Genomic DNA, 194,533 nt, shown 5'->3' with positions numbered 1-194,533 from the left:
TCCACCGGACCCGATGCCGGATACAGCCCTCACGCTCGTATCCAAGACCACCCAGAAAAGCCAAGCCTCACTTCCATCTTACGTACAAACTTGCTTGAGGGAGTGGGGCTTAAGTTGAGAGCATTGCCCCGCACAGGGGCAACGCTAATAGACCACACACAATTCAAGGAAAGGCCAACACCGCAAAAAACACCCCCCAAAACCCGCCACGGAGACAAAACAAAACCCTTCATTTCACTCTCCGACGAGAAAAACCCGAGTAACTGGCCGAGCCAAAGAAGTCGCCCCAACACTCACCTGCAACCCCGTCACCGACCGCGGCAGCGGCGCACTCCCCAACTGGGGCACTTTCAGATTATTGTCCGCCTCCGTAATCGCACTCTGCACATCGCTCATCTGCGTAGTCCAACCCACCTTCGGCACATACACCTGCGCCGAAATCGCCCCGACCCCGCCCATCAGGGGCACGCTACTCCATCCTTCACCCTCACCACCGCGCAGCGCCCGCCGCAACTCGCCCATATTCCCCAACGGCGGCGAAGCATACCGAACCACTCGTCCGCTGGACACCCGATACCGCACCACCTGCAAGCGCGGCGCCGCGCCCGGCAAGTTGATCTGCCGCACGATCTGCAACACGCTGGCGGATACCGACACGGCCGCCTGCCCGGACTCGTCGTCCGATGCGGCCTGGCGCGCGTCGATCCGCATCTGGTCGAATAGCTGCGCGAACACGCGCTCGTCTTCCATGGCGTTCGTGATGGTCTGCCGGCCGCGAATGATCTGGTCGAGCCCACGCCACGACAGCACGGCAATCACCGCCAGAATCGCAATCGCCACCAGCAATTCGATCAGCGTGAAACCGCGCGCGCCCCTTGCGCCGAACGGGCGGCGGCGCTCAGAGCGAACGGTTGTTTTCATTCGCGACCACCGTCACCATCTGAGCCAGATTGCCGGACCCGCCCGGCATCGTCACCATCACTTCCACACGACGAAACACCGGATTCGGCGTTGCCGTCACATGCTCCGTACAGATCAACTGCAAGTTGCCCTGCGAACAATCGAAGCTCGTCGAACCCACGTTCGGCCACGCATGCGCGAGATGCAATTGCGCCAGCGTGTTGTCCGCGCTCCAGCCTGCCAGCAACCGGCGATGCAGATCGGCCTCGCCACTCGCGAGACTGCCCACGGCGCGCAACGACGCCGCCAGCGCCACCGCGATGATCGCCAGGGCGACCAGCACTTCGATCATCGTAAAACCGCGCTGCGCGCCGTGAACCGTTTCGCGAGCCGTCATGCTCCTGCAACGACGCATCTCAATGCACCTCGTAGCGGCCATTGCCGGTGCCGACAATCGTCGCGCTCCCGACTGCCGAAAACAGCGTGATCTGCACCGGCACGTCGATCGCCTCGGTACCGAATACGAGCCGGCTGGGTTGCGTATCCGAGCCGGGATAATTGATGCTCACGCCTGTCACGCCGCCTTCCCAGTGACGCGGCCCAAGCAGATCGTCACGCAGCGGACGCCAGCCGTCTTCGGTACGCAGGTCGAAACGGAAGCCGCCTTCGACCGGTTGCCAGGCGATCGGCCGCGCGCGCACCTGCGCTTCGTCGCCGGCCGATTCGAAGAGCAACGCGAGACGCTGTGCTTCTTCGTTGAGGTCGGTGCGCGGATTGCGCGTGATCGTCAGCGCGGTCAAGGACACCAGCAGGCCCGCAATCACCAGCACCACCAGCATTTCCAGCAGCGTGAAACCCGCCGCGCGTTTGCGGCCGCCGTGCGCGCTCGCGCCACGTGAGCGGCGCACGCCATGAAAACGCGCGCCGGCACACGCCGCGCGCGGCAACGAAGCCATACACGGCGAGCCCACACGGGACTTGCAAGCGGACAATCGCATAGTGCCGGCCACGAACAATCAACTCAAAATCGAACCACGCTGCATTGAGGAACGCGCGGGGTTCAGGCCGCCGCGCGCCGGAGAATCATCGACTTCCTACTGCCACGAGCCCACGTCGGCATCGTTGCCTTCGCCACCCGCCTTGCCGTCCGCGCCATAACTGAACACGTCGATCTCGCCGTGCACACCCGGATTCAGATACTGATACGCGTTACCCCACGGATCGTTCGGCAGACGTTCGAGATAACCGCCGTCCTTCCAGTTGTTCGGCACGGGGTCCGTGCTCGGCTTTTCGATCAGCGCGCGCAGGCCTTGCTCCTGGGTCGGATAACGGCCGTTGTCGAGACGGTAGAGTTTCAGCGCCTGCATGACCGTGCCGATGTCCTGCTTGGCGGCCACACGCCGCGCCTCGTCGGGACGGCTCATGATCTTCGGCACGATCAACGCGGCCAGAATGCCCAGAATCGCGATCACGACCATGATTTCGATCAGCGTGAAACCGCGCTGACGACGGCTACGCGGACCCGCGATTTCATGACGGCGAGTGCTCGACAGTTGCATAGCTTGCTACCTCTTTTCAGATGAAATTTTCGACTGGGCGGGATTCGTATTTCAGCAATCAGGTGCCATTGAACACGCCCGGCCGGTCATTTTAATGTCATGGAGTTGAAGGGTCGTCAGAAAACGCCGGGCTACTCCAGGTTTGCTCACCCTCTCTGGGATCGAGCTCGAAGCGCGAGGCTAAGGAAGCCCTTTCAATCCAACGCAATTTTCACAATAGTCCGTACAATGATGCGCATGAACGCCATCCAAATCCGCCTTCTGTCGCTCGCGCTGTTCGCCGTGTTCTGCGCGACGCTGACCTATTGGGTCATCACGCTCAGCACGATGTCCGGTGCGCCCTTGCCCGCCGCCGCCGCGCATGCGCAGGTCTCGACCGACCAGGCCGCCACGCTGTTCGGCGGCCAGCTCACGCGCAGCGCCAACCAGGACGTGCGGCTGTTCGGCATCCTCGCGTTGCGGGAAGGCGCCGCGGCTATCGTCAGCGTCGGCGGCGAACCACCGCATGCGGTGTCGCTCGGCAGCGCGCTGATGCAAGGCGCCAAACTCTCCGAGGTCCGCGCCCGCTCGATCATCATCGACCGCAATGGCGCGCACTCCGAAGTGTTCCTGCCGGCCAACCCCGCCGGTCCCACGATCTACGTGCGCTGAAACAAGGCGCCGAACAGCAGCTTCGTTCCGACCGATTGCGCGTTCGCCGCGCCGATACCCGGCGCCGCCCCTCGCGCAATCCAGTTTCTTTCCCGGCCTTACTGCACCAGGTTGTTCAATTCGATGATCGGCAGCATCACCGCCAGCACGATCACCAGCACCACGCCACCCATCGCCAGAATCAGCAACGGCTCCAGCAGACTCGTCAGGAACATCGTGCGGCGTTCCAGCTCGCGCGCTTCGCCGTCGGCCGCGCGGTCGAGCATCGTGGTCACGTCGCCGGTCGCTTCGCCCGAACGGATCAGGTGAACCAGCACCGGCGGAAACGTCTTCGTATTGCCGAGCGCGCGCGACAACGACGTGCCCTCGCGAACGCGCACGATTGCGTCGTCGATGTTCTCGCGCATGGCGTTGTTGCTGAGCGTTTCGGCGGCGGCTTGCAGCGCGCGCAGAATCGGCACGCCAGCCGCGGTCAGAATGCCGAGCGTGCTCGCAAAGCGCACGGTGTTGTAGCCGCGCACGAGTTTGCCGAGCAGCGGGGCAGTGAGCAGCCAGCGGTCGAAAGCGAGGCGCGCGCCGGGCTGCTTCAGAATCGAGCGCACCAGATACATCAGCACGACCACGCCGATCAACATCGCCCACCACCAGTTCCGCACGAACCCGGACAGCGCCATCATCGTGATGGTGAGGAAGGGCAGTTGCTGCTTGGTGCTGGCGAACACGTTCACCACCTGCGGCACCACGTAGCTCAACAGAAACGTGACGATGCCGAAGGCGATGAGCGTGACGATCGCCGGATACGTGAACGCGAGCACGATCTTCTGCTTCAGCGCATTGCGTTGCTCGATATAGTCGGCGAGCCGCGACAGCACCAGACCGAGCTTGCCGGTATGTTCACCGGCCGCGACCAGCGCGCGGTAGATCTCGGGGAAGTCTTTCGGATGCTGCGTCAGCGCATTGGCGAGCGAATGGCCGCCGAGCACTTCCGCGCGGATCGACGCCATCAGTTCGCGAATGTAGTCGCGCTCCGATTGCTCGGTCAGCACCGAGAGCGCTTCGTCGAGCGGCAGGCCCGCGATCAGCAGGCTGGCGAGCTGGCGCGTCAGGATCGCCTGCTCGCGTTGCGACAAACGCCGCCCCAGCGACAGCCGTTGATTGCGCTCGCCGCGCGTACGCGTAGCCGCCGGTTCGACAACGAGCGGCGTCAGTCCCTGCGAACGCAGATTGGTCCGCGCGCCGCGCGCGCTGTCTGCGTCGAGCACGCCTTTTTGTGCCTTGCCCGCCGCGTCGATCGCTTCGAAACGAAATGCCGGCATGCGCTTATGCTCCGCCCGTCACGCGGATCACTTCTTCGAGCGATGTCAGCCCGGAAGCGAGCCAGCGGTCCGCATCCTCGCGCAGCGTGCGCATGCCTTGCGCGCGGCCGGCGGTGAGGATTTCCGCATCGGCCGCGTTGCGGTGAACCAGCGTGCGGATGTGGTCGTCGATCAGCAGCAGTTCGTAGACGCCGCGACGTCCCGCATAACCGGAGTGGCCGCACCGCTCGCAACCGACCGGATGCCAGCGTACGCTGCCGTCTTCCTCCACACGCTCTTCGCGACACACCGGGCACAGACGCCGCACGAGCCGCTGCGCCAGCACGCCGAGCAGCGACGACGCCAGCAGATACGGCTCCACGCCCATGTCGGTCAGACGCGTCACGGCGGAGGCCGCGTCGTTGGTGTGCAGCGTGGCGAGCACGAGGTGGCCCGTCAACGAGGCCTGCACCGCGATCTGCGCGGTCTCCAGGTCGCGGATTTCACCGATCATGATGACGTCCGGATCCTGCCGCAGAATCGAGCGCAGCGCCCGCGCGAAAGTCATGCCGATCCGCTCGTTGACCTGCGTCTGGCCGATGCCGGACAGGTCGTATTCGATCGGGTCTTCGACCGTCATGATGTTCGTGGTCGCCGTTTCGAGCCGCGACATCGCCGCATACAGCGTGGTCGTTTTACCGGAGCCGGTCGGCCCGGTCACCAGCACGATGCCGTGCGGCCTGCCGATCAGCTTGTCGAACTTGACGAGCGTGTCTGGCGCCATGCCGAGCGCTTCGAGATTCAGGCGCGATGCGTCTTTCTCCAACAAACGCAGCACCGCGCGTTCGCCGTGGCCGGTCGGCAGCGTCGAGACGCGCACGTCGACCGGGCGGCCACCCACTCGCAGCGTGATGCGGCCGTCCTGCGGCAAGCGCTTTTCGGCAATGTCGAGCTGCGCCATGATCTTGATCCGCGAAATCAGCGCGCCGTGCAGCGCTTTCTTCGGGCGCACCACATCGCGCAGCGTGCCGTCCACGCGAAAGCGCACCACAGAAGAAGTCTCGAACGGCTCGATATGAATATCCGACGCCTGTTCGCGCGCCGCTTGCGTGAGCAGCGCGTTGATCATGCGGATGATTGGCGCGTCGTCTTCCGACTCCAGCAGATCTTCCACCTCGGGAATGTCCTGCATGAGCCGCGAAAGATCGACTTCGCCTTCCACTTCGCCCACCACTTGCGCAGCGCTGCCGTCCTGGCGCGCGTACGCCTGGTTGATCGCCTGCGCGAGTTCGTCGGCGGGCAGACGTACGATCGACACGGCGCCGAAGTTGCGCGCCACTTCGGAAAGCGCGGCGTCGCTCGTGCGTTCGCTGATCCAGACTTCGAGGCTGTCCGCATGCTGATGCGCGACCAGAATCTGGCCGGCACGCGCAAAACCGTACGGCACGAGCCGCGCGGCGATCGCCGACGGCGCCTCGCGTCCGGCATGCTCCGTCGCGCCCGCGGACGGAATTACCGTGGCTTGTGCCGCAGCACCGGTTCGCGTTGCTGCCGGCGACGCGGACGCTGACGGCGGCATGGACGGCGTACTCACGGCCGCACTCCGGGCGAAGCAGTGGAAGGCGACACGGTGATCGGGCTGCTCTGCACGGCAGGCCCAACGGTAGCAGGACTGCTCTGTAGGGGAGTACCGGTAGTGGCCGCCGCGCCGTTCGTGGCAGCACCGCCGTTAGCCGGCGCAGGCGCCATCTTCTGCCGGCGCATCTTGTCGAGATCGAACAGATTCATCTCGGGCGAACCACCCTGGCTCGGACCGATCGGCATGGGCGGCACCACCGGGTCGTCATTGTCCTTCATCAGGTTATTGTCCTGCCTGTACGCGCCCTGCACGCCCTGAATGTAGTCGTAGCGATTCGACGTCACGGCCTGGGCCGTACCACGATCGCTGATGATCACCGGGCGCAAAAACACCATCAGGTTGGTCTTGTTGCGGGTCTTCTGTTCCGAGCGGAACAGTTGGCCGATCCACGGAATATCGCCGAGCAGCGGCACCTTGCTGTTGCTGACCTGATAGTTGTCCTGCATCAGGCCGCCCAGCACGATGATCTCGCCGTTATCGGCCAGCACCGTCGACTGGATCGAACGCTTGGTGAATTCCGGGCCCGCCGGATTGGTCGTGGCGTTGGTGGTGCCGGTCACGATCGCCGAGTCTTCCGTATAGAGCTGCAGCTTGAGAATGCCGCCGTCGGTGATTTGCGGCTTGACGTGCAGCGTCAGGCCCACGTCCACGCGATCGTAAGTGTTGAACGCCGAGGTAGCGGTCGAGCTCGTGAGATTCGAATACGAACCCGTCTGGATCGGCACATTGGTGCCGACGACGATCTTGGCTTCTTCGTTGTCGAGCGTTATGAGGTTAGGCGTGGACAGCACGTTCGCGTCGGCGGTCTGCGACAGCGCCTGCAGCAGCGCTCCGAGTCCCTGCACACCGAAAATGTTGTGGATCCAGCCGATATTGAGGCCCTGCTGGAGACCCTGGGTGCCGATCGCGCTAGCGAGACCACCGGTGGCCGCACCGGCTGCCCCGGCCGCGACGGCGCCCGCCGTCAGATTGACGATGCTGTTGCTGCTGCCGGTCTGCAGATTGGTGCCGGCGAAGATCGAATTGTTCGCGACCTGCCACTGAATGCCGAGGTTGCCGCTCGTGTTCGAGTTCAACTCGACGATCAACGCCTCGAGATAAACCTGCGCGCGACGTGCGTCGAGCTGGTCGATCACCGCCCGCAGGTTGCGGTACACCGGCTCGGCCGCCGTGACGATCAGCGAGTTGGTTGCGGCATCCGCCTGGATCATGCCGCCCGCCTGATTGTCGTCGCTCTTGTCCTTGTCGTTACCTAGCAGGCCGCCGGAATTGGAACCCCCGCCCGCGCCGTAGCCGCCCCCGCCGCCCATCGGCGACGCCATCGAGCCACTGCCCAGACCACCCGACGGCAACGGCGGCGTACCCGACGTGCCGGTCGAATTGTTGCCGCCCAACCCGCCACCGCCGTTCTGGTTGAACGAATTCGCGTCGTTCGAGTTCGCCGACGAGCCCGTATCGCCGCCTTTGCCGAACATGCCGCGCAAGGTCTTGGCGAGTCTCGTCGCGTCCGCGTTGCGCAGCGGCACGACGTGGATGTTGCCGGGCATCGTGGTCGGCGTGTCGAGTTCCTTCGCCAGCTGCTTGGCCGCCGCGAGACGCGCGCCGTTCGACGCGCGGATCAGCAGCGAGTTGGTGCGCGGATCGGCCGTGATCGAAACCTTCAACGTCGCATCGGTGCTGCCGATCGAACCCGGATCGAGCATCTTGGAGAGTTGCGTGGCGATGTCGATCGCATTCGCGTTCTTCAGTTGCACCACTGATACCGACTGGCCCGCCGCCGTGTCCACACCCGCGATGATCTGCGCAATACGCCGCACGTTGTCGGCGTAGTCGGTGACTACGATCGTGTTGTTGGCGGGGTAGGCCGCCACGGTGTTGTTCGGCGAGATCAGCGGGCGCAGCACCGGCAGCAGATTGTTGGCCGATTCGTTCTTCAGCACGAACACCTGCGTGACCACCTGGTCGCCGCGCGCGGTAGGCGCGTTGCCGACGTAGGTCGGCACGCCTTGCAGCTTGGCATCGGCCTCGGGCACGACTTTCAGCACGCCGTGGTCCTGCACCAGCGCGAAGCCCTGCATGCGCAGCGCGGACTGCAAGGTCTTCAGCGCCTGATCTTCAGGCACCGCATTTTCCGACACGAGATTCAACTGACCTTTCACACGCGGGTCGACGATGATCGTTTTACCGGTTGCCGCGCCGATCGCCTTGGCCACCTGGTCGATGTCGGCGTTGACGAAGTTGAGTGTCACCTGTGCCTGTGCCGTCTGCGCGGTGATCAAGCCAGCCACCAGCAGCGCCGTTGCGACGCGACGCAAAACCATACGATTTCTTCTCATGGAATAGGGTATTGATGCCGACAGCCGTAGCCGCCGACGGTCATGCAGTGCGGACATGGGAGCAGGCCGCCGCCCTGTCGATCTGCAGGCCGGCCTCGCGGACGATCATCGCCCTCGCTGCCCGCCGCCCGATGTCCGAAAAAAATGAACAGTACCAGTTTTTCATGTCGGATTTGTCACAAAACAAACTGTGCGTGCGATTCCTCTAAAGATCGCCCCTCATTGTCAAGTAACTGAAAGCTAATGAGATGTTCCGTGACGCGCAAGAGATGCGCCGTTTTCTGCGTGCTTATGTCGGTTAGCCAACTTGACGGAGGTCTGCCTGCCGGTATGATACGAGCCGATCGAGTCCCTGGTTGCGGGTTACCGGCGCGGGTTTTCCCCGATGTCCGACAAATGCCCGGCCAGCGTGGCCCGACGGCTGTCGGCGGCTGAAGTATGGCCGACGCGATCCCTTACCGAACCTTACTCTTGCGCATTACTTAGTGGTCTTGACCGATGAAACGCTCCTTCGTCACTGTCACTGCGGGACTTGCCGTGCTGATCGCAGCAGGGTCGGCGCACGCCGATTGCTTTGACGAAGCCGCCAGGTATCAGAAGGTCAACCCCCTGATTCTGCGCGCAATCGCGTGGCAGGAGTCGCATAATCGGCCCGACGCGCAACATAAGAACGCCAACGGCTCGATCGACTACGGCGTCATGCAGATCAATTCCGTCCATCTGCCCACGCTCGCTCAGTACGGCATCTCGCAAGGCACACTCATGGAGCCGTGCAAGAACGTCTATATCGCGGCATGGCATCTGCGCCGCCAGATGAACAAGTACGGCAACACCTGGCAGGCCATCGGCGCATATCATTCAGAAACCCCGGCACTGCGGGACAAGTACGCGCAGCAGATCGTCGCGATCCTGCGCAAGTGGAATCTGATGCCGGCTGCGCGCTGATCCGGCCCGCTGATCTGACCCATTCCGCGGCCGCTGGCCGTTTTGATGCACAATGCGGCTTCGTGCCGCCGCCGGGCTTCGAGCGTCATTCGGGTTACGCAGTCATGCGACCCCAAGCCCGGCACGCCTTCCAATCCTCCAGCTTTTCCGTACTGCGATGAACCAGCCGCTACTGCCCGTCACCGTGCTCTCCGGTTTTCTGGGCGCCGGCAAGACCACGCTCCTGAATCACATTCTCGCGAATCGCGCCGGTTTGCGCGTGGCCGTGATCGTCAACGATCTGGCCGCCGTTAATATCGATGCGACACTCGTGCGCGACGCCGCCGCGCTTTCTCACGTCGAGGAGCAACTCGTCGAGTTGTCGAACGGCTGCATCTGCTGCACGCTGCGCGACGATTTGAGGGTCGAGATCAAGCGTCTCGCGGCCGAGCAACGCTTCGACGCGATCCTGATCGAGTCGACCGGCGTGGCCGAACCCATGCCGATCGCCGAAACCTTCACCTTCGTCGACGACGAAGGTGCGTCGCTGTCCGACGTCGCGCGACTCGACACGATGGTGACCGTGGTCGATGCATTCAACTTCCTGCGCGACTACGGTTCGGCCGACGCGCTCGCCGAGCGCGGCATCGCGGCGAGCGAAGAAGACGACCGCACGCTTGTGGAGTTGCTGATCGAGCAGATCGAATTCTGCGACGTGCTGGTGGTGAACAAGGCGGACCTGGTCAGCGCGGACGAACTCACGCGCCTGCAGCGCATTCTCGGCCGGATCAACCCGCGCGCGGTGCAGGTGGTCGCCCGCTTCGGCGAGGTGCCGCTCGCGCAGGTGCTGAACACCGGCCGCTTCGATTTCGACGAGGCATCGAGCGCGCCGGGCTGGCTGGCGTCGCTCAATCATGAGCATGACCACGAGCACGGTCACGCCCATCACGGTGAAGCGGACGAATTCGGCATCGGCAATTTCATTTACCGCGCGCGCCGGCCGTTTCACCCAGAACGCCTGTGGGCACTGCTGCATCAGGAGTGGAAGGGCGTTCTGCGCAGCAAGGGCTTCTTCTGGCTGGCCACGCGTAACGATATCGCCGGTTCGCTCTCGCAGGCGGGCGGTGCTTGCCGGCACGGCCCGGCGGGCATGTGGTGGGCCGCTCAGGATCGCAGCGAATGGCCCGACGGCGACGACGAACTGGCCGCCGAAATCGCCGCGGACTGGTATGGCGACCCGGACGATCTGAGTATTGGCGACCGTCGCCAGGAACTGGTCATGATCGGTGTCGGCATCGATCCGGCTGTCTGGACCGCTAAGTTCGACGCTTGCCTGTTGACCGATGAGGAATACGCGCAGGGACCGCAAGCCTGGGCGAAGCTCGCCGATCCGTTCCCGGCCTGGGACTTCGACGAAGATGATCACGACCACGATCACGATCACGATGGTCACGGTGATATAGTGCATCGCCACGACTAAGCGGCCTCTTGCTGCCGGCGGGATAGTCGCGACGCTCGCCGCTATCCCGTGCCCCCTGCCCAGCGCGAAACGCGCAGGCGAAAAAAAACCCGCCGTTGGCGGGTGTCAACTGCCTGGCAGTAGTCTGCTTAGCGCTTGTTGACTGCGTCTTTGAACGCCTTACCAGCCGTGAACTTGACGGTCTTGGCGGCCGGGATCTTGATAGTTTCGCCGGTCTTGGGGTTACGACCCGTACGTGCTGCCCGCTTGCCCGAACCGAAGCTGCCGAAGCCGATCAACTGGACCGCATCACCCTTCGACACAGACTTCTTGATCACTTCAAGCAACGTGTCCAGCGTTTCACCGGTTTGAGCCTTGCTGGCGCCCGTCTGTCCAGCGACGGCGTCGATCAGTTCCTGTTTGTTCATTAAGGTTCCTTTCTGAGTTTAGGTTGACACGAACAGCGCGAACGCGCCGATTATACGTGCGCGGGCCGCGCCGTCGAGCAGCTCCGGCTCCGGATCCCCTCCGGACCAATAGCGCCGGACAGATAACCGCCCGTCGGCCGTGCTGCCGCTCCCTTCGCGGCGCTTGCTATGATAGCGCAGCGCAAACCCAATCAGGATAAGGGTTTCGAAGAATTACGCGGTTGCGCAGCGGATATTGCAACGAAACCGCCGTTTTTGCTCCCGGCGACCTCTAACCGAGGGCTCAAACCCAGTACGGACGGGGCTTGGCGTTGGTTTTTGCCAACGTTCGGCGGGTCATTTTCCGCCGTCCGGCGAGCCAGGCGTGGGCGGCAACGTTCACGCGCGTATGAGAAAACGCCGGGCCGCCCCAAGTTTTCTCACGCCCTTGTGGGGGTCTGGCGCGCAGCGACAGGTTCCGGAGGGCATTTTTCCGAGCGTCATTTTCCCTCGCGCATGACTGATCCGCTGATCCCCGCCGTCCTCGCTTTTCGCGACAACGGCACGCCTTTTTCGCCGCTCTACGACGACATCTATCACAGCGCCGTGGGTGGTCTCGAACAGGCTCACTACGTTTTCCTGCGAGGCAATGCACTACCCGAGCGGTGGCAAGGCCGTCGCATTTTCACCGTGCTCGAAACCGGCTTCGGCATGGGCATCAACTTTCTGGTGACCTGGGCCGCGTGGCGCGCAGATTCCTCACGCTGCGAGCGACTCCATTTCGTCTCGACTGAGAAACATCCGTTTACCGTCGACGATTTACGCAAAGTGTATGCGGCGACGATTTCCGATCCGGAGATCGCGGACCTGGCGCAAGCGCTCGCGGATGTCTGGCCGATGCTCGTCCCCGGCACGCATCGGCTTGAATTCGAGGAGGGGCGCGTCGTACTCACGCTCGTTTTTGCCGACGCACAGGACAGCGTGCCGGCCTTGAGGCTGCGCGCCGATGCGTTCTACCTCGACGGTTTCGCGCCGGCCAGGAATCCCGAACTCTGGACTCCTGCGATCTTCAAGGCGCTCGCGCGGCTGGCCGGCGAGGGTGCCACATTCGCCACCTACAGCAGCGCCGGCGACATCAAACGCGCGTTGACCCAGTGCGGTTTTGAATACCGCAAGGTGGACGGTTTCGGCTGGAAACGCGCGATGCTGGTCGGCCACTTCGCGCCGCGCTGGCGCGTGCGGCGTCATGAGCCGCCCGCGGCGCTCGTGGTCGACGAACGGCATGCCGTGGTGATCGGCACGGGCCTCGCCGGCTGCGCGGTGATCGAGCGGCTGGCCGCGCGCGGCTGGCGCGTCACGTCGCTCGAACGGCATGCAGCCGTTGCTCAGGAAGCGTCCGGCAATCCGGCAGGCGTGTTCCACCCCATGATTTCCCGTGACGACAGCGTCGCCTCACGCGTCACGCGGGCCGGCTTCCTCTATTCGCTCAGGCATTGGGCTGCGCTCGAACGGCTCGGCCACGGACCATCTCGCGGCAGCAAGGGTCTGTTGCAGATCGCCGCGGATGACGAGGAAGCCTTGTCGATCAGCGAAGCGATCGCCGCGGCAGGCTATCCATCGGAGTACGTGACGTCCGTCCCGGCAGACGAAGCTCAACGGCTGGCCGGCATGCCGCTCGCGCACGGCGGCTGGTTCTTTCCGTACGGCGGCTGGATCGATCCTGCATCGCTCTGCGCCGCGCAGTGCGCCGCGGCGGGTTCGTTGCTCGAACGCCGCTTCGGAGTGGACGTCGCGCGGGTCGAGCGGGCGGGCGGTCAGTGGATCATCGTCGACACGGCGGGTCAGGTTGTCGCGCGTGCGCCGGTGGTGATCGTAGCGAGTGCTCACGATGCCGCGCGCATCGCCGGTTTGCAGCACGCGCCGACTCGCAGCATTCGCGGCCAGCTCACGTTACTGCCGGCCGGCATGGTGCGTCCGCCGCTCGAGTTGCCGGTGATTGGCGAAGGCTACGCCGTACCGCTTGCCAACGGCGTCACGCTGACCGGCGCCACCTATGAACTCGACGACTCCGACACGTCGCTTCGCGCGGATGGCCATCTGGAAAACCTGGCGCGCGTCGCGCAGATGTTGCCGGCGTTTGCAGGCATCGTCGATCGCTCCGAGTCGGCGGCGTTGGCTGGGCGCGTCGCGTTCCGTTGCGTCACCAGCGACCGCATGCCGATGATCGGCCAGCTCGCCGACGAAACCCTAGCAGCACGCGACACCCAGCGTCTGCGGGGCGCATGGCCGCTCGATCTGCCGCGCACAGACGGCCTGTACGGCGCGTTTGCCTACGGTTCGCGTGGGCTGGTGTGGGCAGCGCTCGGCGCGGAACTGATCGCCTCGCAACTGGAAGGCGAACCGTGGCCGCTCGAACGGGATCTGGCTGAAGACATCGATCCCGCGCGCTTCCTGTTGCGCGCACTGCGTCAGGGGACGGTGAGTTAACTGCGTTAACGGCGGCCCGCCGGGCACCTTTGCCCGACCCGGTTATCCACCGACACTTGTGGATAACCGCGCCGTTTACCCGCGCAACTCATGTGGAACCGTTGTGGACGTAAACGGGGTAACTCCGCTGCGGCCGGAAATCACAAAAAGTTGCTCTTGTATACCCGCCGCTCCCGCACATGCTGTGCATCCGGTTATGCGGCCGGCAAACCAATGATTCGTTTCGGTAAACAGGAGTTATCCACAGAAACCGAGGCGCTTTGTTAACTGTTACTACGTATACATACGGTAAACCTGTAAACAGAAAGGCCGTGGCTGAAACGGCGCTCATCGGCATAGCTCGCACCCCGCTATCTGGGCAGACGCTTCCCCCGCTATGTCCCGAAAAACACATCTGCCATCTTCAAACTAGCCGCGCACGCGGTCGATTTCAGGCCTAAAACGGTCGCTTTTTCCTCATGTCGCCGAGATAACGTACGTTTTTACCGTTTTGTCAGCACGTTCGTGTCTTTTCGGTCGAGGCTGAAAAAGCTATGGCACAATCGCCGTTCTTTTCCGCGTCGTGCCTTGCCTCTACAGCGGCACACGCAGCAAACGGAACGGTGCGGCTCAATCAGAATCTGATTCAAAGTCGACGGCGTTCTTTTTCACCGTGCCGGTTGCTACGGCCACACCCGAATGCGTCAGGCTCCCTGCGGCTGCGGCGCATTCAGATCATCCGATCGTTGAAAACTCGCAACGCTGGCCATGCGAAGCGATCGCGACAGTGAGCGCTTCATGCGTCCACCCGCTCGCCGGTGTTTGCGCCGGTTCGTGTCGTCCGCCGTTGCTGCAAAGGAGAACCCATTACGATGAATTCGGCGTTTTCATTTTTTCCAGCCTGGCCGCTTTCACCCGACGCCATTTTTTGGGCTGGTCTCGCATTGCTCGCGGCAGGTCTATGCGGTGAGCTTTGCTATCGCGCGTGGCGTTTGCCGCGCATTTCCGGGTATGCGGTCATTGGCCTCGTCGCCGGCGCGGCCGGCTCGGGCGTAATCGATGCGGATTCCGCGAGCGCCGCGCGTCCGTTGCTCGACGTCGCGCTCGGTTTGCTGCTGTTCGAACTCGGCAGCCGGCTCGATTTGCGCTGGATCCGTCGCAATCCCTGGCTGATTCTGTCGAGCGTGGCCGAAGCCACGCTGACATTCGCGCTGGTTTTGCCGGTTTTGCTGTTCCTGAACGTGCCGCTGATGGTGGCTACCGTGCTCGCCGCGATCGCGATGGCGACTTCGCCGGCCATGGTGATTCAGCTCAAAACCGAATTGCGCGCGGAAGGCCAGGTCACGCAGCGTCTGCTGACCTTGACGGCACTGAACAGCATGTATGCGGTGGTGATTGAAAAGCTCGTGTCGAGCTGGCTGCATCAGGAGGTCTATGGCAACGTATTCGCGACCATTTTGCAGCCGCTTTATCTGCTGGTCGGCTCGCTCGTGCTTGCATACCTGCTCGCGCGCACCTGCACGTTCTTTTATCGACGTCTGAACATGCAGGACGAGCATTCGTTTGTCGCGCTGTTCGGGCTGGTGCTGCTGGCTATCGCTGTCGCGCATCTGTTCAAGCTGTCGACGATTCTCGCGCTGCTCGCTGCCGGCATCATCGTGAAGAATCATGAAGCGCGTCCGCAATTGTGGCCCCAGCATTTCGGCACGGCCGGCTGGTTGTTGACGGTGATTCTGTTCGTGCTGACGTTGACTTCGTTCGAATGGAAAGACATCGCGCTAGGCGGTGTCGCGGCGCTGGGTCTGATTGTTGCGCGCCTCATTGCGAAACTGGTCGGCGTGCTGGCGTTTGCCAAGCCAAGCGGTTTGAACTGGAAGCAGGGCATGGCGCTCGGTTTGTCGCTGTCGCCCATGTCGGCGCTCGCGTATCTGCTGGTCGACGATACCTACAACCTGTATCCGAACTTCGATCCGCAACTGCGGGCTATCGTGATGTGCTCGATTTTCGTGCTGCAGATTCTCGGGCCGTGGCTCGTCTATCGCAGTCTCGCGATGGTGGCCGAACGGCGCGAAGAGTAAGCGCGAGCCGGTCAGCGCAGTGCGCTGACTGAAACGCGGAGCCCGAGACCCGAGGCTCGATACTTGAGACGCTTTATCCAACCTATATTCGATTCAAAAACGGCCGGGCATGTGACCTGCACACGGACCCACGCCCGGCCGAACTGACCCAGGGGACGCCATGTCACTCGAACCCTTCATCGATTCGAAACCGTTCACATTCGGTGTCGAACTCGAGATGCAGATCGTCAACACGCACGACTATGATCTGACCAAAGCCGGCTCGGATCTGCTGCGCCTCATCAAGGACGAAAAGATCCCCGGCAACATCACGCCGGAAATCACCGAAAGCATGATCGAGCTGTCGACCGGCATCTGCACGACGCATGAGCAGGCCGTTGCCGATTTGCGCAAGATTCGCGATACGCTGGTTTCAGCGGCGGATCACCTGAACGTCGGACTGTGCGGCGGCGGCACGCATGCGTTCCAGCAATGGAGCGAGCGGCAGATCGTCGATACGCCGCGCTTTCAGTATCTCTCCGAGTTGTACGGCTATCTCGCCAAGCAATTTACGGTGTTCGGCCAGCACGTGCATATCGGCTGCCCGGATCCGAACAGCGCGCTCTATCTGCTGCATTCCATGTCGCGCTTCATTCCGCACTTCATCGCGTTGTCGGCATCGTCGCCGTTCGTGCAGGGTGTCGATACCGGTTTTCATTCGGCACGACTGAATTCCGTGTTCGCGTTTCCGCTGTCGGGCCGCGCGCCGTTCGTGTTGACGTGGGACAGTTTCGAGGAATATTTCTCGAAGATGGTCCACACCGGCGTGGTCAACAGCATGAAGGATTTTTACTGGGACATCCGGCCGAAGCCCGGTTTCGGCACGATCGAAGTGCGCGTCATGGACACGCCGTTGTCGGTGGATCGTGCGGCGGCGATTGCCTGCTACATCCAGACGCTTGCCCGGCATCTGCTGCTCGACAAACCGATCACGCCGAAGGAAGACGACTACCTCGTCTACACCTTCAATCGTTTTGAAGCATGCCGGTTTGGTCTTGCCGGCACCTGCATCAATCCGCAGACGGGCGAACGCAAGACGATTTCCGAAGACATTCTCGAAACGCTGGACCGGATCGCTCCGCACGCCGAAGCGTTGGGTTCGGGCAATGCGCTGGCCGAAATCGGCGCGATTGCGCGCAGTCAGGTCAATGACGCGACGTGGCTGCGCGGCGTCGTCGAACGGGAAAAGTCCTTGCATGAAGCCGTCAGGCAACAATGTCTGGAGTGGCGCGCCTAGCCGGAAACAGGGTTGCTCACGGCAAATCGTAAGAAAGCCCGCCTCGAGCGGGTTTTTTTCAATAAATTAATTTCCAGCTCGGCATGTCCAAGGTTTTTATAAAGTTGACGTATACAGACGTAGTAGTAGTTAACAAGCATTGCCCCGGCCTGTGGACAACTGAATAATTCCCTGCAAAGTCAATGCGCTGCGTAAACCATAACCAGGCTGATCGAGGGTGCGTCGAGGCCGGTATACGAGGACAACTTCGGGCCGGCCAAGCCGGCTTCGCCGCTTATCAAGAATCGGCACACAGGCTGTCCCTGCGTTTTCCCCGGGTTATCCACAGCTTGCTTTGGATAAGTTAGCTGTACGATTCGCCGCTCTCGCATAGAATGTCGTTTTCGCTGCTTTGCCTTGCAAGGCGGTAAATTTTTGAGATAGTTGAAAACCGTCTTGTCCGCGGTTGGGCGAGGCTACCCCACACAGGCTACGGGCGCGGTCGGCGAACGGTTCGCCGGCATCGTACGAAAGCTGTAAATAAACCAATCGAAGATTATGAGCGAAGGCGTATACGGAGAACAGGCGACCGGGCGGGTGACCCACAGCCTATTGCGATTGAGCACGGCAATGCGAAGCCAGGCTTGGGAATGGGCGGAAGGCGCTGGCCTGACACCGACTCAAGGCGAAATTCTGGTTTTGTTGATGCAGCGCAAAGGCCCGATGCGTCTCGGCGAAATTGCCCGTGAAACGGCCCTTACCGCCGCGACGACCAGTGACGCAGTCAGCACGCTCGAGACCAAAGGTCTGGTCGAAAAGCGCCGTGCCCTCGATGACGGCCGCGCCCTCGCGGTCCGCCTGACGGCACGCGGCCGCACGGCTGCAAAGCGCGCTGCGCAGTGGCCGGACTTTCTGGCCAAAGCGGTCGGCACGTTGCGTGACGAGGAACAGTCCGTGTTCTATCGCACGCTGCTCAAGACCGTTCATCAGCTGGAAGCGCAAGGCACGATTCCGCCGCACCGCATGTGTCTGAGCTGCACGCACTTCGAGCCGAGCAAGAACCCGAAGAAGACCCCGCATCATTGCGCGTTGCTCGATCTGAAGATGTCGGATACGGACCTGCGCCTGGATTGCTCGGTGTATGAGACTGCCGACGTTGCCACCCAGAAGAAGACCTGGAAGATCTTCGCCCAATAAGGCGGTTTCTTCCGGGACAATCCGCTACACTGCCAGGCCGGCTCCGGCGGGCGGCACATGCCGCCAGTGAGCCGGTCGGCGCCGCATGGCGGCAAGTCTTTAGTCAACGTGAAGGTGGGACAGGCCGATGAATCACGAAGTTCTGGCCATTCGCCACGTGCACTTCGAGGATCTGGGCAGTCTTGAGCTGGTGCTCGGCGAGCGCGGGCGCCCGGTCCGTTATCTCGATGTCGGCTTTGCCCGCATCGAGGCGCCGAACCCCGTCGCCGCATCGTTGATGGTGGTATTGGGCGGCCCGATCAACGCAACCGACGACGCGCTTTACCCGACGCTCGTGCCGTTGCTCTCCATGATCGAGAAGCGCATCGCGGCCGGTTTGCCGACACTCGGCATCTGTCTTGGCGCCCAGTTGATTGCGCGCGCGCTCGGTGCCCGCGTCTATCCCGCTGGTCGCACTGAACTCGGTTGGACACCCCTCACGCTGACCGACGCCGGCCGCGCTTCGCCGGTGCGCCATCTGGACGGCTCGCAGACCTCCATGCTGCACTGGCACGGCGATACCTTCGATCTGCCTGACAACGCCACGCGTCTTGCGTCGACGCCGGCATGCGAAAACCAGGCGTTCGCCTGGGGCGGCCATGTGCTGGGGCTGCAGTGTCATCCGGAGATCCGCACCGACCGCTTCGAACCCTGGCTGATCGGCAACGCCGGTGAGCTTGCGGGCCACGGTATCGACGCGCGCCAATTGCGGTCCGAGACCGCGCAATTCGGTCCCGCGCTCGAAGCCGCCGCGCGCCGGATGTTCGGCGAATGGCTCGATCAGGTCGAGGCGAAAGCCTGAAGGCGCGTGCCAGCAGTAAATTATTTGCGGTGCTATGCTCGATCGCTCTTGGGTTTTTACTGGGCCTGATCCATGAGCGCGCTTTTTTCTCCGCTCACGCTGCGTAGCGTGACACTTCCCAATCGTATCGTCGTGTCGCCCATGTGCCAGTATTCCGCGGATCGCGGTGAGGCAACGGCGTGGCACATGATCCATCTCGGTAGCATGGCGTTATCCGGTGCCGGTATGCTGTGCATCGAGGCAACCGCAGTCGAGCCGGACGGACGTATCACCCCCGGCGATCTCGGCCTGTGGGACGACGTCACCGAAGCCGCGCTCAAGCCTGTGCTCGCCGCTATCCGCAAGCATTCGCACATCAAGGTCACGATGCAGTTGTCGCACGCCGGGCGCAAGGCGTCGAGCCACGTGCCTTGGGAAGGCGGCCAACTGATTCCGGTATCGCAAGGCGGGTGGCTGCCGCACGCACCGTCCGCGTTGCCGCATAAAGCGGGCGAAGAGCCGCCCTTGGCGCTGGACCTACCTGCGTTGAACCGGATCCGCGAAGCATTCGCGGCGTCGGCGCGGCGTGCCGCACGGCTCGGCATCGACGGACTGGAAGTGCACGCGGCACACGGCTATCTGCTGCATCAGTTCCTCTCGCCGATCGCCAATCAACGCGACGACGAATACGGCGGCTCGCTCGAAAACCGCATGCGCTTTCCGCTTGAAATCTTCGATATCGTGCGTGCCGCATTTCCCGCCGACAAACCCGTCGGCGTACGTGTGTCGGCAACCGACTGGGTCGAAGGCGGCTGGACGCTCGCAGATACGATCGCGTTCGCGCAGGAGTTGAAAAAGCGCGGCTGCGACTGGATCGACGTGTCGTCGGGCGGCGTCTCGCCATTGCAGAAGATTCCGCTTGAACCGGGTTATCAGATCCCGTTCGCGAAGGCGGTCAAACAGGCCACAGGCCTCACTACCATCGGCGTGGGCCTGATCACGGACCCGTTGCACGCCGAGCAACTGATCGAAGCCGGCGACGCCGATCTGATCGCGTTGGCCCGCGCGTTGCTATACAACCCGCGTTGGCCGTGGCATGCCGCGGCGCAACTTGGCGCGACGGTCGAAGCACCGCCGCAGTACTGGCGCTCGCAGCCGCGCGAGCAAAAGGCACTGTTCGGCGACATTTCGTTCGGACAACGGTGAAATTGGCAGCCCATGCTGGGTGCGCGTCTTTTTGACGGTTGAACGAAGCCGTCTTGAGCGTGTACGATGCCGGTTGTGGCGCATGAGCGTCGCAGGTCGACGCGGCGCTCGCAAGGCGCCGCGTTTGCTATGCGCGTCAGAAAAAGCGGCGCGTCAGACGCGGGCATTTCTGGCGGCTGCCGATCTTCACCCCAAAGTTCTTCACAAGGATTCATTCAATGAGTTCACGCAGGATCGCCGTGCGCCGTTCGGGTGTGCACGGCAAAGGCGTGTTTGCCCTCGAACCGATTGCGGCCGGCGAGCGGCTGATCGAATACAAGGGCGAGCGGATCTCTTGGAAAGAAGCGTTGCGCCGTCATCCGCACAATCCGGCGGAACCGAATCACACGTTCTATTTCGCGCTCGACAGCGGCAAGGTGATCGACGGCAAAGTGAACGGCAATAGCGCGCGCTGGATCAACCATTCCTGCGCGCCGAACTGTGAAGCCGAAGAGATCGACGGTCACGTGTACGTGCACGCGTTGCGCGATATCGCCGAGGGTGAGGAAGTCTTTTACGACTACGGCCTCGTGATCGACGCGCGTCAGACCAAGAAGCTCAAGAAGGAATATGAATGCCGTTGCGGCGCGCGCAAGTGCCGCGGCACGATGCTGGCGCCGCCGGAGAAAGAGAAGAGCGCGGGCAAGTCCGGGAAGTCGGCGAAAAAGGCCGGGACGACGGTGAAGAAAGCGAAGAAGAAATGAGATGCGGGCTGCCTGCGTCGATCGCGTTGGTGAACGCGCGAGGCAGCCCGTCGATTATCTGCACCGTCAGATATCCATCGGCGCCGAGTGCGCCGATTTTTTTACCGGCCGCCGTGGTTCGGGTTCTACCGCGGTCAGCACACTGATCGGCACGAGCGGAATCCGCACGATGAAACGTGCGCCGCCTTCCGGTGCGTCTTCGTAGTGCACGCTGCCGTGATGCAGCACCATGATGTCGTGAACGATCGCGAGGCCGAGACCGGCGCCGCTATCCACGCCCGCATCGCTCTGGCCGTCGCCGCGGAAAAACCGTTTGAAGAGATCGGCCTGCTGATTGTGCGGTACGCCCGGCCCGTTATCTTCAACGACGATCTCCGCCATGCGGATTTCGTCGATCACCGTTTGCGACACCGTCACCGTAATGCGGCCGCCATCGAAGCGCGACGGCGGCACATACTTCAGCGCGTTATCCAGCAGATTGGCGATCACTTCGTGCAGCAGCACGGGATTGCCGCGCGCCATCAAAGGATGGCCGTTGCTCGGATCATCCAGACGCTGGAAACCGAGGTCGACGTGGAACGTCAATGCACGCGGCACCCATTCCGCACCGGTATCGAACGCAAGCGCGGCCATGTCGACGTTGACGAAGCGAGCCGCCTGTTCTCCCGGCTCGGCGCGCGCGAGCGAAAGCAGTTGATTCGACAGCCGCACGGCTCGGTCGGCTGCGGCGCGTAGCTCACGCACCGCGGCCAGCGTTTGCTGCGGGTCGCGTGCAACGGCCGCCTGTTCCGCATGCAGCTTGACAGCGGTGAGCGGCGTGCGCAGCTGGTGCGCGGCGTCGGCGATAAATTTGCGCTGGCCGTCGAGCGCCGTTTTCAGACGGCCGAGCAATGCGTTCAGCGCGCCGGTCAGCGGCCGGATTTCGACCGGTACGTAGGTTTCATCGACCGGTTCGAGCGACGTGTGGGTTTGCCGGTTCAGCGAGTCCGCGAGATCGGTCAGCGGATTGAGCTGCTGATTGACCACGCGCCACACGATCACCCAGCCCGCCAGCAGCAGCAACAGCAGCGGCATCATGATCGCGACCAGAAACTCGGCGGCGATACGAAACCGGTGGTGTACCGGCTGGCCCACCTCGACGACGATCGGATTTCCGGTCGGCTGATCGACCCGCACCTGCGCCACGCGCACCGTCACGCCTTGATGCTGCGTTTCGAATACGTACGCGTAATGCATGCGCCGCACGCTCGTGCCTTGCAGCGGAAGATTGTGGTCGCCGGCAATTTCGGTTTCGCCGTTGCTGATCCGGTAGACGAGGTGCTCCACAGGATCCGAGAACATGGCTTGCGCGAGCGGCGGCACGGTGACTTTGGCGTTCGGACCGGCAATCTGGATCTGTTTGGAGATCGCGGTGGCGAGATCGGCGAGCGAACGGTCGACCACGTGCTGCGTGTACTGCCACGCTAGCCAGTAAGCGATCAGGCCGCTCATCAGCGCGAGCAGCGAAAGGGGAGCGGCGAGGCGCCGCAGCAGCGTGCGGCGCAGACTATTGGCGGCCGGCTGGGGCATGATCGAACGCGCGGGAAAAGGGCCACGGCGCAAGCACCGAAGGGCAACGGCGCAAGCACCGCAAAGTTTCGCCGGATGCCGGCGACTTGCGCAACGAGTGCGCGGCGCCGGCCCGGCGCCGTCAAGCCGCGATGGGACTCGCAGCCTTCATGACGATTATGCGGCCTGGCGGATTTCCTGCAACAGGTAACCGAAGCCACGCACCGTGACGATCTCGACACGGCAGCTTTCCAGCTTTTTACGGACCCGGTGCACGTAGACTTCGATCGCGGTGTCGCCGAGATCGCCGCCGAAATGCGTCAGATGGTCTTGCAGTTGCGCCTTGCTGACCACGCGGCCATGACGCAGCAGCAGCATTTCGAGCACCGCGAATTCACGCGGCGAGAGCTCGAGCGGCTTGTCGTCGTTGAAAATGCGGCGATCGACGCCCGACAGGCGCACACCGCCCAGCGACACTTCCGGACGCGGCATGTCGCCGTGCGGACCGCTGCGGCGCATCACCGCGCGAATGCGCGCTTCGAGTTCGGTGGGTTCGAACGGCTTCAGCATGTAGTCGTCGGCGCCGGAATTCAGACCTTGCACGCGGTCGTTCAGCTCGTCGCGCGCGGTGAGGATGATCACCGGCGTGTGACGATTGCTCTGACGAAAGCGCGAGAGCAGCGTCATGCCGTCGATGCCGGGCAGGCCCAGATCGAGGATCACCAGTTCGTGGCGATTTTGCGTCAGGGCCTGTTCGGCGAAAATGCCGTCATGGACCATGTCGACGGTGAAGCCGGCTTGTTCGAGACTGCTTTGGATGCCGCGTGCGATGGGGCGGTCATCTTCGATCAGAAGGAGTCGCATGGATTTCGCTCAAGTACAATGGGTTAGGCGTTTGGGCAAGCGGTTCGCCGGGGCGCCTGCTGCACAGGCAGCGTGCGGCGCGGCCGTACCGAACTGACACGAAGCGGCCACGAAGCAGGCATCGAGCGGCCTCGAAGCGCCTACTCAGCGCCCCCAGACCTGTCGCATCGCGCCAATCCCCCGAAAGGGCAAGAAAACTTTGAGAAGGCCCGGCGTTTTCTTGAGAGCGATCACGAAGTCATGTCCGAGATAAGCATTCACGAACTGGAAGCCGCAATCAACTTCTGGCGCGCCCGCTCACCTTCGAGCGGCGACGAACTCGTTCTGTGCAAGGAGGCAAGCGCGCTCTCCAAGCCGTATGCGCTGATGATTGTACAGCGTCAGCACACGCTATCACCGGATCGTTTGGATGCGGTTGCGAAGCTCGCGTGGGATTCTTACGTGCACCTTAAGAATAGCCTGTAGAACTGAAGGTTTGCACAGGGGATTACCTGCAATGCCCTTTCACGGCAGCCCGATTATTCGATGTTCGGCCATAAACACGCCTGAAATGCATCTGGCCGTCTGTATTACGCCGTAATACTGTCAATAAACGCGGCCAGTCTGATGTCCCGCTCGGTCACGCCGTTGGCCTCATGCGTGGAAAGCGTGATTTCCACCTTGTCGTACACGTTGAACCATTCCGGATGGTGATCCATTTCCTGCGCCTTGATTGCGACGCGCGTCATGAAGCCGAAGGCCTCGTTGAAGTCGGCGAATTTGAACTGGCGCTGGATTGCGTCGCGGCCCGTCGCGGCTTGCCAGCCGTGCAGCGCGGCGATCTGGGTGGCGCGTTCTTCTGAAGTCAGTTTATGAATCATGGTGCTACCTCGTTGGATCTGGACGGGCACGCCAGTGGGCGTGCGCATCCGCTATTTTTTCACGGATGCAGCCCGCCCGCTGCCGACCTGCCCGGCGTCGCCTGTCAGATATCGCCGTTTGCCAGCCAGCCTTCGCGCGACCCGCGTGTCATGACGCGATCGTGTTCGAGGACGTCGCCGGCCGCGAACGCCGGTTCGGCTGCCAGCCTTGCCAGCAGCGGCGCGAAATCGGTTTGCGCCACGTTGAACAGTTGCGCGAAGTCGTCGATCACGAAGTAGGTCTTCTGGAACGTGTCGATGCGGTAGCGGGTGCGCATCACGCGTTCGAGGTCGAAGCCAAGGCGGTTCGGCGCGGCGCTTTGCTGGCTGTAGAGCGTTTCCCCCTTGCTCGACACGATTCCCGCGCCATAGATCCTCACGCCGTTCGGACTTGCCGTGTCGCGGATCAGGCCGAACTCCACCGTGTACCAGTAGAGCCGCGCGAGCAGCGGCAGCGCGCCGGCGTCGTTGGCGGCGAGCGCGGCGCGGCCATACGCGTGCATGTAGTCGGCGAAAACCGGGTTGATCAGCAGCGGCACGTGGCCGAACAGATCGTGAAAACAATCCGGCTCCTGCAAATAATCGAGTTGATCCGGCCGGCGCATCCACCAGGTCACGGGAAAACGGCGATTCGCCAGATGCTCGAAGAACACCTGGTCCGGCACGAGGCCGGGCACGGCGACTATCTGCCAGCCGGTGGCGGGCGTGAGCTTCGCATTGATTTCGTCGAAAGTGGGTACGCGGTCGGCCGGCATGCCGATGCATTCGACACCCGCGAGAAACTCGTCACAGACGCGCCCTTTGAGCAGCGCCGTCTGGCGCGCGTAAAGCTGTTGCCATACCGCGTGGTCGACCGCGCCGTAGCGTTCGGTCGGTTGGTCGATGGTGAAATCGGCGCGGGTTTCGAGTCCGGCGTCGAATTGCTCTTTCAGTTTGGCGGTATTGGCGATGGACATGATGCAGCGCTCGACGGCGACGGCAGGTGAATCGGTGATGCAAGTGTAGAGCGGTGCGTATGCGGAAAGGGCGCAAAGACAGCGTTCCGTCGCTCAGTTATGCAATAATCGTGCATCAAATGGCTATTCAATGCGGATATTCGACATGTTAGAACTGGATCACTTCGATCTTGCGCTACTGGAGGTGCTTCAGCGCTTCGGCCGGGCAACCCATCAGCAACTGGCCGAGCAGGTGCCGCTGTCACCGTCGCAGATTGGACGGCGCTTGCAGCGTCTGGAACAGATGGGCGTGGTGGACGGCTATCGCGTCGTGTTGCGGCCGGAAAAGCTCGGGCTCGGCGTGACCGCGTTCACCAGTCTGAAATTGAAGCACCACGGCGACTCGATCATCGAGCAATTCCAGCAACAGATCGACGTGCTGCCTGAAGTGCTCGAATGTCATGCCGTGGTGGGCGACGCCGACTATCTGTTGCGCATCGTCGCGCCCGATCTGAATTATCTGTCGACGTTCGTGATGAAGAAGCTGATGCGTGTGCCGGGCGTCGATAGCGTGCGCTCGAATATCGTGCTCACTACCTTCAAGCGCAACGGACCATTGCCGCTCGGTCATCTGTCGCCGGGTACAGCCGCCGCTTGATGTGGCGGCATGAGGGCGGCGCCGCTCGCGCGGAGTCCGCCCCGCGGCGCATCGCGCCCTGGTTCTACGCCGCTTGCTTCGGCTCGCTGTCCGGGCTCAGCAGATCGACGTAGGCCACCGCCACCAGATCCGATTCCGGTACGCCGAGCGTGGCGAACATGGCATGTGCTTCGGCGTGGCCGCCTTCTTCGTCGTCGTCCTGGGCAAGCACGACTTCGAGTTCGACGAAGTCGCCCAAACCGTCCACCCGGTCCAGATGGATTCGCGTGCGCCCGGTCAGATACACATGCCGTTCCTTGGTGACGATGCCGCGCGTGGTCAGCGCGGTGGCAAGCAGCGCGTGCATGGCTTCCGGGTTGGTCACCGGGCTGCGCGTGTAATAGGAGGCCTTCGGGCCGTCGCGGTCGTCGCGCTGGTAGAAGATCAGTTCAGCCGGCGTGCCGTCGTCGAACTGGCGCAGCTTCAGGCGGCCACGCGGCACGTCGTAGAAAAAGTCCTGTTGGCGGAAGATCAGCGGAGCGTCCGGCGCGAGCTGCGCCGCGCGTTCGCGGAGTTGCTCGAAATGCTGGGCGCGGGCTTTGATTTCAATGTTGCGTGCCATGTCAGGCTCCTGTCGAAGGATGGAGTGGTCGGCGACTTCCGGTGTTGCCGGGGCGAAGCTGCCGGGAAGGACAAAGTCAAGCGGAATGGAAAACGATGCGGGGCCGGCGCATGAGCGCGAACCCTCAATCTAACAAAAACTGCGTGACGGTGTGGTTTCAGATGCGGGGTAGATGGACGCGGTGGGCGATCGTGCTCATAGACGGGAGCCAGCGAAGGCGCTGCGCAAGGAGACAGCGAGGAGGACCGCAGCGGTTTGCGGCCATCATGAGAACGGCTCATATCGCTCGCCTGGCGGTCTTTAGCGCCCAGACGGCATGTCGCGCTTCACCCGGCAGCCGTTCGCGTACCGTTCAAGTCGCCCATTGCTGCTCGATCAGCTTCAGCGCCGCCGCAATCGCCGGTTCCTCCTTGCGCTGCGCGAGCGTGACGAAGCTGAGCTGGGTCGGCACCGTCACGCCTTCCACGATGGTCAGCGCGTGCGCATGCGCTTCGGCGATCGCAGTGGCGTCGCGTGCGAGCGTGAGACCCACGCCGGACTTCACCAGGTCGAGCATCGACGGCTCCTGATCCACTTCCGCCACCTTGATGGGCTTGACCCCGGCCTCGTCGAAGCAGCGCGACAACAAGCGGTTATGCGCCGACGCGGGCGGTGTCCAGATCCACGGCAGGGCGGCGAGCGAACGCCAGTCGCGCGCGCCTTTGACGCGGTCTTTCCAGCCGGCCGGCGCCAGCACGCGATACTGGAACTGAGTGAGCGTGACGGCATGAAACGCGGGGCCCTCGCGCGGTTCGTCTTCGGACGGCAGGCCGATGTAGTAGCCGACATCCAGTTCACCCGCGCGAACCTGATCCAGCACCCAGCCCGACATGCCATGACGCAAGGCCGTTTCGATGCGCGGCCAGGTTTCCACCAGTTGCTTCAGAAAACCGCCGAGGCGCAGAAACGCCGGGTCGAGGATCGTGCCGATCCGCAATCGTCCGCGCACTTCGTGGCGCAGCGATTGCGCGGCCCGCTGCACGTCGCTCGCCGCGCCGAGCGCGCGCTCGGCGTGCGGCAGCAGCGCCTGGCCGTCGCGCGTGAGCGAGAGCCCGTGCGAAGTCCGCGTGAACAGCGTCACGCCGAGCGTCTCCTGCAAATGCTTGATTTGCAGGCTGACGGCGGGTTGGGTCAGGTGAAGCTGCACTGCGGCACGCGTGAGGTTGCCCTCGCGTGCCACGGTGACGAACGCCCGGAGCAGAGTCAGATCCATGCCCTGATATTAGCGCGCCTTATGATGCAGTTGAGCATTACTCATTGGATTTGTCGACCGGAAGCGCCGTACGCTTCACCTTCAGCACGCCTTGATCGAGCCGTGGGCGCAGGGGCGGAAGACTTCTCAGGAAAGAGGACAACATGAGCGAGACATATCAGGACGAAGCCGTGCGCAGCACGAAGAGCGCAAGTGCGCTGACACATTTCATCAACGGCAAGACCGTCGAAGGCACGAGCGGGCGCTTCGGCGACGTCTTCAATCCTGCGCAAGGCAGCGTGAGCGCACGCGTGCCGCTCGCGAGCGTCGCGGAAGTGGATGCAGCCGTCGCCGCGGCCAAAGACGCGTTTGCCGCATGGAGCGAAACCGCGCCGATCAAGCGGGCGCGTGTCCTGTTCAGGTTCAAGGAACTGCTCGACCGTCACCACGACGAACTCGCGGAACTGATCACGCGTGAGCACGGCAAGGTGTTTTCGGACGCGAAGGGCGAAGTGATGCGCGGCATCGAAATCGTCGAATTCGCATGCGGCATTCCGAATCTGTTGAAGACCGACTTCACCGATCAGATCGGCGGCGGCATCGACAACTGGAATCTGCGTCAGCCGCTCGGTGTGGTGGCCGGCATTACGCCCTTCAATTTTCCGATGATGGTGCCGTGCTGGATGTTCCCCGTCGCGATTGCGTGCGGCAACACATTCGTGCTGAAACCGTCGGAGCGTGATCCGTCCTGTTCGAGCCGGCTTGCCGAATTGTTGAAGGAGGCCGGTTTACCGGATGGCGTCTTCAACGTCGTGCACGGCGACAAGGTCGCGGTCGATGCGCTGCTCGTGCATCCGGACGTCAGCGCATTGTCGTTTGTCGGTTCGACGCCCATCGCCGAATACATCTACACGGAAGGCACGAAGCACGGCAAGCGTGTGCAGGCTTTGGGCGGAGCGAAGAATCATCTGGTGGTGATGCCCGACGCGGATCTCGATCAGGCGGTCGACGCGTTGATCGGCGCGGCCTACGGCTCGGCGGGCGAGCGCTGCATGGCGATTTCGGTGGCCGTCGCCGTCGGACATATCGCCGATGACCTGGTCGAGCGGCTCACACCGCGCGTGAAGAGCCTGAAGATTCTCAACGGCATGGAGTCGGATGCCGAGATGGGACCGTTGGTCACGGCGGTGCATCGCGAGAAAGTGGTGGGCTATATCGATTCCGGCGTTGCGGCGGGCGCGAAGCTGGTTGTCGATGGACGAGGCCATCAGGTCAGCGGCCACGAGAAGGGTTTCTTTCTCGGCGGCACGTTGTTCGACAATGTCTCGACCGACATGAAGATTTATCGCGAGGAGATTTTCGGACCTGTGCTCTGTGTGGTGCGTGTGCCGGATTTTGCTTCGGCGGTGGAACTCATCAACGCGAATGAGTTTGCCAACGGCGTGTCGCTGTTCACGTCCGATGGCGGCATCGCTCGCGCATTCTCGCGACAGATCCAGATCGGCATGGTAGGCATTAACGTACCGATTCCCGTGCCGATGGCGTGGCATTCGTTTGGCGGCTGGAAAAAGTCCCTCTTCGGCGACCATCATGCGTATGGTGAAGAGGGCGTGCGGTTCTACACCCGCTACAAGAGCATCATGCAGCGCTGGCCGGACAGCATCGCCAAGGGTGCCGAGTTCACCATGCCGGTGGCCAAGTAGCGTGACGTAGTAGCGGAACAGACGACGAACCCGCGGAAAGAAGGCAAAAAACAATCAGAGCCTAACGGCGCGGTTGCATGGCGACCATGCAACCGATCGCCAAAAAAAGCTTAGGAGACTGAACAATGAGCTATACCGACACGACGCCCGAGACTGCCCGGCGGCTCGAAGGCGAGTTCGACTACATCATCGTGGGCGCGGGGACGGCGGGCTGTGTGCTGGCCAATCGCCTGACCGAAGATCCGGACGTGCAGGTGTTGCTGCTCGAGGCAGGCGGCAAGGACGATTACCACTGGATTCACGTGCCGGTCGGCTACCTCTATTGCATCGGCAATCCGCGTACGGACTGGCTTTACAAAACACAGTCCGAACCCGGGCTCAATGGCCGCGCGCTTTCGTATCCACGCGGACGCGTATTAGGCGGTAGTTCGTCCATCAACGGCATGATCTACATGCGTGGTCAGCGCGAAGACTACGATGAATGGGCGCGCGTCACCAACGACTCATCCTGGTCCTGGAACTCGGTGCTGCCGGTCTTCAGGCGTAGCGAAGATCATTACGCCGGCGCGAGCGAATCGCATGGCGCGGGCGGGCCGTGGCGCGTCGAGAAACAGCGGTTGAAATGGAAAATTCTCGAAGAGTTTTCGCGCGCCGCGCAAGAGGCCGGTATTCCCGCCACCGACGACTTCAACCGCGGCGACAATACCGGCGTCGGCTACTTCGACGTCAATCAGAAACGCGGCATTCGCTGGAATGCATCGAAGGCATTTTTGCGTCCCGCACTCAAGCGGCCGAATCTCACGGTCATCACCGGCGCGCACACGCAGCGCGTGGTATTCGAAGGACGCCGTTGCACGGGCGTCGAATATCGCGGCGACAATACGGACTATCTGGCCAAAGCTCGCTGTGAAGTGATCCTGAGCTCAGGAGCTGTCAACTCGCCGCAATTGCTCGAACTGTCCGGCATCGGCAATGGCGCGCGTCTGCAGAACCTGGGCATCGAGGTCGTCAACGATCTGCGTGGCGTCGGAGAAAACCTGCAGGACCATTTGCAATTGCGCATGGCCTACAAAGTCGACGGCGTACGCACGCTCAACACCGCGTCCGCGCATTGGTGGGGCAAGCTGATGATCGGCCTGCAGTACGCGCTGTTCCGAAGCGGCCCCATGTCGATGTCGCCGTCGCAACTCGGCGCGTTTGCCAGGTCCGATCCGAATGATCGCTCGCTCACGCGGCCCGACCTCGAATATCACGTCCAGCCGCTTTCGCTCGATCGTTTCGGCGAACCACTGCATCGGTTCAATGCGTTCACCGCGTCGGTGTGCCAGTTGCGGCCCACTTCGCGCGGCAGCATTCACATCGAATCGGCCGATGCTTCAGCGCCGCCGTTGATCGCACCGAACTATCTCTCCACCGATTACGATCGGCACGTTGCCGCCAACGCACTGCGTCTCACGCGTCGCATTGCCGCGGCGCCGGCGCTTGCACGCTATCGTCCGCAAGAGATCTTGCCGGGCATCCAGTACCAGACCGAAGAAGAGTTGCAGCAGGCTGCCGGCGCGGTCGGCACGACCATCTTCCATCCGGTCGGCACCTGCCGCATGGGTACGACCGACGATCCAGGCGCGGTGGTCGACAACCGGCTACGGGTTATCGGTGTTGACGGACTGCGCGTGGTCGATGCATCTGTCATGCCGACCATCACCTCGGGCAACACCAATTCGCCCACGCTGATGATCGCGGAGCGCGCCAGCGACATGATCCGCGAGGATCGCCGTGCGCGCGTGGCCGGCGGTTCCGTGGCGCAAACCAACCCAGCGCCTTCCGTATTCGCAGTGTGACAATTGACATGCGACGCGCATGAGATAGACGCCCGCCCTGCACGGCGGGCATCTCGTGCGCACGGCCATGTTCGGGACGGGCATCATCCACTAAGTGCAAATCCCAATGAATGCGCTGCATCATTGGCGCGACAATGGCAGCCATGCTGCGTGCCGCCCCAAGGATTACCGTCCGCATTGGTGCAGCACGCCAACGAGCGTGCACGGGGTGCCGCCGTCAAAAAAAGTCGCGCGGCGGTTCGCGCGGAAGATCGTAATGCTTCGCCTTACTCCGTATGGAAGGGAACATGATTCTCGGCGATACGATTCTCGAAACGCGCGGCCTCACCCGTGAGTTCAAAGGCTTTATCGCCGTGAACGGTGTGAACCTGCGCGTGCGCCGTGGCTCGATCCATGCGCTGATCGGCCCTAATGGGGCAGGCAAGACCACCTGCTTCAATCTGCTCACCAAATTTCTCGAACCCACTGCGGGTCAGATCGTTTTCAACGGTATCGACATCACGGGCGAGCGGCCCGCGCAGATCGCACGGCGCGGCATCATCCGCTCGTTCCAGATTTCCGCTGTCTTTCCGCATCTGACGGCATTGCAAAATGTGCGCATCGGCCTGCAGCGGCAACTGGGCACGGCATTCCATTTCTGGAAGAGCGAGCGCACGCTGCGCCAACTCGATGATCGTGCAATGGATCTGCTCACGCAGGTCGGTTTGACCGATTTCGCCGATGTATTGACGGTCGAGCTTTCCTACGGCCGCAAGCGCGCGCTGGAAATCGCCACTACGCTCGCGATGGAGCCGGAACTCATGCTGCTCGACGAGCCGACGCAAGGCATGGGCCATGAAGACGTCGATCGCGTGACGGCGCTGATCAAAAAAGTATCGAGCGGCCGCACGATCCTGATGGTCGAGCACAACATGAATGTGATCGCCGGCATCTCCGACACGATTACCGTGCTGCAACGGGGCGAAGTGCTCGCCGAAGGCAGTTACGCCGAGGTGTCGAAGAATCCGCTCGTGATGCAAGCCTATATGGGCAGCGCGGACGCGGCGCTCGCCGGAGCCCACGCATGAATACGATTGCCGAGCGTGAAAGCCTCGAAGTGAGCGGCACGGACGGCGCCGCTCCCGCGCTGGACATCAAGGGATTGCAGGCGTGGTACGGAGAGTCCCACATTCTGCATGGCGTCGATCTGACGGTGAACCGCGGCGAAGTCGTCACGCTGCTGGGCCGCAACGGCGCGGGGCGGACCACTACGCTGCGCGCCATCATGGGCCTGACCGGACGGCGCACCGGCTCGATCCGCATTGGCGGACGTGAAACCATCGATCTGCCCACGCATCGCATCGCGCATTGCGGCATTGGTTACTGTCCGGAAGAGCGCGGCATTTTTTCGAGTCTCTCATGCGAGGAAAACCTGCTGTTGCCGCCGCCCGTCGGGGACAAGGCGCACATGATGTCGCTCGAAGAGATTTATTCGATGTTTCCGAATCTGCATGAACGCCGCATGAGCCAGGGTACGCGGCTCTCGGGCGGCGAACAGCAGATGCTCGCGGTGGCGCGCATTCTGCGCACCGGTGCGAGCCTGCTGCTGCTCGACGAAATCTCGGAAGGGCTCGCGCCTGTCATCGTTCAGGCACTGGCACGCATGATCATGACGCTCAAGGCGCGCGGCTATACCGTGGTGATGGTCGAGCAGAATTTTCGCTTTGCCGCGCCGCTTGCCGATCGCTTCTACGTGATGGAGCACGGCGCGATTGTCGAGCACTTCGGGGCGAGCGAGCTCGAAACCAAGATGCCGATCCTGCACGATCTTTTGGGCGTATAAAAAAACGCCTGAATGCCTCTGATAACCACAAGCGAAGAAACCAGGAGACAGGAATGAAAAAGAACCCACTCGCGCGGCTTGCCACACTTTGTTTCGCGGTCGCCGCCGGCGCCGCCTTGACGATGGGCAGCGCGCAAGCGGCTGACGACTCGGTGAAGATCGGCTTCATCACCGACATGTCGGGTCTGTATGCGGATATCGACGGCCAGGGCGGCCTCGAAGCGATCCGCATGGCAGTGGCGGACTTCGGCGGCAAGGTGAACGGCAAGCCGATCACCGTGGTCTACGCCGATCACCAGAACAAGGCAGACATCGCGGCCTCGCGCGCACGCGAGTGGTTCGATCGCGACGGGGTGGATATGCTGATCGGCGGCACGAACTCGGCAACGGGTTTGTCGATGAACACCGTGGCCGGCGAAAAGAAGAAGGTGTATATCAGCATCGGCGCGGGCGCCGACACGCTCACCAACGAGCAATGCACGCCGTACACGATCCACTACGCGTATGACACCACGGCGCTGGCCAAGGGCACGGGTTCGGCGGTGACGAAGCAGGGCGGCAAGACCTGGTACTTCCTCACGGCCGACTATGCGTTCGGCAAGGCGCTCGAGAAGAACACGTCGGACGTGGTGAAGGCGAACGGCGGCCAGGTACTCGGCGCGGTGCGCCATCCGCTGTCGGCGTCCGACTTCTCGTCGTTCCTGCTGCAGGCGCAGGCGTCGAAGGCGCAGATTCTCGGCCTCGCGAATGCGGGCGGCGACACGATCAACTCGATCAAGGCGGCCAAGGAATTCGGCATCACCAAGACGATGAAGCTCGCCGCGCTGCTGGTGTTTATCGACGATATCCATAGCCTGGGCCTCGAAACCACCCAGGGTCTCGTGCTGACGGACAGCTGGTACTGGAACAAGGACGCCACGACTCGCAAGTGGGCGGAGCGCTACTTCGACAAGACAAAGAAGATGCCGTCGAGCCTGCAGGCGGCCGACTACTCGGCGACCATCACTTATCTGAATGCGGTGAAGGCGGTGGGTTCGACCGACTCCGACAAGGTGATGGCGCAACTGAAGAAGACGAAGATCGACGACTTCTACGCGAAGGGCTACATCCGTCAGGACGGCAGCATGATCCACGACATGTATCTGATGCAGGTGAAGACGCCGGCCGAATCCAAGGAGCCGTGGGACTACTACAAGATCACCGCGACGATCCCTGGCGAGCAGGCGTTCACGACCAAGGCTGAAACCCGCTGCGCCTTGTGGAAATAAGCGCCGGTTGGTAACCAGACAGCCGGCTGTCCTGCTACTGGCGGGCGATACATAGTGCCGCGTTGGTACACAGACCGCTGGCAAACCGTTTCACATGCCGCGCGCGATTGGCGTCGCTGCCGCTGATCGCGCGCCGGCCGGATCGTGCGTGACCGATCTCACCTTGGTGATGGGTTAGGGCTTCAATGGAAATCTTTGGCGTTCCGCTACCGGCGATGCTGAGCCAGCTGTTGCTGGGGCTCGTGAACGGCTCGTTCTACGCAATTCTGAGTCTCGGGTTGGCGGTGATCTTCGGCTTGCTCAACGTGATCAATTTCGCGCATGGCGCGTTGTTCATGCTGGGCGCCATGCTCGCGTGGATGGGCTTTTCGTATTTCGGCCTGCCGTACTGGGTGATGCTCGTGCTGGCGCCGCTGATCGTCGGGCTGTTCGGCATGGCGATCGAACGCTCGATGCTGCGCTGGCTCTACAAGCTCGACCATCTATATGGGCTTTTGCTGACCTTCGGGCTCACGCTGGTGGTGGAGGGCGTGTTCCGTTCCATCTACGGTTCCTCCGGCCAGCCGTACGACGTGCCGTCGGCGCTTTCCGGCGCCACCAATCTCGGCTTCATGTTCCTGCCGAACTATCGCGCGTGGGTCGTGGTGGCTTCGCTGGCGGTGTGCTTCGCGACGTGGTTCGTGATCGAGAAGACGCGTCTCGGCGCGTATCTGCGCGCCGGCACCGAAAACCCGAAGCTCGTCGAAGCGTTCGGCATCAACGTGCCGCTGATGATCACGCTCACCTACGGCTTCGGCGTCGCGCTGGCGGCATTTGCGGGCGTGCTCGCCGCGCCGGTGATCCAGGTCTCGCCGCTGATGGGGCAGCCGATGATCATCACGGTGTTTGCGGTGGTCGTGATCGGCGGCATGGGGTCGATCATGGGCTCGATTCTTACCGGCTTGATGCTCGGCGTGATCGAGGGACTGACGCGCGTGTTTTACCCGGAAGCGTCGGCGACCGTCGTCTTCGTGATCATGGCGCTCGTGTTGCTGGTGCGCCCGGCGGGTCTCTTCGGCAAGGAAAAATGATGCAGAGAAAAGTGCTCTACGGTCTGCTGCTGATCGTGCTTCTCGCGGTGCCCGTGCTCGGCATCTATCCGCTCTTCGTGATGAAGGTGATGTGTTTTGCGCTGTTCGCGGCGGCGTTCAATCTGCTGATCGGCTATACCGGATTGCTGTCGTTCGGCCACGCCATGTTTCTCGCCTCGGCCGGCTATGTCACGGGCTACGCGATGCAGACGCTCGGCTTCTCGCCGGAGCTCGGCGTGCTGGCCGGCACGGCGGCGGCCACCTTGCTCGGGCTGATTGTGGGCATCTTCGCGATTCGCCGCCAGGGCATCTACTTCGCGATGGTCACGCTGGCGCTCGCGCAGATGGTCTACTTCGTGTTCCTGCAGGCGCCGTTCACGCATGGTGAGGACGGTCTGCAAGGCGTGCCCCGCGGCAAACTGTTTGGCGTGCTGGATCTCTCGTCCGATACGGCGCTGTACTTCGTCGTGCTAGCCGTGATGGTGCTGGCGTTCCTGCTGATCGTGCGGATCGTGCATTCGCCGTTCGGACAGGTGCTGGTGGCAATCAAGGAGAACGAACCGCGCGCGGTGTCGCTCGGCTACGATACGGATCGCTTCAAGCTGCTTGCCTTTATCCTGTCGGCGGGGATCGCCGGTCTCGCGGGTTCGCTCAAGGTGCTGGTGCAAGGGTTCGAAACGTTGAGCGACGCGTACTGGACCATGTCGGGTCTGGTGATCCTGATGACGCTCGTCGGTGGCATGGGCACGCTGTTCGGACCGTTGCTCGGCGCGGCGTTGATCGTCGCACTGGAGGACCGGCTCGGCGATTTCGGCGCGGCGCTCGCGTCGTCGACGGGCGTGGAGTGGTTCCGCTCGCTGGGGGAATCGGTGACCATCGTGACCGGCGTCATTTTCATTGCGTGCGTGCTGGCGTTCAGGCGCGGCATTGTCGGCGAAATCATCGCGCGAGTGCGGCCGCTGCGGGCCTGACGCACGGTGAAATGCGCAATTGCTTCGGTATCCGATATAGCGTGGCGTCCTTGATACGGTGAAGCCGGGGCGTGTCTTTGTCGAGGCGTCCGGTGGGGCGGGCCAGGATGCGCAAACGTGCCCCAATTCAGTGCCGCAGTGCACCACTAGGGTAATTGCTAGTTGTAGTAGAGCGGGTGCTCATTTAATCTTCATGCAGTTCTGATGCACCACGAATTTTGCAGGTGGAGAACGAGGAGACAATGAGGCACTCAGTGCCCAGACGAAAGCGCTGTTGGATTGATATCCAACAGCGCTTTTTATTTGTGCTTCCGGTTATTGGCGACTCGAATTCCGCGCTAATTCGGTGCGCCTTTTTTATTCGTCGAACGTGTCTCTATTTCGCACGGCACAACCCTGCAAAACGCTTGCAGCGCGGGGCTTTCGTCCGCTAAACTCGCTATTCACCGACCGCTTGGTCGGGATTTAAATCCAAAGATTTGGATTCGAATGAATAACGGGGTAGACAGAGGAGCGGAATGAAGTCGGCATTGCGTTGGATCAGCGCGGCATTGGTCGCCACCGGAATGACTGCGGCATGGAGCGGCCATGCATTCGCGGACGTGAAAATCGGCGTGACCGTCTCGGCAACGGGGCCTGCCGCGTCGCTCGGTATTCCGGAAAAGAACACGATTGCGCTGCTGCCTAAAGAAGTAGCGGGCCAGAAAATCGAGTACATCGTGCTCGACGACGCCACCGATTCGACTCAGGCCGTCAAGAACACGCGCAAGCTCACCAGCGAAGATCACGTGGATGCGTTGATCGGCTCGACCGTGGTGCCGAACTCGCTGGCCATGATCGACGTCGCCGCCGAAACTACCACGCCCATGATTTCGATGGCCGCTGCGGCGAGCATCGTCGAGCCGATGGATGCGAAGCGCGCGTGGGTCTTCAAGACGCCGCAGAACGACATTCTCATGGCCACCGCGATCGCGCAGCATATGTCGAATCACGGCGTGAAGACGGTCGCGTTCATCGGTTTCTCGGACGCTTACGGCGAGAGCTGGTTCAAGGAATTCGGCAAGGCTGCGGATCTCGCGAAGATCAGGATCGTCGCGAACGAACGTTTCGCGCGTAATGACGCGTCGGTGACCGGCCAGGTGCTGAAAGTCATGTCGCAGAACCCGGATGCGGTGCTGATCGCGGGCGCGGGCACGCCGGCCGCGCTGCCGCAGAAAACGCTCAAGGAGCGCGGCTACAAGGGCAAGTACTATCAGACGCACGGCGTCGCCAATAACGACTTTCTGCGCGTGTGCGGCAAGGATTGCGAAGGTACATATTTGCCGGCCGGCCCGTTGCTCGTTGCCGATCAACTGCCCGATTCGAATCCGGTGAAAAAGAGCGCGCTCGCCTATAAGCATGCGTATGAAACCGCTTACGGCGCCGGCTCGGTGTCCACCTTCGGCGGCCACGCATGGGACGCGGGCCTGCTGCTGCGACGCGCGATTCCGCTGGCGCTGAAGAAGGGCCAGCCGGGCACGCCTGCGTTCCGCGAGGCGCTGCGTGCAGCGCTGGAAAACACCAGAGACATGCCCGCGTCGCACGGCATCTTCAACATGAGCGCGAACGACCACTCCGGTCTCGACCAGCGGGCGCGCGTCATGGTGGAGATTGTCGGCGGCAAGTGGAAGTTGTCCGGCGACTGAGCGAAGGCGAAGCGATACGGATCCCCATTAAAAAAGACGCGTGCGGTTGACGCGTCTTTTTTATTGTCCGCATCGCGTGAAAAAGTGTGGTTCCGCGGCTTCAGGACAAACCCGCATTTGGGTGACGGTCTATTGACCGTCGATCGCGCAGAACGCAATACTACTAACATGTTAGTGTTTTGTTTCGCAGGATATCGCAGCAGTTTGCAGTCGTAGTACGCAGCAGGAAGGTGACCCCCAGGCGGTAAAAGCATTCGCGCCGAGCAGGGAAAACCATGCTTGGCACGCCGGAACCCTATAACTAGATTCAGACACCCGGCCCTGAGCCGATTACAGATACGCGCTTCAAAGCGTTCGGAGACTTGCAATGAAAAAGACAAAGCAATGGGTACGCACCGGCATTGCCGTGGCGTTGATGTGCGGCGCGGGCGCGGCATTCGCCCAGGTGAAAATCGGCGTCACGCTTTCCACGACGGGGCCGGCTGCTTCGCTCGGGATTCCTGAAAAGAACACGATTGCGCTGCTGCCGAAAGAGATCGGCGGCAAGACCGTGCAGTACATCATTCTCGACGACGCATCGGACACCGGCAAAGCCGTGCAGAACACGCGCAAGCTGATCGACGAAGATCACGTCGACGCGATCATCGGTTCGACCGTTACGCCGAATTCGCTCGCCATGCTCGACGCGGCTGCCGAAGGCAAGACGCCGGTGATCTCGCTGGCGGCATCGGCGGCGATCATTTCGCCGATGGACGCAAAGCGCGCATGGGCCTTCAAACCGCCGCAAAACGACAGCCTGATGGCTGACGCTATCGCCGACTATATGGAGCATCACGGCGTGAAAACGGTGGGCTTCATCGGCTTCGCGGATGCGTACGGCGACGGCTGGAACAACGTCTTCACCGCCGCTGCCGCCGCGCACAACCTGAAGATCGTCTCCAACGAGCGCTTTAATCGCACCGACGCATCGGTGACGGGCCAGGTGTTGAAGACGATGGGCGCCAACCCCGACGCGGTGCTGATCGCGGGCGCGGGCACGCCGTCGGCGTTGCCGGCCAAGACGCTCAAGGAGCGCGGCTACAAGGGCAAGGTCTACCAGACGCACGGCGTCGCGAATAACGACTTCCTGCGTGTGTGCGGCAAGGATTGCGAAGGCGAATTCCTGCCGGCCGGTCCGATCCTCGTGGCCGATCAGTTGCCGGCATCGAACCCGGTGAAGAAGTCGTCGGAAGCCTACAAGGCGGCGTACGAGAAAGCCTATGGCGCAGGCTCGGTGGCGACGTTCGGCGGCCACGCATGGGACGCCGGCCAGATGCTGCAGGCGGCGATCCCTGTCGCGCTGAAGACTGCGCAGCCGGGCACCGAAGCGTTCCGCGTGGCGCTGCGCGGCGCACTTGAGAACATCAAGGAGCTGCCGGTCTCGCACGGCATCATGAACACCACGACGACCGACCACAACGGCCTCGACAAGCGTGCACGCGTGATCGTGCAGATCGTCGATGGCAAGTGGAAGCTGCAGAACGACTAAAAACAAAAACGGTACGCGCCTCTCGCGCAACGTGCGGCATGTGACGCCGCATTGCCATTCTGTTCGATGACAATGGCACCGACCGCCGCGCCGTGTTCCGGCGCGGCGGTTGCCTTTTCTGACATTGCGGGTCGATGGACGGCCGCTGGTTTTGCCGCCCCGACTGTTTCCCGGTTTCGATTTCGACGCTTCAGGACGAGGAAGTATGGATCTATCAATTGCGGCGATCCTCGCGCAGGACGGCATCACTACCGGCGCGATCTACGCGCTGCTCGCGCTTGCGCTGGTGCTGGTGTTTTCCGTGACGCGGGTGATCTTCATCCCGCAGGGGGAGTTTGTTTCGTACGGCGCGTTGACGCTCGCCGCACTGCAGACACAGAAATTTCCGGCTACCTGCTGGCTGCTGATGGCGATGGGCGCGGCCTGCTTCGTCGTCGAAATAGCGGGGCTGGTGCGGCATGCCGAACGGCGCCGGCATGCAGCTCGCACGCTGGTCATGCTGGTCGGCAAATACCTGCTGTTTCCGATCGCGGTCTATGCGCTGACGCAGGGCGTTTTCATGCAGCCGCTGCCGATGGTCGCGCAGATCGCGTTGACGCTGCTGATCGTGATTCCGATGGGGCCGTATGTCTACCGGCTTGCGTATGAGCCGATCGCGGAGGCGTCCACGCTGCTGCTGCTGATTGTGGCGGTGGCGGTCCATTTCGCGATGGTCGGCCTCGGTCTCGTGATGTTCGGAGCCGAGGGTTCGCGCACCACCGCGTTTTCCGACGCGACCTTCAACCTCGGCAGCCTGTCGATCTCCGGGCAGAGCTTGTGGGTCGTCGGCACAGCGGTCGTGTTGATCGGCGCGCTTTATCTGTACTTCGACCGCTCGATCTCCGGCAAGGCGTTGCGCGCGACATCGGTGAACCGGCTCGGCGCGCGGCTCGTCGGCATCGGCACGACGCAGGCGGGGCGCCTCGCGTTCACGCTGGCGGCGGGCCTCGGTGCGCTGTGTGGCATCCTCGTCGCACCCTTGACCACCATCTACTACGACTCGGGCTTCCTGATCGGTTTGAAGGGCTTCGTGGGGGCCATTATCGGCGGCCTTGTCAGCTATCCGCTGGCGGCCGCGGGCTCGATCCTGGTCGGTCTGCTGGAGTCGTATTCGTCGTTCTGGGCGAGCGCTTACAAGGAAGTGATCGTGTTCACGCTGATCATCCCGGTGCTGCTCTGGCGCAGTCTTGCCAGCCCGCACACCGAAGAGGACGAGGAGTGATGCGATGAAAAGGATCATGCAAAACAAATTCTTCTGGTTGTTCCTCGTGGTGCTGTTCGCGCTGCCGGTGCTGCCGCAACCGATTCACGTGCCTGAGTACTGGGTGACGCTGCTCAACTACATCGGCCTGTATTCGATCGTGGCGATCGGCCTGGTGCTCCTGACCGGCATCGGTGGGATGACGAGTTTCGGCCAGGCCGCGTTTGTCGGCATCGGCGCTTATGCAACCGCGTATCTGACGACGCAATACGGCATCTCGCCGTGGTTCGCGCTGATCGTGGGCGTGGTGGTGACTGCGTTGATCGCGTTGATGCTCGGGCTGGTGACGATGCGTCTGTCCGGGCACTTTCTGCCGCTCGGTACGATTGCCTGGGGGCTCGCGCTGTTCTACCTGTTCGGCAATCTGGAAATGCTCGGCAAGTACGACGGCATCAATGGAATTCCGGTGCTGAATGTTTTTGGTATTAACCTGGAGTCCGGCCGCCATATCTATTACCTGATCTGGGTGGTGGTGCTCGGCGCGGTGATTTCTGTTCAGAATCTGCTTAATAGCCGGCCGGGGCGGGCGATCCGCGCGCTGCGCGGCGGCGGCATGATGGCCGAAGCGATGGGCGTGAATACCGCGTGGATGCGGGTGGTTATTTTTGTCTACGCGGCCGTGCTGGCTTCGATCTCGGGCTTTCTATACGCCCACCTGCAACGCGCGGTGAACCCGACGCCGTTTGGGCTGAACCACGGCATTGAGTTTCTGTTCATGGCCGTGGTGGGTGGCGTGTCGCACGTCTGGGGCGCTGTGCTTGGCGCGGCGATTCTGACGGTTCTGCAGGACTATCTGCAAACGTTGCTGCCCAAGCTGCTCGGTGAGAACGGCAATTTCGAAGTGATCGTGTTCGGCATTTTGATGGTGCTGTTGCTGCAGTACGCTCGACAGGGCGTATGGCCGTTCGTGGCGCGGTTTTTCCCGAAGGGTCCGCGCGCTCATCTGGCCGATCATGCCGAACCGTTGCCGCAGCGCAGCAAGCCGACGGCCGGTGAAAACCTGCTGACCGTGAACAAGGCGCGCAAGCAATTCGGCGGTCTGGTTGCGGTGAACGACGTCAGCTTCGAGGTAAAAGCCGGGCAGATCATCGGTCTGATCGGGCCGAACGGCGCGGGTAAGTCGACGACCTTCAATCTGGTCACCGGCGTGTTGCAAGCGACTAGCGGCGAGATCACGTTCCGTGGCGAGCGCATCGATTCGCTGACTTCACGTGAAATCGTCAAGCGCGGAATCGGCCGTACTTTCCAGCACGTCAAGTTGCTGCCGGGCATGACGGTGCTTGAGAACGTCGCGATCGGCGCGCATCTGCGAGGGCAGGCTGGCGTTTGGCGCAGCGTGGTCCGCCTGAACAGCGCGGAAGAAGCGCGCTTGATGGCCGAAGCGGCTCGTCAGATTCGCCGCGTCGGCCTGGAGCAGCATATGTACGACGAAGCCGGCAGTCTCGCCTTGGGGCAGCAGCGGATTCTGGAAATTGCTCGCGCGCTGTGCTGCGATCCAACGCTTTTGTTGCTGGATGAGCCGGCCGCCGGTCTGCGCTACCAGGAAAAGCTTCAATTGGCCGATCTGCTGCGGCGCCTGAAGGCGGAAGGCATGAGCGTGCTGCTTGTGGAGCACGATATGGATTTCGTGATGAATCTGACCGATCGGCTAGTAGTCATGGAGTTCGGGACCAGGATTGCGGAAGGCCTGCCGCAAGACGTACAGCAGGATCCGGCTGTGCTGGAAGCCTATCTTGGCGGGGTGGAGTGATGGAGAACACGATGAATGCTGCTGGTCCGATTCTCGACGTGGGCGGGTTGTCGGTCCGTTATGGCAAGGTAGAGGCGCTGCACGGCGCGGCGATCAAGGTACGGGCAGGGCAGATCGTCTCGGTGATCGGCCCAAACGGCGCAGGCAAGTCCACGCTGTTGAACGCGATCATGGGCGCGTTGCCGACCACGGGCCATGCGAAGGGCACCGTTCTGTATCAGGGCGAAGATGTCAGCGCTGTGCCGGTCGAAAAGCGTGTCGCGCGCGGCATGTGTCTCGTGCCGGAGAAGCGGGAGCTGTTTGCGTCGATGACGGTCGAGGACAACCTCGTCCTCGGCGCGTATCGGCGCAAGCGGGCAGGGGAGCGGAACTTTCTCGACCAGCTCGAGCCGGTCTTTACGCTGTTTCCGCGACTCAAGGAGCGTCGCAAGCAGGCTGCCGGAACGTTATCCGGTGGTGAGCGCCAGATGCTCGCGGTGGGCCGGGCATTGATGGGCAAGCCGGATTTGCTGATGCTGGATGAGCCGAGTCTCGGTCTTGCGCCGTTGATCGTGAAAGAGATCTTCCACATCATTAGCGCGCTGCGGCAGACCGGCGTGGCCACGTTGCTGATCGAGCAGAACGCGCGGGCCGCGCTCCAGATTTCGGATTACGGCTATGTGTTGGAAACCGGCGAACTAGCGCTGGAAGGGCCGGCGGCAGATTTGGCGCAGAATCCACGCGTGATCGAGACGTATCTCGGGCTGGCCAAAAAAGTGGCATAACGTTCGCGCGTGTCCCTAACTTCCGTTGTTCAAGGCGGTGTGTTTCACGTGAAACACACCGTTTTTTATGGATGGCCATTCGGACGAAATTCGGGCCTAAACCGAACCCGTTATAATTCGCCCATCCATTTCCTTTGAAAGGCTCACGCGATGATCTGGCGTGAGATCCGCGATGCTCTTTCCCACAGAATTTGACGTAATCGTCGTCGGCGGCGGTCATGCCGGCACGGAAGCCGCATTGGCTTCAGCTCGCATGGGCAATACGACGCTCCTGCTGACCCATAACATCGAAACCCTCGGCCAGATGAGCTGCAATCCGTCCATTGGCGGCATTGGCAAGGGCCATCTGGTCAAGGAAGTCGACGCGCTCGGCGGCGCAATGGCGGCCGCGACGGACGAGGGCGGTATCCAGTTCCGCATCCTGAATTCGTCGAAGGGCCCGGCTGTACGTGCGACGCGCGCTCAGGCTGACCGTCTGCTGTACAAACAGGCTATCCGGCACCGGCTGGAAAATCAGCCGAACCTGTGGCTGTTCCAGCAGGCGGTTGACGATCTGATGGTGGAATGCGACCGCGTCGTCGGCGCTGTGACGCAGGTGGGGATTCGTTTCCGCGGGCGGGCGGTAGTTTTGACGGCGGGGACGTTCCTCGACGGCAAGATTCACGTGGGGTTGAACAACTACACCGGCGGCCGCGCCGGCGATCCGGCGGCGGTGTCGTTGTCGGCGCGCCTGAAGGAATTGAAGTTGCCGCAAGGTCGTCTCAAGACGGGGACGCCGCCGCGTATTGACGGCCGCACGATCGATTTTTCGCAACTCGAAGAGCAGCCGGGTGATCTGGATCCAGTGCCGGTGTTCTCGTTTCTCGGGCGCGTCGAGCAGCATCCGCGGCAGGTGCCGTGTTGGGTCACACACACGAACGAGCGGACGCACGACATCATCCGCGGCGGACTCGACCGCTCGCCCATGTACACGGGGGTGATCGAAGGGGTGGGGCCGCGCTATTGCCCATCGATCGAGGACAAGATTCACCGGTTCGCTTCAAAGGAGTCGCATCAGATCTTCCTCGAGCCGGAAGGGCTGACCACGAACGAGTTCTATCCCAACGGAATCTCCACGAGCTTACCGTTCGACGTTCAACTGGAACTGGTGCGCTCGATGCGCGGTTTGGAGCACGCGCACATCCTGCGACCGGGCTACGCGATCGAATACGACTACTTCGATCCGCGTGGATTAAAGGCTTCGCTCGAAACCAAGGTTATCAACGGGCTGTTCTTTGCCGGCCAGATCAACGGCACGACCGGCTACGAAGAAGCGGCCGCGCAGGGTTTGTTGGCCGGGATCAATGCGGGTCTGTACGTGCAGGGCAAGGAAGCATGGTGCCCTCGCCGCGATCAGGCCTACCTTGGCGTGTTGGTCGATGATCTGGTGACGCGCGGCGTGTCCGAGCCTTATCGGATGTTCACGAGCCGTGCCGAATATCGTCTGAGTCTGCGCGAAGACAATGCGGATATGCGTCTCACCGAGATCGGCCGCGAGTTGGGCGTGGTCGACGACGTTCGCTGGGATGCTTTCAGCCGCAAGCGCGACGCTGTTTCACGTGAAACAGAGCGTCTTCGCACGACATGGGTCAATCCTAAGACGTTATCCACCGACGAGGCTACAGCGCTGCTCGGCAAGCCAATCGATCACGAGTACAGTCTCGCGGATCTGCTGCGCCGCCCCGGTGTGTCGTACGACGGCGTTTGCGCATTGCGGGCCGGCGCGTGCGCCGCGCCTGAAACCTTGGCGGAAGACGACGTGCTGCTCGGGCAGATCAAGGAACAGATCGAGATCGGCATCAAATATCAGGGCTACATCGACCGCCAGGCGGGTGAAATCGAGCGAAATGAGGCGCACGAAAGTACGCGTCTGCCCGAAGGGCTGGACTACGCGGAAGTCAGAGGGCTCTCGTTCGAAGCGCGGCAGAAGCTGACGCAGTTCCGTCCCGAAACTATCGGCCAGGCGTCGCGTATTTCGGGCATCACGCCAGCGGCCATTTCTTTGCTGATGGTCCATCTGAAGCGCGGCTTGGGTCGTCGCTCGACGAAGCCCGCCGAGCCGGGCACCGACAGCGCGCCGGTGACGCAATGACGGGAAGCCAGAAGGGAAGCGGTAGGGAGGCGTTGGGGCCACTGCTGGCGGACGGTGTCCGCGAACTCGGCCTCGACCTGAGCGACGCGCAACTCGGCAAGCTGCTCGACTACGTTGCGTTGCTGTCGAAGTGGAATGCCGTCTACAACCTGACGGCGATTCGCGATCCACGGCAGATGCTGATCCAACACATTCTGGATTCGCTTGCGATCGTGCCGCACCTTGCGCCGCTTGGGCCGTCCTCGGTGCTCGACGTCGGTTCCGGCGGTGGTCTGCCGGGCATCGTGCTGGCTATAGTTTTGCCCGACTGGACCGTTACCGTGAACGACATCGTTCATAAAAAGACGGCCTTCCAGGCTCAGGCAAAGGCCGAGCTAGGACTTGCAAATCTCTCGGTGGTGACCGGCCGGGTCGAGAGCTTGCAGCCGGGCGCCGAAGTACCGGCAAAGTTCGACGTAATTGTCTCGCGCGCATTCGCAGAACTCGCGGATTTCGTTACACTGGCCCGTCATCTGGTTGCGGAGCAGGGTGCGATCTGGGCCATGAAAGGCGTACGGCCGGACGGCGAGATCGAACGTTTGCCGGCCGGCGCCCACGTGGAACAGGTCATCCGACTGAACGTGCCGTCGCTCGACGCCGAGCGGCACCTGATCAAGGTTGTGGTGGACGCCGGCAGCTAGCGCCTGGCTCAGATTGCTCACCCAGCCACACCCGGCATCACACACGATTTTTATTTCATCCAGGCAGCAAAAGGGACACACCAACGATGGCAAAAATCTTCTGCGTTGCGAACCAGAAGGGCGGCGTCGGCAAGACGACGACCGCAGTCAATCTGGCCGCGAGCCTGGCAGCGCAGGGACAGCGAGTCCTTCTCATTGATCTGGACCCGCAGGGCAACGCCACGATGGGCAGTGGCATCGATAAGGCCGCGTGCGCCAATACCGTCTACGAAGTGCTGGTGGACGGCGTCGCGGTGGCCGATGCACGAGTGCGTCCAGAAGCCGTCGGTTATGACGTGCTGCCGGCGAACCGCGAACTCGCGGGTGCCGAGGTCGAACTGGTGAGCGTGCAGAATCGCGAGCGTCAATTGAAGGTCGCGCTCGCGGCAGTCGAAAACGAATACGATTTTGTGCTGATCGACTGTCCGCCGGCTTTGTCGCTGCTGACGCTCAATGGCCTGTGCGCTGCACACGGTGTCGTGATTCCGATGCAATGCGAGTACTTTGCGCTCGAAGGCTTGTCGGACCTGGTCAATACGATCAAACAGGTGCATGCCAACCTGAACCGGGATCTGAAAGTGATCGGCCTGCTGCGTGTGATGTTCGATCCGCGCATCACGTTGCAACAGCAAGTGTCGGATCAGCTGAAAGAGCATTTTGGCGACAAGGTGTTCGACGTTGTGATCCCGCGCAACGTGCGTCTTGCCGAGGCGCCCAGCTATGGTTTGCCGGGCGTGGTATTCGACAGGGCATCGCGCGGCGCGCAGGCATACGTGCAGTTCGGCGCGGAAATGATTGAGCGGGTGCGCGCATTGAATGATGCGCCCCAGGCATCCTAAGCGGATCGAGGAAGCACGATGAACGCAGTAGCGAGAAAGAAGGGGTTGGGGCGCGGCCTGGAAGCATTGCTGGGCGGCAGTGCCGACATCACCGAGGCGGTGGCGATCGAGGGTGCGCCGAATGTGCTGCCGCTCAGCAAGTTGCAGGCGGGCAAATACCAGCCGCGTACGCGTATGGACGAGGGCGCGTTGCAGGAACTGGCGGCAAGCATTCGTGCGCAGGGATTGATGCAGCCGATTCTCGTGCGTCCCGTGTCCGCGGACAGGTACGAGATCATTGCCGGCGAGCGGCGTTTTCGCGCGGCACGTCTTGCCGGCCTCGACGAAGTACCGGTGCTGGTGAAGAACGTGCCGGACCAGGCCGCCGCCGCGATGGCGCTGATCGAGAACATTCAGCGCGAAGATCTGAATCCGCTGGAAGAAGCGCAAGGCATCCAGCGCTTGCTCGACGAGTTCAATTTCACGCACGAGCAGGCGGCGGAATCGGTCGGCCGTTCGCGCAGCGCGGTATCGAATCTGTTGCGCCTGCTCAATCTGGCGTCGCCCGTACAGACCATGCTGCTGGCCGGCGATCTCGACATGGGGCATGCGCGCGCGCTGCTGGCAGTCGACGCCGCGACGCAGATCACGCTGGCCAACCAGGTCGTCAACAAACGCATGTCGGTACGCGAAACCGAAAAACTGGTGACGACGACAACCAGGACCGTGCCAGCGGTGAAGGCGCGTGCGAATCCGGACGGTGGCCGCGATACGCGACGGCTCGAAGAAGAGTTGTCGGATTTGTTGGCGGCAACCGTCAAGATCAAACTCGGCCGACGCGGGCGCGGGCAGGTGCTGGTCGACTTCGGCGATCTGGACGCACTGGAAGGCATTTTGGTGCGGTTGCGCGGCAACGCCACTGCCTGACTGGCGCGTTGAATGCGAGCGGCGTGCAAGGCTTGCGATGAGGCTTTATGCGGATCGCAAGTTGTCTGGCGCGCTGTGGGTCTATTGGGCGGTAGGTGTTGTGGCGTTGCTTTCGTAGTAGGAGCCTGCAAACGCACGTAGCGCAGGCGTTAGAGAATCCAGAAATTGACCAGTTATCGGCATTTGATGGATTCCTAAATAAATTTCGCCGCACATAGTCAGGATCGCTGATATATCCATTTTCCGACACCGAAGTCGCGATACGGATGCGTTTCCGTCTGAATCGCGTCAAGCTTGCGAGGCAGTCAGATCGCAGCGTCTGAGCGATAAGTTCACAAAGCAGGACGCGGCTTGACGCGCAATGTGAAGGCGAAGGTCGTCCCCCGCAAGCAAACTCGTTCGGCGCGACCGATGTCCTTTGCGGCTATCTCCCCTTGTCGACGTCATGCGCGAGATTGCCGGTCAGACTGTACCGATCGCCGCTTACCCGGCACCGGCGGTTATGTCCACTCGCGCAGGCAAAAATAGACGTTTGTTGCATTTTCGAGACGTCTGCTGCGGCGTTCAAACAGCCTGTCGACGAAACGCGAACTCACGCGATTCAAATCGCATGTTTTGGCTTACCCCGACAGCCTTACATTTGACGTGTTTCGCCTCGCCAGACAGTTGCTCCCGCATCGTGAAGAGGCTTTTCACGCTGGTTATTGAACGGCCTAAAGTCTTGAATTGCCTGCAACTATCGCTTACAATCGCCCGGATTTAATTGCACGGGAACCCCGTAAGCGCAGCGTAAGCTCGCGGGCTGGAACAAGACTTTCGGAACACTGCGATGGCGGTCAAAACGTCGAATCAAGCGCCGAAGAATGGGCACGACGAACACCGCGCTGAACGCAAAGCTTCCGTTGCGTCCACCGGTCAGCAAGCGGCACCTGACGAAGCGTGGGGTGTCGAGCAGCAAGATAACAATATCGTTCCGCTCACGCGGGCTGAAGCTGAAAAGCTGTTTGGTCCTGAAGTGAGTCGTCCATCGCGCGTTACGCCTTTCAAGGTCGTGGCGGCGCAAATGGCCTTGTCCCTGGGTGCTACGCTGGTGTGGTGGCTGTTTTACAAGCCGCCGGGCGCTGCTGCGCTGTCCGCGTTCCTGGGGGGAGCGATCTGCTGGGTGCCGGGCGCGTTGTTCGCGGCACGACTTAGAACGCTGAGCGGCGCTGAAACAGTCATGAGCTGGATGATCGGCGAAGCGCTCAAAATGGGGACAACGATCGCGATGTTTGTGGCCATCGCCTTCTGGTATCACGACGTACGCTGGGTTCCGCTACTCGTGACTTACCTCATCGCGCTCAAGACGTACTGGATTGCCTTGGCATGGCGCTAAGGTAGCAGCAACAAAAGTGGCAGCAAAAAAGTAGCAGCAAAGAATTCAGGCTGGCGCACAGCGCCGGCACAGGGTGTGCGGATATGACACAGTCCGCACCCGGCGTGTTCCCGTAATACAGAATTGCAGCGGGAACGGCCTAAAGACGATTTTCGACAATTTGGGTGGCTTTAACGATATGGCAGCTAGCGAAGGCACGCGCGCAATGGATCCGTCCGAGTACATCGCGCACCACTTGCAGAACTTTTCCACCGCGCACCAGACGTCGATTTTCGACATTCACGTGTGGAATCTGGACACCCTTTTCTGGTCGATCGTTTGCGGTCTGGCCACGATCTTCATCCTGCATCTTGCTGCTCGCAAGGCAACGTCCGGTGTGCCGGGTCGTTTCCAATGCGCGATCGAAATGCTGGTCGAAATGGTCGAGGATCAATCGAAGTCGATGATTCACGGCTCGCGTACCTTTATCGCACCGCTGGCGCTGACCGTGTTCGTCTGGGTCGCGCTGATGAACTCGCTCGACTTTATCCCTGTCGACCTGCCGGGCCACGTGATTGGCTGGCTGGGTTTGTCCGAAGTCATCCCGCACCACCGCATCGTGCCGACCGCCGACCTGAACGGCACGCTCGGCATCGCCCTCGGTGTGTTCGCGCTGATGATTTACTACAACTTCAAGATCAAGGGCGCCGGCGGCTTCGTGCATGAACTGCTGTCTGCTCCGTTCGGCGCGCATCCGCTCCTGTGGATCCCGAACCTTGCACTGAACATCATCGAGTTCGTTGCGAAGACGGTCTCGCTCGGCATGCGGCTGTTCGGCAACATGTACGCGGGCGAACTGTTGTTCCTGCTGATTGCCCTGCTCGGCAGCATCTGGAGCTTCGGCGCGGACACGACGGTGCTTGGCTTCATCGGCCACGTGATCGCCGGCAGCGTGTGGGCAATCTTCCACATCCTGATCGTTCTGCTGCAGGCGTTCATTTTCATGATGCTGACGCTGGTGTACATCGGCCAGGCACACGACACGCACTAAACTGCGCCGTCGGCAAAAAGAATAGTAGTTTTTTAAATCCCAGTTCCAACCAGTTCTAAAAGACTTTTCACAAAGGAGTGATCATGCAAGCTTTCATCGCCAACATCCAGGGTCTGACCGCCATCGGTATCGGCATCATCATCGGCCTGGGTGCAATCGGCGCCTGTATCGGTATCGGCCTGATGGGCGGCAAGTACATCGAAGCATGTGCACGTCAGCCTGAACTGATGAACCCGCTGCAAACCAAGATGTTCCTGCTGGCTGGTCTGATCGATGCGGCGTTCCTGATTGGCGTTGGTGTGGCAATGCTGTTTGCGTTCGCGAACCCGCTGCTGTCGAAGCTGGCAGGCTGAGGTTCCTCGGAAGTTTGCGCCTGAGCTATAACTAGTGAGGGCGCAGGGCGGAACGGGCACTCGGGCGCTGATCGAATACAGAATCGATGAGCGCCTTGCCGTTTCACTTTCCGAACTAGCAACGTTTAAGGAAACACCGTGAATCTCAACGCAACCCTGTTTGCGCAAATGGTCGTGTTCCTGATCCTCGCGTGGTTCACGATGAAGTTCGTGTGGCCGCCGCTGATCAACGCCCTCGACGAGCGCTCGAAGAAGATTGCTGACGGTTTGTCGGCTGCTGAAAAGGGCAAGGCAGAACTCGAAGCCGCTCACAAGCGCGTCGACCAGGAACTCGCTCAGGCACGCAACGACGGTCAGCAACGTGTTGCTGACGCAGAAAAGCGCGCTGTGGCAGTCGCTGACGAAATCAAGGCTCAAGCACAGGCTGAAGCCGCTCGCATCATCGCGCAAGCGAAGGCAGACGCGGAACAGCAAGTCGTGAAAGCGCGCGAAACGCTGCGCGGCGAAGTCGCCGCACTCGCTGTGAAGGGCGCTGAACAGATCCTGAAGCGCGAAGTCGACCAGGCAGCTCACGCTGACCTGCTGAATCAACTGAAAGCCGAGCTCTGATCATGGCCGAACTTGCAACCATCGCCCGTCCGTACGCAGAAGCGCTGTTTGGCGTGGCCGAAGCTGGTGACATCGCCGCCTGGTCCACGCTCGTGCAGGAGCTGGCACAGGTTGCGCGTCTGCCCGAAGTGCTGTCGATCGCCTCGAGCCCGAAAGTAAGCCGCGCCCAGGTCAGCGAACTGCTGCTCACCGCGGTCAAGTCGCCGCTCAAGGACAACGCGCAAGCGAAGAATTTGGTGCAAATGCTGGTGGACAACCATCGCCTGCCCTTGCTGCCGGAAATCGCTGTGCAGTTCGAAGAGTTGAAGAACGCCCGCGAAGGGGCGGCCGATGTGCTGATCGTCAGCGCATTCCCGCTCGAAGGCGCGCAGTTGAACGACCTCGTCGCAAGTCTCGAACGCAAGTTCAAACGCAAGCTGAAGCCGACGGTCGAAGTCGACTCGTCGTTGATCGGCGGCGTGCGCGTGACGGTTGGCGACGAAGTGCTCGATACCTCGGTCCGCGCGCGGCTTGCCAGCATGCAGACGGCTCTGACGGCCTGAAGCGCCTAACGCGCTGAAGCGGCTGGCACGCAACAGAATTGACTATCAGGAGCGAATAATGCAACTCAATCCCTCTGAGATCAGCGAGCTGATCAAGAGCCGGATCCAGGGCCTTGAAGCGAGCGCAGACGTTCGCAACCAGGGCACCGTGATCTCCGTGACCGACGGTATCGTGCGTATTCACGGCCTGTCGGAAGTGATGCAGGGCGAAATGCTCGAATTCCCGGGCAACACCTTCGGTCTCGCACTGAACCTCGAGCGCGACTCGGTCGGCGCCGTGATTCTGGGTGAGTACGAACACATTTCGGAAGGCGACATCGTCAAGACGACGGGCCGCATTCTTGAAGTGCCGGTGGGTCCGGAATTGCTCGGCCGCGTGGTCGACGCACTCGGCAACCCGATCGACGGCAAGGGCCCGATCAACGCGAAGAAGACCGACGCAATCGAAAAGATTGCTCCGGGCGTGATCTGGCGTAAGTCGGTTTCGGAACCGGTCCAAACCGGTCTGAAGTCGATCGACGCGATGGTGCCGGTTGGCCGTGGCCAGCGTGAGCTGATCATTGGCGACCGCCAGTGCGGCAAGACCGCAGTCGCAGTCGACGCGATCATCAACCAGAAGGGCAAGAACCTCTTCTGTATCTACGTCGCGATCGGCCAGAAGGCTTCGTCGATCATGAACGTGGTGCGCAAGCTGGAAGAAACCGGCGCGTTGGAATACACGATCGTCGTGGCCGCGTCGGCTTCGGAATCGGCTGCCATGCAATACCTGGCCCCGTATGCTGGTTGCACGATGGGCGAGTACTTCCGCGACCGCGGTCAAGACGCGCTGATCGTTTATGACGACTTGACCAAGCAAGCTTGGGCATACCGTCAGATCTCGTTGCTGCTGCGCCGTCCGCCGGGCCGCGAAGCTTACCCGGGCGACGTGTTCTATCTGCACTCGCGTCTCCTGGAACGTGCTGCTCGCGTCTCGGAAGAGTACGTCGAGAAGTTCACGAACGGTGAAGTGAAGGGCAAGAGCGGTTCGCTGACGGCTCTGCCGGTCATTGAAACGCAAGCAGGCGACGTGACCGCATTCGTTCCGACGAACGTGATCTCGATTACCGACGGCCAGATCTTCCTGGAAACCGACCTCTTCAACGCAGGTATCCGGCCGGCAATTAACGCCGGCGTGTCGGTGTCGCGCGTCGGTGGTGCCGCTCAGACGAAGGTTGTGAAGAAGCTGTCAGGCGGTATCCGTACCGACCTCGCGCAATACCGTGAGCTGGCTGCGTTCGCGCAGTTCGCCTCGGACCTCGACGAAGCAACCCGCAAACAGCTGGAACGCGGCCGCCGCGTGACGGAACTGCTGAAGCAGCCGCAATATCAGCCGTTGCAAGTGTGGGAACTGGCTGTCGCGCTGTTCGCAGCGAACAACGGTTACCTCGATGATCTGGAAGTTGCGCAAGTGCTGCCGTTCGAAAAGGGCCTGCGCGATTACCTGAAGTCGAAGCACGCTGACCTGATCAAGCGCGTCGAAGACACCAAGGAACTCTCGAAGGACGACGAAGCCTTGCTGCATACGGCTCTCAAAGACTTCAAGAAGTCCGGCGCTTATTGATCCGCGAGTGACCCGCAAGGCATAAACGGACCTTGAAGCGGCGCGGGCCGCAGGCAACTGAACCCGCGCTGCTTCGATCGCTTTGCATGGGACCCGAGTCAGGGTGGAAGCGCTAACTCGGGCCGAAGCTTTGCATGGGGCCCGAGTAATCGCTAAAGCGCTAACTCGGGCCGACAAAGGAGCAAGCAATGGCTGGAATGAAGGAAATTCGCGGCAAGATCAAGAGCGTGCAAAACACGCGCAAGATCACGAAAGCGATGGAGATGGTGGCCGCATCGAAGATGCGCCGCGCTCAGGAGCGCATGCGCGCTGCTCGCCCGTATGCTGACAAGGTCCGCGATATCGCTGCACACATGAGCCGCGCGAACCCGGAGTATCGTCACCCGTTCATGGTGGCGAACGAAGGTGCGAAGACGGCCGGCATCATCCTCGTCACGACTGATAAAGGTCTGTGCGGCGGCATGAACACCAATGTGTTGCGTGCGTCGCTGCAGAAATTCAAGGAACTGGAAGGCCAGGGCAAGACGATCGAAGCAACCGCGATCGGCACCAAGGGCCTGGGTTTCCTGAGCCGTCTGCGCGCAAAGGTGGTGTCGAATGTCGTGCATCTGGGCGATACGCCGCATCTGGAAAAGCTGATCGGCGCGGTGAAGGTGCAGCTCGACCTGTACTCGGAAGGCAAGGTTTCGGCGGTGTACCTGGCGTACACGCGCTTCGTCAATACGATGAAGCAGGAGCCGGTGATCGAGCAACTGCTGCCGCTGTCGGCAGACCAGTTCGAGCGCAAGGAAGAAGACGGCGCGACGCCGAGCACGCAGTGGGACTATATCTACGAGCCGGATGCGCAGGCAGTGGTGGACGAACTGCTGGTGCGTTATGTCGAAGCGCTGGTCTATCAGGCCGTCGCGGAAAACATGGCGTCGGAGCAGTCGGCACGGATGGTCGCAATGAAGGCCGCTTCGGACAACGCGAAGACGGTCATCAACGAACTGCAGCTCGTGTACAACAAGAGCCGTCAGGCCGCGATCACGAAAGAACTGTCGGAAATCGTCGGTGGCGCGGCGGCAGTCTGACCTTAACGGTCAGCACGCCGCTTCGTGTGCGCCTTCGCGGCGCACCCATCGAAACTGCGCCTTTGCGCGAGTGAAGAATTGAGTATCTAAAGGAAAAGCGATGAGTACTACTGCTTTGGTAGAAGGCAAGATCGTACAGTGCATCGGCGCGGTGATCGACGTGGAATTCCCGCGTGACCACATGCCGAAGATTTACGACGCGCTCATTCTCGAAGGTTCGGAATTGACGCTCGAAGTCCAGCAGCAGCTGGGCGACGGCGTTGTCCGCACCATCTGTCTGGGTGCATCCGACGGTCTGCGCCGCGGTACGACGGTGAAGAACACCGGCAAGCCGATCAGCGTGCCGGTCGGCAAGCCGACCCTCGGCCGGATCATGGACGTGCTAGGTCGCCCGATCGACGAAGCCGGCCCGATCAACTCGGACGTGGTTCGCGGTATTCACCAGAAGGCTCCGGCGTTCGACGAACTGTCGCCATCGACGGAACTGCTCGAAACCGGCATCAAGGTTATCGACCTGATCTGCCCGTTCGCGAAGGGCGGTAAGGTTGGCCTGTTCGGTGGCGCCGGCGTGGGCAAGACCGTGAACATGATGGAACTGATCAACAACATCGCGAAGGAACACGGTGGTTACTCCGTGTTCGCCGGTGTTGGCGAGCGTACCCGTGAAGGGAACGACTTCTATCACGAAATGAAGGACTCGAACGTTCTCGACAAGGTCGCGCTGGTATACGGCCAGATGAACGAGCCGCCGGGCAACCGTCTGCGCGTCGCGCTGACCGGTCTGACGATGGCTGAGCACTTCCGTGACGAAGGTCTCGACGTGTTGTTCTTCGTGGACAACATCTACCGTTTCACGCTGGCAGGCACGGAAGTGTCGGCACTGCTCGGCCGTATGCCGTCGGCAGTGGGCTATCAGCCGACGCTGGCTGAAGAAATGGGTAAGCTGCAAGAGCGTATTACGTCGACCAAGACCGGTTCGATCACGTCGGTTCAGGCCGTGTACGTCCCTGCGGATGACTTGACCGACCCGTCGCCGGCTACGACTTTCGGCCACCTGGACGCGACCGTCGTGTTGTCGCGTGACATCGCTTCGCTGGGTATCTACCCGGCAGTCGACCCGCTCGATTCGACCTCGCGTCAGATCGATCCGAACGTGATCGGTGAAGAGCACTACGCGATCACGCGCGGCGTGCAGCAAACGCTGCAGCGCTACAAGGAACTGCGCGACATTATCGCGATTCTGGGCATGGACGAACTGGCGCCGGAAGACAAGCTCGCCGTGGCGCGCGCTCGTAAGATCCAGCGTTTCCTGTCGCAGCCGTTCCACGTCGCTGAAGTGTTCACGGGCTCGCCGGGCAAGTACGTGCCGCTGAAGGAAACGATTCGTGGCTTCAAGATGATTGTTGAAGGCGAGTGCGACCATCTGCCGGAACAGGCGTTCTACATGGTCGGCACAATCGACGAAGCCTTCGAAAAGGCCAAGAAGATCCAGTAAAGGTCGAGTGTAACGAGGCGGGCGCCGCTCGCGCCGAAATACTACCCAGGAAGGGGTGGTATTGGGTAAAACCGGCGCCTCTTACTACGCTCAATCCAGCCTTGCATGGGACAAGAGTCAGCGTCACAGCGCTAACTCTGCTCGCCACAGGAGTCGATATGGCAACCATTAAAGTAGACGTCGTCAGCGCGGAAGAGCAGATCTTCTCGGGTCAGGCGAAGTTCGTCGCGCTGCCGGGCGAAGCAGGTGAACTCGGCATTCTGCCGGGCCACACGCCGCTCATCACGCGGATTCGTCCGGGTGCGGTGCGCATCGAAGCTGAAAACGGTGAAGAAGAGTTTGTCTTCGTCGCCGGCGGCATCCTCGAAATCCAGCCGGGCGCCGTGACGGTACTCGCCGACACCGCGATCCGCGGTAAGGATCTCGACGAAGCCAAGGCTGAGGATGCACGCAAGCGTGCGGAAGAAGCGCTGCAGAACACGGGTTCGAACCTCGAATACGCAACCGCGCAAGCGGAACTGGCGTACGCGACGGCTCAGCTCGCTGCGATCCAGCGTCTGCGTAAGCTGCGCGGCCAGCACTAAGCAATACGTATCAGAGAGAAAGCAGCCTTTCCGGCTGCTTTTTTTTGACCTTTACTTGACGTTTACGGAAAGGTGAGCAGAATCGTGTTCTCAAGCCGATCGGCGCCACACCTCGACGTCTGGAAATGCGCTGCGGGTAAGACTTGATGCCTGGCCGACACATGCCGGTGGCACAATCGGTTTCAAATTCATTTCAATAAGAGCTTCCGCTCAGTTCACGGAGACAACACCATGGCAACGCACGTGTCAGGCGAAGGTGCACTCATCGAACCCAAAGACGGGCTGTCGTACGTCCGTGGGCCGACCGACATCCCGTTGAGCGAAGCGACGGTCGGTCAGTTTCTGCGCGATACGGCCGAGCGTTTTCCGGATCGTCCAGCGGTGGTGTTTCGCGAGCAACGCATTCGCTGGACATGGCAGGAGTTTGCGGAAGAAGTCGACGTGTTGGCGGCCGGCCTGCTCGCGCTCGGCATCGTGAAGGGTGACCGGGTCGGCATCTGGTCGCCGAATCGCGTGGAATGGTTGCTCACCCAGTTTGCGACCGCGCGCATCGGCGCTGTGCTGGTCAATATCAACCCGGCATATCGGCTTGCGGAACTCGAATACGCGCTGAACAAGGTCGGTTGCAAGGCAATCATCGCCGCCGAGCGTTTCAAGACGTCCATGTACCTTGAGATGTTGCAGGAACTTGCACCTGAACTGGCCGCGCAAGCGCCGGGTGAACTGCATGCGTCGAGGCTGCCCGAATTGCGCTATGTGATTCGCATGTGCGATACGGAAACGCCAGGCATGTTGAGCTTTTCCGACGTGATCGAGCAAGGTCGCGCGTCGCTGGACGTGCCGAAACTCGACGCCATCGGCGCCACGCTCTCGTGCCGCGATCCGATCAACATCCAGTTCACAAGCGGCACGACAGGCAACCCGAAGGGCGCGACGCTGACCCATCGCAACGTGGTCAACAACGCGCGCTACATCGCGATGGCGATGCGCCTAACCGAGCAGGACGGCTTGTGCATTCCCGTGCCGTTGTATCACTGCTTTGGAATGGTGTTATCGGTGCTAGCGTGCGTATCTGTCGGCGCCAATATGGTGTTTCCAGGTGAGGGATTCGACCCGGCCGCAACCTTGGCCGCAGTCGCGGAAGAGCAGTGCACCGCGCTGCACGGCGTGCCGACCATGTTCATTGCCGAACTCGATCACCCGGACTTCGCCACCTACGACTTATCGCGCTTGCGCACCGGCATCATGGCGGGCTCGCCATGTCCGATCGAGACCATGAAGAAGGTCGTCTCCAGGATGCATCTGGGCGAGATCACCATCGCCTACGGCATGACGGAAACCAGCCCGGTCTCGTTCCAGAGCTCGACTACCGATCCGCTCGACAAGCGCACAACCACGGTCGGGCGCATCCAGCCGCATCTGGAGGTGAAAATCGTCGATCCCCTTGGCAACATTGTGCCAGTGGGCGAAACCGGTGAACTGTGTACACGCGGCTATTCGGTGATGCAGGGCTATTGGGACGATGAGGCGAAGACACGCGAAAGCATTGTCGACGGTTGGATGCACACCGGCGATCTGGCGACGTTCGATGCCGAAGGCTATTGCAATATCGTCGGACGTCTGAAAGACATGCTGATTCGCGGCGGCGAGAACATCTATCCGCGCGAAATCGAGGAGTTTCTATTCCGTCACCCGAAAATCCAGAGCGTGCAGGTATTCGGCGTGCCCGACTCGAAATACGGTGAAGAGGTTTGCGCGTGGGTCGTATTGCGCTCGGGCGAGCAGGCGAGCGCTGAAGAGATCCAGCAGTTCTGCCAAGGCCAGATTGCGCACTACAAGGTGCCGAAGTACATCCGTTTTGTCGACGAACTGCCCATGACGGTGACGGGCAAGGTGCAGAAGTTCATTATGCGCGAGCGGATGATCAGCGAATTGAAGCTGCGGGAAGATAAGACGGCGTGATGATGTTCGATAGCAGGTCCACACGCGGGTTTATTGCGCGGCGGACCTGCCATTGAAGAACAGGAACCAAGCCGTTTGCTGCGCGTAAGTTGTGAAAAGCGGCTAACTTACTACAAAAGGCGCGTTACCGCATCGCGCAAACGTTTGGCTGGACGAAAAAAAAGCGGGCCTGGAGCCCGCTAAAAACCACACGCTACGGGGTTAGCGCGAGGAGACCAAAGAAGGAACCGACTGAGACGGCGACCCTGCGCCGACTACGGCCCCAGCAGGGATGCCCCTTCACAGGGCTTCGGCATACGCCGACCGGCAAGTGCATCGTATCCGCTCACACCACGCACCCAGCCACATCCGTGTTGAAACCGTTGAGGGCATTGTGGGCGAATTAACCCATGAGCGCGGTAACAAAGTGTTTCAGGTTGTAACGCCCGCCAGATAAGGCGCTGCAGGATATATTGCCAAAAAGGATCGTTTGAAACGTAATATTTACCGATGACTGCCCCGCAATTTCATACGCATGATTGATGCTATTCGCGACGCATATTGCGACGTCATCCATTAAGTCGATTCCGCATGAAATGGTTGCATGGTCATCGTTTGGGTGACGAATCGCCCGCGTTACACGTATTCGGCCGCGCTCAATAAATTTCAACGGTTCAAACGTGGCCGCCGGGTTGCGCAGCAATATTCGCCGTATGGGCAACGGCCAAGAAAAAGGGCGCGTTCCCCGACGCTCAGCGCGGCATCATTGATCTGTTCTTACCTGGACGCACCTCGTGCCGTTACATGATTCGGCGCGTGAGCGAAATTTCTTGGCGTTTTGCCGACCGCCCCGTCTGCCAGAGAGAACGGAAACTGGGGCGTCCAAAAAAAAACCACCATGCTATTTCAGCCATTTGTCCGAAATGGCTTGATACTCGCCGGTCGCACGCGCGAGGTGCAGCCATTGGTCGACGTACTCCTGGAGCGCCACGTCGCCACGCGGCAGCAGCCAGGCCTTTTCTCCGTACTGGAAAGGCTTGTCCGGATGCACCGAGCAAAGACCCGGATTCAGCTTTTGTTGTAGCAACGTTTCCGACGCGTCCGTCACCATGACGTCGGCCTTGCCGGCAAGAATCTGCTTGAAAACGGTCACGTTGTCGGGATACACGGTCAGGTTGGCGTGCGGAAAGTATTGCTTCGCGAACCGCTCGTTGGTGCCGCCCGGATTGACGATTACCCGTGTTGCGGGCTGGTCGATCTGCGCCACCGTCTGGTATTTGCTGACGTCGTCGCATCGAACGATCGGCGTTTTGCCGTCGACCATATACGCCTGCGTGAAAAACGCGCGTTTCTGCCGTTCGAGGGTCGGCGATACGCCGCCTACGCCGACGTCGCATCTGGCGACGAAGTCATTCATCAGGTTCGACCACGTCGTCTTGACGTACTCTGTCTTGACGCCGAGCGACTTGGCGAGCGACTCCGTCATGTCGATATCAATGCCTTCGAACTGGCCGTCCGCCTTGTAGAACGAGTACGGTTTGTAGTCGCCGGTCGTGCAGGCGCGCAACGTGCCGCGCGCGATGATTTCATCGAGCCGCGAGGGCGCCGCCGCAGCGGTGCTCTGGGCCCAAGCCGCGCCTATATGCATCAAAACACCGGTCAGCGCGCCGAGCAGCGCGAGTGTCGCCTTGTTCATCGAGTCTCCTTGGTTGTATGTAATTGTGTGGGAAGTCTGCTGGATGATAGCTCGGCAATCCGGGCTTGAACATTGGCCGTTCAGCCAGGTGGGAGACGGCTGCCAATCCACGAAAAAGCCGCCTTGAGCGAGGCGCGCAGCAGTTATTGGTCGCATCTGGCACGATGCAGCGAGTCCGGTCCGGTAAAATGCCCCTTTGCCCTCAGTCGTACGCAACGTGGCCCATAAACTCCTGAACGATACTTTCCTGCGCGCGCTGCTGCGCCAGCCGACCGACTACACGCCGATCTGGCTGATGCGGCAAGCTGGCCGCTACCTGCCGGAATACAACGCCACGCGCGGTCGCGCGGGCAGTTTCCTGGGTCTGGCAAAAAGCCCGGCGTTCGCAACGGAGGTCACGCTGCAACCGCTAGAGCGCTATCCGCTCGACGCCGCGATCCTGTTCTCCGACATCCTGACCGTGCCCGACGCAATGGGTCTGGGCCTGGAGTTCGTGACCGGGGAGGGCCCAAAATTCGCGCGGCCGGTGCGTACGGAAGACGACGTCGCGCGCCTCGCGGTGCCGGACATCGACGCCACGCTGCGCTACGTGACTGACGCCGTGCGCGAAATTCGCACCGCGCTCACCGATGCGCAGGGCCGCCAGCGCGTGCCGCTGATCGGTTTTTCGGGCAGTCCGTGGACGCTCGCGTGCTACATGGTTGAAGGCGGCGGTTCGGCGGACTTCCGCACGGTCAAGTCAATGTTGTATGCGCGTCCGGACCTCATGCATCGCATTCTCGACGTCAACGCGCGCGCGGTTGCCGCTTACCTGAACGCGCAGATCGAAGCCGGCGCGCAAGCCGTGATGATTTTCGACACGTGGGGCGGGGCGCTGGCGGACGGCGTCTATCAACGCTTTTCGTTGCACTACATCCAGCAGGTGGTGAGTCAGCTGAAGCGCGATCATGACGGCGAAAAAGTGCCGGTGGTCACCTTCACCAAGGGCGGCGGCCTGTGGCTCGACGAGATCGCCGAAACCGGCGTGGATGCGGTCGGTCTCGACTGGACCGTGAACCTGAGCAAGGCTCGGGAACGCGTGGGCGGCAAGGTGGCGCTGCAAGGCAATATCGATCCATCGGTCCTGTTTGCCCCGCCGGCTGCGATCCGGATGGAAGCGCGCGCCGTACTGGACAGTTTCGGCAACCATCCCGGCCATGTGTTCAACCTCGGCCACGGCATTTCGCAGTTCACGCCGCCGGAACACGTCGCCGAACTCGTGGACGAAGTGCATCGTCATAGCCGGGCAATTCGCAGCGGCGCACATGCACCGGCATGAGGCCGTAATCGTTACCATTTTTGTTGCGACGCAGCGAACTGGGCTCTCGGTCTAAGGGAAAATATGCAGTCAACGGGCCGTCAGATGGCGGTCCTGAGAAAGTCAAGACTTGACTTATGCACATTCATCACGCTGCGGCGCGGTAGAAGCTTTAGTCGCATCCCGGCCCTTGCACATTGCAGGCGCATTTGATCTAAGCCTTGTCTGGCAAGGGTTTGAGGGAGGCGGTGCAGAATGTGCGGAATCCCACAGAAGGCCGCTGCGACGCGGTTCCCCGGCCTTCCGGGCAAAGTTCTCAACAAAGTTATCCACAGGCACGCGGGCCGATTGCAATTGTTCAGCGGAATCCAAAACTTAGCGCCGAAATTGAAGTTTTACTTTAACTTCGAGTGGCCTGCCGTCTGCTCGGCGGACACCATGAAGCGGCGTCGCGTCGCGCGCGTCGTTCTGATTTCCGCTGACGCGTGAGTGACGTCTTCGTCCGCGTCGCGCTGGATCATCCGCTTCCGACCTTGTTCGACTATCGGTGCGACACACCTGAGCGGGTGGTGCCGGGCATGCTGGTCAGCGTGCCGTTTGGTAAGCGCCATGTGGTTGGACTTATCTGCGAAGTGACCGCTCACAGCGACGTGCCGCCTGACCGCCTTCGCGCTATTGATAGCGTGTGCACTGCGTCTCCGCCGCTATCGTCGGAATGGTTGAGGTTGGCCGCTTTCGCAGCGGATTATTATCAACGCGGCCTCGGCGAAGTGGCGTTGCCGGCTTTGCCGCAAGCGCTGCGCGACGCCTCGCGCTGGTCACGGCTGTTTGCGCCGCAAGAGCGCTACAGTCTGACGCCTACAGGCAAAACGGCCCTCCCCGACGCACTGCCGGCTCGGGCGAGCGCGTTGCGCAAGCTGGCGCAGGCATTGGCCGAGACCGAGTTTCTGCTGGCCGCCGAGGTTCGCGCGCTGCACCCCAAAGCGATCACGACGCTCGATGCATGGCTGGCGGAAGGCTGGGTAGCGCTGGACCTCATCGAAGCTGCCGCCGAGCTTACCGCTCCGGTGCCACCCAGCGCGCCCTCGCCCACGCTGCCCATGCTCACCGACGAGCAGGCGACGGCTGTCGAAGCCATTCGCAACGCCGACGGTTTTGCGCCATTTCTGCTGCACGGCGTGACGGGCAGCGGCAAGACAGAGGTCTATCTGCGGGCACTCGCGGAGATCCTGGCCGCCAGGCCCGACGCTCAGGCGCTTGTCCTCGTGCCTGAAATCAATCTGACGCCGCAGTTCGAAGCGGCTTTTCGCGCGCGCTTCGCCGCGCTCGAAGGCACGTCGATCGTCACGCTGCACAGCGGTCTCGCGGAAGGCGAGCGCGCCCGCAGCTGGTTCGCCGCTCACACAGGGCAGGCTCGCATCGTACTCGGCACCCGGTTGGCGGTGCTCGCCTCGCTGCCCAAGCTCGCGATCATCGTCGTCGACGAGGAGCACGATCCCGCCTACAAGCAGCAGGAAGGCTTGCGCTATTCGGCGCGCGATCTGGCGATCTACCGCGCCAAGCAGCTCGGATTGCCGGTTGTGCTCGGCTCGGCCACGCCGTCGCTGGAAAGCTGGTGGCAAGCCGATCAGGGGCGCTACAAGCGGCTCACCCTGTCGCGCCGGGCGGTCGCCGACGCCGTATTGCCCACCGTCAGACTGATCGATCTGGAAGAAGAGCGGCGCCGCGGCCGGGCGTCGGTGGAGGGGTTGTCGGGGCCGTTGATCGCCGCGCTGAAGGCGCGGCTCGACCGCGGCGAGCAAAGCCTCGTGTTCCTGAACCGCCGCGGTTACGCGCCGCAGCTTGCCTGCGACGCCTGCGGCTGGGTCGCCGGTTGTCCGCGTTGCAGCGCCTACGTGGTGCTGCATAAGCCCGAGCGCGCGCTCCGCTGCCACCACTGCGGGTGGGAAGCACGCATTCCGCGCTCGTGCCCGGAGTGCGGCAACGTCGACATCGCGCCGATGGGGCGCGGCACGCAACGCGTCGAAGAAACGCTGGCGAGCGCGGTGCCCGGCGCGCGGGTATTGCGTATCGACGCCGACAGCACGCGCCGCAAGGGCAGCGCACAGGCGCTGTTTTCCGACGTCCACGCGGGCGAGGTCGACATCCTCGTCGGCACGCAGATGATCGCCAAGGGCCACGACTTCCAGCGCGTGTCGCTGGTCGGCGTGCTGAACGCCGACACCGCGCTCTTTTCCCACGACTTCCGCGCCAGCGAACGGCTTTTCGCCCAGTTGATGCAAGTAAGCGGCCGGGCAGGCCGCGCGGGCTTGCCCGGCGAAGTGCTGGTGCAAACGCGCTATCCGCGCCACGCGCTCTACCACGCGCTGGCACGCCACGACTATGTCGGCTTCGCCAACTCCACGCTGGCCGAGCGGCGCGATGCGCACTTGCCGCCGTTCGTCTATCAGGCCTTGTTGCGGGCCGAAGGCCGCACGCTCGAGGCCGCGCTCGCGTTTCTGCAGCAGGCGGCGGCCAGCCTGACCGGCATTCCCGCCGCCGAACGCGTGACCGTCTACGACGCAGTGCCGCTCACCATCGTCAAGGTGATGCACGTGCACCGCGCCCAGTTGCTGATCGAGAGCGCATCGCGCGGCGCGTTGCACGCAACTTTGCGTGCCTGGCAGCCGCTGCTGCGCGGCATGAAGGGCGTGCTGCGCTGGAATCTGGAAGTCGATCCGCTCGACATCTGAGGCACGTCGCCAGAGCGGCGAAGCCGTTACTTCTTTGAGTCATATTCATAGAGCGAATGGTCGTTTCGTTTTGCGACGCCGCTCGCCTATATTTCGCCGAACCGGCGCACATTCGGGCAAAACTCCAACATTCCGACGCCGATGTACCTCAACTCTTTCGGGGCATGGCGATGAGCGATACCAATCAAACGCTGCCGACGGGCGCCGCACCGGCCAAACGGCAAAGCACGCACGGCGGCGGACTTTTTTCGACTGAAGACTGGTGGGCGGTGTGGGTCGGCCTGCTGGTGATCGTGATAGCGTGGGCGCTGTTCGCGTCGGGCAGCAGCATCAAGTGGCTGGCGGTGGCGCCGGCCAGATGGTCGGGTGTAGGGCAGGCTGCGCAGGACGCCGGCAAGCATCTGCCGAACTATGCCGCGCTGTTCATCGTGTTCGCGTTGCTGTTCGGCGTGAGCCTCGCTGCGCTCAAGCAACGGGTCGGTGCTTTCCTCGGGTCGTTCCTGATCCTGTTCATCGCTTCGGCGCTGATTTTCACGCTGGGCGCGTGGGTCAATGCGTCGAAGTACAACCTCGAACCGCCGCTCGTCGCGCTGGCGCTCGGTCTGCTGATCTCGAACGTGTTCACGTTGCCCGAATGGTTTTCGGCGGGCTTGCGCGTCGAGTTCTACATCAAGGTCGGTATCGTGCTGCTCGGCGCGACGTTACCGTTCACGCTGCTGGTGTGGGCTGGCCCCGTAGCGGTCGGGCAGGCGACCATCGTTTCGCTTGTCACATTCTTCGTGATCTTTTTTGCCGCCAAGGCGTTCGGCCTCGACCGGCGCTTTGCCGCTGTGCTCGGTGTCGGCGGCGCGGTGTGCGGCGTCTCGGCGGCGATCGCGATTGCCGGCGCGGTACGGGCGAGGCGCGAACAGGCTTCGGTGGCGATTACGCTGGTCGTGCTGTGGGCGATCGTGATGATCTTCGTGCTGCCGTTCGCGTCCCGCTCGCTCGGACTGTCGACCGCAGTCGCCGGCGCATGGATCGGCACCTCGGAATTCGCCGACGCCGCCGGGATCGCGGCCGCGCAAGCTTATGGCGACTTCGCGAAACACGCCGGCAGCGCGATTGCGGGGGCGCCGGAGGCGTCGCTGCAGGCGTTCACGCTGATGAAAGTGGTCGGCCGCGATATCTGGATCGGCATCTGGGCGTTCGTGCTGGCGATCGTCGCGACGACCCGCTGGGAATCGCAAGACAGCGGCGTCACGGCAAAGCCCAACGCCGGCGAGATCTGGGCGCGCTTTCCGAAGTTCGTGATCGGCTTCGTGATCGCGTCGGCGCTGGTGACGTGGATCGCCAGCCACTATTCGCTGGCCGATTACCGCAAGGTCGTGACGCCCGAATTCGTCGCCCCGATCACCGCGTTGCGCACGTGGGCGTTCACGTTCTGTTTCCTCAGCATTGGGCTGACCACGCGCCTGCGCTCGCTGACCGCCACCGGCCTGAAGCCGTTCCTTGCATTTACGGTGGGCGTGGTGGTCAATATCGCCATCGGCTACGCGCTGTCCGCGCACGTGTTCGCACCGTACTGGAATAGCTTGGGGCAGGGTTCGTGACGAGCGGCGCATTCCGCATCGCCAACACGGCGGACGCACGCGACGCAGCGTGCGCGCCGTGCTGCGCAGGCTGCCGGTATCGCGCTGAGAGTCGGGATTCGTTGGAGCAGAGCATTCCTGGCCTCGCGGTATTCGGTTCGGCATTTGGCGCGAGCGTGGCGGACAGCCGGCTTTGCCGGGTGCACGACCAGCTCGTTTCGCCGGGCGACGCCTGCCCGCAGTTCGAGCCGATCCTTCGGCACTGACGTCTACCCGTGCGTCGCCGCGGCTTCGGGCCGGGCGTCGCGCGTGTCTTCCCGCTGCTGGGTCAACCGGAGCGTGTCAGCCAGAGACTGGCCTCGCTAACTCCGGCACGACACGCCGGACACCATTATTCAATCGTTCAAAGCAGTCCGCGCGTCGCCCGCCGATGCGCGCGACGCTGCAGGTGTGCGTTCCTTGACGGGCTCGCGCCGGCCGGGGCCGCTCGTCGCGCCGCGGATGAACAGCACCGCGCAAGTCGCGCACATTGCCCAGATGCCCAATACCACCAGCCATTTTTCCATTTCGCCTGTCCTCAAAACCCCGTACCGTTCTTTTTGTGCGTGCCAGGGAGGCCGCGCGCGCTATGTTCCGTATAACGGCGCGCCAACCCGTTCTGATAAGGGTAAAAGCAAAAAGAATCACGCCAGGGAAAGTACTAATCGTAACCGCCGTCCCAACGCGCACCGCGACAGCGCGCAAACCCCCGTCGCACAGGGCTCCAGGTAGGGTGCAACCATGCATCTGACGTGGTTGCACCTTTTTATTGGGAAGCGTACGATTCGCCCAACTTTTAGTCTTTTGCCAGCGCATTCGTCTGGTATCCGAAGAAGGAAACATGGCTAGCACCACCCTTGGCGTCAAGGTCGACGACCTCCTGCGTACCCGGCTGAAAGATGCCGCCACTCGTCTCGAACGCACTCCGCACTGGCTCATCAAGCAGGCCATCTTCGCGTACCTCGAAAAGATCGAGCACGGCCAATTGCCGCCCGAGCTGTCGGGTGTGGCGGGCTCGGCCGATCTGACCGAGGGCGCCGCGGTCGAACACGAGGAAGACGGTGCGTCGCACCCATTCCTCGATTTCGCACAAAACGTGCAACCGCAATCGGTGCTGCGTGCCGCGATCACGGCCGCTTACCGTCGTCCGGAGCCGGAATGTTTGCCGTTCCTGCTCGGTCAGGCGCGTTTGCCGGCCAACCTCGCGGGCGACGTGCAGACGATGGCCGGCAAGCTGGTCGAAACGCTGCGCACCAAGAGCAAGGGCGGTGGCGTCGAAGGGCTGATCCACGAATTCTCGCTGTCGAGCCAGGAAGGCGTGGCGCTGATGTGTCTCGCCGAAGCGCTGCTGCGCATTCCCGACCGCGCCACGCGCGACGCGCTGATCCGCGACAAGATCAGCAAGGGCGACTGGAAATCGCACGTCGGTCAGGCGCCGTCGATGTTTGTCAACGCCGCGACCTGGGGATTGATGATCACCGGCAAGCTGGTGACGACCAATAGTGAAACGAGCCTCTCGTCGGCGCTCACACGTTTGATCGGCAAAGGCGGCGAGCCGCTGATCCGCAAGGGCGTGGACATGGCGATGCGCCTGATGGGCGAGCAGTTCGTCACGGGTGAGAACATCTCCGAGGCGCTCGCCAACAGCCGCAAATACGAAGCACGTGGCTTCCGCTACTCGTACGACATGCTCGGCGAAGCAGCCACAACCGAAGCCGACGCACAGCGCTACTACGCGTCGTACGAACAGGCGATTCATGCGATCGGCAAGGCCGCCGGCGGCCGTGGCATCTACGAAGGCCCGGGCATCTCGATCAAGCTCTCCGCGCTGCACGCACGCTACTCGCGTTCGCAGCAGGAACGCACGATGAGCGAACTGCTGCCGCGCGTGCGCTCGCTCGCGATCCTGGCGCGCCGCTACGATATCGGCCTGAACATCGACGCCGAAGAAGCCGATCGCCTCGAAATCTCGCTCGATCTGCTCGAAGCGCTGTGCTTCGATCCGGAGCTGGCCGGCTGGAACGGTATCGGCTTCGTGGTGCAGGCGTATCAGAAGCGCTGCCCGTTCGTGATTGAATACCTGATCGATCTGGCGCGCCGCAGCCGTCACCGCATCATGGTGCGCCTCGTGAAGGGCGCGTACTGGGACACGGAAATCAAGCGCGCGCAAGTGGACGGACTGGAAGGCTATCCGGTCTACACGCGCAAGATCTATACGGACGTGTCGTACCTCGCCTGCGCGAAGAAGCTGCTCAGCGCGCCCGACGCGGTCTATCCGCAATTCGCCACGCACAACGCGCACACGCTGTCGGCGATCTATCACCTCGCGGGCAACAACTACTATCCCGGCCAGTACGAGTTCCAGTGCCTGCACGGCATGGGCGAACCGCTGTACGAAGAAGTCACCGGCCGCGACAAGCTGAACCGTCCGTGCCGCGTGTACGCGCCGGTCGGCACGCACGAAACGCTGCTCGCGTACCTCGTGCGTCGTCTGCTGGAAAACGGCGCGAACACGTCATTCGTGAATCGTATTGCCGATGAAACCGTCGCGATCAAGGATCTGATAGCCGACCCGGTCGACGAAGCCTCGAAGATCGTCCCGCTCGGCGCGCCGCACGCGAAGATTCCGCTGCCGCGCCATCTGTACGGTTCGGAGCGCCTCAATTCGATGGGTCTCGACCTGTCGAACGAGCACCGTCTGGCGTCGCTGTCGTCGGCGCTGCTGGCGAGCGCGCACCATCCGTGGCGCGCCGCGCCGATGCTCGAAGACAACGAAATCGCCGTAGGCCTCGCGCGCGACGTGCGCAATCCGGCCGACCATCGCGACCTCGTCGGCACGGTCGTCGAAGCGACGCCGGAGCACGTGGGCGCCGCTTTGGCACACGCGGTGGCCGCCGCGCCGATCTGGCAAGCCACGCCGGTCGATGCGCGCGCCGATTGCCTCGCGCGTGCCGCCGATCTGCTCGAAGCGCAGATGCATACGCTGATGGGCCTCGTGGTGCGCGAAGCCGGCAAGTCGCTGGCCAACGCCGTCGCGGAAATCCGCGAAGCGATCGACTTCCTGCGTTACTACTCCACGCAGATTCGCGAGGAGTTCTCCAACGACACGCATCGTCCGCTTGGCCCGGTGGTGTGTATCAGCCCGTGGAATTTCCCGCTGGCGATTTTCATGGGCCAGGTGGCCGCGGCGCTTGCAGCCGGCAACACGGTGCTCGCGAAGCCGGCTGAACAGACGCCGCTGATCGCCGCGCAAGCCGTGCGTATTCTGCGCGAAGCCGGCGTGCCGGCGGGCGCGGTGCAACTGCTGCCCGGCAACGGTGAAACGGTCGGCGCCGCATTGGTGGCCGATCCGCGCACCCGCGCGGTGATGTTCACCGGTTCGACCGAAGTCGCGCGCCTGATCAACAAGACGCTATCGAGCCGCCTCGATCCGGACGGCAAGCCGATTCCGCTGATCGCCGAAACGGGCGGCCAGAACGCGATGATCGTCGATTCGTCGGCACTTGCCGAACAGGTGGTGGCGGACGTGTTGCAATCGTCGTTCGATTCCGCCGGTCAACGGTGTTCCGCGCTGCGCGTTCTTTGTCTGCAGGACGATGTCGCGGACCGCACGCTGGAGATGCTGACGGGCGCGATGCGCGAACTGGCCGTGGGCAATCCGGACCGCCTGTCGATCGACGTCGGTCCGGTGATCGACCTCGACGCGAAGCGCGGTATCGACGCGCACGTCGCGGCGATGCGCGAGAAGGGCCGCAAGGTCGAGCAACTGCCGATGCCGGACGGTTGCGCGCAAGGCACCTTCGTTGCGCCGACGCTGATCGAACTCGACAGCATCGACGAACTGAAGCGTGAAGTGTTCGGCCCGGTGCTCCACGTGGTGCGTTATCGCCGCAGCCAGTTGGACAAATTGCTCGAGCAGATCCGCGCGACCGGTTACGGTCTGACGCTCGGCATCCATACGCGTATCGACGAAACGATCGCGCATGTGATCAGCCGCGCACACGTGGGCAACATCTACGTGAACCGTAACGTGATCGGCGCTGTGGTCGGCGTGCAGCCGTTCGGTGGCGAAGGTTTGTCGGGCACAGGTCCGAAAGCGGGCGGCGCGCTGTATCTCCAGCGGCTCCTCGCCACGCGTCCGGCCGGTTTGCCGAAGTCGCTCGCGCAGGCATTGGTCGTGGATGTTCCGCGCGCGGCCGAAAACGGCGACAATCCGTCCGCTGCATTGACGGCTTACCGCGACTGGCTGATTACCGAACGCGAGCCGCAACTGGCCGCGCGCTGCGACGGCTATCTGTCGCATGTGCCGGCAGGCGCCACGGCGGTATTGTCGGGACCGACCGGCGAGCGCAACACGTACACGCTGGGCGCGCGCGGCACGGTGCTGTGTATCGCGTCGACGGCAAGCGGTGCGCGCGTGCAGTTTGCCGCGGCGCTGGCTACGGGCAATCGCGCGTTGTTCGAAGGCGCGGCGGGTGAACAATTGGTGTCGCAGTTGCCCGCCTCGCTGAAGTCGCACGCAAGCGTGAAGAAGAGCGCCGATACACCGTTCGACGCCGTGCTGTTCGAAGGCGATAGCGACGAACTGCTGGCGCTGGTGAAGGAAGTCGCGAAGCGTCCGGGCCCGATCGTGTCGGTGCAGGGCGTCGCGGCACGCGCGCTGGAAAGCGGCGACGAGGACTACGCGCTCGAGCGTCTGTTGACGGAACGCTCGGTCAGTGTGAATACGGCAGCTGCAGGCGGTAATGCGAATTTGATGACGATCGGTTGAGCGAACCTCTCTGATCACTCAAAAAAACGGAAGCGGTACGGCGACCCCGAAACCGCTCCATCCACACCTGGTACCAAGGAGAAGCTATGCAACACAAGATGAAACAGCTGGCAGGCGCTGCACTGGTTGCGGCGATGTCGCTGGCGGGGACGGCCAACGCTCAATCGACGGAAGATGTGAAGGTCGGCTTTGCCGGCCCGATGACAGGCGCGCAGGCGCACTACGGCAAGGACTTCCAGAACGGTATTACGCTGGCAGTGGAAGACATGAACGCGACCAAGCCGGTGATCGGCGGCAAGCAGGTTCGCTTCGTGCTGGACTCGGCCGACGACCAGGCCGACCCGCGCACCGGTACGACCGTTGCGCAAAAGCTGGTGGATGACGGCATCAAGGGCATGCTCGGCCACTTCAACTCGGGCACCACGATTCCGGCTTCGCGCATTTACGCGAACGCGGGCATCCCCGAAATCGCAATGGCGACGGCGCCGGAATACACGCAACAAGGCTTCAAGACGACGTTCCGCATGATGACGTCCGACACGCAGCAAGGTTCGGTTGCCGGCACGTTTGCGGTGAAGACCCTGGGCATGAAGAAGATCGTGATCGTCGACGACCGCACGGCCTACGGCCAGGGTCTGGCCGATCAGTTCGAAAAGGCAGCGAAGGCAGCGGGCGGCCAGATCGTCGATCGTGAATATACGAACGACAAGGCTGTCGACTTCAAGTCGATCCTGACCAAGCTGAAGGCTGTTCAACCGGACCTGATCTATTACGGCGGCGCGGATTCGCAAGCGGCACCGATGGTCAAGCAGATGAAGGCACTGGGCATCAAGGCGCCGCTGATGGGCGGCGAAATGGTCCACACGCCGACGTTCATCCAGATCGCGGGTGATGCTGCGAACGGCACGGTGGCGTCGCTCGCCGGCCTGCCGCTGGAAGAAATGCCGGGCGGCAAGGACTATGTCGCGAAGTACAAGAAGCGTTTCAACGAAGACGTGCAAACATACTCGCCGTACGCTTACGACGGCGCAATGGCCATGTTCGACGCAATGAAGAAGGCGAACTCGACCGATCCGGCCAAGTACCTGCCGATGCTCGCGAAGACCTCGATGCCGGCAGTGACGTCGGCGAATCTCGCGTACGACAGCAAGGGCGACCTGAAGAACGGCGGTATTACGCTGTACAAGGTTGTCGACGGCAAGTGGACGACGCTGCAAAGCGTGGGTGGGAAGTAAGGCGCTTTCCTGCTCGAGTATCCGGCTGCCGCGTGATGATATGACGCGGCAGCCGGTGCAAAAAAGCCCTGTGGTTATCTAACCGCAGGGCTTTTTATTTGCCGCTTCGATACACGCGGCAATCACGCGAAGACTCGTTTACTCTCCGCGCATCTTTCTCCCCTGCTCGCGAATCTGTTCCAACGTCGCGCCCGGCGTGCTTGCTTCCTGCGGCATGCGAATCTCGATCACCGCCGCGCGCTTCGCCTCCATCGAACGCTTCAGCGCAGGCAGAAAATCTTCGGTCCGCTCCACCGTCTCGCCATGCGCGCCGAACGAACGCGCGAACGCCGCGAAATCCGGATTCGTGAGTCCGGTGCCGTGCACGCGACCCGGATAATGCCGCTCCTGATGCATACGGATCGTGCCGAACTGGCTGTTATTTACCACGATGAAAAGCACGTGCAGGTCGTACTGCATCGCGGTTGCGAGTTCTTGCGCGGACATCATGAAGCAGCCGTCGCCGGCCAGCGCGACGACCGCGCGTTGCGGATACATCGACTTCGCCGCGATCGCCGCCGGCACGCCATAACCCATCGCGCCGCTCGTCGGCGCGAGCTGCGAACGGTAATGGCGATACGAGAAGTGCCGATGCAGCCACGTCGCGTAATTGCCCGCGCCGTTGGTGAGAATCGCGTCGTCCGGTAGATGCGCGCGCAACTGCTGGATCACTTCGCCCATCTGCACGTCGCCCGGAATCTGGCGCGGTTTGCGCCAGTCGAGATACGCGCGATGCGCCTCGTCTGCCGCGCCCGACCAGGCGAGTTTGCCGGACGAAGGCTTCAACGCCGCAAGCAGCACTGCGAGCTCCGGCATGCCGGAGACGATCGGCAGATCCGCCGCATACACCCGACCCAATTCCTCCGCGCCTTGATGCACATGCACTAGTGTTTGCCTGGTCTTCGGAATGTCGAGCAGCGTGTAGCCGTTGGTCGTCGCTTCGCCCAGGCGCGGCCCGATTGCGAGCAACAGGTCGGCTTCGCGGATACGTTGCGCCAGCGCCGGATTGATACCAAGGCCGACGTCGCCGGCATAGTTCGGATGCTCGTTATCGAGCGTGTCCTGAAAGCGGAACGCGAGGCCGACCGGCAGTTGCCAGTTCTCGACGAAGCGTTGAAAGTCCGCGCACGCAGCAGGCGTCCAGCCGCTGCCGCCCGCGATCACCATCGGCCGTTGCGCGCCTTCGAGCAAGCCACGCAACTTCTCGATCTGTGCCGCAGAAGGTGACGCCGCAATGCGCTGATACGCCGGCGCGCCGGCCACGGCGTCGCATACGTCGCTCAACACGTCTTCCGGCAACGACAACACGACGGGTCCAGGCCGTCCGGATGTCGCCGTGTGAAATGCGTGGCTCAGATATTCGGGAATGCGTTTGGGATCGTCGATTTGCGCGACCCATTTCGCAATCTGACCGAACATGCGCCGGTAGTCGATTTCCTGGAAGGCCTCGCGATCGAGATGCTCGCGTGCGCATTGGCCGATCAGCAAAATCATCGGCGTGGAATCCTGAAACGCGGTGTGTACGCCGATCGACGCATGCGTGGCGCCGGGGCCGCGCGTGACGATCGCGACACCGGCCGTCCGGTCAATTTGCCGACGGCCTCCGCCATATTCGCCGCGGCCGCTTCATGACGACAAACAATGGTCTGGATGTGTTCGGTTTCATCGTGCAGCGAATCGAGCACGGCGAGAAAACTCTCGCCGGGCACGCAGAAAACACGTTCGACACCGTGCGTCAGCAAAGCATCGACGACGAGACGCGCGCCGGTGGTTTGAGCGGCGGTGGAACCGGAAACAGAAACGGGAGCATTCGGCTGCGACATTGCGATGAAGCCTCCAGGCAGTGCATGAGTGCGATGTGAGAATGCAAGCATCGACCGGACGCCGGCCGATGGGGCGCTTCGACAGCTTACGCCGGCAGCGCCTGCGCTGTCACGGCGCAGCGCAACCGCGGCGCTCGCGCACAGTGTGGCGCGCAAATAAAAACGCGGGCCCGAGAGCCCGCGTGATTGTCGTCATACGCAATGAAGTGCAGAACTCAACACTCGACGATATTCACCGCCAACCCGCCGCGCGACGTTTCCTTGTACTTGGTCTTCATATCCGCGCCGGTTTCGCGCATGGTTTTGATCACCGAGTCGAGCGACACATAATGACTGCCATCGCCTCGCAATGCCATGCGTGCCGCATTGACCGCCTTCACCGACGCCATCGCATTGCGCTCGATACACGGAATCTGCACCATGCCGCCGACCGGATCGCACGTGAGACCGAGGTTGTGTTCCATGCCGATTTCCGCGGCGTTCTCGACCTGCCGCGGCGTGCCGCCCATGACTGCGGCGAGCGCGCCCGCCGCCATCGAACAGGCGACGCCCACTTCGCCCTGGCAGCCCACTTCGGCGCCGGAAATCGACGCGTTCAACTTGTACAGAATGCCGATCGCCGCAGCGGTCATCAGGAAGTCGATCACGCCTTGCTGATTCGAGCCCGGCATGAAGCGCGTGTAGTAATGCAGCACTGCCGGGATGATGCCGGCCGCGCCGTTGGTCGGCGCCGTGACCACGCGGCCGCCGGCGGCGTTTTCTTCGTTGACGGCGATCGCATAGAGATTGATCCAGTCGACCATCGAAAGCGGATCGCGCAGCGCCAGTTCAGGATTGCCCGACAGCGCACGATATAGCTGCGGCGCACGGCGCTTCACCTGGAAAGGGCCGGGTAGGTTGCCGTCGGCGTCCGGATTGTTGATGCCGCAACCGCGTGCGACACACGATTGCATCACGTCCCAGATTTTCAGCAGGCCGGAGCGCGTTTCTTCTTCCGTATGCCAGACGCGCTCGTTTTCCCACATCAACTGGGCGATGCTCTTGCCGGTCGATTCGCACAGCGCGAGCAACTCGTTGCCGCTGCGAAACGAGTGCGGCAATTGATCGACGGCGCTCAGCACCTTCGTGTTCGGCGCGCCCGCCGTCACCACGAAACCGCCGCCCACCGACAGATAGGTCGACTCGCGCAACGTCTCACCCTGCGCGTCGTAAGCGCGCAGCTTGAGACCGTTCGGATGCTCGGGCAGCGCCTGACGATAGAACGCAATCTGATCTTTCTGCACGAATGGCACCTCGTGCGTGCCAAGCAGTGCCAGCTTGCGGGACACACGCACGCCTTCCAGCCGCTCAGCGATCGTGTCCGGGTTCACTGTGTCGGGCGCGTCGCCCATCAGGCCCAGCATCACACCGCGATCGGTACCGTGCCCCTTGCCCGTCGCGCCGAGCGAGCCATACAGCTCCACCTTCACCGATGCGGTCGCAGCGAGCAGCCCATCGCGTTCGAGCCCTTGAGCGAACATCAGCGCCGCGCGCATCGGCCCGACCGTATGCGAGCTGGACGGACCAATGCCGATTTTGAAGAGGTCGAACACGCTGACTGCCATTTACTGCTCCCTGCTGATAGATAGTTGGTTCATCGCGCCGGCAGAGGCAGACACACGGCGAGCCAGGCAGGCGGCGTGGGTGCGAGCTGTAGCGCGATCGGCGTATAGCGCCCGTCGAGGCGCGCCGCCAGGTGAAACAGTTCCGTCGCGTTCTTCGGATCCCACTGACCCGAATAGCCGGGCAAGCCGGCCTCGCGACGTTTTGCGTCGAACGGAACGCTCGAATGCACGAACTCTTCGTGGGTCTTGTTGCCGGCCGCGTACGGCGCCAGCCAGTTGAGCGCGGCTTCCAGCGAGGCGCCATCTGCGCCTTTCTCCGGCAGCCAGTTGCGGTTATGGCGGCGCGCGGCCAGCGCAGCTGTCACGAGCGGCTGCAGATCGTAGGTGACGTAATGCAGCGCGTCGCGTTCGCTGAAATCGATAGTCGAACCATCCGGCTCGATGTTGTCGCCGATATGCTCGACGAACAAACGCTGCGCCGCGTTGATCATTTTGCGGTTATCGAGCGTGAACGCGGCCATCGCGATCAGTTTGACCCGATGGCTCTGCCAGTTGTTTCTGAACGTGCCTTTGAGCGGCCGCGGCTGCGCGTCGATCTGGCCGATGTAGCCGTTCGCGAGTTTCGTGAGAAACGCCATGGATGCATTGCGCGTTCTCACCGGCAACGCGCTCGCGGTCATGTCGTACGCGAGAATCAGTCCTTCGAAACGGGTTTCGTCGATAGGATTGAAGCTCGGTTGATACGTGGTGACCCACGCGAACAGCAAGCGGTCGACGAGCTTGAGATACCGGTCGTCGCTGGTGGCGCGCCAGGCGAGCGCGGCGTCGCGCAACAGGTCGAGATCTTTCTCCGCTTCCACGCTCTGGTCGTAAATGCCTTCGTGCGGCAGCGTGCCTTCGGTATGCAGTTTCGCCAGCGCATGCGGCTGGTCGTTCAGATGCGCCTGCACGTTGCTGACCAGTGCTTTCACGCCGGGATCGGCGTTCGTGCGTTCGCTGGTTTGCAGTGCGGGTGCCGCACAAAAATTCATCGCGGCCTGCGCTTGTCGCAGCGGCAGCAGCACGGCTGCGCCAGCCAACAGCAGTGTGCAGGCCTGTCGCCACGTCCGGGCTCGCCTTGCTTCGGTCCGGCTTTGCATCAATCGCACCTTTCGCGCCATGCGAAACTCCTCGTTAGGCTGATTCGGTGTGTGATGTTAGCCGTTTGCGGCCAGGAGTGACAGAGAACTGAGGAGAGAACCGCGCACCGCCTCACCGCCTCTTTTCGAGACAGTAGGCGATGCGCGGCGGCGATCGCGCCTACTCGTAATCGGCGATCGGCACGCAGGAGCAGAACAGATTGCGGTCGCCGTACACATTGTCCGCGCGGCCGACCGGCGGCCAGTATTTTTTCGCGATCAGCGTGGGCAGCGGATACGCCGCGGTTTCACGCGCATACGCATGCTTCCAGTCATTCGCGATGACCACTGCCGCAGTGTGCGGCGCATGCTTGAGCGGATTGTCTTCGCGGTCCGAGCGGCCTTCTTCGACTGCACGGATTTCCTCGCGGATCGCGATCATCGCTTCGATGAAACGGTCGAGCTCTTCTTTCGATTCCGATTCGGTCGGCTCGACCATCAGCGTGCCCGGCACCGGGAAGCTCATGGTCGGCGCATGGAAGCCGTAGTCGGCAAGACGCTTGGCGACGTCGTCCACGGTAATGCCGCTGGTTTCCTTGATTGGACGCAGATCGAGAATGCACTCGTGCGCGACCAGTCCGCCCGGACCCGAATACAGCACCGGATAGTGCGGCGCGAGTTTCTTCGCGACGTAGTTCGCGTTGAGGATCGCGGTTTCGGTCGCAGCGGTGAGGTTTTTCGCGCCCATCATCGCGATATACATCCACGAGATCGGCAGGATCGACGCCGAACCGTACGGTGCGCCGGACACGGCGCCAATGCCGTTCGGCGCGCGTTCATAGCCCGACGAAACCTGATTCGGCAGGAACTGCGCGAGATGCGCGCCGACCGCAACCGGACCGACGCCCGGTCCGCCGCCGCCGTGCGGAATGCAGAACGTCTTGTGCAGATTCAGGTGCGACACGTCGCCGCCGAACTGGCCCGGCGCGGTCAGGCCGACCATCGCGTTCATGTTCGCGCCGTCCACATACACCTGACCGCCGTGCGCGTGCACGATCTCGCAGATTTCGCGCACGTTCTGCTCGAACACACCGTGCGTGGACGGATACGTGATCATGATCGCCGCGAGTTTGTCGGCGTGCTGTTCGGCCTTTTTCTTCAGGTCTTCGATATCGACGTTGCCTTGCGCGTCGCACGCCACCACGACCACCTGCATGCCGGCCATGTGTGCCGACGCCGGGTTCGTGCCGTGCGCCGAAGCGGGAATCAGGCAGACATTGCGATGCGCTTCGCCGCGCGACGCGTGATACGCGTGAATGATCAACAGGCCCGCGTACTCGCCTTGCGAGCCAGCGTTCGGCTGCAGCGACACGGCTGCGTAGCCGGTGGCCGCGACCAGCATCGCTTCGAGCTGATCGATCATTTCGCGATAGCCGACGGTTTGCTCGGCCGGCGCGAACGGATGGATCTGGCCGAATTCAGGCCACGTGACCGGCAGCATTTCCGAGGTCGCGTTCAGCTTCATCGTGCACGAGCCGAGCGGGATCATCGAGCGGTCGAGCGCGAGATCCTTGTCCGACAGGCTGCGCAGATAACGCAGCATTTCCGTTTCCGAATGATGACGATTGAACACGTGGTGCGTGAGATACGCGCTGGTGCGTTCGAGCGCGGCCGGCACCGATGCAATGTTCGACGCGGACACCTTTTCGTCGAGCGTGTCGACGTGCGGGATGTCTTTGGCGCCCGCGGCTTGCGCGAACACTTCGAGCAGATCGGCCAGGTCGCGGCGCGTGGTGGTTTCGTCGACCGACAGGCCGACTTGCGTGTCGCTCACGCGGCGCAGGTTGATGCGCTTCGCAAGCGCGGCGTCGTGCAGCGCTTGCGTGTGCGTGCCGGATTCGAACGTGAGCGTGTCGAAGAAGGTTTCGTTGGCGAGCGTGTAACCGAGTTGCTTCGCGCCTTCCGCCAGCAACGCGGCGATGCGGTTCACGCGCAGCGCGATCGTCTTCAGGCCGTGCGGGCCGTGATAGACGGCGTACATGCTGGCCATGATCGCGAGCAGCGCTTGCGCGGTACATACGTTCGAGGTGGCCTTCTCGCGGCGGATATGTTGCTCGCGCGTCTGCAGCGCGAGACGCAGCGCGGGGTTGCCTTGCGCGTCGACGGTCACGCCGACGAGGCGGCCCGGCATCTGGCGCTTGAATTCGTCGCGCACGGCGAGGTAAGCCGCATGCGGGCCGCCGAAGCCGACCGGCACGCCGAAGCGCTGCGTATTGCCGACGGCCACGTCCGCGCCCCATTCGCCCGGCGGCGTGAGGACGGTCAGCGCGAGCAGGTCGGCGGCGACCACCACGTGGCCGCCCGCTGCGTGGATGGCTTCGGCCAGGGCGCGGTAGTCGCGCACGTCGCCATTCACGCCCGGGTATTGCAGCAACACGCCGAACGCGTTCGCGTTCGCCGCTTCCGCAGCCGGGCCCACTTTCACTTCGATGCCGACCGGCGTGGCGCGCGTCTTCACCACTTCGATGGTTTGCGGCAGCACGTCGTCGGCCACATAGAACACGTTCGACTTCGGCTTGCCGATGCGTTGCAGCAGCGTCATCGCCTCGGCCGCGGCCGTGGCTTCGTCGAGCAGCGACGCATTCGAGATCGCGAGACCCGTCAGGTCGACGATCATCTGCTGGAAGTTCAGCAGCGCTTCCAGACGGCCTTGCGAAATTTCCGGCTGGTACGGCGTGTACGCGGTGTACCACGCCGGATTTTCCAGCACGTTACGCAGGATCACCGTCGGCGTGTGCGCGTTGTAATAGCCCTGCCCGATGTACGAGCGGAACACCTGGTTCTTGTCCGCGAGTTCGCGCAACACGGCGAGCGCTTCGGCTTCGCTCTTCGGTTGCGCGAAGGGGCCGAGCGGCAGCGGTTCGGTGCGGCGGATCGTCTTCGGAATGACGGCGTCGATCAGCGCGGCGCGCGACGCGAAGCCGAGGGCTTCGAGCATCGCTTGCTGGTCGGCCGAATCCGGGCCGATGTGCCGTTCGGCGAAGGCGTCATGCACTTCGAGCGCGGCGAGCGAGAGAGGAGTGCGGTTCATCAGACGATCCGGGTGTTCGAGCTTCATGGGTGTTCCTGGCGGTGCGGCTGTCTCTGCGCGAGGGACGCGCCGCACCTGACGGTTTGACTTTAACGAATGGTGAATCAGGCGCCGATCGACTTGCTGTATGCGTCGGCGTCGATCAGGCGGTCCAGCGCGGCGTCCGCGGCCGGCTTGATCTTGAAGAGCCAGCTATCGTACGGCGTGCTGTTGACCAAATCAGGCGTATCGGCCACGGCGGTGTTCGCTTCGATGATTTCGCCCGAGACCGGTGCGTAGATATCTGAAGCGGCCTTGACCGATTCGATCACGGCGACGGTGTCGCCCGCGCTCACGGTCTTGCCCAGTTCCTGCACTTCGAAGAAGACGATATCGCCGAGCGCTTCCTGCGCGTGGTCGGTGATGCCGACCGTCAGCGTGCCGTCCGCTTCGGTACGGACCCACTCGTGCGATTCGGTGTATTTCAGATCGGCCGGAATGCTCATCGGATGCTCCTATGCGGTGTGATTCGGTAGTAACTAAAAGGGCCCCCAAACCTGTCGCTTCGCGCCAGGTCCCCCCGAGGGGGAACAAGAAAACTTGGGGCGGCCCGGCGTTTTCTTGTGAAGGTTTGCGCACGCGCCGGTCTGCTTAAACCGCGAGCACTTTGCCGTTGCGCACGAACGGCAGTTTTACCACGCTTGCGGGAACGTTTTTGTCACGAATCTGAACGTGAACGGTGTCGCCCGGCTGCACGCCTTTCGGCACGCGCGCAAAGGCGATCGATTCCTGCATGGTCGGGGAAAAAGTGCCGCTGGTGATTTCGCCTTCGCCCTGCGGCGTGACGACTTTCTGATGAGCACGCAGCACGCCTGCTGCCTTGCCGTTGTCCTTCAGCAGGATCAGGCCGACGAACGCGGCCTGCGAACCGTCCGCTTCCAGCTTGCTCTTGCCCACGAAGTCGCGCGGCGAGGTGAGGTCGACCGTCCAGGCGAGGCCGGCGTCGAGCGGCGAGACATTGTCGTCCATGTCCTGGCCGTACAGGTTCATGCCGGCTTCGAGGCGCAGCGTGTCGCGCGCACCGAGGCCGGCCGGGCGCACACCTTGCGCGCGTAGCGCGTTCCACAGTGCTTCGACGCGATTCGCCGGCACGATGATTTCGAAGCCGTCTTCGCCGGTGTAGCCCGTGCGCGCGACCGTCAATTCGCCGAACGGCGTGTCTGCGATACGGGCGGCGTTGAAGGGCTTCAACGCCTCGGTGGCGGCGCGCGTAGCCGGCACGGTTTGCCAGACTTTTTCGCGAGCGTTCGGGCCTTGCACGGCGACGATCGCGTAGTCGCGGCGCGGCGTGATGGTCAGGCCGAAGCCGCCTTCGGCGTTGAGCCGGCCGAACCAGGCGATGTCCTTGTCGGCGGTGCCGGCGTTGACGACCACGCGGAAGTGATCTTCGCCGAAGTAATAGACGATCAGGTCGTCGATCACGCCGCCGTTCGGGTTCAGCAGGCAGGAGTACAGCGCGCGGCCGGGCGTTTGCAGCTTGGCGACGTTATTGGCCAGCGCATATTCGAAGAAGGCGCGCACGCGCTCGCCGGTGAAATCGACGACGCACATGTGCGAGACGTCGAACATGCCGGCGTCGGTGCGCACGGCGCGGTGTTCGTCGATCTGCGAGCCGTAGTTGACGGGCATGTCCCAGCCACCGAAATCGACCATGCGGGCATTGAGCGCGCGATGGGTGGCGTTGAGCGGGGTGTGTTTGAGTTCGGTCATGGGGCCTCGGGCATCTCGCGAAACAAAAAAGGCCATGCGGCGCTACGCCTCGCGGCCTGACGGCTGCGAGCGATGCGTTGTTGCATGGCCCCTCTGTCCTCGATACCTGAGAGATTGCGTTGCCGTGCGAACGTGAATCCGCCACGGTGAAACGCGCGCCCCTTCGGTGGGCAGCCTGCCAAATCTGCTCGCACGCATACGAAACGCGCGATGCAGACGGCTACTGCCGCTCTCCAGAGTGCGAAAAACCGGTGCCTTGATGCTGCCTCAACACGGGTTTTCCGACGCGGTCGGTCCTTTTGCCTGAGAGTTTGCGGGTGTGCCCCTTCGGCGGCGCGGCCTGCGGTTTTCTGCGGCCAGCACGCTCTCCCGACGCGTGCGGCGAATGTACGCGAGGGCCGGGGGCTTGTCAAATAAAGGCCCGCGAGTGGCATGGCACCTGACGCGGCGCTTTGGCGTTCGTCAAAAAAGCGCGCATTGTGATGCCAGCTCTCTTGGTGCTCCGTAGCCCGAACGCGCGGCGATTATTCGCCGATGGCGTGTGCCGCGTTGTCCAGTTCCTGATTCAGCACGCGCTGTTCGTCGCTGGACAGGCCGCCGCCATGTTGCGCGGCCATGTCGTGCGCTTCCTGACGGATCACGTCGAGGCGATGATGCAGCGCGCCGCCTTGGGGCGGCGGGTAATAGCCCTGATTCACGCGGTTATCGATACGGCGGCCGAGATTCTCGATGCGGCCGTCGACCTGGCGCAGGCGCTGATCCGCGATCTGTTGCGGGCTGGGACGAGGGGCGGGCGCGGGTTGAGGCGTCACCACACAGGCGGCGAGGGAACTGAGCAGGGCGCACGCGGCAAGCGCGCGGATGGAACGGGGCATGAACTCTCCGGAAGTCATTGTGGTTTTGTGTTGTTACTCGGAAAGCAACGGCTGACTGCCGGAGCACGCTGACCGGGAACACGGCCTTATTTGTAACGTTATGTTCCTTTCGGGCCTGTCAGGATTGTGGCCTGTGCGGCGTGGGCGGCGAGTGCGGTTTTAGGTACACAAGCCGTGCCGACGCGCAGGCAAACGGGTCAGCGAACGCGTTCAAACGGCAGCCGGATGCCTTCTTCCGAACTGCGGGCGGCGAGTTCGATAATTGTCATTACATCGACGGCATCCTGCGCGCTGACCGGGAACTTCACGCCGTTCTGGATGGCGTCGGCCACGGCGATATAGAAGCCCGCGTAATTTCCATTACGCGTCGGCAGCTCGCGGTCCACTTCCTGATTGCCTTCCAGCACGCGCAGCACGCCTGCCGCATTGCCGGCGCCGAAGCCTTCGTCGCCGGGTCGCAGGCCGGCCTTCAACTGGTCTTCCTGCGTGTCGAGCCCATATTTCATGTAGCTGCCGCGCGTGCCGTGAATCGTGAATCGCGGCGCGACCAGAGCAGTCAACGCGCTGGCGTGCAACACGACTTCGAACTCGCCATAGCCGAGCTGGATATGCACGTAGTCCGGCGCGCTGGCCTCGTCGCGATGCGTGCGCACCGTGGCCAGCAAGCTCTGCGGCGTGCCGAACAGCGCCAACGCCTGGTCGACCAGATGCGGCCCGAGGTCCAGCAGCAAGCCGCCGCCGCGCGACGCTTCCTCGCGCCAGCGCTGCCGCACCTCCGGCCGGAAACGGTCGAAATGCGATTCGTATTGCGTGACCCGTCCCAATTCCCCGCTCGCGAGCAGATCCCGCACCGTCAGAAAATCGCCGTCCCAGCGACGGTTGTGAAACGGCATGAAGAGCTTGCCGCGGGCGAGCGCGATGTTGGCGAGCGTGCGGGCGTCGGCGGCATTCAGCGTGACCGGTTTGTCGACCACCACGTGCTTGCCCGCTTCCAGCGTGCGGCGCGCCAGTTCGAAATGCGTGTCGTTCGGCGTGGCGATCACGATGCAGTCGATTTCTTCGAGCGCCAGCAGTGCGTCGAGGTCGGCCACCACCTTCGTATGCGGATAGTCGGCGAGCGCGCGCTCGGGCTGGCTCGTGGCGATGGCCGCGACGCTCGCGCGGCCGCAGTGCGCGATTACCGGTGCGTGAAAGGTCGCGCCGGCGAAACCGTAACCCATCAATCCAATCTTCAGCGATGCGGACATGCTTGTCTTCCTGCAAAAACGGCGCGCCGCTTTGCCACCGTGGCGGCGGCGCGCAACACTGCAATTGTGGCATGTCCGGAAGGCGGACCGTCAGGGTCGTCGTGGTGCCGGTGACCGTCATGGGACGCGGCATCGGTTGCGTGCATCCGTGTTAACATCGCTCCGCTCGCGCGTTTGCGCAGCGGGCCAGAACGCCCTCCGCACCGCGCGGGGCGCCTGTTCCGGCAGCCGGCGCCGCGCAGCATGCCCCCGGCGTTTCGCGCCGCCGCGCCCTCAACCGCCGCTTTAACCGCATCACCCATCCATAGACGATGTCCGCAGGCCTGAACCCCGCTCAAAATGAAGCGGTCCGTTATCTCGACGGTCCATGTCTCGTGCTCGCCGGCGCAGGCAGCGGCAAGACGCGCGTGATCACGCAGAAAATCGCGCACCTGATCGAGGCCAAAGGCTTCGAGCCGCGCCACATCGCCGCCGTCACGTTCACGAACAAGGCCGCGTTGGAAATGCGCGAGCGCGTGGGCAAGCTGCTGGAAGGCAAGACGCTCACCACGCCCGGCAAGGAAGGCCGCAAAGTGCCCGTCAACCAGCTGACGGTCTGTACCTTCCACTCGCTCGGCGTGCAGATTCTGCGGCAGGAAGCGGAGCACGTCGGCCTGAAGCCGCAATTCTCGATCATGGATTCCGACGACTGCTTCGGCATGATCCAGGAGCAGGTCGGCTCGACGGACAAGGGCTTCATCCGCAAGATCCAGTCGATCATCTCGCTGTGGAAGAACGGCATGATCATGCCCGAGCAGGCGATTGCGATTGCGGCGAACGAGGACGAGCATCAGGCCGCGATCGTCTACCGCAATTACGTGGCGACGCTGCACGCCTATCAGGCGGTGGATTTCGACGATCTGATCCGTCTGCCCGCCGAACTCTTCGAGAAGAACGAGCAGGTGCGCGACCGCTGGCAGAACAAGCTGCGCTATCTGCTGATCGACGAGTATCAGGACACCAACGCCTGCCAGTACGAACTGGTGAAGCTGCTGGCCGGCAAGCGCGCGGCGTTCACGGCGGTGGGCGACGACGATCAGGCCATTTACGGCTGGCGCGGCGCGACGCTCGAAAACCTCGGGCAGCTCAGCAAGGACTTTCCGAAGCTGCATCTGATCAAGCTGGAGCAGAACTACCGCTCGACGGTGCGCATTCTGACCGCCGCGAATAACGTGATCGCGAACAATCCGAAGCTGTTCGAAAAGAAGCTCTGGTCCGAACACGGCATGGGCGACACGATCACCGTTACGCCCTGTAACGACGAAGAACACGAGGCCGAGTCCGTGGTGTTCCGTCTGTCGGCGCACAAGTTCGAGCGGCGCGCCAATTTTCGCGACTACGCGATCCTCTATCGCGGCAATTTCCAGGCGCGCATCTTCGAACAGGTGCTGCGGCGTGAGCGGATTCCGTACGTGCTGTCCGGTGGCCAATCGTTCTTCGACAAGGCCGAGATCAAGGACATCTGCGCCTATCTGCGCCTGATCGCCAACGCGAACGACGACCCCGCGTTCATCCGCGCGATCACCACGCCGCGCCGCGGCGTCGGCAATACGACGCTCGAGGCGCTCGGTTCGTTCGCGGGACAGGCCAAGGTGTCGCTGTTCGAGGCGGTTTACATGGGCGGCATCGAGGCGCGTCTGTCGCCGCGGCAGATCGAACCCATGCGCGTGTTCTGCGACTTCATGCAGCGCCTCACCGATCGCGCCGAGAAAGACGCCGCCGGCACGCTGCTCGACGAACTGATGGACGCCATCCACTACGAAGCCTACCTGTACGACGCGTTCGACGAACGTCAGGCGCAGTCCAAGTGGCAAAACGTGCTGGAGTTCATGGAGTGGTTGAAGCGCAAAGGCACCAAGGCTGAGCCGACGGGCGCCGCGGCCGACGAAGCCACCGGCTACGACACTGCCGACGGTCTCGGCGACACCGGCAAAAGTCTGCTGGGTCTGATCCAGACCGTCGCGCTGATGTCGATGCTCGAAGGCCGCGAGGAAGATCCCGACGCGGTGCGGCTCTCGACGGTGCACGCGTCGAAGGGGCTCGAGTATCCGCACGTGTTTCTGGTTGGCGTCGAAGAAGGCATCATGCCGCATCGCGGCGGTCCCGACGACGAGCCGATCGACGACGCGCGCATCGAAGAAGAGCGCCGCCTGATGTATGTGGCGATCACGCGTGCGCAGCGCAGTTTGCATCTGAACTGGTGCAAGAAGCGCAAGCGCGCGCGCGAAACGGTGGTGTGCGAGCCGTCGCGCTTCATTCCCGAAATGCTGCTCGACGACGCTCCGCCGCCGACGCCCGAAGAAGCGCCGATGTCGCCGAAAGACCGGCTTGCGAGTTTGAAGGCGCTGTTGCAGAAGCCGTGAGCGAGTGCTGAGGCCGCTGAGCTGCTCCGGCGAAACGTATGGGTTCGACGGCGTGAGCGGTGAAGCCGCTGATCTGGCTCCCGCGCCCACCTGCAGCCGATAAGAAAAAATCCCTGCACCGCGTTTCCACGGGCAGGGATTTTTTTGCGACGTGGCGCAGGCCACGCCTCGTCTTACTTCACCGCGCTGACCATGTAGTCGACGGCAGCCTTTACGTCCGCGTCCGAGGCATTCGAGCCGCCCTTCGGGGGCATCGCGCCCTTGCCATGCAGCGCGTAGTTATAGACCGTGTCGATGGGGTCTTTCAGACGCGGCGCCCAGGCGTCCTTGTCGCCGAACTTCGGTGCGTTCAGCACGCCGGCAGCGTGACAGGCCTGGCAGACTTGCTGATACAGCGCCTTGCCGGCTTGCGAGGCATCCGCGCTTTGCGTGCCGCCGGCTGCCGGTGCTGCCGCTTGCGGCACGCTGGCCATCGCGGCCATTGCCGCGGCGGCCTGGGCCGCGCCCGCGTCCGACCCGCCGGCCGGTGCGGCTGCTGCTGCGCCGGATGCCGCTGCGGCACCCGCAGCCGGCTCAGCCGGTTCAGGGAAGCTCGCGCCGGAATTGTTCGCCATGTAGGCGACCGCGCGAGCGATTTCGAAGTCGCTGTAATCGTCTGGGCTGGTGCCGCCGCGCGGCGGCATTGCCCCCTTGCCGGTGAGCGCCGTGTGCAGCAGCGTGTCGAAGCCTTGCGCGATACGCGGCGCCCAGTCGGCGGTATTGGTGAATTTCGGCGCGCCTGCTGCACCCGACGCGTGACACGCGGAGCAAACGGCCTTGTAGACTTCTTCGCCGGTCTTGTAGATGCGCGGCGCATTGGCGTCGCGAATGTCGACCTGGGCGAACGGCTTGATGCGGGCGGTGACCTCGGCTTCGGAGAGAGAGTCGGTGCCGGCGCCGGTGCGCGTCGAGTTATCGACGTAGACGGCCAGCAGCACGATGATGACGATCGGAACAGCAAACCCGGCGATGATCGCGGCGATGAGCTGTGCTGGGGTTTTGATCGGGGCTCCGTGTGGTGCTTCGCTCATGCTTGTCTCGTCTCCGTGGGTATGTGAGCGGTACAGCGTGACGGCAATTTCTTGTTCTTTAATCAGCCACGGACGATTATAGACGCAAGATTTCGACGGCGGCGAGGGGCGCGGCGGGGTGTTCAGCAGGCGTTTACCCGCATCGCGAGGAGCGGCCGGAAGGCGCTGGGTGCTGCCATTCAGGCCGTCCGGTGGACGGTACGGCCGAAACCGGGTATCCTTTCGGTCTGTCGCTTTGCGTCGCATCCGTTCTGGTTGCCGCGCTTTCGTGGTGAAGCGCCCGTAGCTCAATGGATAGAGTACTGCCCTCCGAAGGCAGGGGTTGCTGGTTCGATCCCAGCCGGGCGCACCAATAGCCGTAAGGCTTTCAGCGGCTTCACCTGTTCCAGCTCCCCCCGAATTGCGGCTAACTGCGGTCCTGCTTTCGCCATCATCGGCTGGACCCACTGGCTGGTGGTGGGCGCCTTTAATGCCTTATCTGGCACGCCTTCAGCCGGTTTTTTCGATCCCAGCCGGGCATAAAAAAGAGTCGACCTTAATCTAAGGCTTGCGCTGTGTGCGCCGAATCCCTTTATTTTCCCAGCCTTGTGATGTCCACCCAAGCGCCGTACTCCATCCCAGAGCCCGCAGACATGCCCCCCGCCGTCACTCCACGACCCCCCAGCCCAACAGAACTATCCAAAAACATCTGTAAATTTCCGTCCATCAATTCAGAATCAGACGTGTAAACGTTTATCTGCAGAAATTTCCAATTGCCCTAGTCTGTCCCCTTAATTAGCATGCGTGCACCATGCAAATCTCACGACGCGTGGAATTCCCGGGGCGGTATTTCAGCAATCGCTTCCCCACTTAATAAAAGGGCTTTCGCGAAACCATTCGCACGCCAGTGTTTTATTTGCAGGTCATGTACAAAACAATCCGATTGATTTTAACTGCATCTATCATGATGCTGTCCAACCTCGCGCACGCGCAATCAGTGCAGCCTCTCTCGAGCGCAAGCCAGTTTGCCGGCCCATACCTGGGCTTCAAGGTAGGTGTGAATAGTTCCAATGCTTCCGGTGTCATCAGCAAAGCATCGCACACTACGGTTTTCCCAGGTTTCACGGCCGGATATAATTTCGACATCGACCGGTTCATAGTGGGCGCCGAGGCCTTTGCCGATTTGCATCACGGCTCGACAACCTATAAGGACGGCGGAATCGATGCAAAATTCGGCATGCCGTTCAATCAGATATTGCCTTATGTCCGCATTGGATTCACCGGCGACGATCCAGACACGCGTTTCCATTGGGGCCTGGGCATCGAATATAAATTTGCCAGACACATAAGCGCCATAGGCGAATGGACAACCGACACCAGCAATCACGACGGCACCAAAAGAACAAATAACAGTTTCACAATCGGTCTGCAGTATCACTTCAATTGATCTGCCTGATTAGCGGCTACGCGGGGAGTTACCAAGGCCCCCGCCACCCCGCCGCTCTTTTCCCCCTACCAAGGTTGTTGAAAGCGTCCCCTGCCGTTAGAATCGCCCGGTCACTGGGGAGTAGCCTTCCTTCATCCTTTGAAGGAGAACGCGTCAACATACTTGGCCTCGTAGGTCATGGCGCGTTCGACCGTGTCGGTTTGGCGAGACCATTGACGCACTGCCTCGTTCTGGTCGGACGGGCGGCGGTGCGTCATTGGTTTGTCATCTACGTCCGACCGCGGAGTTGCCTCGTGATACATCGTTGTGCCCTGCCAGTTTCTCCCGCTCGCCGTCTGCCGCGCCGCCGCCCCTCCGTGCTTGCGGGGAGCCGCCTATGACCGGCCTCCTGCTCGAACTCGCTGTCATGCTGGTCGTCATTCTGGTGGCGGCCGAACTCTTCACCAACGCGCTCGAACACCTGGGCGAACGCCTCAAAATTTCGGAGGGCGTGACAGGTTCGCTATTCGCAGCGGTCGGCACCGCTTTGCCCGAGACCCTCGTGCCGCTGCTGGCGATCGCCAGCGGTACGACCGATAGCGCGGTCAACCAGGAGATCGGCGTCGGCGCAATTCTCGGCGCGCCGCTGATGCTCTCCACGCTCTCCACCTTCCTCATGACACTCGCGATCCTCGGTTCGCGCGGCGCGAGCGGCTGGGTCGCGCCGGAACGCAGGGGCTTTACGCGCGACCTCAACTACTTTCTGTGCGCGTTCGTGCTGGCCGCTGCGGCAATGTACGTGCCGCACGAGCAGATGCTCGTGCGCGCCCTCTTCAGCGCAGCGCTGGTCGGCGTGTACATCACGTATGTGGTGATGACCTTCCGCGCATCAAACGAGTTGGTCGAGGCCGGTCACGGCACCGAAGCACCGGGCAAGATGCTGATCTCGCGTCTCGGCGTGCCGACCAACCTCGTGACCATCGTGGCGCAACTAGCGCTCGCCGTCGCGCTGCTGGTGTGGGGTGCGGAGGGCTTCATCCACGGTGTGCGCGGCGTGTCGCAGGCGCTCGGTATCTCGCCGCTGCTGCTCTCGCTGCTGATCATACCGATCGCCACTGAGCTGCCGGAGAAGGTCAACAGCATTCTGTGGATTCGCCGGGGCAAAGACACGCTGGCGTTCGGCAACATCACCGGCGCGATGGTGTTCCAGGGCACCTTGCTGCCCGCGATCGGCATTCTGCTGACGCCGTGGATGCCGCGCATCGAGGTAGTGACCGGCATCGTGATCACGCTCGCCGCCGCAGCATGGTTGCGGATCAATGTGCGCGAACGCGGTGTGCCGGTGTGGGCGTTGCTGGTTTGCGGCGTGCTGTATGCGACCTATCTGGTCATTACGCTGACTCGCTAGACGCGCCGCTCAACGAGCCACCTGACCGCAAGTGGAACAATCGCGGAAGGTTGCGCACCGGCAGGCCTTCTGCGCTTCACGCTCACTTGACCGTTGCGTCCTGCGCTGCCGACGTTGTCGCGTTGGCCGGTTTGAACACCGTCTTCCAGTCGTCCTTCATGTCGACGACGAGCCAGCCTTTTGCAGCGGCCTCGTCCAGAGCTTTGTCGAGCTTGCCGCTCTTCGACGCGCGGTCATACTGATATTCGCGTTCCGCGTCCGTATGATGCACGAGCGCGGCAAGGCGCGGGCCGTCGCCCGCCGAGGTCCATTCGAGCATCGGCGCGTCGCCGTCCGCGTTGCCGAACGCGATCACCGGACGCCTGCCGATCACGCGGTCGATGGCAAGCGGTTTGGCCGCGCCATCGACCACCCGCAAAGAGCCGGCGTCGCCGCCTGCCGCCACATTCCTGAGATTGCCCTTGAGGATCGAGCGGAACGGTTCCTGGCGCTTCCACTCCGGATGCCGCCCGGCCACTGTCTTCACGCGTTGCAGCGCGAACACCAGTTGTACCGGCGCGGGTTGCTCCGGCCACAGTGTGCCGTCGTTGTCGAACACGGCGATGCGGTCGGCGCGCGGAATGAAGTCCCTGGATTCGGGCGTCGTCACGAGCGTGACGAAATCGACGATCGAGCGTTTGGTCACGGTGTCGTTCCACGATGCCAGGGTCACGGCCGTCGATGCGCCTGCCTGCGACACGCCTCCGTCCTGGTGTGGCGTAACGGAGCAGGCGGACAGAAGTACGACAGTGAAGGCAATGCAATACCGGTGCAACGTGCGAATCATGAAAGCCTCATCGAAAGCGGTGGATCGAACCTCGAACGAGCGCCAGTCTAATGGGCGCAAGGCGCTTATTGCAGTCTTTGCAGAATTTTTTCCGGACGGCGGAGGAACCCGTGCCGCCAGCACAAATACCAATTGAATATTTCAGGAGGCCGGACGGCGCCTGGTTGGACGCGGCACCTCGGCCGCGTTACAAATTTATCTCTATAAAGCCATGAAACATTGCTAGTATTCCCAACGATGCCAGCGTGGTGAATAGTCCACTTTCCGCATGCTTCGTTTGATGCGGCGTTTCTCGTTTTCAAGGAGCGCTCATGCAAGCCCCGTATCCCGCCGCGCCACCTTTCCCGATTGCTCAAGTGACATGGCACGCCTCTTCCGCGTGGTCTGGCGTCCATCCGTGAGTGGTCGCTCAGCCGCACGAACAAGCGCGCCAAATGAATTGAATATAAATCGGACACACGAACGCGACCATCACTTTGAAACAAATTCGCATCAGGTAAAGGCAGGCGCTCGCCGATAAGAACACTCAGGACGAGACTGGAGCGATAACCACTACACTCCAACGGCGATAGCGAAGTCGAACGTCGCTGTCAATAACGCGAGCGAGGCAAAGTGTTTTTATTCGGACACCGACGCATCTGGTCAAATCCTTGATGGCAGCGGGCGCTACACTGTGAGCTTCCCTAAAGATCGGCTATCTCCTGGCAAGGGCCTTCGGTCGCTAACGGTATATAACGCACATCACTTTTTCACTCAGCCCACAGAACCGCCATGCGCTGGGTAAGAAGATCAAAGACCCGCAGTTCAATGCAGATGGCTTGCTCGCGCCCTACGTGAAAAACACGAGGTTCAGTGAAGACAAAAGTTTGCCAATTGGTTGCAGGCGCCGGGTAGTGAAAAGTTCTCCCTGCACTTACGCGCCCACGGTCTCAGGCAGGCAATGCTCGACGACAACTGGGCACTGCCGCCAATTGTGCGAGAAACCTGACGCGCGCGCACTTGCACGCGTGCGGCTTTGCGACGCAGACGGTCCGTATGCGGTTCGGCCGGAGTGAGAATGCCGAACTCCTATTTGATAAGGACGATTATGAGTCAACCTAACGGTTTCTTCCCGACGAGGCGGCTTGTCGCCCGACTGTGCAAGGGTGCGCTTCTGGCCGCTGCCGGCGTGAGTCTCTCCCAAACAGTGTGGGCGACTGAAGGCGGCATTGGCCGGCCGATCACCGGCATGCAGGTGACACCCTATGGCGGCATCGTGCCGCCCACCAACGACTGGATTGTGACCGCCGCCACGATCTATTATGAGGGCTCGCTCGGCGCGAGCAAGTCGATTCCGATCGCCGGTCAGGTCACTGCCGGCGTCGACGCAACGGCCGAATACACCATCCTCGCGGCGATCAAGACGTGGGGCATTACTGTGGGTGGCTGGAACTTCGCGTCCTCGTTTGGCGTGCCGGTCCAGTACACGGACATTTCGTCATTTCATGGCCGTTTGCCGAACGACCACGGCACGCAGTTCGCCGACTTCTTCTTCACGCCGGTTATTGCCGGCTATCACCTGACCAAGACCGACCATATCGCGTTGAGTGTGCAGATCTATGCGCCGACCGGCGCGTACAACCCTAACCGGCTCGCCAATGCCGGGCAGAACACGTGGACCTTCACACCCACAATCGCTTACACGAAATTGCTGCCGAAAGAGAACATCGAGTTGTCGTTGAACTATGGCCTCGAGTTCTACACGCCCAATAACGACACCCATTATCACAACGCGCCGGTCAGCGTGCTTGATCTGCTTGCGCTCAAGCGCTTCAGCAACGGCTGGGGTGTCGGCGTGGTGGGCGGCTACATCCAGCAGATCGGCAATGACAGCGGCGGCATCGCAGATGCCGTCGGCGGCAGTCAGGGCCATTCCGTTGGTCTCGGGCCGATGGTCACGTGGTCGGGCAAGATCCAGAAGACACCCGTGTCGGCCTCTCTGCGCTGGGTCAATGAATTCAACACCAGCAATCGGCCGAAGGGCAATGCGGTGCAACTGTCGGTCAATGCGACTTTTCAGTAACGCGGCGCCTTGGGAGCAGCACGCTGCGGACTTACGGCAGCCGGCTCAGGCCGGCTGCGAACCAGATAGGGCGGCTCGACTCGCCCCGATCAGTGCGCCGTCTCGCGCTCGCATATCGCGTACACGCTGGAGCACAAGTCGGGATAGACGCGTCCCAACTCGAAACAGCCGTCGAGATACGCTCTGGATATGATGCCCGCCTCCAACGCCGCATCGATCTGGAAGTTGGCAAGGCCCTTGAAAAAGACGCCGCCTTCAGTGACCGGTCGCAGCTTCGCCGCACGCAGGTCGGCCCGTAGCGTATCGATCGAATAGGTCACCCGGTGACCGTGCGCCGCTTCCGCCAGCGTCACGGCTGCGTGATGGTCGATCAACCCCATGTTGACCGCGATCTGCCGGGATCCGGCCCGCGCGTTCGGCGCAGCCACGAACAGCCTGCCGCCTTCGGACAACCAGCTGCCAATCCGGCTCAGGACTTCGACCGGATGATCGAGGTGCTCGAGCGTATGGATGAGGAAAATATTGTCGTAGCGCCGCGCCGGTTCGAAGGTCTCGAACGTCGAGTGATGGAACTTGACGGCGCCCCTCGTTTTATCCGACGCAACGGCGATACAGTCCGCCGAGGCTTCGACCACTTCCACGGAATCGAAGCGCTGCGTCAGAAGGCGCGTGAAGTTGCCTTCGAAGCATCCCAGTTCGAGCGCGTCATCGCCCGCGAGGAATGGCTCGAATGTGCGAAGCATGTACTCATGCATCAGGTAGTCGAAGTCGTAAGCGTACCGATGTTCGGGATGATCTTTTGCTTCTGCGTTGTAGTCTCTGCTCATATCGTCAATCCTGTCCGCGTTGATAGAACCGCTGCTCCACAGGTACGTAAAACTCATCGAGCGACTGCGGCACCCGGGCGTTGAAGCCGAGCACCTGGCGCATCCATGCATTGCAGCGGCCGAGATTGCCGTAGCCGAACAGGCGTGCGTAATCGAGCTGCGGCTTGAAGAACGGGCTGGTGAACGTCAGCGTCAGCGCACGACGCGGCGCGTTGGTGGTATTGCGTCCGGTTGCATGCCACATGCGCGAATCGAACAGCAGAATCGAGCCACGCTCTCCGGTCGCACGCGAGGCGTGAGCGTAGAAATGCTCGTCGGTGGGCTGCTCCAGCATGTTCTGCGAGTGCGGAAGAATATGCGTTGCGCCGTTCTCCAGCGTGAAATCATCGAGCATCACCAACGCGTTCACCATAAAGCGCCGCGTGTCGGAGCCGAAGCGGATATCGCGATGCACGTTCTGCACGTACGCGCGCGAGTCGCGCTCGTTGATGACGCCACCGTACGAATTCAGAACGAAGTTGCCTTCAAAGTACCCCTTGAAAATCGGCTCCAGCGCCGAGAGCTGCGCCAGCAATTCGACGTAACACGGGTCATCCATCAGCAGATGGTGCAAGGTGCCGGCGCTGTTTTCCAGCACGCCGTTGCGGTGCCGGATTTCGTCGCGCAACGCGAGCGAAGGACCCAGCGCCTCGACCACCGAATCGAGCAATTCGCTGCGAATCAGCCGGGGAAGCACCGTCCAGCCTGCCGTTGCAAGCGCAGTGTGGTGTTGAGCATCAATCGTGTTCATGAGTGGGGCGAAGCAACGGCAAAAGTGAAGGGCTCAGCGTCGATCATCAGCCAGGATGGCCATCGGAACGACGTCGAGATAGCGGCCGCCTTTGAAGGCGGCCTGGCGCAACAGACCTTCGGCGCGAAAGCCCACCTTCTCGTAAAGGGCGATGGCGCGCGCATTGGACGCGAGCACGGTCAACGAAATACGGTTGAGGTTGAGGTCGCCGAATGCGTGGTCGAGCGTCTGGCGCGTCGCGGCCTCGCCGATGCCGCGGCCGCGTGCCGTCTGCGTGCCGATCTGGATCGAGAACTCCGCGCAGCGGTGCACCCAGTCGATGTCCAGCAGGTATGTCACGCCCACTAATTCCTGGGTGGAGGCGAGGCATACGGCGAGCCGAACATTGGCGGCGCGGGAGCCGAGGTAACTATCGAACCATCTGTTGTCGATCTCGGCGCCCACATACCGGAAGGCGCCGCCCAGCAGGCTGACTAGCGCCTTGTCGGAGCGCCACGCATTGATAGTCGGCAGGTCGCCGCGTTCGATCTCGCGCAGGAATATCGTGTTGTCGCTCATGCGAGCCGGTCCAGTAAGTGTTGCACCATCGGCGCGAGATCGTCGCGCGTAAGCCGCTGATCGCATGGCAGGCAAAGGGTCGAGGCCGGGAGATTGCGCTCGAAGTCCGGCGCGCCTTCAGCGTCCGCCACGTCCGGCCAGTAAGTGGGCGTATAGATGCGCTGCGCGCGAAGCGTTTCCCGCGCGCCAGTGGGTGCGTCGAAAAACGGGTAGCAGAGCGGCACCGCATGTTCGTCGTGGCGAAACGTAAAGCGGTTGTAGCGCTGCAACTTCTCATGCAGGAAAGCGAAATTTTCGATGCGGCGCGCCCGCACATCTGCATAGTCGATACTGGCGAGCAGCCGCTCGGTCAGTCTCGACATCTGCAACGGCTCCTGGTACTTCAGACCTTCTTCGGCGGCGGCGTAGCCGGCGTAGCCGGCTTCCGCATCTTTTGCGAGCCGGGTCAGCAGGTGTCCGCAGCGCAGCAATGAAGCATCGTCGATTGCTTCCGGCATATCGATCGGCTGCCGGGTGACGAGATAGCCGCCGTCCGGCACGCCGAGAAACTTCCGCGGCGAGTACAGCGTGGCGAGACAGTCGGCGGGCTGCGCGAAGAACGCTTGCGCGTTGTCGATCAACACGCGTTCGCGAGGAAAGCGGCTGAGCACGTCGTCGACCTGGCGGGCGCACAGGTCGAAATAGTTGACGTAGAGGAGCCACTCATCGTCGCCGATATCGGCGGACTGCACACGCAAGTCGGCATCGAGCCGATAGCGTTTGACCGGCGTGCCGGTCATGCGCAAAGGCTCGATCATCGCGTCGCAAATGTACCAGGGCATCCAGACGGCAGCCGGCCGCTTCGCCCGAAGCAGTGCGAGGAACGCCGCGCGCGACGACTGGAAACGCAGCGCGTCGCCGTGAAGAGGCGCTTCGACTCGCGGCAGTTCGAGTTCGAAATAGCCGCCGATTGCGCGCGGCTCGCGCGCAATCATGCTGTCACCTCGACGCACAGCATATCTCTCACGCTGTTTTTGCTATTGAACATCAGGACGTCGAGAATGGATAAGGCGGGATGAAAGGCGCCGTCGTCGAACTGCGCATAGGGACACAGGTTCGGCTCGATGAAGGCAAGCTCCACGCCGCGCGCCGAAAACGCCGCGCTATCGTAAAGCGCGCGGCCGCCCGGAAGGTTCACATAGGTGCTCGCCTGCTCTTTTGCGCAGATGTCGAGGACCCGCTCCGTGCCTTTGAGATGCGCGTTGCCATATATCGTCGACGACGGGACGAATTCGGTGTCGATCTCGAGGTACTTGCAGATTTCCATGACGGTGTGCGAAGCGAGCAGCGAAACTGGCGCGAGAGGCTCCGCCAGAATCCGTGCGATCAATGCGCTGACCTGCGGGTAGTGAGGCGCTTTGGCATAGGCGTGCCGAATCGATTCAAGCAGTTTGCGCAGCCACCGCTCGCGCGGTTCGACCAGCACTTCGTTAATCTTCAACGAAGGACTCGCACCGCTGAGCGGCACGGTGAGATAACGCACCTGGTCGCCCTGCAGCATGCGGTTACGGTTGATCCAGCCGTTCTTGATGAAGTTCACGTCGTCGTAAAAGACGAACTTGTCGGCTGCCGCAGCCAGCTGAAAATACCCGATGTACGGGAGCAGGTAGGGCTGCATGATCGCGAGCTTCATGACGTTCAGGTATCCGCGATAATCCCGATGATGCGATCGAGCATGTCGTCTGTCAGCGCCGGGAAGATCGGCAGACACAGCACCTGTTGCGCGGCGGCACGCGCGACTGGCAAGTTGTCCTGGCGCGCGGAAGGCAGGCCGCGATAGATCGGAAAGTCCGAGATCAGCGGATAGAAATAGCGGCGCGCGTAGATGTTGCGGTCGCGGAACTTCTGATACAGCGCATCCCGGCTGATCGGATACTCCGGTCCGACGAGAATCGGAAAGTACGAGTGGTTCGCGACTTTCTGGCCTTCTTTGGGCAGGCAGCGGATACCGCGCACATCGCGCAGCCGTTCGCGATAGATCGCGTCGACGCGCGCGCGCTTTGCCAGCGCTTCATCAATGTGCTGCAGTTGCAGCAGCCCGAACGCGGCGTTGATTTCGCTCATCTTGCCGTTGATGCCGGATGCCACCACGGTCACTTCGTCGACGAAACCGAAGTTCTTCAGATGGTCAATGCGCTGTTTGGTCCTGGCGTCCTGGCAGATGATCGCGCCACCTTCGAACGTGTTGAAAACCTTGGTCGCGTGGAAGCTCAGCACCGCGAGGTCGCCGTGTTCGAGCACACTGCCGGTTTCGGTCTGCACGCCGAAAGCATGGGCCGCGTCGTAAATCACCTTCAGATTGTAGTTGTCGGCGATTTTCTGGATCGCTTCGACGTCGCACGGCTTGCCGTAGCAATGCACCGGCATGATCGCGGTGGTCTGCGGCGTGATCGCGGCCTCGATTTTGGCGGGGTCGAGATTGAGCGTGTGCGGATCGATATCGGCGAATACCGGCTTGATGCCGTTCCACACCAGCGAGTGCGCGGTTGCAACGAACGAATAGGGTGTGGTGATCACCTCGCCGGTCACGCGCAGCGCCTGCAGCGCGGTGAGCAATGCCAGTGTGCCGTTGGTGAACAGCGCGAGATGCTTGACGCCGAGGTACTTGCACAAGGCCGCTTCGAACTGCTGGTGAAACGGGCCGGCATTGGTCAGGATCTTGCTGTCCCAGATCTGTTGAAGATAGGGGATGAATTCTTCGAGCGGCGCGAGATGCGGCTGGGTAACGTAAATGCGGTCGTCGATCTGCGGCTCGATGGCCCCAAGCGGTAAGGCAGCGTTCACTTGTTTTCCCCTGTTTCGGATGGCGCGGTGTCGCCTGTGGCGGCAATGGCTTCTTCTGCCGTTACTTCGAACGGGATCGCCGGTTGGCCATCGCACCAGCGTTGCCACATGATTCGCAAGGCGCGCGACAACCCTGCGGCGACCACTTCGGGCCGGAATGCCGCCGAGGCCATGCAGCGTTCGCGCAGACCGATGCGCAGCGCGGCGAGCGCGGGAATATCGGAGGACAGCGCAACGCCCTTAGCGACGAAATCCGCCTTGTCCGTAGCGAGAAACTGCTCCAGCCCGACGTGCGACATCCAGGTGGTGCCGGCGCGGCTCGGTAGCGTGTTGCCGCAGATGGTCAGAGTCGGCACGCCCATCCACAAGGAATTCAGCACGGTGGTCGAACCCGTGTATGGGAACGTGTCGAGACAGATGTCGACGTGAAAATGCTGCTGCAGATAGACCGGGATGCTCGAGCGGCGACGGAACATCAGCCGCTCGCGTCCGATACCGACGCTGCCGAACCAGTCGATCAGGAGCTGTTCGTCATCGTCGTTGGCGATTGCGCCGAGCAGCATGCGCGACGAAGGCTGCGCGTGCAGTAATTCCGCCCACAGCGCGATCACGTCGCGGCGCAATTTGTTCATCCGGTTGAAACTGCCGAAGGTTACATAGCCGTTGTGCATGGCCGGCAGAATGTTGACCGGCGGCGCGCTCTTTTCGGGCAGGAACGGAGCGTTCGCCGGCAAATGGACGATCTTCTCCGAGAACATACGTTCGGCATCGCCGAACGGTACGCCGAATCTGTCCACCAGGTAGTAATCCATCGCGCTGAGGCCTGTGGTGGCCGGATAGCCGAGCCAGCTCACCTGGATCGGCGCGGGCTTGCGCGCAAACGTGAGGAGGCGGTTGCGGCCCGTATGTCCCGACAGGTCGAACAGAATGTCGATGCGTTCGTCGCGGATCTTGTTGGCCAGCTGCGCGTCCGGCATGCCGGTGATCTGCTGCCATTCATCGGCGCAATCGCGCAGCAATCGGGTGTAGTCATCTTCCATGATGTAGTTGTTGTACACATGGAGGGAGACGTTCGGGTCCTGGGCGAGATGCTGCATGACCGGAAGCAGGTAGGACGCTACGGCATGCCGGAACAGATCGCCGGAGACGAGGCCGATTTTGAGTTTGCGCGTCGGCGAGCGCTTGTTGACGTGCCGTGGCCACTGTGCGCGCACTGGCGCTTCGTGTTGCTGCGCGAATTTGAGGTGCTCGGCGAACAGCGTGCCCTGATCGATCTCAGGGTTGTGAGCGAGGGCAAACAGAAAGTTGTCGGCCGAGATCGGGTCTTTGGGGTTTTTCTCAAGCGCCACGCGGAAGTTTTGCTCCGCTTCCGCCACGAAGCCCAGGTCGAGTTGCAGCACACCCAGCGTGCTGTAGATGCTTGAATCGTCCGGCTTCAGTTCGATGGCGCGGCGTGCTGCGGCAAAACCCTCAGCTACGCGGCCCTGATGCACCAGCGACATGGCAAAGATGCGCTGCGCTTCGGCGTATTCCGGATTGATCTCGAGGATCGCGCGGCAAACCTGTTCCGTTTCTGCATACTGCCCCTTCAGGCGAAGCGTATCCGCGAGCACCGTGCGGCTCTCGAGTTCCTCGGGCAGCAGTTCCGCGGCTTTGCTCAACGGGGCGACCGCGTCGTCGTAACGGCCCAGCCGGTGCAGCGCGATGCCGAGCCATCGCCACGCGTTGCCGTCCGCGGGGAAGCGTTCGGTGAACGAGCGGGCAATTTTCACCGCTTCGGTGATATTGCCTTTGTTGTACAGCGCCGTGTAGCGATTCGTTTCCTGCTGGCTGATCCGGCGTCCCGACGCGATCGTGGAGCGGTTTTCCTGAGCGTTTGCCGAGGCGCCTTTTTCCGCGGCCGGCAGGGCGGTTCCCGGTGGCTCTTTGGGCACAACCGGAAATGTCGAGATGACTTTGTCCGGATTCGACATCCGGACGATGAGGCCATCCACTGCGGGGCCTTTCAGCCCTTGCTTCTGGCCCATCTCCAGGGCGAGCCACGCGGCGGCGGCTTCACCTGCGTCGATCAATGCGCTGACATAGGCTGCCCAGTACTGCCCGTTTTGCGGCTGGTACCCGAGGAGTTGCTCGAAAAGCGGCAATGCGTCCCGCGGCCGATCGGTCTGGCCGAGCAGCACGGCAAGGTTGTACAGCACGTCCGCGTGCTGCGGCTTCGCGTCGAGAATCGCACGATAGAGCGTTTCGGCGTCGTCGAATTCACCCTTGTGGTGGTGCTCCAGAGCCGTTTGCAAGACGAGCGCAATGTCCTGCTCGAGTTGCTGCTCGGACGTCAAGGGGTTGGCGGTGGGCTGCTCGTACAGGAGAGTCATGGTCTCAGCGCAGAATGGTCTATGAACGAAATTGTGCGACGGGGCAAGCGGTTCTGATGCTCGGAGATGATGGGGAAAAGGCCGCCTGTTTGGCGTATGGGGAGGACGGGTGAAAAGCCGAAAGACAAGAAAAAAACCCGCACGAGGCGGGCTGAGGGAACGAGCGCGCCTCACTTCGGCACGTAGTTCTTATTGTTGGGTCGGCCGGCTGAGCCGGCTGTTTGGGAGCGGACGTCGCCTTGCGCGGCTCCGCCCCGGCTGATTTTTCTACAGGCGGGCCATCCGCTGATATTCCCCGGCTGCCCTGGTGCGTCCGATCGCCGCTTCGAACTCGATGTGCAATTCGTTCTGGGTGACTTCAGCGTCGGCGAGTAGCGCGGCGTCGATCGCCTGGATCTGGCGGATCATCTCCAGCGCGGCCGGTTTCTGGCCGGCGGTGAGCGACATCAGCAGCGGCGAGCGCGTTTCGGTCAGGCGGGCGGCTTCCGGCCAGTCGGCGAGCGAGGCCGCCTGTTCGATTGCCCGCGTGATGGACAACACGCGTTCGACCAGTTCCGCCTGGGTCATGTTGTGCGTGTTCATGGCTTAGCTCTTGTTCGTGGCCAGCGCGCCTGCGCTGTTGGTGCCGCCGAACAGCGCGGTCAGGTATTGCGAATTGTTGTTCATGGTCGCCATCAACGTGTTCAGCGCGGTGAACTGCGCCTGATACTGGTTCGTCAATTGTGTCGTGTAGTCGGCGAGCGCGGTTTGCTGTGTGGCGATGCTCTTCAGGTCGGCGTTCAGCGCGCTATTGCGCGTGTCGATGATGCCGCCGGTCTGCGTGAAGGTGGTGATGCTGGCGTTCAACTGCTCGGCAATGCCGTTGGTCGAATTGAACAGCGATGCGACCGTGGCCGGGCTGCTCGTCAGCGCCGTGTTCAGCGCGTTGTTGTCGACCACCAGCGTGCCGTCCGCCGGATCGTCCTTCAGCGTGATGCCGATCGCCGCCAGGGTGGCGCCCGTGCTGCCCGAGCCAACCGCACCGCCGACGATATTGGCCAGCGTGTTCTTGATCGTCTGCAGCGTGGAGTCGCCCAGCAGCGGACCTTGCGACGTCGAGCCGGAACTGAACGACGTGAGCGTGGACATCGTCGTCACGACGGTGTTGTACAGGCTCACGAAATTGTTGATCGCGGTGTTCTGCGACGTAGTGTCCTGCGCGATGGTCAGCGTCTGCGGGGTGCCAGCGGGCGTGCCCACGGCCGCCGCCGTCAGGTTGATCGTCACGCCTGAAATGGCGCCGGTCACCGCGTTGCTGGAACTGCTGCCCGCGATTCCGCCGATCGTGTACTCCGCGTCTTGCGCGTAGCCACTTTGCGTCCACGCGCTGTTCGAATTAGCCGACGAGATCGACGACTGGCCGCCCGTGGTGCTGGCCGTCGACGTCACGCCGAGGCTCGACAGGCCGGTGTCGCTCGTGACGTTGCTGGTCGAGACGTTGATGACGTTGGCCGCCCCCGTGTTCGCCGCGCGCAGCACGAGGTGGGCGCCGTCCGTGCCGGTCACGATGGTGGCCGTGACGCCCGGGTTGCTGCTGCTCGCGTTGATCGCCGACGCGATGCCCGAGAGCGTGTTGTTGCTGCTGTCGACGTTGATATCCATCGACTTGCCGTTCATCGAGATCGACAGCGTGCCAGTGCCTAGCGCCGTCGTGGCGCCGAAGGCTGCCGACGATAAGGCTTGCGAGCTGGCGATCTGCGTCACGGCGATCGAATAACTGCCGGCCACGGCGCCGACGCCGGCTGTCGCCGTCAGCCCGGTACCGCTCGCGGTCGCCGCGAACGTTGCCAGCGTGTTGCCGTTGGCGAGATTCGTGATGCCCGACTGCAGCGCGCTGAGCGCCGAGCTCAGTGCGCCGTACGCGGACAGCGTGGTGTTGTCGGTGGTTTGCTGTGCCGCCAGAGCCGCGGTTTGTCCGGCGGTCTTGGCGTTCACGAGCGCCGTGACGAGTGTCGACACGTCCATCGACGAATTGCCCGTCGAGCCGCTGATGATCGATTGGGCAGCCGACTGCAGCGCGGCGTTGGCGCTTGCTGTAGAAGACGAGGTTGAGATCGAGGACATGCAGAGGCTCCGGGCGTCTGGAAATCGGTGTTGGTTGGTGCGCGATGCTACATCACTACGTGATGGAAATGCACGGCGGGAGGCATGCCTCCCGTCGCTTGAAACCCGGCGATGCGCCCCGTTTGCGCGCGGCGCATCGCCGTTACTGCGTCAGCTCTTACTGCAGGAGCTTCAGAACTTGCTGTGGGTTCGAGTTAGCTTGCGCCAACACCGAGATACCAGCTTGTTGCAGCACTTGCGCCTTGCTCAGGTTGGCCGTTTCTTGTGCGAAGTTGGCGTCCGTGATTTGCGACTGTGCCGACGACAGGTCGGTCGATTCAGCTTGCTGCGACGTCGAGATTGCGGTGAAGCGGTTTTGCGCGGCGCCCAGTGCAGCTTGCAGCGTGTTCACGGTCTGCAGCGCATTGTCGATAGAGACCATTGCCTCGTTCGCGCCGGTGACCGTGCTGATGTCGAGGCCCGAAACCGTCGGCGGGTTGTTGATCGCGTTGATCTGTGCGACCGATGCGATGGCGGCGGAGGACGCCGCGCCGGTCGTCGGAATGGCACCTGCGCTGAGCGCGAGCGAAGTAATTGCAGTGCCGGTGCCCGAGGCCGTACCAGCGCTGAAAATCGAGCTCACTGCCGCAGCCGAGATAGCCTGGTTGTTCTGGTCGGTGAACGTATAGCCGCCCTTGCCGTCCGACAGCACGTTGATCGACGTGATCGTTGCGCCCGTGCTCGTGTAGACACCCGTCGAGCTGAGGCTGACGGCGATCGTGCCGACCGTTTGACCCGTTTGCACCAGGCCGCCACCGATCTTCGCTGCGGACATCGATTGGCTCAGGTCCAGGCTGATCGTCTGACCGACGTTCGCGCCGACCTGGAACGTCACGCTGCCTGCCGAGCCGTCCAGAATGTTGGTGCCGTTGTACGTCGTTTGCGATGCGATACGGTTCACTTCAGCGATCTGTGCCGAAACTTCCTTCTGCAGCGCTGCCTGGTCGCTCGACGACAGCGAACCGGTCGATGCTTGCACCGCCAACTGGCGGATACGTTGCAGGCTGGAGGTCAGCGAGGACAGTGCGCTCGATGCGGTTTGAATCATCGACACGCCGTCATTCGCATTCGACACGCCCTGGTTCAGGCCGTTGATCTGCGTTTGCATACGCGTCGAGATTGCCAGGCCTGCTGCATCGTCAGCCGCGCTGTTGATGCGCTTGCCCGACGACAGACGGGTGATGGCTTGCGAAAGGGCGCTTTGCGAGCCATTAAGGTTTTGCTGTGCAACCAGCGAGTTGATGTTGCTATTGATTCCGAGCATGGAAAATCTCCTAAATAAGCCTTGAGCCCAATACGCCACGTTGGCATCGGCGGAAGCACTCGTTCATTGCTGGCCGCCTCAGTGAAGGTTGACGGCGCCTCTTAAAAAAACTTGAGGAACTTTGTGCAATAGCGACCCAATTGTTTTCCGGGCCGGGCGGCGCTGCGCAGCCCGCGAAGCCTTGCTCCGCAGACCCACTGCAGGTATTGAAAAGACGGCGTATTCTCTTTTTCTCTCGTGACAAACCCTGGAGAAATCATGCAAAAGCGCAGGATTGGGCGTTCGCAATTACAGGTCGCACCGCTTATGTTCGGCGGCAATGTTTTCGGCTGGACCGCCGATGAAGCCACCTCGTTTTCGATTCTGGATGCGTTTGTCGATGCCGGACTCGACTTTATCGATACTGCCGATGTCTATTCCGCGTGGGTGCCGGGCAACCAGGGCGGAGAGTCGGAAACCATCATCGGCAAATGGCTCCGTCAGAGCGGCAAGCGCGACAAGATCGTGCTCGCCACCAAGGTCTCGAAGCATCCGCAACGCAAGGGGTTGTCGGCGGCGAACATTCAGGCCGCTCTAGAGGATTCGCTGCGGCGCTTGCAAACCGATTACATCGACGTCTACTTTTCCCACGACGACGACACCGAAACGCCGCTCGCCGAAACGCTCGGCGCGTATCAGAAACTGATCGAGGCGGGCAAGGTGCGGGTGATCGGCGCGTCGAACTACAGCGGCGCGCGCGTGGAGGAAGCGCTTGCGGTGTCCCGTCAGCACGGACTACCCGAATATCAGCTGTTGCAGCCGGAATACAACCTGTATGACCGCGCGGAATATGAGCGCGACATCGAGCCGGTGGCGCTCGCCAATCAGCTCGGCGTGGTGGTGTACTACAGTCTTGCGAGCGGCTTTCTGTCCGGTAAATACCGCTCGAAAGCGGATCTGGCCAACAAGGCGCGCGGCAGCCGGGTCGAAAAGTACCTGAACGAACGCGGTTTGCGAATTCTTGCCGCGCTGGACCGGATCGCCGACGCGCATGGCAGCACGCCGGCTACGGTTGCCCTGGCATGGCTGATCGCGCGGCCTGGCGTTACGGCCCCGATTGCCAGCGCAACGTCGGTCGACCAGCTCAAAAGCCTCGCGGCAGCCGTTCATCTGATGCTGACGGGCGCCGATATCCGCGAGCTGAACGAAGCTAGCGCCTGAGCGCAAACGACCTGGCGCAATCGCTAAACCCCTGGTAGGATGGAGAGTTTCCTGATATCATCGGGAGTGAATTGAGATCTTTGCCTGTTTCGTCAATGCTTTTCCATTGATGAAAGGTCGGCGAAACGGCAGCAGACGCGGCTTTTGCATCATGTCTGTCCGCGTTCCGCGGTGAACTCCCCACCTCTCTTTTCCGGCCTCCGTGGCCGCTTTGCCTCTCGTTTCAATCGTGGTTTGGCCGGGTTCTGCCCGCGTTTGCCTGTTACTGGCCATGAATTGGAACGACCGGAGGGCCGGCGCGTGAGCGGTATGCCGCCACGCAATTTACCCCTATCAAGTGATTGAGTTAGGAATTACATGACGACGATTCTTCTGAAAGAAAACGAGCCGTTCGAAGTGGCGATTCGCCGCTTTCGTCGCGCAATCGAAAAGAATGGCCTGATCGCTGAACTGCGTGAGCGCCAATCGTACGAAAAGCCGACCACGGCACGTAAGCGCAAGAAGGCTGCTGCTGTGAAGCGCCTGCACAAGCGCCTGCGCAGCCAGATGCTGCCGAAGAAGCTGCACTAAGCACGCTTTTTCCGCACGGCCGAACGGCGGTGTGAGCTTCGAAAGAAGCCACATCGCCGTTTTGCTTTTTGGCCGTTTCTTTTTGGCCGTTTCTTTTTGGGCGTTCGTTGGATCGCCCGGCGTTGGGCGACCAAGGCGGTTGTGCGTTTGTGGTGGCGGACGGTGTGCGCCGCGACCCGAGGTGGTGCCGCAGTCGTGCTTTGGCGAGCCGTATCCCTGTTATGCCGCGCTCTTCAGCCGTCCGGCGGAAAGGCCGAACTGGCGGGCGATCGAGCCCAGACGGTCACGCCACTCCCACGTGCCAAATGCATCGTGCACGTTTTGCAGGCAACTGAGCAGATCGACGGTGGCCGGGTCGTACACATTGATGTGCGAGCGCAGAAGCGCCTTCTTCAGGGCGGACACGCCGACATCCATATACGCCGGCATTGCGGTGGCCGTTTTGCCCACATAGCGCACCGGAATACCTTCCATCGCGGTCATGTAGTCGCGAGGCCTGATGAAGTTGCCCACCGGGCAGCCGCCGCAATAGCCGCGATAGGCGCCGCCGCCGCGCGGCAGCAGTGCGGCGCATTTCTGGGCTAACAGATGGTCGACGGCCTGGTCGAAAATATCCTGATGCGTCAGGAAGTTAAGCGTTTTCATGGTTGGTCTCCCGTGCGCTACGCTGCGGTTATTCGTTGTTTGAGCGTGCGACTGGCGATATCGGGCGCGCGCTATTCGGCGGCGAGGCCCGGACTCGCGCGGCGCGGCGAAAAGCGTCTGATTCCCCGAATCGGATGTTTTTCGTCGATGCAACTCGCAGACAGAGTTTGCCGGTTGTCGCAGCCGCAGCTCGTAACGGTATAACGACCAATGCGGCCCGGAAGCGCAGCAGCGCTTTCACCGGTTGGGCGTATCGGGACGAATCCGGCGTCACGGCGCGTCGCGTCTTCGTCCTCCAGGCTTACGTCGCAGGCTGATGGGCGGACCACGCGCAGCGGCGCATGGGAGTTTCCCTGAGCCACCTTTCTTTTTTAGAACCGCGGTACTAGACAGCGGGAAGCCGCCGCCGCTGCTTCATCCCGCTTTACGATTACGTCCCTTCTTGCCGAGCGCCGCGCATCGTGCGCGGCACGTGCAACTCGCCTCATGGTCGTTCACCATACCCACCGCTTGCATGAACGCATAGCAGATCGTCGAGCCGACGAACTTGCAACCGTAGCGCTTCAGCCCCTTGCTGAGCGCGTCCGAAATATCGGTCGACGCTGGCGCCTGCTTGTAGGAAGCCCAATCGTTCTGGATCGGCGTCTGATCGACGAACGACCAGACGAAATTGGCAAGCGAGCCGTGCTCGGCCTGAATCTGCTGGACCGCGCGAGCGTTGGTAATGGCCGCTTCGATCTTGCCGCGATGGCGCACGATACTTTCGTCCGTCACCAGCGCATCAACATGCTTCGGCGTAAAGCGCGCGACTTTGTCGATATCGAAGTCGGCGAAAGCGCGCCGATAGCCGGCCCGTTTGTTGAGAATCGTCGACCACGACAAACCTGCCTGAGCGCCCTCCAGCACCAGCATCTCGAACAGATGCTGGTCATCGCGCGAGGGCACTCCCCATTCGGTGTCGTGGTAGTGTGCGAGCGCTTCGCTCGATACCCAGTTGCATCGCTGTGTCACTGTCGCGCTCCTGCGTTGTGATGTCGCCCGCCAGCATAGCCGAAGCCGTGCGCACTGCAAGTTAGCCGTTCGGCCGATTGCCGGATTGAAACTGACCTGCCACGCTACGCGTTATTCATCCACGGAACTCATTCGATTCCATGAACAAAGACTTCTTTCTGATCGGCATCGATGGCGGCGGCAGCGGCACGCGCGTCGTGCTCGGCGACGCACAGGGCCGCGAGCTGGCGCAGGCGGCAAGCGGGCCGTCCGGTTTGGGGCTCGGTGTCGAACGTGCGTGGCAGGCCATTGCAGCCGGCTGCGGCGAAGCATTTGCACGCGCCGGCGTGGCGCTCGACTGGTCGCGCTGCATACTTGGCTGCGGACTGGCGGGCGTTAATAATCGCGACTGGCTGACAGCGTTTCGTGCACAGGCGCCCGCGCTAGCCGGACTCGCCGTGGAAAGCGACGCCTATACCACCCTGCTGGGCGCACACGCCGGCGCGCCGGGCGTGATCGTCGCGCTTGGCACCGGCAGCGTGGCGGCCGTGCTGGATGGCGACGGCGAATGCCGTATGGTCAGCGGCTACGGCTATCCGTCGGGTGACGAAGCGAGCGGCGCGTGGCTCGGGTTGCGAGCCATCGTGCATGCGCAACATGCACTCGACGGCCGCGGCCCCAACGACGATCTCGCACAAGTGCTGCTCGTCCATACCGGCGCGCATGACCGTGACAGCCTCGTCGTCTGGCTCTGCGAAGCCAATCAGACCGCTTATGCGAGACTTGCGCCGATCGTCATCGCCCACCGCACGCACCCGTTCGCGGCGCGTTTGCTCGGCGAGGCCGGCGTCGAAGTGGGCAAGATGATCGCCGCGCTGGATTCTTCGGCGAGCCTGCCGATCGCGTTGTGCGGCGGACTCGGCACGCCGTTGCGCGAGTACGTGCCGCAGATCTATCAGGCGCGGTTGCGCGAGCCGCTGGCCGACTCTGCGCATGGTGGATTGCAACTGGCGCAGCGCGAAGCGGTTCGTGTCGGCAGCTGAAAACGGCGCGTCGTGGTGCGCTCACGGCTGAGAATCGCCGGGCGTGGCCCGCCCGTTTCCGGTGAACCCGGCCGGCGCCGGTAAAATACGCGCTTCGATGTTGCCCGACTGCTCACACTATGTACAAAGTTATCGCCACGGACCTCGACGGCACGCTGCTCAATGCCGATCACCAGGTAGATCCGTTCACGGTCGCCACCGTGCGTAAACTCGAGAGCGACGGCCTGCGCTTCGTGATTGCAACGGGCCGCCATTATTGCGACGTCGCGGGCATCCGCGACGTGCTGGGCATCAGTCCGTATCTGATCACGTCGAATGGCGCGCGCATTCACGCGCCGGACAACACGGTGATTCATGCCGACGACCTGCCTCCTGCCATCGTGCAACGGCTGGTGCGGCCGGAAATCGCCGGTGCGCATGGCCGTGTGATCGTCAATCTGTTCGCCGATCAGGCCTGGCTGATCGATCGCGATGCGCCGGATCTGCTGAAGTTTCACCAGGACTCGGGGTTCACTTACGCGGTGACCGATCTGCCGAAACACGACGGCGTAGACATCGCGAAAGCTCTCTACATTGGCGAGCCGGCCGATCTCGCGCAGGTCGCGGCAAATCTCGCACGCGAATTCGGCGATGCCCTTTACGTGACCTATTCGCTGCCGGACTGCCTGGAAGTGATGACAGCGAACGTATCGAAGGGGCGCGCGTTGCAGATCGTGCTCGAGCGCGTCGGCGTGGATGCCTCGCATTGCGTGGCGTTCGGCGACAACATGAACGATATCGATCTGCTGGAGACGGCCGGACATCCGTTCATGATGAATAATGCCAATCCCGATCTCATGGCGCGTCTGCCGAACGTGCTGCGCATTGGCAACAACTTCGAAGCGGGCGTCGCGCACCATCTGCGCAAGCTTTTCTCGCTCGACGACGAATTAATGTCCTGACCGAAAATGGAACCGGCCCGCGTCCGTTTTCGTGAACGCGGGCCGTTTCTCGTGCGAACCTTCGCGGCTGTCCGGTTGCTGTCGACCGTGTTGCAGGTCGCCGGTTGAGCGGCGGCGGCAAGACACCTCGTTAGCCGCCGTCAGCCGCACCACGAAGATCAGCCGTGCCATCCGCCACGGCGATCGCCATGGTCGCCACGGTCATCGCGCCCCCAGCCACGATCGTTGTGGTTCCAGCCACGGTCATACCGATGGTCGCCACGGTAGTAATCACCGCGATCGTAACCGCGGCCCCAGCCACGATTGCCGTAATACACCGGCTGCGGCGCGGCATAGACCGGAGCCGGTCGGGCATAAACCGGTACGCCGAGCGACAAACCGATGTTCAGATCCGTATGCGCTTGCGCGACACCGCATGCGCCCGCTGCGAGTCCTGCGGCTACCAGCAAGTGAGTGACGATGCGTTTCATGTTTGTTCTCCTGTGAGGCGACGTATGTGTGTCGCACAGGACCAATCTACGCATTCCGGCCGGCGGGTACTGCGACGAGATGTTACGGACTGCAAGCATCGTCGCGGGAATTGAAAGGCGGGCGCAGCGGCATTCGAGTGCAGCCCGTGCGAGCCGCTGCTCTCTCAAAGCCAAGCCGTACAAGGACGCGCGACCATTTGAGCCGTTCCGGAGCTCGCCCGGCGCCACGCTTTAGTCAAATCAGCTGGCGGCGAGCGTAATTGCGGCTTACATCTGTATTGGCTGATTAATCTGCTGTATTCCCGGAAGACGCCGACGCAGCCGCCGACGATGCATCCGGCAGCGCCGCGCAAGGGCAATCGGTTGCGCGCCCATCCAGTCCCTGCCGGTCGTGTTTGAAGCTGGCGCGCGCGGTGCCGTTTTCCCAGTTGAGGCGAACAATATAGATACTGTCGAAATCGTCGCTCTTCCACTTCGGTATATCGGCCGCATTGCCGCCGTGCGCGCTCAGCATCTGGCGCAATAGTTTCACGATCAGCTTGTGTTCCCAAGCCACGACAATCAGCTTGTTGCGATTGGCCGGATTGACGAGTGCGCTGCCGAGCTGGTCGATCTGAGCGAAACCGTAGGGTGTTTGCACCGGCATCTGGAACTGGATGGCGGTAGGTTCGATGGTGGCAAGTGGCCGGATGTAGTAATACGGCTTGCCGCTGTCGTTTTTTTGCTGGCCGGGATCGGGTGCATAGATCGCGTCCGGTTTGCCGAACTTGGCGGCGATCACCGCCGGCAAAGCCAAGGCGCGGTTCAGCCCCTGGCAGTTGAGCTGGCCGTAGCCTTGGGCCGGCTTCTCGCCGTGCCGCACGAACACGAGCGTTTCAATCTCGCTGTCCGCCGCATGCGCGGTAGGGGGCGCCGACAGACCCGCGCACAGGCCACAGATGGTGAGTGCGACACCATGCGTAAATCCGCGGAAACGCTTCATAGGGGCACCTGTGCGAGCCTGGGAGGTCGCACGATTCTAGCAGCGGTGCTCCCGCGCGCCATTGGCACGATGTCGCGATGCCCATGCCCGTCCGCAGCAAAACAGAGCGGGCGCCGTAGCGCCCGATTTGAATGCCCGCGCTCTTGACTAGTCGAGCGCCAGCTTTTGCGAATTGCTGTCGCGGCTTTCGGCGAGGGCCGGATACAGCACGCCCGCGATCACTGCGCCGAGAATCGGTGCAAGCCAGAACAGCCACAACTGATCCACCGCCGCACCGCCGACGAACAGTGCCGGGCCCGTGGAACGCGCCGGGTTGACCGAGGTATTGGTCACCGGGATCGAGATCAGGTGAATCAGCGTGAGGCATAGGCCGATGGCGATCGGCGCAAAGCCAGCCGGCGCGCGTTTGTCGGTCGCTCCGAGAATGACGAAGAGGAAGAAACCGGTCATCACGACTTCGCAAATGAATGCCGCGGCGAGCGAGTAATGACCCGGCGAGCGTTCGCCGTAGCCGTTGCTCGCGAACCCGCTGGCAACCAGGTCGAAGCCCGGCTTGCCCGTCGCGATGAGCGACAGCACGAACGCACCGAGCACCGCGCCAATCACCTGCGCGACGATGTACGGCAGCAGATCGCGCGCCGGAAAGCGGCCGGCGACGGTCAGGCCGACGCTTACCGCGGGATTCAGATGGCAGCCGGAAATGTGGCCGATCGCATAGGCCATTGTCAGGACAGTCAGGCCGAAGGCGAGCGCCACACCCACGAACCCAATGCCCAGGCCGTGGACCGGCCCGGCGAAGTTGGCGGCGAGGACGGCGCTGCCGCAGCCCCCGAGCACGAGCCAGAAGGTGCCGAACAACTCGGCGGCGAGACGTTTTGACAACTGCATGATTGGTAATCCTAAAAAGATGACGCTTCCGCGAGCACGCACGGCTAAGTCGGATGCCATGCCTTCGGCGCACAATTCTAGGGAAAGGTCGCCGAATCCGCTGTCAAGAATTGTCAATGTGGCGTCGGGCTTACCTATTATTGCGAGATAAAGAGGCTGTTTAACAATTCACCCGTGTTAATAATTATCAGAGGATATCTTGCTAAATCGGTATTGTTGTCCATTGCGAATTTTTATAATTACAGTTAGTCTGCGAGCGAATGAGTTCTAAAAAAGGGGAGAACCGGAATGTCTCAATATGCAGACCTCAAGGCGCAGATCGCTAAATTGCAGGCACAAGCAGAAGAAGCGCGGCGTACTGAAATTGACAACGTGGTCGCTGACATCCGCCAAAAGATCGCTGAATACGGTCTGACCGCTCAAGATCTTGGCTTTGCCGTCGCCGCCAAGCGCGGGCGCCCGCCCAAGAAGGCGCCGCTGCCGGCGAAATACCAGGATCCCAAATCGGGAAATACATGGAGCGGGCGCGGCAAACCGCCCAAGTGGATCGTCGGCAAGAATCGCGAGCGCTTTCTGATTGGCGCGGCTTGAGGCGATTGCCGGTCGTCGCGAAAGCCAACTGAAGGTTATTGGCACTCGGTCTTTTATTTGCCGAGTGCTAATCTTTGATGGAAGCGCATCCATACCCGTATTAAAAAAGCCGCCCTCAAGCGGCGGCTTTTTTAGACAAGAAGCGGGATAAGCTGGATTTACCGCTCGCGCAAACGATTCACACGAAGAAATGACTGACTACGGGTGCGCAAGCCGGAAATGCCGTGCGCTGCGGATCCGGTTCTCAGGCGGCTGAGCGAAAAATCGCCACAGCCGCTCGAACGGAACGTTTAGCCCACCGCGACTTGGCGCAGCACCGGGCGGCGCGTGGCTTCGATCAGCGCCGAATAGCCGTCCACATAATTCTGCGCCATGGTCTTCGAGCTGAAGCGGCGTTCGAACTGGGCACGGATTTCGGTGCGCGACAGTTCGTCCAGGCGTTGCAGCGCGGCGACTGCGCCTTGCACATCCTCGACGATGTAACCCGTCACGCCGTGGTCGATCACTTCCGGCACTGAGCCGCGATTGAACGCGATCACCGGCGTACCGCAAGCCATCGATTCGATCATTACAAGGCCAAACGGCTCCGACCAGTCGATCGGGAATAGCAGCGCCTTGGCGCCCGAAAGAAATTCAGGCTTCTGCGCCTCATTGATCTCGCCGACGAATTCCACATGCGCCTGCGACAGCAACGGCTCGATTTCGCGTTTGAAGTATTCCTGGTCGACCTTGTCCACCTTGGCGGCGATCTTCAGCGGCAAACCGCTTTGTGCAGCGATCTTGATGGCTGTATCGACGCGCTTCTCCGGACAGATACGGCCGAGGAACGCCAGGTATTCGGGCTTCTTGTGCGTTTGCGGCGTCAATAGCTGCTCCGGCAAGCCGTGGTAAATCGTGTTGAGCCAGTTCGCTTGGGGCAGCGGCGCACGTTGCGAATCCGAAATCGAGACTACGGGAACATCGGAAAACGCATCGAACACCGGTTGCAGTTCCGGCAGGTCGAGACGGCCGTGCAGTGTCGTCACGAACGGCGTGTCCATCGTGCTGAAAAGCGGGAACGGCATGTAGTCGAGGTGGAAGTGCAGCACGTCGAACTCATGTGCGACCTTGCGCACCTTCTCCATCATCAGGACGTGCGGAGCCAGCGCGTCGCGGATCGTCGGATCGAGGCGCAGCGCACGAGGCCAGCAGGCGTCGAGGTTCGCCGAGGTAACCGAGTCGCCGCTCGCGAACAGCGTGACGTCATGGCCGAGTTCGACCAACGCCTCGGTCAGATACGATACGACGCGTTCGGTGCCACCGTAGAGTTTCGGTGGGACAGCTTCATACAACGGCGCAATTTGTGCGATTCGCATGCGTTTCTCCTGAACTGAACGGCATCGCATAGCGGCGCTCGAGTGGAGCGAGGAGCGATTGCCTGACGGACGGTTGGGCGCGGTAAGCCGCCGCCCGGGGGTGCTCCGAACCTGCATCGGGTAATCCCTTAGCTTCATTATCGGGATCGACCGCGCGAATTCGAGTTATTTTTCAAACGCTTAATGTTGTTACAGCGCGAAACATGCCGCGTTACAGGTCGTCTGGAAGCGATCCCGACAACCGGAAGCAAAAAACGGCCATTTTATTCGAACGCAGCGCATCCTATCAGCAAGCCGTGGGCCCGGACATCAGAGCGCATCGCCTACAGAGCCTGCGTTACGCAGGAGTGAAAACGTCTTATAATTCTTTCTCACCGCTGCACCGGTGCGGAATTTGAATCCTTCAGGCTCACTCTTCCAGTCCGCATTCCGCATCGCTGTCGGTAGCTATTCACCGCGCATAGACTTCCAGATTGCGCTTCAGCCCTTTCCGTTTGGCTCCGCTCGCGCCCTCACTTGTAGGAAAAATTCCTACACGAATGACGGATTAATCCGTCAACAAGGCTGGGTGTCTATCCGATTTTCGTCCGCGCCCCCTTTCGACACAATGCTCGCAAGACCAGAAACGAGCCGATTCGTGCGGTTTAAGCGCGCGCGTCCGAGCAAACGTTTCCACAACGGCCTGACCAGCCAGATACACCCCGGGGGAATCATGAGCGCGACAAGCGATATGCTCAATGAGATCAGAGAAGTTAACCTGTCTTATCTCCTGCTCGCGCAGCGGCTGCTACGCGAAGACAAGCCGATGGGCATGTTTCGCATGGGGATTTCGGACCAGTTAGCCGATGTGCTCGCCAATCTGTCGTTGGCGCAGACCGTCAAGCTGGCAGCGTCCAATCAGGTGTTGTGCCGTTTCCGTTTCGACGACCATGCCGTGCTGTCCGCTCTGGCGGACAAAGGCAAATCCGGCGCCGTGGCACAGGCGCATTCCGCGATCCTGATGGCAAGCCAGCCAGTCGAGCAACTCGGCTGATGGCACGTAGTAACCAAAGCCAGGCAATCAGGACGGGGGAAACGCGAACGGATGGCCTATAAAAGTGTTGTACTCGAAGTCAGGGAGATCACCCTGGCCATCGAACTGATCGAACTTGGCGCGCGTTTGCAATTGCTGGAGGCTGAAACCAGTCTGTCGCGCGACCGGCTCATCAAGCTGTACAAGGAACTGAAAGGGGTGTCGCCACCCAAGGGCATGTTGCCGTTTTCGACCGACTGGTTCATGACCTGGCAACCGAACTTTCACTCGTCGCTGTTCTATAACATCTACCGTTTCATGGCTGGCCATGGCGGTTGCCTGACGATCCAGTCGATCGTGAAGAGCTACCGGCTCTATCTGGAACACGTCCAGTTGCACGACGACGAGCCCGTGCTCAGTCTCACGCGCGCCTGGACGCTGGTGCGTTTTTTCGACTCCGGGATGCTGCAAATGACCGCCTGCTGCCGCTGCGGAGGACATTTTGTCGCGCATGCTCACGATCCCCAGCATGCGTTCGTCTGCGGACTGTGCCAGCCGCCCTCGCGCGCCGGTAAGACAAAGAAATTCGCCGACGCCCGCGCCCGCGAGAGCCTCGCCGCCCTGGAATCCTGACCCACAAGGCGGCCGCCGGCGCGCTCAGCCATCCATCTCCCCTGCGGGCGGGCTTTCCAGCCCGCCCGCACGATGCCCGGCCGCGCCGGGGCCGGCTGCTTCGGCCTCTGGTTTACACCGGCGCGACGCGCCATATTTCCGCCAAAGTTTTCTGCTTTGTTGCCGTAAACCTGATTAACGACGGTCACCGTCGCTTCTTTGTGAGGGCTCGGCAGTGCTGATTTTCGTGGGAACACTCGTGACGCTTTTGTCCGTTTTCGGCGGTTATGCGCTGGAAGGCGGCCATCTCGGCGCGCTCCTGCAGCCCGTTGAAGTGCTGATGATCGTGGGCGCCGGCATCGGCGCGTTCATTCTCGGTAACGGAATGAAGACGATCAAGGCGACGCTGCGCGTCATTCCGACCCTGTTCAAGGGCGCGAAGTACAACAAGGACGTGTATATGGAGCTGATGGCGCTCCTCTACGTCCTGCTGGCCAAGGCGCGCAAGGAAGGCACGCTGACGCTGGAAGCGGACATCGACGATCCGTCGAAGAGTCCGATCTTCACCCAGTACCCGAAGATTCTCGCCGACAAGCACATCATCGAGTTCCTGACCGACTACCTGCGTCTGATGGTGGGCGGCAACATGAACGCGTTCGAGATCGAAAGCCTGATGGACGAGGAGATCGAGACGCATCACCAGGAAGGCGAGGCGCCCGCGCATGCGCTGAACAAGGTCGGCGACGCAATGCCGGCGTTCGGTATCGTGGCTGCGGTGATGGGCGTGGTGCACACCATGGCCTCCGCCGACAAGCCGCCCGCCGTGCTCGGCGAGATGATCGCCCAGGCGCTGGTCGGTACTTTCCTCGGGATTCTGCTTTCGTACGGGTTGATCGGGCCGCTCGCGAGCGTCGCCGAACAGCGCGTGACCGAGTCGACCAAGATGTTCCAGTGCATCAAGGTGACGATTCTGGCCAGCCTGAACGGTTACGCGCCGGCGATTGCCGTCGAGTTCGGCCGCAAGGTGCTCTTCTCGACCGAACGCCCGTCGTTCGCCGAGCTGGAAGAGCACGTGCGCCGCGTCAAGGCTAAGTAAAGGGCGCCGGGAACCGAACCGATGAGCAAGGATAAAGACCGCGCCATTGTCGTCAAACGCGCCGCGCCGAAGAAAGCCGGCCACCACGGCGGCGCGTGGAAGCTCGCCTATGCGGACTTCATGACCGCGATGATGGCGTTCTTCCTGCTGATGTGGCTGCTGAGTTCGGCGTCCACGGTGCAACTGAAGGGCATTGCCGATTACTTCAACCAGCCGCTGAAGGTCACGCTGTGGGGCGGTGACCGCAGCGCCGAGGACTCGAGCATTCTGAAGGGCGGCGGCCGCGATATCTCGACCGACGCGCAGGGCGTTACGCGCTCCACCGACGGTTCGAACAACCGCTCGGAGCGCAGCGTCTCGCACAACAACGAAGACTCGATGAAGCAGTTGCAGGGCGAACTGGAGCGCCGCGAGCAGGTCCGCCTGCACGATCTGCAGGTCAAGCTGATGGCCGCGATCGAGGCGAATCCGGTGCTGCGCCAGTTCAAGCAGCAGATCCGCATCGATTCGACGCTCACGGGCTTGCGGATCGAAATCGTCGACTCGCAGAAGCGGCCCATGTTCGCGACCGCGAAAGACCAGGTGGAACCGTACATGCGCGACATCCTGCGCGAAATCGGCCACACGCTGAACGACGTGCCGAACCGCATCATCGTGCAGGGCCACACCGACGCCGCGCAGTATGCGGGCGGCGAAAAAGGCTACAGCAACTGGGAACTGTCCGCGGACCGCGCCAATGCGTCGCGCCGCGAACTGATCGCCGGCGGCATGGATGAAGCGAAGGTGATGCGCGTGCTCGGCCTCGCATCGACGCAGAACCTGAACAAGGCGGACCCGATGGATCCGGAGAACCGCCGCATCAGCATCATCGTGCTCAACAAGAAGTCGGAGGAGGCGCTCGACCACGACGACTCTACCACGACTACCTTGTCGGACGACGCAGCCGGCTCCAAGCCGTTGCTGCAAAAGCTTGCGCAGCCGGCAACGGTTGCACCGAAGTTGCCGGCGGCAGCGCCGGCGGCCCAGTAACAGACAGCGACCGCCTTGCCCGTTCACGCGCCCTGCCGGCGCGCGCGGCAGGGCGATCCATAGCGCACGTGCAGCGAGGTTTTTCATGATCAGGCACATCCTGGCAATCGACGATTCGGCATCGATGCGGCAGATTCTCGCCGCCACGTTGACGACGGCCGGCTATGAGGTGACGCTCGCGGCGGACGGCAACGAAGGGCTCGAAAACGCGCTCGCCATGTCGTTCGACCTCGTGCTGACCGACCAGTACATGCCGGGCAAGACCGGGCTCGATCTGATCGCCGCGCTGCGCAACAACCCGGCTTACCAGGCCACGCCCATCCTCGTCCTCACGACGGAATCGGGTGAGCCGTTCAAGGAGGCGGCGCGGGCTGCGGGCGCGACCGGCTGGATCGAAAAGCCGCTCGACCCCGACATGCTGACCGAACTGGTGGCGGCGTTAGCCGAGCCGGACCACGCGTAAGCACCACCCTTAGACCAAGTTGTAGAAGCTCTCGACGCGGCGGCTCGGCAGCCCACGCCAAGACAGGAACTCTCGCGGTGACCCAGGCATGACACTCGACATCACTCAGTTCTATCAGACGTTTTTCGACGAAGCGGACGAACTGCTCGCGCAGATGGAGCAGTTGCTGCTCAATCTGGATATCGCGCACCCGGACCCCGAAGACCTCGCGGCCATTTTCCGCGCGGCGCATTCGATCAAGGGCGGCGCGGCGACGTTCGGCTTTACCGCGCTGACGGAAACGACCCACATTCTCGAATCACTGCTCGATCGCGCGCGCAATAACGAACTCGTGCTGCGCAAGGACATGATCGACACGTTCCTCGAAACCAAGGACGTGTTGTCCGGCCAGCTCGCCGACTACCGCGCGAGCGCCGAGCCGGATGCGGCCACCGCGAAGGCGATCTGCGCGAAGCTCGAGCGGCTGCATGCGGAAAACGGCGACGCTGCCGCACCGGTTGCCGCAAGCGCGGCACCGGCGGCAACCCAGCCGGGCCAAGGCGGTACGCCGCCGGAGCACGTCGTCGAACAGGCGGTGCAGGCAGCGGGTGAATGGACTGACGGCGAACCGGCACAGACCGGGCAAGCCGCGGGAGCCGGCGGCGTCGGAGGCAACGACGACAACGCCGGTCCCCATCTGAAAATTACGCTACGGGGCGTTGGTGAGAAGGACCAGGAACTGCTGACCGAAGAGCTCGGCAACCTGGGCAACATCGTCGGGCAGGTCAAGAGCGGCGGCGATCTGACGCTGTGGCTCGCGACCGATGTGACCTCCGACGACATCATCGCCGTGTGCTGCTTCGTGATCGACGAAAGTCAGATCGCGATCGGCCGCGGCACCGCACCGGCGGATGAGACGCAGCAAGGCGAACCTGGAACGCCCGACGCTGCTTCGTCCCCGACGCGGGCAGTAGTACCGGCCAGTCAGGCGGGACCCGCAGCATCGTCGGCACCGGCGGCCGGCACCGCTGCGCCCACTTCAACGGCCGCGCACGATTCGTTCGACACGCCTGCCGCGGCTCAACCGGCGGCGCCGGCCGCTGCCGCAGCAAGTGCACCGGCCCAGGCTGGTGCAGCCGCACCCGCCGAGCATGACCGTAAGGCACGTCCGGCCGCGGCGGCCGGCGGCGCGGAAGGCAGCTCGATTCGCGTCGGCGTCGAAAAGGTCGATCAGCTGATCAACCTGGTCGGCGAACTGGTGATTACGCAAGCCATGCTTGCGGAAACCACCAGCACGTTCGATCCTGCGTTGCACGACCGGTTGTTCAACGGCATGGCGCAGCTCGAGCGCAACGCGCGCGATCTGCAGGAAGCGGTAATGTCGATCCGCATGATGCCGATGGATTACGTGTTCAGCCGCTTCCCGCGTCTGGTGCGCGATCTGGCGGCGAAACTCGGCAAGGAAGTGGAACTCGTCACCTTCGGTCAGGCGACCGAACTCGACAAGAGTCTCATTGAACGGATCATCGATCCGTTGACTCACCTCGTGCGCAACAGTCTCGACCACGGCATCGAAACCGTGGAAGCGCGGCGCGCGGCGGGCAAGGATTCGACCGGGCAGCTGGTGCTGTCGGCGGCGCATCACGGCGGCAACATCGTCATTGAAGTGAGCGACGACGGCGCGGGCCTGCGCCGCGACAAGATTCTCGCGAAGGCGGCCAAGCAGGGCATGCAGGTCAGCGAAACCATGACCGACGAAGAAGTCTGGAACCTGATTTTCCTGCCGGGCTTCTCGACGGCGGAACAGGTCACGGACGTGTCGGGCCGCGGCGTCGGCATGGACGTGGTGAAGCGGAACATCCAGTCGATGGGTGGTCACGTGGAAATCACCTCGCACGCCGGCAAGGGCAGCACCACGCGCATCGTGCTGCCGCTTACGCTGGCGATTCTGGACGGCATGTCGGTCAAGGTCGGCAACGAGATCTTCATTCTGCCGCTTAACTTCGTGATGGAGTCGCTGCAGCCGCAAGCCGAGGACATCTACACGGTGGCCAACGGCGAGCGCGTGGTGCGGGTGCGCGGTGAATATCTGCCGCTCGTGGCGTTGCACGAAGTGTTCAATGTCGAAGACGCGAAGCAGGAACCCACTCAGGGCATCGTCACCATCATGCAAACCGAGGGGCGCCGCTTTGCGATGCTGATCGACGAGCTGGTGGGCCAGCAGCAGGTGGTCGTGAAGAATCTGGAAACGAATTACCGCAAGGTGCACGGCATTTCCGCCGCGACCATTCTCGGCGACGGCAGCGTGGCGCTGATCGTCGACGTGGCGGCGCTGAACCGCGAAACGCGCAACGCGCATGGCGCGATGAGCCTCGCATGATGTCCGTCACACTCGCCGTAACACTTATTCAACCTGTTTCATCCCAACCGTTTGGGGGCTAACGTGGCAGAAGTCCAATCCATCAATTCGAGCGTCGCGAACGCGAGCGGTACGAATGGCCGCCGCGACGTGCAGCAGGCCGACGCCGGCGGTCAGGAATTCCTGGTCTTTACACTCGGCGCCGAAGAGTACGGCATCGACATTCTCAAGGTGCAGGAAATCCGCGGCTACGACAACGTGACGCGGATCGCCAATGCGCCCGAGTTCATCAAGGGCGTGATCAATCTGCGCGGCATCATCGTGCCGATCGTCGACATGCGCATCAAGTTCCACCTGGGCCGTGTCGAGTACGATCACCAGACAGTGGTGATCATCCTGAACGTCGCGCATCGCGTGGTCGGGATGGTGGTGGACGGCGTGTCCGACGTGCTGACGCTCGCCACCGACCAGATCATGCCGGCGCCCGAATTCGGCGCCACGCTGACGACCGAGTACCTCACGGGGCTGGGCACCGTCGACGGCCGCATGCTGATCCTGATGGACATCGAGAAGCTCATGACCAGCCGCGAAATGGCGCTGATCGAAACGCTCGGCGTCTAACGGCGGCAGCCTTTACGAACGATTGGGACAGGGAGCATCGAAATGCTGAGCAGGTGGTCGATTCGCACGTCGTTGACGATGGTGGGGATCATTCTGGTCGCGCTGACCGTGGTGGTCGGCGTGCTCGGACTGACCGCGCTGAATGGCGCGAGCCAGTCGCTCGAGCGCATCGCAAGGGGCGATCTGGTCGCCATTCATGCACTCGACGATGCCTCGTCGTACCTGCTGCGTTCCCGCCTCGCGGTGGACCGTTTCAACACGCTGTCCGCCACGGGCAACGCGGACGAAGCGAAGAAAGCGATCGACCGCGCGCAGGAACTGCTGACAAAGGGCAACCAGAGCTGGCAGATCTATCTCGACGCACCGAAGCCCGGTGTCGACAAGGCGGCCCTCGACGACGTGCTTGCCAAACGTACGAGCATGATGCGCGAAGGCGTCGACCCGGAGTTCGCGGCGCTCAACGCGAACGACATGGCCGCCTACCACGCGGTCGCCGATACGAAAATCAGCCCGATGTTCATCGCCTATGACGGCGCGGCTTCGACGGTCATCAAGGAATTGCAGCAAGGCGCCGTGGACCAGCAGGCGAGCGCGCAATCGAACATCTCGCTGATGACGACGCTGATCATCGCCGTCACGGCGCTCGCGCTGCTGCTGGTGGTGGGTATCCGCTTCGCGCTGCGCGGCCTGATCGTGCAGCCGCTCGCCGACGCGACGGCGTGCTTCGAACGCATTGCCGCAGGCGATCTGTCCGAGACGATCCAGGTATTCAGCCGCAATGAAATCGGGCGTCTTTTCGCCGGTATCAAGCGCATGCAGGAAAACATGTCGACGATGGTGAAGGCGGTTCTCAGCAGCACCGAATCGATCGACACCGGCGCGCGTGAAATCGCGATGGGCAACACGGATCTCTCGCAGCGCACCGAGCAGCAGGCCGCCTCGCTGCAGGAAACCGCGTCGAGCATGGAGCAGTTGACCGGCACCGTGCGGCAGAACGCCGAGAACGCGCGTCAGGCGAGCCAGCTGGCCGTCAACGCATCCGACATCGCCACGCGCGGCGGCGACGTGGTGAGCCAGGTCGTCACGACCATGCAGGACATCGCGACCAGTTCGAACAAGGTCGTCGATATCATCGGCGTGATCGAAGGCATTGCCTTCCAGACCAATATTCTCGCGTTGAACGCGGCGGTGGAAGCGGCTCGCGCCGGCGAACAGGGCCGCGGCTTCGCGGTGGTGGCCGGCGAAGTGCGCAGCCTCGCGCAGCGCAGCGCCAGTGCCGCGAAGGAAATCAAGGAACTGATCGGCGACTCGGTCGACAAGGTGCAAAGCGGCTCGGCGCTGGTCGGCCGTGCGGGCACCACGATGGACGAGATCGTGCAGGCCGTGCGCCGCGTGACCGACATCATGGGCGAAATCAGCGCGGCGTCCGAAGAGCAGTCGGGCGGCATCGAGCAGGTGAATCGCGCGGTCGTGCAGATGGACGAAGTCACGCAGCAGAACGCGGCGCTCGTCGAACAGGCGGCGGCTGCGGCGGCATCGCTCGAAGATCAGACGCGGCAATTGCAGGCGGTGGTGAACGGCTGGAAAGTGGCCGGCGGCCCGGTGCGCAGCAGCGCGGCGGTGCGTCCGCAAGCGGCGCAGCCTCGCGCGAGCAGCAGCAAGAGCAAGCCCGTTGCCAAAGCCGTGCCGCAGGCCTCCACGAATGGCGCGGCGCAACCGGCCGCAGGCACGGCGGTAATCAGCACAGCGCAAGCGTCGGGCAATCACGATGCAGGCGCCGCACGCGCCGAACCGGCTCTCAAGCCGAGGACGGCCCGCGCGGCATCCGAATCCGCAGCACGTCCAGCCGCGGCAAGCGCGGCCGCGGCGGGCCCGGACACGGACTGGGAAACATTCTAGGAAGTGGCACAAAGACATGCAGTCATTCGGCATCTCGCTCCATGAGGGGCGAATCTTCGAAGCACGCTTTATCGGCGTGTCGCGGGCCGACTGCATGCCGGCAGAACTCGCGGGCGGGCGCGACCCCGCGAACACAATCCCTTCTTCCCGGGAATATCGCCTGGGCGGAAAGCGGGATGGCTCGTATCGCAGGCAGGAATCTTCATGATGGCAACGCGCGCACAGCACCGACCCGAACGGGCGGAAACGGTTAGAACCGGCGAACAGGGACGGGATTTCGAATTCACGTCGGCGGATTTCGCCCGCATTCGCGAACTGATTCACCGCAGCGCGGGCATTTCGCTGTCGGATCACAAGCGCGATATGGCGTACAGCCGTCTGGCGCGCCGTCTGCGTGCCCGCGGCCTCGACACGTTCAAGCAGTATCTCGATCTGCTGGAAGCGGAAAACGATCCGGCCGAGTGGGAAGCGTTCACCAATGCGCTGACCACCAATCTGACGGCGTTCTTCCGCGAAGCGCATCATTTTCCGATTCTTGCCGAATTCGTGCCGCGCCGCGCGCAGCCGGTTTCGGTATGGTGCTCGGCGGCTTCGACCGGTGAAGAGCCGTACTCGATCGCGATGACGCTGATCGAAGCGCTCGGCGAGAGCGGCGCGCGTCAGGCCACGGTGCTCGCCACCGACATCGACACCCAGGTGCTGGCCAAGGCCGAAGCCGGCATGTACCAGTTCGACCAGGTGAAGCACCTTTCGCCCGAGCGGCTCAAACGCTTCTTCCTGAAGGGCACGGGCGCGCATGCCGGCATGGTCAAGGTGCGCCCGGAAGTGCGCGCGCTGGTGCGCTTTCAGCAACTGAACCTCACCGACCGCGATTACCAGTTGCGCTCGCAATTCGACGCGATCTTCTGCCGCAACGTGATGATCTATTTCGACAAGCCGACACAGGCGCAAGTGCTCGCGCGCTTCGAGCCGTTGATGAAGTCGGGCGGCCTGCTGTTCGCCGGCCACTCGGAAAACTTCACCTACGTCACGCAGGCGTTCAGGCTGCGCGGCCAGACCGTCTACGAACTGTCGCGTGACGCGGCCGGCGTGCGCACGCCGGCGCGCGCGGCGGCAACTGCGGCGCGCAACACGACGAATGGGGTGACGGTATGAGCAGCGCCCTGCCGATCGCCACCAATCTGTATTACGACAACCACTTCCAGCGCCCCGGCGTGAAGCTGCTGCCGAACGAGTTCTACACCACCAGTGAGGACATGGTGCTGGTCACCGTGCTCGGTTCCTGCGTGGCGGCCTGCATTCAGGATCGCACGGCCGGTATCGGTGGCATGAACCACTTCATGTTGCCCGACGACGGCGCCGACGTCGCTCAAGCCGCGTCGGATTCGATGCGCTACGGTGCGTACGCGATGGAAGTGCTGATTAACGAGCTCATCAAGGCCGGTGGCCGGCGCGAGCGCTTCGAAGCCAAGGTGTTCGGCGGCGGCGCGGTGCTCGCCGGCATGACGACGATGAACATCGGCGACCGCAATTCGGAGTTCGTGCGCCGCTATCTGGCGCTCGAGAAGATCCGCATCGTCGCCGAGGATTTGCAAGGTTCGCACCCGCGCAAGGTGGCCTTCATGCCGCGCACCGGCCAGGTGATGGTGAAGAAGTTGCGCCTGCAGCAGGAAGCGGGCGTGGCCGAGCGCGAACAGGCGCTGATGCGGCAAAGCGCGCAGGCGCGTGCCGAGCGGCTCGCCGCGGCGCGCAAACGGGTGGAATTGTTCTCGACGCCGGCCGCGTCGAAACCCAGGGTCGAACTGTTTTCGACGCCCACCGCCGCCCGCCCGAAGGTCGAGCTGTTCGGTGCCGGCCCGCGCCCGATTAATTCAAACAACGCCAGAACTACAGAGGAGGCGTGAGCGCTGTGCAAAAGATCAAGGTACTGTGCGTCGACGATTCGGCGCTGATCCGCAGCCTGATGACGGAAATCATCAATGGCCAGCCGGACATGACGGTGGTGGCGACCGCACCCGACCCGCTGGTCGCGCGCGAACTCATCAAACAGCACAATCCGGACGTGCTGACGCTCGACGTCGAAATGCCGCGCATGGATGGCCTCGACTTCCTCGAGAAGCTGATGCGCCTGCGGCCGATGCCGGTGGTGATGGTGTCGTCGCTGACCGAGCGCGGCAACGAAATCACGCTGCGCGCGCTGGAACTCGGCGCGGTCGACTTCGTCACGAAGCCGAAAGTCGGCATTCGCGACGGCATGCTCGACTACTCGGAAAAGCTTGCCGACAAGATTCGCGCGGCGGCCCGTGCGCGCGTGCGCCAGGCCGCGCCGGTGCAGCACACGGCCGCCCATGCCGCGCATGCGCCGGTCAGCGCCGCGCCGCTCTTCAATAATCCGCTGCTCAGTACCGAGAAGCTGATTATCGTCGGTGCGTCGACGGGCGGCACGGAAGCGATCCGCGAAGTGCTGGTGCCGCTGCCGCCGGATGCGCCAGCGGTGCTGATCGCGCAGCATATGCCGCCGGGTTTCACAAAATCTTTTGCACAACGCCTCAATGGTTTGTGCCGGATTACCGTTAAAGAGGCAGAGCACGGCGAACGCGTGCTGCCGGGGCATGCGTATATCGCGCCCGGCCACGCTCACCTGTTGCTTGCCCGCAGCGGCGCGAACTATATTGCTCACCTTTCGGACGAACCGCCGGTGAACCGGCATCGTCCGTCAGTGGATGTGCTGTTCCGTTCGGCCGCGCAGCATGCGGGCAAGAACGCGGTCGGGGTGATCCTGACCGGGATGGGGCGCGACGGCGCCGCCGGACTGCTGGACATGAAGAAAGCAGGGGCATACACCCTTGCGCAGGACGAAGCGAGCTGTATCGTGTTCGGCATGCCGCGCGAAGCGATTGCGCTCGGCGCGGCCGACGAGATCGCCTCGTTGCCGGAAATGAGCCGGCGCGTGATGGCGCGTTTGTCGTCGATGGGCGATCGCGTGCAGCGGGTATGATGCGCGCCAGTAGGATTTGAGGCGCCGGTTTGAGGCGGTCAGGCGCCGCACCGTGGATAAAGCAAAGGGAATGAAATGGATAAGGGAATGAAGATTCTGGTTGTTGACGACTTTCCGACGATGCGCCGGATCGTTCGCAACCTCCTCAAAGAGCTCGGCTACTCGAATGTCGACGAGGCGGAAGACGGTCAGGCCGGTCTCGCGCGTTTGCGCGGGGGCACGTACGACTTCGTGATTTCCGACTGGAACATGCCGAACCTCGACGGTCTGGCCATGCTCAAGGAAATCCGCGCCGACGCCAACCTGACGCATTTGCCGGTGCTGATGGTGACAGCCGAGTCGAAGAAGGAAAACATCATCGCGGCGGCCCAGGCCGGCGCGAGCGGTTATGTCGTCAAGCCGTTCACGGCCGCGACGCTCGACGAGAAGCTCAACAAGATTCTCGAGAAGATGGCCAAAGCCGGGAGCTGATGTGAATCTGCCGACCAACGCGCAAGGCGCCGAAGCGGTCCACGAGAGCGGCGACTTCGCGTCCGACCGTATCCTCGCCCGCATTGGACAACTGACGCGCACGCTGCGCGACTCGATGCGCGAGCTCGGGCTCGACAAGCATGTCGAGCGTGCGGCGGAAGCCGTGCCCGATGCTCGCGACCGTCTGAAATATATCGCGGATATGACCGAGCAGGCCGCCGAGCGCGTGCTGTCCGCGATCGACGTCGCCAAACCGCTCCAGGAGCAGTTGAAGGACGACGCGGGCAAACTCGACGCGCGTTGGGAGCAGTGGTATGCGGCGCCGATCGAGCGCGAGGAAGTGCGCGCGTTGATGAACGACACGCGAACCTTCCTGCGCGGCGTGCCGGAGGCGGCAAGCGCGACCAATGCGCAGCTCATGGAGATCATGCTCGCACAGGATTTCCAGGATCTGACGGGCCAGGTCATCAAGAAGATCACGGACGTCGTGTACCTGATCGAGCAGCAGCTGCTCGGCGTGCTGGTCGAGAACATCGCGCTCGAACGGCGCGAGCAGTTCGCGGCGAACGCGGCGGCGCTGGCGGCCGAAGTCTCGCCGACCGGCAGCCCCGAACATCTGCTGAACGGTCCGCAGATCAATCCGGAAGGCAAGGCGGATGTGGTGCAGGACCAGTCGCAAGTCGACGATCTGCTGGCAAGCCTCGGTTTCTGACCTGCCGGCGGCGCAGCAGCGTAACGGCAGGCACGTCGCGGGCCGGCGGCCCGCGTGCCAGCCGTAAGCCGTACGCATAGCAAGCTGCGCCCCCGCGCGTGCTTGCTGTCTACCGACACAAACCACAGGCATACTACGAGCTCAAGCAGCAGCGCGGCGCTCCGGAGGACGCAGCCTCCGGCCGGTGGCACGATGGGGAACGTTTCCAGAGTGTGACCGCAGCGGTGCCGTATGATCTGCATAAATGCAGCCGGTTCGCACGTTTGCGAGCCGAGCGGCAGCTCGGGAGGAGCTTCGTCATGTGGAGTCTTGTACGCCGCGCCGGCATCGTTACGGCGCTTGCCTTGCCCTGTTCGTTAATCATCGTGCAGTCCGCTCGTGCGGGACTGGGCGGCGCCCCCATGACGCCGCCTTCTGACGCGTCCGTTTCTTCCCGCACCGTCCAGCCCGGTAGCGGCGCCGTCAACGCGGCCCAGGGCGTGATGCGTTCCGCGTCCAGCGCGGCTTCCTCAGCTTCGGCTTCCTCCTCTTATACGGTGCGTGAGACGGCGCTCGGCAACGGCACCATGGTCCGCGAATATCTCGCCGCGGACGGTTCCGTCTTCGGCATTGCATGGCGCGGCCCGCAAATGCCGGATCTGAACGATCTGCTCGGCAGCTATTTTCCGCAGTATGTGGCCGGCGTGAAGGCCGCACGCGCGGCGCGCGGCGGCGGCCGTGGCCCCGTCGCGGTCGACCAGAGCAGCCTCGTGGTGCGCTCCGGCGGCCATATGGGCGCGTTCAGCGGCCAGGCGTGGTTGCCGCCCGCGCTGCCCGCCGGCGTCAGCGGTTCCGACATCCAGTAATAGCGAGGACGAAACATGCGAACCAAGCATATTGCTGTGAAGTTCAAGGGTTGGATGCAGGCCGTCGCGGCGGTGGCGCTGGTGTCGGCACTCGTCGCGTGCGGCGGTGGCGGCGGCAGTTCCAACGATTCGTCGACCACGCTGAACGGCGGCTCGCTGCCGGCCAGCCCGACCCAGCAGCCGATCGCCGCGACCGCGGCGAACACCGTGCCGATCACGGTCGGTCCGGGCACGAGCGGGGTCGTCAACATTCCGACGGTCAGCGTGACCGTCTGCGCGCCCGGATCGAACTCGAATTGCCAGACTATCGACAATATCCAGGTCGATACCGGCTCGTTCGGGTTGCGCGTGGTCAACTCGGCTTTGAACCCCTCGCTGCTCAATACGTTGCCTGTCAGTACCGTCAGCGGCAGCGGCGCGCAACTCGCCGAATGCGCGACTTTCGCGGACGGCTTCACCTGGGGCACGGTGCGCACCGCGACCATCGCGATAGGCAGTGAAAGAACGACGGCGGCGATTCCGCTGCAGATCATCGGCGACAAGGACGCCAGCACGGTGCCCACACGCGGTTGCGGCAGCGGCTCGGCCGAGAACACGGTTGGCGATCTCGGCGCCAACGGCATTCTCGGCATCGGCACGTCGCCCACGGATTGCGGCGGCGTTTGCGCGAGCGCGGCAACCGCCATGAATTACAGCAACTACTTCGCGTGTCCGGGCGGCGTCTCCTGTACCCGCACGCCGGTGCCGCTGGCCCAACAGGTGGCCAATCCGGTCGTCTATTTCCCGGCCGACAACAACGGTGTGATCGTGCAGATGCCGCCGGTGCCGACCACCGGCGCGTCTTCCGCCACCGGCACACTGGTGTTCGGCATCGGTACGCAGTCGAACAATGCGCTCACCGGCGTCCAGATCTTCACCACCGACACCTTCGGCGATCTGAACAGCAGCGTGTTCAACGGCACGACGGTGCAGGCGTTCCTCGATTCGGGCTCGAACGGCTACTTCTTTACCGATAGTTCCATCGCGCTGTGCGGCAGCAACTTCGCGGGCTTTTACTGCCCGTCGTCAGCGCAAACCCGGTCGGTGACGCTGGTCGGATTGAACAATAACCAGGCAACCGCCAGCATCGGCATCCTGAGTGCGGCGACGTTGTTCGGCAACGGCGGCAACTATGCATTCAATGATCTCGCCGGACAGATCGGCGGCAGCAGCAGCTTCGATCTCGGTCTGCCGTTCTTCTACGGCCGGCACGTCTACTACGGCTTCGATCAGACCTTGAACGGCGGTCAGGCGCCTTACGTGGCCTTCTGATCGAGGCGCGGCACTGAACTGACCCGGCGGTTTTCCCGCGCTTTCATCCCTCGAAATACCCCCCTTTCTCCGTCCTTATCCGCCGATCGGTGCTTGCGTCGAGCGGGAATAATCGCTCTCACTGGAAAGAGGCGTCGTGCCTCAGCCGACTGGAGAGCGTTTGTGGCAGAGGATAGCGACCTCGAAAAAACCGAATCAGCCACGCCCCGGCGCCTGCAGAAGGCGCGCGAGGAAGGGCAGATCGTGCGTTCGCGGGAGCTGTCCACGTTTGCCCTGCTGGCGGCAGGGTTCTTCGGCGTGTGGGGGATGTCGGGCAGCATTGGTGAACATTTGCAGGGCATGTTGCGCGCGGCCTTCACGTTCGATCATGCCGGTGCCTTCGAAACCCGCCGCATGCTGATCGGCGCGGGCGTGGCGAGCCGCGAAGGGCTTTACGCGCTACTGCCGATTCTCGCCTTTACCGGCGCGGCCGCCCTGTTCGCGCCGATGGCGCTGGGCGGCTGGCAGTTGTCGTCAAAAGGCCTCGAACCGAAGTTCGACCGCCTCAATCCGATCGCCGGCCTCGGCAAGATGTTTTCGATCAACGGACCGATCCAGCTCGGCTTGTCGCTCGTCAAGACGCTGGTGGTGGGCGTGATCGGCGGTACGGCGATCTGGAACCGCCGTGAAGAGATTCTCGCGCTGGCGACCCAGCCGTTGCAGCTCGCGCTCGCCAACACCGTGCATCTGATCGCCGTGTGCTGCGGCATGACGGTGGCGGGCATGTTCGTCGTCGCCGCGCTGGATGTGCCGTATCAACTGTGGCAGTTCCACAAGAAACTGCGCATGTCGAAGGAAGAAGTGAAGCGCGAACACCGCGAAAGCGAAGGCGATCCGCATGTCAAAGGCCGGATTCGCCAGCAGCAGCGTGCGATTGCCCGCCGCCGCATGATGACCAACGTGCCCAAGGCCGACGTGGTGGTGACCAACCCGACGCACTTTGCGGTGGCGCTGCAATACACCGACGGCGAGATGCGCGCGCCGAAAGTCGTCGCCAAGGGCGTGAACCTGGTGGCCGCGCGGATTCGCGAAATCGCCGCCGAAAACAACGTGCCGTTGCTGGAAGCGCCGCCGCTCGCGCGGGCGCTGTATCACAACGTCGAACTGAACCGCGAGATTCCGGGCCCGCTGTATGGCGCGGTCGCCGAGGTGCTCGCGTGGGTGTATCAGTTGCGACGCTTCAGAACCGAAGGCGGCGCCGTGCCGATGGCGCCGACCGAGCTCGACGTGCCCGCCGAACTCGACAAGGGCGGCGTATCGGACGACCAAGCCGATCAGGAAGCCGCCGACACGCTCAATCCCGCCATGAACCCCGATAACGACGCTTCAGGAGCCTCCGCATGAACGCTCGCGCCGGTTTCCTCGCTCGACGGCCGGATGCCTTGAGCGGCACCAATTTGCGCGCCCTCGCCGGGCCGGTGCTGATCTGCATGATCCTCGGCATGATGATTCTGCCGTTGCCGCCGTTCCTGCTGGATCTGCTGTTCACCTTCAACATCGCGCTGTCCGTGATGGTGCTGCTCGTCAGCATGTACACGATGAAGCCGCTCGACTTCGCCGCGTTCCCGAGCGTGCTGCTGTTCTCGACCTTGCTGCGCCTCTCGCTGAACGTGGCGTCCACGCGGGTCGTGCTGCTCGAAGGCCACACCGGACCGGACGCGGCCGGCCAGGTGATCGAGTCGTTCGGCCACTTCCTCGTGGGCGGCAACTTCGCCGTCGGTATCGTCGTCTTCATCATCCTGATGGTGATCAACTTCATGGTGATCACCAAGGGCGCGGGGCGCATCGCGGAAGTGTCCGCGCGCTTCACGCTCGACGCGATGCCCGGCAAGCAGATGGCGATCGACGCCGACCTGAACGCCGGCCTCATCAACGAGGAACAGGCCCGCAAGCGCCGCTCCGAAGTTTCGCAGGAGGCCGAGTTCTACGGGTCGATGGACGGCGCGAGCAAGTTTGTGCGCGGCGACGCGATCGCCGGTCTGCTGATCATGGTGATCAACATCGTGGGTGGCCTGATCGTCGGGATGGTCCAGCACGGCATGGACTTCGCGTCCGCGGGCAAGAACTACACGCTGTTGACCATTGGTGACGGCCTCGTTGCGCAGATTCCTTCGCTGGTGATTTCGACGGCGGCCGGCGTGATCGTCTCGCGGGTCGCGACCAACGAAGACATCGGCACGCAGCTTACCGGCCAGTTGTTCACGAATCCGCGCGTGCTGGTGATCACCGGCTGCATTCTCGTGCTGATGGGCCTGATTCCGGGCATGCCGCATTTCGCGTTTCTGCTTCTCGGCGGCGGTCTGATCCAGCTGGGCCGCACCATGAAAAAGCGTGCCGAGGATCGCAAGAACACCACGGCGCTCGTCGACGTCGCGCCGGCCGCGATGGCGCCGGTCGAAAACACCGAAGCCAGCTGGGACGACGTGACGATGATCGACACGCTCGGCCTGGAAGTCGGCTACCGGCTGATTCCGCTCGTCGACAAGAACTCGGACGGCGAACTGCTCAAGCGGATCAAGAGCATCCGCAAGAAGTTCGCGCAGGAAATCGGCTTTCTGCCACCGGTCATTCATATCCGCGACAACCTGGAACTGCGGCCGAACGGCTATCGCATCGCGCTAAAGGGCGTGGAGGTGGGCGTTGGCGAAGCGTATCCGGGGCAATGGCTGGCGATCAATCCGGGCCAGGTTTCCGCCGCGCTGCCCGGCACGCCGACACAGGATCCCGCCTTCGGCCTGCCGGCCATCTGGATCGACACGAATCTGCGCGAACAGGCCCAGGTTTATGGCTACACCGTGGTCGATTCGAGCACGGTGGTGGCCACGCACCTGAATCACCTCGTGGTCACGCATGCGTCGGAACTGCTCGGCCGCCGGGAAGTGCAGGCACTGCTCGAACGGATGCAGAAGGACACGCCGTCGCTGGTCGACGATCTGGTGCCGAAGTCGTTGCCGCTCACCACGCTGCAAAAGGTGCTGCAAAACCTGCTGGAAGAAGGCGTGCCGATTCGCGACATGCGCACGATTCTCGAAGCGCTCTCCGAACACACGCCGAAGCTCACCGACGCGCACGACCTCACCGCCGCCGTGCGCCTCGCGCTGGGTCGCGCGATCACGCAGCAGTGGTTCCCGGGCACCGGCGACATGCAGGTGATGGGCCTCGATTCGAATCTCGAACGGGTGCTCTCACAGGCGCTCTCGACCGGTTCCAATCCGGGTCTCGAACCAGGTCTCGCGCATACCTTGCTGAACGAAACCCAGAAGGCGATGACGCGTCAGCAGAATCTCGGGCTCGCGCCCGTGCTGCTGGTGCAGCACGCTTTGCGGCCGATGCTTGCGCGCTTCCTGCGCCGCAGCCTGCCGCAGTTGAAGGTGCTGTCGTATGCGGAAGTGCCCGACACGCGCAATATCAAGGTGGTGAATTTGATCGGTGCGCACGGTTAGCGCACCTGGTTCATGGCGGCCGACTTCACTTCCGGCCCATGTCTGTCGCCGGCGCTCATCGAGCGCCGGTTTTCATTTCGGCACCTGATTTTTCATACCGCAAGCGGATGGCGGAGTACATGCCGTGCCCGCGAAAGCGCCATTGGACGCAGCCGCAGAGCGTGTTTCAAACCAGTGTGCGCGTGAATCCAGACACGTTTCCATCGCCCGAATTGCCCACCTTTAACGGTCTTTATCCATCGATCATGACTCGACGGGTTTCGCAATAATGATCTCAATGGGAAGCGGTGTGTTGCCGGTCCGTTAGTCCGTTTACCTCATCGGGGGTCCAGCTTGAACATTCGTAAATTTGTCGGCGCTACCAGTCGTGATGCGCTGCGTCTCGTGCGCGAAGCGTTGGGCGCGGATGCCGTCGTGCTCTCCAATCGCACGATGGACGACGGCAGCGTCGAGATCGTCGCGCTGGCCGACAGCGACCTCGCCGCCATCACGCCGAAGATCCCGCGCGCAAGCGCCGGTGCGGCGCAGGCTGGGCCGATGAATGTCACGGGCGGACAGCCCGCGCTTGCGGCACCGCGCGCTTTGCCGGCCGCAACACCGATGCAGACGAACCCGTATGCGAGCGGCATGCCCGATGTGTTCTCGTCGGTGTTCGGCGCAAGCCCGGAAGCCGGTGCGGAGAATCCGGGCAACGGCGCTTTCAACACCAGCACCCATTCGAACGCCCATTCCAGCCACGCCGACGACGACGCGAGCGACGCACCGGCTGCCGTCATGAAGCCGGCCGCGAGCGCGCCGAAGGCCACGTTGCCCGGCACACCGGTCAAGGCAGCCACGGGGGCGCCGTCGCAACCGGTCAGCCTCGATCGCCCGAGCGCCCGTGCCGCAGCCTCGCGTCTCACCGAAGATATTCGCGCCGATCTCCTCAAAGCCGCCGGCGTGCCGGCCGCACCTGGAGCATCGGCTGCCGACGCGCAGACGCCGCGCACGATGGCCGAATCGAACCCCTGGCTGATCGACCACGCGCGCCGCATTGCCGCCGAGCAACAGCAACAAGGCGCATACAGCGCGCGCCCCGCCGCGATGACACCGGCCGCCGCGATGGCCAGGGGTCTCGGCGCCGCCGTCGAACCCGGCAACGCCGCCGCGCCGCAAGCCGTCGACGCGCCCGACTGGGCGCGCGAAGGCGCGCAAGCTGCCGCGCGCCGCGCCGCGCAGAAAAACACACCGCAGTCGTCATCGAGCGAGGACGCCCGCACGCCCGCCTCGGTCGCCGAAGCGATCAAGACGCGCATGGAGCAGGTCGTCAACGACACCGTGATGAGCGAACTGTCGTCGATGCGCGGGATGATGGAAGAACACTTCGCCGGCTTGCTGTGGGGCGAGCGTCAGCGCCGCAACCCGGCGCGCGCCGCCCTCACCAAGCATCTGTTTGCCGCCGGCTTCTCCGCGCAGCTCGTGCAGATGATGGTCGACAACCTGCCCGACGATGTCGAGAGCATGGAAGGCGGTATGGATTGGGTCCGCTCGGTACTCGAATCGAATCTGCCGGTGATGGAGGACGAAGACGCGCTGATGGAGCGCGGCGGCGTATTCGCGCTGATGGGCCCGACAGGCGTCGGCAAGACGACGACTACCGCCAAGCTGGCCGCGCGCTGCGTGATGCGCTTCGGCGCCAGCAAGGTCGCGCTGCTCACCACCGACAGCTACCGCATCGGCGGCCACGAACAACTGCGCATCTTCGGCAAGATTCTCGGCGTCTCGGTGCATGCGGTGAAAGACGGCGCCGACCTGCAACTCGCGCTCTCCGAACTGCGCAACAAGCACATCGTGCTGATCGACACGATCGGCATGAGCCAGCGCGACCGCCTCGTTTCCGACCAGATCGCGATGCTGTGCCACGCCGGTCAGCCGGTGCAGCGCCTGTTGCTGCTCAACGCAACGAGCCACGGCGACACGCTCAACGAAGTCGTGCAGGCCTATCAGCGCGCGCCGGACCAGCAGCCGCTCGCCGGCTGCATTCTCACCAAGCTCGACGAAGCCACCAATCTCGGCGGCGTGCTCGATACGGTGATCCGCTACAAGCTGCCGGTGCATTACGTGTCGACCGGTCAGAAGGTGCCGGAGAACCTGTACGTCGCGACCCGCAAATTCCTGATCAAGAGCACCTTCTGCATACCGCGCGACAACTCGCCGTTCGTGCCGCACGACGACGACATTCCGGGATTGTTGTCCGCGTTGTCCGCGCGTTCCACGGCCGAATTGCACGAGGTTCGCTTTGGATAAGCTCATCTCCGATCAGGCAGAAGGACTGCGGCGGATGTTGGCTCGCAGCGGCTCGCGCGTGATTGCGGTGACGGGCGGCTCGGCCGGCGCCGGCTGTACGACGACGGTGGTGAACCTTGCCGCGGCGCTGGCGCAGCAGGGCAAGGACGTGCTGGTGATCGACGAGTGCCTCGGCGAAAAGTCGGTGAGCGCGATGCTCGGCGGTGTGCGCGGCGCGGGCAATTTCTCCGCCGTGATGCGCGGTGAGATGACGCTCGACGACGCCGCCGCGCGGCACCCGCTCGGTATCTCGGTGCTGGCCGCCTCGCGTCTGAACCGCGAAGGTCACACTGCCGCGGAATTCGGCGTGGTGTTGCGTGGTTCGGCCGACGTCGTGCTGATCGACGCGCAACTCGATCCGCAAGGCCACCTGTCCGCACTCGCGCAGCAGGCGCACGACGTGATGATCGTGACGCGCATGGCCGCGCAGGCAATCACCGACGCGTACGCGTGCATGAAGCGCCTGCATTACGGGCACGCGATCGCGCAGTTCCGCGTGCTGGTGAACTACGTGCAGAGCGTAAACGACGCGCATACCGCTTTTGCCAACCTGGCCGGCGTGGCCGGGCGCTACCTGACGGTGGCGCTGGAAGACGCCGGTTGCGTTGCCGCCGATGCGCGGATGGCGCGAGCCCTGGAGTTGTCGCGTTGTGTCGTCGATGCGTTTCCGTCGACACCGGCTGCGCGCGATTTCCGGCATCTCGCCGCCGAATTGCAGTACTGGCCGATGCGGCCAGCGATGTCGTCGCAAACGCCGTGGATGGCGCCTGCGACAGTTACAGCGGCGCAACACGCCGACCAACCGTCTGCGCAGCACGCCTGAAGGGCGGCACAAGGACAAGGGGAGCACGATGTATAACGCTCAGGGAAAGATTTCCCAAGCCGACGTTCTGACGAAGTACGCACCGCTCGTGCGTCGCCTCGGCTTGCAGCTCGTTGCCAAGATGCCGGCGAGCGTCGATCTCGACGATCTGATCCAGGCCGGCATGATCGGACTACTGGACGCGGCAAGCCGCTACAAGGAAGACCAGGGCGCGCAGTTCGAGACCTATGCGAGCCAGCGGATTCGCGGCGCGATGCTCGACGAATTGCGCAGCAACGACTGGTTGCCGCGCAGCTTGCGGCGCACCTCGCGCGAAGTGGAGACGGCGGTGCACAAGGTGGAGCAGAATCTGGGCCGTTCGGCGAGCGAAACGGAGATTGCCGAACATCTGCAAATGCCGCTCGACGAGTATCAGTCGATGCTGCAGGATCTGCACGGCAGCCAGCTGATCTATTACGAAGACTTCGACCGTTCGGCGGACGACGAGCCGTTCCTCGACCGCTACTGTGTCGACCATTCGGACCCGCTGTCGGCGCTGCTCGACGACAGCCTGCGCTCGGCGCTGGTGGAGGCGATCGATCGCCTGCCGGAGCGCGAAAAGCTGCTGATGTCGCTGTATTACGAACGCGGCATGAACCTGCGCGAAATCGGCGCGGTGATGGAAGTCAGCGAGTCGCGGGTGTGCCAGTTGCACAGCCAGGCCGTGGCCCGTTTGCGCACGCGCTTGCGCGAGATGGCCTGGGCGAACGCCGAGGCGACCTGAAGCGCGGGTGCAGTGTTTCAACGCTGGAGCAAATCAACGCTCCGACGGCGGATCTGAACCCGTCCGTTTCACGCATCGGCCATTTCATGTTCCGCGGCTAGCGCCAGAAAGGCCGAGCGCGACATGCCGCGCGCCTGGGCGTAAGTGTCGATTTCCTGAACCAACACCTCGGGCAACGAGATATTGATACGTACCGCTTTCTTCAAGGCGGGAATATTCCGGGTGGCGACAAGTCCCCATGTGAAATCCGCGTAGTCGGGATTGCTCCGATGCTCCTCCAGCGAGAGTCGCGCGGGGATCGGCAAGCCTTCGTCGAGCAGCAGATCAAGGTGCGCCTCAATGGCTTCTTTCGCGTTCGCGTAGGCTTCTTCCAGCGTATCGCCTGCTGCGTAACAACCCGGGATGTCGGGCACGATCACGCCGAACGCGTGATCCGCATTGCCCGGTTCAATCGCGATTGGAAAAGTCAGGTTTTTCATTTCAGTCCCGCCTGTTTCAAGATGCTGTTCAACGTGCCGGGCGGAAGGTCTTTGTTCGGATGCGGGATGGTCACGAGACCGGCTCTTGCCGCGTGACGGAAATGATGGTGGCTGCCCGATATGCGGATCAGCCGCCAACCAGCCGCTTGAATGAGTTTCATAACCTCGGCACTTTTCATTCTGCACTCCTCGAATCATACACACGATTACACAACCTCGCTAGTGGATAGCACTCCGCCGATGCACGTCCGGAGAGTTTTGAAAACGCTCGGGACGACGGAGCGACTCAGTAAGGGGAAGCTGTGATTTCAACGCGGCTGGCCAATCCGCGCCACCTGGCCGGATGGCTAACGTGTGGGAGAAGGAGTGAGGTTTGCTTGAAGTGGGCGGCTGAAAAGAAAAAAGGGTTCGTCAAAAGACGAACCCTCTTTCAATTCACCATGTGAAGCAGGCCGTGCAGGCGCAGGTCCAGTGACGGTCTTTACACGGCGGGACGCGCCGGAATCCGGCCATCCGGACCATAAAAACCGGCCTTCTGCGGCACGGCCACCTGCAGCGCCGTCAGCGCCCGCTGGTTGTAGTCCATCCGCACGCGGATCAGTTCACCGTTGCTGGTATTGCAGCGCCGCGCGCGTTCGGCGGCCTTCTGCAGCAATGACCATTGCTCGGCGACTCGCGCATCGGCGCTGGCCGCGAGTTCCATGCCGGACCAGCCAGCGGGAAAGCCCATCTCCGCAAGTAATGCGTCGCGCGTGGCTTCGAGCCTGGCGAGTTCGCCGATCAAGGCGGTTTTCTTCTCGACGATCGGCGGCAGCAGTTCCAGCGGCGACAAGGCGGTCAGCGCCTTGGTCTCGAGCGTCAGAATCGAGGCAAATGCCTCGACGGCCGAATATTCTTCGACGAGGGTGGCAAGCAGGGCGTCTTTCATCTCAACAACTCGCTGAACACGGCGGCTCGCGCATGATTCGCGAGCCGGGTTTGTCGAACGCCGCCCGGCACTTCACCGTAATTCGATGCGTCGATCAGTTGCCGGTCGACGAGGTTTTGCTTTGCAACAGTTCGCGCGCGGTGTTCAGCACGCCGTCGGCAATCTTGCCGGAGTCGATTTTCAGCGAGCCGTCCTTGATGGCCTGCTTGATCGACTCGACGTGCGCCGTGTCGATGTCGGCCGAGCCGGACGCCGCGAGGCTGCGCAGATGCTGCGACAGACCCGACAGGCTGACGCTGGCGTCGCCCGAACCGGTGGTGGTGGTCGGCGAGCTTGTGCCCGCACTCTGCGCGTTGCTGTTCGCGGTCGTCGCGTCGCTTTGTTGCGAGCGGGACAGGGCGTCTTTCAACGTCGGCAGATTCGAATTGGTTGTGGAATCGACTTTCACGATGGGCTTCCTGAACGATTTGATCCTGATAACGGCAATCGGTGATCAAAACTTTAGCGCAATCGCTCCAGGTTTTGCCTTGTCTTTCAAGCCGATCCGGCCCCTTGGCGAGCCCGCCGGTGGTGTCATTCGCTGCGCCTTTCGCGGCGGCCCGAGCCGGTGTCGGGCGGGTCGGGTGGATCCGCGTCATGGCGCGCGCGCCGCGGCGGTTCACAGCTGGATCTCCACGGTCGAGCCGTCTTTCACGATGCCGGAAATGATCTGGCCATTGGCCGTCTTGACCCGCACCTGCTGGCCCGGCGACGCGTTGTTCATCGCGCTGCCTTCCGCCGAGATCGCGAACCCTTCGCCCGCGGCCACGACCCGCACCGTCTGCCCGATCGACACCGCCGACGCGCTTTTCAGCATGTCGCGGCGCAGCGGCATGCCGCCGGCGACACGCGTGAGCGTGACGGAGCCGACCGCCTGCGAGGGGTCCGTGACGATGGCCTGCGGCAAGCCGGTCAGGTCGCCGTCGCGTGCGACGAGGTCGGCGGCTGTAAGCACTTCGCCCGGCGCCATTGCGCGGGCGGCCAGATAGTAGGTGGCGCGCAGCGAGATGCGCGCCTGCAGATAGATCGTCCACGGCCGCTCGCCCGCGCAGCGCACGCCGACGGTCATGCGGCCCCACAGGCGCGCGCCGCTCGGCATGAACGGCTCGAGCGTCGTGCAAGCGCTGAGACCGCGCGGAAAAGCCGCCGCCACGGTAATGTCGACCTTGCCGGGCAAGCCGGCGGATTGCTGCTGCAGGAACGCGAGTGCAGCGCTGCGGATCGCCTCGGGATCTTGCTGGCCGGGAAGCGGCGCGGCTTGCGCAACGGTCGCGGGACGCAGATTCTGCTGCGCGACTGCGGGTGCGACTGGCCGCGCGGCCGACGCACGGGCAATCGTGGCCGGAGCGGGCGCAGCGGCCGTAGAAGGAACTGGAGCGGCAACCACCGTGGGCGCGACCGGCTTGCCGTTCGCGCCAAATTGCGGCGGCTCACCGCGTGAAGCGAGGCTGTCGAAGCCCGCCGCCGCGGACGCCCCGGCCGCAGCCGCGAGCGGCGCGTTGGCGGCCACCGGCCGCACGCCCGTGACTTGCCGTGCGCCGCTGAGTTGCGGCGCGGGCGTGACCACGACCGGCACGACCTGACGCGAACCCGGCACGACATTGACTCTGGCGACACCGTCCGTCGGACTGGCGCTGCCCGGCGCGGGAATCGTCACGACGCCGTTGGCGTCGGGTTTGAAGTTGGTGCGGATCATTTGCGGCGCGGCCGGCGGTTCGCCCGCGCCCGGAATGACGATCGAGCCGCTCGCATTGGCGGCACGCGTGAACGAATCGGCGTCGCGGGACGTCTGGCCCGGCGTCAGCGACTGCGCGGTGGCGGCCGCCAGCGTGGCGGCGGAGCCGGTGCGCCTCGCGGGCGCGGCTTGCATGTGCTCGGCCAGATCGGCGAGCGCGGCCGGATTTTTTTCGCCGGGACCGGGAATCACGATCGGGCCGCCGGCTTCCTGAGCCTGGCTGCTGGCCGGCAGCAGCACGATGCCGCCGGCGACCCACACCGTCAGACTCACGACGAGCCGGGTCAGGAGACGCGAGGCCGCGCGCGAAGCACGCCGTGCGGCATGAGCGCCCGCGCCCACGCGATGCACCGCCGCGCGGTTTGCGCGGTGCGTCGGCTCGAAGGTGGGCTGGTCCATGGTGTTTCTCCATCGAATGCATCGGTACGCCTTGCATTCTAGTGAGCGCCCCCTTTGCGCAAACGTTGAATAGAAGCCCCCTTTCCCGGTTATTCGTCCGATTGCCGCTTGCGTTCGGCCCATAAGATGCACCTCATGCAAAAAGGTCTTCCCGCCTGGCGCAGTCCTCATGCGAGGCGCGCATGGGAAGCCTCGGGAACGTTCTCCGGAGATTCTTATGCTGGACAAACTCGATGCCGAATTCGCCTTTGGCCGTGAAGCGCTCGATGTGCGCGCTTACCGGCAGGAGCTGCTGTCGTCGAATATCGCCAATGCCGATACCCCCGGGTACAAGGCGCGCGACGTCGACTTCGCTTCGTCGCTCGCCGGTGCGCTGAAGAAGGCCGGCGGCAGCGCCGGAACCGCTGCGTCGAACAACTCGCCGCTGGCCATGACGCAGCCCGCGGGCGTGACGAGCGGCATGTCGATGGTATCGACCGCGCCGGGCCATATGGCCGGCAAGTCGACGCTGACGCCGACCGGCGGCACGTCCGACGACTACGGCAATCTGCAATACCGCGTGCCGACGCAACCCGCGCTCGACGGCAACACAGTCGACATCGACACCGAGCGGGTGCAGTTCGCGGACAACACGCTGCACTTCGAATCGGGCATGACGGTGTTGTCCAGCCAGATCAAAACGATGCTGTCGGCGATCCAGTCGGGCTCGTAAGAAGCCACGGCGACAGACTCGGCAGTACGCAGGAACAATCGCTACGGGATTAACGTGAAGCCGGCTCAACCCGTGCAACTGCGTTGCATGGGACCGGAGTAAGCGCTGAAGCGCTAACTCCGGCCGACACAGGAGAAGTCAGGAAAACATGCCATCTTTAATGAACATTTTTGGTGTCGCAGGCTCCGCGATGTCCGCCCAGTCGCAGCGGCTCAACGTGACGGCGTCGAATCTCGCCAACGCGGACAGCACGACCGGCCCGGACGGCCAGCCTTACAAGGCCAAGCAGGTCGTGTTCGCGGTCAGCCCGCTGGGCGGCGCGCGCACGGCTTCCGGCCAGCAGGTCGGCGGCGTGCAGGTCACCGGCGTGGTCGACGACCCCACGCCGATGAAGACCGCCTACGACCCCGGCAATCCGGCCGCGAATGCGGACGGCTACGTCACGTTGCCGAACGTCGATCCGGTGCAGGAAATGGTCAACATGATTTCGGCCTCGCGCTCGTACCAGGCCAACGTCGAGACCCTGAACACCGCCAAGACCCTGATGTTGAAAACGCTCACGATCGGAACCTGAGGAGAGCTCCTTGACCACCAACACCTCCATCGGCAGCAATGGCACGAACGTGTCGCAAACGCTGCTCGATACGATGAACGGCACGAACAGTGCGTCGAGCTCCACGAGCTCGACGGGCAGCACCTCGGGCACGTCGGCGACCGATCTGCAGAACACCTTCCTGCAACTGCTCGTCGCGCAGTTGAAGAACCAGGATCCGACCAATCCGATGGACAGCTCGCAGATGACCTCGCAGCTGGCGCAGATCAACACGGTCTCGGGCATCAGCCAGTTGAACACGACGCTCACCTCGCTCGCCACGCAGATGTCGGCGGGCCAGCAGTCGCAAGCCGCGCTGCTGATCGGCTCGACCGTGCTCGCGCCGGGCAGTTCGGTGTCGGTCGCGAGCGGCAAGGCCGGCGCGTTCGGCGTGCAGCTCGCCAACTCGGTGGGCGACCTGCAGGTGGTGGTGAAGAACTCGTCGGGCCAGATCGTCAGCACGCTCGACCTCGGCAAGCAGTCGGCGGGCACGATTCCGGTGGGCTGGACGCCGACCGACTCGGCCGGCAACGCGCTGCCCGACGGCACGTACACGATCAGCGCGGTCGGCACGATCAACGGCCAGCAGGCCACGGCCACCACGCTTACGGGCGCAACGGTGCAAAGCGTCGTCATGCAGGCCAACGGCACGCCGGGCCTCGTGTTGTCGAACGGCTCGACGGTCGGTTTGACCAGCGTCGCCGCCATCCTCTGATTCAGATTCAGTCAGTCACGACTTTCCAGATACGGAGACCGTCATGGGTTACCAACAAGGTTTGAGCGGTTTGTCGGCATCGTCGAGCGATCTCGATGTGATCGGCAACAACATTGCCAACGCGAACACGGTTGGCTTCAAGAGCGGCGCTGCGCAGTTCGCCGACATGTACGCCAATTCGGTGGCGACGGCGGTGGGCAACCAGATCGGCATCGGCACGAAGCTCGCCGACGTGCAGCAGCAGTTCTCGCAAGGCACGATCACGAGCACCAACCAGGCGCTCGACGTCGCGATCAACGGCAATGGCTTCTTCCAGCTGTCGAACAACGGCTCGCTGGTGTACTCGCGCAACGGCGTGTTCCAGCTCGACAAGAACGGCTTCATCACCAACGCGCAAGGCCTGCAACTGATGGGCTACGCCGCGAACAGTTCGGGCATCATCAACACCGCGCAAACCGTGCCGCTCACCGTGCCGACCGCGAACATCGCGCCGCAAGCGACCACCAAGATCGTCGCCGGCCTGAACCTGAATGCGCAGGATCCGCTGATGCTCGGCACGCCGGCCGTGACGCCGACGCTCGTCACGGGCAGCACGCTCACGACGCCCGGCGCGACCATCACGAACACGGCTTCGGGCACGAACAACGACAGCTACACCGTCAACTTTACGACCCCGACAACCTACACGGTCACCGACACCACGCTCGGCACGACGTCCGCTGCCGCGACGTACACGGCGGGCACGGCGATCTCGCTGGGGAACGGCCAGACCATCACGTTCAACGGCACGCCGGCTACTGGCGACAGCGTCGCGATCGCGCCGACGCCCGTGGCATTCAACCAGAACAGCTCGTCGACCTACAACTACTCGACCAGCACGACGGTCTACGACTCGCTCGGCGGCTCGCAGACGGTCAACATGTACTTTGCCAAGACCTCGGCCGGCACATGGAACGTGTATGCAGGCACTTCGACGGGCACGGCGCAACTGATCGGCCACGCGAACTTCAATTCGTCGGGCACGCTGCTCGGCACGACGGACGCAGCCGGCACCGCGACCACCACGCCGTTCGCCTACAACTTCCAGATCCCGACCACCGACGGTTCGTCGACGCCGCAGAATCTGACGCTGAACATCGCCGGCACGACGCAGTACGGCGGCAAGGACGGCGTGAACTCGCTGCAGCCCGACGGCTACGCAGCCGGCACGCTGACGAGCTTCACGATCGGCGCCGACGGCACGCTGACCGGCAACTATTCGAACCAGCAAACCGCGGCGCTCGGCCAGATCGTGCTGGCGAACTTCTCGAACCAGAACGGTCTCGTGAACCTCGGCAACAACGAATTCCAGCAGACCTCGCAATCCGGCGTCGCGCAGATTTCGGCTCCGGGCTCGACCAATCACGGCGTACTGCAAGGCGGCGCGGTGGAGAACTCGAACGTCGATCTGACGAGCGAACTGGTGGACCTGATCACCGCGCAGCGCAACTATCAGGCGAATGCGCAGACGATCAAGACCCAGCAGACGGTCGACCAGACCCTGATCAACCTGTAAGCGACCGGGACCACCCATCATGGATCGGCTGATCTACACCGCGATGTCGGGCAGCACGCAAGCGCTCGAACAGCAGGCTATCGTCGCGAACAACCTGGCCAACGCATCGACCACCGGTTTTCGCGCGCAACTGGCGACTTTCCGTGCCGTGCCGATGTCGTTCGGCGACGGCAGTTCGATCAACGACAACACCACCCGCACCTTCGTGCTGTCGTCGACGCCGGGCGCGGACTACACGCCGGGGCCGATCCAGCAGACGGGCAATCCGCTCGACGTGGCGATTCAGGGGCCGGGCTGGCTGGCGGTGCAAACCACCGACGGCGGCGAGGCCTACACGCGCGCCGGCAATCTGCATATCGACGAAAACGGCCAGTTGGTGAACGCCACCAATCAGGTGGTGCTCGGCAACGGCGGCCCGGTCTCGGTGCCGCCGGGCGCGGAGATCACCATCGGCAAGGACGGCACAGTGTCCGCGCTGACGCCGGGCGATCCGCCCACCGCGGTGGTGACGGTGGATCAGCTGAAGCTGGTGAATCCGGATCCGCAAACCATGACGCGCGGCGACGATGGCCTCTTTCGTACCGGCGACGGCAACCCCGCCGATGCCGATCAGACCGTCACGCTGGCGCCGGCGTCGCTGGAGGGCAGCAACGTGAATCCGGTGAGCGCGATGGTCTCGATGATCACCAACGCACGCCAGTTCCAGATGCAGACCAAGCTGCTGGAAAGCGCCGACAAGAACGACCAGTCCGCCAACCAGTTGCTCAGCTTTAGCTAACGGGCGCTCAGGCGCCTTGGAGAAGAATAGTGAATCGCTCACTCTACATCGCCGCAACCGGCATGAATGCGCAGCAGGCGCAGATGGACGTGATCTCGAACAACCTCGCGAACGTCAGCACCAACGGTTTCAAGGGCTCGCGCGCGGTGTTCGAGGATCTGCTGTATCAGACCATCCGCCAGCCGGGCGCGAATTCGACGCAGAACACCGAACTGCCGTCCGGCATCCAGCTCGGCACGGGGGTGCAGCAGGTCGCCACCGAACGTCTGTATACGCAGGGCAACCTGCAGCAGACCGGCAACTCGAAAGACGTCGCGATCAATGGCCAGGGCTTTTTCCAGGTGCAGATGCCCGACGGCACGACCGCCTATACCCGCGACGGCTCGTTCCAGACCAACGCGCAAGGCCAGCTCGTGACCTCGAGCGGCTATCAGGTGATTCCGGGCATCACGATCCCGAACAACGCGACCTCGCTCACCATCGGCAGCGACGGGGTGGTGTCGATCACCGTTGCCGGTTCGACCAACAGCCAGCAGCTCGGCTCCATGCAGGTCGCGACTTTCATCAACCCGGCCGGCCTCGACGCGAAGGGTGAAAACCTGTTCGCGGAGACCGCTTCGTCGGGCGCGCCGAACGTCGCGCAGCCGGGCCTGAACGGTGCCGGCACGCTGAATCAGGGGTACGTGGAAGCATCGAACGTGAACGTGGTGCAGGAACTGGTGAACATGATCCAGACGCAGCGCGCTTACGAAATCAACAGCAAGGCCGTGACGACCTCCGACCAGATGCTGCAGACCCTGAGCCAGATGCAGGTTTAAGGCTCAAGGGACTGGAAATGAATAGCGCCCGCCACCCTGCCGCTTCGCGCCCGTCCCCCCGAGGGCGGGCGCGAAAACCTGGGGCGGCCCGGCGTTTTCTCGAAAGGCAGTAATCAAGATGTCGCACTTCACTCGCAATCCGGTTCATTCGCGCACCGCGCAGGCGCTCGTGCAGCTCACGCTGCTCGCGGCCCTGGGTGGCTGCGGCCTCGTGCCCAAGCAGCCGATCACGCAGCAGCCGATGACGGCGCTGCCGCCGATGCCGCCGCAAGCGCAGTCGCCGGGCTCGATCTTCAACCCCGGTTACGCAGGCCGGCCGTTGTTCGAAGACCAGCGCCCGCGCAATGTCGGCGACATCCTGACCATCGTGATTCAGGAAAACGTCAACGCAACGAAGTCCTCGGGCGCCAACGCGAACCGCTCGGGCAACACCAACTTCAACGTGCCGACGGCGGGTTTCCTTGGTGGCCTGTTCGGCAAGACCAATCTGAGCGCCACGGGCGCCAATGTGTTCAGCGGCACCGGCGGCGCGAACGCGTCGAATACGTTTAACGGCACGATCACCGTGACGGTGACGGGCGTGCTGCCGAACGGCAACCTGATGGTGAGCGGCGAAAAGCAGATGCTGATCAACCAGGGCGATGAATTCGTGCGCTTTTCCGGCGTGGTGAATCCGAACACGATCTCCAACCTGAACGCCGTCTACTCGACCCAGGTGGCCGACGCGAAGATCGAATACTCCGCGAAGGGCTATCTCAACGAAGCCGAAAACATGGGCTGGTTGCAGCGCTTCTTCCTCAACGTGTCGCCGTGGTGATCATGCGTACCGTCTTCTTTCGCTCCGGCCGCCTTAACCGCTTTATGCGATTCGTTCAGCTCGGCCGTGCCGCGGCGCTGCTCGCGCTCGCTTGCGCGGCGTTGCCGGTGGCGACGCCGGCGCACGCCGAGCGTCTGAAGGATCTCGTGCAGATTCAGGGCGTGCGCGACAATCCGCTGATCGGCTACGGCCTCGTCGTCGGACTCGACGGCACGGGCGACCAGACCACGCAGACGCCGTTCACCACGCAGACACTCGCCAACATGCTGGCGAACCTCGGCATCTCGATCAACAATCAGGCGGCGGGCTCGACCAACCAGCAGTCGTCGCTGTCGAACATCCAGTTGAAGAACGTCGCGGCGGTGATGGTGACGGCGGTGTTGCCGCCGTTTGCACGTCCCGGCGAAGCGATCGACGTGACGGTGTCCTCGCTCGGCAATGCCAAGAGCTTGCGCGGCGGCACGCTGCTGCTCACGCCGCTGAAGGGCGCCGACGGCCAGGTGTATGCGCTCGGCCAGGGCAATCTCGCCGTCGGCGGCGCGGGCGCCAGCGCGAACGGCAGCAAGGTGCAGGTGAACACGCTGGCCGCTGGGCGCATTGCCGGCGGCGCGATCGTCGAGCGCGCGGTGCCGACTTCGGTGTCGCAAGCCGGCACGATGCAGCTCGACCTGAACGACATGGACTACGACACCACGCAGCGCGTGGTGGCCGCCGTGAACAATGCGTTCGGCAGCGGTACGGCGACCGCGCTCGACGGCCGCACGATCCAGCTGCACGCGCCGAGCGATCCGGAACAGCAGGTCGCCTTCATGGCGCAATTGCAGAACCTCGACGTCAAGCCGGCGCAAGCCGCCGCGAAGGTGATCCTGAACGCGCGCACCGGCTCGATCGTGATGAATCAGATGGTCACGCTGCAGAACTGCGCGGTGGCGCACGGCAACCTCTCGGTCGTGATCAATACGCAGCCGGTGGTGAGCCAGCCGGGTGCGTTCTCCAACGGCCAGACGGTGGTGGCCAAGCAGTCGCAGATCCAGATGAAGCAGGACAACGGCGCACTGAAGCTGGTGACCGCCGGCGCCAATCTCGCCGAGGTGGTGAAGGCGCTCAATGCATTGGGTGCGACGCCCGCGGATCTGATGTCGATCCTGCAGGCGATGAAAGCGGCGGGCGCTTTGCGCGCCGACCTGGAAATCATCTAAGGAAGACACAGGATGAATTCGGATACGACCAATTCCGCCGCTTCGGCGAACGACCTGACCCAGCGCTTCGCGCTCGACGTGCAGGGCTTCGCGAAGCTGAGCGCGCAGGCCAAGGCATCCCCGCAAGCCGGCATGAAGATGGCCGCGCAACAGTTCGACGCGGTGTTCACGCAGATGATGCTGAAGAGCATGCGCGACGCGACCCCGCAAGACGGTCCGTTCGATTCGCACGACAGCGCCACCTTCACGTCGATGATGGATCAGCAGTTATCGCAGCAGCTTTCGCAAAAGGGTATTGGCGTGGCTGACGCGATGCTCAAGCAACTGATGCGCAACCAGGGCATGCAGGTGGGAGGCGGTGCGGCAGGTGCAGGGGGTCTCGCCGGCATGGCCAACGCGTTGGGCGGCGGCAGCAGCGGCGGCGACGAAGGCCAGACCGCCGCGCTGAACGCGCTCGCCAAAGCATACGGCAATGCCCAGGCCAACGGGCAGCTGGCAATGGGCAAAGGCTATTCGGCCAACAGCGCGCTCACTCCGCCGCTCAAGGGCGACGGCAGTTCGCCGAAGGTCGACGCTTTCGTCGATAAGCTCGCCGGGCCTGCCCAGGCCGCCAGCGCGGCGACCGGTATTCCGGCGCGTTTCATCATCGGTCAGGCTGCGCTCGAATCGGGCTGGGGCAAGAGCGAGATCAGGAAGGCGGACGGTTCGACCAGCCACAATGTGTTCGGCATCAAGGCGACCAAGGACTGGACCGGCAAGACCGTGTCGACGGTCACGACTGAATATGTGAACGGCAAGCCGCAGCGCACCGTCGAAAAATTCCGTGCGTACGACTCGTATCAGGAAGCCATGACCGACTACGCGAGCCTGCTCAAGGGCAATCCGCGTTACGCGCAAGTGATCAATTCGGCCCATGACGTGAGCGGTTTCGCCAACGGCATGCAGCGCGCCGGTTACGCCACGGATCCGCATTACGCGAAAAAACTGATGTCCATCATGCAGAAAATGGGCTGAACGGCCGTCACGCAGTTCGAACTATCCGGGCATTCCATCGGATCAAAGCCATGCACGCGACGGGGCCAGGTGCATGAAAAGACGGACGGGGCCGGTCGCCGTGGGCGGCCGGCCTACCCGCGAGAGGCATAATGCGGTTTTCACCGTTTGCGTAAATAATTCATCGCACGCCCCTAAATTTTGTCCGGACGCTGCCGCTAATCAGTTACACCCAGGACCGGAAAGCGTTGTAATGTCCGGTTTGACGCGCGTGCTGCGGCTTCGATGAAGACCGCGCGAAAGCCCCGGCAGGAGCCTTGGCACGCGCCTGCAAGAACAAGCATACCGGCAAGCCCATGGATACTAACCAGTCGAACGGCCAGACCGACACGCACGGTCAGCCGCACGAACCGACCGACGAAAGCGCCAATGATTTTGGCCGTCGCAACCCGCTGGAGATCGGCGTTCAGTTGCGCAATCTCGTCAATCGCGGCGATTTCCTAACCGTTCAGTACCCGGGCGGACAACTCGTGACCCGTCTGCTCGACGTCGACGTGCGCGGGCGCACCTTCACGTTCGATTGGGGCGCACTGTCCGATCAGAACAAAGGCCTGCTTGGTGCGCCGCGCAGTCAGTTCCACGCGCAGCCGGACGGCGTGCGCGTGGAATTCGCCACCAACACGCCGCGCGAAACCCGTTTCGAAGGACTGCCCGCGTTCGAGGCCGACTTCCCCGAGGTGCTGTTTTACGTGCAGCGCCGCGAGTATTTCCGCGTCGATGCGCCGATTCTCGACCCGTACATGTGCACCGGCCTTCTGCCCGAAGGCGACAAATTCCGCTTCGAGGTTCACGACCTCTCGCTTGGCGGCGTCGGCATGCGCACCACCGACGAACGCGTGGCCGAATTGCCGATGGGCACGCGCCTGATGGATTGCGAACTGGCGCTCGGCGCGCTCGGCCGGCTTTCGCTCGATCTGCAGCTCGTGTCGCATCGCTCCACCGCGCTGCCCAACGGCACGCAGCGTTATCAACTCGGCTTTCGCTTTCTGACGCTGCCGGGCAGTGCGGAAAACACGCTGCAACGTCTGATCACGCAGCTCGAAATGAAGCGCCGTTCGCTGGTGCGCTGACTGCAATGCAGGATCGGCGCTGCGTGAGCGGGCCTGTTCGCGCAACGTTTGCCTGGCCGGTCCGTCACCAGGTGCTCGAGCACCCCGTTTTCACACCGTCCGCAAGCCTGCGCGCGATGAGTGACAAGCCAGGCGGGCTAGCCGCAAGCGTTGAAACAAACGTCGAACACACATCGGGATGACCTCAATTTTTCCCTGTTGAGGCCGTTAAACAGAATGTTCAGGTAACGCGGCGGCATGTGTACGGTGTCGCCCTTCAGGATGACGCATGTCCAATCTCATCAATCTCGGCCTCAGTGGACTCAATGCAGCCCAGTGGGGGCTCACGACGACCGGCCAGAACATCAGCAACGCGTCGACGCCAGGCTACACCATCGAAAATCCGGTGTATGCGGAAAGCGGTGGCCAGTACACGGGCTCGGGCTATCTGCCGCAAGGCGTCTCGACCACGACCGTGACGCGCCAGTACAGCCAGTATCTGACCACTGAGCTGAACAACGCGCAGTCGTCGGGCAGTTCGCTGTCGACGTACAACACGCTGATTTCGCAACTGAACAATCTGATCGGCAGTCCGACTGCCGGGATTGCGAGCGCGATCACCAGCTATTTCACCGGCTTGCAGAACGTCTCGAACAATGCGTCGAGCCTGGCGACGCGCCAGACCGCGATGAGCGGCGCGCAGACGCTGGTGAACCAGATCAACGCCGCGGGTCAGCAATACGACGCGCTGCGCCAGAGCGTCAACACGCAGCTCACCAATACCGTTTCGCAGATCAACAGCTACTCGCAGCAGATCGCGCAGTTGAACGGACAGATCGCCCAGGCCAGCACGCAGGGGCAGCCGCCGAACCAGTTGCTGGACCAGCGCGATCTCGCCGTGTCCAACCTGTCGCAGTTGATCGGCGTGAACGTGGTCAACAGCAACGGCAGCTACAGTGTGTTCATGAGCAATGGCCAGCCGCTCGTGTCGTCCGCCAACAGCTACAACCTGGGCACCGCGCCTTCCACCGGCGACACCAGTGAACTGTCCGTGCAGTATCTCGGCCAGGCCGGCGCGAACCCGGCGGCGGCGCCGCAGAACCTGCCCGACAGCAAGATCGACGGCGGCACGCTCGGCGGCCTGCTCGCGTTCCGCAGCCAGACGCTCGATCCGGGCGAGGCGCAACTCGGCGCGATTGCGGTGAGCTTTTCCGCGCAGGTCAACGCGCAAAACGGGTTGGGTATCACGCTTGCCGGCGCCAAAGGTGGCGCGCTGTTCTCGGTGGGCGGCCCAACGGTCTACGCGAACACGCAGAATACCGGCAATGCGTCGCTGAACGTGTCGTTCGCGGACCCCACTCAGCCGACCACCGGCGACTACACGCTGGCCTACAACGGCACCACTTACACGCTGACCGACAATTCGACGGGCACCGTGGTGGGTTCGGCAACTAACCTGAGCCAGCCGATCAACGGCCTGAATTTCTCGACCACTGGCACGATGAACGCCGGCGACTCGTTCACCGTCGAGCCGACGCGCGGCGCGCTGAACAGTTTCGCGACCGCCACCACCGACGCATCGGCGATCGCCGCCGCCGCACCCGTGCTGGCCGCCGCCGCCGCGAGCAACACCGGCACCGCCACGATTACGCAGGGCACGGTGACGGCCGGCTACACCATGCCGAACTCGACCACCACGCTGTCGTACGACGGCACGGGCCTGTCCGGCTTCCCGGCCGGTTCGACGGTGACGGTGGCCGGTACGCCTCCCACCACGTACACGATCGCCAGCGCGGCGACCGTGGTGCCGTATTCGTCGGCTACCGGCGCCACGCTCACGATCAACAACGCGACCGCCGGCCAGATGAACAATGTGTCGGTGACGATCAGCAACGCACCGGCTGCCGGCGACAAGTTCACCATCGGCCCGAACACCGGCGCGACCAACGACGGCCGCAACGCGCTGGCGTTGTCGAACCTGTCCACCGCCAAAGCGATGTCGGGCGGCACGGTCACGCTGACGGGCGCGTATGCGAACTACGTCAACAATATCGGCAACCAGACCAACCAGATCCAGACCTCGAGCACGGCGCAGAGCTCGCTGGTGACGCAGATCACCACCGCGCAGCAGTCGGTTTCGGGCGTGAACATCAACGAAGAAGCAGCCAACCTGCTTCAGTATCAGCAGCTGTATCAGGCGAACAGCAAGGTCATCCAGACCGCGCAGACCCTGTTCCAGACGATACTCGGCATCTTCCAGTGAGGCGTTGACAATGCGCATCTCCAGCACGCAGTATTTCAACATGAACGTTGCGACAATGAGCGATCAGCAAGCTCAACTGTCGCAGTTGTATGCCGAGATTTCGAGCGGCGTGAGCCTCTCCACGCCGTCGGACAATCCGCTCGGCGCGGCACAGGCGGTGCAGCTGAGTTCGACGGCGACGACCCTGTCGCAATACACCACCAATCAGGGCACTGCGCTCGCCTCGCTGCAGCAGGAAGACACCACGCTCGGCAGCGTCAACACCGTGCTGCAGACCATTCATACGCTGGTGCTGCGCGCCGGCGACGGCTCGCTGAACGACGGCGACCGCGGTTCGATCGCGACGCAGCTGCAAAGCTTGCGCAGCCAGCTGATGACGCTCGCCAATTCGACCGATCCGCAGGGCAACTACCTGTTCGCCGGTTATCAAAGCAGCGCGCAGCCGTACACCACGAATTCGGCCGGCGTCGTGACCTATTCCGGCGACACCGGCACGCCCGTCGTGCAGATCACCGACTCGCACGTCGTGCAGACCGGCGACAACGGCATTTCGATCTTCGGCAGCGTGGCGCCGATCGGCACGAGTGCGGTGCCGGCCGCGACGACAGGTAACACCGGCACGGGCGTGATCAGCTCGGTGAGCCTGAACAACCCGACCGACCCGACCAACGCGGACAAATATTCGATCAATTTTTCGTCGGCGACCACCTACACCGTGAGCCAGACCGATCCGGCTACCGGCGCGGTGACCACGAGTGCGCCGCAGGCATTCACCGCCGGTTCGGCCATCACGCTCGGCGGCCAGTCGGTGACGATCACCGGTGCGCCGAACGCCGGCGACAGCTTCACGGTGACGCCGGCCACGCAAGGCAGCATGGACGTGTTCGCCAATCTGAGCCAGTTGATCACCACGCTGCAAACGCCGGTGTCGGGCGGCGCCTCGACGGCCAGCTTCCAGAGCGCGCTGACCACCAGCATGGCCCAGCTCGAGAACACGATGAACAACGTCGTGACGGCGCAAGCGGCGGTGGGTGGCCGCGAGCAGGAAGTGCAGGCATTGCAGACGGTCACGCAAACCAACACGCTGCAGACCTCGAGCAATTTGGCGGATCTGACGCAGACCGACATGGTCAAGACGATCGGCAAGTACACGATGACGCAGGCTGCATTGCAAGCGGCGCAGCAGGCGTTCGCGAAGATTCAGAATATCTCGCTGTTCCAGTACCTGAACTGATAGCACGAGTAGTCTGAAACGGAGAAGGGCGGAGCCGGTGTGAGCCGGGTCCGCCCTTCTTGTTTTTGCGTGCGCTGCATTGTGCAGCGGATGCTGGTGCTGGCCCAACCGACGAAAAAACTAAAAGCCCGCTGAGATGTAATCAGTCGCATATAACGCGACCGTCAAGATCGATATCCCAGAAAACCAACCGGCCCATTTCAAGGCAGACCAGCGCTTCCATGCTGCTGCATTGACAACACCCAGAAGCATTGCCGGCCCCAACAAGTATGCGAGAAGAAGCGCCGTGTCCCACCACGAGACAGCGCATTTACCGAGTTCATGGCACCTGGCTATGGACCCATTGGAATGACGTGGCCATTGAGTGTGACTGAATGCATATAAACATGCCCATGTCAGGAATAGACCGCCAAAAGAACCGACCAGCGAGACACCAAAGCGCTTCACTTGATCTCCCAGAACAGGATTGATTTTGAGCCACGCAGATCGGAGTAACTCAGATCCGAAGCCACGCTTGCCCCCTGCCGAAATGACTGGATGCCCACAATAGTCGCTACGCCGTCAAAAAAGCCGCTGATCGTGAGTCGTGAACCGTTCCAAAGATCAATGTGCCCACCGCTTGCGTTGCCTACGTTTTCGCCATCGCGCGTCCAATACCGGGAAAATTGAATGATACCGGTGCGGCCCTTGACCTTTGATTCCCAATCGGCACCTGTTATATCTTCGGCCTTTGGAAGTCCCGCAAACGGACGCAATTGCAACCACTCGCCTAATTCGTCGGCTCGCGTCGCAGTGGCTTTGCCATCAAGCATGATCCGGCCAATGGATGGCTGGCCGGAGAGCCGTTTAACCAATTTCTGTGAAAATGACTTCATTTCGACGCCGACACGGTGAAATGTCACACTCATCCGAATAGCGCATTGGTCGCGATAGGCTGGACTATCGTAAGGGGCGCCTGATGGATAGTTATCCCACAACTGCCGAAAAGTCAGTGCCTTTAGTTGCACTTCCTTGATCGAATTCGGCGTCGAATTGGTTTTCACCACGGTCATCTTGTTCGGCATTGTTCAGACTCCTTCCTGTCTCGCAAGGGCTTCGTCCCCCCAATACACTCTGTAGTTGGCGGCTGCATCTGCGCGGACGCGCGGCATGCGGCCGTCTTCATCAAGTCGCCCTGAAACAGTCCGGCCGTCAGCCGATTCGACGAAGTACGGATAGCCTTCGAGGTTCACCAACGTCGTTATGCCGCGCACCTGTTCGTCATAGATGCCTGTCGCCAGCCATTAATTGTCGATGGTGGATGCAACACTGCTCGCCGCCACCGCGATGTCGTCGATCCAGTAAAAACATCCGGGATTAAGGCTGGCCATCACATAGTTGCTGAGTGGCCGAGCCACCAATGACGAGGCCGCCTGTCGTTGTCGGGCTGCCTTGCACCACGAGCGCCTTACGCATGGGTCTTGTCTCCGTCGATGCGCGTACGCCTGTATCCCGGCTCACCGAAGGTTGCAAACAGATGCGTTGTTTCGTTCTTTTCCTGTCCCGGCATTCTCAACGCCCCCTTATGGAATGAGCCAACATGTACGGGATCGTGTGCCATAGCTGAGCACACCTATGCCGTAGTACATTTCGGCAAATTCCAACGAGATCAGGTATCCGATAAGTCCGAAAAGACGGATATTTTTGTAACGATTTGTCGATGCCTGATGTGGGCCAAAGAGGCGCCGCCGCAGACAGTCGCATTTTTTGTCGGAAGCATGGAAGTCGCGACCTAAGACGGCGACCTATACTGCCTGTGCAGACGCGGATGCAATACCGCGCGCAAAGCAAGTCACTTCAGTTTGGATTACGCGCGAAAAAATGCCCGCTCTGGGCGGGCATAAAGATTACGGACTCGCTACAAGGTAGCGATTCAAAGGCCACGTAGCGCCCTTATTCAAGCCTCACTACCTGAACCCCGCCGCCACCCGCCCCATCTGATCAATCCCAACATCAAACAGCCGCATGAAGAACGGAATCATATTCGGGGTCATCAGTTGCAGAAGCAGCATGCCGATCAGCATGGTGAGCGGAAAGCCGATCTGGAACACGCCGATCTGCGGCGCGGCGCGATTCAGAATGCCTAGCGCGAGGTTGGTGATGAGGAGCGCGACCACCACCGGCAGCGACAGCAGCAGTCCCGCTGAAAACACGGTGCTGCCGAAATTTGCCAGCGTACGCCAGCCGGGCGCGCCGAGAATGTTCGCCGAGACCGGCACCGACTGGAACGTGGCGAGCAGTGCGCTGATCATCTGCAAATGGCCGTCGATCACCAGAAACACCAGCATGGCGATGGTGTTCATATAGCTCGACAGCACCTGGCTAGAACTGCTTGCCTGCGAATCGAAGAAGGTCGCAAAGCCGAGCCCCATGCCGAGGCCGACAAAGTCGCCGGTCGCACTGATCGCCTGAAACACGATCTGCATGGTCATGCCGAGCGCAATGCCGATCAGGAACTGGTTGACGATGATCCACACGCCTTCGGCGGAAAACACCGTGACTTGCGGCAGCGCGCCGAGCGTCGGCGCGACGATGATCGTGACGAAGGCCGCGAGGCCGATCTTCACGCGGATCGGCAGCGAGCGGTTGCCGAGCACCGGCGCGGTGGCGACCAGCGCGAGAATGCGCACGAACGGCCACAGGAACGCGGTGAGCCAGGCGTTCAGTTGCGCGTAGGTGACGGAAAACATCGCGGCGGGGAAGGGGAAGTGACCGGCGCCGCGCTCAGTTGACGAGCGTCGGAATGTTGGTGAGCGTCTGGCGCAGATAGTCGAGTATGGTCGTCAGCATCCACGGGCCGGCGATCACCATCGTGACGGCAATCGCCAGCAGCTTCGGGATGAACGACAGCGTGCTTTCATTGATCTGCGTGGCGGCCTGGAACAGGCTCACCACCAGACCGACCACCAGCGCGACCAGCAGCAGCGGCGCGGCGAGCAGCAGGCCGACGTACATGGCCTGGTGCGCGAGCGTCATGACGGATTCTTGATTCATGGCGTTGGGACCGGAAGCGTGAAGGGTGCGAGGCGTGGTTAAAAACGCCGTTAAAAAGCACGGTTAAACAAAGCTCTGCGCGAGCGAGCCGAGCAGCAACTGCCAGCCGTCGACCAGCACGAACAGCATCAGCTTGAACGGCAGCGAAATGGTCGCGGGCGACACCATCATCATACCCATCGACATCAGCACGCTCGCCACCACCATATCGATGATGAGGAACGGGATGAAAATCGTAAAGCCGATCTGGAAGCCGGTTTTCAGTTCGCTAGTCACGAACGAGGGCACCAGCAGCGACAGCGGCACGTCTTCCGGACCTTGCATGGGCGCGGCGTGCGAGATGCGCGCGAACAGGGCGAGGTCGCTTTCGCGGGTCTGGCGCAGCATGAACGTCTTGAACGGCGCGAGACCGCGATTGACCGCGGTCTCCATCGGGATCGACCCGTCGGAGAACGGCTTGTAGCCGTCGGTGTAGGCCTTGTCGAGCACCGGTGACATGACGAACAGCGTGAGGAACAGCGCGAGCCCGACCAGCACCTGGTTAGGCGGCGTCGTGGTCGTGCCGAGCGCCTGGCGCAGCAGCGAGAGCACGATGATGATGCGCGTGAAGCTCGTCATCATCAGCACCATTGCCGGCAGGAACGACAGCATCGTGAGCAGCAGCATGGTCTGCACACTCAGCGAGTACGTCGTGCCGCCGTTCGGGCCGGGGCTCGTGTTGAAGGCCGGCAAGCCGGCTGCCTGGGCGAACGACAGCGTCGGCAGCGCGAGCAGCAGCGCCGGCAGCGCGACCGGCGCGACACGGCGCAGCGCGCGGCCGAGCATGGAGATCACTTTCGTCGGGACGGTGCTGAACATACGGGCGGATTGCGCGTGACGCGCCGATGGAAGACTGAACTGCATTACCGAACCCCGCCGCCTTGCCCGTTGAAACGTTTACCGACTTCGCCCTTCAAGGCATCGCGAAAACGCTGGCCGAAGGTGCCCGGCAGAGCAGCGCTTGCGCCTGACGCACCGGCTGTGCCGGGCTGCGTGGCGCTGAGCGGATCGACGGCGGCCGAGCCTGCCGGCATGGTGTGAAGCAGGCGGACATTGCCGGGCGCCGCGCCGAGCACGAGCCACGTATCGCCGATCTCGACCACCGCGACCCGCTCCTTGCCGCCGAGCGAGGCGCCGCCGATGGTTTTCACAAGGCCGCCGCGATTCGCCGGCTGCAGGCCGAGGCGGCGAGCGAGCCATGCACAACCGAACACCAGACCGATCACGACCAGCAGGCCGACAATGGTCTGCAACACTGCGCCGACGCCGAGCGCCGGAACGGCAGTACCCGCACCGACGCCCGAGGCGATTTTCGCGGCGTTGTTGACCGCGTTCATATCCGCCGCGTGAGCGGCCGAGGGTGTGAGCAGCAAGAACAACGACGTTGAGGCGGATACCATCGCCGCGACGTTCGCAGCCAGTGCGGCGCAAGTCGGGACAGTGCGCGACGCGGCGCGACCGGCAACGCGTTTCATCGATTCAGCTTCCGGATACGTTCGGACGGCGTGATGATGTCGGTCAGGCGGATACCGAACTTGTCGTTCACCACCACCACCTCGCCCTGCGCGATCAGGCAGCCGTTGACCAGCACGTCCATTGGTTCGCCGGCCATGCCGTCCAGTTCCACCACCGAACCCTGGGCGAGTTGCAGCAGGTTGCGGATCGCGATCTTGGTGCGGCCGAGTTCGACGGTCATCTGAACTGGAATGTCCAGGATCATGTCGATGTCGTTGCGCGTCGAGGTCGGCTCGACTTTCGACAGCGGCTGGAACACGCCGGCCGTGGTCGCGCTGACTTCCGTATTGTCGTTCTGCTCGGCCAGCGCGCTGGCCCAGTCCGCCATGGCCGCGTCGTCTTCGGCAGCGGCGGCGTCGGCGGCCAGTTGCGGCTCGCCGGCGGCCAGTTCAGCCTCGGGTTTTGCGTTCAGGTCACTCATATCCACCTTCCTTCATCGTGTCGGCTGCGCTGATCATCTTCTGGACCCGCAACGCGTACTGACCATTGAAAATTCCGTAGCCGCACTCCATTACCGGCACGCCATCGACTTTCGCCGTGATGTGTTCGGGAATGTTGATCGGCAAAACATCGCCTTTGCGCATGTTCAGGATCTGTTCGAACGTGACCGGCACCTTCGCGAGGTCGGCGGTCAGCTCCACTTCCGCTGCCTGCACCTGCTGCGACAGCACGCGGACCCAGCGGCGGTCGACTTCGAGCGCCTCGCCCTGGATCGGCGACGAGAGAATGTCGCGGATCGGCTCGATCATCGAGTACGGCATGCAGATGTGCAGCGTGCCGCCGGTCGTGCCGAACTCGATCGAGAACTGCGTGACGATGACGATTTCGTTCGGCGTCGCCACGTTGGCGAACTGCGTGTGCATTTCAGAGCGCACGTATTCGAACTGCAACGGACGTACGCTTTTCCACGACGCCGTGTAGTTGTCGAACACCAGGTTGAGCAGCTTGTTGATGATGCGCTGCTCGGTCTGCGTGAAGTCGCGCCCTTCGACGCGAGTATGGAAACGCCCGTCGCCGCCGAACAGGTTGTCGACCACGAAGAACACCAGGTTCGGATCGAACACGAACAGCGACGTGCCGCGTAACGGCTTCACGTGGACCAGGTTCAGATTGGTCGGGATCGGCAGGTTGCGGGTGAATTCGCTGTACTTCTGCACCTTCACCGGACCGACGGAGATTTCCGCCGAGCGCCGCATGAAGTTGAAGATACCGACGCGCAACAGACGCGCGAAACGGTCGTTGATAATTTCGAGGCCGGGCATCCGGCCGCGGACAATGCGTTCCTGCGTCGCGATGTTGTAGGGCCGTACGCCCGCACGGTCGCTTTGCTCGGCTTCCGAGTCGGTTTCGCCGGTTACGCCCTTGAGGAGGGCATCGACCTCCTCCTGGGACATGAACTCTTCGTGGCCCATTCCTTATTCCTCGTGCATCCCGTGGCGGTTGATGATGGCAGCGCTGATTAACGTCACGACCGGCGTCACTGCACGACGAATTCGGTGAACAGCACGTCCTGGACATGGATCGGCGCGGCACCCTTGTCGGTCGGCTGTTCGATCAGCATCTGAAGTTCCGTGGCGAGGGCGCGCTTGCCTTCGAGCGGCGCGAGTTCTTCAGGGTGCTTGTTCGACAATGCGAGCAGGATGCGGCTGCGCACTTCGGGCATGTGTTCGGTGAGTTCCTGCTGGGTCTTCGCGTCGGTGAGTTTGAGCGTCAGGCCGATGCGCAGGAAGTGCGGCTGGCCGTCGTCCGATTGCAGGTTGACGGTCATCGATTCGAGCGGGAAGAACAGCGGCGCGGCGAGCGGCGCCGGCGCGCTGGCGGTTTCCGCCGACCCGGCTGCGGGGGCGCGCTTGGACATGAAGAACCACACCCCCGCGCCGGCTGCGCCCGCGGCAATGATCGCGATGAGCACGATCAGGATGATGCGCTTCAAGGGGCCCGGGGAAGCGGGCGCGGCTTGCTGGTTTGCGGTCGTGGTTGCCATGAGGTTTGCTTTGCTTGCCTTTAGTGCTGGTGAGGGTGATTGTTGTTTATTTGCCTGCGGCGCGATGGGTCGAAAAGAAGGGTTATTGCGGGCTATCTCTTGTTTTTGGTGCGGGGGTGCGGTTTTGGGTTTGGCCTTTGGCCTTTCCTTGAGGTCGCGGTGGTCTATTTGCGTTGCCCCTGTGCGGGGCGGCACCTACTTTCTTTGCCGCGGCAAAGAAAGTAGGCAAAGAAAGCCGCTTCACACCGCCAGCACTTAAGCGGAGCCCTCGCACAGACCCGGTAGTGGACCATCTGGAATCCGGGTTCTCGCACATTCGGCCACGGTGACAAGGCCGTCATACATCCGGCGGCGCTCCGCGCGCCGTCGCGGTACTTTCTCCACCGCCAGATGCAAATTGGCGCCCGTTGGAGGCCGCCATTCACAAATCACCGGAATCGTGTGCCGGTCATGCCTTCGGGGTCCAGGGAATGTTGGTGCGCGTTACTTCCCGTCACGCGAATGTGTCGACCAGGCCTATCGTGCGTCGTGTCGGGACGCTCACCGTCGTGTCGATCGGGTCTGTGCCGCCGCCAAACGATCCGCTCGCGCCGCTCGAACGACCCCCAGATCGGCCGGAGTCGGCGTTCTGCTGTTGGCTGCCCTGGCGCGCAAAGCCGTCGCTGACGCTCGCGCTCCCCAGTCCAATGCCGTTCGATTCCATTGCTTCGCGCAACTTCGGTAACGCCGCTTCGACGGCTTCGCGCACGGATTGATGCTGCGAAACAAACAGCGCATGTGCATGGTTATCGGCAACCTGCAACACAACCTGTAACGGTCCCAGATCCTTCGGGTTCAAGGTCAACTCGGCACTCTGCGAATGCGCGTTCGAGAGGAACACCACCTTCTGGCTCAATGCGTCCTCCCAGTCGGTCGTGCCGACCTGCGGTGACAAGGCGTTCGCCGCCTCCGCCGCGCCGGCATTGCCAGTGGTCTGCATGGCGGCCGTCGTGCTCGCGGCGCCGGCCGCGGCTTGTGCGGCAGCCAGTGCCGCCGTCGCCGCGTCGGTAGCGCTCTTGAAGGACGCCAGATCGTCTGCCGACACGCCGCCGGCAGCCGTTGCCGTCATTGCATCCGCCGCCGCTTTTGCCGCGGCGGATGGGTCGGCTAAGGTCGTCGCGGCAGCCGTCAGAGTGCTCCTCGATGCGGTCGATCCCTTGCCGTCGCCGAATAGTCCGCCCGCAAGCGTCTTGCCGTCCGAGGTTCCGTTCAGCTCCGCATGGGTGCCGGTCAGGCCGTTTGCCGAAGTCGCGGCGCTGGCTGCCGCGCCGCTCGCCATCGCTTGTGCCGGGACGGCGCCCTGGCTGTTCGCCAGCGCGGCCAACGCTGCCTGCAATGCGTCCTGCAATGACTTCGGATCGGCGGCAGCGGTCTTTTTGCCCGAGACGCCGCCGGTCGCGGCGTCCGTGCTCGTGCCGGGCAACGCGGTCGCGGCGTCGGTCAAGGCCGTGGCAGGGTCGGTGGCCGGCGTGGTGGCGTCGTTCGCGTCGGCCTGAGCTTGTGCCTGTGCCTGGGCAGCAGCGGCCGCTGCCGCGGTGCCGGCATCGGTCTGGTTTGCCGAGTTGCCGGTCTTCGGCGGCGTGGTGCTGGTCTTGTCGGTCGAAGCCTGTGTGTTGCCCTGCGCAGGCGTGGACGCCGCCGAACTCGCCGGCTTGCTGGTGTCCTTGCTGCTGTTCGCGTCGTCCGCGCTTTTCGTGGCGGGATCGGGCGGCGGCGGTGCGTCGTGCACGCTCGACGAAGACGGCGACGGCTGCTGCTGGCTCGCGCTCTGCGCAGCCGCGCTGTTCTGCTGGTCGATGCTTTGCTGCAGCGTTTGCGAGAACGGTTTGGCGTTCGCCGCCGCAGCCATAGCGGCGCTAGTGGACGTGCTGCCAGCGGAGCCGAGCAACGAGCCGATCTGTGAGAGAAGCGACATAGGGAATCCTGTCAATCCGTCAAACGGGGTGTTCAGTCAATCGGGGCGGCGCTCATGCGCGTCATGCGCCTCGTGCAATTCATGCGCCTTCGGTGCGCATTCTCAGAATCCGGGCCGCGTGTTCGTCGGCGTCGCGCTGATCGCGCCGCGCCGTGGTCACGGCTTCGGCGGCTTCGCCGCGCGCCTGCAGCACTTCATAGGAGCCGAGCTTCTGCTTCTGACGCTGCCAGTCCGGTTTCGCGGCCTCGACACGCGCGGTGGCCGTCGCCAGCAGGTTGCGCTGCTGTTCGATGGCGGCGTCGAGCGTGTCGATGAATGCCTGGAAGTTGCGCATGTTGCCAGCGGGCATGCCCGTCTGGGCGGATGCCGTGAAGCGCGCGTGATATTCGTCGCGATACTGCACGAGGGCGTCGAGTTGCGATTGCACGTCGTTGCGCTCGCGCTGCGCGCGGCCCAGACGTTGCGCCGCGGCGTCCACATCGTCCTGAGCCAGGCCGATGAGCGTCTTGATCGGGAAGTGTTTCGCCATCGTCAGCCTCCTTGGGCAAACAGCGCGTCCAGCATTTCGAGACTCGGTTCAAAGTTCGCGCACTCGCGAAAGCCTTGCTGCAAAAATGCTTCCATCCGCGGATACAGCGCGATGGCACGGTCGAGCAGCGCGTCGCGCCCGCTCGAATACGCACCGACGTTGATCAGATCGCGGTTACGCTGATAGCGCGACAGCATCTGCTTGAACATACGCGTCTTCTCGAGATGGTTATCGTCGATCAGCGCGGTCATTGCCCGGCTAATCGACGCTTCAATGTCGATGGCCGGATAGTGGCCGGCCTCGGCCAGCGAGCGCGACAGCACGATGTGGCCGTCCAGAATCGCCCGAGCGGAGTCGGCGATCGGATCCTGCTGGTCGTCGCCCTCGGTCAGCACGGTGTAGAACGCGGTGATCGAACCGCCGCCTGCCGGGCCGTTGCCGGTCCGCTCGACGAGCGCCGGCAGCTTGGCGAACACCGAAGGCGGATAGCCCTTGGTGGCAGGCGGCTCGCCCACGGCCAGCGCGATCTCGCGCTGCGCCATCGCGTAACGGGTCAGCGAATCCATCAGCAGCAGCACATGCTTGCCCTGGTCGCGGAAATATTCGGCAAGCGACGTCGAATAGGACGCGGCCTGCATCCGCAGAAGCGGCGAGACGTCGGCGGGCGCTGCGATCACCACGGAGCGCGCCAGACCTTCCTCGCCGAGAATCTGCTCGATGAACTCCTTCACTTCGCGACCGCGTTCGCCGATCAGACCGATCACGATCACTTCGGCGCTGGTGTAGCGCGCCATCGTGCCGAGCAGCACCGATTTACCCACGCCCGAACCGGCGAACAGGCCCATGCGCTGGCCGCGGCCGACGGTCAACAACGCGTTGATCGCGCGCACGCCGACGTCGAGCACCTTGTGAATCGGTTCGCGGTTCAGCGGATTGATGACCGGTGCGGACAGCGGCGCGTCGGCATGCGCGCCGAGAGGACCGAGTCCGTCGAGCGGACGGCCGGACGCATCCAGCACGCGGCCAAGCAATTCCCAGCCGACCGGCAGGCGCTTGGCACCCGCCATCGGATCGGCGATCGGCGCGCTTTCGAGCGGAAACACGCGTGCGCCGGGCAGGAGGCCGATCACTTCGGTGGTCGGCATCAGAAACAGTTTGTCGCCGGAGAAGCCGACTACTTCGGCCTCGGCCATCGGCAGCGAACTGCCTTGCGGCAGTTCGATCATCACTTCGGCGCCCACCGAGAGGCGCAAGCCGACCGCTTCGAGCACCAGACCGGCGGCGCGTGTGAGACGCCCGCAGGCGCGCATCGGCTTGGCGATCGCGTTGCGGGCACGCAATGCGTCGAGCCGGCCGCGCCAGGCTTGCATGTACGGGTTGCTGTCGAGCGCAGGGTCGTAAGGAGCACGGATGGCGTGGGCGGGGGCGGCGGAAGCCGGGCTCGAAGCGGCGGCGTCGCGGATCGCGGCGGCGCCCGTCGCCGGATGGGCATGTGCCGGATCGCGCAGCGCGGCGTCGATGGCCGCGACGGCCGCTGCAGCGGGCATTACCGCATCCGGAGCGTCGGCCAGCGCTTCGGCGCCGAACGACGCCAGCGCCAGCTCGCGTTCGAGCGGCGTCAGATCGCTGGCGCGAATTTCTTCGAGCGTCGGCTTCACCATGTGCTTACCTTGCCGAGTGCGGCAGCCACGCGCTCCCAGCGTGTGTCGATGCCGGCGTCCACTTCGCCGGTGCCGGCCTGCGCGCGGCAACCGCCGCGCTCCACCGCCGGATCGGTACGCACGGTCCAGCCGCGCGTTTGCAGTTCTTCCATCAGATAGGCTTCGACGACCGGCAGATCGGCGGGACTCACGATCAGGGCTGGCGCGCCGACCAGCGTAGGTTCGCTCGCCAGCACCTCGCGCGCGGCCGCGATCAGCGCTGTCGGGTCGTGCTGCACGTGCTGACGCACCACCTGTTGCGCGATGTCGAGCGCCAGTGCGACCAGCGTTTCGGAGATCGCGCCCTGGGCGCCGTCGAGCGCCGCCTTGAAGGTTTCGGCCAAGGCGGCGAGCCGCCCCGCTTCTTCACGCGCTTCGCTCTGGCCTTGCTCGAAACCCTGCGCGTGACCTTGCTCGTAGCCGGCCTGGTAGCCGAGCGCCTGACCGGCCACGTGGCCGGAGGCGATGCCCTGTGCATGCGCAGCCTCGCGCAGACGTTCGAGTTCGGCTTCGAATGCGCCGTCGTCGACTTCGGGTTCGGGCGGTGCCGGCGGCGCCGGATCGAACGAGGCCATCTCCCAGCGCTGGTAGGCCGAGAGGCTTTCCTTCGCCGTGGAGTTCGAATCAGACATAGGCATCTTCGGCCTTGCCGCCTAGAACGATCTGGCCGCCTTCGGCCAGGTTGCGCACGATCTGCAGGATGCGGCGCTGCTGCGTCTCGACTTCGGAGACGCGCACCGGACCGCGCGCGTCCAGATCTTCGGCGAGCAGTTCGGCAGCACGCTGCGACATGTTCGACAGGAACTTCTGGCGCAGCGCGGGCGGCGCGCCCTTCAGCGAGATGATCAGCGCCTCGGACTCGACTTCCTTCAGCAACAGCTGGATCGCGCGGTCCTCCAGATCGAGCAGGTTCTCGAACACAAACATCTGATCAATGATCTTCTGCGCAAGTTCCGCGTCGTACTGGCGAACGTTCTCGATAACGCCTTCCTCATGATTGCTGGACATGAAGTTGAGAATTTCAGCCGCCGTGCGGATACCGCCCATCGGGCTGCGCTTGAGGTTGTCGCTGCCGGACAGCAGACCCGTCAGCACGTCGTCGAGTTCGCGCAGCGCGGCCGGCTGGATGCCGTCGAGCGTGGCGATGCGCAGCAGCACGTCGTTGCGCAGCCGCTCCGTGAAGCAGGCGACGATTTCCGAAGCCTGATCGCGGTCCAGGTGAACGAGGATGGTGGCAATGATCTGCGGATGCTCGTTCTTGATGAGTTCGGCGACCGCCGCGGAATCCATCCACTTCAGGCCCTCGATACCGCTGGTATCGCTGCCCTGCAGAATCCGGTCGATGATCGCGCCGGCCTTGTCGTCGCCGAGCGCCTTGGTCAGCACCGAACGGATGTACTCGTTCGAATCGAGCGACATGCCGGTGTGCTGCTCGGCCTCGCGCACGAATTCCTGCAGGACTTCGTCGACCTGCTCGCGGGTCACGCTCTTCAATGCGGCCATCGCGACGCCGATCTTCTGGACTTCGCGCGGCCCGAGGAACTTGAACACCTGCGCGGCTTCTTCCTCGCCGATCGACATCAGCAGGAGCGCGCTCTTCATTACGCCTTCAGCGCTCATCGGACACCCAATTTTTCACGACGGTTGCGACGATCTTCGGATCCTGGCGCGCGATGTTGCGCGCGAATTCCAGGTTCCGCTCATATTTGTGCTTGGAGTTTTCGAGCGCGAGCAGTTCGCTGTCGGATTCCAGTTCAGCGACCGAACTTCCGCCCGCACCCACGCGCTCGGCGGCGGGAATGCCATCCAGCAGGATCGGCTCGTCCGGCGACGGCAGCGCCCCGGCGACGGGCGGCTCCGGCGGCGGGAAGGCGCGGCGCAACGCCGGCTTCACCATCACGAAATAGAGGAACAGGGCGACCGCGCCGATGCCGAGGTAAGTAGCGATCTGCTTGGCGAGCGCGATCATGTCCGGCGTGCGCCACCACGGCAGGTCGGCGTTCGGGTCGAGGTCGGTGCTGAACGCGCTATTGACCACGTTGACCGAGTCGCCGCGCGCCTGGTCGAAGCCCATCGCATCCTTGACCAGCTGATTGACCTGCGCGAGCTTGTCGGCGGTGACCGGCTGCATCGTGGCGTGGCCCTTGGCGTCGACCACCCGCAGGTAATTCACCACCACCGCCACCGACAGACGCTTGATGCCGCCCATCGGCCGTTCGAGGTGCCGCACGGTCTTGTCGAGTTCGTAGTTGGTGGTCGAATCCTTGCGGTCGCTGACCGGCGTGGTCGTCACGCCGCTCGCGCCGGTCGGCGCGTTGATCGGCGCGGAGGCTGGCTGCGGCGGCTGGTTCGACAGCGCGCCCGGCACGCCCGAGGCGGCGCCTTGCGACATTTCGGTGGCGCTGCTCGACTGCTGGCTGCGGATCGCCGCCTGTTGCGGGTTGCCGTTCGGGCCGTAGTTTTCCGAGGTCTGCTCGCTGTGCGAGAAGTCGATGTCGGCGCTCACCTGAGAATGCGCGTTGCCCGAGCCGAACAGGGGCGCGAGGATCGCGTCGATGCGCTGCTGGGTGCTGCGCTCGATCTGCTGGCGGTATTTCAGTTGCGAGGCGTCGAGGCCGTTGCCGGTGGACGGCTGCGTGAGTAGATTGCCGTCCTGGTCGAGAATGGTGACGCCCTTCACCGGCATATCCGGCACTGCCGAGGACACCATATGGGTAATCGCCAGCACCTGGCCCTCGTCGAGCGCTCGGCCAGGGTAGAGGTTGACCAGCACGGAGGCGGACGGCGCTTCCTTGTCGCGCACGAACACGGAGGGCTTCGGAATCGCCAGATGCACGCGGGCCGACTTCACCGACGAAATCGATTCCACCGTGCGCTCCAGTTCGCCTTCCAGTGCACGCTGATAGTTGATCTGCTCGGCGAACTGGCTGATGCCGAACTTCTGGTTGTCCATCAGTTCGAAGCCGACCGAACCGCTCTTGGGCAGACCCTGCGACGCGAGGCGCAGACGCATTTCATGCACCTGCTCGGCCGGCACGAGGATCGCGCCGCCCGCGTCGGAGAATTTATAGGGAATGTTGGCCGCCTGGAGCGCGGTGATGATCGCGCCGCCGTCGCGGTCCGACAGATTGCTGTAAAGCACCTTGTAGTCCGGCGCCCGCGACCACAGGAACAGGCCCACCACCACGGCGACCAGCAGCGCGACTGCAAAAATCAACGGGGCGCGCGGGTTGCCGCGCATTTGCGCGAGGCCTGACAGGCGCTGACCGAAGTTGCCGCCGAGGCTGCCCGAAAGGCCACCCAGGTCCGCGCCGCCGGCCTGGCCGGCGCCGGCCGCACCGGCGCCAGGCTGCGCGCCGGCGAGGCCCATGCGGGCGTCGGGGTTGATCAAAGAGTTGGCTGACGAATCCATGCGTCGGGTTTCTCCGGGATGCCTTTTGCGTTCTGCCGCTCACCGCGCCGAGGGTCGGCGGGCGCACGGACAGAGACTTTCACCCTCGAAATTATCCGCAGCGCGGCCCAACCCGATTGCTTGAATAGAGCCGGGTTTCCCCCCTAGTTTCGGGGCTTTCCCGTATAGCCCGCTGCTATGCTTTCATCCAGATCGGTACGGTTCCGGCATGCCGGTCGTCATTCCCTGGAGAAAACATGACTTTCCCCGTGAACGCGCTCTCGTCGGCGCTGCAACAGATGCAGTCGATGGCGGCGCAAGCGGCCGGCGGCAGCACGGCCGTGGCCGATACGTCCAGCGCGGCAACGCCCACCGGCTTTGCCTCCGCGCTGAAAGCATCGCTCGACAAGATCAGCGGCGATCAGACCAAGGCGATCGGCGAATCGAAAGCGTTCGAGCTCGGCGCGTCGAACGTGTCGCTGAACGACGTGATGGTCGATATGCAGAAGGCCAACGTGGGTTTCCAGTTCGGCCTGCAGGTGCGCAACAAGCTGGTGTCCGCCTATAACGACATCATGCAGATGTCGGTGTGAACGCGGCTCGGGCGGCAAGGCTTACCCGCGCGCCCGAACGCGTGCATGCCGTGCGGCCCTCGCGGGCCGCATCAATTGACCCCTTAATCCTCCTTACACCGGCCTAAAGCTTTCGCGCTGCCTATCCGATAACCAGGTACAGGCAGAAATCGGGGCGCGGCAACGTGCCCGGATGGGGAGCCACGACCAACCGCAGTGCAAGAGAGGAGGAGCGCCGATGTTTTCCCCAGGACACTCTGGAGCCAATGCGTACGCACGCGTCGGCGTCGAGACAGGGGTGATGGGCGCGAGTCCGCATCGTCTGATCGTGATGTTGTATCAGGGCGCCCGGCAGGCCATCGCGCAGGCCCGCATGCACCTGCAGCAAGGCAACGTGCCGGCTCGTGGAGAAGCGATCGGCAAGGCGATCCAGATCGTCGAAAGCGGGCTGCAGCAGTCGCTCAACCTTGAGGCGGGCGGCGAGATTGCAGAGCGGTTGAATGCGCTATATAGCTATATGTCGCGCCGGCTGCTCGAAGCCAATATAAAACAGAGCGAGGCGATGCTCGTCGAGGTGGATGGCCTTCTGGCGACACTCGAGGAAGCATGGATCGGGATTGCCCCGGAGATCGCGCGGATGGCAGCTCAGCCGGCCGCGGAAAGCATGAGATGACATCGAACGCAGAATACTTCGCCCGTTATGAGGCGATTGCAGCGATTTCCTGCCGCATGCTGACGGCTGCCCGGCGCGCACTGTGGAACGATCTCGTCCACCTGCAAGAGGAGTACCGGCATCTGGTGGAGGCGTTGCGAGACGCCGAAACCGGCGTGAAGCTCGACGAGGCGGAGCGTCTGCGCAAATACGCGCTGATCCGCCAGATCCTCGCCGACGACGCTGCGATCCGCGATCTGGCGAATCCGCGCATGGCCGGTCTGTCGGCGCTGTTCGCCGGACGGCCGACTCACGTGCTCAAGGAACTGTACGGGGCGCGCTGAGTTTTGCCGCTTGCGCCGCCTGCGCCTCTATCCATCCGGCTCACTGACTTGATTTGAGCGCGCCGCCGCCAATGTGACCAAGGAATCGGCATGAACGGAATCGACACGGCCGTCGCTTCGGTGCTCGCGAGCCGGATCGACAGTCTGCTCAATATCGCGCCCGGCAGTGCGGCAGCGTCGCAAGCCGGCACGGCGGGCGTCGAAACCGCGCCGACCATGCCGGCGCTCATCGAGACGCCCGCGCCGCAGCCCTCCGCGCAAACTGCGCTGTCCGCCGTCGCGCTGACGCTCAACGCGATTCTGCGCTCGGGCGGCGAGGCGACGCCGGCGGTGCTCGGGCAGACGCCGATCTGGCCGGCCGCGCCGGCGCTCGATGTCGAAGTCGGCGCGTTGCCGCTGTTCGGCGCGACGGCTTCCGCCGGTTCGACCGCTTCAGCCGCTTCAACCGCCAATCCGAATGCCGCCGCAACCGGCGCAAGCACGGCCACCGCCAATGTGGCCGCGACCCAGGTGCCGGTCGCGGCGCTCGCCGCCGCGCTCGAACAGACCGTCGGCGACAGTGGTCTCTTCTACGAAGCCCATCTCGCGCAATGGCTGGCGGGCCAGCGTTCGCCCGCGTCGCTCGCCGCCGAGGCGCAGAACAAGCTGGTGGCCGCCGCCGCGCAATTGCCGCTCGACTGGGCGAACGACGCCGGCGAGGCGTCTTCCTCCGCTAGCGGTCCGGGCCGGCAGGGCACGGGCGCCGCGCCGAATGGCTCACCCAATGGCCCAGCGAACGGCGCGCCGGACGCCGCCGGCCGCTCCATGCCGTCGATCCAGACCGCGCAGGCCGCCCGTTTCATGGCCGGCGAGGTGCTGGCCAGTTCCCTGTCCGACCTGAACGCCCAGCCCACACACGCAGGCCTGCACAGCGCGGCGGCGCAACCGGCCGACGGCGGCTCGTCGCAGAATTCGCAGTCGATGGCGGCCGCGGTTCATCCCGCGACTGTGCCCCTGGTGCGCCAGCAACTCGATCTGCTCGCGACCGGACAGTTTCGCTGGACCGGCGAAGCCTGGCCGGGCGCCAGGCTCGACTGGACCATCGAACAGGACGGCGACGAATGGGACCGCAGCGGCGGCGGCACGGCGAGCGAGGACGACCAGCCGTGGCGCACGCGCCTGACGCTGTCGCTGCCGACGCTCGGCACCGTCGACGCGGAATTGACGCTCACCGGCACACGACTCGTCGCGCGGGTGCAGGCCAGTCCGGGCGGTGCCGCGCGCCTTGCCATGCAAAGCGAGAGCTTCCGTCAGCGGCTCGCGGCGGCGGGCATCGAGTTGAATGGCTTGACGATCCGCGAGATCGGCGGCGGCGCGCCGGCCACCGGCGCTAACGCAGCGGGCGCGGCGGCGGCCGCTCAGGCGGCGACATCGGCGTATGCGAAGTCGGCTTCGGCGGCGAGTCCGGGTGCGACGGCCGCTGACAGGACCGCGACCGTGCGCCGTACGGCGCACGTGCCGCGCGCCGAAGCCGCACCGCCGGACGATTTCGATTGGGACATGTGATGAGCCGCAAGAATCGCCGCAGCGCGGCTGCGCTCGTCTACGACGCCCAAAGCGGCGATCCCGCGCCGCGCGTGATCGCCAAAGGCTACGGGATGCTGGCCGAAATGATCGTGCAGCGGGCCAAGGAAGCCGGACTGTATGTGCACGAGGCGCCCGAAATGGTCTCCCTGCTGATGCAGGTGGATCTCGACGCGCGGATTCCGCCGCAGCTTTATCAGGCGGTCGCGGAGTTGCTCGCGTGGCTGCATCGGCTGGAAAGCGGTGCGGAGAACGAGCCGCCGCAGGGCACGAATGCCGCCGCGCAGGATGTCATCGACGTAGTGGCGACCGAGGTGGAAGGCGGCACCGCGGCGCGTTGAGTGTCAGAACCGGGCGTCAGAACCGCATCATCAACTTCAGCAGCGCATTCACCCGTTTGCCGTACGGCGGCGAAATCCACCCGCGCGCGTTCAGACGCGCCTGCGTTAGCACTGGCTTCATTTTCGAGAACGTCACGAAGCCTTCGTAGCCGTGATACGCGCCCATTCCGCTCGCCCCGACTCCGCCGAACGGCAGGCTTTCACACGCCAGATGCATCAGCGTTTCGTTGACCGCCATGCCGCCCGCGATGGTTTCGTGCGTCACGCGCTCGATGGTGGCTGCGTCGTCGGCATACAGATACAGCGCGAGCGGGCGGGGGCGGGCGTTGATCCACGCGATTGCGTCGTCGAGCGTGTCGTAAGGGACGATCGGCAGCAGCGGGCCGAAGATTTCCTCCTGCATCAGCGCGCACGCGTCCGGCGCATTCGTGACGGCGATCAGCGGAAAGCGGCGGCTCGCCGCATCGGGCGAACTGTCGGTGAGCGGGTGCAGTTGCGCGCCGGCGGCCTGGGCTTCGTCGGCGAGACGTTCGAGGCGCGCGAAGTGACGCTCCGAGATGATCGTCGTGTAATCCGGGTTGTTGGCGAAGTTCGGGTACATCCTCGCCATCCGCGCGCGCGCCCGCTCGACGAACGCCTGCTCCTTGCCGCGCGGCACCAGCACGTAGTCCGGCGCGACGCAGGTCTGCCCCGCATTGAGCGTTTTGCCGGCGACGAGGTTGTCCACCGCGTTGTCGAAGCGCGCATGCACGCCGACGATGGCCGGCGACTTGCCGCCCAGTTCGAGCGTGACCGGCGTCAGATGCTCGGCGGCGGCGCGCATCACTTCGTGGCCGACCTTGGTCGAGCCGGTGAACAGCAGATGGTCGAAGGGCTGCGCGCTGAACGCGGCGGCGAGCGCGGCGTCGCCGTTCACCACCGCGACGTGATCGCGCGCGAAGGTCTGGCCGATCAACTGCTCGAACAGCGCCGAGGTGAGCGGCGTCAGTTCGGACATCTTGATGATCGCGCGATTGCCCGCGCTCAACGCGCTGATCAGCGGCCCGACGGCGAGCAGCACCGGATAGTTCCACGGCACGATGATGCCGACCACGCCGAGCGGCTGCGGCACGACTTTGGCGCGCGCCGGCAGCAGCCATTTGTTGGTGCTGCGGCGCTGCGATTTCATCCAGCGCTTGCCGTGCCGAAGCGCGGCGTCGATCTCCTCCTTCACCAGCAGGAATTCCGCGAGCAGCACTTCCTGTTTCGCGCGATTGCCGAAGTCGATGTTCATCGCGTCGGCGAGCGCGTCGCGATTGTCGAGCATGACTTTGCGCAGCGCTTTCAGGTGCGCGGCGCGGGTCTCCCATGACGGATACGGCGCGCGCAGATAAGCGTTGCGCTGATCGCGCAGCAGCGCTTCGAGCGCGGCAACTTCCGGCAGATCGTTCTTCATGTGTCCACTTCCTGATGGATATCGTTGCGCGTGATATCGCGCTTTTGCTGGATGTACTAACGCTGCCTGGCGGTGCGGCTAAAGCGTGCTGAATGTCAGGCAGGAAAAGCTCTTTCGACGATCGCCGCGTGATCGAACGCGGCGGGCAGCGTGCCGTACACCCGGCCGCTCTCGCCGCAGCCGTCGGCAAGGCGAGTTGCGATGAACGCCTCGGCGACTTCGCCCGGCGCATGCTCGAGCAGCAGCGTGGCCTGCGCGATCAGCACGACCTGTTGCGCGATCCGTCGTGCCGAGGCTTCGCGATGCTCAGCCGGTCCGTTGAGCGCGGCGGCCAGCTTGCCGAGCGCGGCGCTCAATGCCGGGTGCGCCTGGGCTTCCATCTGCCACCCGGCGAACAGGGCCTGCGCCGCGTCCGGCTCGCGCTCCATAGCGCGCAGCACGTCGAGGCACATCACGTTGCCGGAACCTTCCCAGATCGAGTTCACGGGCGCTTCGCGATAGAAGCGCGCCATCGGACCGGTTTCGACGTAACCGTTGCCGCCCCAGACTTCCATCGCCTCGCCGGTGAATTCCAGCGCACGCTTGCAGACCCAGTACTTCGCCGCAGGTGTGACGATGCGCCGCCACGCGCGCTCGGCGAGCGAGGTGGAGGCGGCGTCGGCGGATTCTTCGAAAGCGCGCGCGAGACGCATGAACAGCACCGTCGCCGCTTCCGATTCCAGGGCGAGATCGGCGAGCACGTTGCGCATCAGCGGCTGATCGGCGAGATGGCGGCCGAACGCGCTGCGATGACGCGCATGGTGAATGGCCTGCACGAGCGCGGCGCGCATCAAGGCCGCGCTGCCGATCACGCAATCGAGCCGCGTGTAATTCGCCATTTCGATGATGGTCGGCACGCCGCGTCCTTCGTCGCCGATCATGATGCCGAACGCGTCGAGAAATTCGACTTCGCTGCTTGCATTCGAGCGATTGCCGAGCTTGTCTTTCAGGCGCTGGATCTGCACGGCGTTCTTGCTGCCGTCCGGCGCGAAGCGCGGCACGAAGAAGCACGAGAGGCCCTCGTGATCGTCGGTGCGGCCTAGCACGAGATGGGCGTCGCACTGCGGCGCGGAAAAGAACCACTTGTGGCCGACCAGCCGGTAGGCGGCGCCGCGGCCGCGGCCGGCGGTGGCATAGGCGCGGGTCTGATTGCTGCGCACGTCCGAACCGCCTTGCTTCTCGGTCATGCCCATGCCGATCATCGCGGAGTTCTTGTGCGTGAGCGGTATGTCGCGCGGATCGTGTTCGCGCGCGTAGAGTTTGTCGCGCAGCCTGGCGAATAGCGCGGGCTCGCGTTGCAATACGGGGATGCTCGCGAAGGTCATCGTCAGCGGACAGAGCGAACCGGATTCGATTTGCGCATGCAGGAAGTAACCGGCGCAACGCGCCACCATCGCGCCGCGTTGCGGGTCGGAAAACGGCAGGGCGTGCAGTCCTTCGCGGCGCAGCAGCGAGAGCAGCGTGTGCCACGAAGCATGAAACTCCAGCGCGTCGATACGCTCGCCACGCGGGCTGTGCGTGAACAATTCCGGCGTATGGCGGTTGGCCAGCTCGGCGAGCGCCAGTGTCTCGGGCGTGGTGAGCGCCGCGCCGTGCCGCAGCAACGCATCGCGATGCCACGCCGCGCCGTCGCGTTCGAGCGCGGCGGTCAATGCGGCATCGCTGGAAAAGAGGTTGTAGTCCGCGAGCGGCGGAACCTGATTGGTCACCTCGTGAGTCTGGCCGAAGCTGTGCCGTTCCATCTGCTGTCTCCGTTCAACGCATGCTCGCCGGCGTCGATCGACGGTGCGCTGTTTAAGCGCCGCATGTCGCGCCGCGCGCTGAGAGGACGCCGCTGGCGGCGCCGTGTTTGAATGCCGCGCGCGGCCGCCCGGCGGGCGTATGCGCGTCTTTCATCATAGGGTCGCGGCGGCACTTCCGTTTAGAGGAATCGCTCTGGCATGAACCCGCCGCGGTATCCGAACGCTCCCTACAATGCCGGAAAACATACGGAGACAGGGTTCGCGAATAACGCGGCCCACAAGGAGGAGCGGATGCAATACGACTACATCATCGTCGGTGCAGGCTCGGGTGGTTGTTCGCTGGCGAGCCGTCTCGCGGACAGCTGCCCGGACGCGACGATCGCCCTGATCGAAGCCGGCCCGCACACGGACCGCAATCTGTTCGTCAACATGCCGGTCGGCGTAGCGGCCGTGGTGCCGCACAAGCTCAAAACCAACTACGGGTATCTGACCACGCCGCAGCCGGGACTCGGCGGACGGCAAGGGTATCAGCCGCGCGGGCGGGGCTTTGGCGGGTCGAGCGCGATCAACGCGATGATCTACACGCGCGGCCATCCGCTCGATTACGACGAATGGGCTGAACTGGGTTGCGACGGCTGGTCGTGGGCGGAGGTGCTGCCGCACTTTCGTCGTGCCGAAGGCAACGAACGCGGCGCCGATGCCTGGCATGGCGATAGCGGCCCGCTCACCGTTTCCGATCTGCGCTATCAGAATCCGTTTTCGCGGCGTTTCGTGCAGGCGGCGATGGAAGCCGGCTACAAGCCGAACAGCGACTTCAACGGTGCGGAGCAGGAAGGGATCGGCTTCTATCAGGTGACGCAGCGCGACGGACGCCGTTGCAGCGTGGCGCGCGCCTATATCTATGACCGCGAGCGTCCCAATCTGCACGCGATCGCCGACGCGACGGTGCTGCGCGTGGCCTTTGAAGGCAAGCGCGCGAGCGGTGTGGAGATCGTGCGCGGCGGCCGCCGGGAAACGCTCGAAGCGCGCGCCGAGGTGGCGCTCGCCGCGGGCGCGTTCAATTCGCCGCAACTGCTGATGTGCTCGGGCATCGGGCCGGCGGCGCACTTGCAGTCGCTCGGCGTCCCGGTGCTGCACGACGCGCCGGAGGTCGGGCAGAACCTGATCGACCACGTCGATTTCACGATCAACAAACGGGTTTCGTCGATCGAGCCGACCGGCTTTTCGATTCGCGGCATTGCGCGGATGCTGCCGCAGTTCGTCACTTTCATGCGCCACGGGCGCGGCATGCTGTCGAGCAATGTCGCCGAAGCGGGCGGTTTTCTGAAAAGCAGCCCGACGCTCGACCGACCGGATCTGCAGTTGCATTTCTGCGCGGCGATTGTCGACGACCACAACCGCCATATGCATTGGGGCCACGGTTATTCGCTGCATGTGTGCGTATTGCGGCCGCATAGCCGTGGCACCGTGACGCTGGCGAGCGCCGATGCGCGCACCGCGCCCGTGATCGATCCGCGCTTTTTCAGCGACTCGCGCGATCTCGACCTGCTGGTGGAAGGCGCGCAGATGGCGCGGCGCATCCTCGATGCACCTTCGCTCGCGCTGCACGGCGGCAGCGAGTTGTACACGCATCCCGGCCAGTCGGAAGCCGAATTGCGCCGGACCATCGCCGAGCATGCCGACACGATCTACCACCCGGTGGCCACGTGCCGGATGGGCGGCGACGCGCGGTCGGTGGTCGATCCGCAACTGCGGGTGCGGGGCGTCACGGGGCTGCGGATCGTCGATGCTTCGGTGATGCCGACGCTGATCGGCGGCAACACCAATTCGCCGACGGTGATGATCGGCGAGCGGGCGGCCGAGCTGATCGCGGCGACCCGTCGCGGCGCGTCGGCGGAGTTGAAAGTGGCGCCAATGGACGGAATCCGAACGGCGACGAATGCCGCTTGAGTTTCGCCAGTATTTCAGATTTCACCGGCAAATATGAGACAACTTGGCCAAACGTCTGCCAATTCGTCATAAATTGTGCCGCTTCGTTTATGAGATTCCCCGAAACCTATAATCGCGCCGCGAAAAAGAGCGGGTCAGGTGGCACGTTCGGGAACTCAAGGAAGCGAAGCGATGAGCATCAATACGATTCAATTGATTCAGTCCGCACTGACGGACGGTGTCGTGCGCCAACTGGCGGAGCGCTTCGGACTCCCGCCGGACGCGATTCGAAAGGTGTTGGCGACCGTGGCTCCGGCGCTCGTCGCCAGCCTGATGCAAAAGGGCGCGACGCTCGACGGCGCGCGTTCGCTATTCGGCACGATCCTCTCGCCGGAGGTCAGCAGCCATATCGCCGAGCAGTTGCCGCAACTGCTCGGCAGCACGGGTGGCGTCAGCCGGCTTGAGATTGCCGGGCGGCACCTGTTCGAGCGCGCGCTGGACCGCGGCGTCGATGGGTTGAGCGATGAAGTCGCCGTGCAGACCGGTGTGCCGGCTCACGCCACCCATGCCATGACCGGCATTGCCGGTGCAACCTTGCTGGGCCTGCTCAAGCGGCATTTTCTCGAAGGGCAGGGCAACGCCGGGCAATTGCCGACGCTGCTCGGCCATCAACTGCCGGTCATTGCTCCTTATCTGAACGACCGCCTGATGACCGCGCTCGGGCTGAGCGGGCTCGGCGCGTTTTCCGGCAACATTCTGTCGCAGCTGAAGGCCGTTTCGGCGCATATCGACCATCCGACACCCGCGTCCACGCCGGTGGCCGAGGCCTTGTCGAAGATCCACGTGCCGGCGGATGCCGTGATGCGCGACGAGCGCCGTTCGCACAAGTGGCTGTGGTGGCTGCTCGCGGCTCTGGCGGCGCTACTGGCTTTTCTGTTTCTGCGTAGCTGTCAGAGCGAGCAAAACGCCCATCGCGTTGCCGGGCAAGGCAGTTCCGCGGGAGCCGTCGCTGCGCAGCCCGCCTCTGCGCCGGTCGTTGCTTCGAGCGCCGTGGTAGCCGCCAGCGAGGTGGCGGCGTCCGCGCCCGCAGCCAGCGCCGCGGCCTCCGCGAGTGCGGCGAGCACCGTACAGCCGGCAGCTGCCGCGCCCGCGCCGACCAAAGACAGCCAGCTCAGCTTTACGGTGGACGCCGCCGGCAAGCCGACGGTCACCGCCACGGTCGGCAGTGAAGCCGAAAAGACGCAATTGATCGACGAGCTGACCAGGCGCCTCGGGCAATACAACTTCGTTCCGAACATCACGGTCGATCCGGCCACCAAGCCGGCCGACTGGCTGCTGCATCTCGACGGCCTGCTGCCGCTGATGTCGCTGCCCGGCGCGGAAGTGAAAGTGGACGGCACGCACATCGAGCTCAGCGGCACTGCAGCGGACAAGAAACTCGGCTGGCTCGACAAGCTGAAGTCGCTGTTCGGCGCGTCGTATCAGATCGGTTCGTTCGACGTCGCGCATGCCGTCGCCGACGCCACCGAGAACTTCCGCAGCGCGATCAAGGGCCTGCTCGCGGCGGACAGTTCATGCGCGGTGGCGGACGTGGTCAAGGTGCTGAACCTGCAGGTGATCAACTTCGCGAGCGCGAGCGCACGTGTGCCGGCTTCGGCGGTGGAAGACCTGAACCAGTCGGCGCACGTGCTGAACGCCTGCGCGGGCAACGGCAAGACGGCCCGGCTCGAAGTGGCCGGCTATTCGGACAACGTGGGCGGCGAGCAAGCCAATCTGCAACTGTCGAAGCAGCGTGCCGAAGCGGTGCGCGCCTACCTCGTCAAGACCGGCGTGCCGGCTGATTCGCTGATCGCGCAAGGCTACGGCGGGGCGCGTCCGGTTGCGAGCAACGACACGGCGAGCGGTCGCTTTGCCAATCGCCGCATCGAGTTTGTCGCGCAGCAGTAATTGCAGCTTCGATAAGCCATGCAAGACATGCCCGCGGCGTTTGCCGGGGGCATGTCGTCATTTGGCGGGCGGGGCCGGGAACGGCGTGGTAATACCGGCCACGCCAATGCCCGGCGCCAGCATGAAGTCGTCGCCAGCCTGGCCGGGTAATGCTTCGCGGGCCACGTCGAGCCATGCGCGCGCAGCATGCGACAGATAGCCATTGCGGCGCCAGCCGATCGCCATTTCCCACGGAATTTCCGGCTCCGCGACCGGCCGGCAGGTGAACTTCGCGGGATCGAGCCGCCGGCAGTACGGCGCCGGCAGCAAGGCGATACCGACACCGGCCAGCACCAGCGCCGCCATGAAATCCCAATGCCCGCTGCGTCCCACAATGGTCGGCGCGAAACCAGCGGTACGGCACGCGTTCAGCACCACGTCATTGAGCGCGAGACTTTCGCCGTAAAATACGAACGGCTCATTGGCGAGCTGGGCAAGCGGCACCTCGTGCAGATCGTCCCAGCTCGAGCCGGTGCGCGCGACGAGCCAAAGGAGTTGGCGCGTCACGGGCAGTACGTCGATATTTTCCGGGTCGACGGGTTGCAGCACGCCACCCAACTCCAGTTCGCCGTTGATCAGCGCCGCTTCGATGGCGCGCGAGCCCTGCTCGAACAGCTTGAGTTCGATTTTCGGGTAACGCTGGCGGAACGCGGCGATCGCCGGCGTGAAGAGCGAGCCGCCCATCGACGGAATGCCGATGGTGAGTTGACCGCGGCCGAGCGTGTCGAGGTCGTTCAGTTCCGCCTGCAATTGCGCGTGCGCCGCCAGCACGTCCTGACCGCGCTGGTAGACGATCCGGCCGGCATCGGTCAGCACCATCTGCCGACCGTCGCGCAACAACAGCGGAGAGCCGATTTCGTCCTCCAGCGACTTGACCATTTTGCTGATGGTCGGCTGCGTGACGAACATCTGCTCGGCGGCGACGGTGAAACTCTGCTGACGCACCACTTCGACGAAATACCGCAGCGCACGTAGTTCCACGATCTCAGACTCCAGAATTCCAAATTGGAATGATCTGGATGATTGTAAGTCATCTTATTTATATCGCGGCACAAGCTGCGGTGCGGTCGCTGCGGACTTTCGCCGCACGCGAGTTGACGGCAATTGCTTGCTCCGGTGCCGGACTTGCCGCCTGACCGAAGGCGCCCCATCCATTTCAAGATGAGCTCGGCGGCAAGCGGAATAACATCGACGGTTCTTCACCGTTGACCCCGCCACGCGCACCTGCTCATTCATGACGCCCATTTCGATCATCATTCCCTGCTACAACGGCGCGGCGACGCTCGTCCGTGCTTTGCAAAGCTGCCGGATCCAGCCTGAGGCCGCACAGATCATCGTGGTGGACGATGGCTCGACGGATGCCTCCGCGGATATCGCGGCGCAGTGCGGCAGCCTCGATCCGCGCGTGTGTCTGCTGCGAATGCCATACAACGGCGGCGCGGCGCGAGCGCGCAACTGGGCTGCGATGCATGCGTCGCACGATCTGCTTGCCTTTCTCGACGCCGACGACGAATACCTGCCCGGCGCTCTCGCCGCCGCGAGCGCGTTCCTCGCGCAAAATCCCAACGAAGTGTCCGTGCGGCTCGACGTGGAGTACACGGATTTTCCCTGCGAGCTCACCACGCATCCCGACTTCGCCGCGCATGCGGCAACGCTTAGCAACACCGTGCCGAGCAGCCTGCTGATTCGCCGTACGGCTTATCTCGCGCTCGGTGGCTTTCCGATGGACGACGCGTTTCGCCGCATAGGCGGTGAAGACGGCGCGTTTTCCTGGGCGCTGCGCGATCTCTTTGGTAATCCGCGTCTGGAGGATGCAAAGCGCGTGCGCATGCATTACCACGCAGGCATTCACGCGGAGCGCTACTTTCGCATCGCGCTCGGCCTGCAAGCGGCCGACCCCGACGATACAGCCGACGCATTTCGTTTCTCCCGGCAGTTTCTCGATGTAGCGCGTGCCGGTATTGCGCAATTGCGGGGGGCAAAAGTGATGGTTCAGACTCCCGCACAAAACGCTCCGGTCGCGCCGGGTAGTCTTCCGTAAGCCAGGGCGGTGGCCGCATCGGAGCGCGCCGCGCCGGTTCTCCTCCCACGCAGGCCGGCAAATACGAAGCCGAACCGCGCCCCGAAGCCATCTCGATTTGCTACAATCGCCCTTCGTCTTCGAGGAGCGTTGCGACGGGTACCGCGAATCAGCATATTCGCCGGCCGCCCGCCAGGCTCGAAGGCTTCAATCGGAGGGCTCGGATGCGCATAGCGCTTTCCCATCCACCGCATCGAACCGCGCTCACGTCAAATTTCTAGTCAATTTCTTAGAAAGGAGGGCGTGATGAACGCCGCAGTTATCGATTCCAAAAATTCCCAGGATTTCATTGTTGCCGACATGTCGCTTGCCGACTGGGGCCGCAAGGAACTGAACATCGCCGAGACGGAAATGCCCGGCCTCATGCAAACGCGTGAAGAGTACAAGGTGCAGCAGCCGCTGAAGGGCGCGCGCATCGCGGGTTCGCTGCACATGACGATCCAGACCGGCGTGCTGATCGAGACGCTGACGGCACTCGGCGCCGATGTGCGCTGGGCCTCGTGCAACATCTTCTCGACCCAGGATCACGCCGCCGCGGCGATCGCCAAGGCCGGCACGCCGGTGTTCGCATTCAAGGGTGAATCGCTCGACGAATACTGGGAGTTCTCGCACCGCATTTTCGAATGGCCGAATGGCGAATTCGCCAACATGATCCTCGACGACGGCGGCGACGCCACGTTGCTGCTGATCCTCGGCTCGAAGGCCGAGAAAGACCGTTCGGTGATCGCGAAGCCGACCAACGAAGAAGAAGTCGCGCTGTACAAGTCGATCGAACGTCATCTGGACGCCGACCCGACGTGGTACTCCACACGCCTCGCGCACATCAAGGGCGTGACCGAAGAAACCACGACCGGCGTGCACCGTCTGTATCAGATGGAAAAAGAAGGCCGTCTGCCGTTCCCGGCGATCAACGTGAACGACTCGGTTACCAAGTCGAAGTTCGACAATCTGTATGGCTGCCGTGAGTCGCTGGTCGACGGCATCAAGCGTGCAACCGACGTGATGATCGCGGGCAAGATCGCCGTGGTCGCCGGTTACGGCGACGTGGGCAAGGGCTGTGCGCAATCGCTGCGCGGTCTGGGCGCGACCGTGTGGGTCACCGAAATCGATCCGATCTGCGCACTGCAGGCGGCGATGGAAGGCTACCGCGTCGTGACGATGGAATACGCGGCGGACAAGGCCGACATCTTCGTGACGGCAACCGGCAACTACCACGTGATCGGCCACGACCACATGAAGGCGATGCGCCACAACGCGATTGTCTGCAACATCGGTCACTTCGACTCGGAAATCGACGTTGCCTCGACCCGTCAGTACCAGTGGGACAACATCAAGCCGCAAGTCGACCACATCATTTTCCCGGACGGCAAGCGCGTGATCCTGCTGGCTGAAGGCCGCCTCGTGAATCTGGGTTGCGCGACGGGCCACCCGTCGTTCGTGATGTCGAACTCGTTCACGAACCAGACGCTCGCGCAGATCGAACTGTTCACGCAAGGCAACAAGTACGAGAACAAAGTGTACGTGCTGCCGAAGCATCTGGACGAGAAGGTCGCACGCCTGCATCTGGCGCGCATCGGCGCGAACCTGACCGTGCTGTCGGACGAGCAGGCCGGCTACATCGGCGTCGACAAGAACGGCCCGTTCAAGCCGAACCACTACCGCTATTAAGCGCGCCGCGGGAGGTCTTGGCAGCATGACAGTTTGACGACAGGGCGGCGCATCATGCGCCGCTTTGTTTGCCATGACCGCCTCACGCCCGTTCTGTACGCGCTTTTCCCGCTATCGGACATCCTGCCCACAAGGAGCTCTACATGACCGTGCTGCTGACCTGGCTGATCAACGCGCTTGCGCTCCTGATCATCACCTACCTCGTTCCGTCGATTCATATCCGCAGTTTCGGCACCGCATTGATCGTCGCGGTGGTGCTCGGGTTGATCAACACGATCCTGCGGCCGGTGCTGATCCTGCTGACGCTGCCCGTGACCATTTTCACGCTCGGACTCTTCATTCTGGTGGTCAATGCGCTGTGCTTCTGGCTGGCCGCGTCGCTGCTGAAGGGCTTCGAAGTGTCGGGATTCTGGTCGGCGTTCTTCGGCTCGATTCTGTACAGCATCGTTTCGTGGCTGTTGTCCGCGCTTATTTTCGGCAACCGCAGTCTCGGTTGACCCACTGAATCATGAACCCGATCGAACTTTCATTCGAATTCTTTCCGCCGAAAACGCAGGAAGGCGTCGACAAGCTGCGCGCCACGCGCGCCCAGCTCGCCACGCTCAAGCCCAAGTTCGTGTCCGTCACGTTCGGCGCCGGCGGCTCGACGCAGCAGGGCACGCTCGATACCGTCGTCGATATGGCGAAGGAAGGGCTCGAAGCGGCGCCGCACGTGTCGTGTATCGGCTCGTCGAAAGAGAGCCTGCGCGCTATTCTCAACGAGTACCGCGCGCATGGCATCCGCCATATCGTCGCGCTGCGCGGCGATCTGCCGTCCGGCATGGGCGAAGTCGGCGAGCTGCGCTACGCGTCGGAACTGGTGAGCTTTATCCGCGCCGAATTCGGCGACTGGTTCTGGATCGAGGTGGCCGGCTACCCGGAATACCACCCGCAGTCGCGCTCGCCGCGTCAGGATCTGGAAAACTTCGCCCGCAAGGTGAAGGCCGGCGCCAATTCGGCGATCACGCAATATTTCTTCAACGCGGACGCCTACTTCCGTTTCGTCGACGACGCGAGAAAGCTCGGCGTGGATGTGCCGATCGTGCCGGGCATCATGCCGATCACGAACTTCTCGCAACTGATGCGTTTCTCGGAGATGTGCGGCGCTGAAGTACCGCGCTGGATCGCGCGCCGGCTGGAAAGCTTCGGCGACGACCGCGAGTCGATTCGCGCGTTTGGGCTGGACGTGGTGACGGACCTGTGCGGGCGTCTGATCGATGCGAAGGTGCCGGGCCTGCACTTCTACACGCTGAACGGCGCAGCGGCGACCAAGGCGATCTGCGAGCGTTTGAACACGTAATAGTCGGATCGCGTCGCTGAGACGAAACCGCGCGGCTGTTTTCAGCCGCGCGGTTTTTTTTGTGCGCGGCGAATGGCGAGCCGGCGTTTACGCGAATGCCAGGCGCTGCCACGCGACCGCAACCGTGATGACGAAATCGGCGCTCTGCCAAGCGACCGCAGCCGTAGTGACGAAGCTGACGCTCGCACGCCGGTTTGGACAGTTGCTGCCATGCAACAAACCCATGAGTGCGTTCCAACCTTGCAGCGCGTTAGCCCGCATTGAACCCGATTTTTGTGCTGTCTATGATCGAAGCGCAGCTGACGTGGCTGCTGTGCGGAGAACGTAATGACGGTATCCAAGTTGCTGTTTGCAGTTCGCCAAACCTGCCTTCCAGCGCTGAGCGCCTGTGCCGTGCTGACTGCGGGCCTTGTGCCCGCCGCCGCCGATGCGGCCACGCTGCCCGACAAGACCCTCGTGTTCTGCTCCGAAGGCAGTCCGGCGGGCTTCGACAGCGCGCAGTACACCACCAGCGTCGAATTCAGCGCGGGCTCGTACACGGTTTACAACCGTCTGATCGAGTTCGCGCACGGCAGCACGGATATCGAGCCGAGCCTGGCCGAAAAGTGGGATGTATCGCTTGACGGGTTGACTTACACGTTTCATTTACGCCACGGTGTGAAATTCCAGACCACCTCGTTTTTCAAGCCGACGCGCGAATTCAACGCGGACGACGTCGTCTTCACCTATCAGCGGATGCTGGATCCGGATCAGCCGTTCCGCAAGGCATACGCCGTGCCGTTCCCGTATTTCACCGATCTCGGGCTCGCCAAGAACATTGCGAAGATCGAAAAGCTCGATCCGTACACGGTGCGTTTCACGCTGAAGGAAGTCGATGCGCCGTTTTTACAACAGATTGCGATGCCGTTCGCATCGATCCTCTCGGCTGAATATGGCGATCAACTGTTGAAAGCGGGTAAAGCGTCGGATATCAATCAATATCCGGTCGGCACCGGCCCCTTCATTTTCCGCAGCTATACGAAAGACGACACGATTCGCTTCGACGGTAATCCCGATTACTGGAAGCCGGGTGTCGTCAAAGTCAGCAAGCTGATATTCGCGATTACCGTCGATCCGGCCGTGCGTCTGCAAAAACTCAAACGCGGTGAATGCCAGGTGATGGCGTATCCGCGTCCCGCGGATATTCCGGCCGTCAAAGCCGATGCTTCGCTTGCCATGCCGAACCAGGTGGGTTTCAACCTCGGCTATATCGCCTACAACACCACCAAGAAACCGCTCGACAATGTGCGGGTGCGCCGTGCGCTCGATATGTCGATCAATAAGAAAGCGATTATCGACTCGGTATATCAGGGCGCGGGCCAAGCCGCCACGAACCCCATGCCGCCGACCCAGTGGGGCTACGACAAGAATCTGAAGGACGCGCCCTACGACACGGAAAAAGCCAAAGCGCTGTTGAAACAGGCCGGTTATCCGGACGGCTTCGACCTGACGCTGTGGGCCATGCCGGTTCAACGGCCGTATAACCCGAACGCGCGGCTGATGGCGGAAATGCTGCAATCCGATTGGGCGAAGATCGGCGTCAAGGTGAAGATCGCCACTTACGAGTGGGGCGAATACATTCGCCGCGGCCATGCCGGCGAACATGAAGCAATGCTGATCGGCTGGACCGGCGATTATGGCGATCCGGATAACTGGCTCGGCGTATTGCTGGGTTGCGACGCGGTCAATGGCAGTAACTTTTCCAAATGGTGCTACAAACCTTACGACGACTTGATCAGAAAGGGCCGCGGCACCACCGACCTCGCTGAGCGTACCAAGGCTTACACGGAAGCTCAGGAAATATTCAAAGACCAGGTTCCATTTACGCCGATCGCCCACTCCACGGTCTATCAGCCGATCAGCAAGAACGTGACGGGTTTCAAGATCGACCCGTTCGGCCCGACGCAATTCATGAATGTCGGCCTGAAATAACGCCGGCGGGCCGTTTTTTTGCTGGATCCACCCTCTACGGCCGCACGTTCCCGGCAACGCCGGCGTGCGGCTGCCGTTATGCCCGAACGGTTTCCGATCGTCAACAGAGGGAATTTCCTCCGCTTGTTGCTGTGAGCCAAGCTCAAGTAATATCGCGCTACGCCGGCGGGAGCCGGCCACGAACCTGGAGGAAACATGAAGCAAAACAATCTGTTGCGCGCCGCGCGTGTTACGACGCTCGTCGCAGCTGCAGCGGCATCGATGGTGGGCGCAAGTGTCGCGCGCGCCGAGATTCCGAATAAAACCCTGGTCTACTGCTCAGAAGGCAGTCCCGCGGGTTTCGATCCTGCCCAGTACACCACGGGCACCGATTTCACGGCTAATACGTTCACCGTCTACAACCGTCTCGTCGAATTCGAACGCGGCGGCACCAAGGTCGAACCCGGCCTCGCCGAAAAGTGGGAAGTCTCGGCGGACGGCAAGACCTACACGTTCCATCTGCGTCATGGCGTGAAGTTCCAGACCACGTCGTTCTTCAAGCCGACGCGCGAATTCAACGCGGATGACGTCGTGTTCACGTTCCAGCGCATGCTGGACCCGAACTCGGCCTTCCATAAGGCTTACCCGGTCCAGTTCCCGTACTTCACGGACATGGGCCTCGACAAGCTGATCACCAGCGTCGAAAAGGTCGATCCGTACACGGTCAAGTTCACGCTGAAGGAAGTCAACGCGCCGTTCATCCAGAATCTGGCGATGGAATATGCGTCGATCCTCTCGGGCGAATACGGAGACCAGTTGCTGAAGGCCGGCAAAGCCGCCGACATCAACCAGTTCCCGGTCGGCACGGGCCCGTTCATTTTCCGCAGCTACACGAAAGACGCGACGATCCGCTTCGACGGCAATCCGGATTACTGGAAGCCGAACACGGTGAAAATCTCGAAGCTAATCTTCTCGATCACGCCGGACGCCGGCGTGCGCGTGCAGAAGATCAAGCGCGACGAATGCCAGGTGATGAGCTATCCGCGTCCGGCCGACATCGCGCCGCTGAAGGCTGAAGCGAACATCGCGATGCCGTCGCAACCGGGCTTCAACCTCGGATACCTCGCGTACAACGTGTCGCACAAGCCGGTCGACAAGGTCGAAGTGCGTCAGGCGCTCGACATGGCGATCAACAAGAAGGCGATCATCGAGTCGGTGTACCAGGGCGCGGGCCAGGCGGCCACGAACCCGATGCCGCCCACCCAGTGGTCGTACGACAAGAACCTGAAGGGCGCGTCCTACGATGCGGACAAGGCCAAGGCCTTGCTGGCGAAAGCGGGCTATCCGAACGGCTTCGACATCACGCTGTGGGCGATGCCGGTGCAGCGCGCGTACAACCCGAACGCCCGCCTGATGGCCGAAATGATCCAGGCCGACTGGGCCAAGATCGGCGTGAAGGCGAAGATCGTCACGTATGAATGGGGCGAGTACATCAAGCGCGCTCACGCAGGTGAGGACGACACGATGCTGATCGGCTGGACGGGCGACAACGGCGATCCGGACAACTGGCTCGGCACGCTGCTCGGCTGCGAAGCGGTGAACGGCAACAACTTCTCGAAGTGGTGCTACAAGCCGTTTGACGACCTGATCCAGAAGGGCCGCGTCACGTCCGATCAGGGCGCGCGCACCACGGCTTACATGCAGGCGCAGCAGATCTTCGCGCAGCAACTGCCGTTCTCGCCGATCGCTCACTCCACGGTGTACCAGCCTGTCAGCAAGAAGGTGGTGGACATGCGTATCGAACCGCTCGGCTACGCGCGCTTCGACGGCGTCAGCGTCAAGTAACACATCAGGCAAGTCGTAAAATTCGCGCAGTACGCTTTTCGCACGGTTAGAAAACTGGTCGAAATGGTCCGGCGACCGGGGTCACAAGCCCTCGTCGCCGGTTGCGTTTTTTGTTCATCAAGACCATAGGGACAAAACCATGTTCCGCTTTGTTTTGCGCCGCATCGGCATGGTGATTCCGACCTTCATCGGCATCACGATCCTCGCGTTCGCGCTGATTCACCTGATACCGGGCGATCCCATCGAAGTGATGATGGGCGAGCGCGGCGTCGATCCCGCCATGCACGCCGCGGCGATGCACCGGCTCGGCCTCGACGAATCCTTGCCCATGCAGTACGTCCACTACATCGGGCGCGCGCTGCACGGCGACCTCGGCACCTCGATCATCACCAACACCAGCGTGATGGGCGAATTCCTCGCACGCTTTCCCGCCACCGTCGAACTGTCGATCTGCGCGATGCTGTTCGCATTGATCGTCGGCTTGCCGGCGGGCGTGTTCGCGGCCTTGAGGCGCGGCACCGTGGTCGACCACGGCGTGATGGGCACGGCGCTCACCGGCTACTCGATGCCGATCTTCTGGTGGGGCTTGATCCTCATCATGGTGTTCTCGGTGAAGCTCGGCTGGACGCCCGTGTCCGGCCGCATCGCGGTCGAATACGACATTCCGCACGTGACCGGCTTCATGCTGATCGACGCGATGATGTCCACCGACGAAGGCGCGTTCAGATCCGCGCTGAGCCATCTGATCCTGCCGGCCATCGTGCTCGGCACGATTCCGCTGGCGGTCGTCGCGCGCATGACGCGTTCGTCGATGCTCGAAGTGCTGCGCGAGGACTACATCCGCACCGCGCGCGCGAAGGGCTTGTCGCCGGGACGCGTGATCGTCGTGCATGCGTTGCGCAATGCGCTGATTCCGGTGGTAACCGTGATCGGTCTGCAGGTCGGCACGCTGCTCGCGGGCGCGGTGCTCACCGAGACGCTGTTTTCGTGGCCGGGTATCGGCAAGTGGCTGATCGACGCGATCGGCCGGCGCGACTATCCGGTGGTGCAGGGCGGTATCCTGATGATCGCCACGCTGGTGATCGTCGTGAACCTCGTCGTCGATCTGTTGTACGGCGTGCTCAACCCACGCATCCGCCATACGAGGTAATCACGACCATGGCAGACATACAAAACACAGTCCCCCAGTCGGTCACGCCCCCAAGCGGCCGCGCTATCGCCGCCCGTGAATTCTGGGCGAATTTCTCGCGTAACCGTGGCGCGGTCGGCGCCGGCATCGTCGTGCTGCTGTTGATCTTCGTCGCGATCTTCGCGCCGTTGATCGCGCCGCACAGCCCGATCGAGCAATACCGCGACTTCGTGAAGATTCCGCCCGCATGGCTCGACGGCGGCAACTGGAAGTTCATTCTCGGCACCGACGAAGCGGGCCGCGACATCCTCTCGCGTCTGATGTACGGCGCGCGGCTGTCGTTCTGGATCGGCTTCGTTTCGGTGGTGCTCGCGCTGATTCCGGGCATCGTGCTCGGGCTGATCGCGGCATTCTTCGAGAAGTGGGCCGACACGCCGATCATGCGCATCATGGACGTGCTGCTCGCGTTGCCGTCGCTGCTGCTCGCCGTGGCGGTGGTGGCGATCATCGGCCCGGGTCTCGTCAATACCATGCTCGCCATCGCGATCGTCGCCTTGCCAGGCTATGTGCGTTTGACGCGTGCGTCGGCGCAGGGCGAGTTGCAGAAGGAATACGTGACGGCTTCGCGCGTGGCGGGCGCCAGCACCTTGCGTCTGATGTTCTCGCAAGTGCTGCCGAACTGCACCGCGCCGCTGATCGTGCAGGCTACGTTGGGCTTTTCGTCGGCGATCCTCGACGCCGCGGCGCTCGGCTTTCTCGGCCTCGGCGTGCAACCGCCTTCGGCGGAGTGGGGCGCGATGCTGGCCTCGGCGCGCGACTACATCGACAGCGCCTGGTGGATCGTCACCATGCCGGGTCTGTCCATCCTGATCTCGGTGCTCGCCATCAATCTGCTCGGCGACGGGCTGCGCGACGCACTCGACCCGAAACTGAAAAGGATGGCGTAATGACCAGCTTATTAACCATCCGCAATCTCGCGGTGGACTTCAACGGACTGCCCGCCGTCGACCGGATCAGCCTCGATATCGCGCCGGGCGAAGTGGTCGGCGTAGTCGGCGAGTCGGGCTCGGGCAAGAGCGTGACGATGATGGCGCTGATGGGCCTGATCGACGCACCCGGCAAAGTGACGGCCGACGAAATCACCTTCAACGGCAAGAACCTGCTGAAGGCATCGGCGAAGGAACGCCGCAAGATCGTCGGCAAAGACATCGCGATGGTGTTCCAGGACGCGCTCACCAGTCTGAACCCCAGCTACACGGTCGGCTATCAGATCAAGGAAGTGCTGAAGCTGCACGAAGGCCTGCGCGGCAGCGCGTTGGACAAACGCGCGCTGGAACTTCTCGATCAGGTCGGCATTCCGGATGCGAAAAGCCGTATCAGTTCGTTCCCGCATCAGATGTCGGGCGGCATGAACCAACGCGTGATGATCGCAATGGCGATTGCCTGCAATCCGAAGCTGCTGATCGCCGATGAGCCCACTACCGCGCTCGACGTGACGATCCAGGCGCAGATCATGGAACTGCTGATCAAGCTGCAGAAGGAACGCGGCATGGCGCTCGTGCTGATCTCGCACGATCTGGCGGTGGTGTCCGAGGTCGCGCAACGCGTCGCGGTCATGTACGCTGGCGAAGTGATCGAAACGAACAAAGTGCCAGACATTTTCGCCGCGCCGCATCATCCGTACACGGAAGCGTTGCTGGCGGCGATTCCCGAGCACAATGTCGGAGCCGTGCGACTCGCGGCACTGCCGGGCATGGTGCCGGGCCGCGACGACCGCCCGAAGGGGTGTCTCTTCGCACCGCGCTGCAAGTACGTGGTCGACGACTGCACGAAGGCGCGTCCCGCACTCGCGCCGATGCAAGGTCACGCCGAAGTGGCGCGCGTGCGCTGCATCAAACCCCTGAACCTGAGCGGCGACGCCAACGTTCACACGCATGGAGGCGCACGATGAACGCAGTACCCGAAACGCGGCGCCAGTCGGATCATGCGGGCGATCACGTGCTGGTGGCCGACAAGCTCGCGCGTTACTACACGGTCAAGCGCGGCATGTTCGCATCCGGCACGGTGAAGGCGCTCAACGGTGTCTCGTTCGCGCTCGAACGCGGCAAGACCTTGGCGGTGGTCGGTGAATCCGGCTGCGGCAAATCGACGCTCGCGCGTCAACTCACCATGATCGAAGCGCCCAGCGCGGGCCGCCTGCTGATCGACGGTGAAGACGTGGCCGGCGCCGATCACGCGAAGATCGCGGCGCTGCGGCGGCGCGTGCAGATGGTGTTCCAGAACCCGTTTGCTTCGCTCAATCCGCGCAAGACCGTTGAGCAGACGCTCGGCGAGCCGCTCGCGATCAACACGCAACTGAGCGCGACCGAACGCGCCGAACGGATCGCGCAGATGATGCGCACTGTCGGACTGCGTCCGGAACACGCGAAGCGCTATCCGCATATGTTCTCCGGCGGCCAGCGGCAGCGCGTGGCGATTGCGCGCGCGATGATTTTGGATCCGCAGATCGTGGTGGCCGATGAACCCGTGTCGGCGCTCGACGTGTCGATCCAGGCGCAGATTCTGAATCTGTTCATGGATCTGCAGGAGCAGTTCAAGACCAGCTACGTGTTCATCTCGCACAACCTTTCGGTGGTGGAGCATATCGCCGACGATGTGATGGTGATGTACTTCGGCGGCGTGGCGGAACTCGGCGACAAGACGCGGATTTTCTCGAAGCCGTGTCATCCGTACACGCGCGCGCTGATGTCGGCCACGCCTTCCATCTTCGAAGCGGATCGCAGCATCAAGATCAAGCTGCAAGGTGAAATGCCGTCGCCGCTGAATCCGCCGTCGGGTTGCACGTTTCATCAGCGCTGCCCATACGTGATCGACCGCTGCCGCAGCGAAGAACCGAAGCTGCGCGAAGTGGATGGCCGCCAGGTGTCGTGTCACCGTGCCGAGGAGGTGGGGGACGTGGATGCCTGATGGGTTGGCGGCGCGTCGTCTTACGTGCCGCTTGCGTGATGGCGACCCTGGCGCTGCTTTCACGCGGCGCTGGAGGGCGCGTGCACTGACCGGTGCCGCGCTCCTCGCCGTTTGTTCTGTATTTCATCTGGGCACGGCAGCGATCGGTGTCGCGCATGCCGCCGGCGCAGCTGCCAACGCACCCTCACAGGCGGGACGTCCGGCGCTGCCGGTGCCCAACATGCCGGCGCCGCCGCGCGCGAGCTTGCCCGGTTTCAATCCGCCGCCCGCCTCGCCGGGCACCACGGCAAGCGGCCCAGTGCGTGCGCAGCCGGCGCGCATGCCGTTCTATGTCGCGACACGCGGCACGACCACCATCTACGTGCTGGGCACGCTGCACGTCGGCGATCCCGCCGACTACCCCGCCAATCAGCCCTTTCGCGCACCGATCCTCGGCGCACTGGCTGCCTCGCCGACGCTGGCGCTCGAACTCTCACCCGACGAACTGCTCGTTTCGCAAGACGATGTCTCGAAGTATGGCGTTTGCCGGCGCGACTGTCTGCCGGGTTTGCTGCCCGAGCCTTTGTGGCACAAGCTGGCCGTACGGTTACGCGGTAACCCGGCGGCACTGGACGCGATCAAGAAAATGCGGCCGTGGCTCGCTTCGTTGCTGGTCGAAACCTACGATTCTCTGAGTGCCGGCCTGCAGACCGAGTACGGCTCTGAAGCGCAGTTACAGAACGTGTATATCCGCACGCGCGGCAAGATTGTCGGTCTCGAGACCTTGCCGCAGCAGATGCGCGCGTTCACGGGGCTGACGCTCGCGCAGCAGCGGGAGATGCTGGCGCAGGATCTGGTGCAGACGCCGGCGCAAAATGTCGAGGACGTGCGGACTCTGCATCGTCTGTGGCGCGTGGGCGATGCGGATGCGATCGCTGCCTGGCAGGCTGCGAAATCCGAAAAACTCGCGCGTGATAAGCGTATTTCCGATTCGATCGATAACAAGATCGTCTATGACCGCAACCGGCGCTTCGTTTCGCGAATGCTGCTGATCGCCGCGCCTAACAAGCCGGTGTTCGTGGCGATCGGCGCATTGCATCTGGGTGGCCGCAAAGGCGTGCTGGAGCTTTTGCGGCAGCGCGGGTTTGTGGTGGAGGCGGGGTGACATTCGTCGGAACCCAGGACGAAACATACGCAAGGGCCCAAGCGTCCTAAACGGAATAGGCCGTTCGGCCATGACCGGAACCGTTATCTGAGGCGCCAGTCCGATGCTGACGTGTGCCGCAAACTGCTCGCGGAACACGCAGCCATAGGTGCCTTTACGCGAGATGTGAGCGACGCTGCGCAGAGGTGTCGGGCCTGAACGCAGCGTGTGGCGTTCAGAGAGTGCCGTTGCGTAGTGCCTCGGCCACGCACGTGACCACCGGCGCCCAATCCCCCAACACCGCTTGCCGGAACAACCTCATCCCCGGATACCACGGCGATTCGCTGCGCGACTCCAGCCAGCGCCAATCGGAATTGGCGGGCAACAGCAACCACACCGGTTTGCCCAACGCCCCCGCCAGATGCGCAACGCCGGTGTCCACCGCGATCACCAGATCGAGATTCATGATCAACGCGGCCGTGTCTTCGAAGTTGTTCAACTCGGCGGTGAAATCGTGCGCGCCGAAAGCCGACGGCGCGCCGGCCAGTTGCGCATGCGCCGGGCCTTTTTGCAGCGCGTACCAGGCCACGTTCTTCAACTCGCTGAGCGCGCTCAGGTCGGTCAGTGTCATCGACCGATAGCGGTCGTTGCCGAATGTCGGGCTGCCGGCCCAGACGACCCCCACCTTGCGCTTCGATTTGTCGGCCGCGCCGAGCCGCTTGCGCCATGCCTTGATCTTTGTCTTGTCGGCGGACAGGTAGGGCACGTCCGCAGGAAGGGTGGAGAGATCCATGCCGAGGCAGGACGGAATGCTCATCATCGGCACCCAGAAATCGTAGTCGCCGTCGGGCTCGCCACTATACGCGCGATGCACGCCCGCTACGCGTTCGACCAAAGGTAACAGAGGTTCCCGCACGCAGAGGTCGACGCTTGCGCCACGTTGGGCAAGCACGTTTGCAAAGCGCATGAACTGGAAGTGGTCACCAAAACCCTGCTCGCCGACCAGCAGCAGGCGGCGCCCTTCGAGCGGCTCGCCACGCCACTCGGGCACGCCCGGCACCGCGATCGCGTCGTAGTCGGTCTTGCGCCAGCGCAGCGCGAATTCGGCCCAGCCCTGCTTGTAGTCGCCGCGCTTGAGCAACAGCCACGCGAGATTCTGATGGGCATCTGCGTAGTGCGGATCGAGCGCGAGCGCCTGGCGATAGAAGCCTTCTTCTTCGTCGAGGCGCCCTTGCGCACCGAGCGATCCGCCCAGACACACGAGATGAGTCGGAATCGGTTTGAGCGCGACCGCGCGCCGGTAATGCGATTCGGCGCCCGCATAGTCGCCGAGCTTGCCGATCAGGCTGCCCAGGTTGACGTGTGCCTCCGCGTAATCCGCACGCAGCGCCACGGCTTGCTCGAAGCTGGCGATCGCCGCGCCGTGGTCGCCTCGCGCCTGATGCGTATTACCCGCGCTGAAGTGCGCTTCAGCCGATGCAGGATCGAGCGACAGAACGTGGCGATAGCACGCCAGCGCTTCGTCGAAACGAGCGAGTTTGTTCAGCGCCGTGCCGAGGTTCAAATGCGCGTCGAGCAACATGGGGTTCGACGCCAGCGCCAGCCGGTAATGTTCGACCGCTTCCAGCAACGCGCCTTGCGCTTGCAACGCGGCGCCGAAGTTGTTGTGCGCGTCGGCAAAATCGGGCTGGAGTTGCAGCGCCTGGTCGTAGCAGATCATCGCTTCGTCGAGATGGCCGAGCGCGGCCGCCACGAGTCCGCGGTTGCTCCAGCAGGCGGCATCGTGACGGTCGAGTTTGAGCGCGCGGCTCATCAAGCTGGCGGCGATGTCGTGAGCGCCGCGCTGATAGTGCAGCACGCCGAAGTAGTGCAGTGCGCCCGTATGGGCGCTATCGAGCGTGAGCGCCTCGCGGTAAAACGATTCGGCGGAGTCGAGGCGACCGGCCTGGTGCGCTTCGAGGGCGGCGTCGATCAATGCGGTGAGATAGGCGGTGTGCGGCGGTGCGGCGTGCGCGCGCTCAGGCTGGGACTGATGTTCCATGGAAACCTGCGGGAGAGCGTCGGCAGTGCGTGCTGCGCGTGCCGGCGCGTGTGGATGGGAGACGATTCAGCATCGTAGGCTCGCCTTCCGTTTCCCGACGATCGGACGCTTCCTAATTCGGCGGCATCCCTGTCGTGCAGTGTGTCCATTTCACTAACGTATCGCAGAAAGATCCTGCGATACGTCAGTGTTTATTGATTGCGAAAGTAAGAGTCCTACAGGAACATCAGGAAATTCAGCAGGAAGATGTTCACGACCAGCAAGGTGAGCGCCGTGGGTATCTGCACTTTGATCACCGCGTTCTTATCGGGCAATTCCAGCAGCGCGGCCGGCACCATGTTGAAGTTCGCGGCCATCGGCGTCATTAGCGTGCCGCAGTAGCCGCTGAACATGCCGATCGCGACCATCACCGCCGGATTGCCGTGAAACACGCCTACCAGAATCGGTACGCCGACACCGCCTGTCATCACCGGGAATGCGGCGAAGCCGTTGCCCATCACCATGGTGAAGAGCGCCATGCCGATGCAGTACACGGCCACCGCAATGAAGCGATAGTCGAGACTGATGTAGGCCGTGGTCACATGCGCCACAGCTTTGCCGACGCCGGCGTCCGAGAACACGAGGCCGAGCATGCCGAGCATCTGCGGCAGGACCGCGGCCCACGACAATGCATCGACCAGCCGGCGCGCTTCTTTCATGGACTGGCCCACGGTGTCGCGCGTCATCACGCAGGCAATCGCGAGCGCGATCACGCAGCCGATGCCGAATCCGATCAGCGTGACATTGGCCTTCTCGATCAACGGCATGCCACCGAACACGAGATGACTCGCCGAGAGTGTGATGATCACGGTGACGACCGGAATCGTCAGCGCGGGCACGAACAGCTTGTTGCGAAGGCGCGCGGCGCTCGCCATGCGCGCTTCGAGCGACAGCACTTTCGGCTTGCCCGCGGTCACGCCGCCAAAGCCCGCAATCAGCGCCATCACGATGACGAGCACGCCGACCACCGAAGGCGGCAGCTTGTCGCCGATCAGGAAGATCAGCGCGTAGAGAATCCAGAAACCGCCGGCGGTGAAACGGCGCGGGTGATCCCTGTCCGTGACGATCATGCCGCCGACGACGAGCAGCACCGCGCCCAGCAGCCAGAACAGATAGGTGATCGTGAGCGTCATGCTTTGTCTCCTGCGGCGGTTTGCGTCGACGAAACAGCGGGGTTGCCCGCCACGGCGTTGCCGCGCAGCTCGCGTTCGAGTTTGCGATCGAGCAGATAGAGCCGGAAGCCGTGAACGATGAACGCGCAGATAGCGGTCGGAATGCCCCACACCGCCACGTGAATCGGCTCGACGATGATCCCTGCTTCCTTCAGGAAGGTGGTCATCAGCACGATCGCGCCGAAC

At 62.9% G+C, this 194,533-nt stretch carries 172 protein-coding genes, 1 tRNA gene, 1 pseudogene and 4 riboswitches (1 of these 178 cut by a window edge); of the genes and pseudogenes, 107 read left to right on the top strand and 67 right to left on the bottom strand.

The window, feature by feature from the left end:
• Positions 1 to 234 precede the first annotated feature (234 nt).
• The 4 genes from NE850_RS16120 to gspG all read right to left on the bottom strand — a co-directional run bounded on the left by NE850_RS16120 (position 235) and on the right by gspG (position 2,459).
• Positions 235 to 921, bottom strand: a complete 687-nt coding sequence (locus NE850_RS16120; protein ID WP_007180077.1) for a type II secretion system protein J — start codon at positions 919 to 921, stop codon at positions 235 to 237.
• Positions 899 to 1,315 carry a type II secretion system minor pseudopilin GspI gene (gene gspI, locus NE850_RS16115; RefSeq protein ID WP_007180076.1) on the bottom strand — a complete coding sequence of 139 codons (417 nt, stop codon included), beginning with the start codon at positions 1,313 to 1,315 and terminating at the stop codon, positions 899 to 901. Before gspI ends, NE850_RS16120 begins: the two co-directional genes overlap by 23 nt.
• 1 nt (position 1,316) lies before the next feature.
• Positions 1,317 to 1,856 carry a GspH/FimT family pseudopilin gene (locus tag NE850_RS16110; RefSeq protein WP_007180075.1) on the bottom strand — a complete coding sequence of 180 codons (540 nt, stop codon included), beginning with the start codon at positions 1,854 to 1,856 and terminating at the stop codon, positions 1,317 to 1,319.
• Between the two features lie 138 nt (positions 1,857 to 1,994).
• A complete protein-coding gene (gene gspG, locus NE850_RS16105) occupies positions 1,995 to 2,459 on the bottom strand; it encodes a type II secretion system major pseudopilin GspG (protein ID WP_007180074.1) in 465 nt (154 codons plus the stop codon).
• A gap of 237 nt (positions 2,460 to 2,696) precedes the next feature.
• On the opposite strand from gspG, the gene NE850_RS16100 reads away from it, so the two are divergent.
• A complete protein-coding gene (locus tag NE850_RS16100; protein WP_035518470.1) occupies positions 2,697 to 3,110 on the top strand; it encodes a type II secretion system protein N in 414 nt (137 codons plus the stop codon).
• A 98-nt stretch (positions 3,111 to 3,208) separates the two neighbouring features.
• On the opposite strand, the gene gspF is transcribed toward NE850_RS16100, so the two are convergent.
• The 3 genes from gspF to gspD are packed head-to-tail and all read right to left on the bottom strand — an operon-like array spanning position 3,209 to position 8,365.
• Positions 3,209 to 4,426 carry a type II secretion system inner membrane protein GspF gene (gspF, locus tag NE850_RS16095; protein WP_007180072.1) on the bottom strand — a complete coding sequence of 406 codons (1,218 nt, stop codon included), beginning with the start codon at positions 4,424 to 4,426 and terminating at the stop codon, positions 3,209 to 3,211.
• Between the two features lie 4 nt (positions 4,427 to 4,430).
• Positions 4,431 to 5,999 carry a type II secretion system ATPase GspE gene (gene gspE / locus NE850_RS16090; RefSeq protein WP_035517841.1) on the bottom strand — a complete coding sequence of 523 codons (1,569 nt, stop codon included), beginning with the start codon at positions 5,997 to 5,999 and terminating at the stop codon, positions 4,431 to 4,433.
• Positions 5,996 to 8,365 carry a type II secretion system secretin GspD gene (gspD, locus tag NE850_RS16085; protein WP_007180070.1) on the bottom strand — a complete coding sequence of 790 codons (2,370 nt, stop codon included), beginning with the start codon at positions 8,363 to 8,365 and terminating at the stop codon, positions 5,996 to 5,998. Before gspD ends, gspE begins: the two co-directional genes overlap by 4 nt.
• Before the next feature lie 29 nt (positions 8,366 to 8,394).
• On the opposite strand from gspD, the gene NE850_RS16080 reads away from it, so the two are divergent.
• The 3 genes from NE850_RS16080 (at position 8,395) to NE850_RS16070 (ending at position 10,784) form a co-directional block, all read left to right on the top strand.
• On the top strand, positions 8,395 to 8,589 hold the full coding sequence (locus tag NE850_RS16080) for a hypothetical protein (protein WP_007180069.1): 195 nt from the start codon (positions 8,395 to 8,397) through the stop codon (positions 8,587 to 8,589).
• A gap of 289 nt (positions 8,590 to 8,878) precedes the next feature.
• Positions 8,879 to 9,325, top strand: coding sequence for a lytic transglycosylase domain-containing protein (locus tag NE850_RS16075; protein ID WP_007180068.1), 447 nt, complete (start codon positions 8,879 to 8,881; stop codon positions 9,323 to 9,325).
• A 157-nt stretch (positions 9,326 to 9,482) separates the two neighbouring features.
• The gene (locus tag NE850_RS16070; protein ID WP_007180067.1) at positions 9,483 to 10,784 is read left to right on the top strand and encodes a GTP-binding protein; all 1,302 of its coding nucleotides are present in this window, start codon (positions 9,483 to 9,485) and stop codon (positions 10,782 to 10,784) included.
• Positions 10,785 to 10,912: 128 nt separating this feature from the next.
• Here the strand turns inward: NE850_RS16070 and NE850_RS16065 are convergent, their stop codons facing one another.
• Positions 10,913 to 11,191 (bottom strand): HU family DNA-binding protein, encoded by a 279-nt coding sequence (locus NE850_RS16065; RefSeq protein WP_006050811.1) that lies wholly within the window; start codon positions 11,189 to 11,191, stop codon positions 10,913 to 10,915.
• 495 nt (positions 11,192 to 11,686) lie between these two features.
• Here NE850_RS16065 and mnmC point away from each other — a divergent pair, with 495 nt between their 5' ends.
• The 7 genes from mnmC to NE850_RS16030 all read left to right on the top strand — a co-directional run bounded on the left by mnmC (position 11,687) and on the right by NE850_RS16030 (position 20,935).
• The gene (gene mnmC / locus NE850_RS16060) at positions 11,687 to 13,657 is read left to right on the top strand and encodes a bifunctional tRNA (5-methylaminomethyl-2-thiouridine)(34)-methyltransferase MnmD/FAD-dependent 5-carboxymethylaminomethyl-2-thiouridine(34) oxidoreductase MnmC (RefSeq protein ID WP_310698913.1); all 1,971 of its coding nucleotides are present in this window, start codon (positions 11,687 to 11,689) and stop codon (positions 13,655 to 13,657) included.
• An 851-nt stretch (positions 13,658 to 14,508) separates the two neighbouring features.
• Positions 14,509 to 15,714 carry a cation:proton antiporter gene (locus tag NE850_RS16055; RefSeq protein WP_165187264.1) on the top strand — a complete coding sequence of 402 codons (1,206 nt, stop codon included), beginning with the start codon at positions 14,509 to 14,511 and terminating at the stop codon, positions 15,712 to 15,714.
• A gap of 160 nt (positions 15,715 to 15,874) precedes the next feature.
• Positions 15,875 to 16,990: a YbdK family carboxylate-amine ligase gene (locus tag NE850_RS16050; protein ID WP_007180064.1), complete on the top strand. Its 1,116-nt coding sequence runs from the start codon at positions 15,875 to 15,877 to the stop codon at positions 16,988 to 16,990.
• Between the two features lie 537 nt (positions 16,991 to 17,527).
• The gene (locus NE850_RS16045) at positions 17,528 to 18,166 is read left to right on the top strand and encodes a MarR family winged helix-turn-helix transcriptional regulator (RefSeq protein WP_007180063.1); all 639 of its coding nucleotides are present in this window, start codon (positions 17,528 to 17,530) and stop codon (positions 18,164 to 18,166) included.
• A 127-nt stretch (positions 18,167 to 18,293) separates the two neighbouring features.
• Complete coding sequence (locus NE850_RS16040) at positions 18,294 to 19,007, top strand: glutamine amidotransferase (protein WP_007180062.1); 714 nt, start codon at positions 18,294 to 18,296, stop codon at positions 19,005 to 19,007.
• A gap of 72 nt (positions 19,008 to 19,079) precedes the next feature.
• The gene (locus NE850_RS16035) at positions 19,080 to 20,192 is read left to right on the top strand and encodes an NADH:flavin oxidoreductase/NADH oxidase (protein ID WP_007180061.1); all 1,113 of its coding nucleotides are present in this window, start codon (positions 19,080 to 19,082) and stop codon (positions 20,190 to 20,192) included.
• Between the two features lie 218 nt (positions 20,193 to 20,410).
• Positions 20,411 to 20,935 carry an SET domain-containing protein gene (locus tag NE850_RS16030; protein ID WP_007180060.1) on the top strand — a complete coding sequence of 175 codons (525 nt, stop codon included), beginning with the start codon at positions 20,411 to 20,413 and terminating at the stop codon, positions 20,933 to 20,935.
• Between the two features lie 66 nt (positions 20,936 to 21,001).
• Here the strand turns inward: NE850_RS16030 and NE850_RS16025 are convergent, their stop codons facing one another.
• Positions 21,002 to 22,504, bottom strand: a complete 1,503-nt coding sequence (locus tag NE850_RS16025) for a sensor histidine kinase (RefSeq protein WP_007180059.1) — start codon at positions 22,502 to 22,504, stop codon at positions 21,002 to 21,004.
• Positions 22,505 to 22,660: 156 nt separating this feature from the next.
• Positions 22,661 to 23,347: a response regulator transcription factor gene (locus NE850_RS16020; RefSeq protein WP_007180058.1), complete on the bottom strand. Its 687-nt coding sequence runs from the start codon at positions 23,345 to 23,347 to the stop codon at positions 22,661 to 22,663.
• A 240-nt stretch (positions 23,348 to 23,587) separates the two neighbouring features.
• On the opposite strand from NE850_RS16020, the gene NE850_RS16015 reads away from it, so the two are divergent.
• Entirely contained in the window at positions 23,588 to 23,812 is a 225-nt protein-coding gene (locus tag NE850_RS16015) for a DUF3717 domain-containing protein (protein ID WP_007180057.1), read from the top strand.
• Positions 23,813 to 23,916: 104 nt separating this feature from the next.
• Here the strand turns inward: NE850_RS16015 and NE850_RS16010 are convergent, their stop codons facing one another.
• Complete coding sequence (locus NE850_RS16010; protein ID WP_084747794.1) at positions 23,917 to 24,255, bottom strand: 4a-hydroxytetrahydrobiopterin dehydratase; 339 nt, start codon at positions 24,253 to 24,255, stop codon at positions 23,917 to 23,919.
• Between the two features lie 56 nt (positions 24,256 to 24,311).
• Positions 24,312 to 25,202 carry a phenylalanine 4-monooxygenase gene (gene phhA, locus NE850_RS16005; protein WP_007180055.1) on the bottom strand — a complete coding sequence of 297 codons (891 nt, stop codon included), beginning with the start codon at positions 25,200 to 25,202 and terminating at the stop codon, positions 24,312 to 24,314.
• Positions 25,203 to 25,347: 145 nt separating this feature from the next.
• On the opposite strand from phhA, the gene NE850_RS16000 reads away from it, so the two are divergent.
• Positions 25,348 to 25,839, top strand: a complete 492-nt coding sequence (locus NE850_RS16000) for an Lrp/AsnC family transcriptional regulator (RefSeq protein WP_007180054.1) — start codon at positions 25,348 to 25,350, stop codon at positions 25,837 to 25,839.
• A 64-nt stretch (positions 25,840 to 25,903) separates the two neighbouring features.
• Here the strand turns inward: NE850_RS16000 and NE850_RS15995 are convergent, their stop codons facing one another.
• Both NE850_RS15995 and NE850_RS15990 read right to left on the bottom strand, forming a co-directional pair.
• Entirely contained in the window at positions 25,904 to 26,440 is a 537-nt protein-coding gene (locus NE850_RS15995; RefSeq protein ID WP_165187262.1) for a class IV adenylate cyclase, read from the bottom strand.
• Positions 26,441 to 26,792: 352 nt separating this feature from the next.
• Positions 26,793 to 27,692, bottom strand: a complete 900-nt coding sequence (locus NE850_RS15990; RefSeq protein ID WP_007180052.1) for a LysR family transcriptional regulator — start codon at positions 27,690 to 27,692, stop codon at positions 26,793 to 26,795.
• A 143-nt stretch (positions 27,693 to 27,835) separates the two neighbouring features.
• Here NE850_RS15990 and NE850_RS15985 point away from each other — a divergent pair, with 143 nt between their 5' ends.
• From NE850_RS15985 to NE850_RS15860, 26 genes are all read left to right on the top strand, one after another.
• Positions 27,836 to 29,374, top strand: coding sequence for a CoA-acylating methylmalonate-semialdehyde dehydrogenase (locus tag NE850_RS15985; RefSeq protein WP_007180051.1), 1,539 nt, complete (start codon positions 27,836 to 27,838; stop codon positions 29,372 to 29,374).
• A gap of 125 nt (positions 29,375 to 29,499) precedes the next feature.
• Entirely contained in the window at positions 29,500 to 31,215 is a 1,716-nt protein-coding gene (locus tag NE850_RS15980) for a GMC family oxidoreductase (protein ID WP_007180050.1), read from the top strand.
• A gap of 287 nt (positions 31,216 to 31,502) precedes the next feature.
• A complete protein-coding gene (locus NE850_RS15975) occupies positions 31,503 to 32,282 on the top strand; it encodes an ABC transporter ATP-binding protein (RefSeq protein ID WP_007180049.1) in 780 nt (259 codons plus the stop codon).
• Complete coding sequence (locus NE850_RS15970) at positions 32,279 to 33,037, top strand: ABC transporter ATP-binding protein (RefSeq protein ID WP_007180048.1); 759 nt, start codon at positions 32,279 to 32,281, stop codon at positions 33,035 to 33,037. The genes NE850_RS15975 and NE850_RS15970 overlap by 4 nt, the downstream gene beginning before the upstream one ends.
• 53 nt (positions 33,038 to 33,090) lie before the next feature.
• Entirely contained in the window at positions 33,091 to 34,305 is a 1,215-nt protein-coding gene (locus tag NE850_RS15965) for an ABC transporter substrate-binding protein (RefSeq protein ID WP_007180047.1), read from the top strand.
• A 185-nt stretch (positions 34,306 to 34,490) separates the two neighbouring features.
• Positions 34,491 to 35,375 (top strand): branched-chain amino acid ABC transporter permease, encoded by an 885-nt coding sequence (locus NE850_RS15960; RefSeq protein WP_007180046.1) that lies wholly within the window; start codon positions 34,491 to 34,493, stop codon positions 35,373 to 35,375.
• Positions 35,375 to 36,346: a branched-chain amino acid ABC transporter permease gene (locus tag NE850_RS15955; protein WP_007180045.1), complete on the top strand. Its 972-nt coding sequence runs from the start codon at positions 35,375 to 35,377 to the stop codon at positions 36,344 to 36,346. The genes NE850_RS15960 and NE850_RS15955 overlap by 1 nt, the downstream gene beginning before the upstream one ends.
• 518 nt (positions 36,347 to 36,864) lie before the next feature.
• Positions 36,865 to 38,031: an ABC transporter substrate-binding protein gene (locus NE850_RS15950; RefSeq protein WP_007180044.1), complete on the top strand. Its 1,167-nt coding sequence runs from the start codon at positions 36,865 to 36,867 to the stop codon at positions 38,029 to 38,031.
• Positions 38,032 to 38,398: 367 nt separating this feature from the next.
• Positions 38,399 to 39,559, top strand: coding sequence for an ABC transporter substrate-binding protein (locus tag NE850_RS15945; RefSeq protein WP_007180043.1), 1,161 nt, complete (start codon positions 38,399 to 38,401; stop codon positions 39,557 to 39,559).
• A gap of 205 nt (positions 39,560 to 39,764) precedes the next feature.
• Positions 39,765 to 40,820, top strand: coding sequence for a branched-chain amino acid ABC transporter permease (locus NE850_RS15940; protein WP_165187257.1), 1,056 nt, complete (start codon positions 39,765 to 39,767; stop codon positions 40,818 to 40,820).
• A 4-nt stretch (positions 40,821 to 40,824) separates the two neighbouring features.
• The gene (locus NE850_RS15935; RefSeq protein ID WP_007180041.1) at positions 40,825 to 42,609 is read left to right on the top strand and encodes an ABC transporter permease subunit; all 1,785 of its coding nucleotides are present in this window, start codon (positions 40,825 to 40,827) and stop codon (positions 42,607 to 42,609) included.
• Positions 42,610 to 42,620: 11 nt separating this feature from the next.
• Positions 42,621 to 43,373 carry an ABC transporter ATP-binding protein gene (locus tag NE850_RS15930; protein WP_007180040.1) on the top strand — a complete coding sequence of 251 codons (753 nt, stop codon included), beginning with the start codon at positions 42,621 to 42,623 and terminating at the stop codon, positions 43,371 to 43,373.
• Positions 43,374 to 43,545: 172 nt separating this feature from the next.
• Positions 43,546 to 45,504, top strand: coding sequence for a tRNA uridine-5-carboxymethylaminomethyl(34) synthesis enzyme MnmG (gene mnmG / locus NE850_RS15925; protein ID WP_310698912.1), 1,959 nt, complete (start codon positions 43,546 to 43,548; stop codon positions 45,502 to 45,504).
• Complete coding sequence (gene rsmG, locus NE850_RS15920) at positions 45,501 to 46,184, top strand: 16S rRNA (guanine(527)-N(7))-methyltransferase RsmG (RefSeq protein ID WP_007180038.1); 684 nt, start codon at positions 45,501 to 45,503, stop codon at positions 46,182 to 46,184. The genes mnmG and rsmG overlap by 4 nt, the downstream gene beginning before the upstream one ends.
• Before the next feature lie 86 nt (positions 46,185 to 46,270).
• Positions 46,271 to 47,062: a ParA family protein gene (locus NE850_RS15915; RefSeq protein ID WP_007180037.1), complete on the top strand. Its 792-nt coding sequence runs from the start codon at positions 46,271 to 46,273 to the stop codon at positions 47,060 to 47,062.
• A gap of 18 nt (positions 47,063 to 47,080) precedes the next feature.
• Entirely contained in the window at positions 47,081 to 47,968 is an 888-nt protein-coding gene (locus tag NE850_RS15910; protein ID WP_007180036.1) for a ParB/RepB/Spo0J family partition protein, read from the top strand.
• Between the two features lie 829 nt (positions 47,969 to 48,797).
• Positions 48,798 to 49,343, top strand: a complete 546-nt coding sequence (locus NE850_RS15905) for an ATP synthase subunit I (RefSeq protein ID WP_310698911.1) — start codon at positions 48,798 to 48,800, stop codon at positions 49,341 to 49,343.
• A gap of 178 nt (positions 49,344 to 49,521) precedes the next feature.
• Positions 49,522 to 50,373, top strand: coding sequence for a F0F1 ATP synthase subunit A (gene atpB, locus NE850_RS15900; RefSeq protein ID WP_011490292.1), 852 nt, complete (start codon positions 49,522 to 49,524; stop codon positions 50,371 to 50,373).
• 83 nt (positions 50,374 to 50,456) lie between these two features.
• Entirely contained in the window at positions 50,457 to 50,726 is a 270-nt protein-coding gene (gene atpE / locus NE850_RS15895) for a F0F1 ATP synthase subunit C (protein WP_007180033.1), read from the top strand.
• Positions 50,727 to 50,864: 138 nt separating this feature from the next.
• Positions 50,865 to 51,335, top strand: a complete 471-nt coding sequence (locus tag NE850_RS15890; RefSeq protein WP_007180032.1) for a F0F1 ATP synthase subunit B — start codon at positions 50,865 to 50,867, stop codon at positions 51,333 to 51,335.
• A gap of 2 nt (positions 51,336 to 51,337) precedes the next feature.
• Positions 51,338 to 51,877: a F0F1 ATP synthase subunit delta gene (locus tag NE850_RS15885; protein WP_007180031.1), complete on the top strand. Its 540-nt coding sequence runs from the start codon at positions 51,338 to 51,340 to the stop codon at positions 51,875 to 51,877.
• Between the two features lie 58 nt (positions 51,878 to 51,935).
• Entirely contained in the window at positions 51,936 to 53,477 is a 1,542-nt protein-coding gene (gene atpA / locus NE850_RS15880) for a F0F1 ATP synthase subunit alpha (protein ID WP_007180030.1), read from the top strand.
• 188 nt (positions 53,478 to 53,665) lie between these two features.
• Positions 53,666 to 54,550, top strand: coding sequence for a F0F1 ATP synthase subunit gamma (gene atpG / locus NE850_RS15875; RefSeq protein ID WP_007180029.1), 885 nt, complete (start codon positions 53,666 to 53,668; stop codon positions 54,548 to 54,550).
• A 100-nt stretch (positions 54,551 to 54,650) separates the two neighbouring features.
• Positions 54,651 to 56,045, top strand: a complete 1,395-nt coding sequence (gene atpD / locus NE850_RS15870) for a F0F1 ATP synthase subunit beta (RefSeq protein WP_007180028.1) — start codon at positions 54,651 to 54,653, stop codon at positions 56,043 to 56,045.
• Positions 56,046 to 56,203: 158 nt separating this feature from the next.
• Positions 56,204 to 56,629, top strand: a complete 426-nt coding sequence (locus NE850_RS15865) for a F0F1 ATP synthase subunit epsilon (protein WP_007180027.1) — start codon at positions 56,204 to 56,206, stop codon at positions 56,627 to 56,629.
• Positions 56,630 to 56,860: 231 nt separating this feature from the next.
• Complete coding sequence (locus NE850_RS15860; protein ID WP_007180026.1) at positions 56,861 to 58,591, top strand: AMP-binding protein; 1,731 nt, start codon at positions 56,861 to 56,863, stop codon at positions 58,589 to 58,591.
• An 880-nt stretch (positions 58,592 to 59,471) separates the two neighbouring features.
• Here the strand turns inward: NE850_RS15860 and NE850_RS15855 are convergent.
• Positions 59,472 to 60,266: a transporter substrate-binding domain-containing protein gene (locus NE850_RS15855; RefSeq protein WP_007180024.1), complete on the bottom strand. Its 795-nt coding sequence runs from the start codon at positions 60,264 to 60,266 to the stop codon at positions 59,472 to 59,474.
• Positions 60,267 to 60,483: 217 nt separating this feature from the next.
• Here NE850_RS15855 and hemE point away from each other — a divergent pair, with 217 nt between their 5' ends.
• The 3 genes from hemE to NE850_RS15840 all read left to right on the top strand — a co-directional run bounded on the left by hemE (position 60,484) and on the right by NE850_RS15840 (position 65,887).
• The gene (gene hemE, locus NE850_RS15850) at positions 60,484 to 61,584 is read left to right on the top strand and encodes a uroporphyrinogen decarboxylase (RefSeq protein WP_007180023.1); all 1,101 of its coding nucleotides are present in this window, start codon (positions 60,484 to 60,486) and stop codon (positions 61,582 to 61,584) included.
• Between the two features lie 464 nt (positions 61,585 to 62,048).
• Positions 62,049 to 64,295: a primosomal protein N' gene (locus NE850_RS15845; protein ID WP_310698910.1), complete on the top strand. Its 2,247-nt coding sequence runs from the start codon at positions 62,049 to 62,051 to the stop codon at positions 64,293 to 64,295.
• 170 nt (positions 64,296 to 64,465) lie between these two features.
• Positions 64,466 to 65,887 (top strand): YeiH family protein, encoded by a 1,422-nt coding sequence (locus tag NE850_RS15840; protein ID WP_035518468.1) that lies wholly within the window; start codon positions 64,466 to 64,468, stop codon positions 65,885 to 65,887.
• A 374-nt stretch (positions 65,888 to 66,261) separates the two neighbouring features.
• Here NE850_RS15840 and NE850_RS15835 read toward each other — a convergent pair whose 3' ends face one another.
• On the bottom strand, positions 66,262 to 66,432 hold the full coding sequence (locus tag NE850_RS15835) for a hypothetical protein (protein WP_165187250.1): 171 nt from the start codon (positions 66,430 to 66,432) through the stop codon (positions 66,262 to 66,264).
• A 314-nt stretch (positions 66,433 to 66,746) separates the two neighbouring features.
• Here NE850_RS15835 and putA point away from each other — a divergent pair, with 314 nt between their 5' ends.
• Both putA and NE850_RS15825 read left to right on the top strand, forming a co-directional pair.
• The gene (gene putA, locus NE850_RS15830) at positions 66,747 to 70,676 is read left to right on the top strand and encodes a trifunctional transcriptional regulator/proline dehydrogenase/L-glutamate gamma-semialdehyde dehydrogenase (protein ID WP_310698909.1); all 3,930 of its coding nucleotides are present in this window, start codon (positions 66,747 to 66,749) and stop codon (positions 70,674 to 70,676) included.
• Positions 70,677 to 70,762: 86 nt separating this feature from the next.
• Positions 70,763 to 71,911, top strand: a complete 1,149-nt coding sequence (locus tag NE850_RS15825; RefSeq protein ID WP_007180017.1) for a branched-chain amino acid ABC transporter substrate-binding protein — start codon at positions 70,763 to 70,765, stop codon at positions 71,909 to 71,911.
• A gap of 138 nt (positions 71,912 to 72,049) precedes the next feature.
• On the opposite strand, the pseudogene NE850_RS15820 reads toward NE850_RS15825, so the two are convergent.
• A pseudogene (locus NE850_RS15820) lies at positions 72,050 to 73,659 on the bottom strand (thiamine pyrophosphate-binding protein).
• Between NE850_RS15820 and NE850_RS15815 the strand changes: the two are divergent.
• Positions 73,603 to 73,812: a hypothetical protein gene (locus NE850_RS15815; RefSeq protein WP_310698914.1), complete on the top strand. Its 210-nt coding sequence runs from the start codon at positions 73,603 to 73,605 to the stop codon at positions 73,810 to 73,812. The pseudogene NE850_RS15820 and the gene NE850_RS15815 overlap by 57 nt on opposite strands.
• Before the next feature lie 176 nt (positions 73,813 to 73,988).
• Here NE850_RS15815 and NE850_RS15810 read toward each other — a convergent pair whose 3' ends face one another.
• From NE850_RS15810 to NE850_RS15780, 7 genes are all read right to left on the bottom strand, one after another.
• Entirely contained in the window at positions 73,989 to 75,377 is a 1,389-nt protein-coding gene (locus NE850_RS15810; RefSeq protein ID WP_007180015.1) for an L-serine ammonia-lyase, read from the bottom strand.
• A gap of 29 nt (positions 75,378 to 75,406) precedes the next feature.
• On the bottom strand, positions 75,407 to 76,537 hold the full coding sequence (locus NE850_RS15805; RefSeq protein WP_007180014.1) for an alginate lyase family protein: 1,131 nt from the start codon (positions 76,535 to 76,537) through the stop codon (positions 75,407 to 75,409).
• A gap of 139 nt (positions 76,538 to 76,676) precedes the next feature.
• Entirely contained in the window at positions 76,677 to 79,613 is a 2,937-nt protein-coding gene (gcvP, locus tag NE850_RS15800) for an aminomethyl-transferring glycine dehydrogenase (protein WP_007180013.1), read from the bottom strand.
• Positions 79,614 to 79,690: 77 nt separating this feature from the next.
• A complete protein-coding gene (gene gcvH, locus NE850_RS15795; protein ID WP_007180012.1) occupies positions 79,691 to 80,071 on the bottom strand; it encodes a glycine cleavage system protein GcvH in 381 nt (126 codons plus the stop codon).
• 145 nt (positions 80,072 to 80,216) lie between these two features.
• Complete coding sequence (gcvT, locus tag NE850_RS15790) at positions 80,217 to 81,335, bottom strand: glycine cleavage system aminomethyltransferase GcvT (protein ID WP_007180011.1); 1,119 nt, start codon at positions 81,333 to 81,335, stop codon at positions 80,217 to 80,219.
• Positions 81,336 to 81,418: 83 nt separating this feature from the next.
• Positions 81,419 to 81,582: riboswitch (glycine riboswitch) on the bottom strand.
• 33 nt (positions 81,583 to 81,615) lie between these two features.
• Positions 81,616 to 81,717, bottom strand: a riboswitch (glycine riboswitch).
• A gap of 142 nt (positions 81,718 to 81,859) precedes the next feature.
• On the bottom strand, positions 81,860 to 82,210 hold the full coding sequence (locus tag NE850_RS15785; protein ID WP_007180010.1) for a hypothetical protein: 351 nt from the start codon (positions 82,208 to 82,210) through the stop codon (positions 81,860 to 81,862).
• A 197-nt stretch (positions 82,211 to 82,407) separates the two neighbouring features.
• Positions 82,408 to 83,457, bottom strand: coding sequence for an oxidoreductase (locus NE850_RS15780; protein WP_007180009.1), 1,050 nt, complete (start codon positions 83,455 to 83,457; stop codon positions 82,408 to 82,410).
• 311 nt (positions 83,458 to 83,768) lie between these two features.
• On the opposite strand from NE850_RS15780, the gene NE850_RS15775 reads away from it, so the two are divergent.
• Positions 83,769 to 85,859 (top strand): UvrD-helicase domain-containing protein, encoded by a 2,091-nt coding sequence (locus tag NE850_RS15775; protein WP_007180008.1) that lies wholly within the window; start codon positions 83,769 to 83,771, stop codon positions 85,857 to 85,859.
• Positions 85,860 to 86,032: 173 nt separating this feature from the next.
• On the opposite strand, the gene NE850_RS15770 is transcribed toward NE850_RS15775, so the two are convergent.
• Positions 86,033 to 86,929 carry a cytochrome c5 family protein gene (locus NE850_RS15770; protein WP_007180007.1) on the bottom strand — a complete coding sequence of 299 codons (897 nt, stop codon included), beginning with the start codon at positions 86,927 to 86,929 and terminating at the stop codon, positions 86,033 to 86,035.
• 276 nt (positions 86,930 to 87,205) lie between these two features.
• On the opposite strand from NE850_RS15770, the gene NE850_RS15765 reads away from it, so the two are divergent.
• The 3 genes from NE850_RS15765 (at position 87,206) to NE850_RS15755 (ending at position 89,742) form a co-directional block, all read left to right on the top strand.
• Positions 87,206 to 87,281 (top strand) — tRNA-Arg (locus tag NE850_RS15765).
• 591 nt (positions 87,282 to 87,872) lie between these two features.
• Complete coding sequence (locus NE850_RS15760) at positions 87,873 to 88,355, top strand: outer membrane protein (RefSeq protein ID WP_007180006.1); 483 nt, start codon at positions 87,873 to 87,875, stop codon at positions 88,353 to 88,355.
• Between the two features lie 103 nt (positions 88,356 to 88,458).
• Positions 88,459 to 88,639, top strand: a riboswitch (yybP-ykoY riboswitch).
• 92 nt (positions 88,640 to 88,731) lie between these two features.
• Positions 88,732 to 89,742, top strand: coding sequence for a sodium:calcium antiporter (locus NE850_RS15755; protein WP_007180005.1), 1,011 nt, complete (start codon positions 88,732 to 88,734; stop codon positions 89,740 to 89,742).
• 82 nt (positions 89,743 to 89,824) lie between these two features.
• Here NE850_RS15755 and NE850_RS15750 read toward each other — a convergent pair whose 3' ends face one another.
• On the bottom strand, positions 89,825 to 90,568 hold the full coding sequence (locus NE850_RS15750) for a hypothetical protein (protein WP_310698908.1): 744 nt from the start codon (positions 90,566 to 90,568) through the stop codon (positions 89,825 to 89,827).
• Here NE850_RS15750 and NE850_RS15745 point away from each other — a divergent pair.
• The 3 genes from NE850_RS15745 (at position 90,567) to NE850_RS15740 (ending at position 92,630) form a co-directional block, all read left to right on the top strand.
• Positions 90,567 to 90,704 carry a hypothetical protein gene (locus tag NE850_RS15745; protein WP_157187810.1) on the top strand — a complete coding sequence of 46 codons (138 nt, stop codon included), beginning with the start codon at positions 90,567 to 90,569 and terminating at the stop codon, positions 90,702 to 90,704. The two genes, NE850_RS15750 and NE850_RS15745, sit on opposite strands and share 2 nt — an antisense overlap.
• A 432-nt stretch (positions 90,705 to 91,136) precedes the next feature.
• Positions 91,137 to 91,352, top strand: a complete 216-nt coding sequence (locus NE850_RS39480; protein ID WP_084747788.1) for a DUF1214 domain-containing protein — start codon at positions 91,137 to 91,139, stop codon at positions 91,350 to 91,352.
• A 303-nt stretch (positions 91,353 to 91,655) separates the two neighbouring features.
• Positions 91,656 to 92,630 (top strand): transporter, encoded by a 975-nt coding sequence (locus NE850_RS15740; protein ID WP_310698907.1) that lies wholly within the window; start codon positions 91,656 to 91,658, stop codon positions 92,628 to 92,630.
• A gap of 89 nt (positions 92,631 to 92,719) precedes the next feature.
• Here NE850_RS15740 and NE850_RS15735 read toward each other — a convergent pair whose 3' ends face one another.
• The 10 genes from NE850_RS15735 to NE850_RS15690 form a co-directional block, all read right to left on the bottom strand.
• Entirely contained in the window at positions 92,720 to 93,457 is a 738-nt protein-coding gene (locus tag NE850_RS15735) for a trans-aconitate 2-methyltransferase (protein WP_165187233.1), read from the bottom strand.
• A gap of 4 nt (positions 93,458 to 93,461) precedes the next feature.
• Positions 93,462 to 94,247, bottom strand: coding sequence for a phytanoyl-CoA dioxygenase family protein (locus NE850_RS15730; RefSeq protein WP_165187231.1), 786 nt, complete (start codon positions 94,245 to 94,247; stop codon positions 93,462 to 93,464).
• Positions 94,248 to 94,280: 33 nt separating this feature from the next.
• Positions 94,281 to 94,805, bottom strand: a complete 525-nt coding sequence (locus NE850_RS15725; protein WP_165187228.1) for a GNAT family N-acetyltransferase — start codon at positions 94,803 to 94,805, stop codon at positions 94,281 to 94,283.
• A complete protein-coding gene (locus NE850_RS15720) occupies positions 94,802 to 95,779 on the bottom strand; it encodes a hypothetical protein (protein WP_165187226.1) in 978 nt (325 codons plus the stop codon). The genes NE850_RS15725 and NE850_RS15720 overlap by 4 nt, the downstream gene beginning before the upstream one ends.
• The gene (locus tag NE850_RS15715; RefSeq protein WP_165187224.1) at positions 95,776 to 96,477 is read right to left on the bottom strand and encodes a WbqC family protein; all 702 of its coding nucleotides are present in this window, start codon (positions 96,475 to 96,477) and stop codon (positions 95,776 to 95,778) included. The genes NE850_RS15720 and NE850_RS15715 overlap by 4 nt, the downstream gene beginning before the upstream one ends.
• Before the next feature lie 5 nt (positions 96,478 to 96,482).
• On the bottom strand, positions 96,483 to 97,628 hold the full coding sequence (vioA, locus tag NE850_RS15710; protein WP_165187222.1) for a dTDP-4-amino-4,6-dideoxy-D-glucose aminotransferase VioA: 1,146 nt from the start codon (positions 97,626 to 97,628) through the stop codon (positions 96,483 to 96,485).
• Entirely contained in the window at positions 97,625 to 100,000 is a 2,376-nt protein-coding gene (locus NE850_RS15705; protein ID WP_310698906.1) for a tetratricopeptide repeat protein, read from the bottom strand. The genes vioA and NE850_RS15705 overlap by 4 nt, the downstream gene beginning before the upstream one ends.
• Before the next feature lie 267 nt (positions 100,001 to 100,267).
• A complete protein-coding gene (locus tag NE850_RS15700; protein ID WP_165187217.1) occupies positions 100,268 to 100,582 on the bottom strand; it encodes a flagellar protein FliT in 315 nt (104 codons plus the stop codon).
• Positions 100,583 to 100,585: 3 nt separating this feature from the next.
• The gene (gene fliD / locus NE850_RS15695; RefSeq protein WP_165187215.1) at positions 100,586 to 102,103 is read right to left on the bottom strand and encodes a flagellar filament capping protein FliD; all 1,518 of its coding nucleotides are present in this window, start codon (positions 102,101 to 102,103) and stop codon (positions 100,586 to 100,588) included.
• A gap of 157 nt (positions 102,104 to 102,260) precedes the next feature.
• A complete protein-coding gene (locus NE850_RS15690; RefSeq protein WP_165187213.1) occupies positions 102,261 to 103,406 on the bottom strand; it encodes a flagellin in 1,146 nt (381 codons plus the stop codon).
• 258 nt (positions 103,407 to 103,664) lie between these two features.
• Between NE850_RS15690 and NE850_RS15685 the strand changes: the two genes are divergently transcribed.
• Both NE850_RS15685 and rpsU read left to right on the top strand, forming a co-directional pair.
• Positions 103,665 to 104,606, top strand: coding sequence for an aldo/keto reductase (locus NE850_RS15685; RefSeq protein ID WP_007179989.1), 942 nt, complete (start codon positions 103,665 to 103,667; stop codon positions 104,604 to 104,606).
• Between the two features lie 357 nt (positions 104,607 to 104,963).
• Complete coding sequence (gene rpsU, locus NE850_RS15680; RefSeq protein WP_006050883.1) at positions 104,964 to 105,176, top strand: 30S ribosomal protein S21; 213 nt, start codon at positions 104,964 to 104,966, stop codon at positions 105,174 to 105,176.
• Between the two features lie 219 nt (positions 105,177 to 105,395).
• Here rpsU and NE850_RS15675 read toward each other — a convergent pair whose 3' ends face one another.
• Together NE850_RS15675 and NE850_RS15670 are read right to left on the bottom strand one after the other, a co-directional pair.
• Positions 105,396 to 105,821, bottom strand: a complete 426-nt coding sequence (locus tag NE850_RS15675; protein ID WP_007179988.1) for a hypothetical protein — start codon at positions 105,819 to 105,821, stop codon at positions 105,396 to 105,398.
• Between the two features lie 414 nt (positions 105,822 to 106,235).
• Positions 106,236 to 106,832: a DNA-3-methyladenine glycosylase I gene (locus tag NE850_RS15670; protein ID WP_007179987.1), complete on the bottom strand. Its 597-nt coding sequence runs from the start codon at positions 106,830 to 106,832 to the stop codon at positions 106,236 to 106,238.
• Positions 106,833 to 106,972: 140 nt separating this feature from the next.
• On the opposite strand from NE850_RS15670, the gene NE850_RS15665 reads away from it, so the two are divergent.
• Together NE850_RS15665 and NE850_RS15660 are read left to right on the top strand one after the other, a co-directional pair.
• Positions 106,973 to 107,854: a BadF/BadG/BcrA/BcrD ATPase family protein gene (locus NE850_RS15665; RefSeq protein WP_007179986.1), complete on the top strand. Its 882-nt coding sequence runs from the start codon at positions 106,973 to 106,975 to the stop codon at positions 107,852 to 107,854.
• Between the two features lie 119 nt (positions 107,855 to 107,973).
• The gene (locus NE850_RS15660) at positions 107,974 to 108,795 is read left to right on the top strand and encodes a Cof-type HAD-IIB family hydrolase (protein ID WP_007179985.1); all 822 of its coding nucleotides are present in this window, start codon (positions 107,974 to 107,976) and stop codon (positions 108,793 to 108,795) included.
• Positions 108,796 to 108,953: 158 nt separating this feature from the next.
• On the opposite strand, the gene NE850_RS15655 is transcribed toward NE850_RS15660, so the two are convergent.
• The 3 genes from NE850_RS15655 to aqpZ form a co-directional block, all read right to left on the bottom strand.
• Positions 108,954 to 109,265, bottom strand: a complete 312-nt coding sequence (locus tag NE850_RS15655; protein ID WP_007179984.1) for a PXPV repeat protein — start codon at positions 109,263 to 109,265, stop codon at positions 108,954 to 108,956.
• Positions 109,266 to 109,551: 286 nt separating this feature from the next.
• A complete protein-coding gene (locus NE850_RS15650; RefSeq protein ID WP_007179983.1) occupies positions 109,552 to 110,247 on the bottom strand; it encodes a hypothetical protein in 696 nt (231 codons plus the stop codon).
• 147 nt (positions 110,248 to 110,394) lie between these two features.
• A complete protein-coding gene (gene aqpZ, locus NE850_RS15645; RefSeq protein WP_007179982.1) occupies positions 110,395 to 111,135 on the bottom strand; it encodes an aquaporin Z in 741 nt (246 codons plus the stop codon).
• A 288-nt stretch (positions 111,136 to 111,423) separates the two neighbouring features.
• On the opposite strand from aqpZ, the gene NE850_RS15640 reads away from it, so the two are divergent.
• Positions 111,424 to 111,726 (top strand): H-NS family nucleoid-associated regulatory protein, encoded by a 303-nt coding sequence (locus NE850_RS15640; RefSeq protein ID WP_007179981.1) that lies wholly within the window; start codon positions 111,424 to 111,426, stop codon positions 111,724 to 111,726.
• 290 nt (positions 111,727 to 112,016) lie between these two features.
• Here NE850_RS15640 and NE850_RS15635 read toward each other — a convergent pair whose 3' ends face one another.
• Positions 112,017 to 113,081, bottom strand: a complete 1,065-nt coding sequence (locus NE850_RS15635; RefSeq protein ID WP_165187210.1) for a glycosyltransferase family 4 protein — start codon at positions 113,079 to 113,081, stop codon at positions 112,017 to 112,019.
• 712 nt (positions 113,082 to 113,793) lie between these two features.
• Between NE850_RS15635 and flhD the strand changes: the two genes are divergently transcribed.
• The 20 genes from flhD (at position 113,794) to NE850_RS15535 (ending at position 135,881) form a co-directional block, all read left to right on the top strand.
• Positions 113,794 to 114,114 carry a flagellar transcriptional regulator FlhD gene (gene flhD / locus NE850_RS15630; RefSeq protein ID WP_007179979.1) on the top strand — a complete coding sequence of 107 codons (321 nt, stop codon included), beginning with the start codon at positions 113,794 to 113,796 and terminating at the stop codon, positions 114,112 to 114,114.
• Between the two features lie 51 nt (positions 114,115 to 114,165).
• Positions 114,166 to 114,726 (top strand): flagellar transcriptional regulator FlhC, encoded by a 561-nt coding sequence (flhC, locus tag NE850_RS15625; protein WP_007179978.1) that lies wholly within the window; start codon positions 114,166 to 114,168, stop codon positions 114,724 to 114,726.
• A gap of 214 nt (positions 114,727 to 114,940) precedes the next feature.
• On the top strand, positions 114,941 to 115,801 hold the full coding sequence (motA, locus tag NE850_RS15620) for a flagellar motor stator protein MotA (protein ID WP_007179977.1): 861 nt from the start codon (positions 114,941 to 114,943) through the stop codon (positions 115,799 to 115,801).
• Positions 115,802 to 115,822: 21 nt separating this feature from the next.
• Entirely contained in the window at positions 115,823 to 116,830 is a 1,008-nt protein-coding gene (gene motB / locus NE850_RS15615; RefSeq protein WP_007179976.1) for a flagellar motor protein MotB, read from the top strand.
• 85 nt (positions 116,831 to 116,915) lie between these two features.
• Positions 116,916 to 117,293 (top strand): response regulator, encoded by a 378-nt coding sequence (locus tag NE850_RS15610; RefSeq protein ID WP_007179975.1) that lies wholly within the window; start codon positions 116,916 to 116,918, stop codon positions 117,291 to 117,293.
• Between the two features lie 88 nt (positions 117,294 to 117,381).
• A complete protein-coding gene (cheA, locus tag NE850_RS15605; protein ID WP_310698905.1) occupies positions 117,382 to 119,652 on the top strand; it encodes a chemotaxis protein CheA in 2,271 nt (756 codons plus the stop codon).
• 63 nt (positions 119,653 to 119,715) lie between these two features.
• Positions 119,716 to 120,252 (top strand): chemotaxis protein CheW, encoded by a 537-nt coding sequence (locus NE850_RS15600; RefSeq protein WP_007179973.1) that lies wholly within the window; start codon positions 119,716 to 119,718, stop codon positions 120,250 to 120,252.
• A gap of 42 nt (positions 120,253 to 120,294) precedes the next feature.
• Positions 120,295 to 122,151, top strand: coding sequence for a methyl-accepting chemotaxis protein (locus NE850_RS15595; RefSeq protein ID WP_007179972.1), 1,857 nt, complete (start codon positions 120,295 to 120,297; stop codon positions 122,149 to 122,151).
• Positions 122,152 to 122,355: 204 nt separating this feature from the next.
• Complete coding sequence (locus NE850_RS15590) at positions 122,356 to 123,306, top strand: CheR family methyltransferase (protein WP_007179971.1); 951 nt, start codon at positions 122,356 to 122,358, stop codon at positions 123,304 to 123,306.
• The gene (gene cheD / locus NE850_RS15585) at positions 123,303 to 124,055 is read left to right on the top strand and encodes a chemoreceptor glutamine deamidase CheD (RefSeq protein WP_007179970.1); all 753 of its coding nucleotides are present in this window, start codon (positions 123,303 to 123,305) and stop codon (positions 124,053 to 124,055) included. Before NE850_RS15590 ends, cheD begins: the two co-directional genes overlap by 4 nt.
• A 5-nt stretch (positions 124,056 to 124,060) precedes the next feature.
• Positions 124,061 to 125,149: a chemotaxis response regulator protein-glutamate methylesterase gene (locus NE850_RS15580; RefSeq protein WP_007179969.1), complete on the top strand. Its 1,089-nt coding sequence runs from the start codon at positions 124,061 to 124,063 to the stop codon at positions 125,147 to 125,149.
• A gap of 75 nt (positions 125,150 to 125,224) precedes the next feature.
• A complete protein-coding gene (gene cheY, locus NE850_RS15575) occupies positions 125,225 to 125,620 on the top strand; it encodes a chemotaxis response regulator CheY (RefSeq protein WP_007179968.1) in 396 nt (131 codons plus the stop codon).
• A 1-nt stretch (position 125,621) separates the two neighbouring features.
• Positions 125,622 to 126,332, top strand: a complete 711-nt coding sequence (cheZ, locus tag NE850_RS15570) for a protein phosphatase CheZ (RefSeq protein WP_007179967.1) — start codon at positions 125,622 to 125,624, stop codon at positions 126,330 to 126,332.
• 299 nt (positions 126,333 to 126,631) lie between these two features.
• Complete coding sequence (locus NE850_RS15565; RefSeq protein ID WP_007179966.1) at positions 126,632 to 127,177, top strand: DUF2844 domain-containing protein; 546 nt, start codon at positions 126,632 to 126,634, stop codon at positions 127,175 to 127,177.
• Positions 127,178 to 127,192: 15 nt separating this feature from the next.
• Positions 127,193 to 128,488, top strand: a complete 1,296-nt coding sequence (locus NE850_RS15560) for a DUF3443 domain-containing protein (protein ID WP_007179965.1) — start codon at positions 127,193 to 127,195, stop codon at positions 128,486 to 128,488.
• A gap of 162 nt (positions 128,489 to 128,650) precedes the next feature.
• Positions 128,651 to 129,871: a flagellar biosynthesis protein FlhB gene (flhB, locus tag NE850_RS15555; RefSeq protein WP_007179964.1), complete on the top strand. Its 1,221-nt coding sequence runs from the start codon at positions 128,651 to 128,653 to the stop codon at positions 129,869 to 129,871.
• A complete protein-coding gene (flhA, locus tag NE850_RS15550) occupies positions 129,868 to 131,970 on the top strand; it encodes a flagellar biosynthesis protein FlhA (protein WP_007179963.1) in 2,103 nt (700 codons plus the stop codon). Before flhB ends, flhA begins: the two co-directional genes overlap by 4 nt.
• Before the next feature lie 333 nt (positions 131,971 to 132,303).
• On the top strand, positions 132,304 to 134,256 hold the full coding sequence (flhF, locus tag NE850_RS15545; protein WP_007179962.1) for a flagellar biosynthesis protein FlhF: 1,953 nt from the start codon (positions 132,304 to 132,306) through the stop codon (positions 134,254 to 134,256).
• Positions 134,249 to 135,118, top strand: a complete 870-nt coding sequence (locus NE850_RS15540; RefSeq protein ID WP_007179961.1) for an AAA family ATPase — start codon at positions 134,249 to 134,251, stop codon at positions 135,116 to 135,118. The genes flhF and NE850_RS15540 overlap by 8 nt, the downstream gene beginning before the upstream one ends.
• Before the next feature lie 28 nt (positions 135,119 to 135,146).
• Entirely contained in the window at positions 135,147 to 135,881 is a 735-nt protein-coding gene (locus tag NE850_RS15535; protein WP_007179960.1) for an RNA polymerase sigma factor FliA, read from the top strand.
• 68 nt (positions 135,882 to 135,949) lie between these two features.
• Here the strand turns inward: NE850_RS15535 and NE850_RS15530 are convergent, their stop codons facing one another.
• The 5 genes from NE850_RS15530 to flgA all read right to left on the bottom strand — a co-directional run bounded on the left by NE850_RS15530 (position 135,950) and on the right by flgA (position 139,461).
• Positions 135,950 to 136,360, bottom strand: a complete 411-nt coding sequence (locus NE850_RS15530) for a type II toxin-antitoxin system HicB family antitoxin (protein WP_007179959.1) — start codon at positions 136,358 to 136,360, stop codon at positions 135,950 to 135,952.
• Entirely contained in the window at positions 136,357 to 136,539 is a 183-nt protein-coding gene (locus NE850_RS15525; RefSeq protein ID WP_007179958.1) for a type II toxin-antitoxin system HicA family toxin, read from the bottom strand. The genes NE850_RS15530 and NE850_RS15525 overlap by 4 nt, the downstream gene beginning before the upstream one ends.
• A gap of 302 nt (positions 136,540 to 136,841) precedes the next feature.
• Positions 136,842 to 137,288 carry a flagella synthesis protein FlgN gene (locus NE850_RS15520; RefSeq protein ID WP_007179957.1) on the bottom strand — a complete coding sequence of 149 codons (447 nt, stop codon included), beginning with the start codon at positions 137,286 to 137,288 and terminating at the stop codon, positions 136,842 to 136,844.
• A 94-nt stretch (positions 137,289 to 137,382) separates the two neighbouring features.
• A complete protein-coding gene (gene flgM, locus NE850_RS15515) occupies positions 137,383 to 137,736 on the bottom strand; it encodes a flagellar biosynthesis anti-sigma factor FlgM (protein WP_007179956.1) in 354 nt (117 codons plus the stop codon).
• Between the two features lie 210 nt (positions 137,737 to 137,946).
• Positions 137,947 to 139,461, bottom strand: coding sequence for a flagellar basal body P-ring formation chaperone FlgA (gene flgA, locus NE850_RS15510; protein ID WP_310698904.1), 1,515 nt, complete (start codon positions 139,459 to 139,461; stop codon positions 137,947 to 137,949).
• A gap of 217 nt (positions 139,462 to 139,678) precedes the next feature.
• Between flgA and flgB the strand changes: the two genes are divergently transcribed.
• The 12 genes from flgB to flgL all read left to right on the top strand — a co-directional run bounded on the left by flgB (position 139,679) and on the right by flgL (position 152,246).
• A complete protein-coding gene (gene flgB / locus NE850_RS15505; protein ID WP_165187203.1) occupies positions 139,679 to 140,173 on the top strand; it encodes a flagellar basal body rod protein FlgB in 495 nt (164 codons plus the stop codon).
• Positions 140,174 to 140,321: 148 nt separating this feature from the next.
• On the top strand, positions 140,322 to 140,747 hold the full coding sequence (flgC, locus tag NE850_RS15500) for a flagellar basal body rod protein FlgC (RefSeq protein WP_007179953.1): 426 nt from the start codon (positions 140,322 to 140,324) through the stop codon (positions 140,745 to 140,747).
• 10 nt (positions 140,748 to 140,757) lie between these two features.
• On the top strand, positions 140,758 to 141,480 hold the full coding sequence (locus tag NE850_RS15495; RefSeq protein ID WP_310698903.1) for a flagellar hook assembly protein FlgD: 723 nt from the start codon (positions 140,758 to 140,760) through the stop codon (positions 141,478 to 141,480).
• 43 nt (positions 141,481 to 141,523) lie between these two features.
• Positions 141,524 to 143,035, top strand: coding sequence for a flagellar hook protein FlgE (locus NE850_RS15490; protein WP_007179951.1), 1,512 nt, complete (start codon positions 141,524 to 141,526; stop codon positions 143,033 to 143,035).
• 19 nt (positions 143,036 to 143,054) lie between these two features.
• Positions 143,055 to 143,813, top strand: a complete 759-nt coding sequence (flgF, locus tag NE850_RS15485) for a flagellar basal-body rod protein FlgF (protein WP_007179950.1) — start codon at positions 143,055 to 143,057, stop codon at positions 143,811 to 143,813.
• 29 nt (positions 143,814 to 143,842) lie between these two features.
• Positions 143,843 to 144,631 (top strand): flagellar basal-body rod protein FlgG, encoded by a 789-nt coding sequence (gene flgG, locus NE850_RS15480; RefSeq protein WP_007179949.1) that lies wholly within the window; start codon positions 143,843 to 143,845, stop codon positions 144,629 to 144,631.
• A gap of 118 nt (positions 144,632 to 144,749) precedes the next feature.
• On the top strand, positions 144,750 to 145,448 hold the full coding sequence (gene flgH, locus NE850_RS15475) for a flagellar basal body L-ring protein FlgH (protein WP_007179948.1): 699 nt from the start codon (positions 144,750 to 144,752) through the stop codon (positions 145,446 to 145,448).
• 44 nt (positions 145,449 to 145,492) lie between these two features.
• Positions 145,493 to 146,647, top strand: a complete 1,155-nt coding sequence (locus NE850_RS15470) for a flagellar basal body P-ring protein FlgI (RefSeq protein WP_085954216.1) — start codon at positions 145,493 to 145,495, stop codon at positions 146,645 to 146,647.
• A gap of 12 nt (positions 146,648 to 146,659) precedes the next feature.
• Positions 146,660 to 147,661, top strand: coding sequence for a flagellar assembly peptidoglycan hydrolase FlgJ (gene flgJ, locus NE850_RS15465; RefSeq protein ID WP_007179946.1), 1,002 nt, complete (start codon positions 146,660 to 146,662; stop codon positions 147,659 to 147,661).
• A 335-nt stretch (positions 147,662 to 147,996) separates the two neighbouring features.
• Positions 147,997 to 148,770 (top strand): flagellar brake protein, encoded by a 774-nt coding sequence (locus NE850_RS15460; RefSeq protein ID WP_007179945.1) that lies wholly within the window; start codon positions 147,997 to 147,999, stop codon positions 148,768 to 148,770.
• A 268-nt stretch (positions 148,771 to 149,038) separates the two neighbouring features.
• The gene (gene flgK / locus NE850_RS15455) at positions 149,039 to 151,012 is read left to right on the top strand and encodes a flagellar hook-associated protein FlgK (RefSeq protein ID WP_007179944.1); all 1,974 of its coding nucleotides are present in this window, start codon (positions 149,039 to 149,041) and stop codon (positions 151,010 to 151,012) included.
• 10 nt (positions 151,013 to 151,022) lie between these two features.
• A complete protein-coding gene (gene flgL / locus NE850_RS15450; RefSeq protein WP_007179943.1) occupies positions 151,023 to 152,246 on the top strand; it encodes a flagellar hook-associated protein FlgL in 1,224 nt (407 codons plus the stop codon).
• A 443-nt stretch (positions 152,247 to 152,689) separates the two neighbouring features.
• Here the strand turns inward: flgL and NE850_RS15445 are convergent, their stop codons facing one another.
• The 14 genes from NE850_RS15445 to fliF all read right to left on the bottom strand — a co-directional run bounded on the left by NE850_RS15445 (position 152,690) and on the right by fliF (position 166,412).
• Positions 152,690 to 153,310: a type VI secretion system amidase effector protein Tae4 gene (locus tag NE850_RS15445; RefSeq protein WP_310698902.1), complete on the bottom strand. Its 621-nt coding sequence runs from the start codon at positions 153,308 to 153,310 to the stop codon at positions 152,690 to 152,692.
• 882 nt (positions 153,311 to 154,192) lie between these two features.
• Positions 154,193 to 154,975 carry a flagellar biosynthetic protein FliR gene (gene fliR, locus NE850_RS15440; protein WP_007179939.1) on the bottom strand — a complete coding sequence of 261 codons (783 nt, stop codon included), beginning with the start codon at positions 154,973 to 154,975 and terminating at the stop codon, positions 154,193 to 154,195.
• Positions 154,976 to 155,009: 34 nt separating this feature from the next.
• A complete protein-coding gene (fliQ, locus tag NE850_RS15435) occupies positions 155,010 to 155,279 on the bottom strand; it encodes a flagellar biosynthesis protein FliQ (RefSeq protein WP_007179938.1) in 270 nt (89 codons plus the stop codon).
• A 63-nt stretch (positions 155,280 to 155,342) separates the two neighbouring features.
• A complete protein-coding gene (fliP, locus tag NE850_RS15430; protein ID WP_157187866.1) occupies positions 155,343 to 156,137 on the bottom strand; it encodes a flagellar type III secretion system pore protein FliP in 795 nt (264 codons plus the stop codon).
• 44 nt (positions 156,138 to 156,181) lie between these two features.
• The gene (gene fliO, locus NE850_RS15425) at positions 156,182 to 156,793 is read right to left on the bottom strand and encodes a flagellar biosynthetic protein FliO (RefSeq protein ID WP_007179936.1); all 612 of its coding nucleotides are present in this window, start codon (positions 156,791 to 156,793) and stop codon (positions 156,182 to 156,184) included.
• The gene (gene fliN / locus NE850_RS15420) at positions 156,790 to 157,254 is read right to left on the bottom strand and encodes a flagellar motor switch protein FliN (protein ID WP_007179935.1); all 465 of its coding nucleotides are present in this window, start codon (positions 157,252 to 157,254) and stop codon (positions 156,790 to 156,792) included. The genes fliO and fliN overlap by 4 nt, the downstream gene beginning before the upstream one ends.
• Positions 157,247 to 158,245, bottom strand: a complete 999-nt coding sequence (gene fliM / locus NE850_RS15415; RefSeq protein ID WP_007179934.1) for a flagellar motor switch protein FliM — start codon at positions 158,243 to 158,245, stop codon at positions 157,247 to 157,249. Before fliM ends, fliN begins: the two co-directional genes overlap by 8 nt.
• 65 nt (positions 158,246 to 158,310) lie before the next feature.
• On the bottom strand, positions 158,311 to 158,817 hold the full coding sequence (gene fliL, locus NE850_RS15410) for a flagellar basal body-associated protein FliL (RefSeq protein ID WP_310698901.1): 507 nt from the start codon (positions 158,815 to 158,817) through the stop codon (positions 158,311 to 158,313).
• Positions 158,818 to 159,310: 493 nt separating this feature from the next.
• Positions 159,311 to 160,771 carry a flagellar hook-length control protein FliK gene (locus NE850_RS15405; protein ID WP_007179932.1) on the bottom strand — a complete coding sequence of 487 codons (1,461 nt, stop codon included), beginning with the start codon at positions 160,769 to 160,771 and terminating at the stop codon, positions 159,311 to 159,313.
• Between the two features lie 79 nt (positions 160,772 to 160,850).
• A complete protein-coding gene (gene fliJ / locus NE850_RS15400; protein ID WP_007179931.1) occupies positions 160,851 to 161,300 on the bottom strand; it encodes a flagellar export protein FliJ in 450 nt (149 codons plus the stop codon).
• Positions 161,301 to 161,302: 2 nt separating this feature from the next.
• Positions 161,303 to 162,961: a flagellar protein export ATPase FliI gene (fliI, locus tag NE850_RS15395; protein ID WP_310698900.1), complete on the bottom strand. Its 1,659-nt coding sequence runs from the start codon at positions 162,959 to 162,961 to the stop codon at positions 161,303 to 161,305.
• Positions 162,955 to 163,638, bottom strand: coding sequence for a flagellar assembly protein FliH (gene fliH / locus NE850_RS15390; protein WP_007179929.1), 684 nt, complete (start codon positions 163,636 to 163,638; stop codon positions 162,955 to 162,957). Before fliH ends, fliI begins: the two co-directional genes overlap by 7 nt.
• Positions 163,625 to 164,620: a flagellar motor switch protein FliG gene (gene fliG, locus NE850_RS15385; protein WP_007179928.1), complete on the bottom strand. Its 996-nt coding sequence runs from the start codon at positions 164,618 to 164,620 to the stop codon at positions 163,625 to 163,627. Before fliG ends, fliH begins: the two co-directional genes overlap by 14 nt.
• The gene (gene fliF / locus NE850_RS15380; protein ID WP_007179927.1) at positions 164,610 to 166,412 is read right to left on the bottom strand and encodes a flagellar basal-body MS-ring/collar protein FliF; all 1,803 of its coding nucleotides are present in this window, start codon (positions 166,410 to 166,412) and stop codon (positions 164,610 to 164,612) included. The genes fliG and fliF overlap by 11 nt, the downstream gene beginning before the upstream one ends.
• Positions 166,413 to 166,648: 236 nt before the next feature.
• Here fliF and fliE point away from each other — a divergent pair, with 236 nt between their 5' ends.
• From fliE to NE850_RS15355, 5 genes are all read left to right on the top strand, one after another.
• Positions 166,649 to 166,984 (top strand): flagellar hook-basal body complex protein FliE, encoded by a 336-nt coding sequence (fliE, locus tag NE850_RS15375; RefSeq protein ID WP_007179926.1) that lies wholly within the window; start codon positions 166,649 to 166,651, stop codon positions 166,982 to 166,984.
• Between the two features lie 217 nt (positions 166,985 to 167,201).
• On the top strand, positions 167,202 to 167,636 hold the full coding sequence (gene fliS / locus NE850_RS15370; RefSeq protein ID WP_007179925.1) for a flagellar export chaperone FliS: 435 nt from the start codon (positions 167,202 to 167,204) through the stop codon (positions 167,634 to 167,636).
• Positions 167,633 to 167,959, top strand: coding sequence for a flagellar protein FliT (locus NE850_RS15365; RefSeq protein WP_007179924.1), 327 nt, complete (start codon positions 167,633 to 167,635; stop codon positions 167,957 to 167,959). The genes fliS and NE850_RS15365 overlap by 4 nt, the downstream gene beginning before the upstream one ends.
• A gap of 90 nt (positions 167,960 to 168,049) precedes the next feature.
• The gene (locus NE850_RS15360; protein ID WP_310698899.1) at positions 168,050 to 169,504 is read left to right on the top strand and encodes a flagellar hook-length control protein FliK; all 1,455 of its coding nucleotides are present in this window, start codon (positions 168,050 to 168,052) and stop codon (positions 169,502 to 169,504) included.
• Positions 169,504 to 169,863: an EscU/YscU/HrcU family type III secretion system export apparatus switch protein gene (locus NE850_RS15355; protein ID WP_310698898.1), complete on the top strand. Its 360-nt coding sequence runs from the start codon at positions 169,504 to 169,506 to the stop codon at positions 169,861 to 169,863. Before NE850_RS15360 ends, NE850_RS15355 begins: the two co-directional genes overlap by 1 nt.
• Positions 169,864 to 169,879: 16 nt before the next feature.
• Here NE850_RS15355 and NE850_RS15350 read toward each other — a convergent pair whose 3' ends face one another.
• Together NE850_RS15350 and NE850_RS15345 are read right to left on the bottom strand one after the other, a co-directional pair.
• Positions 169,880 to 171,298: a coniferyl aldehyde dehydrogenase gene (locus NE850_RS15350; RefSeq protein ID WP_007179921.1), complete on the bottom strand. Its 1,419-nt coding sequence runs from the start codon at positions 171,296 to 171,298 to the stop codon at positions 169,880 to 169,882.
• Between the two features lie 95 nt (positions 171,299 to 171,393).
• Positions 171,394 to 173,079, bottom strand: a complete 1,686-nt coding sequence (locus tag NE850_RS15345; RefSeq protein WP_007179920.1) for an isovaleryl-CoA dehydrogenase — start codon at positions 173,077 to 173,079, stop codon at positions 171,394 to 171,396.
• Positions 173,080 to 173,370: 291 nt separating this feature from the next.
• Between NE850_RS15345 and NE850_RS15340 the strand changes: the two genes are divergently transcribed.
• The gene (locus NE850_RS15340) at positions 173,371 to 175,029 is read left to right on the top strand and encodes a GMC family oxidoreductase (protein ID WP_035517822.1); all 1,659 of its coding nucleotides are present in this window, start codon (positions 173,371 to 173,373) and stop codon (positions 175,027 to 175,029) included.
• Positions 175,030 to 175,200: 171 nt separating this feature from the next.
• A complete protein-coding gene (locus tag NE850_RS15335) occupies positions 175,201 to 176,955 on the top strand; it encodes an OmpA family protein (protein WP_007179918.1) in 1,755 nt (584 codons plus the stop codon).
• A 57-nt stretch (positions 176,956 to 177,012) separates the two neighbouring features.
• Here the strand turns inward: NE850_RS15335 and NE850_RS15330 are convergent, their stop codons facing one another.
• The gene (locus NE850_RS15330; RefSeq protein ID WP_310698897.1) at positions 177,013 to 177,975 is read right to left on the bottom strand and encodes a LysR substrate-binding domain-containing protein; all 963 of its coding nucleotides are present in this window, start codon (positions 177,973 to 177,975) and stop codon (positions 177,013 to 177,015) included.
• A 253-nt stretch (positions 177,976 to 178,228) separates the two neighbouring features.
• Here NE850_RS15330 and NE850_RS15325 point away from each other — a divergent pair, with 253 nt between their 5' ends.
• From NE850_RS15325 to NE850_RS15275, 11 genes are all read left to right on the top strand, one after another.
• On the top strand, positions 178,229 to 179,035 hold the full coding sequence (locus NE850_RS15325; protein WP_007179916.1) for a glycosyltransferase family A protein: 807 nt from the start codon (positions 178,229 to 178,231) through the stop codon (positions 179,033 to 179,035).
• 115 nt (positions 179,036 to 179,150) lie between these two features.
• A riboswitch (S-adenosyl-L-homocysteine riboswitch) is annotated at positions 179,151 to 179,287 on the top strand.
• A gap of 33 nt (positions 179,288 to 179,320) precedes the next feature.
• Positions 179,321 to 180,742: an adenosylhomocysteinase gene (ahcY, locus tag NE850_RS15320; RefSeq protein ID WP_007179915.1), complete on the top strand. Its 1,422-nt coding sequence runs from the start codon at positions 179,321 to 179,323 to the stop codon at positions 180,740 to 180,742.
• Positions 180,743 to 180,885: 143 nt separating this feature from the next.
• Entirely contained in the window at positions 180,886 to 181,239 is a 354-nt protein-coding gene (locus NE850_RS15315; protein WP_007179914.1) for a phage holin family protein, read from the top strand.
• Positions 181,240 to 181,250: 11 nt separating this feature from the next.
• A complete protein-coding gene (gene metF / locus NE850_RS15310) occupies positions 181,251 to 182,081 on the top strand; it encodes a methylenetetrahydrofolate reductase [NAD(P)H] (protein ID WP_007179913.1) in 831 nt (276 codons plus the stop codon).
• Positions 182,082 to 182,408: 327 nt separating this feature from the next.
• The gene (locus NE850_RS15305; protein WP_007179912.1) at positions 182,409 to 184,052 is read left to right on the top strand and encodes an ABC transporter substrate-binding protein; all 1,644 of its coding nucleotides are present in this window, start codon (positions 182,409 to 182,411) and stop codon (positions 184,050 to 184,052) included.
• Between the two features lie 195 nt (positions 184,053 to 184,247).
• Complete coding sequence (locus tag NE850_RS15300; protein WP_165187189.1) at positions 184,248 to 185,876, top strand: ABC transporter substrate-binding protein; 1,629 nt, start codon at positions 184,248 to 184,250, stop codon at positions 185,874 to 185,876.
• Positions 185,877 to 186,015: 139 nt separating this feature from the next.
• Positions 186,016 to 187,026: an ABC transporter permease subunit gene (locus NE850_RS15295; RefSeq protein WP_007179910.1), complete on the top strand. Its 1,011-nt coding sequence runs from the start codon at positions 186,016 to 186,018 to the stop codon at positions 187,024 to 187,026.
• An 8-nt stretch (positions 187,027 to 187,034) separates the two neighbouring features.
• Entirely contained in the window at positions 187,035 to 187,952 is a 918-nt protein-coding gene (locus tag NE850_RS15290; RefSeq protein WP_007179909.1) for an ABC transporter permease subunit, read from the top strand.
• Entirely contained in the window at positions 187,952 to 188,956 is a 1,005-nt protein-coding gene (locus NE850_RS15285) for an ABC transporter ATP-binding protein (protein ID WP_007179908.1), read from the top strand. Before NE850_RS15290 ends, NE850_RS15285 begins: the two co-directional genes overlap by 1 nt.
• The gene (locus NE850_RS15280) at positions 188,953 to 189,972 is read left to right on the top strand and encodes a peptide ABC transporter ATP-binding protein (protein ID WP_007179907.1); all 1,020 of its coding nucleotides are present in this window, start codon (positions 188,953 to 188,955) and stop codon (positions 189,970 to 189,972) included. The genes NE850_RS15285 and NE850_RS15280 overlap by 4 nt, the downstream gene beginning before the upstream one ends.
• Complete coding sequence (locus NE850_RS15275; protein WP_007179906.1) at positions 189,965 to 191,116, top strand: TraB/GumN family protein; 1,152 nt, start codon at positions 189,965 to 189,967, stop codon at positions 191,114 to 191,116. The genes NE850_RS15280 and NE850_RS15275 overlap by 8 nt, the downstream gene beginning before the upstream one ends.
• Positions 191,117 to 191,330: 214 nt before the next feature.
• Here NE850_RS15275 and NE850_RS15270 read toward each other — a convergent pair whose 3' ends face one another.
• The 3 genes from NE850_RS15270 to NE850_RS15260 all read right to left on the bottom strand — a co-directional run.
• Positions 191,331 to 193,136 carry a tetratricopeptide repeat protein gene (locus NE850_RS15270; RefSeq protein WP_007179905.1) on the bottom strand — a complete coding sequence of 602 codons (1,806 nt, stop codon included), beginning with the start codon at positions 193,134 to 193,136 and terminating at the stop codon, positions 191,331 to 191,333.
• Positions 193,137 to 193,351: 215 nt separating this feature from the next.
• The gene (locus tag NE850_RS15265; RefSeq protein WP_007179904.1) at positions 193,352 to 194,308 is read right to left on the bottom strand and encodes a DUF979 domain-containing protein; all 957 of its coding nucleotides are present in this window, start codon (positions 194,306 to 194,308) and stop codon (positions 193,352 to 193,354) included.
• Positions 194,305 to 194,533, bottom strand: partial view of a DUF969 domain-containing protein gene (locus tag NE850_RS15260; RefSeq protein WP_007179903.1) — the end only. Its footprint extends 521 nt past the window's final position; only the last 229 of its 750 coding nucleotides appear in the window; the start codon falls outside the window, past its right edge — the gene reads right to left on this strand; its stop codon occupies positions 194,305 to 194,307. Before NE850_RS15260 ends, NE850_RS15265 begins: the two co-directional genes overlap by 4 nt.

It is taken from the genome of Paraburkholderia sp. USG1 (assembly GCF_031570135.1).
Taxonomy (GTDB): Bacteria; Pseudomonadota; Gammaproteobacteria; order Burkholderiales; family Burkholderiaceae; genus Paraburkholderia; species Paraburkholderia dioscoreae.
The sequence above is the reverse complement of the archived record's forward strand: the minus strand, read 5'-3'. Positions and strand labels throughout refer to the sequence as shown.

Coding starts and splice junctions, on each gene's coding strand:
- NE850_RS16120 (WP_007180077.1), bottom strand. CDS start 921: ATGAAAACAACCGTTCGCTCTGAGCGCCGCCGCCCGTTCGGCGCAAGG.
- gspI (WP_007180076.1), bottom strand. CDS start 1,315: ATGCGTCGTTGCAGGAGCATGACGGCTCGCGAAACGGTTCACGGCGCG.
- NE850_RS16110 (WP_007180075.1), bottom strand. CDS start 1,856: ATGGCTTCGTTGCCGCGCGCGGCGTGTGCCGGCGCGCGTTTTCATGGC.
- gspG (WP_007180074.1), bottom strand. CDS start 2,459: ATGCAACTGTCGAGCACTCGCCGTCATGAAATCGCGGGTCCGCGTAGC.
- NE850_RS16100 (WP_035518470.1), top strand. CDS start 2,697: ATGAACGCCATCCAAATCCGCCTTCTGTCGCTCGCGCTGTTCGCCGTG.
- gspF (WP_007180072.1), bottom strand. CDS start 4,426: ATGCCGGCATTTCGTTTCGAAGCGATCGACGCGGCGGGCAAGGCACAA.
- gspD (WP_007180070.1), bottom strand. CDS start 8,365: ATGGTTTTGCGTCGCGTCGCAACGGCGCTGCTGGTGGCTGGCTTGATC.
- NE850_RS16080 (WP_007180069.1), top strand. CDS start 8,395: ATGCCGACAGCCGTAGCCGCCGACGGTCATGCAGTGCGGACATGGGAG.
- NE850_RS16075 (WP_007180068.1), top strand. CDS start 8,879: ATGAAACGCTCCTTCGTCACTGTCACTGCGGGACTTGCCGTGCTGATC.
- NE850_RS16070 (WP_007180067.1), top strand. CDS start 9,483: ATGAACCAGCCGCTACTGCCCGTCACCGTGCTCTCCGGTTTTCTGGGC.
- NE850_RS16065 (WP_006050811.1), bottom strand. CDS start 11,191: ATGAACAAACAGGAACTGATCGACGCCGTCGCTGGACAGACGGGCGCC.
- mnmC (WP_310698913.1), top strand. CDS start 11,687: ATGACTGATCCGCTGATCCCCGCCGTCCTCGCTTTTCGCGACAACGGC.
- NE850_RS16055 (WP_165187264.1), top strand. CDS start 14,509: ATGAATTCGGCGTTTTCATTTTTTCCAGCCTGGCCGCTTTCACCCGAC.
- NE850_RS16050 (WP_007180064.1), top strand. CDS start 15,875: ATGTCACTCGAACCCTTCATCGATTCGAAACCGTTCACATTCGGTGTC.
- NE850_RS16045 (WP_007180063.1), top strand. CDS start 17,528: ATGAGCGAAGGCGTATACGGAGAACAGGCGACCGGGCGGGTGACCCAC.
- NE850_RS16040 (WP_007180062.1), top strand. CDS start 18,294: ATGAATCACGAAGTTCTGGCCATTCGCCACGTGCACTTCGAGGATCTG.
- NE850_RS16035 (WP_007180061.1), top strand. CDS start 19,080: ATGAGCGCGCTTTTTTCTCCGCTCACGCTGCGTAGCGTGACACTTCCC.
- NE850_RS16030 (WP_007180060.1), top strand. CDS start 20,411: ATGAGTTCACGCAGGATCGCCGTGCGCCGTTCGGGTGTGCACGGCAAA.
- NE850_RS16025 (WP_007180059.1), bottom strand. CDS start 22,504: ATGCCCCAGCCGGCCGCCAATAGTCTGCGCCGCACGCTGCTGCGGCGC.
- NE850_RS16020 (WP_007180058.1), bottom strand. CDS start 23,347: ATGCGACTCCTTCTGATCGAAGATGACCGCCCCATCGCACGCGGCATC.
- NE850_RS16015 (WP_007180057.1), top strand. CDS start 23,588: ATGTCCGAGATAAGCATTCACGAACTGGAAGCCGCAATCAACTTCTGG.
- NE850_RS16010 (WP_084747794.1), bottom strand. CDS start 24,255: ATGCGCACGCCCACTGGCGTGCCCGTCCAGATCCAACGAGGTAGCACC.
- phhA (WP_007180055.1), bottom strand. CDS start 25,202: ATGTCCATCGCCAATACCGCCAAACTGAAAGAGCAATTCGACGCCGGA.
- NE850_RS16000 (WP_007180054.1), top strand. CDS start 25,348: ATGTTAGAACTGGATCACTTCGATCTTGCGCTACTGGAGGTGCTTCAG.
- NE850_RS15995 (WP_165187262.1), bottom strand. CDS start 26,440: ATGGCACGCAACATTGAAATCAAAGCCCGCGCCCAGCATTTCGAGCAA.
- NE850_RS15990 (WP_007180052.1), bottom strand. CDS start 27,692: ATGGATCTGACTCTGCTCCGGGCGTTCGTCACCGTGGCACGCGAGGGC.
- NE850_RS15985 (WP_007180051.1), top strand. CDS start 27,836: ATGAGCGAGACATATCAGGACGAAGCCGTGCGCAGCACGAAGAGCGCA.
- NE850_RS15980 (WP_007180050.1), top strand. CDS start 29,500: ATGAGCTATACCGACACGACGCCCGAGACTGCCCGGCGGCTCGAAGGC.
- NE850_RS15975 (WP_007180049.1), top strand. CDS start 31,503: ATGATTCTCGGCGATACGATTCTCGAAACGCGCGGCCTCACCCGTGAG.
- NE850_RS15970 (WP_007180048.1), top strand. CDS start 32,279: ATGAATACGATTGCCGAGCGTGAAAGCCTCGAAGTGAGCGGCACGGAC.
- NE850_RS15965 (WP_007180047.1), top strand. CDS start 33,091: ATGAAAAAGAACCCACTCGCGCGGCTTGCCACACTTTGTTTCGCGGTC.
- NE850_RS15960 (WP_007180046.1), top strand. CDS start 34,491: ATGGAAATCTTTGGCGTTCCGCTACCGGCGATGCTGAGCCAGCTGTTG.
- NE850_RS15955 (WP_007180045.1), top strand. CDS start 35,375: ATGCAGAGAAAAGTGCTCTACGGTCTGCTGCTGATCGTGCTTCTCGCG.
- NE850_RS15950 (WP_007180044.1), top strand. CDS start 36,865: ATGAAGTCGGCATTGCGTTGGATCAGCGCGGCATTGGTCGCCACCGGA.
- NE850_RS15945 (WP_007180043.1), top strand. CDS start 38,399: ATGAAAAAGACAAAGCAATGGGTACGCACCGGCATTGCCGTGGCGTTG.
- NE850_RS15940 (WP_165187257.1), top strand. CDS start 39,765: ATGGATCTATCAATTGCGGCGATCCTCGCGCAGGACGGCATCACTACC.
- NE850_RS15935 (WP_007180041.1), top strand. CDS start 40,825: ATGAAAAGGATCATGCAAAACAAATTCTTCTGGTTGTTCCTCGTGGTG.
- NE850_RS15930 (WP_007180040.1), top strand. CDS start 42,621: ATGAATGCTGCTGGTCCGATTCTCGACGTGGGCGGGTTGTCGGTCCGT.
- mnmG (WP_310698912.1), top strand. CDS start 43,546: ATGCTCTTTCCCACAGAATTTGACGTAATCGTCGTCGGCGGCGGTCAT.
- rsmG (WP_007180038.1), top strand. CDS start 45,501: ATGACGGGAAGCCAGAAGGGAAGCGGTAGGGAGGCGTTGGGGCCACTG.
- NE850_RS15915 (WP_007180037.1), top strand. CDS start 46,271: ATGGCAAAAATCTTCTGCGTTGCGAACCAGAAGGGCGGCGTCGGCAAG.
- NE850_RS15910 (WP_007180036.1), top strand. CDS start 47,081: ATGAACGCAGTAGCGAGAAAGAAGGGGTTGGGGCGCGGCCTGGAAGCA.
- NE850_RS15905 (WP_310698911.1), top strand. CDS start 48,798: ATGGCGGTCAAAACGTCGAATCAAGCGCCGAAGAATGGGCACGACGAA.
- atpB (WP_011490292.1), top strand. CDS start 49,522: ATGGCAGCTAGCGAAGGCACGCGCGCAATGGATCCGTCCGAGTACATC.
- atpE (WP_007180033.1), top strand. CDS start 50,457: ATGCAAGCTTTCATCGCCAACATCCAGGGTCTGACCGCCATCGGTATC.
- NE850_RS15885 (WP_007180031.1), top strand. CDS start 51,338: ATGGCCGAACTTGCAACCATCGCCCGTCCGTACGCAGAAGCGCTGTTT.
- atpA (WP_007180030.1), top strand. CDS start 51,936: ATGCAACTCAATCCCTCTGAGATCAGCGAGCTGATCAAGAGCCGGATC.
- atpG (WP_007180029.1), top strand. CDS start 53,666: ATGGCTGGAATGAAGGAAATTCGCGGCAAGATCAAGAGCGTGCAAAAC.
- atpD (WP_007180028.1), top strand. CDS start 54,651: ATGAGTACTACTGCTTTGGTAGAAGGCAAGATCGTACAGTGCATCGGC.
- NE850_RS15865 (WP_007180027.1), top strand. CDS start 56,204: ATGGCAACCATTAAAGTAGACGTCGTCAGCGCGGAAGAGCAGATCTTC.
- NE850_RS15860 (WP_007180026.1), top strand. CDS start 56,861: ATGGCAACGCACGTGTCAGGCGAAGGTGCACTCATCGAACCCAAAGAC.
- NE850_RS15855 (WP_007180024.1), bottom strand. CDS start 60,266: ATGAACAAGGCGACACTCGCGCTGCTCGGCGCGCTGACCGGTGTTTTG.
- NE850_RS15840 (WP_035518468.1), top strand. CDS start 64,466: ATGAGCGATACCAATCAAACGCTGCCGACGGGCGCCGCACCGGCCAAA.
- NE850_RS15835 (WP_165187250.1), bottom strand. CDS start 66,432: ATGGAAAAATGGCTGGTGGTATTGGGCATCTGGGCAATGTGCGCGACT.
- putA (WP_310698909.1), top strand. CDS start 66,747: ATGGCTAGCACCACCCTTGGCGTCAAGGTCGACGACCTCCTGCGTACC.
- NE850_RS15825 (WP_007180017.1), top strand. CDS start 70,763: ATGCAACACAAGATGAAACAGCTGGCAGGCGCTGCACTGGTTGCGGCG.
- NE850_RS15810 (WP_007180015.1), bottom strand. CDS start 75,377: ATGGCAGTCAGCGTGTTCGACCTCTTCAAAATCGGCATTGGTCCGTCC.
- NE850_RS15805 (WP_007180014.1), bottom strand. CDS start 76,537: ATGGCGCGAAAGGTGCGATTGATGCAAAGCCGGACCGAAGCAAGGCGA.
- gcvP (WP_007180013.1), bottom strand. CDS start 79,613: ATGAAGCTCGAACACCCGGATCGTCTGATGAACCGCACTCCTCTCTCG.
- gcvH (WP_007180012.1), bottom strand. CDS start 80,071: ATGAGCATTCCGGCCGATCTGAAATACACCGAATCGCACGAGTGGGTC.
- gcvT (WP_007180011.1), bottom strand. CDS start 81,335: ATGACCGAACTCAAACACACCCCGCTCAACGCCACCCATCGCGCGCTC.
- NE850_RS15785 (WP_007180010.1), bottom strand. CDS start 82,210: ATGCCCCGTTCCATCCGCGCGCTTGCCGCGTGCGCCCTGCTCAGTTCC.
- NE850_RS15780 (WP_007180009.1), bottom strand. CDS start 83,457: ATGTCCGCATCGCTGAAGATTGGATTGATGGGTTACGGTTTCGCCGGC.
- NE850_RS15775 (WP_007180008.1), top strand. CDS start 83,769: ATGTCCGCAGGCCTGAACCCCGCTCAAAATGAAGCGGTCCGTTATCTC.
- NE850_RS15770 (WP_007180007.1), bottom strand. CDS start 86,929: ATGAGCGAAGCACCACACGGAGCCCCGATCAAAACCCCAGCACAGCTC.
- NE850_RS15760 (WP_007180006.1), top strand. CDS start 87,873: ATGATGCTGTCCAACCTCGCGCACGCGCAATCAGTGCAGCCTCTCTCG.
- NE850_RS15755 (WP_007180005.1), top strand. CDS start 88,732: ATGACCGGCCTCCTGCTCGAACTCGCTGTCATGCTGGTCGTCATTCTG.
- NE850_RS15745 (WP_157187810.1), top strand. CDS start 90,567: ATGAAAGCCTCATCGAAAGCGGTGGATCGAACCTCGAACGAGCGCCAG.
- NE850_RS15750 (WP_310698908.1), bottom strand. CDS start 90,568: ATGATTCGCACGTTGCACCGGTATTGCATTGCCTTCACTGTCGTACTT.
- NE850_RS15740 (WP_310698907.1), top strand. CDS start 91,656: ATGAGTCAACCTAACGGTTTCTTCCCGACGAGGCGGCTTGTCGCCCGA.
- NE850_RS15735 (WP_165187233.1), bottom strand. CDS start 93,457: ATGAGCAGAGACTACAACGCAGAAGCAAAAGATCATCCCGAACATCGG.
- NE850_RS15730 (WP_165187231.1), bottom strand. CDS start 94,247: ATGAACACGATTGATGCTCAACACCACACTGCGCTTGCAACGGCAGGC.
- NE850_RS15725 (WP_165187228.1), bottom strand. CDS start 94,805: ATGAGCGACAACACGATATTCCTGCGCGAGATCGAACGCGGCGACCTG.
- NE850_RS15720 (WP_165187226.1), bottom strand. CDS start 95,779: ATGATTGCGCGCGAGCCGCGCGCAATCGGCGGCTATTTCGAACTCGAA.
- NE850_RS15715 (WP_165187224.1), bottom strand. CDS start 96,477: ATGAAGCTCGCGATCATGCAGCCCTACCTGCTCCCGTACATCGGGTAT.
- NE850_RS15705 (WP_310698906.1), bottom strand. CDS start 100,000: ATGACTCTCCTGTACGAGCAGCCCACCGCCAACCCCTTGACGTCCGAG.
- NE850_RS15700 (WP_165187217.1), bottom strand. CDS start 100,582: ATGAACACGCACAACATGACCCAGGCGGAACTGGTCGAACGCGTGTTG.
- fliD (WP_165187215.1), bottom strand. CDS start 102,103: ATGTCCTCGATCTCAACCTCGTCTTCTACAGCAAGCGCCAACGCCGCG.
- NE850_RS15690 (WP_165187213.1), bottom strand. CDS start 103,406: ATGCTCGGAATCAATAGCAACATCAACTCGCTGGTTGCACAGCAAAAC.
- NE850_RS15685 (WP_007179989.1), top strand. CDS start 103,665: ATGCAAAAGCGCAGGATTGGGCGTTCGCAATTACAGGTCGCACCGCTT.
- rpsU (WP_006050883.1), top strand. CDS start 104,964: ATGACGACGATTCTTCTGAAAGAAAACGAGCCGTTCGAAGTGGCGATT.
- NE850_RS15675 (WP_007179988.1), bottom strand. CDS start 105,821: ATGAAAACGCTTAACTTCCTGACGCATCAGGATATTTTCGACCAGGCC.
- NE850_RS15665 (WP_007179986.1), top strand. CDS start 106,973: ATGAACAAAGACTTCTTTCTGATCGGCATCGATGGCGGCGGCAGCGGC.
- NE850_RS15660 (WP_007179985.1), top strand. CDS start 107,974: ATGTACAAAGTTATCGCCACGGACCTCGACGGCACGCTGCTCAATGCC.
- NE850_RS15655 (WP_007179984.1), bottom strand. CDS start 109,265: ATGAAACGCATCGTCACTCACTTGCTGGTAGCCGCAGGACTCGCAGCG.
- NE850_RS15650 (WP_007179983.1), bottom strand. CDS start 110,247: ATGAAGCGTTTCCGCGGATTTACGCATGGTGTCGCACTCACCATCTGT.
- aqpZ (WP_007179982.1), bottom strand. CDS start 111,135: ATGCAGTTGTCAAAACGTCTCGCCGCCGAGTTGTTCGGCACCTTCTGG.
- NE850_RS15640 (WP_007179981.1), top strand. CDS start 111,424: ATGTCTCAATATGCAGACCTCAAGGCGCAGATCGCTAAATTGCAGGCA.
- NE850_RS15635 (WP_165187210.1), bottom strand. CDS start 113,081: ATGCGAATCGCACAAATTGCGCCGTTGTATGAAGCTGTCCCACCGAAA.
- flhD (WP_007179979.1), top strand. CDS start 113,794: ATGAGCGCGACAAGCGATATGCTCAATGAGATCAGAGAAGTTAACCTG.
- flhC (WP_007179978.1), top strand. CDS start 114,166: ATGGCCTATAAAAGTGTTGTACTCGAAGTCAGGGAGATCACCCTGGCC.
- motB (WP_007179976.1), top strand. CDS start 115,823: ATGAGCAAGGATAAAGACCGCGCCATTGTCGTCAAACGCGCCGCGCCG.
- NE850_RS15610 (WP_007179975.1), top strand. CDS start 116,916: ATGATCAGGCACATCCTGGCAATCGACGATTCGGCATCGATGCGGCAG.
- cheA (WP_310698905.1), top strand. CDS start 117,382: ATGACACTCGACATCACTCAGTTCTATCAGACGTTTTTCGACGAAGCG.
- NE850_RS15595 (WP_007179972.1), top strand. CDS start 120,295: ATGCTGAGCAGGTGGTCGATTCGCACGTCGTTGACGATGGTGGGGATC.
- NE850_RS15590 (WP_007179971.1), top strand. CDS start 122,356: ATGATGGCAACGCGCGCACAGCACCGACCCGAACGGGCGGAAACGGTT.
- cheD (WP_007179970.1), top strand. CDS start 123,303: ATGAGCAGCGCCCTGCCGATCGCCACCAATCTGTATTACGACAACCAC.
- cheY (WP_007179968.1), top strand. CDS start 125,225: ATGGATAAGGGAATGAAGATTCTGGTTGTTGACGACTTTCCGACGATG.
- NE850_RS15565 (WP_007179966.1), top strand. CDS start 126,632: ATGTGGAGTCTTGTACGCCGCGCCGGCATCGTTACGGCGCTTGCCTTG.
- NE850_RS15560 (WP_007179965.1), top strand. CDS start 127,193: ATGCGAACCAAGCATATTGCTGTGAAGTTCAAGGGTTGGATGCAGGCC.
- flhA (WP_007179963.1), top strand. CDS start 129,868: ATGAACGCTCGCGCCGGTTTCCTCGCTCGACGGCCGGATGCCTTGAGC.
- NE850_RS15535 (WP_007179960.1), top strand. CDS start 135,147: ATGTATAACGCTCAGGGAAAGATTTCCCAAGCCGACGTTCTGACGAAG.
- NE850_RS15530 (WP_007179959.1), bottom strand. CDS start 136,360: ATGAAAAACCTGACTTTTCCAATCGCGATTGAACCGGGCAATGCGGAT.
- NE850_RS15525 (WP_007179958.1), bottom strand. CDS start 136,539: ATGAAAAGTGCCGAGGTTATGAAACTCATTCAAGCGGCTGGTTGGCGG.
- NE850_RS15520 (WP_007179957.1), bottom strand. CDS start 137,288: ATGAAAGACGCCCTGCTTGCCACCCTCGTCGAAGAATATTCGGCCGTC.
- flgA (WP_310698904.1), bottom strand. CDS start 139,461: ATGGACCAGCCCACCTTCGAGCCGACGCACCGCGCAAACCGCGCGGCG.
- flgB (WP_165187203.1), top strand. CDS start 139,679: ATGCTGGACAAACTCGATGCCGAATTCGCCTTTGGCCGTGAAGCGCTC.
- flgC (WP_007179953.1), top strand. CDS start 140,322: ATGCCATCTTTAATGAACATTTTTGGTGTCGCAGGCTCCGCGATGTCC.
- NE850_RS15490 (WP_007179951.1), top strand. CDS start 141,524: ATGGGTTACCAACAAGGTTTGAGCGGTTTGTCGGCATCGTCGAGCGAT.
- flgF (WP_007179950.1), top strand. CDS start 143,055: ATGGATCGGCTGATCTACACCGCGATGTCGGGCAGCACGCAAGCGCTC.
- flgH (WP_007179948.1), top strand. CDS start 144,750: ATGTCGCACTTCACTCGCAATCCGGTTCATTCGCGCACCGCGCAGGCG.
- NE850_RS15470 (WP_085954216.1), top strand. CDS start 145,493: ATGCGATTCGTTCAGCTCGGCCGTGCCGCGGCGCTGCTCGCGCTCGCT.
- flgJ (WP_007179946.1), top strand. CDS start 146,660: ATGAATTCGGATACGACCAATTCCGCCGCTTCGGCGAACGACCTGACC.
- NE850_RS15460 (WP_007179945.1), top strand. CDS start 147,997: ATGGATACTAACCAGTCGAACGGCCAGACCGACACGCACGGTCAGCCG.
- flgK (WP_007179944.1), top strand. CDS start 149,039: ATGTCCAATCTCATCAATCTCGGCCTCAGTGGACTCAATGCAGCCCAG.
- flgL (WP_007179943.1), top strand. CDS start 151,023: ATGCGCATCTCCAGCACGCAGTATTTCAACATGAACGTTGCGACAATG.
- NE850_RS15445 (WP_310698902.1), bottom strand. CDS start 153,310: ATGCCGAACAAGATGACCGTGGTGAAAACCAATTCGACGCCGAATTCG.
- fliR (WP_007179939.1), bottom strand. CDS start 154,975: ATGTTTTCCGTCACCTACGCGCAACTGAACGCCTGGCTCACCGCGTTC.
- fliQ (WP_007179938.1), bottom strand. CDS start 155,279: ATGAATCAAGAATCCGTCATGACGCTCGCGCACCAGGCCATGTACGTC.
- fliP (WP_157187866.1), bottom strand. CDS start 156,137: ATGTTCAGCACCGTCCCGACGAAAGTGATCTCCATGCTCGGCCGCGCG.
- fliO (WP_007179936.1), bottom strand. CDS start 156,793: ATGAAACGCGTTGCCGGTCGCGCCGCGTCGCGCACTGTCCCGACTTGC.
- fliN (WP_007179935.1), bottom strand. CDS start 157,254: ATGAGTGACCTGAACGCAAAACCCGAGGCTGAACTGGCCGCCGGCGAG.
- fliM (WP_007179934.1), bottom strand. CDS start 158,245: ATGGGCCACGAAGAGTTCATGTCCCAGGAGGAGGTCGATGCCCTCCTC.
- fliL (WP_310698901.1), bottom strand. CDS start 158,817: ATGGCAACCACGACCGCAAACCAGCAAGCCGCGCCCGCTTCCCCGGGC.
- NE850_RS15405 (WP_007179932.1), bottom strand. CDS start 160,771: ATGTCGCTTCTCTCACAGATCGGCTCGTTGCTCGGCTCCGCTGGCAGC.
- fliJ (WP_007179931.1), bottom strand. CDS start 161,300: ATGGCGAAACACTTCCCGATCAAGACGCTCATCGGCCTGGCTCAGGAC.
- fliI (WP_310698900.1), bottom strand. CDS start 162,961: ATGGTGAAGCCGACGCTCGAAGAAATTCGCGCCAGCGATCTGACGCCG.
- fliH (WP_007179929.1), bottom strand. CDS start 163,638: ATGCCTATGTCTGATTCGAACTCCACGGCGAAGGAAAGCCTCTCGGCC.
- fliG (WP_007179928.1), bottom strand. CDS start 164,620: ATGAGCGCTGAAGGCGTAATGAAGAGCGCGCTCCTGCTGATGTCGATC.
- fliF (WP_007179927.1), bottom strand. CDS start 166,412: ATGGATTCGTCAGCCAACTCTTTGATCAACCCCGACGCCCGCATGGGC.
- fliE (WP_007179926.1), top strand. CDS start 166,649: ATGACTTTCCCCGTGAACGCGCTCTCGTCGGCGCTGCAACAGATGCAG.
- fliS (WP_007179925.1), top strand. CDS start 167,202: ATGTTTTCCCCAGGACACTCTGGAGCCAATGCGTACGCACGCGTCGGC.
- NE850_RS15365 (WP_007179924.1), top strand. CDS start 167,633: ATGACATCGAACGCAGAATACTTCGCCCGTTATGAGGCGATTGCAGCG.
- NE850_RS15360 (WP_310698899.1), top strand. CDS start 168,050: ATGAACGGAATCGACACGGCCGTCGCTTCGGTGCTCGCGAGCCGGATC.
- NE850_RS15355 (WP_310698898.1), top strand. CDS start 169,504: ATGAGCCGCAAGAATCGCCGCAGCGCGGCTGCGCTCGTCTACGACGCC.
- NE850_RS15350 (WP_007179921.1), bottom strand. CDS start 171,298: ATGAAGAACGATCTGCCGGAAGTTGCCGCGCTCGAAGCGCTGCTGCGC.
- NE850_RS15345 (WP_007179920.1), bottom strand. CDS start 173,079: ATGGAACGGCACAGCTTCGGCCAGACTCACGAGGTGACCAATCAGGTT.
- NE850_RS15340 (WP_035517822.1), top strand. CDS start 173,371: ATGCAATACGACTACATCATCGTCGGTGCAGGCTCGGGTGGTTGTTCG.
- NE850_RS15335 (WP_007179918.1), top strand. CDS start 175,201: ATGAGCATCAATACGATTCAATTGATTCAGTCCGCACTGACGGACGGT.
- NE850_RS15325 (WP_007179916.1), top strand. CDS start 178,229: ATGACGCCCATTTCGATCATCATTCCCTGCTACAACGGCGCGGCGACG.
- ahcY (WP_007179915.1), top strand. CDS start 179,321: ATGAACGCCGCAGTTATCGATTCCAAAAATTCCCAGGATTTCATTGTT.
- NE850_RS15315 (WP_007179914.1), top strand. CDS start 180,886: ATGACCGTGCTGCTGACCTGGCTGATCAACGCGCTTGCGCTCCTGATC.
- metF (WP_007179913.1), top strand. CDS start 181,251: ATGAACCCGATCGAACTTTCATTCGAATTCTTTCCGCCGAAAACGCAG.
- NE850_RS15305 (WP_007179912.1), top strand. CDS start 182,409: ATGACGGTATCCAAGTTGCTGTTTGCAGTTCGCCAAACCTGCCTTCCA.
- NE850_RS15300 (WP_165187189.1), top strand. CDS start 184,248: ATGAAGCAAAACAATCTGTTGCGCGCCGCGCGTGTTACGACGCTCGTC.
- NE850_RS15295 (WP_007179910.1), top strand. CDS start 186,016: ATGTTCCGCTTTGTTTTGCGCCGCATCGGCATGGTGATTCCGACCTTC.
- NE850_RS15290 (WP_007179909.1), top strand. CDS start 187,035: ATGGCAGACATACAAAACACAGTCCCCCAGTCGGTCACGCCCCCAAGC.
- NE850_RS15285 (WP_007179908.1), top strand. CDS start 187,952: ATGACCAGCTTATTAACCATCCGCAATCTCGCGGTGGACTTCAACGGA.
- NE850_RS15280 (WP_007179907.1), top strand. CDS start 188,953: ATGAACGCAGTACCCGAAACGCGGCGCCAGTCGGATCATGCGGGCGAT.
- NE850_RS15275 (WP_007179906.1), top strand. CDS start 189,965: ATGCCTGATGGGTTGGCGGCGCGTCGTCTTACGTGCCGCTTGCGTGAT.
- NE850_RS15270 (WP_007179905.1), bottom strand. CDS start 193,136: ATGGAACATCAGTCCCAGCCTGAGCGCGCGCACGCCGCACCGCCGCAC.
- NE850_RS15265 (WP_007179904.1), bottom strand. CDS start 194,308: ATGACGCTCACGATCACCTATCTGTTCTGGCTGCTGGGCGCGGTGCTG.